Source organism: Bradyrhizobium sp. LTSP885 (assembly GCF_000938305.1).
GTDB lineage: Bacteria > Pseudomonadota > Alphaproteobacteria > Rhizobiales > Xanthobacteraceae > Bradyrhizobium.
In genome coordinates, this window is the sequence record NZ_JYMT01000042.1 from 167521 (window position 1) to 396777 (window position 229257).

Sequence of the window (229257 nt, forward strand, 5' to 3'; positions counted from 1 at the left end):
CACCCCGGACTCCGTCATGATCGGTTCCCCGCGCACGTTCGCGGCCGGCATCGTCTTGGCGCGCGGCCGGGCAGGCGACTTCTCAATGCGCGCACGGAAATCATTTGGGCCGAAATGCCGCAGCATGGTCGCGGGGGCTAATTTGCCCAGCCTCGGTCTCTGTCGCAGCGCCTCAACCATGATCCCCACGACCCCTTGCCAAGTATTCCGGCTATCGAAATATTGCAGCGAGTCTTGTCATGTTGGTCGGTGAGTGTCTTGGTAAGCTCCTGGCGATATTTCTGAAATTTTTCTGATATTCGCTTTTCGCACCCGCAAAAGCGGCCAGTTTGAGGTTGTGAGGACCAAGTGCTTCGTTTTGCGGGATTTGAACTCGATCCGCAGCAGGCGCGGCTGCGCGGTCCCGACGGCGAACAGATCCGGCTGCGGCCGAAGTCCTTCGACATGCTCCATCTGTTCGCGGCCAACGCCGGCCGCGTGCTGAGCAAAGAGGAGTTGTTCGCGACGATCTGGCCGAACGTCCATGTCGCCGACGACAGCCTGTTTCAATGCATTCGCGAGGTTCGGGCGGCGCTCGGCGATGAGCGACGCCAACTGATCAAACTGGTGTCCGGCCGCGGCTACCTGTTCGAGGCCGAGGTGTCGACTGAACCGGTCGGCGTTCCGGTCAACGGCGGGGCCGCCCTGTCAATCCAGGCCGCTTCGGCCGAGCCGGTCACCTCGGCCACGCCGATCGCCGAACCGAAACAGTCGCCACGGTCCATGTTCGGGATTCGTGGACCCGCGGCCATCGCGACGGTCGCTTGCCTCTGCGCCATCATCGGACTTGCCGTCGCGGCTCCCGTTCTGCGACCTTCCCTTATCTTCAGGCCAAAGCCATCGACCGTCGCGGTGATGGCGATCGTCGGGGCGGCCAACGATGCGCGCAGCGCGGCTGTGGCTGGAGGTGCGACCGATCGTCTGGCTGATGGTCTTGCCAGGATCGAGAATATCCGGGTCATTGCGCCGCGATACGAAGCGGCGGGGGGGCGCCCGGAACCTGTGTCCGCACCGTCAGCGCCATCGGACTTTGAAGTGCGTGGCGAATTGCAGCGCGGGGAGCAATCGTGGACCTTGCGGGCGCGCCTGATCAGGACTGCAACCGGCGAAGTTCAAACGGTCGCCACGGTTTCGGTCGACGTCGACGAGCTTGACCCGCAACTCGAGCAATCGCGGCTTGCCGCGGGCGTGGGTCACCTGCTGGCGAACCGCCTTAACGGGTTGCTGGAGGGCGGCGAGCCTTCGGCCGCGACCGGCGGTGCAACCGGCAGCGCCAAAACGACGATCGAACAAGCGACCGCGTCGATCAATCAGACGACGCGTGAGCGTTTTGGCATGGCGCAGACGATGCTGCAAAAGGCGCTCACCGCCGAGCCTGACAATGTCGATCTCGGCGTTGCGCTGGCGGCGCTTCAGCTCCGCGGCATCCAGATGGTCTGGTACAGCCCGGACGAGGCGCTTGCGGCTGAGGCCAATGCCGGCACGACGCTGGAGCGCGCGCTGCGGGCGAAGCCCAATTCGATTCCTGTGCTCGAGACCTATTGCCGTTTCCTCAGCGCCACCAACCATTTTGTCGAGAGCCTCGTGACCTGTTCAAGGACGCTCAGCTTCGATCCGTGGGACGGCCTTGCCCTCTATCTCGTCGGCCTCGGGCAGATTTACCTTGGCCGTTTTGAAGATGCGCTTGCGACGTTCCAGCAAGCCGACCGTTTCGATACGCCGCAAGTGTCGCGTTGGACATGGCTTCTCGGCGCCGGATGGGCTGATATGATGACGGGCCGTGGCGACGATGCGTTGCCATGGCTCAAGCGATCGATCGCCATTACCCCGGCATCCGGTCGCTCGCATATGCTGCTGGCTGCGACCTATCAGAAATTGGGCCGGACCGACGAAGCAAAGGCGGCCATGCAGGAAGGGTTGAGATTGCGGCCTGGCACGACGGCACTCAACGTTTCGTCGTCGACCAAGAATGTGAGCCCGGTTTTTCTTGAGGCATCCCAGCGGATCATCCGGCTGATGGTCGCGGCAGGATTGCCCGAAAGCTAGATTGTTTTGGCCGCCGCGCTCAGGCCGGCTGTGTCCTGTAGTCGCCCGGCGTCATGGAGACGGCTGCGTTGAAGACGCGGTAGAAGGTCGCAAGGCTCTCGAAGCCGCAGGCGTGAGCGATGTCGGCGATCGGCCGCTGCGGCGCCTCGCGAAGCAGGCGGCGGCTGTGATCGAGCCGCAGCGCGGTCACGGTCTGCGAGAAACTCATCTCCGCAGTCTCGAACAGCATGTGCACATGGCGGACCGAAATGCCGAGCATGTCGGCAACCAGGGTCGGCGACAGCTCGGCCCGCGACAGATGTTGCGCGATCAGGCGGCGGGCCAGCGAGAGGCGGCCGACCCGAAGCGCCTGCTGCGCGAGCCGGCTGCCCGGCCGCGCGATGCCGCGCTCCATCAGCGCCATCTGAGCCAGCGCGTGCACCAGCGGCGCCGTGCCTGCCGGTTCGGCCTCATCGCTGCCTTCGACGATATCCTGGAAGCATGATTCCAGCAGCGGCCGCAGCTCGGTCTGATCGTGCACCGGCTTGGGGACGAGGGAGTCGAGCCCGGCGTGTGGCCACGGAATATCCGCGACCGGGATCTTGAGGACGCGCAGGTGGAAGCCATCGTCGCTGAGCGGGGCGGTGCGATAGGGCAGGTCGGAATAGCTTGTCGCGAACATGCCGTCGCGCACCGAAAATTCGTCGAGCCGCGTGCCGCTGAACCAGCCGCCGCCGCCGAGCTGCTGGTAGATGCAGAGGCTGTCGCTGCGCGCATCGGCGATGTCGCCGACACGCCGCTCGACCCGGTAGGGCGAGGCGCGCAGCTCGATCAGCCCGGCATTGCCAAACTTGCGAAGCGAGAATTCGCCGAAGAAATTCCCGCGACGCTCGGGCTCGAGCTCCGCGGTGACGCCGAACAACCCCTTGGCGCGCACCTCACGCCAGTAGTCGAAGCGATCCTGCGGATCGACGTGATCGGTAGACCAATTGTACACGGGACGGCCCTTGAAAATGTGGGGAGGTCGAACCGAATGGGAGGCCGAATCTATCACGCGACCAGTAAAAAGAAACGTTAGCGGCGGGGTATCGGCTGCCACGGCCTCATTTTTGGCCGGCCGGTCGGTGAGAACGGTCGTGCCGCGGCTGGCCTTGAACCGGCCCGGCGGCTGGTCCGACTATTAGCCGGCGGCCACCGAGCCGCTGGACCTGTCGTGCGGGTGGGGAACGGGATGACACGCCGGCCTTCGATACGATCTGCAACCGCCATCGCGGCGGCCTTCATGGCCGTATTCCTGGTCGTATTCCTGGCCGGATTCCTGGCATCGACTGCGCCCGCGCACGCCGAAAAGCGTGTCGCGCTCGTGATCGGCAACAACGACTACAGGAACGTGCCGAAGCTGCAGAAAGCCGTCAACGACGCCCGCACCATGGGCGACACGCTGAAGCAACTTGGTTTCAGCGTCATGGTGGCCGAGAATTTGAACCGCCAGGCTTTCTCCGAAACGCTGCTCGCCTTTGACCGCGCGGTCGAGCCCGGCGATACCGCGTTCTTCTTCTACGCCGGCCACGGCTTCGAGATATCAGGCCAGAACTTCCTGCTGCCGACCGACGTGCCGGCCGCGACCGAGGGGCAAGAAGAGCTGGTGCGCGATGCCTCTGTGCTCGCCGACCGCATCATCGAGCGGCTGCAGAACAAGAAGGCGCGGACCGCGATCCTGGTGTTCGATGCCTGCCGCAACAATCCGTTCGAGCGCTCCGGCACGCGCGCCGTTGCCGGCGGCGGCGGGCTTGCGCCGATGACGCAACTGCCGGAGGGCGTGTTCTCGGTGTTTTCAGCGGGGCCGCGCCAGACCGCGCTTGACCGTCTGTCGAACGACGACGCCAATCCGAATTCGGTATTCACGCGGACCTTTGCCAGGGAGCTGCTGCAGCCCGGAGAGAACATGGTGCAGGTCGCGCAACGGACGCGGCGGCTGGTGAGCGAGATGGCCGAAACCGTGAACCACAAGCAGATCCCGGTCTATTTCGACCAGATGGTCGACGACGTCTTCCTGAACGGGATGGCGAAGGGACAGGCCGAGGCGGCCAAGCCTTCCGCACCGCCGCAACAGGTGGCGGCGCTGCCGCCGGTGTCGGTGCCGAAGCTGCCCAAGGAGGACGCCGTCAACGCGCCGATCGCAAGCTTCTCGCGTCACAATGGCGGTTGGACGGTGGTGATCTCGATCGCCGACCCGGCGCTCGGGATTTCATGGCGAATGGGCGATGCCGGCGATTTCCGCGAAACCGGCTTCATCGATACGCTCGATCCACGGACGCGGAAGCGGATGCCAAACCCGTCGATCGAACTGCCGGCCGACGCACCGGCTGGCACGATCCAGCTCCGCTACGTCGATACGCAAGGCGAGATGCAGGGGCCGTTCCCAATCAGGTTCGATCCCGAAACGGCGCTGATCCGCGACCAGCGCAAGATCCTCGACATGACCGCGACGAGCTGGCTGTCATTCCGCGAGTTCAACGGCTTGCTGGTCTACTACACGCACCTGATGTCGTATCGCTGCGCGATCCGCGAGGTGCGCATCGGCATCGATACGGCGGTGCCGGACAAGGTGCTGAAGATGCCGGCCTGCGATCTTCGCGATCCCAGTGCCATTCCGTCCGACGCGCAGCCCTATCTGAAGCTGGCGCCGCAAACCAAATCGGTCTCGGTCGAGTTGACCTATCGCGACGGCAGCGTGTCGGAGACCAAGACGTTCCGGCGCTGAAGGCAATCGGTACGAATCGGGCCGAGCAAGCAATGGTGGTCCGGGGGCGCTCCTGCCGGCGGTGTGCCTGAAATGACGGCGCTCTGACAGCAATTCGGCCAAAATTTGTTGCCGGTGAGCAACGGCGGCCTCGAAAATGGGCTTTGCGGCCGCTTGGGCAGCGTTCCTTCTCGCATGCAGCCCTCTTCGGAATTATCATTGTGGCTGGATTTGCTTTTATTTTTTGAGGATTTGGAATGCAAAAGTCGTTGAGATGGGCTTCGGCCGCGGTCGCTTCGTTGAGCTTGGGAACTCTCGGCAGTGCGATGGCCGCGGATATGGCGGTCAAGGCTCGCCCTGTCGCCGTTGATCCCTCATACAACTGGTCCGGCTGGTATGCCGGCGTGAACGGCGGCTATTCCTGGGGCAATTCCAGCGGAAGCCTCGCTTCGTTTACGACGGTCGGCGTCGCAGATTTTGGCCCCGCTGTTGCCGCGGGCGGAACGCCCAGCTTCCTTGGTGCAAAGCACGAGGGTGGCTTCGGCGGCGGTCAGGTCGGCTACAATTGGCAGACGAACAAGTGGCTGTTCGGTCTCGAGGCCGATATCCAGGGCGCCGATATCGGCCAGACCTCGACGATCGTCTTCCCCGGCGTCGTCGGCGGCATCGTCCCAAGCGTTTCCACTGGTCGCGATCACATTGATTGGTTCGGTACCTTCCGCGGTCGGGTCGGCATCACCGCGAACAACGTCCTGTTCTATGGAACGGGTGGCCTTGCCTATGGCGGAGTTCGAAGTTCGGTCACCAACGTGTACACGCCTTTGGTCTCCGGCAACTTCGCCGGCAGCACGAGCGATACACGCGTCGGCTGGGCGGCTGGCGCGGGTATCGAGTGGGCCTTTGCCCCGCATTGGAGCGTGAAGGGCGAATACCTTCATGTCGATCTCGGCAGCTCGAACGTGACGATGTTTGATCCGGTGAACTTTCCGACTGCGTCCGCGACCTACCGTTTCCATCATCAGCTCGACACGGTCCGTGTCGGCGTCAACTATCTCTTCGGCGGCCCGGTCGTTGCGAAGTACTGATCGCGCACCGTCGTTCGAGCAAGCTCTGGAACCCCGGCCGCTGGCCGGGGTTTTTTGTTGGAGCATCCCGAGCGGATAGAGGCTCGCCAACCTCGCCACGCCATCGCTGCTTCCTGAAAGGTTGCAGCAGTCATGCAGGATTGGCGCTACAACTCAATCTGGAGCGGTCTCATCAGCGCGAGCGGGACGATGGAATCGGACAGGACTTCCGCGATGCCGACACGACACACCCTCAAGACCCGCTGCTGCATTGTCGGCGGCGGACCGGCTGGCATGATGCTCGGCTATCTGCTCGGACGCGCCGGGATCGATGTCGTGGTGCTGGAGAAGCACGCTGATTTCTTCCGCGACTTCCGCGGCGACACCGTGCATCCCTCGACCTTGCAGGTGATGGATGAACTCGGCCTGATCGACGGCTTCCTGAAGCTGCCGCACCAGAAGCTGCAGAAGCTCGATGGCATGTTCGGCGGCACGCCGGTCCGGATCGCCGACCTCAGCCGCGTCAACGTCAAATACCCGTTCATTGCGATGATGCCGCAGTGGGATTTTCTGAACTTCCTGCGCGAGAGCGGCAAACGTTTTGCGTCGTTGAAGGTGCTGATGAGCACCGAGGCCACTGATCTGCTCCGCCGCGGCGACACCATCGCCGGCGTGCGGGCACAGACCCCGGACGGGCCGATCGAGATCGAAGCGGATCTCACCATCGCCTGCGACGGCCGCCATTCCACCGTGCGTGAACGTGCCGGCCTTGTCGTCGAGGAGATCGGCGCGCCGATGGATGTGTTGTGGTTTCGCGTCGGGCGCCGCCCTGACGAGACCGAGAACTTGTTTGCCCGCGTCGAGCCGGGCAAGATGATGGTGACGTTCGATCGCGGCGATTATTGGCAGTGCGCCTATGTCATCGCCAAGGGACAGTACGACGCGGTGAAGGCGAGGGGCCTGGCAGCGCTGCTCGACGACGTCGTGCGGATGGCGCCGATCCTGAAAACCGGTATTGCCGAGGTCAGCAGTTTCGATGACATCAAGCTGCTGACCGTCGCGATCAATCGCCTGACGCGCTGGACGAGGCCCGGTCTGTTGTGCATCGGCGATGCCGCGCATGCGATGTCGCCGGTCGGCGGCGTCGGCGTCAATCTTGCTGTGCAGGACGCGGTCGCGACCGCAAATATCCTGGCGGCGAAGCTCGCGCAGGGTTGCCCGTCCGAAGCTGAACTCGACGCGGTCAGGCGGCGGCGTGAATTTCCGGTGCGCGTGACGCAGCGGATGCAGGTGGTCGCCCAGAACAACATCATCACGGTGGCGCTCAAATCGGGCGATCGACCGCTCAAGGTGCCATTCCCGATGCGGCTGGTCACGGCTGTGCCCTGGCTGCAGGGACTTATCGCGCGCTTCGTCGGTGTTGGTGTGCGGCCCGAGCATGTGCATTCGCCGGCTCAGGATTCGCCGACACTTGGCTGACAGGCGAGTTGCGCCGGTAACAATCCATCAAGGATAATGGCCGCTTAAAATAACCCTTAGAAGTTGCGTGGCTGCAACAGCGGAGAAGATTCGAAACCGGCATGCGCGGATTCTGCGTTGCCGTATCGGCCGGTTTTCTTTTGGTAAGGGTCTCTCTGGGAAAGCTGGCACCCATCAGACAATTTTGGGAGTGCCACCATGTCTCATGCCAAACTGATTGCCGCGCTCACCGTCACGACCGCGCTCGGTGTCAGCGCCGCTTCGGCCGCCGACCTCGCAGCCCGTCCCTACACGAAGGCGCCGGCTTACGTTGACTCGATCTACAACTGGGCCGGCTTCTATGTCGGTGGCAACGTCGGCGGCTCCTGGACCAACCAGGAATGGACCAACACCGCCAACACCACGGCGTTCGGCGATCTCGGCCCGGGCCAGGGCTTCCGGCAGCGCGGCAGCGGCGTGTTCGGTGGCGGCCAGGTCGGCTACAACTGGCAGGCCAACAACTTTGTCGCCGGTCTCGAGGGCACGATCGCAGGCCTCGACAACAAGGGCACCCTCGTCAACAACGTGTTCGGCGCGGGTCTTGACGATCGCTTCAGCTGGCGCGCGGACTGGATGGTCACGGTGACCGGCCGTGCCGGCTTCGCCGTGCAGAACAATTTGTTCTATGTGAAGGGCGGCTATGCCGGCGTGAACAACCATCTCTCGGTGGTCGACACCACGCCGCCGTTCACTGGTTCGGGCGCCCAGTCGAACTGGCACAATGGCTGGACGGTCGGCGCCGGCTGGGAATACGGCATCACCCAGAACTGGATCGTCGGCCTCGAATACGACTATGCCTCGTTCGAGAAGAAGAGCTACCAGCTCGCCGGCACGGCTGCGCCTGCAACCTATGCCTTCGATGCGCGTCCGGTCGACATCCAGTCGGCGGTGGTTCGCCTGAGCTACAAGTTCGGTGCGCCGCTGGTGGCGCGCTACTGAGCCTTGGTGTTCATCTCGGACCTGAAAGCCCCGGCATTGTCCGGGGCTTTTTCTTGAGCTTTTCCGTGGACCTTTGTCTTGGGACCGTCTGGGCCGCCATCGGCCCGTTTTCCGAGCGCCTGGTCGCTCCGTGGACCCCTGTGTGCCCGGGAACCCGATTCACGCCGCTCAGCGGTGCCATCGAGGCGCCGCTTTCCACCCTTTTGGCCGTTCAGAAGCGGTCGCACCCGCTCTGGTCGCAAAAGTGGACCGAGTTTCGTTGCATGGTTGCAACGGGTGGCCGAAATCAGTCGCATCCAGCGCACCGAAGCTGAGTTCCTTGTGGCGGTATTGGCCGAACGGCTGCAGGTTGTTTCAACATTTCTAATCGATTTTTGAGCGGAGGGAATTGAAATGCGCAGATCAGCTTTGGCGCTCGCAGCACTGCTGGCGATCGTTGGAACAGGGGCAGCTTCCGCCGCGGATATGGCGCCGCGCTATACGAAGGCACCGCCCCCACTGGCTCTCGAAACGCCATGGACCGGATGGTATGTCGGCTTGAACGCCGGCGCCGCGATCAATGACTCCAGCTACAACCTGACGCCGTCGGGCTGCTTCACCAACCCTGCCGTACTGTGCGGTGGGCCGCTGACGAACAACCCGATACGGAGCTATTCGGCCGGCCAGCATAACGTGGACGGAACCGCCGGCGGTCAGGTCGGCTACAACTATCAGTTCTCGCCGATTTGGGTTGCCGGCTTCGAAGCCGACATCAACTGGAACGGGACGCGGCAGACCGACACGGTCGTCCAGCCGCTGGTGGCGCCGCTCGCCGGCAGCTTCCTTCACAGCGTCTCGACCAGCCTCGACTGGTTCGGCACCGTGCGTGGCCGCGTGGGCTTCCTGGCTGCTCCGACCCTGCTGCTGTACGGCACCGGCGGCCTTGCCTACGGGCAGGTCAAGTCGTCGACGGCCGCGAGCTTCACCACGACGGCTGACGTCTATGCCGGCACGTTCTCCGACACGCGCGTCGGATGGACGGCGGGCGCAGGCGGCGAGTGGATGGCGTCGCGGAACTGGTCGATCAAGGCGGAGTATCTCTACGTCGATCTCGGCAAGACAAACTATACCAATGCCTGTACCACGGCGGTCTGCGGGGCCTTCGTGCCGCTGCCGACATACAACACGTCGGTGACCACCCGCGAGCATATCGTCCGCGTTGGCGTCAACTATCACTTCAACAGCCCGGTGGTTGCGAAGTACTGATCTGTCCCGGCGAACAGTCTAAAGCCTCGGCCTCCGGCCGGGGCTTTTTTCATGGCGTAATGCTGTCTCAGACCATCACGGAATATCCGCCATCGACGGGGATGGCGGTGCCGGTGACGAAGTCGGACGCCGAAGACGCCAGGAACACAGTGATCCCCGCGAAGTCGTCGATCGCGCCCCAGCGCGCAGCCGGCGTACGCGCCAGCACGCGCTCGTGGAGACCGGCGACCTGCTGGCGCGCGCCTCTCGTCAAATCGGTGTCGACCCAGCCGGGAAGGATGGCGTTGACCTGGATATTGTCCGGCGCCCACGCGTTGGCGCAGGCGCGGGAGAACTGCACGATGCCGCCCTTGCTCGCGGCATAGGCCGTCGCGAAGCTCGCGCCGAAGATCGACATCATCGAGCCGATATTGATCACCTTGCCGTGGCCGGACGCCTTCAGTGCCGGATAGGCGGCCTTCGAGCACACGAACGCGCTGGTGAGGTTGGTGTCGATCACCCTGTTCCACTCCTCGAGCTCCAGCTCGTGAGGCGGCTTGCGAATGCTCATGCCGGCATTGTTGATGAGGATGTCGATCCGGCCGAGATCTTTGACGACCCGGTCGATCATGGCGGAGACCGCCGAGGCGTCGGTGACGTCGGTCGTCACGGCGATTGCCTTGACGCCGCGCTGCCTGAGATCCTCGACGGCGACAGCTGATTTTGCCTCGTTGCGTCCGACCACGGCAATGTTGGCTCCGGCGTCCGCAAGACCGCGCGCCATCCCGAGCCCGATACCGCCATTACCGCCGGTGACGATTGCGACTTTACCGGAGAGATCGAACAGTCCATTTTTCATTGTTTTTGTCCGCTTGGTTGAGCCAGCGGAGAGTGCACGATCGATGTCGCCTTGACCAGATCGCGGTGAGCGATCGGCCCTGCGCGCAGGCTGCATGCCGCGGGCAGGCTTCTGTGGACCGCGTTCCGAGCAACAAAAAAGCCCCGGCGAGCCGGGGCTTTTGAGCTGCGATTAAAGCAGCGATCAGTAACTTGGATCAGTACTTGGCGACGACCGGGCCGCTCCAGTTGAAGCGGTACACCAGCGAGGTGGTGACGGTCTGGACCAGCGGCTTGAAGGTGATGTCACGGCCGTTGGAGAGGTTGGTCACGTCGGAGAGTTCCGAGATGTTCTTGTTGTCGTAGTAGGCAGCGCGATATTCGGTCTTCATGAACCAGCCCGGCGCGGTGACGCCGAAGAAGCTCAGGTTGTTCTCGACGCCGGAACCGACGAACACGCCACCGCGGTCAAAGCCATTGGTGTGCAGGCCGATCGGGGTACCCGTGATGGTGCTGAACAGCGTCGTGCCCTTCCAATGCGACTCGGAATAACCGACATTCACATAGGACAGGACATTCGGCGCAATCAGGTAACCGAGGCGGACGCCGGCGGCCCAGCTATAGTCGTTCTTGATGTTGCCAGCGGCGAACGGGCCCTGATCCTGAATAGTGCCCTTGAGGCTGCCAAACTGGCCGTCCGCGAGAACACCGAACACCCAGTTCTGGTTCAACTGCCAGTCGTAACCGGCACCGACGGTGCCCAGCCAGCCATCGCCGCCCTGGCGCTGGTTGAAGCCGAGGATCGGTGCGCCACCGACAGTCGCCTGGACGCCGGTATCAGCGTCCCAGATGCCACCGCCGCCGCCGCCGAAGATGTAGAAGCCGGTCCAGCTCGGTGCCACCGGGAGCGGCGCGGGAGCCTTGGTGTAGGGGCGGGAGGCGAGGTCAGCCGCCGAGGCCGATGCCGTCATCGCAGCAACCGCGGTCAGCGCGAGCAGAAACTTTTTCATATCCAAATCCTCGACTTTAGCGTTCCAGCGGGTCGCTTGCGGGGGCGCCTTGGCACCGATTCCCGAAACTCATGTCAGGGACTATACGTGGTTCAGCCGGAAATGCTGTTGCGGGGGGGACACAACCGCCCGAAAACGAAACGCGCGGTGTTCTCCAGAAAGGCGAGTGAAGGCCACCCAAAAAATTGAGATATCCAAGAAATATAAATAAAATCAATACTTTAAAGTCTAGACGTCGAGTATATCGTCGCTGGCGAATTCGGCCTTGTCGGAGATGAAGGCAAAGCGCGCTTCGGCCTTGGTGCCCATCAGCCGCTCGACCGAGTCGGCGGTGCCTTCGCGGTCGTCGGCCAGCAGCACCACGCGCAGCATCGTGCGCCGAGCCGGATCCATGGTGGTTTCCTTGAGCTGCGCCGGGTTCATTTCGCCAAGGCCTTTGAAGCGGCCGACATCGACTTTCGCGTTGGCGTTGAATTCGCTCTTTATCAACGCGTCCTTGTGGGCGTCGTCGCGCGCATAGACCGTCTTGGTGCCGTGGGTAAGGCGATAGAGCGGCGGCACGGCGAGATAGAGATGCCCCTCGTCGATCAGCCGCGGCATCTGCCGGTAGAAGAAGGTGATCAGCAGCGAGGCGATGTGGGCGCCGTCGACGTCGGCGTCGGTCATGATGACGATGCGCTGATAGCGCAGATCCTCTTCACGATAATGCGCCAGCGTGCCGCAGCCGATCGCCTGCACGAGATCAGAGAGCTGCGCATTGGCGGTCAGCTTGTCTTTTCCGGCAGAGGCGACGTTGAGGATCTTGCCGCGCAGCGGCAGCACGGCCTGGGTCTCGCGGTTGCGCGCCTGCTTGGCGCTGCCGCCGGCCGAATCGCCCTCCACGATGAAAAGTTCTGAGCCTTCGGTGCCGGCGTTGGCGCAATCGGCGAGCTTGCCGGGCAGGCGAAGCTTCTTGCCCGCGGTCTTGCGCGCGGTCTCCTTTTCCTGACGACGGCGCAGCCGTTCTTCGGCACGATCGACCACGAAATCCAAAAGCCTGTTGGCCTGGTTAGGATTGGCCGAGAGCCAGTGGTCGAACGGATCCTTCATCGCCTGTTCGACGATGCGCTGCGCTTCAGCGGTGGCGAGGCGATCCTTGGTCTGGCCCTGGAATTCAGGCTCGCGCACGAATACCGAGAGCATGACGGCAGCGCCAACCATCACGTCTTCCGAAGTGATGGAGGCCGCACGCTTGCCCTGGCCGGCGCGTTCGGCATGGTCCTTGAGGCCGCGCAGCAGCGCGCTGCGCAAGCCGGATTCATGCGTGCCGCCATCGGGCGTCGGCACCGTGTTGGTGTAGGACGACAGGAAGCCGTCGGCATCCGCGGTCCAGGCCACCGCCCATTCGCAGGCGCCGTGCGCGCCGCTGCGGCCGGATTTGCCGGAGAAGATATCCTGATGCACCAGCGTGTCGGCGTGGATCGCCGCGGCCAGATAATCCTTCAGGCCGCCGGGGAAATGGAAGGTCGCTTCAGCCGGAACGTCCTCGACACCCTTCAACAGCTCCTGGTCGCAGCGCCAGCGAATTTCGACACCGCCGAACAGATAGGCCTTCGAGCGCGTCATCTTGAACAGACGCTGCGGCTTGAATGTCGCCTTGGCGCCGAAGATCTCGGTGTCCGGCTTGAAGCGGATGCGGGTGCCGCGGCGGTTGTTGATCTTGCCGAGTTCTTCGAGCTTGCCCTTGGGATGGCCGCGCTCGAACGTCATGCGGTAGAGCTTCTGGCTGCGGGCGACCTCGACCTCGAGCAGCGAGGAGAGGGCGTTGACCACGGAGACGCCAACGCCGTGCAGGCCGCCCGAGGTCTCGTAGACCTTGGAGTCGAACTTGCCGCCGGAATGCAGCGTGCACATGATGACTTCGAGCGCCGACTTCTTCGGGAATTTCTTGTGCGCGTCGACCGGAATGCCGCGGCCGTTGTCGGTGACAGTCAGGAATCCATCGGCGGTCAGTTCCACCTCGATGAAGGTGGCGTGGCCTGCCAGCGCCTCGTCCATCGAGTTGTCGATCACTTCGGCGAACAAATGATGGAGCGCCTTCTCGTCGGTGCCGCCGATATACATGCCCGGGCGCCGGCGAACCGGTTCCAGCCCTTCCAGCACCTCGATGTCATCAGCGGTATAGCTGTCCTCAGCGTTCCCGCCGGACCGGGCAGCGACCTTCAATGGCGCACGGCCCTTCGGCTCCGGGGCTCCGAACAGATCGGAGTCTGATTTACTTTTTGCGTTCGATTTCAGTGGCTTGGACATGGTTCTTCAGGTGGCGCGCGATATTGGGCGCAGGCGAATCGGTTGTTCTGACTATGCCACGGATGGGCGGCGAAAGGGCGGCGGCCGGATTGGTCGAGGCAATGCCTCAGTCCCGGCCGTCCCGTAAATAGGAACCCGCGCTTAGCCCCGCGAGGTGCGGAACACAATGATCGTGAACAGGGCCATGGCGACGACAACGATCAGCGATCCGGCGATCGGAGCGGCTTCAAGCGAGGGGCCCTTCAGCAGCACCGTCGCAACTCCGACCGGAAACAGGATGCCGCCCACGATATGCAGCCAGCCCTGGATTTTCGCCAGCAGCATAGCGCCCGCGGCCGGTACCAGCCGGTAGTAAAGCCCAAACAAGAAGAGGAGCACGCCACCCACGAGATTGAGATGCGCATGTGCTGGCGCCAACGTGAAGTTCTGCTCGATCCCCATGGCGATGCCCGCGAGCATTCCGAACAGCAACACCACAACGCTCACGCACATCATCAGTGATCCGATCATCCAGTGTTTCCTTTGTCTTGCTTGGGAGATGCCAGCCGGCCCGGAAGGCGGGCGGGTTGTGGGAAATCACGATTGATCCCCGCCTTTGTGACTTGATGTCACGCAAGGGGCTGGCTTACGTGTTTCTTAGGCGATGGGCCCGCAGAAAGGTTCAAGGGCATCAACAGGCGGGAAGGCACTCAACGAGATGGAAGATTTTGCGCGCGCACTGGCCGACTTCGTGCGCCACCATCAGGCTTGGGCCGCGCCGATCGTCCTGCTGCTGGCGTTCGGCGAGTCGCTGGCGTTCATCTCGCTGTTGATACCGGCGTGGGGCGCGCTGGTCGCGATCGGCGCGCTGATAGGCGTCAGTGGGATCAGCTTCTGGCCGGTCTGGATCGCCGGCGGCATCGGGGCAGCGCTCGGCGACTGGGTCTCCTACTGGTTCGGCTATCGCTACAAGGAGCAGGTCGCGCAGATGTGGCCGCTGTCGCGCTATCCGGAAATCCTGCCGCGCGGCGAGGCGTTCGTCAAAACCTGGGGCGTACCCAGCATTTTCATCGGCCGCTTCTTCGGCCCGCTGCGGGCCTCGGTGCCGCTCGCCGCCGGCATCTTCGAGATGTCGTACTGGCGATTCCAGATCGCCAATTTTGTGTCTGCGCTGGTCTGGTCGGCCGCGCTGCTGCTGTTCGGCGACGTGATCGCGCAGGTGCTCGAATGGATGTGGCGGACGGTGTAAGGTCTTTGGAATAACGCAAAGGAATAACGCAAAGGCGCGGGGGTTAGCCCCGAAACCAGACAAGCGGGACAATATCGCTGTCATCGTCACACCGGGAGGACACCACATGGAACTGACACGTCGTCACGCGCTTGCCGGCGCTGCAGGGTTCGTCGCCGCGCCGTTATTGCCGGCCGCTCCCGCCAGCTCTGCCGCGCCGATCGCCGACAAGCAGGCGCCGAGCTTCTATCGCTACAAGGTCGGCGATATCCAGGTCACCGTGGTGTCCGACGGCAAGAACGTCTTCAAGCTGGAGGATTCCTTCATCCCCAATGCGAAGCGGGACGATGTGAACGCGGCGCTCGAGAAGGCGTTCATGCCGCGCGACATGGTGTCGATCTACTTCGCGCCGCTGGTGATCAACACCGGCGGCAAATTGATCGTGATCGATACCGGCAACGGCGCGCTGTCGAAGGCCAACAGCAAGGGCGCCAACGGCCTGTTCGCCGACAACATGGCGGCGGCCGGCTTCGATCCCAAGAATGTCGACATCGTCGTGATCTCGCACTTCCACACCGACCACGTGAACGGCCTTCTGACAGCCGAGGGCATGCCGGCATTTCCAAACGCCGAAGTGCTGGTGCCGGCTACCGAATGGAAGTTCTGGATGGACGACGGCGAGATGAGTCGGGCGCCGGCCGGCCGCATGCAGGGCCTGTTCAAGAACAACCGCAACATCTTCGAGGCCGGCCTGAAGAAGAAGGTCACGCCGTACGAGTGGGGCAAGGAGATCGCGCCCAGCCTGACATCGGTCGAGACGGTCGGCCATACGCCAGGCCACACCTCCTATGTGCTGGCGTCCGGCTCAGCCAAGGTCTTCATCCAGTCCGACGTCACCAACAACCCGAACCTGTTCGCGACCAATCCCGGCTGGCACGCGTCGTTCGATCAGGATGGCGACGTGGCGGAGAAGACCCGCCGCCGCATCTACGACATGGTGGTCGCAGAACGGCTCCAGGTGCAGGGCTTCCACTATCCGTTCCCGGGGCTCGGCAATGTCGTGAAGGACGGCAATGGCTACCGCGTCGTGCCGGCGTCGTGGAATCCGGTGATCTAGGCCGTCATTCCCCGGTGCGCAATTGCGCACCTGAGGGCGATGCGCGAGCATCGAACCCGGAATCTCGCGCCGTAACCTCTAGATTCCGGGTTCGTCGCTACCGCGACGCCCCGGAATGACGGGACTGCATCTTGACGCCAAGCGGGCGCGGCCCTATAGCCGCGCCCATGATCAACGCCGCGACCATCATCATTGCTCGCCGCCGCCGCGCCATCGCGGTATGGGCGGTCGTTCGCGTTTAGACCATCGCCTCTGCCGCCGGATCTCATCCCGCGGCGCGCTCCCAAAAAGACACGCGGTTCGATCTGGCGGCTCCTACGTCACTTTGGGAGTTCCGACCATGTATACGCCACCGGTATTCAAGCCCGACCGCGCCGCAAGCCTCGCCTTTGCGGAAGCGCGCGGATTCGGCATGGCCTGCGCGTGGGATGGCGCCAAGCCGATCGCCTCCGCGCTGCCGTTCTACCTGAGCTACGCCGATGACGGCACGCCGCGGGCGCTGTTTCATGTCGCCCGTCACAATCCGCTGGTAAAGCTGGCGGGCGGCACATCCTGGCTGCTGGCCGTCAACGGCGCGGATGCCTATGTGTCGGCGGACTGGTATGTGTCTCCGGACCAGGTGCCGACCTGGCTCTATCAGGCCGTGCACCTGACCGGGCCGGTGCGGATATTGTCGGATGACGAACTGGCGGTTCAGATCGATACGCTGAGCGCCAAGTTCGAGGACCGGCTGGCGCCGAAGAAACCCTGGACGTCGGGCAAGCTGACGGCCGCGCGGCTGGAAGCCATGAAGCAGGCGATCGTGGGCTTTGAGATGACGGTGGAAGAGGTGGAGGGCAGCTTCAAGCTGAACCAGCACAAATCCGAAACCGATTATGCGGCGGTCGCAGGCAACCTTGCCGCGCAAGTGGACGCCGGTCCGCAAGAGATCGCGCAGCTGATGCGGCAGGCGCGGCCGGATGTCTTTGCAAACCAAACTGACGAGCTCGAAAGGAACGTGCCATGACCCTCACCGATACCAACCCGAAGACCAAGAATGGCGCGACTAAGGCCACCGTGTTCGTCGATGGTGGATCCGGTACCACCGGCCTCGGCATCCAGGAGCGGCTGAACCTGTTGGGCGACGTCACGGTGAAGCACATCGCCGAGGACAAGCGGAAGGATGCCGGCGCCAAGCGCGCGTTGATGGAGGAGGTGGATCTGGTGATCCTCTGCCTGCCCGACGACGCCGCAAAGGAGACGGTGGCGCTGATCGACACCATTGGCAACGCCGCTCCGAAGGTGCTCGACGCCTCGACTGCCTATCGGGTCGCGCCCGACTGGGCCTACGGCTTTGCCGAGCTCGCACCCGACCAGGCCGACAAGATCCGGACCGCGCGGAAGGTTTCGAATCCGGGCTGCTATCCGACCGGTGCGATCGCGCTGCTGCGGCCGATCGTCGATGCCGGGCTGCTGCCCGCGGATTATCCGGTCACCGTCAACGCGGTGAGCGGCTATTCCGGCGGCGGCAAGTCGATGATCGCGAGCTTCGAGGAGGGCACCGCGCCAGCCTTCCATCTCTATGGCCTCGGCTTCGAGCACAAGCACGTGCCGGAGATGCAGCTCTACTCGCATCTGACGCGGCGGCCGGTCTTCATCCCGTCGGTCGGCAACTACCGGCAGGGTATGCTGGTCTCGGTGCCGCTGCAGCTCGATGCGCTGCCCGGCAAGCCGGATGGAGCGGATCTGCAGGCCGCGCTGGCGAAACGCTATGCCGGCAGCAGATACGTCGCGGCGATGCCGCTGCAAAATGACGCCAGCAAGGGCGGAAAGATCGAGCCCGAAGCGCTCAACGAGACCAACAAGCTCGAGCTCTATGTCTTTGCGAGCGACAAGCACCACCAGGCGGTGCTGGTCGCGCGGCTGGACAATCTGGGCAAGGGCGCCTCGGGCGCAGCCGTGCAGAACATGCGGCTGATGCTGGGGCTGGCCGACACCTGACGGCTCGCGCACCGTGGACGAGGACACGTTGCAATTCTACCGGCGTAACGCCGAGGCCTATGCCGGGTGGGCGAAAGCGCCATCGACCCGGCTCAGGGGCTTTCTCGGCCTGTTGCCGCCCGGCGGAGCGATCCTCGAACTCGGCTGCGGCGCCGGCAATCATGCCGCGGTGATGCTCGCCGAGGGGTTTGTGCTGCGTGCGACCGATGGTTCACCCGAGATGGCCGCGGTCGCCGCGAGCCGTCTCGGTCATCCGGTCGAGGCAATGTTGTTCGATCAGCTCGACGAGCTGGAGGCCTATGACGGCGTCTGGGCCAGCGCGTGTCTGCTGCACGTTCCGCGCGACGAACTCGCCGGCATTCTCAGCCGGATCCATCGTGCGCTGAAGCCATCAGGTGTGTTCTACGCGAGCTACAAGATCGGCCACGATGATGGCCGCGACAGCATCGGCCGCTACTACAATTATCCCTCGCCGGACTGGCTGCAGGCGACCTACGCGTCAGCCGGGCCGTGGACGCAGCTCTCGGCCGACACCAGCGAGATCAAGAGCTTCGACGAAGCGCCCGCGACGATGCTGCATATCGTGGTGCGCAAGAACGCGGAATAGAAGCGCCGGTGCGGCTGTTGCCGCGACCGGCGACGCTGTGCAGCTCAGGGGATATTGAAGATCACGAGCGCCAGTACGGCCTGGGCGATGAAGCCGATCGTGAAGGCCGGCGTGCGGAGGTGCGCCCGCAGGCTTTCGCAACGATACAAAGCGAAACGACTACGCTTGAAAGGAACGTGTGATGACGAAGAAGAAAATCGGCATTTTGGGCGCGTCCGGCTACACCGGCGCCGACGCGGTGCGCCTGCTGGCGCGGCACCCGAATGCCGAAATCACCGCGCTTACCGCCAACACCCATGCCGGCAAGGCGATGAGCGAGGTGTTTCCGCACTTCTTCATGCTCGACCTGCCAAAACTCGTGGAACGGGAAAAGGTCGACTGGACGCAGCTCGATGCCGTGTTCTGCGGACTGCCGCACGGAACGACGCAGGAGATCATCGCCGCGGTGCTGAAAGCCAATCCCAGAATCAAGATCCTCGACATGTCCGCGGATTTCCGGCTGCGCAACAAGGACAGCTACGCGCAATGGTACGGCCATGAGCACCGGGCGCTCGAATTGCAGGGCGAGGCCGTCTATGGGCTGACGGAACTCTACCGGGAGAAGATCGCGGCCGCGCGGCTGGTGGCCTGTCCCGGCTGCTATCCGACGGCGGTGCTGCTGGCGCTGGTTCCGCTGGCGAAGGCAAAGCTGATCGACGTCGACGATATCGTCATCGACGCCAAGTCGGGCGTCACCGGCGCCGGACGCGGACTGAAACAGAACACGCTGTTCAGCGAGGCCGGCGAGGGGTTGTCGCCCTATTCGGTCGGTACTCATCGACACTCGGCGGAGATCGAGCAGGAGATCGGGGTCGCCGCTGGCTCGGCTGTGACGGTGAACTTCACGCCGCATCTCATTCCGATGGCGCGGGGTGAATTCTGCACATCCTATGTCAAGCTCAACGGGGCTACGCCGGACGATTTGCGGGCCGAACTGGAAAAGGCCTACGCCGACGAGCCGTTCGTCCATGTGGCGAAGAAGGGCGTGTTGCCGCAGACGCAGAACGTGCGTGGTTCGAACTACGTCCAGATCGGCGTCGTCGCCGACCGGATCAAGAACCGCGCCATCGTGCTCTCGACGCTCGACAATCTCGTGAAGGGCTCGGCCGGACAGGCGATCCAGAACATGAACCTGATGTTCGCCTTGCCTGAAACCACCGGACTGGCGCAGATCGCGCTGTTTCCATGAGTGGGGGTGGTCGTCGTGGACGAAGCACCGCGACGATGCTGCATGTCGTGGTGCGAGAGGCGGTCGCATAGAGGCGCCGTTGCGGCTGTTGCCGCGACCGGCGAGGATATGCAGCTCAGAGGATCTTGAAGATCGCCAGCGCCAGCACGGCCTGAGCGATGAAGCCGATCGTGAAGGCCAGCGTGCGGAACACCGGCAGGCCGAGCGTGTAGACGATCAGATGGGCGACGCGCGCCCAGAAATAGACCGCGCAGGCCATCACGGTCCATTTGGTCGAATAGTCGGCCGCGTTGAGGATCAGCACCAGCGGTGCGAAGATCACGAGATTTTCGACCGCGTTGTCGTGGGCGAACATCAGCCGCGTCGCCCATTCCGCATGCGGCTTGTCGTTGCGCGAGGGATTCGCCATGGCGCCGCCGAGGCCACGGACCTGAGTCCGGTTAAGAATGTAGGGGACCCACAGCAATCCGGTCAGGATCACCGTCAGCGACAGCCAGAACAGTTCACGCGTCATCGTATCCCCCTCAACTGATTTCGATTCCCGACCCGCCGGGACGATCTGCTTATAGCGGAGAGGCCGGCCGCGCGCTACGCGCGGACGCGGACATAGCTGCCGGGAGCGTCCTCGAGCGGCGGCACGCCGGACGTGCCCACCGCGCGGGCCGATACCTTCTCGGCGTCGAGGTTTTCCAGCCATTCGCGCCAGTTGGGCCACCACGAACCCTTGTGCTCCTGGGCGTTCTTCAGCCAGTCGGCAAGCTTGACGTCCTTGATGTCGTCGTTGGTCCAATACTGGTACTTCTTCGATGCGGGCGGATTGACCACGCCCGCGATGTGGCCGGATCCGGCGAGCACATATTTCACCGGGCCGCCGAAGAATTGCGAGCCGTAAAGCACCGATTCCGCCGGCGCGATGTGATCCTCGCGCGTCGCGAGGTTGTAGACCGGAACCTTGACCTTCGACAGGTCGAGCAGCGTGTTGTCGAGCACCATGGTGCCGGTCGACAGCCGGTTCTCCAGGTAGCAGTTGCGCAGATAGTAGGAGTGATTCGACGCCGGCATCCGCGTCGCATCCGAATTCCAGTGCAACAGGTCGAACGAGGAGGGCGGCTGGCCCTTCAAATAATTGTTCACGACGTAGGACCAGATCAGGTCGTTCGAGCGCAGCATGTTGAAGGCCATCGCCATCTTGCTGCCCTCGAGCACGCCGGATTCGTGCATGTCGCGCTCCAGCGCCGAGATCTGGTCTTCGTCGACGAACACCAGCAGCTCGCCGGCAAGCGTGAAGTCGACTTGCGCCGCAAAGAACGTCGCCGAGGATACGCGCTGGCGGCGCTTTTCCGCGAGATAGGCCAGCGTCGAGGCGAGCATGGTGCCGCCGACGCAATAGCCGGCGGTGTGAATCTTCATCTCGCCGGTGACCTTCTCGATCACGTCCATCGCTGCGAGGGGGCCATCGGTCATGTAGTCGGCCCAGGTCTTCTTGCCGAGCTCCTTGTCCGGATTGACCCAGGAGATCAGGAACACCGTGATGCCCTGGTCGACGCACCATTTGACGTAGGATTTCTCAGGCCTGAGATCGAGGATGTAGAATTTGTTGATCCATGGCGGCACGATCAGGAGCGGCGTGCGCAGCACGCTTTCCGTTGCCGGCGAATACTGGATCAGCTGCATCACCTCGTTCTGGTAGATCACCTTTCCCGGCGTTGTCGCCATGTTGACGCCGACCTGAAGATTGCCCGGATCGGATTGGCGGATGCGGAGCGTGCCGTGTCCGGACTCGATATCCTCCGCCAGCATCTTCATGCCGCGCACCAGATTGTCGCCGTTGGACTCGACAGTGGCGCGGAGCACTTCCGGATTGGTCAGGACGAAATTCGACGGTGCGAGCGCATTGGCGATCTGCTGGACGTAGAATTCAGCCTTCTTGCGGGTGTGCGGATCAATCCCGTCGGCGTTGCGAACCAGCTCCTGCGCCCATTTTGAGGTGAGCAAGTACAGTTGAAGCACGAAGTCGAAGAACTGGTTCGACTTCCACTCGGGATCCTGGAAGCGCTTGTCGCGCGGTGCCGGCTCGATCGCCGGCTTGGCATCCGCCTCGCCGGCCATGCGGCGGACCGCCGTGCCCCAGAGATCGAGATAGTCCTTGCCGAGCTTGATCTGCAGATCGGAAGCCCGCTCCTTGTCGGACAGCCAGTATTCGGCGATCACGCTGAAGGTTTTGATGACCTCGCCGACTTCGTTCGGGGGCTTGTCGCGGACTTCGCCGGTTTGGCGCGGCTTCAAATAGGCGGCCAGCGCCTGACCGCTGCTCTCCATCGCCCGGGCGATGTTCATGGCGAAGGCTTCGGAATTGAATTTGGGGGTGGTCTGGGCTTCAGTGCTGACGTTGTTCATTTCAAGGACACTATCGTTTCGTTTGGTGCGCGTCATCGCGCGGTGCGGCAACGACAACAGGTTAAAAGCCGGTGTTTCGCTTTGTTGCACTGCGACAAAAAAACATTAGTTCTGACATATTGAAGCCTCAGGGGTCGCATTTGTTGTTCCAGCTTTAATCGTTTCGGGCGACAATGGTTTGAACGGCTAAAGCGAGAATTAATGCAGCGGGGACGCTGCAAGGCTCGTACCAGTGCGACCCGTGTCGGCGACGCGCCTTGTGCGCCTGCTTGTTGGGGACTTTTCGGCGGATGCCGATTGATCGGATGATGAGGGGCCTTGCAGCCGCAATTTTGCTCGCGTCGATGGCGGGGCTGAGCGGCTGCGCCAGCACGGTCGCGGACCTGCCGGGAGTTGGCGTGCCGACCGACGCGCCGGCCCGGCCGAAGGAAGCCAGCGGCTATCTCCCGGTTCACGATCTTCCGCCTGATCGCAGCGAAGAGGCGATGAAGCCGGCCGACCAGGCCAAGCTCCAGGCGGAGCTGAAGGCCGCGCGGGACCGGCAGGAGACCGCGGCAGCCCAGAATTCAACGGGCAAGTAACCGCGCACAGGCCGATCGACGCTGGCGCTGCCGGGTGTCCGTGCTAAAAGAACCTCAATTCAACCGCATGTCCGGTCTTTGACCCCAGTCCACTCCTGAAATCGCGCTAAGCTATTGATTCGGTGCGATTTCTTTATGAATCCTGTTCCGGCTTCGGTCGTGAGACAAGGGTGTCGATTCTGGCATGCCGGTTGTTGGAGCAAGGGTCCCATGGAAGATTTCTACCGCATTCGCCGTCTGCCGCCTTACGTGTTCGAGAAGGTCAACCAGGCCAAGGCGGCCGCGCGCAATGCCGGGGCTGATATCATCGACATGGGCATGGGAAACCCGGACCTGCCGACCCCATCCCACGTGATCGAGAAGCTGAAGGAAACACTCGGCAAACCGCGCACCGATCGCTACTCGGCCTCGCGCGGCATCAACGGCCTGCGCAAGGCCCAGGCCGCCTATTACGCGCGCCGCTTCGGCGTCAAACTCAATCCGGATACGCAGGTCGTTGCGACCCTCGGCTCGAAGGAGGGGTTTGCCAACGTCGCCCAGGCGATCACCGCGCCGGGCGATGTGGTGCTGTGTCCCAACCCGAGCTATCCGATCCACGCCTTCGGCTTCCTGATGGCGGGCGGCGTGATCCGCTCGGTACCGTCGGAGCCGACGCCGCAATTCTTCGAAGCCGTCGAGCGGGCCATCCAGCATTCGATCCCGAAGCCGATCGCCCTGATCGTCTGCTATCCATCGAACCCGACTGCCTATGTCGCGGATCTCGATTTCTACAAGGATCTCGTCGCGTTCGCGAAGAAGCACGACATTTTCATCCTGTCCGATCTCGCCTACGCCGAAGTCTATTTCGACGACAACAATCCGCCGCCGTCGGTGCTGCAAGTGCCCGGCGCGATCGACGTCACCGTCGAATTCACCTCGATGTCGAAGACGTTCTCGATGGCCGGATGGCGCATGGGTTTTGCGGTCGGCAATGACCGCATCATCGCAGCACTTGCGCGCGTCAAATCCTATCTCGATTACGGTGCCTTCACGCCGGTCCAGGTCGCGGCGACCGCAGCCCTCAATGGCCCCGATGACTGCATCCGCGAGATGCGCGATACCTATCGCAAGCGCCGCGATGCACTCGTGGAGTCGTTTGGCCGCGCGGGGTGGGAGATTCCGCCGCCGCAGGCCTCGATGTTCGCCTGGGCGCCGCTGCCGAAGGAATTCGAGGCCGTCGGCAGCATGCAGTTCGCAACGCTGCTGGTGGAGAAATCCGGCGTCGTGGTGTCGCCCGGCGTCGCCTTCGGCGAGCATGGCGAAGGCTACGTCCGCATCGCAATGGTGGAGAACGAACAGCGGATCCGGCAGGCTGCGCGTGGCGTGCGTCGCTTCCTTGAAAGCGGCATCGAAACGTTGCACAACGTGGTTCCTCTCGCCAATCGACGCTAATCCTTCCAGGTTCCAAATCTCATGGTCGCACCGCTGAAAGTGGGCATAGCGGGGCTCGGCACCGTCGGTGCCGATGTCGTCCGCCTGATCGAAGCGCAGGGCCGCGTGCTGTCCGAGCGCTGTGGCCGCGGCGTGCGCGTCGTTGCCGTCACCGCGCGTTCGAAAGCCAAGAAGCGCGGCCTCGACCTGCGCGGCGTCGAATGGGCCAAGAGCCCGCAGGTGCTGGCCGAGGATCCCAATATCGATTGTTTCGTCGAATTGATGGGCGGCGCCGGCGATCCCGCGTTCGCCGCGATCGAGACCGCGCTGAAGGCCGGCAAATCGGTCGTGACTGCGAACAAGGCGCTGATCGCCAAGCATGGCTTGCGTCTCGCGCACGCCGCGGAGAGCCATGGCGGCGCGCTGAACTTCGAGGCGGCGGTCGGCGCCGCGATCCCGGTCATCAAGACGCTGCGCGAGGGCCTGGCCGGCACTAGCGTCAACCGCGTCTATGGCATCCTCAATGGCACCTGCAACTACATCCTGACCCGGATGGAGCAGGAGGGCCTGTCGTTCGCCGAGTGCCTCAAGGACGCCCAGCGCCTCGGCTACGCCGAAGCCAACCCGTCCTTTGACGTCGATGGCCACGACACCGCGCAGAAGCTCGCGATCCTGGCGAGCCTCGCCTTCGGAACCAAGGTCGCGCAGAGCGCCGTTTATGTCGAAGGCATCTCCTCGATCACGCCGGAGGACCTCCGCGCCGCCGAAGAACTCGGCTATCGCGTCAAGCTGCTCGGTGTCGCCGTGCGCACCGCCAAGGGCATCGAGCAGCGCGTGCATCCGACCATGGTGCCGAAATCGTCGTCGATCGCGCAGGTGATGGGCGTCACCAATGCGGTGACGATCGACGGCGAAGGCATTCCGCCGATCACGCTGGTCGGGCCCGGCGCGGGCGGTGCAGCAACCGCCTCCGCCGTGCTCGCCGACATCGCCGATGTCGCTCGTGGCATCCGCGCCAAGCCGTTCGGGCGTCCGGTCGAACGGTTGCGTGACACCATCAAGGCACCAATGGAACGTCATGAGGGTGGCTATTATATCCGCCTGATGGCGCGTGATCTGGCAGGCACTGCCGCAACTATCGCCACCCGGCTCGCGGAGCAGAAGATATCACTGGAATCGATCGTGCAGCGGCATCCGGATGGCGTCGATGTGAACGGGTCGGCCAAAAAGCCTTCACCCGTTCCGGTCATTCTGATTACCTACGCAACCAACGAAGATGCGGTGCACCGCGCGCTGGCTGCAGTGCAGCGCGACAAGGTCATCAGCGGCCGGCCGCAGGTGATCCGGATCGAGAAAAACTAGCGTGCGGCCGAACGGGTCGGGCGCGAAATGATTGATGCGATGCGGGCAGGCTGGCCCGCAGCGGGACTTAAAGTGAGGCTTAAGGAGTACGCCATGTCGACCCATATTTCCGTTCCGCCGCAGATGCTGCTCGAGCGCATCCTGACGCTCGAAATCGTCCGGGTGACGGAGCGCGCGGCAGTGTCGGCCGCGCGGCTGCGCGGCCACGGCCAGGAGAAGGCCGCCGACAAGGCCGCGGTCGACGCGATGCGGCGCGAGCTCAACAAGCTGCCGATCGAAGGCACGATCGTGATCGGCGAAGGCGAGCGCGACGAGGCGCCGATGCTGTTCATCGGCGAGAAGGTCGGGCTCAACGCCGGCCCCAAGGTCGACATAGCGGTCGATCCGCTCGAAGGCACCACGCTGTGCGCCAAGAACATGCCCGGCTCGATCGCCACCATGGCGATGGCCGATGGCGGTACGCTGCTGCACGCGCCCGACGTCTACATGCAGAAGATCGCGATCGGCCCGGGCTTTGCCAAGAACGTGATCGAGCTCGACGCGCCGCCGGCGGACAACGTTCGCCGCCTCGCCAAGGCCAAGGGTGTCGATCCCTCCGCCATTACCGTGCTGGTGCTCGACCGTCCGCGCCACGCCGACATCATCAACAGCGTGCGTTCGACCGGCGCTGCGGTGCGTATCATCACCGATGGCGACGTCGCCGGCGTGATTCACTGCGCGACCCCCGATGACACCGGCGTCGATATGTATATCGGCACCGGCGGCGCGCCCGAGGGCGTGCTGGCGGCGGTCGCGCTGCGCTGCATCGGCGGCCAGATGCAGTGCCGCCTGATCCTCGACAGCGAGGAGAAGCGCGAGCGCGCCCACAAGATGGGCGTCACCGATCCGAAGATGATCTATGGCATCGAGGATCTGGCGAGGGGCGACTGCCTGTTCGCCGCCACCGGCGTCACCACCGGTTCGTTGCTCTCGGGCGTGAAGTTCAGGAAGGACGTGATCGAGACCGAGACGGTCGTAATGCGCTCCGTCACCGGCACCGTGCGCTACATCAAGGCCGAGCACCGTCAGCTGGAGAAGTTCCACCTGGATTGATGCCGTCGTCATTCCGGGGCGATGCGAAGCATCGAACCCGGAATCTCGAGATTCCGGGTCTGGTCCTTCGGACCATCCCGGAATGACAGACGAAGCAACAAAAAGAACACGGGAGACGAACATGTCTGATATTTCCGGGGTCAAGGCGCTGGTGTTCGACGTGTTCGGAACGGTGGTCGACTGGCGCACCAGCCTGATCAACGATTTCACCAAATGGTCGGAGACGCGGGGCATCAAGGCTGACTGGACCGGCTTGGTCGATGGCTGGCGTGCGGTCTATGCGGCGTCGATGGACGAGGTGCGCAAGAACCCGCAGAACGGCTACGTCATGCTCGACACGCTGCACCGCCAGTCGCTTGAGAAGCTGGTCGCGCAGCTCGGGATCAAGGGGCTGACCGAGGCCGACCTGCATCACCTGACGCTGGGTTGGCATCGTCTGCATCCGTGGTCCGACAGCGTCGCCGGCCTGACCCGGCTGAAGACCAAATACATCATCTCGCCGCTGTCGAACGGCAACGTCGCGCTGCTGACCAACATGGCGAAGTTCGCCGGGCTCCCGTGGGACCTGATCATGTCCGCCGAGCTGTTCGAGCACTACAAGCCCGATCCGGAGACCTATCTCGGTGCGGCCAAGCTGCTCTGCCTGCCGCCCGAGCAGGTGATGATGGTCGCCGCGCATAATTACGACCTCAAGCACGCCCAGCGGCTCGGCCTGAAGACAGCGTTCGTGGCGCGCCCGGCCGAATATGGCCCGCTGCAGAAGGTCGATTTCGAAGCCACCGGCGACTGGGACATCATTGCCAAGGATTTCGGTGGGGTAGCCGACCGATTGGGCTGCTAGCACTGGCCTGCAAATCATTGAAGCGTTACGATTCCTGCTAGCTGGGAAGGGATCATGACGCTGCAGGCATCCGCACTTCCCGTCGAGGCGCCGCCGGCGTTTCTTGGCGTGAGCCGGTCGTTGACCGGAAAACTCTGGCGCGACCGGCTGGATGCGCGCGGGGCGGCGCGGGCGCTTGCCATCGTCCAGCGCCATAACTTGCCGGAGATGCTGGCGCGGGTGCTGGCGGGGCGGGGCGTCGAGCTTGACGCTGTCCAGGATTTCCTCGATCCGACCATCCGCAAGTTGATGCCCGATCCCCATACCGTGACTGACATGGAGGCCGCGGCGCGTCGTATCGCGGATGCAGCTGCGCGCGGCGAGATGGTTGCGATCTTCGGCGACTATGACGTCGACGGCGCGACTTCGGCGGCGTTGCTCGCCTGGCATTTGCGCCATTGCGGGCTCGATCCGTTGATCCACATCCCCGACCGCATATTCGAAGGCTACGGACCGAACACCGATGCCGTCCGCGCGCTGGCGGCGAAGGGCGCGACGCTGCTCGTCACCGTCGATTGTGGCACCACCAGCATCGAGCCGCTGGCGGAAGCCAAGAAGCTCGGGATGTCGGTCGTCGTGATCGATCACCATCAGACCGGTGACGAGCTTCCCGTGGTCGATGCGCTGGTCAATCCGAACCGGGCCGACGATCTGTCGGGGCTCGGCCATCTCGCGGCCGTCGGCCTCGTGCTGGTGACGCTGGTGGCCGTCAATCGCGAGCTGCGTCAGCGCGGCTTCTGGACCAGCGAGCGGCCGGAGCCGGATCTGCTCGGCATGCTGCATCACGTGGCGCTTGGCACCGTCGCCGACGTCGCGCCATTGACCGGGCTCAATCGCGCCTTCGTGGCCAAGGGGCTGATCGCGATGCGCCGGCGTGACCATGTCGGCCACACCGCGCTGATGGATGTGGCGCGGCTGAATGGTCCGCCCGAGGCCTGGCATCTCGGCTTCATGCTGGGGCCGCGCATCAATGCCGGCGGGCGGATCGGACGCGCCGATCTCGGCGTCCGCCTGCTGCTCGAAGGCGACATCTCGGAGGCCGCGCGGATCGCAGCCGAACTCGACCGCCTCAACGGTGAGCGGCGCCTGATCGAGCAGGCGGCCGAGGCGCAGGCCGAAGCCGAGGCGCTGGCCTCGCTCGGGCTCGAGGACAAGGGCGCTGTCATCGTCACCGCTGCCGAAGGCTGGCATCCGGGCGTGGTCGGCCTGGTGGCGGCGCGGCTGAAGGAGAAATTTGCGCGTCCAGCATTTGCGATCGCGCTCGAGCCCGGCGGCATCGGCACCGGATCGGGCCGCTCGATCGGCGGCGTCGATATTGGCAAGGCGGTGCGGCAGGCAGTGCACGATGGCCTCCTGATGAAGGGCGGCGGCCACGCGATGGCGGCCGGCGTGACGCTGCGCAAGGAGAAGCTCGCCGAATTCCGCGCCTTCCTGGAGAACGCGCTCGCCGCCGACGTCGCCAATTCGCGCCACGAGAACGAACTCTTCATCGACGGCGCGGTGACCGCGCGCGCGGTGACGCCGGAATTTGCCGCAACGCTCAATCGCGCAGGTCCCTTCGGCAGCGGCAATCCGGAGCCGGTGATCGCGCTGCCGTCGCATCAGCTGGTCTATGCCGACGAGGTCGGGCAGGCGCATCTGCGGCTGCGCTTCAAGTCCGGGGACGGTTCCATCGTCAACGGTATCGCATTCCGCTCGATCGGGCAGAAGCTCGGCAACGCCTTGACGCAAAATCGCGGCCAGCAATTGCATGTGGCGGGCTCTCTCGCGGTCGACCGTTGGCAAGGCACCGAACGTGTGCAATTCCGTGTGCTCGATGTCGCGGTGCCGGATCAGGGCCCGGCAGTAATCAGATAAGAAAAAATTGGGAGTGGACATGTCGGGACAGGTTGAAGGCAAGGTCGCGCTGGTGACCGGCGGCGCGTCGGGCATTGGCGCAGCGGTGGTCGAGCTTTTGGCGCAGGAGGGCGCGAGTGTCGTTGCGACCGATATCGACGAGTTGAACGGGCCCGAGCTCGCCGCACGGCTCAAGACGGCCGGGCGCGACGTCAGCTTCCTGCAGCAGGACGTCACCAGCGAGGAGCGCTGGATCGAAGTCGTCGCAGAAGTCGGCAAGCGCTTTGGCCGCCTGGATATCATGGTCTCGAACGCCGGCATCGGCATCGGCGCGCCATCGATCGTCGAGATGTCGCTTGCGGATTGGCGGCGGCAGACCGCGATCAATCTCGACGGCGTGTTTCTGTCGGTAAAACATTCCCTGCCGCTGATGCGCAAGCATGGCGGTGGCTCTGTTATCATGATGTCGTCGCTCGCCGGCCTCCGTGGCGCGGCGACCCTGGCAGGCTATAGCGCCACCAAGGGCGGCGTCCGGCTGTTCGCCAAGTCGATCGCGATGGAGTGCGCCCAGATCGGCGACGGCATCCGCGTCAACTCGGTGCATCCCGGCATCATCGACACGCCGATCTGGGGCAAGATCCCGACCGGGGCCACCGGCGCCGGCCAGAACGCGCCGGTTGATCCGGAGGAGCGCGCGAGATTTGCCACGCCGCTCGGCCGCGCCGGCCAGGCGATCGAGATCGCGCAGGGCGTGCTGTATCTGGCGTCGGATGCGTCGCGGTACGTGACGGGGACGGAGCTCGTGATTGACGGCGGGATGAATGCGGGTGGGGTAGTGCGCAGGGCGTGAGCGCATTCGGTCGTCATTGCGAGTCAAGCGAGCGCTCTCCCCAACCGTCGTCCCTGCGAAAGCAGGGACCTATAACCACAGGGTTGTGTTGTTGAAGAAGGCTGTGGCCCCAGCGTCGTGCAACAATAATCTTCGGTGGCTATGGGTCCCTGCTTTCGCAGGGACGACGGCGAATATGTGGCACTGCTTGTGAGTCATACACCCACATTCTCGCGACATGATTTGTCCGAGCGTTGCATTTCGTTTGCCCTCTCACTCTTTGACGTGAGGCCTTGCCACGTCGGGCAACTCAGTGATTGTCCCCTGCGAGGTTGATTGAGCCGTCACGGGTCCTGCGGCCGCGCACGGCATATGATTTGCAAGGGAGTACTCGATAGGCCCAAGCGTGCTCCGCCGCTCGGCGTAGCTCACATGTGCGGCGCCTCGACAGAGTTGATAATGCAGACGGACACGCGCATCAGTTGCTACCACACGCGGTTGGATCCCGATCGATGAATGCCTCCACAAAGCCTGTCCGGATCGGGGTCGATATCGGCGGCACGTTTACTGACCTGCAAATCTTCGATGCGCGCGACGGCCGGATCGTTGCCTACAAGCTGCCAACGACACCGGAAGATCCGTCGATTGCGCTGGTCGAGGGCATCAAGACCGCCGGCCGACGCTACGGCTTTACCTTGTCTGATGTCGGCTATCTCATGCACGGCACCACGATTGCCACCAATGCCGTGCTCGAGCGCAAGCTGCCGGCGGGGGCTTTGGTGACGACGGCGGGTTTCGAGGATGTGCTGGAGATCGGCCGCCACTACCGTCGCGAGGTCTATTCGATCCATCCGCAGCCGGTCCCCGCGCTGATCCCGCGTAACAGGCGCTTCGGCTTCCACGAGCGGATGCGCTTTGACGGCACCGCCGAACGCGTGCCGACCGAGGCCGACATCGATGCCGTCATCACGCAATTGGCTGCAGTCGACATCGAAACGGTCGCCGTCGCCTTACTCCACGCCTACGCCAATTCCGATCACGAGCAGCGCCTTGCCGATCGCATCCGAAAAGCGCTGCCGAGGCTCGACATTTCACTGTCGTCGGTCATCAGCCCGGAAATCCGCGAATATGAGCGGACCAGCACGACCGTGCTCAATGCGCTTTTGCAGCCCGTTGTCCGCGCGTACATCGAACGCCTTGGCGCACGCATGCGCGCCGAGGCGTTCGCTCCGCATCTCCTGATCGTGCAGTCGAACGGCGGGGTGTGTACGCCGGCCACCGCCGCTGCCGAGCCGGCCCGTCTGTTGTTATCGGGCCCGAGCGGTGGGGCAATGGCCGCGCTCGAGCTCGCGCGCCAATTCGACGAGCCCAATCTGGTTGCCGTCGACATGGGCGGCACAAGCTTCGATGTGTCGGTGGTCCGCGATAATAGGCTCGAGATCGTCACCCTGAGCGAGATCGACCGGCTGCCCGTACGCCTGCCGATGATCGAGATTCGCACCATCGGCGCCGGCGGCGGCTCGATCGCACGAGTCAATGCGGCGAGGCAGATGACGGTCGGCCCTGAGAGCGCTGGCGCACGCCCGGGCCCGGTCTGCTACAGCCGCGGCGGCACCGAGCCGACAGTAACCGATGCGAATCTCGCTCTGGGCCGGCTGGATGCCGCCACCTTCCTCGGCGGCGCCATGGCGCTCGATCGGGATGCGGCCCGCGCCGCCATCCTGGCGCGGGCCGGGGACCCGCTCGGGTTCGATACGGATGCTGCCGCCGCGGGCATTCTCCGCCTGACCAACACCAATCTCGCCGCGGCGATCCGCGTTAGTCTCTTCGAGAAAGGGCTCGATCCGCGCGATTTCACCATGCTGAGCTTCGGCGGCGCAGGATCGGTGCACGCCTGCGCGGTGGCGGACGAGCTTGGCATCCGGCGCATCATCTTTCCGGTCGATGCCAGCACGTTCTCTGCGCGCGGCGTGCTGATGGCCGATATCGAGCACGCCTTTGGCCGTTCGGGTGTGCGGCGGTTCGACGGCAGCGCCGTCGCATGGGTGCGTTCTTGTTTTGAGAGCCTCAAGGCTGAAGGTGCGGCACGCCTTGAAGCCGACGGCATTGCGCCTGATGACCGACAGTTCGAGCTGTCTGCCGATCTGCGCTATCGCGGTCAGGCCTTCGAGCTCAGCGTGCCCTGGGGAGAGATTTCGCTCGACGATGACGGCATCGGCGAAATTGGCCTTCGTTTCCACGCCCAGCACGCGCAACGGTTTTCCTACGCCAGTCCGGAAGATGCGATCGAGCTCGTGACCCTGCGGCTTGCGGCCATTGGACGAATGGCGCGACCGCAGATTTCTGCTGAACAGCCTTCTCACACCGACAGCCCCACGGCCGGTCGCCGCAGTGTCTACGTCAACGGTCAATGGCAAGACGTAGCCACTTGGCGACGCGACGCGATCAGAGATTCGCTCGAGATTGTCGGGCCCGCCATTGTCGAGGAAGACTATACGGCCGTTTACGTTGCACCGGGCTGGTCGCTCGCGCGCGGGCGAGATGGTCATCTGGTGGCTGTCAACAACGAGGAGTTGGCATGACGACGCTCGATCCCATCGAACTCGAAGTGTTGCGCAACGCGCTCACGGCTGCGGCCGCGGAGATGGACGTCACGATGTGGCGGACCAGCCGCTCGACCATCGTGCGCGAGATGCTCGACTACTCGACGGCCATCTTCGACGCTGATGGCAACAACGTGGCGCAGTCGGCACGCATTCCGCAGCACCTCAACTCGATGGGCTATTTTCTGCGGACGATCCTCGATCGGTTCGTTCCGGCCGACCTCTGGGAAGAGGGCGATGTCATCATCTCGAACGATCCCTATTGCGGCGGCCAGCATCTGCCTGACATTGCGGCCTTCCGCCCCGTTTTCTCGGGGGGCAGGCGTGTCGCGATCGTCGGCACGCTTTGCCACCATCTTGACATGGGCGGCATGTCGCCCGGCAGTTACGCCGCCAACGCGACCGAGATTTATCAGGAAGGATTGCGGATTCCGCCCTCGAAGCTTTTCGCGAGAGGCGTGCGCAATGACGTGCTGTGGCGACTGATCGCCCAGAATGTGCGCCAGCCGGTTGCCGTCATGGGTGACCTGCAGTCGCAAATCGCCTCGCTCGGCGTCGGCGTGCGCGCAGTCGAGATCCTGACGGCGCGATACGGCGCAGACACCCTGATCGCGTCGTGTTCGGCGATGCTCGACGCTTCCGAGGCTGCCATGCGTGACGTCATTCGCGCCATCCCCGACGGCGCTTACGAATTCGAGGACTTTCTCGATGACGATGGCATCGACGTGGCGCGGCCGGTGCGCATCCATGCACGGATTTCCGTGACCGGTGACACATTGGTCGTTGATCTCTCCGGCTCGGACCGCGAGGTCCCGGGACCGATCAACGCGACCCTCGGTTCGACATCGTCTGCTGTCTATTTCGCCATCGTCGCCGCAGCTGACCGCCCGATCGTGCCGAACGCCGGCTGCTACCGTCCGATCGAGATCGTCGCGCCCGAGGGCCTGATCGTGTCGGCGCAGCATCCCGCGCCCGTCGCGCATCGGCTTGCACCTGGTCACGTCCTGCTCAACGTTCTGTTCGGTGCTCTTGCGAAGGCGATCCCCGGTCGACTGCCGGCGGCCTATTATGCCGTCAGCTACGTCTGTTCGTTCCAGACCATGGAAGCCAGCGGCGCGCGAAAGGTGCTGGTCGAGATCGAGGTCGGGGGCTGCGGTGCGCATCCTGATGGCGACGGCGCCAGCGCGCATTCGTTCGGCATGCACAACAACGCCTCGATCCCGATCGAGATGATTGAGAGCAGCATGCCCATCACCATGGTTGAATATGGCCTCGCGCCAGGGACGGGCGGAGACGGGCGGCATCGCGGTGGTCTCGGCCTGCGCCGAGCCTGGCGCATCGACAGCCAGGCGGCGACCTTTACGGGACAGATGGATCGCTTCCACTTTCGGCCGTTCGGGCTCGATGGCGGTGAACCTGGGGCCGTCGGCCACCTTGATCTTATTCGCGATGGAAAGGCGCAGGCGCTGCCCTCGAAGATATCCAACATGCCGCTGCGAAACGGCGATGTGATCCGGCTTGTGACCTCTGGCGGCGGCGGCCTCGGCCCGCCGAGCGAGCGGCAGGCTTCCTTGCGGCGGCGGGACCGCGAGCAGGGCTATTTGATGGAATAACGCATGTCTTGATCGTTTAACTCGGAGAGGTGAACGTTATGGATCGCAGAACGCTTCTTTTGGGCGGCACCGCAGCGCTCGCCGCCAGCACTTTGCCGGTATCCGCTCAAAACGATGGCGAGATACGCATCGGCTTTACTTACCCATTGTCAGGTGCGAACGCCCAGACCGGTGTCGACGCGCAAAGGGCGTTCGAAACCGCGGCCGAGATCATCAACAACGACTACGATTTCGACTTGCCGCTGGCGAAGGGCGTCGGTCTGCCGGGACTTGGTGGCGCCAAGCTGCGGATGATCTTTGCCGACCATCAATCCGATCCGCAGAAGGGGCGCGCCGAGGCCGAGCGCCTGATCACCCAGGACAACGTCTGCGCAGTCATCGGCACCTATCAGAGCGCGGTCGCGGTCACGGTCAGCCAGATCTGCGAGCGCTATCAAATTCCGTTCGTCTCCGCCGAAAACTCCTCGCCGAATTTGCATCGGCGCGGCTTGAAATACTTCTTTCGTCCGGCACCGCATGACGAGATGTATTCAGCGGCGATGTTCGATTTCTTCGATGCGATGAGGAAGAAGGGCACCAAGATCGAGACGCTGTCGCTGTTCCACGAGGATACCATCTTCGGCACCGACTCCGGCAACGCGCAGGCCAAGCTTGCGGCCGAACGCGGCTACAGGATCGTCGCCGATATCAAGTACCGCTCCAACACGCCCTCGCTCTCGGCCGAGGTGCAGCAGCTCAAGTCAGCCAATGCCGACGTGCTGATGCCGTCCAGCTACACCACGGATGGCATTCTCCTGATCAAGACCATGGCCGAGCTCGGCTACAGGGCGAATGCGATCGTGGCGCAGGACGGCGGCTTCTCCGACAAGGCGCTCTATGACGCGGTCGGCGACAAGCTCGAGAATTTGATCTCGCGCAGCACCTTCTCGCTCGATCTCGCCACCAAGCGGCCGATGGTCGGCACCATCAACGCCATGTTCAAGCAGAAGTCCGGCAAGGATTTCAACGACCTCACCTCGCGCGAGTTCGTGGCCCTGCTGGTGCTGGCAGACGCGATCAACCGCGCCAAATCGACCGACGGCCCGAAAATCCGCGACGCGCTGGCCGCAACCGACATTCCGGGGGAGCAGACCATCATGCCCTGGCGGCGCATCAAGTTCGACGAGACGGGCCAGAACAACGACGCCGACCCGGTGCTGCTGCAATATGTCGGCGGCAAGTTCGTCACCATCTCGCCGCCGCAGGCCGCGATTGCCGAGGCGGTCTGGCCAATGAAGTGAGAATTTCGCTAGAGCACTTTCGGTTCTGATTGAATCAGAACCGAAGCTCTAGATTCTTGTTTTGACGCGTTTTCTTCACGCGAACCGGTATCCACTTCGCTCGAAAACGCTCTAGGCGTGATGCAGCCCGCCGACGTCAAATCGTTGTCGCGCTCTGTTGGCCCGCAACGACGCTGAACTCGTCGCAGCCTGCGTAAGCGAAGCGACATGCGGGAGTGCTTTCCCGGATATCGCTCGGCTCACCCGGGCTGAGCCGGCTTCGCTCGAAAACGCTCTAGCGCTGAGATCTTGATCGCTTGAGATCGGCGAATGTAAGCTTCCCGGCAAGTTGCAGGCTGCTGCAAGTCCAGCGGGCTTTATTTGCGTACTCGCCCAAGAAAATTCTGGTCTCGAGGCAGTCCGTGTAGGATTTGTAGGTGAGGTTGTCTCTGCACGTTATCGAGAAGGGTCCAAGTCCAGTTGTCCCTCCAGCCGACTCGCTACACCCAACCCAAGGTAGGCCACCGTGTGGAAGGCTTGACTCGCAACCACCGTTGCAATTGCTGGCGACCTTCTCCAGCGCGGCAATTCTGGCCAATGGTGGACCTGATCCACCCGTGGGCGTGCCGTCGTCGACCGATGACGTCTGGCGGGCCGACGATCTGCGGTGAGACACCACCGTGTGTGCCACCCGCTCCGGCCTGCTTGTCGGCCTTGCCACCTGCTTCGGCGCTTCGACCGTGATGGAGGGGAGCGGGGCGGTGGCGTCTGTTTGCGACGCGGCCGGCCCGCACAGCGCGACAGTTGACAACATAGCGACGGCGGAAGGCACGACAAGGCTTGACGACCATCTCATGACCATGTCCTTTCAAGGGACGCACATGCCGTCCCAATTGCATTACCACACCTTTCAACTAGCCGAAATTTCCGAAGTTGGCCACCGTAGGTCAAAAAGATTTCTGTTTGACCCTTGGCGATCCTTGGCGATCCGTCGGCTCGCAATGCCGCCGAACTATCCGCCCTGGCGCAACCGCGCCAGCACCTTCAATCCACCGTAACCGTCGGCGGGCAGCAGGCTCATTTTGGCCTGGTAATCCTTGATCGCCTGCATGGTGTCGTTGCCGACACGGCCGTCGGTTCCGCCGGTGTCGAAGCCGGCCTTGGTGAGCCGTGTCTGCATCTCCTGCACTTCGGCCAGCGTCAGGATGCGCTCCGATCCCGGGAACGGCTGGATGAAGGGCGGTCCGCCGAGACAGCGATCGCCAAGATGGCAGATCGCCAGCGCATAGTTCATCGACGGATTGTAGCTCTTCACTGAATTGAAGTTCGGTCCGAGCAGAAACGCCGGGCCGCCCGCAACGGGGATCCAGAGCTGCGCGCTCGCATCCGGCTGCGGGAAGGGCTGACCGTCCGCGCGCGTCACGCCGGCGCTCGCCCAGGCGGCGTACGTGCGGTTGCCGCTTGAGCCGGCACCAGGCGCGCGGACCTCGTAGCCCCAATGCTCGCCGCGGCGATATTTGCCGCGATTGAGCAAATATTTTGCAGTCGAGCCGAGCGCGTCGTCGGGCCGGCCGAACGGCGAGACCTTGCCGTCGCCGTCATAATCGAAGCCGACATTGAGCCAGACCTCCGGCATCCATTGCGAATGCCCCATCGCGCCGGCCCAGGAGCCGTTCATCTCCTCCGGCGTGCCCCAGCCGCGCTGCACGATCTTCATGGCGTTGATCAGCTCGGTCTCCCAATAGGCCTTGCGGCGCGGCTCGTTCCAGGCGAGCGCGGCAAGCGAGGGGAACACCGGCGTCATGTGGTTCTGCTGCACCAACGGATCGCCATAGGCTGACTCGACACCCCACAGCGCGAGCAGCGTGCCGCGCTCGACGCCGAAATCGCGCTCGATCCGGGTGAACAGCGCCTCGTTCTTTCTCAGCGCTTCCTTGCCGTGGATGATGCGCCAGTCGGAGACGCGGCGGTTGATGTACTGCCAGATCTGCTCGTGGAATTCAGGCTGGTTGCGCATCTGCTTGAACACGCTCATGTCGGGCTCGACCCGCGCCATGCAGCGGTTCCAGGTCGCGTCCGAGATGCCTTTTGCAATTGCGCGAGCGCGAAAACTGTCACGCCACTGATCGTAGCCCGGAGGCGCGGCCGCCAGCGCGCGGAGCGGATTGGCGAGCATCGCGGCCGCTGCAAGCGCCGTCGTCAGGACGGATCGGCGGGCAGGGGAACTCGGAGAATCAGGCTGTTTCATCCGGCCAGTCTAGCGGCGCTGATGGTGTGAACCAAAAGCCGTGATGCCGCGGAGGCTAAGTCTCCTGCAACCCTGTGGCAATTTTTGACAGCCAGCGCCTGATTGCGCGTTCAGCCGTGGGCGTGAGGCTGGCGGCCAGCCGCCGTTCCAGCGCCTGGGCGTGGCGGCGACATTTCACCAGCAGCGCGGTTCCACGGCGGGTCAGGGTCCACTGCAGCGCCCGGCCGTGGACCGGGTGCGGTGTCTTGCGGATCGCGCCGTCGCGCTCGAGGTTGCCGATGATGACGCCGACAGTTTGCGGGGTCAGGATCGTAACCCGCGCCAGATCGGCGCCTGACAGCCCCGGATAGGCCTTCAGCATGGTGAGGACGACGAATTGCGGCGTGGTGACGCCGAGGCGTGCCAGCGCGCGCTCCATCGACAGCCGCGACGCGGCCTGGGCCTGGCGGAGCAGGTAGCCGAGGTAACCCTGCTCGCCGCGCTTGCCCTGGCCGGGCGGCGGCGGGACTGACAGCGCGAGGGCGCCATCGCCCGCTGGCGCTTTTCGGAACGCCGCCGGCTTTTTCCCGGTCCGGCTCTTCGCGGGCCGTTTTCCGGCGGCGCCGGATTTTCCGCGTTTTCGCATTTCGGCCATGCCGCCTGATCTTGCCTTCGCCGATTTTGCAGTCTTGCTGATCATATCAGTGCTCTTATAAGATATCAGGACTCTGATAACATGAGGTCAAGCCAATGTCACACGCTCGCAAGGAATACGCCGATTTCGAGAAGCTCGCGCCCGACGCGTTCGCCGCCGTGCGTGCGCTCGGGCAGTTCGCGGCGAAGGCCGGCCTCGACAAGCAACTGCTCGAGCTCGTCAAGCTGCGCGCCTCGCAGATCAACGGCTGTGCGTTCTGCGTGCAGTTTCACATCCTGCAGGGCGAGAGCCTCGGCATTGCCACGGACAAGCTCAACCTCGTCGTGGTGTGGTGCGAGGCACCGCAATTCTCAGGCCGCGAGCGCGCGGCGCTTGCCTGGACTGAAGCGTTGACGATGTTGCCGAACGGCGTCAGCGACGAGGTCTATGCAGAGGCGACCGCGGAGTTCTCCGAACAGGAATTGACCTACCTCACCTCGGCGGTCGCATCGATCAACGTCTGGAACCGGTTCGGCGCGGCCTATCGCTGGACGCCGCCGGCGCGGAAGCAGGCGGCGAACGCAGCCGCGTCTTGATTCAAGGAAGCGGATCTAAAACAACAACCACAAGGGAGAACAACCGATGACGTCGATGGCTACGACACCGTCCCTTCCATTGATCCGGCCGCCACGGCCGGTTTCGCTCGCAATCGTTGCGGGGCTGGCGTGCGCCATGGCGATCGGCAAGGCCCTGCCTGTTACGATGGATGCGATCACCTCGGCCATCGTGCCGCTGTGCGCCGCCGCGGAGGGATCTGCGCTCAACAAGGTCGAAATCATCACCTCGCACGCATTGCCGAATGTGGCGGGCAAGCGCGTCACCGTGGTCCGCGTGACCTACGGACCCGGCGGATTTACCCCGCCGCATCGCCACGCCGGTTCTGTGACGGCCTACATCACCAGGGGCGAGATCCGCTCCCAGCTCGGCGGCGGGCCGGTCGAGACCTTCACGGTCGGCCAATCCTTCTTCGAGGCGCCGGGCTCGACCCACGTCGTCTCGGCCAATGCAAGCAACACCGAGCCGGCGGAGCTGATCGCCGTGTTCGTGGCCGACGAGGGCGCGCAGCTCACGACGATGCTGGAGTAGCCACGGGTCAGGAGCACTGGACCACTTTGCTCCAACTCCGCAGCAGACTGGACCTTGCAAGCATGGCAGGTGAGGGGATTGATGGGGCTGCGGCGAGATGGGTGCTCTCGCCGTCTGCTGCTGTTTGACGTCACGAAGAGGACAATGCCATGGTCGATTTCAAGGGGCTTTCTGCGTTCCCGATCACGCCCTCGGACCCCGACGGGCGGATCGATGCTGGAGCCCTGCGCGCGTTGCTGGAGCCCTTGATCGCGGCAAGAGTGGATTCGATCGGGCTGCTCGGCAGCACCGGGTCATATCCATATTTCAGCCGCGAGGAGCGGCGGCGAGCGGTGCAGGCGGCCGTCAGCGTCGCGGATGGTCGGACGCCGATGCTGGTCGGCGTCGGCGCGCTGCGCACCGACGACGCGGTGAGACTAGCGCAGGACGCGCGCGATGCCGGCGCGGCGGCGGGGTTGCTGGCGCCGGTGTCCTATACGCCTCTGACCGATGACGAGGTGTTCGAGCACTTCCGGACCGTCGCGCACGAGAGCGGGTTGCCGATTTGCATCTACGACAATCCCGGGACGACGCATTTTCGCTTTACGCCGGCGCTGATCGGCCGTTTGAGCCGTGTGGAGGGCATTGTCGCGGTGAAAAGCCCCGCGCTGGACGCCGCTGCCTTGCCCGGCCATATCGCGGAGTTGCGGGCCGCCGTCCCCAACGGCTTCCCGCTGGGTTACAGCGCCGACTGGAATTGCACGGCAGCGCTGCTGGCAGGCGCCGAGACCTGGTACAGCGTTCTCGGAGGAGTCTTTCCGAAAATCTGCCTCGACATCGTTCGAGCCGTAGCGAGTGGCAATACTGCCAGGGCGCAAGAGCTCGACGCACGTCTGCAACCGGTCTGGCAATTGCTGAAGACCTTCTCGAGCCTGCGGGTCGTCTACGCGATCGCCAATCTCAGCGGAATCTGTGCGGCCGAGCCGCCGCGTCCGATCTTGCCACTGCCTCCGGACGCGCAGCGGAGGATCAGAGATGTGTTGGCCGGACTGGAGATCAGTTGATCCCGGCTTACGCCAGATCGTAAGGCGCCGAGCGAGCCCGATCCGTTGTTGGTTGTCGGCGCCCGCGCAAATCTGCTCGCTCGACTGCTGACGTCGTCCTTACGACTTGAACGCCAGACTGGTGCAGTACCCAATCGTTTCAAGATCTCTCAAGCCGAGAGCCAGTCCGGCCGTCTTGCATTCGTTGTAGGTCTTGTAGTGGCCGACGTTGCGGCACGTCGTCGAATAACTGATAGAAGACCAGTTGCATCCGACCCAGGGCTTGTTGCCGGACGGCAGGCTTGATACGCAACCATCGACGCAGCTGCCGGTGATCATATTTGGAAGCCTTGCAAGCTTCTCCATCGGCGTCAGCGTCGATGCGCTTGGCGACGTCCTATGGAGTACGCTGCTGCGGACAATGCTGTGCTGGATCGGCTTGTGCGGCCTCGCGACGTGGCTCGGCGCGTCGACCGTGACGTCGGGAAGCGTGGTGGTGGCGTCGCCGGTTTGCGACATTGCCGTGCCGCTCAGGCCGCACAGCAGCAGTGGGATCGACAAGACAGCGATAGCTCGACTCGCAACGAAGAGTGACGAAAACTTCATAGTCCGTGTCCTCCAAATGCGGGGACGGCCAATTCCATCCTGGGACGCAGGATATCACGTCCCGACGCGAATTTGAGCTACGGACAATTTCAAATTGTGTCACCAAGGGCTGAAACAGGCCAGGACCTGCCACGCCAAAGGCTGGTCAGCTCACACGCTCCATCGCGTTGTCGGAGGACGGTGGCGCGAGCAGCACGTCGATCTCGAATGAAAGTGTCTGCCTCAGCCCGTGGGGGTGTCGGTTCTCGATCTCCAGGAATCCACCTTGTCGCTCAATGATTTCCTTCGCAATTGCAAGCCCCAGTCCGGCGCCCGGGATCGGCTGGCGACGCGCAGGATCGACGCGAAAGAATGGTTCGAAAGCGCTTTCAAGGAATTTCTCGGGAATGCCGGGGCCGTCATCTTCGATGACGACGCGCGCTACTCCGTCGGACGCCGCGACGCTGACGATCGCGCCGCCGCCGTGTGTCGCGGCGTTGATCACAAGGTTCCGCAATGCCCGCGTTAGCGCGATCGGAGAAATTCTGACGACGGCTGGCTCGATATCGGCGGTCCGAACCGGCAGCTTGATCAGGCGAAGCTCATTGCAGATGCCGCCAACGAGTTCGTCCAGCCTGGTGATTTCGGTGCCCTTTCCGACTGTTTCTTCACGGACGAGCTGGATCGCGCTGTCGGCAATCCTGTCCATCTCATCGAGATCACGGATCCATTCCGCGCGTTCGCCATCCCCGAGGAATTCCGCACGGAGCCGCATGCGGGTCATCGGCGTTCTCAAATCATGTCCGGCAGCGGCAACCAGTCGGATCTTGCTGTCCATCGCCTTCTTCAGGTTCCTGGCCAGCACGTTGAGAGCGCGGGCAGTCGCCTTGATCTCTGCCGACCCTTCTTCGCGGATGACAGGCAGAACACCATCTTTCCCGACCGACAGCGCCATGGTCTCGAGGAATTTGAGTTGCTTCGTGGTCTGATGGGCGACGGTGAGAGCGACGCCTATGACGCCCGCCGTAACGAGCGCCATCCACCCGGCCAGGCCGTACCAGACCTCGAGCGGCGGCGTGTGGTCGGGCACCGGCCAGCTGAGCCAGCCCGGCCCCATTTTGATCGACGCCCAGACGCGACCGTTCGGTGCCCGCTTGACGAAGATGTCGAACTGGCTATGTGACTTCGCGAACGACTGCTTCAGGAGTTCGGTCGGCTTCTCCAGGATTTCTCCTTCCGCCGGCGCCGGCTGCAGATGCAAAATCGCAGTGTCGTCCTTGAAGGTGATGACGTTGGAAAAGGCCGTGACGCGATCCGTCAGTCCGTCGCGAAAATTCTGTTCGACGAGGCGCACGACCATCTGCGACATCACTGCGCCGGCCAGGACGACGACGCACAGGACCGAACAGACGAGCATGAGTGTGATGCGAACCCGAATCGAATTCATGGCTCTTCGCCGATTGTTTCAACACGTGCCGAGAACGTATAGCCACGGTTCCGCACGGTTTTGATCAGTTGCATGTCTTCGTTGTCGCCGAGCTTCTTGCGCAATCGGCTCATGAGGACGTCGATCGACCGGTCGTACACGTCTTCGCTGCCGCGGTTGGTGAGGTCGAGGAGCTGGTCGCGCGTGAGCAGCCGTCCCGGGCGTCTGACGAGCGCCAATAGCAACTCGTATTCGGCGCTGGTCAGTTCGAGTGGAAGCTCGGCATCGGTGCAGACCTGGCGGGTGCCAGGGCGCAGCCTGAATTTGCCGAACCGGTGTTCGACGGTCTGCGCAATCTTGATGTCCTGAGCTGTTTTCCGGCGCAGCACTGCGCGAATTCGTGCCAGTAATTCGCGCGGATTGAACGGCTTTCCGAGATAGTCGTCGGCGCCGATTTCCAGGCCGATGATACGATCGACGTCCTCTTTCAGGGCGGTGAGGAGAATGACCGGGACCTCGGATCCCTCGCGACGAAGGTCGCGGCAGATGTCGAGGCCGGATCCGTCGGGCAACATCACGTCGAGAACGATCAAGCTCACCTCGTTTGCGATCAACGCGTCCTTCATCGTCCGCTGATCGGAAGCCAGATGTACGCGATAGCCCTGCTCGGTGAGATAGCGGCCGAGCAATCGCCGGATCTCGAGATCGTCGTCGACGATGAGAATTTGCGGGACGCCTTGCATGCCAAGATCCAGATCGATGTGGCCCATCACGTCAAATCCGATTCAACCATCGTCACTCCCGTTGTGCGAGTCCCAAACGGCAGCAGCGCCGCCGATTTAGGTCACTGGACGACCGGTGTCGCATCATCGGTCCACTCTGGCGGCTGTCCCAGCTTGCCGCCGAAGAGGGCGGGAATGCCGACGCGACCAAACGCGTCGCAAGCGGCATATTTTGGCGTTCCGCCGAACGACGATTGCACGTGTTGCCCGGTCAGGAGCGTCAGATGATGGTCAAACGGGTTCTCGCCGGTATTCAGCAGTTTGCTGAAATCGGCGCCGAATTCGCCCGCCAGATCATAGGCGTCACCTGACGCGGCGACCCGGGCATTGCTGGTCAACATGTCCGCACCCCGCGCCCAGACGAAAGCCGCGCGCTGCCGGCCGCTCGGGTCCTTGGCTTCCGCCTCGACCGATAAGGCACCCATCCCGTAGGGAATGCGAGGTACGATAATGGGGACGCTTGAAGTTATGAACATTGGCGCAATCGAAGCGGCCTTGGATACGCCTGCCACGACCGCGTCGGTTATCGTGACATGGGTGATGGTGATATGTGCCGTGAGATCGGCGGGCTGCCCCGGAGGGACGACAACAAATCGATCGCTCAACCCTATGCACAGCGATCGATCAATGTGGTTGGCGATGACACGGCGCTGCTTGTCCGACAGTCCGGGTGTTGTGGCTGCGCCCGAATACGCCGTGGGCGTGATCGCGACGGTCCTGGCCGCCAGCACGTCGGCCTTGTCGATTCGAAGTTTTGACTTGGTCGCAAGGCCATCCGCGGGGCCCAACTCGTCGTATGACGCCAACGATCCCGCCGTTTCCAGCTGCGCAGTCGCGCACCCAGCCAAGGTGACCACGAGGGTCGACATGAAAATGACCTGGGATATCGTTGTTCGTGGCGCAGCCCGCATAAGTAGTCCCCAATTGTTCGGAACTACCGTCGTAGGCGGCCATCATGGCCGGCAAATTTCGGAACATTGCAGACACGGAGGCGCATATTGCTGAATGTTGCAGAGCGCTCTAATTGCCGCCACCCTCCTGGATGTCGATGTGATGCGCGACGTCGTCGGGCAGGGCATGGGCCACGGCGGCCGCGGGTCCCGGCTCCGGCCCGATCTCGCGGCCGCGGCCGCGGATCAGCCGCTCATAGGACGACACCAGCGTGGTGTAGGGATTGACCCACAGCCAGCCGTCGCGCGTGAACACCTGCACGTCGAAATGCAGGTGCCGCGACGTGCCGTTGGGGTGATCGAGATAGTTCGAGACCACACCGATCTTCTCGCCCTCGGCGACGCCGCGCCCGTTGAGCAGGCCCTCGGCGTCCATTACCGACGGGTTCATGTGCATGTAGCGGAAGCGGACATGCTCGGTTGTTGTGTTGACCTGCAGGGTCGCGGCCTGCTGCTGCGGCGAGCGGATCACGATGCTGTCGCGCACCGCGACGATCGCCTGCTGCTTGGGATCGCAACCATCCTTGCTGTCCGCCGGACATGCGCCCGGTCTGATATCCTGGCCCTGATGGCCAAAGCCGCTGGCGCATTGCCCGACCTCGAAGCTGCGCGCCTCGCAGAAATTGTCCTGCCAGGGATAGCTGTCGGCAGGCCCGTCCGATTTGCGCTTCGCGAACGACTGCGAGTGGGCGAAGGCCGGCGCCTTCTCGAGCGGAAAGCGGATCTGCGAATAGGCGGTGACGTCGGCGTGGCCGCCTTGCTTGCGCCCGCCGCTGTTGGCGATGATGTCGCCGCTCGGGTGATAGGTGAAATCGGGCGAGGGCGCCGTGGGCCGTTCGGCGACGTCGGAGGCGATATCGTTGCGTGGCCGCGATGGCTGTCCGCCGGCGATGCGCAGGGCCTTCAGGAAGCGTTCCGCGACGGGATAGGCCTCGCGGCAGGCCAGCCGCTTCGGGCGCGTCGCGCTGTCGAGGCACTGGATCGACACGACATAGGGAATGCCGAAGCGGGTGAAGGCGTAGCGGACATAGCCTTCCCGGATGAAGCGCCGCATGTCGGGGAATTGGGCCGCCAGCGGCTTGACCGGTTCGCCCTTGCCGCCGAGCCGGTCGACCAGGTCGTAGACCAGGATCGAGCCTGATATCTGCACCTCGACCGGCTTTGCGTAGGTCCGCTGCGGCATGCCGTCGCCGGCGCCTGGTTCGAGCGAGAATACGGCGTCATACCCGGCTGCGCCGGCATCGAAGAAATCGGCAGGGCGGAAGTCAGCCTGATAGCGCTGCAACGACAGGCTGTCCGGCGCACCGCGCTGCCGTGCATCGAAATAGCTTGCAGTATCGAACGGCAGCAGCACGGGAACAGGGCTGCGCGCGATGCCGGGGAAGATCGTTGATGTCATCGCGTTCAACTGCACCAAAGCGGGCATTGAACGCGGATCGGAGGCCGGGACACGGCGCTGACTGGCGAAGGTGAAGCTTTGGGCGATGGCCGGCTGGGCGTTGATCTCCTGCCGGAGCTGCTCGAGCACCGCGCGCCATTCGACCCGCATGGCCGAGATCGATGGTGTCCTGAACTCGTCGGCGCAAGCGCCGGGCAGGGGCAAGAGCAGGGCTGCCAGCCAGCAACTGACGAAGCTGACAACCTTCCTGTTCAATGCACCCCCCGGCCCATGCGAGTCATCGCCAGAGACTAGAGCGTTTTCGGTTCTGATTGCATCAGAACCGCAGCTCTAGATTCTTGTTTTGACGTGTTTTCTTCACGCGAACCGGTGTCCACTTCGCTCGAAAACACTTTGGCCGCCTAATCCTTGGCGCGTTCAACGTAGGAACCGTCCTCGGTCATGACAACGATGCGCGTGCCCGTGGCGACGTGCGGTGGCACGCCGGTGCGGACGCCATTGGAGAGGATCGCTGGCTTGTAGGAGGAGGAGGCGGTCTGGCCCTTGGTCACCGGCTCGGTCTCGACAACTTCCAGCGTCACGCGCTGGGGCAATTGAATCGCGACCGGATTGCCGTCGTGCATCGAGAGCTTCACGGTCATGTTTTCCTGCAGGTATGGCGCCGACGATCCCACGGTCTCCTTGGAGACCTGCACCTGGTCGTAATTCTCGCCATTCATGAAGTGGAAGCCGTCGCCGTCTTCATAGAGGAAGTTGTAGTTCTGGTCCTCGACGGTGGCCTTCTCGACCTGGTCGGTGGTCTTGTAGCGCTCCGCGACCTTCACCCCATCGCCGATGCGGCGCATTTCGATCTGGCTGACCGGGGTGCCCTTGCCCGGGTGAATATTCTCGGCTGACAGCACCACATAGAGCTTGCCGTCCTGCTCGATGATGTTGCCCTTGCGGATGGAGCTGGCGATGACTTTCAAAGGTGTTTTCCTGAATTTGACGGCCGTGGACGCAAACCGAATGGGCTGTCCCTAGAGCCATGGGGCGATTTCGGGCTGCAACATACTGATTTGTCCCTGAGATGCCAGCCTTTTGCGGCCGATTTCGGCCGGTTGCCAAGGTTCAGTCAGGGGCGCATGGACAAGGCGGGCGTCTTTCGACATGAAGGGACGAATTCCCGCGCGTTTCCGTGAGATGTCAGGCTATGCCAGTCGTCAATTGGCTTAATTTCAATGGCTTGCACTTGTTTCCTCAACAAGATGGCGGGCGTCTTGATGTCGATTCCAGAAAGCCGGAGGCGGCATGACCGTACAGGACAAGCCCTCACCCTGGTGGACAGCGGCGCGCTATGCCGACCGCAGGCCGTTCCTGCTGGCGCGGAGCGCGATCACAAAGGCGGTCAGGGCCTGGTTCGAGGAGCAGGGCTTTGCCGAGGTCGAGACCGGGGTCCTCCAGATATCTCCGGGCAACGAGACGCATCTCCATGCGCCACGCACCGAGCTGATTCTGGCCGACGGCTCACATGCGACGCGATTCTTGCGCACCTCGCCGGAGTTCGCCTGCAAGAAGCTGCTCGTAGCCGGTGAAGCGAAAATCTACGAGTTCGCGCGGGTGTTCCGCGACCGCGAGCGTGGCGATCTGCATTTGCCCGAATTCACCATGCTGGAATGGTACCGCGCCAATGCGGGCTACGACGCCATCATGGCCGACACGATCGTCGTGATCGCCCACGCCGCGCAGGCTACCGGGATCGGGCCGTTCTCGTTCCGCGGCAGGACCGCCGACCCCTTCGCCGAACCGGAACTGCTGACCGTGGCTGCGGCCTTCGAGCGGTTTTCGGCCATCGATCTCCTGGCGACGATTGCCGGCGGCGAGGGCGATCGGGCGGCGCTGGCGGCGGCCGCGAGCGGGCGGGTGCGGATCGCGGACGACGACACCTGGTCCGATATCTTCAGCAAGGTGCTGGTCGAGCATGTCGAGCCCAATCTGGGGCAGGGCCGGTTGACCGTGCTGTTCGAATACCCGTCACCGGAAGCCGCGCTGGCCCGCACCAAGTCCGGCGATCCGCGGGTGGCGGAGCGCTTCGAGGTCTATGCCTGCGGCGTCGAGCTTGCCAACGGCTTTGGCGAGTTGACCGATGCCGCCGAGCAGCGCCATCGTTTCACCGCCGCGATGGACGAGAAGGCCCGCCGCTACGGCGAGCGCTATCCGCTCGACGAGGATTTCATCGCCGCGGTCGGCCAGATGCCGGAGGCGAGCGGCGTCGCACTCGGGTTCGACCGGCTGGTGATGCTGGCGAGCGGCGCACCCAGGATTGACCAGGTGGTCTGGACCCCGCCTGCAGGAGAGACATGAACAGGATCGATCCCAAACTGGCGGCGACGCTGCGCCAGCCGCGTGACCTCATCGAGGCCGGTCTCGCGCCGGCCTCGGCGCTTGCCGACCTGGAAAAGGTGGCGGCGCGCTATGCGGTCGCGGTGACGCCGGAGCTAGCCGCACTGATCGATGTGGCCGATCCTGATGATCCGATTGCGCGGCAGTTCGTCCCGAGCGCCGAGGAGCTCGTCGAGCAGCCCGGCGAGACGGCCGACCCGATCGGCGACGATGCGCATTCGCCCGTTTCCGGGATCGTGCACCGCTATCCCGATCGGGTGCTGTTCAAGCTCGTCCACGTCTGCGCGGTGTATTGCCGGTTCTGTTTCCGCCGCGAAATGGTCGGACCGGGCAAGGCTACGGCCTTGTCTGATGACGCCTATCGCGCGGCGCTGGATTACATCCGCAAGCATCAGGAGATCTGGGAAGTGATCCTGACCGGTGGCGATCCCTTGATGCTGTCGCCGCGCAGGCTGTCGGAGATCATGGCCGATCTCGCCGGGATCGACCATGTGAAGATCATCCGCATCCATACAAGGGTGCCGATTGCCGATCCGGAGCGGATCAATGCCGACATGATCGCGGCACTGCGTTGCGACGGTGCGACAACCTGGATCGCGGTCCACGCCAACCATCCGCGCGAGCTGACCGCGAATGCCCGCGCGGCCTGTGCGCGCCTCACTGGCGCCGGAATCCCGCTGGTCAGCCAGTCCGTGCTGTTGCGCGGGGTCAATGACGATGCCGCCACGCTGACAGCCCTGATGCGGGCGTTCGTCGAGTGCCGGATCAAGCCGTATTACCTGCACCACGGCGATCTCGCGCCGGGCACCGCGCATCTGCGTACCACGATCGAGGCCGGGCAGGAATTGATGCGGGCCCTGCGCGGGCGCGTCTCAGGCCTGTGCCAGCCGGATTACGTGCTCGATATCCCCGGCGGCCATGGCAAGGCGCCGATCGGGCCGACCTATTTGTCGCAGTCAGCTTCCCGCGAACGTGAAGATTCCGCGGAACGGCGGTATCGTATCGTCGATTATTGCGGTGACGTTCACGTGTACCCGCCTGAAACATGAGCCGGCGATGAGCCGGGCCGGGGACGGACGGCAGGGGCCGCCGGGGGACGCGGCAGAAGCGGGATCGAGAATGCTGTGATGCCCGGATTCTTTGTGGTGCCGGCCGGCGCGGGAATCTGGCTACTTAGCGCGATGGCCGATATACGGAAGGTGCAGGATTGCGCAGCACGCGGGCGACGCAACTGCGCGACCATCGATGCCCCGAACGGGCGCGATCAAAGGGCTGAGAAGCGGAGACGCGAGATGCGGAAAACAGTTTTGTCGTTGGCGTTGCTGGTTGCTGTCGGGGCCACCCAGATCCTGGCGCAACAGGCGTTGGCGCAGCAGGGCGGATCGTCCACCGCGCAGAAGGGCGGCCAATTGCCCCCGGCGCCGGTCGGCCACCGCCAGCCGCGGGCCGGCGATGTGCCGAGCGAGAAGAATCTGAGCAATCCGAACGATCCGGCGAACAAGGAAGACGCCGCGCTGGACAAGAAGATCAAGAGCATCTGCCGCGGCTGCTAGCCGGGACAGGAGGCAGGCGGAGCGCGACATCGCGCGCCCCGCCGTTGGCGCTCAATCCAACCCTCAATCCATCTTGCCGCGTCAGGCCGTGAGCTCCTTCAGGCTGCCTCGTCGCGCGCCTCGCCGGGCCGCGACGGCGTCAGCCAACTGCTTCAGCACAGTAACTGTCGTATCCCAGTCGATGCAGCCGTCGGTGATGCTCTGGCCATAGGTCAGCGCGGTGCCTGGTACGACGTCCTGGCGACCCGCGACCAGATTGCTCTCGATCATCGTGCCGACGATGCGCTGCTCGCCGCCCGCGATCTGGCGAGCGATATCGGCAGCCACCAGCGGCTGGTTCTCCGGCTTCTTGCTCGAGTTGGCGTGGCTGGTGTCGATCATCAACCGTGGCACAACGCCGGCGCGGCCGAGTTCGGCCGAGGCAGCATCGACGCTGGCGGCGTCATAGTTCGGCGCGCGGCCGCCGCGCAGGATGACGTGGCAGTCCTCGTTGCCGCTGGTCGCCGCGATCGCCGATCGGCCGCCCTTGGTCACCGCCATGAAGTGATGCGGGTGCGAGGCCGACTGCACCGCGTCCGCCGCGATCCGAACGCCACCGTCGGTGCCGTTCTTGAAGCCGACCGGGCAAGACAATCCCGACGCCAGTTCGCGATGGATCTGGCTCTCGGTGGTGCGCGCCCCGATCGCCGCCCACGACACGAGGTCGGCGATGTATTGCGGCGTCGTCATGTCGAGGAATTCGGTGCCGGCCGGCAGGCCGAGATTGTTCACCGCCGACAGCACGCTGCGGGCCAGGCGGAGCCCCTTGTTGATGTCGAAACTGCCATCGAGATCGGGATCGTTGATCAGGCCCTTCCAGCCGACGGTGGTGCGCGGCTTCTCGAAATAGACCCGCATCACGATCTCGAGGCGGTCGGCGAGCTGTTCGCGCAGGCCGGCGAGGCGCTCGGCATAGTCGACGGCCGCCGCGGGATCGTGGATCGAGCAGGGGCCGACGACGACCAGCAGGCGGTCATCGGTTCCGTGCAGGATCGCGTGGATGGCGTTGCGGGCGCCCATCACGACCCGCGTCGCCGTCAGGGTGCGCGGGACCTCCCGCATCACCTCTTCGGGCGTACTCAGCTCTTTCAGTTCCTTGATCCGAAGATCGTCTGTTGTGCTCAACACGGCTTGGCTCCTTTGGGGACTGGGACCTGCCGGCACAAAAAAAGCCGCCAGGATCTGGCGGCTTGGTTCGGACTTATGCTGCAATTCTTTAGATTGAGCGTGATCCTCCTGCCGCCAGCAAGCTGTCGTAGCTAAAGTACCAATAGCTGGTGGCGGCGGTGATCATGGGGCGGCTCTATAGCGCACGGATTTTGGCTTGTCATCCAAAATCCGACAGCGCCGGACTTGTCCCTCTATGAGGCGTTGCGTGCCGCCAGCGCCATGCCGATCAGGGAGGCGCCGCCGAACATTAGGTTAAGGCCGACGAGCAGACCGAGCGCCCATTCCGCGGAGCCCGGCAGGCCGGCAATGATGAAGAAAGCGATCACGATGTCCATCAGGCCTGCGATCAGCAGCCACGACCAGCGCCCGGACAATTCGCGGCGATGCTCCAGCGCGTACATGATGGTGGTGACGCCCTCGGCGAGGAAATAGGCGCCGACCACGATGGTCAGCGTCAGCACGCCCTGGACGGGGCGCGTCAGCAGCACCAGGCCGGCGAGAACGGCGAGGGCCGCCGAGATCAGCGACCACCAGAAGCCCGGCATGTTGCGGGCCCAGAAGGTCACGATCAGCCCGCCGACGCCGGAGATCAGGAACATCCAGCCGAGCATGATGGTGACGGCGAGGCTCGCCAGCGGCGGCACGATGACAGCCGCGATGCCGAGGATGACGAGCAGGATGCCTTCGAACAGGAAGGCCTTCCAGTGCTCCTTGACCGCGGCGCTCAGCTCCGACCTCAGCTTGTCGAGGTTGTTGGAAAGGGTCATCGCGGCTCTCCCGGTGTCGGAGCGTGAGCGCTACCCTAGCCCGGACCGGGTGCCGACGAAAAGCCCTGCGGCGCCGTTCGCATTCGGTTGCGGCCGAGAAAGTAGACCGTCGTGGTCGCGATCAGGAGGGCAAGACCGATCAGGATCGACGTGAAGCCGATCGGAACCAGGATGAACGAGGCATTGCGCTCGGGGTTGACGTACCAGTGATGCAGCGAGGTGAGCAGGAAGGCGACGCCGGCAAAGCCTGCGCCGCTGCCGATCAGCAGGAGTGCCCACATCCGCCGCAACTGGCTGAGCCGCTCGCGCGCAAGTTCGGTGCGCGGTGCGTGATGCCTGCCGACGCGCCGTACCAGCCGTATCGCGAAGCCGATTGAAGAGAAGCCGATCAGCACGCTCGCAGAACCCAGCAACAGTCGCGCCGTTGAACTGAGGTCTGGATTGCGCTGCAGGGAGAGCAACGGAAAGTCGAACGCCGCATGCAGCGCGATCGGCGCGAACAGCACCAGCGCCCAGCTTGAGATGCGCTGCCAGTCGCGGTTGCGCCGGTGCGCGCCGAGTGCGCCGCCCGAGCGGGCGATCGCAAGGTAAGCGCCGGCGATGACGCCGAGCGAACCATGGAAGGGGACGGTCAGCACACTGCGCAGGGCCGCGAGCGCGCGCCACATGTCCTTGTGCTGGACCAGATAGGCGAGGTTTTCATAGGCGGCAAAGCCAAGTCCGGCCGCGGCGCCATAGACCACCGTATCCATCGGGTCGGCGAAGGCGCGGCGCCGCGCCGAGATGGCGACGATGACGAGGACCTTGACGATTTCTTCCGGCGCCGCGACGCCGAACAGCGAGCGGACCGCCTGCGTCATCCAGGGATTGCCGGGAATCGCGAGTAGCGCGTTGAACGGCACCCGCGCCAGGCCCAGCAGCGAAATGCTGGCCGCGCCGAGCACGAAGGCCAGCCACACCTGGGTGGGCGGCCCAGGGCGCTCGTCGGCGGCGATCACCAGCCAAAGCACCAGCAACGCAGGCGCGATGGCGGCGACGCCAATCACAGTCGGAAGTGACTCAAGCAACCACATGAACGAAATCTGACCTCGCTTTGGACGAAAATGGCCATAAATCCAGCGCTTTGCAAGTCGGTCCGCCGCCGTGGGCCCGTATTCGGAACTCACATTCTGCTGTAGCTGACGGTTGGCTTCAGACGCGCGAGGATCAAGCGGCGCGATGAACGGCGTGGTAGACGTGCATTGTTGTTCAGACGGGAGGCGTTGCCGGGTGCTGTTACGTGGAGCGGAGACTCATGCGCGGTCGATCCTCAAGGCCGTCAGCTGGCGGACGCTGGGAACTCTCGACACCTTTGCGATCAGCTGGTTCATGACCGGCAAGGTCGCGATCGCAGGCTCGATCGCCGGGCTCGAAATCGTGACCAAGATCGCCTGGTACTATGTGCACGAGCGGGTCTGGGCGGTGGTTCCGTTTGGACGGCGCGCCTAAAGCGCGATCAGCGCGGTGCGATGGCCCCTTGGGCCGGTTGCGCCAGCAGGCGCCGGCAGGCTTCGACAAAGACTTCGGCCCCCATGACGATGTCGGCATCGTCGGTGTTTTCGGTCCAGTGATGGCTGATGCCGCCGATCGACGGCACGAACAGCATGGCTGATGGCATGATGGTGGCGAGGGTCTGGGCGTCGTGGCCGGCACCGCTCGGCATTCGCACCGATTTGCCGCCGGCAAAGCCGGCGCTGGCTGCCTCGATCGCATCCTGGAACGCGGTGTTCATGATCGCAGGCACACCGGTTCTGATACGCTCAACCTCGACGCTGCAACGGCCTTGTGCGGTGACCTCGGCCGCCAAGCCGCGCAGATGCGCCTCAAGCCGCGCGATCACATCAGGATCATCGTCGCGGATCTGGAACAGCATCTCGGCGCCGCCCGGAATGATGCTCGTCGCGCCGGGATCCAGGGTGATGCGGCCCGTCGTCCACACCGTGCGCGGTCCGCACAAAGCAGGGAAGCTGTCGTCGATCGCGACGCAGAATCTTGCGAGCGCCAAGCCCGCGTCCTTGCGGATCGCCATCCGCGTGGTGCCGGCATGGTTTTGCTCGCCGGTGAACGCGATCCGGTACTGCCAGATCCCGACGATCGAGGTGACGACGCCGATCTTGAGGCCACTGCTCTCAAGCGCCTCGCCCTGCTCGATATGGGCCTCGAGATAGCCGATGTGGCGACCCGGTTCGACTTGCAGGCGTGGGCGGCCGGCGAGTCCTGCGTCCTGCAACGACTGCCGCATCGTGCGATCGCTGCTGCGGTCGCGCGCGGCATCGATATCGGCTTCGGTGACGGCACCGACATAGGAGCGGCTGCCGAGGAAATGGCCGAAATGTCCTTCCTCGTCGCACCAGGCCGCCACCTCGACCGCGCCGTTCACGCTGCTGTCGGGGTTGAGCACGCGTGCCGCTTCGAGCGCATAGATGACCCCAAGTGGGCCATCGAGCCAGCCCGCATGGTTCTGGCTTTCGAGATGCGAGCCGGCGAGCAGCTTCGGTCCCGCCTTTGCGCTACTGCCGAGAACGTTGCCGATCCCGTCGATCGTCGCGATCAGACCTGCCTCGGGGAGCCGCTGCGCAAGCCAGTCGAGCGAGCGGATATGCGGTTCCGAAAATGTCGGCTTGTGGACACCGGTCTTGTAGGCGCCGATGGCCCGGAGTGCGTTGAGGTCGGCGAGCACACGCCTGCCATCGAAGCGACCGTTGATGTCAGACATGATCGGGTTCCTGTTTTGCCGTTTGTGCCTCAATACCGTCTTCGTTGGATACGATGGTCGGTCAACAGGGCAAACGATTTCTTAGCGGTTCTGCTTTTAGGTCACAGTACGAATAGCGTGAGAGTGTGAACATGTCCTCGTTCCGGAACTGGGTGAGCAGGGCTGCGGTCCTGCTTCTGCCGATCTCGCTTGGTGCCTGTGCGCAATATGCGCAATACGGCATGACGACCACCTCGGCACCATCAGGACCGGGACCGATCGCCTGGGACGGCGCCGGACGGGATCCCAACCTCGCGCCGCCGCAACGGCATGCGCGGAACGCCTCGCCGGCTGTAGCGCAATCGACCGACAGCCGGCAGCCGTTGGCCGCTGATGACGACGAACAATTGGCGCGGAAACTCGTGATCTGCAGCACCTGCATCAAGCCCGCGACGCAGCCAAGCGACCGCCAGGATGTGGCCAGCGTCACCAACCGGTAAGCGGGTTGCTGGTCCGGCCGCCGCGTGAGTTCGCCTCTCACCCAGGCGGGCCCATCGAAACCATTACATTTTCACCGGTCGCCTGATCGCGCGGTGTGATCCACCAGAGCAGCATCAACAGCGCCAGCCCGTTCGACAGCAGCGTGGTCGACAGCGGCACGTTCAACAGCGTGTGCGGGACGATCGCGCCGGAAATCAGCACAAAGCGCGTTGGCAATCCTGCCGCGGCCTTGTTGCCGACCCCGATGATGAGCCCGCAGACCAACGCCGCCAGCGGCATCCACAGCGGCCCGACCGACGCAACGCCCTCGGTTGCGAACAGCGACGCGTTCATGCTGCCGATATGGTACTCGTTGGCCATCAGAACGCCGAGCTGGTCGGAATAGGGGCAACTCATCAATGGTCTGAGGAAGGACACCTGGCAGAAATAGGTGTGCGGGTGATGCTGGAAGAAATCGAAATAGTGCTCCAGCGAAATCGCAGGAACCGCCAGCAGCCGGAAATCCAGGATCCCAAACACGATCTGGCGGAAGACGTTCATGTCTTGCTTCCCGCTGCCGGCGATCGCTACCAGTCCGATCAGCAGCGGTATCATGAGCGACAGGATGACAACGATCCGCGCCTCAAAGCGCACAGACATCGCCGCCACTAAGACCACGAACGGCGCGATGAGGATCGCCGTTTTGGTGAACGTCACCGGATAATATGCCAGCGATACGATGCAAAGCGCCGCCACCATCCATTTCCGGTCGCGCATGAAGGCGCACGCCAGAGCGAAAGGGATCAAGGCGCCGTTGACATTGCCGATCGCATATTCAGCGAGGCGCGGGCGCGCGATCGCAGCCCTGTATTTCTCCATTTCGTCGAAGCCGACGATATGGAAGTCGTCAAGCGCGCACCAAATCAACACGAAGGTCGAAATCGCGAGAATGATTTCGGGGGCCCGGTTCAGAACCGCGGCCGGGAGCTGTGGGCGAATGATATCCCCGCGGACCATCAAGGCAGGCAGCAGAAACAACACGATCGAGATCGCTGATGCGACGAGGGCCTGATGGTGATCGTAGCTGAGCAGGCTGAAGGCATTGAGCCAGAAGTAGCCTGCCATCATCACGAAGAGATAGAATCCGACCAGATAGCCGAAGCTGAAGCGCGCAAAAACGAACGCGGCTCCGATTGCGATGGTCAGGCAGACCGGCACCGCAGAGAGCGCCAACCACCGGTCGTTAAATCCGACGTGGAACAACGGCTGGATCCACGAGACCTTGGTGAAGGAAAAAAACAGCAATCCGAAGAACGCGAACAGGAGGGCGGCGCGCGTCAGCGCCTCGACCTGGGATCGCCTCGAATCGAGCGGCGTCCGGCCCGGCAAGGGGACCGCGTCTTCGAATTCGCGAGACCGGCTGTTTGGGTTGCTACGCCGCGACACGATCTTCGTTGCACTTTTCATCGGTGGTCAGGATCGCCGGCATGGCCTTTTCATGGATGGCTGCAACTATGACATTCAATGTCGTCGGTCGTCTGCGTCGTTGTGAGGAAAGTCGCAGACCAGGTGAGGGCCCGGCACCGGCCTGGGCTCGGTGCCGCAGGTCGGCAGTGCGCGAATCGAGACCACACATAGTGGATTTTTACGGTGTTCCAAACAGGACAGCACCTTAACAATTGGAACAGTTAGCGCAGCCAACAGCAATCCGCTGGGATTAAGTTGCTGTCGCAAGGCATTGAACAATCGGGATAATTTTGGGGAGCTTCGCGCTGTGGCGCTCCCTAGCGGAATCGAACCGCTCTCTCCACCGTGAAAGGGTGGCGTCCTAACCGATAGACGAAGGGAGCAAAACTCCCGGCAAATCAATACGTTACCCGTGAGATGCGCCGGACCGGCCACAGCCGTTCACCGACCGCGACGGGCGAACGTATAGTGGCGAATGGCCGGGCGGGCAAGCGCTCAGGAGGGCCTTTTCCCGGCTTGGCGCAGCCGTCGCCACAATCCCAGAATCGCTCTAATGCCGGATGATTTCGCAACCCTTTGTAAAGCCACCGGCGGTAGGGCTGAGCCTTGGGGATGATGTGATGGCTTTAGGGACCAAGAAGCGCGAAGCGCGCAAATCGCTGCGCCAATCCGGCTGGATCACGCTGGACGGCGGATTTGCCGCGCGCCCCTGCATGGTCGAGGATATCTCGCCGTCAGGCGCCAAGATCACGGTCGCGGACAACAACACGCTGCCGGCCAAGCTGCGGCTTGCCTTCTCGCGCGACACCCGCAGCGGCCGGGCCTGCGAAGTGGTCTGGCGTCGCGGCAAGACCTGCGGCGTCAAATTCGTGAGGTAGAGCGTTTTCCAGCGAAGTGGGTACCGGTTCGCGCAAAGAAAACGCGTCAAAACAAGAATCTAGAGCCCCGTTCCGATTCCATCGGAACGGAAACGGCTCTAGCCGCGTCGTGAGGTAACCGCGTCGTGAGCTAGCGTCTTGAGCTAGCCTCTTGGGGCCACGCGCGATAAAAGGCCTGATGCGGACAACATCCTTCGCCATCATTGTCGCCTTGCTGCCGGCTGTTGCGTTGGCCCAGCAAGGCAACCGCTGGAATCTTCAGACACCGACCGATGCCGGCAAGACGCTGCCGTCGAAGGCCGCGGCGCGAAGCAATTCCTGCGCGTCGCTCGGGCCGGGCTTCGTCAAGGTCGAAGGCACCGACACCTGCGTGAAGCTTGGCGGTAGCACCAGCGTGGGCGTCGGAACGTCCGCCGGGCGCTGACGCGCCTCCTCTGCAAGTCACGACATCGGCGGTGCAATGAAGCGGACGAATCCGGGCCGCTGTGCGATCTCGTTGAACCAGCGCTCCAGATTGGGCAGCTTCGGCTTGCTGACGCCTTCGACGCCGAGCCAGCGCCGCGCATAGGCGCCGATTGCAATGTCGGCGATGGTGAATTGATCGTCCTCGATGAAGCGGCGGGTTGCGAGTTGAGACTCGATAACGCGCCACACGACGGCCGCGGCATCGACGTCCTTCTGGATCTGCACCATGTCGCGCTTCTCCGGTGGCGTGCGCACCAAGGCCCAGAACACCGGGCGGTCGACCGGCTGCAACATCGACAGCGTCCAGTCGAGCCAGCGGTCGACCGCGGCGCGCGCCTTCGGCGATTGCGGATAGATCGGCGAGCGCTCGCCATAGGCCATGCAGAGATAGCGCATCACCGAGTTGGATTCCCACAGCACGTAGTCGCCGTCGACCAGCGTCGGCACGCGGCCATTCGGATTCATCGCGAGATAGTCGGGCTGATCGTTCTTGCCGAACTGCATGCCGGCGTCGACGCGCTGGTGGGGCAGGTCGAGTTCAGCCAGGCACCAGAGCACTTTCTGCACATTGACCGAATTGGCCCGGCCCCAGATCGTCAGTTGCTGGTTGCGATCAGTCACGCGTTCTCTCCCGCTGTTGCTGTTTGCCGATGGTCTTAGCGGAGTGCTTTGGGAAAAGCGCGGGATGAATTGTCCGGAGTACAAAAAAGAGGCCCCGCCGCGTCACGGCAGGGCCTCTTGCACCTCAGTCGGTTGCAGCACTTAAGTCCGTTGCCGGCGCGCTGCGCGGCAAACTGAATTCAGCGGCCGAAGAACAGCCACAACAGGATGATCACCGGGATCGGCACACCCAACAGCCAAAGCAAAAGTCCTCTTCCCATTGTCGTCTCCTCCGTGATGGAAGAGCAACGTCGTGGGCCGCTTCATGTTCCTAATCTGGATCCGAACCAGGTATCCCGCGGATACGGAGGCGTCAATCCAGGCTCGAACAGGGCGGAGGAATCGGTCTAGTGCTTACCAGTGGCCGGTGTTCGGCATCGAGGTCCACGGCTCCGCCGGCGGCTTCGGATCGCCCTTCTGCAAGAGCTCGATCGAGTGCAGGTCGGGCGAGCGGACGAACGCCATGTTGCCGTCGCGCGGCGGGCGGTTGATGGTGACGCCCATCTTCATCAGTCTGTCGCAGGTCGCGTAGATGTCGTCGACCTCGTAGGCGAGGTGGCCGAAATAGCGGTCCTCGCCGTACTTCTCCTCGTCCCAATTGTAGGTGAGTTCGACCAGCGGCGCGCCGCGGGTCTGCGGCACCGATTTGAGCAAATGGAGATCTTCGGGCGCGCAGAGAAACACCAGCGTGAAGCGGGCCTTGTCGTTGTCGATGCGGCGCACTTCCTGCAGCCCGAGCGCGTCCTGATAGAACTTGATCGCGCTGTCGAGGTTGCGGACGCGCAGCATGGTGTGGAGATAACGCATAGTTGTTGGCTCCCTGGAGTTTTCTGGGGACGGTTCGGTCGAGCGGTTCGCGGCACTCAATAGCAGCAAACGACGTGTCGTGGCAGGGTGTCGCAGGCGCTTCTGCAATGCCGGTCCGGTCACGGGTCCTGGTCGATCTGGCTGGGCATCGGCGTGTCAGCGCGCTCTTAATGTTTTGTAAACGGATTCGGGTGGAATGGCCGTCGGGACGGCTCCGGACCGGGTGCCACGCGAGTTGCGCAAAAACGCTGCAACGAGCCCCGCTCGCGAACCGGCCCGGTTCGCGCCATAATGCTGCAACCGGAGGCGGGCGACGAGGGTGATGAAGAACGGACTTTACTCACTTCACATGCACATGACTGACGGTGTGAGGGGCCGGGACAGCGGCATTCTGATCCTGCGCGATGGCCTCCTGGTCGGCGGCGGTCCGCATTTCTGGTCGGTCGGCGCCTACACGGTCGGGGACGGGACCTGGAAGGGCCATCTCCGCACCAACCAGCACACCCCGTTTCCGGATCCATTCGTCCGGCCGCTGTCCGGCGGGCAGGAGGTCAACAGCGGCTTTTCGGGGACGTTCTGGGAGGACGGCGCGGACGCGTTCGGCACCGCGCTGGTGGGAACCCGCAGCCTGAGCTTCCGGGCCACCCTGAAACGGCTGGCCGAGGGCTGATCCACCGGATCGTGCCGAACACAGGTGGCCTGTGGATTTGTGCGCAGCAAGATCACGAAGCCACTTGGTAAATCCGGCTGGCGCCCCTGTGGATTTGCTGCGGACAAGCTTTGGATAAGTCGGTGGAAGACTTTGGCGGCGGCGCACGCTGAACGTTTCCGCATCGGCGATAACCCTATTCAGTTAGGTTAAGCGCAGGATCGCGTTGCACCGACCTGTGATTGCGTTACGGATGGCTGCGGTGACAGCCATGATGCCTTCGTTTCACAATGCTGACAGACCGACCCACCGACGCGTGATGGTGGTGGGGCTGCTGTTCTGTGCTGGCTTTGTCGCGATCAGCTTTTGGCTCCGGCCGCAGCCGGAAAATGACCACGTGCTGGTGAAGGCGGATAGGTTGGTGCGTACCGCGGGCGACCCGCACAAGGCGAACTAATGGAGGTGCTGCCGACCGGCTCAGTCCGGCAGCTTCCCATTCGGATGCTTGTGATACGTCGCGATGCCGATGAAGCCGGCAAAGGCCATCACATTGAGCACAAGTTCCATCCATGCTGGCATGACGCCAACCTCGCTTTCCCGCGAGCTTAAACCCGCAGGTTGTCTTTCTGTTCCGGCGCAAACTGATGGTAGCCCTGCGCAATCGCATGGCTATGGAACCGCACGGCATCTCGCGTCCCATAATCGCTCCAGGGTTTTCAATTGCGCGCTAAAGCGTGCCTGCAGCGGGATGGATCATCGTCGCGCTTGAATTTCCAGATCATGCTTCGGGTCGCGCGAACTTAAGCTGTCTTGCGCTGAAATCCGCTCCAGGCCCCGCCGAGGGTGCTGGCGTAATAGTCCTGGCGCTCGCGTTGAAATCTGTCCTGCGTTGCCTTGAAGCTGGCGATACGCGCGGCGATCTCCTCGCGTTCCCGCGCGAGGCTGTCTTCCTTCTCGGTCATTGCCCATCCTGCTTGTGGCCCTATCCCCATGCGAATAGACGCGGGCGATTTGGGCGCGAATGCGGAATGGACGTTGCAGGATTGTGATGAAGCGAAGGCGGTGGATAAGGCGCACGCCGTCTTGTCGCTCGCGCAGCTTCCCGCTAGCCAAAAGAAAACCGGAGACCGCCATGGCAAAGATCGATCTGGACGCACTGAGCATCGAAGAACTCGCAAGCCTGCGCGATCAGGCGACCGAAAAGCTTTATGAGAAAGTTGCGGCACGCCAGGCGGAGCTAGAAGCCGAGCTTCTCAAGCTCTCGCAATATGCAAGGCCGGTGAAGAAGCTGCCGACGGCGGCGCCGATTGCCAAGGTTAGGAAGAGCGACGAGGCTGATACGCCAAAGGAGCAGGTCGCCAAAGCGGCCTGACCGCCGCGCAGCGCATCGATCCCGCAGTCGGTTGAGCCGTGCTATGGTTGGCGCGGCCAACCGGACAATGTCCAGTGATTGCAAAACACGTGATCGCAAAAGACGTAGTTGCAAAAGATATCGGCAGCGGCGTCGAGCAACTCGGCAAGATGATCGCCGAGGCGTCCTCCATTGTTCCCTTTACCGGCGCCGGCATCTCCACCGAGTGCGGCATTCCCGACTTCCGTTCGCCCGGCGGCCTCTGGACCCGCAACCGGCCGATCCCGTTCGACGAGTTTATCGCCAGTCAGGAGGCGCGCGACGAGTCGTGGCGTCGCCGCTTCGCGATGGAACCGACCTTTGCGGCGGCTCAGCCCGGTCGCGGGCATCGCGCGCTGGCTTCGCTCTATCGCGCCGGCAAGGTACCCGGCATCATCACCCAGAACATCGACAATCTGCATCAAGCCTCGGGCTTCAAGGCCGATGACGTGATCGAACTCCATGGCAACACGACCTATGCCCGCTGCATCGGCTGCGCCAAGGCGTACGAGCTGTCGTGGGTGAAGCAGCGCTTCGACGCAAGCGGCAGCGCGCCTGACTGCGCGGGCTGCGGCGATCCGGTCAAGACCGCGACGATCTCGTTCGGCCAGTCGATGCCCGAAGATGCAATGCGCCGTGCGACGGAACTCACCCAGCATTGCGATCTGTTTCTGGCGATCGGATCGTCGCTGGTGGTGTGGCCGGCCGCGGGCTTTCCGATGATGGCGAAGAACTGCGGCGCGCGGCTCGTGATCATCAACAACGAGCCGACCGACCAGGACGACATTGCCGACCTGGTGATCCGCCACGACATCGGCGAGACGCTCGGTCCGTTCGTAGGCAATTGATGCCTATTTGATTCGCTGACGCGCAAGCCTGTTCATAGTTCCCGGCAGATTCGTTTTTTAGCTATGCGCCGCAGGCGGGAGTGTTATCTTTTGAGTCGAGAGATTCGCGCGGCGTTATCGTGAGTTGGTCATGGTGAGCGCCGTGTTCAGGCTTCGCCGCAACGACGGCAAATTACAATTGATGTGTGGGGTCCGGGGTCATGGGGTCGGACGGATTTGAGTCCAAGAAGCTTGGCGGACCGCCGGCGGGCGCGTCAGGACAGGGCAGACTTGGACCTGGCGAATATACGAGCGGCGCGCCGCGTGATGCGGCGATGGATCCGTTCTCCGGCCTCGGCGATGCCGCGGCCAATCTCGTTGAAATCTCCGGCATCATCAAATGGTTCGACGCCTCGAAGGGCTACGGCTTCATCGTCCCTGACAATGGCTGGCCGGACGTGTTGCTGCACGTGACCGTGCTGCGGCGCGACGGTTATCAGACCGCCTATGAGGGTGCGCGCCTCGTCGTCGAATGCGTGCAGCGCGCGAAGGGCTACCAGGCCTTCCGCATCGTCTCCATGGACGAGTCGACGGCGATCCATCCGGCGCAGATGCTGCCGCCGCGGACCCATGTCACTGTTACCGCGACCAGCGGACTCGAGCGTGCGCAGGTCAAATGGTTCAACCGGCTGCGCGGCTTCGGCTTCCTGACCTGCGGCGAGGGGACGCCTGACGTCTTCGTCCATATGGAAACGCTGCGCCGCTTCGGCATGACCGAGCTGCGCCCTGGCCAATATGTGCTGGTGCGCTTCGGGCCCGGCTCCAAGGGCATGATGGCCGCCGAAATCCACCCCGAGAGCGGTCCGTCGGCGCTGTCGTCGCACTAAATCAATTGGCCGCCCTGACGGAAACGTGAGCCGCTTGGCGGCTCCCAAGGCTCTGGCATTTGCCGCAATCGTCGGGTTAGGGTCCGCCGGAAATTTCTCCGGCGTGAGTATCTCTGCATGAATTTCTCTTCGCTTGTTGGGCGGCTTCGCCCGTCGCTGATGGCCTCGCTCGTCATCATGTTCGGCGCACTGGCAGGCCCGGCTGCGCAGGCCGCGTCCTTCCAGCCGCTCGAGATCGTCACCAAGTCAGGCGTTCACGTGTTCTCGGTGGAGATCGCGACCACGGAGCAGGAGAAGGAAACCGGCCTGATGTACCGGAAGGAGCTGGCGGACGGCAAAGGCATGCTGTTCGACTTCTCGCCGGAGCAGGAGGTGTCGATGTGGATGAAGAACACCTATGTCTCGCTCGACATGATCTTCATCCGCGCTGACGGCCGCATCCTGCGGATCGCCGAAAGCACCGAGCCGCTCTCGACCAAGATCATCCCGTCGCGCGGGCTGGCCAAGGGCGTCCTGGAGGTGGTGGCGGGGACCGCGCAGAAATACGGCATCCAGCCCGGCGATCGGGTCGGGCATCCGCTGTTCAGCGGGCATTAGAGCGTTTTCGAGCGAAGTGGATACCGGTTCGCGTTAAGAAAACGCGTCAAAACAACAATCCAGGGCCCCGTTCCGATTCCATCGGAACGGAAACGGCTCTGGCTTTTCGGCTGAAAACGCTATGAAAACGCCTGAACCGGTGCCTTGCTGACGCCGGTTTATGCGTGTATCGACATGGCTTCTCGGAAACCTCGGGGTATAGCGCAGCCTGGTAGCGCGGCAGTTTTGGGTACTGCAGGTCGTTGGTTCGAATCCAGCTGCCCCGACCAACCCTTTCCCTTTGCCATCCTCTGGAACCTGCCGCGGACGCTAAAGACCGGCCGCGTGCGCGGCGGCGGCATGCCCATAAGGAAAACCCCGCGGGCGGCGCGGGGTTTTCAGTCGGCAGCAATCGGGATTTAAGGGCCAGCGCTGCCGGCATTGTGATAAACTAGAGATTGCATCTTAAAATGCAACAGCGCCGCCTGAACGGAATATGATCATCCAGGCGGCGCTGCGCGAATTACTGGGCCCTTAAATCCCCAGTCTGTGTTGGTCGCGCCTTGAGCTGAAAAGGTTCAAGGGAAAGCAAGTATTTTCAGCCGCTTGCCGCAGAGCGGGGGGCTCTCCTCAATGCACAAATGGATGTGGCTTGCCGATCGAGCAGGCGGGCTGGCAGGGTAGCGCCGCCCCAAAACAAAAATCAGCGAGGAGACACCATGGCGCGCAAACTGATCGATATCTCGGTTCCCCTGCAGAATGACGTGCCGGCCGATCCGCCCGGTCTCCACCCGACTATCCATTACAGCGATCACCAGCAGGGACTGCCGCGCATGCTGCAGTTCTTCGAGGGGCTGAAGGCCGAGGAACTGCCCGACGGCCAGGGTTGGGCGATGGAGATGGTGTCGCTCTCCACCCACAACGGCACGCATCTCGATGCGCCCTGGCACTTCCATCCGACGATGAACCGCGGCGAGCGGTCCTGGACCATCGATGAAGTGCCGCTGGACTGGTGCTTTCAACCGGGCGTGAAGCTCGACTTCCGGCATCTGCCTGATGGCTACGTGGCGACAGCTGATGACGTCGAAGCCGAGCTGAAGCGCATCGGCCATACGCTGTCGCCGCTCGATATCGTCGTCGTCAACACCAGCGCCGGCGCCAAATATGGTCGGCCCGATTACGTCACCTCGGGCTGCGGCATGGGCTATGAAGCCACGATGTATCTGCTCGAGCGCGGCGTGCGGCTGACCGGCATCGACGGCTGGAGCTGGGACGCACCGTTCGTCTACACCGCGAAGAAATATGCCGAGACAAAGGACGCGAGCCTGATCTGGGAAGGTCACAAGGCCGGCCGCCATATCGGCTATTGTCACATCGAGAAGCTGCACAATCTGGAGCAGCTGCCATCGACCGGCTTCATGGTCTCGTGCTTCCCGGTGAAGATCGAGCGCGCGTCGGCGGGATGGACGAGGGCGGTCGCGATCGTTGACGGCTAACTGTTCCCTTGCAAAAGTCCGCAAACGCCATAGGCGATAGTCCTGGGCGAGGGTGCTTGCGTGATTTCGGAATAATGGAACAATACCGCTGAGTTGCCCGACATGTCAAGTAGTCGTGTCGAGCGCCGGCAGCGGCCGGCTACTTTGCATGAGGTTGTTTTCGATATTTTGGCAGTGCGCTCAGTTGCAGAAGCCGCGAATGCCATATGCGATAGCCCTGGGGGGAACACGGGCGATCCGATCAATCCCGCTGATTGTTGCCGCGAGGCTACAGCCTGACGCAGGTAAATGTGCCCTAATACACGTCGTGGTCGCGAGCGGTTCGATGACTGAGCACGGTAGCTCGTCATGGTATGACCTGATGGTTTCGCAGTTCTCTCCCGTGGACTTGAGCCCCGGCGTTGTCCGGGGCTCTCTCTTGTCCGATGACGGGGCGAGGAGCTATCGGGAAGCTTGTATCTCCGCGCCGCGCCCCAGCGCAAACTGGCCGACCGGCCCCTCGACGTGAAAGTCGAGCCCGGTCATCTTCGCAAACAGATCGATATTGGTGGTGCCGATCGCACAGCCGCCGAGGCCCAGATCGGTTGCCATCATGTACAGCGTCTGGGTCAGCACGCCGACATCCTTCAGGATCAGCGCATAAGCGATCGCGCTGTACTTCCAGGAAATCCGGCCAAATCGCGCTGCGATCGTGATCAGGATCTGCGGCGGCGATGTCGCGTCCATGGCAAAGACGGCGCTTTGCAACATGGATTCGAAGTGTTGCGGGTGGACGTCGATGGCTGCGAGCGCGTGCGCATCGGCGTCATAGTGATAGAACCCCCGCGCCAGGCCGTCGCAATTCGCAACCGCCAGATAGAGCTCGAGCTCATAGGCGCTGCCCGCCCCAGGATAGGGCCGGCCGGTGTATTCGATGTCAGGGCCGTCGTCGGCGAATTCAAGCTGGCTGCTCCATTTCGACCTGATGCGCGCGACGCTGTCGAGCAGCGTCGAAAGCTCAGCCAGCGTGATTGGTTTCTGGTCATCGAAATCGCGCGTGGAATGCCGTTCGTGCAGCAGTTTTTCAAACGGTGAGGCGGTCCTGCTGGACTCCTGCAGCTTGATGGTCTTGCCGGGCCAGGTGGGCCGCACCGCCGGCAGTGGCGCGATCAGGCCGGTGTGCGGATAGAGGCCGCCCAGCGGATTGGCCTGCCGGCCTTCCGTGCTGCGGGTATGGAACAGCAGGTCGTGAAAATCCCACAGCACAAGGCCGTCATCGCCCTCCGCCTGCCGGAGCGCATCGGGTTTTGCGGTGTCGACCTCGATCAGGATCTGGCAATCCAGCAGCAGCGCGAGCAATGCCGGTCCCGGGTAGTCGTCGCGACGCCTGATGCGGCTGACCGTCTGCGGCGTGGCGAGGATCGTGAGCAGGGGCGCAATTCGGGGATCGCAGATCCTGAACACGGCGCCGGCCCGCGGTGATTCCAGGATCATGTCGGTGCCGCGCCGCCGCAGATAGGCGAAGCGTGACAGCGCGATCGTCGTCGCGTCGCCAAGTTTTGGCGTTCGTGGCCAGTAATCCGGGATCTGCGGTTCGATCACCACCAAATCATCATCGGTGTCCGCGCGCCGCAGGTGGTATTCCACGAGACCGCGGCGCGCCAATTGCCGGATCAGGCGCTCGACATCTCGCTCGACCGCATCACCTTCAGTCGAAGGGAGAGCCAAGCCCGACCGCAAGTCCTGGGCGCGCTCCGCTGCCGCGGCGCCGAAAATCCCCAGCGGCTCCGCATAGCCGTCGAAATGCGCGGCTATGCTTCCGTCAGCCTGCGCATCGAGGGTGACTTGCGCATTGAGCCGAGCGAACAGAGCCGGCGGCGCGGCGCTTTGCGATTTCTTTTTCGTGGGCGCGCGCACGCCGGAATCACCTCAACTATGCGGGAGGAACGGCGTCAGTTCGCTTTCCAGCGACGGCCGATCGCGCAATCCAAGCTTGACGGGGACATCATAGAGCCGCCCCGGCCCGAAGCGGCGATAGAAATGCCGCATGCCGGGAACGATGACCCGGACCACCGGAACCTCGACGTCCGGCCGGGTCTGATCCAGCACCAGAAAGTCCATCCCGGCGCGCGCCGCGATCTCGACACAGGCATCGGCCTGCGCGCGCGCATTGTCGAGCGGCACCTTGGCCGCGGGGGCGGGCGGAATGATCGGATTGGGATCCGGAATCAGGAACGGATAGTCTTCCAACCGCAGCGGATTGATGCCATCGAGGCTCGGCTTTTCGCCCGTGCCGCCGCCCATCAGTCCGATCGACAGGAACTGGTTCAACTCCGTCAACGACCGCAGCAGGGCGATGCGTGGGTCGAAGTGCGAGCCGGAGCCGAACTCGATATTCTCCTGTCCGTTCTGCATCCAGTGCACGATCGCGACATAGGTCGGGATGGCGAGATCGCTGGTGATGTCGAGCACCCACAGCTTGCGGCCGGATTCCTCGAGCTGGGACTTGAGATCACGAACATAGGAATCATCGAACTGGTTGAGATCGACTTCCGCCCGCCGCGATCGGTTGTACCACCAGATCGCGTAGGCATCGCGCTCCATCAGTTCAAGGAAGCCTTGTGTGATCGCCTCCTCGCGGGTGTTGCCGGCCGCGCAGCCGTTGGAATCGGCGGCGAAGCCTGCCGGGCCCTCGTAGAAAAAATACAGCAAGCTGGTTGGGATCTGGCGGAAGCGTTTGTCGCGCAGCGACCAGACCGGGGTCCATTCGATCCGTTCCGACGGATCGAACGGTTCCGGCGCCGGTTGGGTGGGATGCGAATCGTCGTGATTGTGCACGCTGCGGGTGCGGAACTGCTCTTCGCTGAACAGCAGGATGTCGTTCGGGCGGATCGCATCACCTGCCGGAAAATCGGTGAAACGTTTTCGAGCCCGGATTTCGTCGCCTTGAAAGATTCCCGAATAGCGCTCGATCGCTTCCATCAATGCGCTGGCTTCGCCTTGCTCGGCGGTGCTGCCCTTGCCGAAGCTGCCGCCGCTTAGCCCTGAGCGGAGCTGGTCGACGCTCTGCGCCGGCGCGGAGAAATTGTGCTGGGCGTAGAAATTGGTGTTCATCGGCAGATCGACTTCGATCCGCTCCAGCCGCGTTACCACGCCGGTGAGCGGGCTGACGTGCTTCTTGAACTTCGCCACCGTGGCGCGCGACGACACGGCGCGATAGCCGCCGCTGGTCATGACGAGCTTGGCGCCCGGTCCCAATTCGATCGGCTGTGGTGCCCGCCGCGGGTTTTGCAGTTTCTTGCTGCCGCAGGTCGGACATTGCGGGCGATGCGCCACGTAGTGCCTGGCGATGGTCGAGCCCAGCAGGTCGAGGCTCACGATGTGATTGCGCAGATCGGTGCGGAAGCCGCTTGCGATCGCCTTGGCTATCTCGACCGCCGCAAACTGAATCGCGCTTTGCCCGACGGTGTGCTGCGTAAGCGGCGACACCGCGACCGGACGCGCGCCGCCGCGATTGAGGAATCCCTTGACCTCGCGGTTGCGGATCATCCGATCGAACAGACAGGTCCAGCAGGCGCTCTCACCCGGATTGAAGACCGGGCCGACCAGGGGGAACACGCCGGAGGGTTGAACCAGCAGCCAGGGAGACTTATCGGAGACCCGAGCAAGGTTGCGCTCGGCCAGCCGCTGGTCGAGATAATCGTTGACCAGCGTGACCGTGAGGTTGGGCGATGTCTTGACGATGCGGACGCCGATATCCCCGAGCGCCTTGGTCAATTCAGCCGCGCCTTTGACGTCGATCGTTTCAAGCTTCACGCGGCAGTTCTGAAGGTTTTGCTCGGCGACCGCGGCGGGCAGGCCGAGACTTTCCCAAAACCCGGCGACAACGTCGTTGGGAGCTGGCGGCTTCGAGATCAAATAGCGGCGATCGAGCAGCCGCTTGATAGCTTCATTGATGGTGTCAGGGGGAAATCTTCGCCCGAGGTCGCCAACCAGCTTGGCGACACTGCTTCCGTTTGTGCCGATTGCCGAAGCAAGCGCGCAGTAGAGCTCGCCGTGAAGAAAGAATTTGCGGTCTTCTGAATAGAGGCAGACGACATCGGGAGGCAGTACGTAGGCCGTGAAATTCGGTGCGAACTGCAAAACGTCCTTGTTGGCCTGCGGAGTGGATTTTTTGGGCAAAGACTCGTTCCTGTACAGCTTGCGCGCCGATGTTGCGGAGCAGGCAAGGCGTTGAGCTCAGCGTCCCCACGCTGTTGCCCGAAGCGCGCCGCGCCATGACACATCACAACATGAAACGGCGACAACATGGAAGGTCGACAACATGAAATGGCCGGGCCGACCTGCGTCGAACCCGGCCATGACGATTGATGTTGGTCAACGCGATGCTGTCTGGCTTAGCAGACGCGGCAGGCGCCCCACGACAGGCAGCAGCCGCCGCCGCAACCACCGCCGCAGCGGCAACCACGACAACCGCGGCAGCCACGGCAACCGCGGCAACCGCCGCAGCCGCGCCACGCGACCTGAACGCCAGCTCCGACGTTCTCCTTGTCGAACAGGTGGAACGTTGCCAGGCTGACGTCGGCGATTTCTTCCTCGCCGAGTGTGATGGCTTGGGTCGGCACGTAGTGCGAAGTCTGCGGCAAGTCCGCCGCCGGCACTGCCGATGCGGACGCACTTCCCACCAGTGAGAGAGTCAATCCGGCCGCACCCAACGCGGGCATGGCGGCCTTGGTCACACGCTTCCGCTTGGGGGCTTGCTTCACCCGTGGCATAGTCGCATCCTCCATTCCTGATAAAACTGTAGTCTCGAGTCCACCCTGCGTATTTGTACGCTCGACAATCTGACCATGCAAGACTCGCTATGCTGTCGCACGACGTTTCGTGATGCATTCATGCTGTTCATCGAGCGTTCATGCTCTTGTTCATGCTGCGGTTCATCTTGATGAACGAGATCAGCAGCCGGTGCTGTGACGGGCCCTTCGTCGACAATTTCAAGCTGCGCGAAACGCCCATGCTGCACTGCGATTACCCTGAGGACGAAGCGAGGAATCGGCATGGAGGGTGATGGCGCGAGCTTCGCCTGGTACGAACTGCTGACCACGGATGTGGCGGGCGCGAGCACCTTCTACGGCAGCGTGCTGAGCTGGGAAGCGAAGGACATTTCCACGCCCGGGCTTTCTTACAATTTGTTCATGTCAGGCGGGAGCCCGCGAACCGGCCTGATGGAGCTGCCGGAAGAAGGCAGGCGGCAGGGAGCGATGCCGAGATGGATCGGCTATGTCGGCGTCGGCGATATCGACGCGACCGTTGGCCGGATTCAAAAGCTTGGCGGCGCCGTCTATGTGCCGCCGACCAACACCAATATCGGCCGCGTCTCGATCGTCGCCGATCCGCAACGGGCGACGTTTGGATTGGTGGGCGGTTTGAAGGTCGCTCCGTCGATGGTCGCTGACCTCGATGCGCCCTGGGGTGTCTGCTGGCATGAATTGCTGGCCGCCGACTGGCGCAAGGCCTTCGGGTTCTACAGCGAGGTTTTCGGCTGGCAGCAAGCTCAGTCCGATTTGGCTGCCGACGAGCCCTATCAGTTGTTCTCGGCTGGCGGGCTGACTGCCGGCGGTATCTTCAACAAGCGGCCGCTCGAACCGATCCCGTTCTGGCTCTATTACTTCAATGTCGATGACATCGACGCCGCCACAGTGCGGGTGAAGACCGGCGGCGGACGGGTCTATGCGGGCCCGCTGGAGTTGCCCGACGGCAGCTGGATCGTCCGTTGCCTCGACCCTCAGGGCGCTGCATTTGCTCTGCAGGGAGCGCGAAGTCAGGACAGCATAGCGAAGGCACCAGCCGCGGAATATAGCTGGACCAGCTCCTGGGGCGGGATCTCGTCGCAGGGCAGGTGGCGCAACGACCGACCGGCCGGCAAGGGCCGGCCGCCGGGCAAGTGAGGCAGATCGTCAGCCGGCCTTCGGTCAGGCCGCTTTGGCCGGCGCCGCAGGCGGCTTGGCTGCTGCCGGCGGCTTGACCGGCTTGTCCTGCCGTTTCGACCAGGAGATGTAGTAGGCCACGATCGTCATGATCGCGATGCCGGAGACGCTGACGAAGATCTGGGCGAACAGCGAGCCCGAGCTCATCGACAGCTCGAAATGCCCGACGAAGGACAGGAACACGCCGACGCAGAACACCGCGAGCGACTGCTGGCCGCAGACGATGACCGGATCGAACACCTTCCACTCCAGCGCCGACCAGTCCTTCGGCACGAAGCGGATCACCAGCACGGTGATGACCACGAAGTGCAGGAATCGATAGGGCGCAAGGTTGGTCTTGTCGTTCGGGTTGAACTCCGCATAGAGCCAATGCGGGAACATGGCACCAAGGCTGTCCGGGAAGCGCCCTGCCATCGTCATGATCAGTGCGAAGATCATATAGGCGATGCAGAACCAGAGCGTGTAGGGCGAATTGATGATGTGCATGTTCTGGCGTGCACCGCCCATCGCGCACCATGATCCGAATACGAACAGCACCTGCCAGCAGTATGGATTGAAGTACCAGGTCCCCGCCGGGTAGGCCGCCAGATTCCAACCCATCTGCCGCGCGACCAGCCACAGCGCGATCGACGCCAGCATGGTCCAGTTCGGCTGCCGCAGCATGATCCACAGCACCGGCGGAAACAGCCCCATCAGCACGATGTAGAGCGGCAGCACGTCGAGATTGACCGGCTTGAACTTCAGGAAAAGTCCCTGCCGCAGCGTCTCGGTCGCATTGTCGACGAGGCCGGCGACGTTGAACTCGTTGATCATCTCGGAATCGCCGAAGCGCAGCGCGAGGTAGCTGATCGAGGCGATGTAGATCACGAACAGGATGATGTGGGCGACATAGAGCTGCCAGACACGCTTGGTCAGCCGCGTGGCGCCGACGATGAAGCCGCGCTCCATCATCATGCGGGCATAGACAAACGACGCCGTGTAGCCGGAGATGAAGACGAAGAGGTCGGCGGCGTCGCTGAAGCCGTAATTCCGGGTCGTGATCCAGTTCACGATATTGTCGGGGATGTGATCGAGATAGATCGCCCAGTTCGCGATCCCGCGGAACAGGTCGAGCCGGAGGTCACGTCCTTTTTCGGGCAGGTGAGCGTGAATTTCCATGGGGTCCCGCTTCTTCGAGGTGATGCTTCGGCCTCGCCGCGTGGGGCAGAACGATCCCGAAGCCCAGATTGTCACAGCTTAGCAGAATGACTATACCGGTCCGGTGAAGGTAGCTTCCGAGGGCAGGGAATCACCGATCAAGTCCCGAACGGTGTCTCTATACTGTCCCGGCGGTTTCCTCCAACCGCTTCAATCTTGCACCTCCCACGGGGCCCGACCATCCATGACCGCACGCATTTTTAAGCCCGCCAAAAACGCGATGCAATCGGGACGTGCCAAGACCAAAGAATGGCAACTGGATTACGAACCGGAGCAGCCGCGGACGGTGGAGCCGCTGATGGGCTGGACCTCATCCGGCGACATGAAGCAGCAGCTCACGCTCCGCTTCGAGACCAAGGAAGAGGCGATTGCCTATTGCGAGCGGAAGGGCGTCGCCTACCAAGTGCTCGAGCCGAAGGATTCGGCGCATCGCCAGATCGCCTATGCCGACAATTTCGCGTTCGGCCGCTGGGAGCCTTGGACTCACTAAGCTTTGGACCCACTAAGGGGCCAGGAATCAGGCCGCTGGGTTTGGAACGGCGAGGCTGCCGGCAATGGGCAGCGGGGCGTCCTTGGAGACGCCGAGCACCGGAAAGCTTCTAATTTTACGCACATTGGGCAGGCCTGCGAATTGCAGCAGCTGCCGGCGCATATCGTCGACATCGGGTGCGACGCATTTGAGCATGAAGTCGGCATCCCCGGAAATCCGCCAGCATTTCAGGAAACGCGGAACGGCAGCGACCGCCGCCTCGAATGCTTCGATCGCGGCCAGATTCTGGCTGTCGAGCTGGATCAGGACGAAGGTCGTCACCTCATAGCCGAGCAGCCGTTCGTCGATTGTGGCGCGGATCGCCTGGATCACGCCAAGGCTGCGCAAGGTCCTGACACGGCGAAGGCAGGGTGGGGCGGTGATGCCGACACGGGCGGCGAGTTCGTTGATCCTGATCCGGCCATCCTGCTGCAGCTCGGACAGGATCTTGAGGTCGATGTCGTCGAGCTGGTGACGCTCCGTCACGGCTGCTCACCGGCCAGGACGCTGCGTTGACGGCTGCCGCCCTTGCCTGTCTCGCCGAGCACCGCCTGCGGCGCCACCCCCGACAGCACCAGCTTCTCGTGGGCCGCGACGATCGCCTCCTTGGTCAGCCGGCCGCCGGGGCGGTACCAGGTGCACAGCCCGGTCAACAGCGCGATGATGGCAAAGGTTGCGACCTGGATGTCGACCACCTCGAAGGCGCCTTCGGACACCCCGTCCGCGAGGATCTGCGCCAGCCGCTGCTCGTAGGCGCCGCGCAGCGTCACCACCACGTCGTAGTTCTTCGGCTCCAGGCTGCGCAGCTCGGAATTGGCGATGAAGACCTCGCGCTTGCGGGTCATGTGGTAGGTGACGTGGAAGGCGACGAAGCTGCGCAGCCTCTCGACCGGATCGGTCTTTCCCTCCAAAGCGAGGTCAAGCTGCCGCAGCAAATCGTTGATATGGTCCTGCACCAGGTCGAACAACAATTCCTGCTTGGTTGAGATATGGTTGTAGAGCGAGCCGGCCTGGATGCCGACCTCGGCGGCGAGCTGGCGCAGGCTCATCGCCTCATAGCCTTGCTCGAAGATCAGGCGCACGCCGGCCTTGCGGATCGCCTCCAGCGTCGTGGGGCCGTGTGAGCCGATCGTGCGTGCCATCGAGGGCCTCGGGATGGGTGTTGGCTTGCCAGAGACGTGCAGAAACAAGCAAACGACCGTATGTTTGTTGCACAAAATCCAAGCAGATTCAATGCGCTGCGGAACTCACGCACGAACTATAGCAGAGCCGCTTGCGAAAGAAATAAAAAAACGTATGATCGTTTAATTGCAGAATGAATCTCACAGGGAGGGATCATGGCCTCGAACCAGGCGGCAATCTTCAATTTCGACCTCGGCGAAACCGCGGATGCGATCCGCGAGACGGTGCATGATTTCTCGAGCAACGAGATCGCCCCGCGTGCCGCCGAGATCGATCGCAGCAATCAATTCCCGCGCGACCTCTGGCCGAAGATCGGTGCGCTCGGCCTGCACGGCATCACGGTCGAGGAGGAATATGGCGGTTCGGGCCTCGGCTATCTCGAGCATTGCATCGCGGTCGAGGAGATTTCGCGAGCCTCGGCCTCGGTCGGGCTTGCCTACGGCGCGCATTCCAACCTCTGCGTCAACCAGATCCGCCGCAACGGCAGCGAGGAGCAGAAGCGGAAATATCTGCCCAAACTGATCTCGGGCGAGCATGTCGGGGCGCTGGCGATGTCGGAGCCGTCGGCCGGCTCCGACGTGGTCTCGATGAAGACCCGCGCCGAGAAGAAGGGCGACCGCTTTGTGCTGAACGGCAACAAGATGTGGATCACCAACGGCCCGGTGGCCGAGACGCTGGTGGTCTATGCCAAGACCGATCCGAACGCCGGCCCGCGCGGCATCACCGCTTTCATCATCGAAAAGGGCATGAAGGGTTTTTCCACCGCGCAGAAGCTCGACAAGCTCGGCATGCGCGGCTCCGACACCTGCGAATTGGTGTTCGAGGATTGCGAGGTGCCCGAGGAGAACGTGCTCTCCGAGGTTGGCCGCGGGGTCAACGTGTTGATGAGCGGGCTCGACTATGAGCGCGCAGTGCTGGCGGCCGGTCCGATCGGCATCATGCAGGCCTGCATGGACGTGGTGCTGCCTTACGTCCACGAGCGCAAACAATTCGGCGAGCCGATCGGCACGTTCCAACTGGTGCAGGGCAAGCTCGCCGACATGTACACCACGATGAACGCCTCGCGCGCCTATGTGTACGCGGTGGCGAAAGCCTGCGACCGCGGCGAGACCACGCGCGAGGACGCCGCAGGCGCCATCCTCTACGCTGCCGAGAAGGCCACCCAATGCGCGCTGGATGCGATGCAATTGCTCGGCGGCAATGGCTACATCAACGACTATCCCACCGGCCGCCTGTTGCGCGATGCAAAACTCTACGAGATCGGCGCCGGCACCAGCGAAATTCGCCGCATGCTGATCGGCCGCGAGTTGTTTGCAAAGACGGCGTAGGATTCGCGCGATAATCTTTTCCACAAGTCCTTGTCGGTATCCCCAACGAGACGTGCAACGCACATGCCGCTTCATTCGACGATCGATCCCACATCCTCCGAATTCGCCCGCAACGCCGACGTGATGCGCGGCCTGGTCGCGGAGCTTCGCGACAAGCTCAATCAGGTTGCCGGCGGCGGCGGCAAGGTGTCTCGCGCCCGTCATACGTCACGCGGCAAGATGCTGGCGCGCGATCGCGTCGATCTCCTGGTCGACCCCGGCACCGCATTCCTCGAACTGTCGCCGCTGGCCGCCAACGGCCTCTATGGCGGTGACGTGCATTCGGCGAGCGTCGTGACCGGGGTGGGACGCATTTCGGGGCGCGAATGCATCATCGTCGCCAACGACGCCACCATCAAGGGCGGCACTTACTACCCGATGACGGTGAAGAAACATCTGCGCGCCCAGGACATCGCGCGGCAGAACAATCTACCTTGCGTCTACATGGTCGATTCCGGCGGCGCGTTCCTGCCGCTGCAGGACGAGATTTTCCCCGACGAGCGGCATTTCGGCCGCATCTTCTACAACCAGGCGCAGATGTCCGCTGCTGGCATTCCGCAGGTGGCGATCGTGATGGGATCCTGCACGGCCGGTGGCGCCTATGTGCCGGCGATGTCGGACGAGAGCATCATCGTGCGCAATCAGGGCACGATCTTCCTCGGCGGCCCGCCGCTGGTGAAGGCTGCGACCGGTGAGGTTGTCACGGCCGAGGAACTCGGCGGCGCCGATGTCCATTCGCGGCAATCAGGTGTGACCGATCACTACGCCCAGAACGATGCGCACGCGATCGGGATCGCCCGGCGCATCGTCGGCACCCTGAAGCAGCCGACGCCTGCGTCGCTCAATATGCGTCAGCCGCAAGAGCCGTTGTTTCCAGCGGAAGAGATCTACGGCGTCGTCTCCGCCGACGGCAGAAAACCGTTCGACGTGCACGACATCATCGCGCGGATCGTCGACGGCTCCGAATTCGACGAGTTCAAGAAGCTCTACGGGACCACGCTGATCTGCGGCTTCGCCCATATCTGGGGCTATCCGGTCGGCATCATCGCCAACAACGGCATCCTGTTCAGCGAGAGTTCGCTGAAGGGCGCGCATTTCATCGAGCTGTGCTGCCAGCGCGGCATTCCGCTGGTGTTTTTGCAGAACATCACCGGCTTTATGGTCGGCAAGAAATACGAGGCCGGCGGCATCGCGCGTGACGGCGCCAAGTTGGTGACGGCTGTTGCGACCGCCGGCGTGCCAAAATTCACCGTCGTGATCGGCGGCTCCTACGGCGCCGGCAATTACGGCATGTGCGGCCGGTCCTACAGTCCGCGCTTCCTCTGGCTGTGGCCCAACGCCCGCATCTCGGTGATGGGCGGCGAGCAGGCCTCGATGGTGTTGAGCCAGGTGCGCCGTGACAATATCGAGGCCAAGGGCGAGGCCTGGTCGGCGGACGAGGAGGACAAATTCCGCGCGCCGATCCGCGCTCAATATGAGAGCCAGGGCAATCCCTATTATGCCACCGCGCGGCTCTGGGACGACGGAGTGATCGATCCCGCCGATACGCGGCTGGTGCTGGGGCTTGGGCTATCGGCCGCCGCTAATGCGCCGATCGAACCGACGAAATTCGGCCTGTTCAGGATGTGATGCAGGATCTGATGATGGACCGCTCAAAACTCTACCGGCGTTTCCGTACGCTGCTGATCGCCAATCGCGGCGAGATCGCCTGCCGCGTCATCCGCTCCGCGCACGCCATGGGGCTGCGCACAGTGGCGGTCTATTCGGAAGCCGACCGCGACGCCATGCATGTCGGGCTCGCCGACGAGGCCGTGCTGCTCGGCCCCGCGCGGGCGCGCGACAGCTATCTCAACATTGAGCGCGTGATCGCCGCCGCCCGCGAGACCGGCGCCGAGGCCGTGCACCCCGGCTATGGCTTCCTCTCGGAGAACGCCGAATTCGCGCAGGCTTGCCTCGACGCCGGACTGGTGTTCGTCGGCCCAACCGCCGAGATGATGACGGCGATGGGATCCAAATCGGGCTCGAAGGCGCTGATGGAGAAAGCCGGTGTGCCCTTGGTGCCCGGCTATCACGGCGAGGCCCAGGACGAGGCGACCCTTGCGGAAGCGGCCAACCGGATCGGCTTCCCGGTATTGGCGAAGGCCTCCGCCGGCGGTGGCGGCCGCGGCATGCGCGTGGTCAATTCGGCCGCCGAATTGTCGGCCGCGATCGTCAGCGCCAAGCGCGAGGCCAAGGCGGCGTTCGGCGACGACCGCATGCTGATCGAGAAATACGTCCAGAACCCCCGGCATATCGAGGTTCAGATCGTCGGCGACAGCCATGGCAATCTGCTCTCGCTGTGGGAGCGCGAATGCACGCTGCAACGGCGGCACCAGAAGGTGATCGAGGAGGCACCGTCGCCGACGCTGAATTCAGCGCAACGCGAGGCGGTCTGCGCAGCCGCGCGCAAGGCGGCCGGTGCGGTCAACTACGTCGGCGCCGGCACCATCGAGTTCGTCTCCGACGGCAAGGACGTGTTCTTCATCGAGATGAACACGCGCCTGCAGGTCGAACATCCCGTGACCGAGTTGATTACCGGCATCGATCTGGTCGAATGGCAGCTCCGCGTCGCCTTCGGCGAGGCATTGCCGCTGAAGCAGGACGAGATCAAGCTCGACGGCCACGCCATCGAGGCCCGGGTCTACGCCGAGAACCCGCAGAAGAATTTCATGCCCTCGGTCGGCCGGATCAAGACCTGGCGGACCCCACCAGAGGGCGACGGCCTGCGCATTGATGCCGGCTATCGCAGCGGCGACGCCGTATCGCCTTACTACGACGCGATGCTGGCCAAGGTGATCGCCTGGGCGCCGACCCGCGAGGCCGCCATCGAGAAGCTCAACCGCGGGCTGGAGCAGACCGACGTCCGCGGCATCGTCACCAACATCCCGTTCCTGTCGGCGTTGGTGATGCATCCGGAGACACGGGCCAACAGGATTGACACCGGCTTCATCGAGCGCGAGCTGAAGAACCTGACCGCCGACAAGGGTGGTGCCGGCGAGTTCGAGCTTTGCGCGGCGGTGGCTGCGATCGTCAACGAGGAGCAGAATGCCGCGCGAGGCGCCGCCAATTCGCCCTGGCAGACCTTTGGCTGGATGCCGGTCGGCCGCCGCCAGCGCGTCTTCTCGTTCCGGCATGGTCATACCGCCGAGCAGACCATCACGTTGCACTATGGCCACGGACCATCGACCTTGTCCGTCGGCGGGCACGAACTTGCCTTCACCATCTCATCACCTGGTGACGGCGGATTCGATCTGACGCTCAATGGACTCAAGTCGCGCGTCGCGTCCGTTGTCGACGGCCACGAGCTTTATCTGCGCACCCGCAACGGCCGCTTCGACCTGCACTGGATCGATCCGTTCGGCGGCGAGAGCGAGGAGCAGGTCGGCGAGGACAAGATCGTGGCGCCGCTGCCGGGCACCGTCGTTGCGCTGCTTGCCGAGGAAGGTGCGACATTGGAGAAGGGCGCGCCGATCCTGACGCTGGAAGTCATGAAGATGGAGCAGACCTTGCGCGCGCCCTATGCGGGCGTGCTGAAGAAGCTCAAATGCAAGGTCGGCGACATCGTCGGCGAAGGTGTCGAGCTGGCCGAGATCGAGCCGGCGGCGGCGTCATGAGCGATCATATCAGCATCATCGAAATGGGGCCGCGCGACGGCCTCCAGAATGAGAAGACGCTCGTTAGCGTCGAAGCGCGCATCGCGTTTGTCGAGACGCTGGTAGCGGCAGGACTCACCACCGTCGAGGTCGGCGCCTTTGTCTCGCCCAAGGCGATCCCGCAGATGGCGAGTTCGGACCAGGTGCTGCGCGGTATCAGCCACGTCAAAGGCGCCGAATTCCATGTGCTGGTGCCGAACGAGAAGGGCTACGACGCCGCGCGCGCAGCCGGCGCCAAGGTCGTGTCGGTGTTCGCGGCCGCATCCGAAGGGTTTTCGCGCGCCAACATCAATTGCTCGATTGCGGACTCCATCGAACGGTTCAAGCCGGTTCTTGCGCGCGCCAGGGACGATGGCGTCAAGGTCCGCGGTTATGTTTCCTGCGTGCTGGGATGTCCGTTCGACGGCGAGATCAAGCCGAAGGCTGTCGCTGATCTCGCGAAGATATTGTGGGATCTCGGGTGCTACGAGATATCGCTCGGCGACACCATCGGCGTCGGCACGCCGCTCAAGGCCAAGCAGATGCTGCGGGCTGTCGCCGGCGAGGTGCCCGCTGACAAGCTCGCAATGCATTTCCACGACACTTACGGCCAGGCGCTCGCGAACCTCTATGCCGGCATGGAGGAGGGCGTTCGTGTCATCGACGGTGCCGCCGGCGGTCTCGGCGGCTGCCCCTATGCGCCCGGTGCGACGGGGAATGTGGCGACCGAGGATGTCGTCTACATGCTTGAGGGGATGGGGATCAGGACCGGCGTCGACATGGAGAAGCTGCTCGCGGCGACCAACGAGGTCGCGGGGTTGCTGGGTCGCCCGCCGGTGAGCCGCGTCGCGAGTGCGTTGAACGCGAAGAAGCGCCGCACAACTTCGTAGCGTGGGTAGAGCGAAGCGAAACCCACGGACAGTGATGGGTTTCGCTTCGCTCCACCCATCCTACGGGAGGCTCACCGGCTTCCGTCCGACCCCATCACCAAATCCGGCAGCCAGGTGGAAATCCCCGGGAAGAAGCACAGCATCAGCACCGCGAACATCATCAGCAGCACGAACGGCAGCGTGCCCCAGATCACCTCGCTCAGGGGAATATCCGGCGCGACATTGCGGATGACGAAGATGTTCAGGCCGACGGGCGGATGGATCAGGCCCATCTCCATGACGATGGTCATGACGATGCCGAACCAGATGATGTCGAAATTGGCAGCGCGCAGCGGCGGTAGAACGATCGGTGCCGTCATCAGGATGATCGAGACCGGCGGCAGGAAGAAGCCGAGCATGATCACCATCACCAGGATCGCGAACAGCAGCTCCCAGCGCGGCAGATGCATGGCGACGATGGATTCGGCGACCGACTGCGAGATGTGCAAATAGCTCATCACGTAGGAATAAAGCAGCGACATGCCGATGATCATCATCAGCATGGTGGATTCGCGGATCGTCGATTTCAGGATCGGCGCCAGATCGCGCGGCCGCCATACGCTGTAGATCACCGCAATCAAGGCGAGCGCCAGCAGGCCGCCGAGACCGGCGGTTTCCGACGGCGTTGAGTAGCCGCCATAGAGCGCGATCATCACGCCGGTCAGCAGCAGTACGAACGGCAGCACCCGCGGCAGCGCGCTGAAGCGCTCGGCCATGGTGAACTCGTCGTGCTGCAGGATCGCTGCGTCCTTGCCGGTTGCGTCATAGACGGCGCGGGCCGCGGCATATTCTTTCCGGAAGCGATACACGGCGTAGACGCCGAACAGCGTCACCAGCAACAGCCCGGGGCCGATGCCGGCGAGGAACAGTCGGCCCAGCGATTTCTCGGCGGCGACCGCAAACAGGATCATCGTGATCGACGGCGGCAGCAGGATGCCGAGCGTGCCGCCGGCGGCGATGATCCCTGCGGCGAAGCCGCCGGAATAGCCGCGCTTGCGCATCTCGGGGATGCCGGCCGAGCCGATCGCCGAGCAGGTTGCCGGTGAGGAGCCCGCCATCGCTGCGAACAGCGCGCAGGCGAACACGTTGGCGACGCCGAGACCGCCGGGCACGCGATGCAGCCAGGCATGCAGCGCCGAATAGAGATCCTGACCGGCGCGGGATTTTCCGATCGCAGCGCCCTTCAGGATGAACAGCGGGATCGACAGCAGCGTGATCGAGGCCATCTCCTCGTAGACGTTCTGCGTCACCGTATCGAGCGAGGCCGCCGGCATGTAGATGGCCATGAACACGACTGCAACGGCGCCCAGCGCGAACGCAATCGGCATGCCCGAGAACATCGCAACCAGGGTGGCGAGCCCGTAGGAGACGCCAATACCAAACACGGTCATCGGCGCGCGCCACCGGTCAGCGGAATGATGATCTGCAGCAGGATCTGCACGCAGAGAAGTGTCATGCCAAGCGCCATCAGCACATAGGGGATCGCGAGCGGCGGCGACCACATCGAGTTGGAAACCTGGCCGTCGACATAGGCCTCATGCGCCAGGGTCCAGGACTTCCAGGCGAAGAAGGTGCAGAACGCGAAGCTCGCGACATCGACCAGCCAGAGCCTGACGCTGTTCGCCCGCGTCGAGAGCAGGCCGACGAATGCCTCGATGCCGATATGGCCGCGCTGGCTCTGCACATAGGCCGCGGACATGAAGGTGGCGCCGACCAGCAGGAACACGGCGGCCTCGTCCTGCCAGTAGTTCGCCATGTGGAAGACGGCGCGCCCGAGCACGCTGTAGCTGAGGACCACGCAGGCCGCGATCAGGGCGATCGCGGCAAACACCACAATGATATTGTTGCAGATGGAAAGCGCGCGTTCGAGCACCGCCACGGGCGTGTTGCCCGCGACAGGGCTTGCGGCTTCGGCTTGATCCGGGATCGGACCATGCATCATGCGGCGACGTCGCTTGCGAGTTTCAGTAGAGTGGCCGCGGTCGCAGTCTTGGCGCCGTAGTCCTTCCAGGCGGTATCGCGCGCAATGTCGCGCCACTTGCCGACGATCGTGGTGTCGAGCGCGCTAACCTTGGCGCCGGCCTTCTCATAGACTTTGGCGACCTCGGCGTCGTCGTCCTGCGCGCCCTTGCGGCCGAAGGCTTCCAGCTCCTCGCCGACCGAAAGGATGATGTCCTGCTGGTTCTTGGGCAGCTTGTCGAAGATCGCCTTGGACATCATCAGCGGCTCCAGCATGAACCAGTAGGACGCGCCTGCGCCCGAGGTCAGGGATTTCGCAATCTCCTCGAGGCGGAACGAGATCAGGCTGGTGGAGGAGGTGATGCCGGCATCGCAGGCGCCGGTCTGCATCGCCGCGTAGAGCTCGTTGGAGGGCACCGACAGCACGGCGGCGCCGGCGGTCTGAAGCACCATGTCCATTTCGCGCGAACCGCCGCGCACCTTCATGCCCTTGGCGTCTTCCGGCGCCACGATCGGCTTCGAGCGGCTGGCGACACCGCCGGCCTGCCAGACCCAGGAGATCAAGATGATGCCCTTGTCGGCGAGGAAATCGGTCAGCGCCTTGCCGACCGGCTCCTTCTTCCAGCGCATGCCCTGGTCGTAGGTCGTGACGAGACCCGGCATCAGGCCGATATTGGTCTCCGGGAGTTCACCGCCGGCATAGGGCATCGGATACAGGCTGAGATCGAGCGCGCCCTTGCGCATCGCCGAGAACTGCGCGTTGGTCTTGATCAGCGAGGAGTTCGGATAGACCTCGGCGGCAAGCTCGCCGCCGGATCGCTTTGCCACCTCGGCTGCGAACACCCGGCAGAGACGGTCGCGGAAGTCGCCCTTGTCGATGGTGCCGCCGGGGAACTGGTGCGAGATTTTCAGTGTGGTCGCGGCATGCGCAGTGCCTGTGCCCATCTGCAGGATGGCGGGCGCGGCGAGGGCGGACGCGAGGACGTGGCGGCGTGTGAGCATGGGTTCCCCCCTGAAGAGCTTCTTGATGGGCTGTTAGGCCGGCGCTGGGCGCACCTTAGCCGGTCTTCGCGTGAATCTTCTCTAGTCTGATAGTTCGAGGGCTCTGATAGTGCGAGTGGACGCGCGACGGCAAGCTCCGGCTTGTTGCGATGCACAGTGCGGCGCGACGACGCAGTGTCGTCCGACCCCCGTGCGCGGTGGATCATCCGAACGCGGGCGGCGCCGCGGTTCAAGAATTCGTCATTGAGGTAACGTTCGATGGTCCTGACGCGTCGACAAGATAGCGGCACTCGTCGCTCTCACATTCGACCACACCAGGGATGACCATCATGACCACCAAGACCTGCATCGGCCTTTCGGCCGCGCTCCTCTCGTTGAGCGTTGCGCTCGCACCCGCCGCGTTTGCCCAGGACAAGATGGGCAAGGACGACGGGATGAAGAAAGAGGACACGATGTCCAAGGAGGGGTCCAAGGATGCCATGAAGAAAGACGGTGGCATGATGAAGAAGGACGACGCCATGAAGAAGGATGGCGGGATGATGAAGAAAGACGACGGCATGAAGAAGAACTGACCCGCCGGCACAATGCCATCATCGCCGGGCCCGCTATCGTGGCGGGCCCGAAGCGTATCAGCCTATCGCTTCTTCTTGCCGCGCTCCTTGCGGGCGGCGTAGCGGGCGTCGCGCTTGGCCTTCTGATCGGCCTCTTCTGCGGCGAGCCTGGCAACTTCCTCTTCCTTTTCGCGGGCGATCCGGACGGCCTCGGCCGCCGCGGCCTCTTCCTCGCGCCGCTTCTGTTCGGCCTTCTCGACCTCGCGGGCCTCTCTGGCCTTTTCACGCCGTTCGGCGGTCGCTGCGCGCTCGTCGGCGCGCGCCTTCACGGCCGGATCATCAGGACCCGGCTGGGTGCGAAACTTGTTGAGGATCTGCTGCCGCGCCAGCAGGGCCGCTTTCTGGCGGTCGGCAAAACCGGGTTCCTTGAAGCCACTCATAGAGGAAGCCTTGCTGCTTTCTGTTCGGGGGATGGGGTTTCAGTTGGGCGTCTAATAGGTGAAGCCTGCGCAAAACGCCAGCGTTGAACGAGGGCGACAGAGCAGGGGAGATATGAGTGAACAGCAAATAGCCCAAAAACCATCCTGATGGGTGCGCTGGTCACCGCGATTCGCCGAAAATTCTAACCGCGCGGGACCTGCTCGGGCCGCCCGTTGGTGCCCAGGACCTTTGCGCCCAGAACCTTTAAGCCCAGGACCTTTAAGCCCAGGACCTTTAAGCCCAGGACCTTTAAGCCCAAGACCTTTGTGCCCAAGACCTTGGCAACCGTTTCGGCCGTCATCGTGGCCCGGTCGGAGGCCCGTTGGACCTCCAGCCTGTCACGCGCTCTTTCCTGGACCAGCAGGTCGATCAGCCGCCGCCGGCTGGTCTCGTCGATAGCTTCCGATAGCAATCGCCGGTAACGCTGATAGTCGTAGGTGGTTTCCCGGGTCGCTTCCCGGGTCGATTCTTGTTCGCTCATTGGCACGCTCCGCACCACGCGCTCCCTGAGCGAGCAGTTTTTCGCAACCAGCCGCAGCGTGCAACGGAATAGCGGCCTGGATGCTCCGGCAACGCATTTAATTGCGCGAGTGTTGCAGAATTGATCGCACGCCACCGTGCAAAGCGGCCATGATGGGCGCTCGCATGATTTGGAACCGATGCATTCATGAGCGATTCCGACGAGGGAGGCAGCCGCCGCGGCGCGCTGGTGGGACTGCTGGTGGCGGCGGTGATGCTCGCGGTCGGCCTCTGGCTTGCCCATGACCTGACCGCAGCGAGCAAGCTACAGGACTGCCTGATGTCGGGCCGCACCAACTGCAATGTGATCGAGCCGGCGCGCTGATGGTTCTTGCGGCAGTGCGGTATAGATCCCACATCAAGGTCCAAGGGGTAGTCCGAAAGTTCGGTCCGAAGTGTGGTTTTGATCACATAGGCCGGTGATGGGCGGGCGCCTAGACTTCTGGGGATCGACAGGAACCAAGACCATGATACCCAATCTGTGGTCCCGAAAGGCCGTGGTGCTGGCCACCGTGGTCGTGACATGCGCTTGCCTGGTGGCGTTTGTGGCGTTTAGCCTGGCCTCGCCCGAGCAGGTCTCCAGCGCCGCGCTCGGCCCGGACTGGCAATGCAGCAGGGTCGCCTTCGTGCTTACCACCTGCTCCCGCGTGGACAATGTCGCGACCGGGGCGATCCAGGTGCGGGCGAAGGAAGACTGCCCCGAGCCGTGACTCGAGCGGCTGGCCGATCCAGGCTGCCCGCATCATGCCTTATTGTTTCTTGGCGGCACGCGACTTGATCGACAGGCCAAGGCGCATCGCCATTTTCTTGATTCGGTCCGGCGAGCGCCCGGTGGCCCTGGCGACATCCTCGAGTGTCTTGGAGGAGCGTGCTAGTTCCATCAGTCGGCGGTCCTCCTTGAATGACCAGCGCGGCTTTCGGGCCATCGTCTCAATATCCTCGTCTTGGCAGCAACAAGGCCGTCAGGCAGAATCGCCTGACGGCCTTGCCGGTGTGGGCCCGGACCTTGGGGAAATGCCCGGTGGATAAGCAATACTGCTTGCGGATAAGGTCGCAATTGAAACTGGAACTTAACCTAACCAATCAAGGTTACTCCAGTGGAACACGGTGGGAGGCCATATGCGCAAGGTCGCCATTCTGGGTGCCGCAGCGCTTGCCCTGTCCGGCTGCTGGTCCGATACCGAGGTCACGGGATCGACCAACACCTGCGCGGCCAATCTCTATCGCCAATACAATCCCAAGGTCATGGACCAGTGCGTCAACGCCTGCATCAAGTGTGACCACGGCAATGTCACGACCTGTACGACCTCCTGTACGCTGAAGGGGGCGCGATAGTTGATCCGCGCACTCGCTGACGTGAGCGGTGGCTTCTACAGTTGAGGCAATGGTCGCGGGCGATATCAGTCCGCGTTCATGAACTTCGGCGCACGCCCATACATCAGCGCCCGCCACAGCCATTCGATCGGGCCGTAGCGGAAGCGCTGCAGCCACCACCGGCTGGCGATTGCCTGCGCAACATAGACCGCGATGACGATCGCAAGCCCGGTCACGGAATCGAGCTTGCCGAACAGGCCGAGGCCATAGCCATAGAACACAAACCCGAGAATGACCGATTGCAGGATGTAGTTGGTGAAAGCCATCCGTCCGACCGGCTCGGCCCAGCGTAACAGACGCGCGCCGGCCGTGGTGGTCTCCACTGCCAGCACCAGCGCAGCATAGCCCAAGGCGAGCGCAAGCGTGCCCGCGGGACCACTATAGGCCCGTGCAAATGGCGCGAGCGTCAAGGAAAGCCCGGCCGCGATCGCCAGCGCCGCCGCAAGCCACAACCATGCGACCGACCGATGTGCCGCCGCGAACAGGCCGGCCCGCCAGCATGCCGCGCCGAGCAGGAACAGCCCGAGCGTGCGCGGGAAGACGTAGCTGTGCAGCGGCAGGAACGCCGCGACCTCCTTGATCCGGTACGCAAGAATCTCCGAAGAACCAGCCGTCGCGTAGATGCGGTTGGCTTCGCCGACATGGGCGACGAGCCAGGATCGATCGGGAAAGGGAATGATGGTCGGTAGCACCGGCTGCAGCAGATAAAGCGCGAGGAAGGCCACGCTGCCGGCCGCGATCAGCCATGTCGGCGCAAACAGGAACGGCAGCACGACCAGACCCGCAAGCGCGTATTCGGCGAGGATATCGCCGTTCCAGATCAGGAAGAGATGGATCAGGCCAAAGCCGAGCAGCACCAGCATTCGCCGCACCAGGAGACGCGTGCGTTGGTCGTTGTGTGCGAGACGGTCGAACTGGATCGCAAGGCCGACCCCGAACAACAGCGAGAACAGCGCGAACGCCTTCATGTCGATGAAGATGTCGAGCACGCGGTCGACAAGGCCGCCGAGCCCCTGGTCCGGCGTGCGCGGCAGGAATTGCTGGAAGATCGAGACCCGGAATTCGGTCTCTAGGTTGATCGCGAGCACGCCAAACAGCGCAATCCCGCGCAGGGCGTCGATCGAGCCGAGGCGGGACGAGGGGGCAGTAGGGGCGGCCGACGGACGAACGGCGTCGCCGCTGACGATGGTCATTTCGAATCCCGGGCATCGGCCTGCGACGCAGGAGACTACTCATCAATCGTGGGCCTTGCACGATGAAATGAACGGCTTTATCGCGGTAGACGCGACGCCGTCGAAGACGAAAGCTGGTGATCGTGGGACACAACTCTATGAGCGAAGCTTCATATGTCGCGGTCGATTGGGGCACCAGCAGCTTGCGGCTGTGGCTGATGGATCGTGCTGGTGGCATCCTCGGGGAACGCCGCAGCGACGAGGGCATGATGGCGGCGGCCAAGACTGGCTTTGCATCCGTGCTGCAATCGCATCTCGATGCCCTCGCTGTGGCGGCCAATTTGCCGGTCGTGATCTGCGGCATGGCCGGCGCGCGGCAGGGCTGGGTCGAGGCTGGTTACGTCGACACGCCGGCGCGTCTCACCGATATCCTCGACCGCGCCGCTCGCGTCCCCGACCAGGCACGCGAGATCCGGATCCTGCCGGGGATCGCGCAGCGCGATGCGGGGGCGCCCGACGTGATGCGCGGCGAGGAAACCCAGTTGCTCGGCGCACTCGGCCTGGATGCTGCTGGCGAGGCCATCGTGTGCATGCCGGGGACGCATTCGAAATGGGTCCGCGTCCACGGCGGCACCGTCGAGCGCTTTGCGACCTTCATGACCGGAGAGCTGTTCAGCGCTGTTGTCAGCGACACGATCCTGTCGCATGCGGTTGGTGGCGCCGAGGATGCCGTGGACGCCGATGCCTTCACATCGGCGGTCGCGGAGGCTTTTGCGACGCCGGCGCTCGCCGCCAATTTGCTGTTCCGGGTACGATCGCGGCAGCTACTGTTCGGAGGCAGCGCATCGGCCGCGCGCGAGGCGATCTCGGGCACGTTGATCGGCCTCGAACTGGCGGCGGGACTTGCCGGACAAACGTCGCGAGCCGCCGTCACGCTGATTGCCTCGGGGCGGCTTCAAGTGCTCTATCAATTGGCTCTCGAAACCCTCTCCGTGCCCAAGAGGTCCGTCGACGCAGAGGATGCAGTCCGCCACGGTCTTGCCAGGGCGGCCGCGGCAATCTGGACGACATGAAGGATCAATCCAAAGGATCTGCCAATGAGTATTCCGTTCCCACCGATGAAGCGTCCGCTGGTCGCGATCCTGCGCGGCGTGCGGCCGGACGAGGCCGATGGCATCGTCAGCGCGCTGATCGAGGCCGGCATGACGGCGATCGAGATTCCACTCAATTCGCCGGAGCCGTTCCGTTCGATCGCAACTGCGGTCAAGCTTGCGCCCGTCGATGTCCTGATCGGCGCGGGCACCGTGCTGACGACTGATCAAGTCGATCATCTCCATGATATCGGCGGCCGGCTGATGGTGTCGCCGAACGTCGATGCCGACGTGCTGGCGCGCGCCGGTGCGCGGTCGATGGTCACACTGCCCGGCGTGTTCTCGCCAACCGAAGCGCTGCTGGCGGCGAGGGCCGGCGCGTCAGGCCTGAAATTCTTTCCGGCGAGCGTGCTTGGGGCCGCCGGCATCACTGCAATCCGCGCCGTGCTGCCGCCCGACCTGATGATCGCCGCCGTCGGTGGCGTCTCCGACACCCATTTTGCGGAGTATGTGAAGGCGGGGATTCGCGCGTTCGGCCTCGGCGGCAGCCTCTACAAGCCGGGCATGAATGCTGCCGAGATTGCGGTGCGCGCGAAGCTGGCGATCGCAGCGTATGACGCGGCAATCGAAAGCGCTTTATAGGACTCGTTCAGTCTTACGCTGCCTCGGCAGAACGGTAGACGGCTGTGCCAACCGGTTGTCCGCCGACCGAAAACTGGACTTTGTGGGCGCGCCAGTCACCATCGCGCACGGTCTGGAGAATGATCCTCGCAAGGTCGGTGTAATCGTCGGGTTCGCCTGGGTCGAGGGTGAAGCCATATTTGGGAAGCAACTGGTTCAGGCTATCTCGCACTTCCAGAACGACAGGCATCTTGCGGGCTTCTCACAATTTCGGAGGATGATCCTTTAAAAATGGGATGTGAAAATTAAGAGCCGGTTAACCGACGGCATTTCATCGCGCGAGATCGATGCCGACTGCGTGATCGTGTTAGAGCGAAGTGGATACCGGTTCGCGTGAAGAAAACGCGTCAAAACAAAGCATCTAGAGCCCCGTTCCGGGGCTCTAGTCGTCCTGTCGGCCGCCATCGATCACCTGGAACAGCGGCGCGGCCTCGCGGGGATGCTCGAGCAGTTCGTCGACCATGGCAATGGCGGCTGTGCCGTATTTCGCGGTCGCAGAATCCAGCGGCCGTTCGGCCTCGTCGGCGAGCGCAAGCCTGGCGCCTTCGAGCAGCGTGCGGGTTCGCGCGGCGGGCTCGTCACCGGCCGTCAGCGCAGCTCTGGCGATCGATCGCAGGACGAACAATTCGCCCTCCAGCCGTAGCAGTCGATCGTTCAGTTTGGTCAGGACGGTGTTCAGGTTCCGCATGATGTCCTCGGTCGCTCTTGGGGGCACATAGCGTTTTCGAGCGAAGCCTGTCCCGGACAGGATCCGGGATGGACGCCGGTTCGCGTGAAGAAAACGCGTCAAAAAAAGAATCTGACCACCCAAGCCATTACACGGCGCTTTCTTTACAGGTCCTTGTTGCCGGAATTGTTGCCTGTCGAACGCGGATACCCAGCGCAATTGAGCGCTGCGCCGACGGCGTCAATCTAACCTGCTTCTTGCGCAAATTGAGATAGTAGAATAGTACCGATTGCATTGCGGACATCAAACCTTTTTCAAGATGAACATTGCGACCGATATCGCGTTGGTGCTGCACGCGGCGGTGACCTGCCGCTCAGCGATATTGAGCGCGATGGATACTGTCTCTGACAGTTTCGGCGAAGCGCTCCTGCTCCCCATCCTGGTCCTGACGATTTTGCGGTTCGGCGCCTGTCGGCTGACCGCTATGGCGCGGGCCGCCATGTTGGGCGGTCAATTGCAGTCCCTGGAACCGACATCTCGAGGCGTGTAATAGGCAACGGAGAGATCTGTGCTCTGGTGGCTCTGGACAGCGATTGCGATAGTCACCCTTGTTTTCGGGGCGAAGTGGTTCGTCGGGTGGTGGATACGGCACAACGGAAACTGGAACCGAGACTGATTGCGAGCATGATTGATCAGCCGACTAGACCGGCCCGTTGCAAATCATGCAGGCCGGGCTCGATCGGCGGCGCGACTGTCTCGAGGGGGTGGGGCGCGATAGGGGCAGTTGCTCCATTGGTCCTGCTGCTCTGCCTCTCCGGCTGCGCGGCAACCACCGAATATGCGTCGACACCTGAGGTGACCGCGTCGCCAGCGCCGGCGGCCGCACCGCCAACGCCAGCGGCGGAAACACCCAGGCGAGACTTGACCGTCTCCGAGCGGGCCACGCTGGCTGATGCGTTCTCAGCCAGTTTGAGCGATCGCGAGGGCGCGAAATTCAGGTGGACCAGAATTCCCATCGTCTCCGGCGAGGGCCGGCGATCCCTTGACTACTGCGCCCAGCTCAATGTGCGGAACAGCAAAGGCACGTATCAGGGGATGCAGCCATTCCTGGCGACGATCATCATCGAAAACGGCATCGTGACGGGCGGCGCAATCGCAGCGACCATCTCCGAAGGTGTCGCACAGGATCCGGCGCTCGTTCCGACGCTCTGCCGGCAGAAGGGACTCGATCCCTTCGCGTAGAACGAGATTGCTGCGGTGCCTTCCGCGGGCTGCGCCGTACGAGGCGATCGGACCATTGGCGCGACGCGCAACCGCTTGCTATGCTCACCCGTGGTTGCAGGAGGGACGATCCGCGCGGCCAGGTTCGCAACGGAGCAACGGCTATAGGTCGTGACGACAGGGGTTGGTCGTACGGTATGGCAGAGATTAGCAAGCTGCTGAGGGAAATCCCTAAAAAGCTGGAGGCCGCGGAGCAGCTGTCGCGCGCGCTCGAACTTTGCACCAGGGATGGATTCCCCGACCATGCAGCGTTTGATCCGTGGCTCGCCAGAAAGCTGAGGAAGCGAAATCACCTCGTGCCCACGTCGGATCCGCTCGGCGCGCGACACAGCTTTTTCACATCGACCAGCGGGGAGGTCCAGCGCCTGGCCAGGCTCATGAAAGGGTCCACCAGGGAAAAGCCAGCCGGCTTGCAGGACGCTCTCAAATACGAGCTATTCGCGTGTTTCTTTCGCGGCAGCGAGCAAGGAAGGCAGTTCCTCGAGAAGATCGTGCAGGAATTCGATGACGCCGAGCTCACCGAAGATCTGTCGGCCGCTTCATCCATCGAATTGCGATTGCGTCTCTTCGCCGCGATCGAACGGGAGCGCGGCCAGGACGCATTCATGATCCTGGGGCGTCTGAATGAAAACGATCTGGATCCCGGCGAATACGCCTATCTTCGGGCGCTGTGCCACTTTCGCTCCGGCCAATTCAACGAGGCGATTCAATATGCGGCCCGCGTGCCGCTCTCTGCGGTCGACGGCGCCCGTGCAGTTGAGCTTCGTGCGAAGAGCCACGCCTATCTGGGCGATGTCGCGGGAGTGAAACAGACGATCGCGCTGCTGGCGAAGGACGACTTCACCGTGTGCCAATTGCTGCTGCTGGCAGAGTTGACGGCCTACCATTCAGATAGCCTTGCTCACGGCCTCTCTTTGGTTGAGGACCATCCGCTGTTCGCTCGTCCTGCCAACATATCGCCGGACGATCCGGGATATGGCGAGTTCCAGAAGTTTCACGTCCGGCTCCTGACCGGATTCCAGGAACGGCTTCACGAGATTGCCGAAGCAAAGGCAGCAGAGGATGAGACAGAAGCGGTATCGATGGATGTGGATGCACTCGTTGCGACTGACCCCGTGCTCAAGCGCACCTGCGTTGCCGCCATTTTCCGATCCCAACTTGCCGACACTGCGCCGCAGCCGCCGATCGCACAATCGATCGTGCAGTCATTGGTCCCGTCAATTCAAGCCAGGGACAACGAAGCCGTTCTGATCCTGTTCCAGTCGCTGTATCGGATCGGTGCCTTCGACGAATTCATGCGTCAGTTTCCCAGCATCTGGACTGAGGACTTGCATGACGAAGGTTGGATCGATCTGGTCGGACTTGCCTATGAGGTGGCCAGCACCACCAGGCACAAGCTTGCGGATCAAATCCGGAAGGTGATCGAAGCGCTAGGTGCCAAGGACGTTCAGGCTAGTGCAGAAGAAGCGGCCCGCCGCCAAGAGATCGTCAGGCACCTGACCCCGATGGGGCGCGAGGCCTATCGGCTTGCTGCAGCGGCGATGGATGAGACCGATCAGCGAGACGTGCTCTGGCGCGATGCCGGGTTGCTCGCGCTCGGTTATTTCCGGATCCTCGAAATCGAGTTGAACCAGCGCTTCCTGAGGCCGGTCGCGAATGGCATCGTCCTGGCCCAGCTCGCTAGCGCGACCGCGGCGGCGTCGGAGGACGGCAGGAAGCCCTGGAAAAATGCGCTGAAATCGTTGAAGAGCTTGGTGTCCGATCCGTCCGAGCGGCTGATGCTCGGCCCGCTTCGGAACATGTGCAGCGATTTCGCCAATCCACCGCCTGAGGTCGATGCCAATTTGCGGAGGTTCGTGCAGGCGGCATTCGAGGCCCAGCTCACGCCCGCGGGCAAATTCGCCTTCTACGCGTCCCAGCTCACGGATACGTTCTCCTCGGCTCGGGTCGGCAGCTACCGCAACCCGCCCGCGCATGGCCGGTTTGTCGGTCTCTCCGAGGCGCAGACGTGCCGACGGCTCGTCGACGAAAGCCTCAAACTTTATTTCACCTGGTTCCGCGATTACGCGACCTGAGATTGACGCGGCTGACGGCTTCCATGGCGACCTCTTGATTGGGGTCACGCACCATCTGGTTCGTTGAACGGCGCGGCCTGGGCCTGCATTGTTGATCACGGCAAAGGTCCGTAGATTGGTCGCGATCCGGCGTCCCGGTTCGGACGCGGCGATCCGACTCAATTGAATCGCGGCATGCGCCAGCATTCCGCAGCAGTGAAGGAACCCACGTGAAGATCGCCGTCGAAACATCAGTTGCCGCGCCGATCGGCGATGTCTGGCGAGCCTACACGACGCCTGAGGATATCAAGCAGTGGAATGCCGCCTCCGACGATTGGCACACGACTACCGCAGCGGTCGACCTTCGCGTCGGCGGCGCTTTCTCCTCGCGGATGGAAGCGAAGGACGGCAGCATGGGCTTTGATTTCGCTGGAACCTACACCAAGGTCGAAGCGCCGAACCTGCTCGAATATTCCTTCGGCGATCGCACCGCGCAGGTCGCGTTTACGCCCGAAGCCGGCGGCGTCAAGGTACGGGTCAGTTTCGACGGCGAGGAAACCCATTCGGTCGAGCAGCAGCGCGGCGGCTGGCAGGCCATCCTGAACAGCTTCAAGCGCTACGTCGAAACGCCGCGACGCGGCTGATCCCGGGCAATGCCGGGCGGCGCGATCGTGGTCGACATGCCGCCGTTTGCGGTAGATAATGCATCGCCTGGAGCAAATGCGATGCGGTCAGTTCTGGCGCTTGGCCTGTTGATCATCCTGTGCGCTTCGGCGAACGCCGCGCCGGAGCGTCACCCCCGCGCACGCCAACCGGCGGCAGCGCGCCCGCCAGCGGCGGTACGTCCGCCTGCGGATGCGACCTCGACGCCTCGCGTCGCAGTTCCCGGCTGGAGCGACGAGGCCACGCGCCGCTGGATGGATCAATCCACCCACTACGGAGAAGGCGATTAATCGTTTGCGATTAGTCTTGGCTACCAACCGTCCGGCGCTTGGCAGATGTCCTGCCAAACATTCGGGGGGTAACGTTCTCGCCAAAGGCTTGGCGTGCGCAAGCTCAATCGTCGTCTGTCTCCGTCTCCCGTGGATTTGATCGTGAGCGTGCGCTGGACGTTCGAGAAGCCGCCGGGGCCTTTTTCGCACGCGTCCCTTCGTCCTCACGCAACTGCTTCCGCACGCGCCGGGCGATCCGCATCGCCCGCTTGATGTTCGGGTCGTGGGAGTCTTCGTCGAAGAACAGGACGACCTCGCAAGCCGGACACTGGCGCGAATAGCCGTTCTGCAGCCGCTTGGCGCGATCGCGAAAGACGTTCTTGCAGCGCGTGCAATTGATCTGGACGGAATCTTCCATGGCAGCCTTGAAATGTCGGCGCGAAGCCTGCCGGCCAGCTCCTCGATGAAGCAAATACGTATAAAAGCCGGCGAATCGCGCGGCGCTGGCAATCCCGGCAGACCGGGCACGTCAGGGAGTGACGGCAAGCTAATCTGGCTCACCTGACTAATGGCTCCAGTTGGTTTCCAAAGTCAATTCATGTGTAGAAGCTGCTTCTTACGAATCCGTCGGCAGGGAAAGGTTGTTCTCTTCCGAAATGGCGGTAGCGCCGACACCCGCAATGGCGGCACGACCTGTTCGCAATCAGCCCGCAAAAGAGTTTTGCGTTTCATTGACGCCGACGCGAGGTCACCCAACGATGGTCCGGCGCGTATCGCTCTCAGGTCCGGAACAGTTTCGGCGCCGGCGACGTCGCCGCTTTGCCCAAGGCATTGTCCATGGCTTCTTCATCGCGCGAACCGCTGTCGATCACGACCGATGTGTTGGTCGTCGGCGGCGGCATGGCGGGTGCATGGGCGGCGAGCGCCGCTGCGGAGGCTGGCGCGCGGGTTATCCTAGCTGACAAGGGTTATTGCGGCACCAGCGGCGTGACCGCGGCGGCGGGTCCCGGGCATTGGTGGGTTCCGCCGGATCCTCCCGAAGCGCGCGCGACGACCGTGCGCAATCGCATGGCGGCGGGGCTTGGGCTCGGCGAAGCCGAATGGATGCACCGCATCCTCGATCAGACCTGGCGGACGCTGCCGCGGCTTGCACCGTACTACAAATTCGGCGTGGACGACGACGGACGGGTCAATCATCGCGCGGTACGCGGACCCGAATATATGCGTGCGCTTCGCCAGTTCGCGCTCGGCCACGGCGTCACCATTCTCGACCATTCGCCGGTGCTGGAACTATTGGCGCGCGACGATGGCTCGATCGGGGGCGTTCGTGGTCTGCGCCGGCAGGACGGGAACAGGCCATACCGGATCGAGGCTGGCGCCGTCGTGCTGGCGGCGGGCGGGACCAGTTTCCTGTCGCACCTTCTGGGATCGCGAACCAACACCGGTGACGGTTATTTGCTGGCGGCCGAAGCCGGCGCCGAATTGTCCGGCATGGAGTTCACCGCCGCCTACACCATCGCGCCGGCGCATTCGACGATGACGCGCAGCATGGCCTATTCCTTCGCGACCTATTACGACGCCGATCGGCGCGAGCTCGATCTGCCGCTTGGGCCGGATCAGACCGTGCGTCTTGCCCGCGCGTTGCAGCGCGGACCGGTATATTGTTCGCTGCATCGTCTGCCAAACGATGTGAAGGCGAGGCTGCATACGATTTCGCCGAACGTACCGCTGGTGTTCGATCGCTGGCGGATCGATCCCTACCGCGACCGGTTCGAGGTCACGCTGCACAATGACGGCACGATCCGCGGTCTCGGCGGCGTGCGCGTGGTCGATGCGGATTGCGCGACATCGGTGCCGGGCCTGTTCGTGGCGGGTGACAATGCCTCGCGCGAGAAGGTCGCGGGCGCGATCTCCGGCGGCGGAAACGTCAACTCGGCCTGGGCGCTGTCGTCGGGAGTATTTGCTGGCCAGGCGGCCGCGCGCCTTTCGCGTGGGACCAACAGCCGTTCGGCGCACCTTGAACCGCTCGGACAGGCCGGACTTCGACCGCGCGCCGACGCGAAGGCTCTTCAGCTTGTCGGGATTCGGGACGCCGTCCGCGCCGAGATGCATCCGTTCGACAAGACTCTGTTCCGTACCGCTGCCGGACTTGCGGCGTCCCGCGGCGCGCTCGACACTCTCTGGAGTGAGATCGTCGACCATGCGCCCGCCGACACGCTAGCATGGCGCGAAACCGCGGCATTGGTGGCGACGGCACGCTGGTCGGTCGCGACGGCAGCAAGGCGCAGCGAGAGCCGGGGCATGCACCGCCGCGAGGATTTCCCCGAGCCGGATCCCAAACTTGCGACCAGACTTCTCAGCGGCGGATTGGACCAGGTCTGGGTCACGCCCGATGGTGCGGCCGCGAGCTCTCGGCTCGGTCAACTGGAAAGCGCTCTATGATTGAAGTCATCGTCTCGGACCGCTGCACGAATTGCGGCAAATGCGTTGAGGTCTGTCCAACCAACGTGTTCGATCCCAGCCAGGCAGGTCCGCCCATTCTGGCGCGCGTGGACGATTGCCAGACCTGCTTCATGTGCGAGCTGCATTGCCGCGCGGACGCGATCTATGTCGCGCCCGATTGCGACCGTCGTGTCCCGACCACCTCTGACGAAGCCCTGGCCGCGGGGCGCCTCGGCCAATACCGGCAGCACTCCGGCTGGGACGAATGGGCGGATCAGTTTCCCAACGAACAATGGCTGATGGAAACGGTGTTCCGGCGTGCCGGCGAAGCTGCGCAGAGACGTGAACCTCAAGAGAGATAATTTGATTTGCACCGTCGACGTGCGTCATCCTGTTGTTGCCGAGCGTCAGTGATCTTTGAAAAGACTATCTTGCGACGAACGCCTAGCATGTCACGACCTTGCAATCGTGAGCGCGTGACATGAATCAGATCGTCGAGAAGCCGAAGAAATATTCACTGGTCGAGCGCGTGCCGGCCGCCTCGTTCGAAGAGGAGAGGCTGCACCGCAAGCAGCGGCTGGCGGCAACCTTCCGGTTGTTTTCCCGCTATGGGTTCGATCAGGGGCTGGCCGGGCATGTCACCGTGCGCGATCCCGAATTTCCCGATCGGTTCTGGATCAATCCGCTCTCGAAGTACTTTGGGCAGATCAAGGTCTCGGACCTTCAGCTGGTCGATCACGAGGGCAACATCCTGATCGGCGACAAGCCGATCAACCAGGCCGGCTTCGTGATCCATTCCGCGATTCATGCCGCGCATCCGGAAGTCATCGCCGCGGCCCACACGCACTCGACCTATGGCAAGGCCTGGTCGGCGCTCGGCCGTCTGCTCGATCCGCTCACCCAGGATTCTTGCGCCTTCTACGAGGATCACGCGCTGTTCGATCCGTTCTCCGGCGTCGTGCTCGAGGCGGAGGAGGGCAGGAAGATCGCGGAAGCCCTTGGGACGAAGAAGGCCGCGATCCTGCAAAATCATGGTCTCTTGACGGTCGGCCCGACGATCGAGGCGACCGCGTGGTGGTACATTGCGATGGACAATGCCGCACGAACGCAACTGCTTGCCGAAGCGGCCGGCACGCCGAAGCCGATACGTCACGATGTGGCGAAGCTGACCGCAAGCCAGGTCGGCACCCACAAGGGCGGCTATTTCAGCTTCCAGCCGCTGTGGGACTGGATCTCCGAAGCCGAGCCGGATCTGTTCAACTAGAGCGTTTTCGAGCGAAGTGGGTACCGGCTCGCGTCAAGAAAACGCGTCAAAACAAGAATTGAGAGCCCCGTTCCGATTCCATCGGAACGGGGCTCTAGGTGGACACGTTTTTCTGCAACGAAAGGATATCTGTCATGACAAAGCCCAGCGCTGTGTTCGAGGAAGTCGTTTCGGCAAACGGCAAATACGCCGGCGACTTCGGTGACAAGGGCAAGCTTGCGTTGCCTCCGGCCCGCCGCTTCGCGATCCTGACCTGCATGGATGCGCGGCTCGATCCGGCGAAATATGCCGGCCTGGCGGAAGGCGATGCCCATGTCATTCGTAATGCAGGCGGCCGTGCGTCTGATGATGCAATTCGCTCGCTTGTGATCTCCCACAAGCTGCTCGGCACCAACGAATGGTTTGTGATCCATCACAGCGACTGCGGCATGCAGTTGTTCACCAACGAGATCATCGGCGATCTCTTGGTCGATGATCTCGGTACCGCACAGTTCGACGGTCAGAAGTGGTCGAACCCGCATCACCACGGTGGGTCCGTCGCCGGCAAGTTTGTCCACTGGCACACCTTCGAGGACAACGCCAAGAGCGTCGTTGAAGACGTGCAGCGGATCCGCAGCCATCCGCTGGTGCCGAAGCAGGTCCCGATCTACGGATTTATCTACGACGTCAAGACCGGACGCCTGGACGAGGTCGCCGAAGCGACGGCAGCGGGAAGGGTGACAGCATAAATCGGCGCCCCTCGATCCGGGTCGCGATTGCATGACGCCTGCGCTTCACCGCCGGTCCCTGCCGGCGGTGAATGGCGCATCAAACGCGTGAAGAGCGAGGGATCGAAGCCGAGACCACCTACAGGTCGATCAAGCCGCCGTCGACGAACAGTTCGGCACCGGTGGTGTAGGTGGCATCAGCCGCGAGGTAGAGGGCTGCTGCGGCGACCTCGGCTGATGTGCCGGTGCGGCCGAGCGGAATGCGGGTCTTGGCCCCTTCGATGAAGCTATCCTTCTGAGCCGGCGTAAGACCGCCCTTGTCGAGGATTGGCGTGATGATCGGGCCGGGGCTGATGGTGTTGACCCGGATGCCGCGCGGCGTCAGCTCCTTGGCGATGGTGCGGCCGAACGAACGCAGCGCCGCCTTGGTCGAACCGTAGATGGTGCTCCCTCCCAGGCCGCCGCTCGAACCGGCCACCGATGCGGTCAGGATGATCGCACCGCCGTCCGGAATGACCGGGATGGCGTGCTTGACCAGGAAGAATGCGCCCTTGACGTTGATGTTGAACTGGCTGTCGTAGAGGGCCTCATCGACTTGCGCGATCGGCGCGAATTTGGCGATGCCGGCGTTGACGAACAGCACGTCGATGCGGCCATGCTTGGTTTTGACCTGGTCGACGAGCGCCTTGGTGGCGGCGACGTTGCCGGCGTCCGAGAGCAGCACCTCGATCCCGGGCAGCGTCGGCTTGGCGGCTTCCACCGAGCGTTCGCTGGAGCCGGTCACGACGACCGTTGCGCCTTCGGATTGAAACAATTTGGCGGTCTCCGCACCGATCCCGGTGGTGCCTCCGCTGATAAGGACGATCTTGCCGTCGAGCTTGGCCATGAAATTTGCCTTGTTAGAGTGGGTTTCGTGTCCGAGAGATGGGGGCTCGCGCGGCCGGAGCAATGGCACGGCAACGGACTTTTGCTGAGTATCGCGACCTTTGACGCCTTGATTCCCGGCCGGCAGCTGCCTTCGTCGTCCCGGCCGCGGGAGGCCTGCGACGTCGGATATGTCAGGCAATCACGCAATCGCCTGGATGTTGCTGGAATAGACGCTCGCCGGCCGGCTCAGGCCGTAGTGATCGCGCAGCGTCGTGCCGGTGTAATCGTGACGGAACAGGCCGCGCTTGCGCAGGATCGGCACGACCTGCTCGGCGAAGACGTCGAATCCACCGGGCAGCCAGGGCGGCATGACGTTGAAACCGTCGGCCGCGCCATTCTCGAACCAGGTCTGGATGTTGTCGGCGATCTTTTCCGGCGGGCCGGCAATCACCCAGTGGCCGCGCGCGCCGGCCAGGCGCTGCACCAGCTGGCGGATCGTCGGTTTCTCGCGATCGACGATGTCGACCACCAGCTTGAACCGGCTGGCGACGCCGCGCGCGCCGTCGGTGTCGATCAGATGGCGCGGGAACGGGCCGTCGAGGTCAAAGCCGGAGAGGTCGAGACCGATCATCTGGCGGAGCTGGGTCAGCGAATATTCCGGTTGGATCAGCTCGTTGAACTCGTCCTGCAGCCGATCGGCCTCGGTCTGCGTGCTGGCGATGAACGGGCTGATGCCGGGCAGAATCTTGACCTGGTCGGGACTGCGGTCGAAAGCGCGGGCCTGGCGCTTGATGTCGGCGTAGAACTCCTGCGCGCTCGCCAGCGTCAGGTGCGCGGTGAAGATCGCTTCGGCGAAACGGGCCGCGAAGGCTCTGCCGTCATCGGACGAGCCGGCCTGGACGTAAACCGGCCGCCCTTGTGGTGTCCGCGAGATGTTGAGCGGTCCACGGACCCGAAAATGCTTTCCGACGTGATCGATCGAGTGAATCTTGCTGGTCTCGGCGAAAACGCCGGAGATGGGATCGTTGATCAGTGCGTCATCTTCCCAGCTGTCCCACAGCCGCGTGATGACATCGAGATATTCTCGGGCCCGCTCGTAGCGCTCGTGATGCGGAGGATGCTCGGGCAGGCCAAAGTTCTGCGCCGCCTGCGTCGTGCTCGTCGTCACGATATTCCAGCCGGCGCGGCCACCGCTGAGATGATCAAGGGAGGCGAACAATCGGGCCAGATTGTAGGGCTCGGTATAGGTCGTGGAGGCGGTTGCGATCAAGCCGATCCGCTTCGTCGCGACGGCAATCGCGGCCAACCAGGTGATCGGCTCGAAGCGGAAGCGCTGCGCATAGCGGACATTGTCGGCAAGTGCCGGTCCGTCGGCAAAGAAGATCGCGTCGAACTTGTGCGCTTCGGCCTGCTGCGCCAGTTCCTGATAAAAGGTGACGTCGAGGATACGCTCCGCGGCCGATCCCTTGTAGCGCCAAGCGGCCTCGTGATGGCCGCCGGGATAGATGAAGAGATTGAGTGAAAGCTTGCGTTCGCTCATGTGTGAGGCTCGCTAATGTTGGTCTTGTCAGTTGTCGGTCGGTGCCTTGCGGACGAAAGCGAAGCGCAAGTAGCGCTCGAGCGTCAGCCCCTCGGGCGTCCGCTTCGCTTCGACGAGGCGAGCGAACGCGCGGCGCACCTGTTCGCGTTCGGTTGGCGAGAACGCCTCCAGAAAGTTGCCGAAAGCGCTGGCTTCCGACCACCGCAGCAACGAATCGGCGTCCTCATGGACGTCGACCAGCGCCCGCAACTCGCTGCGGTAGTCGGCGAAGCCGTTTGCCGCAAAGTGTGACTTGAGCTCCTCGTCGGTCGACCCGAGCACGGGGTTGGAGTCAGGGCGATGATCGGCAATCCCGGCGTCGGCAATGGCCTGGCGCAGAAACAGGCGCGACTGGTGTGGCCGGGATGGGTCCTGCACATTCAATCCAAGGCGGCCTGCCGGCTTGAGCACGCGACGGATTTCACGCAAGGCGCGATCCTTGTCCGCGATCCAATGGAACACGCTGTTGAGATAAACAGCATCGAACTGGCTATCGTGGAATCGTGCGAGATCCTCGGCGCGGCCAATGTCGAATTGCAGATTGTCCGCCTGCCGAAGGCGGGCGATCTCGACGCGGCCGGCAAGGGGATCGATGCCGATCACATGGCCGTTTGGGCCGACCAGCCCGGCCACGAATTCGGCGAGCCGGCCGGTGCCCGTTCCGATATCGAGCACATGCTCGCCTGACTTGATGGCCAGTGGCCCGATCAGGAATTTGCCATGACGGAACTGGACCAGTCCCGCCTCGTCGTAGGAGCGGGCAAGTTCCGGAGTGTCATGGTCAAGGCTGATGACGCCACCAGGTTGCGGCATTTCCAAAAGTGTCCATTGTTTAGCGGCTGCGCGACAGCGTGCGCGTACATTGCACCGGATTCTACGTCGGTGATCGCAAGCATGTCGATGAAATGAATTTGCGTTGTTGTGCGGGAAACCAGCATGAACCGTGTGAGCTGATCGTCGATCGGAGATAAGTGCGTTGGCATGAGTGACGCCGGGCGGCGTTACAAGCGGTTCTCTGTGTCGGTTGGCTTGATTTGTCTACTGCGAGGCGGCTGAAAGGTTGGAGAACGGGACGTCCGCCGCAAATCTTTCAGTGGCTGCGTCGTCGACGACGCGAACGTTGCTCGCCGCCGAAAACAAAGCTGGTTTCGTTTCATTGACTGAGCAGCGTTCGCTTTTACGATTTACGGCCTCAAAGCGAGGTCATCATGCCGCAATCCGATCCCGACAGCGTTGCCCGCGAAACCCTTCGCCTGATCGGGCCGGACCCGCAGAACTGGGTGCCGGATCGTGACGGTGTCGACCACAACGTCGTGGTGGTCGGCGGTGGACAGTCCGGCTCGGCCTTCGCCTTTGCGCTTCCGCGAGCGGGGATCGGCAAGGTATCGGTGATCGATGCCGCGGCCGACAGGACCAGGGCCGGCGTGTGGTTGACCAGCGCACGGATGCACAAGCTTCGTACGCCAAAAACGCTCCCGGGCCCCGAGCTGGGTCTCCCCGGTCTCGGTTTCCAGGCATGGTACGAAGCGCGTTATGGGGCCGCGGCGTTTGACGCGATCGATCGCATCCAGCGGCTCGACTGGGCGGCCTATCTCGACTGGTACCGTAAGGTGACTGGCGTGACCGTGCGTTACGGCACGCGGCTCATTGGGGTCGAGCCCGCTGCAGACCATCTTCGGCTGCATCTGGAGCGGGACGGTTCAGCGACCGTCGAGACCACGCGAAAGCTGGTGCTTGCGACCGGTTTCGCGGGGAGCGGAGGCGCCTACGTCCCGCAGGCGTTGCAAGGTTTGCCGAAGCGGTTTTATGCGCATACGTCGGAGAAAATCGACTTCAAGGCGCTGCGCGGAGTGTCGGTTGCAGTGATCGGCGGTGCCGCTTCGGCTTTCGACGCCGCAGCCGTCGCACTGGAAGCCGGTGCTCGCGACGTCCGCCTGTTTGCGCGGCGCGAGAGTTTGGCGGCGCTCCCGGTGATCCGTATTCGCGGCTATCCAGGGGCTTACGACAATTACGGCGCGCTGCCGGATGCGGTGCGGTGGCAGCAGGCGATCCGCTTCCGACAGGCCGGTTCAACGCCGCCACCGGATGCGATCTTACGTGCGGTCTCGTTCCCCAATTTTCATCTGCACCTGGGCGCTCCCTTGATTTCAACGCGATTGAAGGGCGTGCGGCCGGTCGTTGAGACGCCGCAAGGCGAGTTCGCATTCGATTTTGCGATCGCGGGGACGGGTTATTCCGTCGACCTCGGTGCGCAGGCCGAATTGCGCGACGTCGCGGACGAGATCCTGCTCTGGCGCGATCGCTTGACGCCGCCTGATCACGCGCGGGACGAGACGTTGTCGGCCTATCCTTATCTGGGGGCCGGGCATGAGTATCTGGAGAAGATACCCGGTCGTGCGCCGCATCTGAAGGATATCCACGTCTTTAACCCGGCCGCCTTCGTCAGCTTCGGTCTGCCGGTTGGGGATGTCCCGAGCTTCAAGCGCGACATCCCGGCGATCGTGGCGCGGATCAGTCGCGATCTGTTCCTGGCCGACCTCACGGCGCATGAGGCTCGCATCAACGGAGCGATTGCAGAGGATTTTGCCCCTGAGCTCTATGCGCCAGCCGTCTGGCGGCCGCCGCAGCATGTTGCGGCCGAGTAGGAGCTGAGCCCCGGAATGACTCGCTTATCTCCGCCGTCGCTTTGGCGACCGGCGCCTGGCGGAGGTTTTTAAAAGGGATCGCAGCCGTGAGGACACGATTATGAGTTCGATAGCCATTGATAACGTCATTCCGCGCGCAGACATCGTCAAGCGCGCGGCGCGGCTGGGCGCCGAGATCAAGAACGTCAGACTATCGGGCGACCTTTCCGACGAGGTCGTCCGCGCCATCAACCAGGTGCTGCTTGAGCACAAGGTGATTTTCTTCCGTGATCAGGGGCATCTCGACGATGCCGAGCAGGAGCGTTTCGCTGTCAGGCTCGGCAAACTGGTGCCGCATCCGACGGTCGGTGCGATCAAGGGGACGTCGTCGATCCTGGAGCTGGACTCGGGCCGGGGCGGAGGACGCGCCGATCAGTGGCACACGGATGTCACGTTCGTCGACGCCTATCCGAAGATCTCGGTACTGCGCGGCGTGGAGATCCCGCCCTATGGCGGCGATACCATCTGGTCGAATACGGCGGCCGCCTATCTCAACCTTCCGGCACCCCTGCAGCGGCTTGCCGACGAGCTGTGGGCGGTTCACAGCAATGCCTATGACTACGCGGTGAAGGCGCGGGCCACCGAAGCCGATCGCAAGCATTTCGACGAGGTGTTCACCGGTACGGTCTACGAGACTGAGCACCCGGTGGTGCGCGTCCACCCGGAGACCGGCGAACGCACACTCGTGCTTGGCAATTTCGTCCAGCGTTTCGTCGGCCTGCCGAAGTATGACGGCCAGAAGCTGTTCGACCTGTTCCAGTCGCACATCACGGCGCCGGAAAACACCGTGCGCTGGAACTGGAACACCGGCGATGTCGCGATCTGGGACAATCGCGCCACGCAGCACTATGCGGTCAACGACTATGGCGACCAGCACCGCGTGGTTCGACGCGCCACCATCGATGGTGACGTACCGGTCTCGATCGACGGTCGCCACAGCGTGACGCGCGTCAAGACATCCAAGCCCCAGACCGCCAAAGCCGCTTAATTCAAGCCCACCCAGGGAATTCACAAAATGAACGCGATCATTCGCATCCTCCGCGCGCGGCGCCGCGCCGCGCCCAGGGCCGCACGGCTTCTGTTGGCCGGCGCCGTGGCGCTGGGCATCCCGGCTCCGGCGTTCGCCGAGCCGCCGCTCGAGAAGACCGAGATCCGCTACCAGGGGTGGGCCGGCCAGGTGACGTTCACCGAACTCGCCGAGGACCTCGGCTATCTCGCACCGCTCAAGCTCAAATGGGTCGGTAACACCATCAGCGGGCCGCAGGATATTCAGACCGTGGTCACTGGCGACATCGACGTCGGTGGCGCCTTTTATGGCGCGATTCTCAAACTGATCGCGGCCAAGGCGCCGATCAAGGCGGTGGTCGGCTATTACGGTTCCGATGCCAACACCTATCAGGGCTACTTCGTGAAGGACGACAGTCCAATCAAGACGGCGCGCGACCTGATCGGCACAAAGGTCGCGGTCAATACGCTGGGAGCGCATCTGGAATTCGTGCTCCGCGAATATCTGGCCCGCAACGGCCTCAGCGCCGGCGAGGCCAAACAGGTGACGCTCGTAGCAATCCCGCCAGTCAGCGCCGAGCAGGCACTGCGGCAAGGTCAGGTCGAGGTCAGCGTGCTGAGCGGCGTGTTGCGCGACAAGGCGTTGGAGCGGGGCGGCATCCGCTCCCTGTTCAACGATATTGATCTGTTCGGTCAGTTCACCGGCGGCGCTTATGTCCTGCGGGACAAGTTCATCAAGGACAATCCCAACACCGCCCGCAAGCTGGTGGAGGGGATTTCGCGGGCGATCCAGTGGGCACAGACCACACCGCCGGACGAAGTGCGAGCCCGGTTCGACAAGATCATCGCCGAGCGCAAGCGCAATGAGGATGCATCCTCGATCAAGTACTGGAAGAGCACCGGGGTTGCGTCGAAGGGCGGCGTGATTTCGGACGCCGAAATCCAGGTGTGGATCGACTGGCTGGTAAAGGACGGCCTGTTCAAGCCGGATCAGATCAAGGCCGCTGATACCTACACCAACGAGTTCAACTATTTCCGTCCCGGAAAAACGGCGGAAGCCCGATGACGTCGGTCAAGATCCGCTTCGAGCAGGTCAGCAAGGAGTTCGTCACGCGCGGCGAGGGCGGCCGCCCGGCAGGCCACTTCACGGCGCTGGAGGACATCACGTTCGATGTTCGCGCTGGTGAATTCCTGACCGTGGTCGGGCCAAGCGGGTGTGGGAAAACCACCTTGCTCGATCTGCTGGGCGGACTGACCATCCCGACCAGCGGCCGCATCCTCCTTGACGGCCGGCCGATCGCTGGACCCGGCCGCGACCGCGGAATCGTCTTCCAGCAATATGCGCTGTTTCCCTGGCGCACCGCGGCGCAGAACGTCGAGTTTGGGCTGGATATTGCAGGTCTCAAGGCCAGGCAGCGGCGCGACATCGCGCGTCATTTCCTCGACCTGGTCGGTTTGTCGGGGTTTGCCGACCGCTATCCGCACGAGCTTTCCGGCGGCATGAAGCAGCGGGTCGCGATCGCCCGCAGCCTCGCCTATGACCCGGAAGTGCTTTTGATGGACGAGCCCTTTGCGGCGCTCGATGCGCAGACGCGTGAGACGCTGCAGGGCGAACTGCTGCGGATCTGGCGCGCGACCGGCAAGACCATCGTCTTCATCACCCATGGCATCGATGAGGCAGTTGTGCTCGGCCAGCGGGTGGCTGTGATGACGTCGCGTCCGGGCCGGATCAAGCAAATCGTCGACATTCCCGAGGTGTTGCGCAGCGAGGCCGAGGACGTGCGGTCGCTGCCAGAGTTCGGCCGCGTGCGGCACGAGGTCTGGAGCCTGCTCCGCGAGGAGGTGCTGAAGGCTCAGCAGGGGCAATTGAGCGGCGCCGTCACCCGACGCTCCGACCGATCGGTAGAGGATCTTGCTCATGTCTAGCCTCGAGATGCTGACGCTTCTGGAACTTGCGCATGGGCGGCCCGGAGCCGCAGCCGGCGCGCGGCCGTCGTTCGCTGCAAGTCCGGTCCTGCCGGCGATCCGCTGGCTTGCGCGTTTCGCCCGGCGATCCCTGTTGCTTCTGGTGCTGCTGTCGGCATGGGAGGCGGTCCCACGGCTCGGACTGATCGATCCGGTGTTCTTTCCACCATTCTCCGAAGTGATCGCTGCCGGCTGGCAGCTGGCGCAAACCGGCGAGCTTTACGATGACATGGCCGCCAGTCTGCTGCGTGCCTTGAGCGGATTTCTGATATCGGTCGTCCTTATCGTACCGCTCGGCCTCGTGGTCGGCTGGTATGCCCGGCTTGGTGATCTCTTGAACCAGATCATCGAGATCTGCCGCAACACTGCTCCCCTCGCACTATTGCCGGTCTTCATCCTGCTGCTTGGGATCGGCGAAGTATCGAAGATCACGATGGTGGTCTATAGCTGTGCCTGGCCGCTCCTGCTCAATACCATTGCCGCAGTGAAGCAGGTCGATCCGCTCCTGATCAAATCGGCGCGCACCATGGGCGCGAGCCCGCAGCAATTGTTCCGAAAGGTGATCCTTCCGGCCGCGCTTCCCACCATCTTTGTCGGCATTCGTCTCGCCAGTGCATCGGCCATGCTGGTGCTGGTCGCGTCCGAGATGGTCGGCGCCAAGGCCGGCCTCGGCTATCTCATCATCAACAGCCAGTACAGCTTCCTGATCCCGCAGATGTATTTCGGCATTCTCGGGATCACCGCCATTGGCCTGGCGTTCAATGCTGTCCTGGAGGCGCTGGAGCGCCGCTTCATGCGGTGGAAGGCACCGGTGTCAGCATGATATCGGCACTCAGCTGCCGCTCGGCGTGTTCCGCGCGGTGGCCTGCGTCACCACACTGTTCGGCGCCACGTCCTTGGTCAGCCAGACGTTGCCGCCGATGGTCGACCCGCGGCCGATCGTGATCCGGCCGAGGATGGTCGCGCCGGCGTAGATCACGACGTCGTCTTGCACGATCGGATGACGGGCGTCACCCTTGATCGCCTTGCCCTCGTCGTCGGTCGGGAAGTGTCGCGCGCCGAGCGTGACCGCCTGGTAGATACGGACATTGTCGCCGATGATGGCGGTCTCGCCGATCACGACGCCGGTGCCGTGGTCGACGAAGAAGCCGGAGCCGATGCTGGCGCCGGGATGGATATCGATGCCGGTCCGGGCATGGGCGATTTCGGACATCAGGCGGGCCACCAGCCGCGCGCCGAGACGGTACAGCAGATGCGCAAGCCGATGGTGGATGACGGCGGTCATGCCGGGATAGCCGATCAGGATCTCTGGAAAATTGCGTGCCGCCGGATCGCCGACGAAGGCCGCGCGAAGGTCGTTGATCAGGAGCCCGCGGACCGACGGCAGCTGGGACGCAAAGGCACGCGTCAGTTCGACCGCTTCTTCGCGCTCAAAACCCGGTTCGAGCTCGTCGCCGACAAACAGCGCGCCGCGATGAATCTGTGCGCTGAGCGAATCCAGCACGATGCTCAGCGTGTTGCCGACGAAATAGTCGATATTCTCGCCATCGAGATCGGACTGGCCGTAATGACGCGGGAACAGCGCCTCGGTCAGGCCGTTGAGGATTGCCTCCAGCGCATCGCGCGAGGGTGCACGGCGGGCCTCGCCGTCACGCCGGATGCTATGGGTCTGCTCCCGGGACGCACGCAGTTCACCCACGATCCGGTCGAGTTGCCAGCGGCCAGGCGGACTGTCAGTCGCGCCGGCCGATGACGGAGGTGATTGCGGAGGGATTTCGCGCTTCATGGTCTCTCCTTGTCCTATCGGACATGCGCCAGGGGAATGCTGACCTCGGCCAGGAGATCGAGATCGGCCTCGTGATCGATCTGGACATACTGGCCGTTCCAATAGGTCAGCCCGGACACCCGATGCGACAACTCCATGCCGGAGAGGCGTGCCACGATGATGCCGTGCGAATGCCGCTCGATGATCTCCTCCACCTGGCATTCGACCAACGCGAGCGACTGTGAGAGCAACGGCACGCCGGATGCACCGTAGGTCCAGGCTGCGCCCTCGAAGCGCTCTTTGCCTTTCAGCCGGCCATTGCTGAAGCGCTCCGCCAGCGCCTCTTGGTCGGAACCCAGGATGTTGACGCCAAACTGCCGATGACGGGCGATCGAGGCGAAAGACGAAGCCTGCCGGTTGATGCTGACCAGCAGCCGGGGCGGGCTCGCGCTGAGCGAGGTCAGCGAGGTCACCGTCATGCCGGTGATGTCATCGCCTTGTCCTGCGGTGATGATGCAGACGCCGCCAGCCAGGCGGCGCATGACGAGGCGAAACTGACGCTCGATCTCATGATCGGCATCGACGAGGTGGATATCCGGCTTGCTCATCGGGCTTCTTCCTCTTGTTGCTTCGCCGGATCGGACTTCGTTTAGAAGAAGCCCTTGGCCGGCAACGGCGTGCCGCTGATCTCGTATTGTCCGATCGAGCGGGCCTTGAAGGTGTTCGGATTGTGCGAGGCCAGCGTCCGCGCATTGCGCCAGTGGCGGTCGAAATTGGTTGCCTTCTTGGTGGCGGACGCACCGCCGACGTCGAACAGCAGGCTGCCGCTGCGGATCGCGAATTCATCCGCGACGATCTTGGCCTTGGCAGACAGCAGCGCCGCCCTGTGGGCCGCATCGACGGCGCTCGCATCGCCGGCATCGAATGCGTCGGTTGCGGCGTCAAGCGCTTCCGCGGCCGCCAGCACGACCGTCTCGGCGGCAAACGCGCCGCTTGCGATCTGGCCGACGGTCTGTTGCAGCAGTGGGTCATCGGTCGGGACCTCGCTCGGCGCGTAGTAGAACGTGCGCTTGCGGGACCGCACCAGGGCGGTGGCGTCACTCAGGACAGCGCGCGCGATGCCGGCGTTGATCGCGGTCAGGAACAACTGTGCAAACGTGTTCGAATAGGGGATGCCGTAGCCAGCATCAGGCGCATCGAACACGACTTCCTGACGTTTGACCCGCACGTTGCGGAAATAGGAGGTGCCGGTCGCGGTCAGCCGTTGCCCGAGGCCATCCCAGTCGTCGACCAATTCGATGCCTTCGCGCTTGACCGGGATGAGAACGGCCGCGTTGGTACCTTTTGTGTCGGCGGTGCGGACGAGGACATAGTCGGAATAGAGCGTTCCCGTGCTGTAATACTTCGTGCCGTCCAACAGGTAGTCGTCACCGTCGGCCGTCAGCGTCGTATTCGGCGTGACATTGCCTACCTTCGGCGTATCGAGCTCGGTTGCCGCAAGCCCGATGATGGCGCCATCGGCAACCGCCTTTTGCCACTGCCTGTGCTGGTCGTCCTTCGGCCGGCGCACCAGGCGCTCGACCACGCTGAAATGATTGCGCAGGATGTGCGCAACGTTGGCGTCGGCTTCGCCGAGGCGAATGACGATCTCGAACAGAGCGCGGATCGACACGCCGGCGCCACCGGCGTCGGTCGGAAGCCGCAGCGCGCCGAGGCGCGCCTTGCGGATGAGATCGATCTCGGCGAATGGCAGGACGCGTTCGCGTTCACGGTCGCTGGAACCCTCCGCGATGCGGCTGAGAAGCGCATCGATGTCGGGTGACTGGCTGTTCAGGCGGTCGGACGGCTCGAGCGAGGTGGCGGTGACTGGCTTGTTCATTGATGTGATCCGGAATGGCTTTGATTGGCGAGATCGTCCCACGATTTCCGATCAACCAAAATAGAGCGGTTTTCCAATTGTCGCAGGTTCCGGAGTTTTCTGGTTTATCCGCACTCGCAACACGGCAAGGAATATCTTTTGATGTGCCATTGCTTGATCTCTCGCCGCGTATTGTCGAAAACACGCTGATCCGACGCAGGAATTCGGAGACAGCACATGACGACACGACCGCTTCGCTTTGGCATCTGGGCGCTGGTGCATGGTTCGCGTGCCGCCTATCAGGATCCCGAGGAGCCCTATGACGCGTCATGGGAGCGCAATCGCGATCTGGTGCTTGCGGCCGAAGAACTTGGATACGACTCCACGCTGATCGCGCAACACACGATCAATCCGCATCAGGAGGATCTGGATCAGCTCGAAGCCTGGAGCGCGGCGTCGGCAATTGCCGCGCTGACCAGCAAGATCGAGATCATCGCAGCCATCAAGCCTTACCTCTATCATCCCGTCGTGCTGGCAAAGCTCGCGCTGGGAATCGAGAACATCAGCCGCGGCCGCTTTGCCATCAATCTGGTCAGCGCATGGAACCGTCCGGAGCTGGACAAGGCCGGGATCGGATTCGCCGAGCATGATGCCCGCTACGGCTATGGCCGCGAATGGATCACGGTGGTGTCGCGCCTGATGCAGGGCGAGCGGCTGACCTATAAGGGCGAGCATTTTGATATCCGCGACTATGTGCTGCGGCCCACCAGCCTCTATCGGCCGCGGCCGTTGATCTATGTCGGCGGCGAATCCGAGCCGGCGCGTGCACTGGTCGCCGACCACGGCGACGTCTGGTTCATCAATGGGCAACCGCTGGAGGATGTCGCCGGCCTGATCGCCGACGTGGCGGCTCGGCCTCGGGCGGCGCAGCCGCTCCGCTTCGGCCTGTCCGCCTTCGTCATCGTGCGCGAGACGCAGGCGGAGGCTCAGGCCGCCTATCAGCGGTTGCTGGATCTCTCGAAGAAGGACGCGCCGATCAAGGCGATCCAGAAACAGAACACCGATCCGAAGGTCGTGATGATGCAGACGATGCAGAAGTCGGCGCGCGTCGGCAGCAACGGCGGAACCGCCGCAGGCCTGGTGGGCAGCTATGATGAGGTGGCGGACCGTATCGTGGCGTTCCATGCCGCCGGGATCGAATTGTTCATGCTGCAGTTCCAGCCGTTTGAGGCGGAGATGGAGCGTTTTGCGAAGGAGATCATCCCGCGCGTTCGGCGAACTGAGCCGCCGCCGGCGGTCGACAGATCGCCGGCTTTGGTCGGCTCGGGCCGACCGTCACGCTGAAACGAAGTCCGGCACGCTGGAGGCAAACCGGCTCGGTGGATGCGGCAGCCCGAAATGACTGCGCAGCGTGCTGCCGGCATAGTCATGCCGAAACAGCCCGCGCTTTTGCAGGATCGGCACCACGGTGTCGACGAACACCTCGAGCCCGGAGGGCAGCACATCAGGCATCAGGTTGAAGCCGTCTGCGGCGCCGGCCTTGAACCAGGCCTCGATGTCATCGGCGATCTGTTCGGGCGTGCCGACGATGATCCTGTGGCCGACGCCACCACCGAGGGCCCGGAGCAGTTGGCGGACCGTGAGATTGCCGCGACGCGCGATGTTCACCGTTCCCTGGAACATGGTGTGGTTGGCGTTGGCTGGCAGCGGCAGCGGATCGGGCAGGGGCTTGTCGAGCTCAAGGATCGCAGGATCGACCTGCAACGTGCCGGCAAGGCGCGCGAGGCTGTATTCGATCGGAACCAGCTCCCAAAGCTCATCCTGGCGCCGCTTCGCCTCGGCTTCCGTGCTGCCGATGACAGTGGCGAGGCCCGGCAGAACGACAATGGCGTCACCGGAACGGCCATAGGCGACGGCGCGGGTGCGCAAATCGCGCGCATACGCGACACCTTCGTCGATGGTTTGCGCGAGCGTGAACACCGCTTCAGCCTGGGCGGCCGCGAGATCCCGGCCGTCGCTGGAGCCGCCGGCCTGAACGGTGACGGGGCGCCCTTGCGGCGAGCGCGGGACGTTGAGCGGGCCCGCCACGGTGTAGTGCGCGCCGCGATGGCCGATGGAATGAACCTTCGATGTATCGACGAACCTCGCGGTCGCCTTGTCGCCGACAAAGGCATCGTCCTCCCAGCTGTCCCAGAGCGCGTGCACGACTTCGGCAAACTCCTTGGCGCGCTCGTAGCGTGCCTTATGCTCGAGCACGTTGGAGAGACCGAAATTGCGGCTGGCCGATGCGTCGGCTGTGGTGACCGCATTCCAGCCGGCGCGGCCACCGCTCGCCAGATCCAGCGTCGCGAAACGGCGCGCGATGTTGTAGGGCTCGTTGTAGGTGGTTGACGCCGTCGCGATCAGCCCGATGCGGGTCGTGGCCGCAGCCACCGACGCCAGCACGATGGTCGGCTCCATCGACATGAACGACCGATAGTCGATGCGGTCGGTAATCGCGGGCGTGTCAGCGAGGAAGATCGCGTCGAGCTTGCCGCGCTCGGCGATCTGCGCAACCCGGACATAGTGACCGACGTCGAAGCAGGCGCGAGGGTCGCTCTCGGGCAACCGCCATGCCGAGGCGTAGACGCCGGAATGCAGCAGATTGACGTTGAGGTGAAGTTGACGAGGGGGCATGACACGCCTTGTGCTGCGATGAGATCACCCAGCAAGTATCGCTCCGACGCGCGCAAGAAAACACAAGGCGGCCGGTCGCGGGCAAAAAGAAATTTCTGTCTCCGCTGGCACCCTTGCACGCAATCTCGTGTCGCGCCGCGGTACGGCGTTGGAACAGCCGGCATCGCGCAACACAAATCTTCTTCCTGCGGCGACAACGGTGAAAGACTCGTCCAAGCCGTCGCAAATATCTGAAATTGCCAGACGAACTCGCACGCGTAACGATGTCGAGGTGACGCGCGGCATGATCGCGATCGATTCCGCCTGGAGACGTGAACCATGACGATCCCAACCCATCGCGCCGAGCGCGTGTCGGCGCCAGCCGGATCCGTTGAGTTCGACGCCGACGTCCTAGTGCTCGGCGGCGGACCTGCGGGGACCTGGGCGGCGGTGAACGCAGCGGAGCGGGGAGCGCGCGTGGTGCTCGCCGACAAGGGATTTTGCGGCACCTCGGGAGCGACCGCGGCAGCCGGCACCGGTGTGTGGTACATCGATCCGGATCCCGCGCTGCGCGAGACCGCGATGGCCAACCGGGAGAAGTTGGGCGGCTATCTGCAGGATCGCCGCTGGATGGCGCGGGTGCTCGACGGCACCTATCAGCAGAGCAATCGTCTTGCCGATTGGGGATACCCCTATCCGTTGGACGACCGCGGCAGGTCGCAGCGCAATTCGCTGCAGGGACCGGAATATATGCGGCTGATGCGCAAGCGCACCAAACAGGCCGGCGCCACCATTCTCGATCACAGTCCGGCGCTCGAACTGCTCGTGGACGACGACGGCGCTGTGGCGGGCGCCAGCGGCGTGCGCCGGCAGAAACATGATCGCTGGACGGTGCGCGCCAAGGCGGTGGTGATCGCGACCGGCGGCTGCGCGTTCCTGAGCAAGACGCTTGGCTCGAACGTTCTGACCGGCGACGGCTATCTGATGGCCGCGGAAGTCGGTGCCGAATTCAGCAGCATGGAGTTTTCCAACCCCTACGCGATCTCGCCGGCGTTCGGCTCGGTGACCAAGACGCTGTTCTACGGCTGGGCGACCTTCAGCTATGAAGACGGCAGTGTGGTGCCGGACGCAGCATCCAAGGGTGGGCGGTCGGCGATTGCCCGCGCGCTGCTGCAGGGACCGGTTTACGCGCGCCTCGACAGGGCCGACGACGATGTGCAGCACCAGATGCGTGTATCGCAGCCGAATTTCTTCCTGCCGTTCGACCGCACCGGCATCGATCCCTTCAAGGATCGCTTTCCGGTGACCTTGCGGCTTGAGGGTACCGTCCGTGGCACCGGCGGCCTTCGTATCGTCGACGATAGCTGCGCCACCAGCGTGCCGGGGCTCTATGCAGCCGGCGATGCGGCGACGCGCGAACTGATCTGCGGCGGCTTTACCGGCGGCGGCAGTCACAATGCCGCTTGGGCGATGTCGTCAGGCACATGGGCCGGGCAGGGCGCCGCCGACTACGCCGCGCAACTCGGCAGGGCCACCGGGCGGAAACTATCGTCTGCGGGAACCATTGCGTTTCGTAGCCGGTCGCGGCGCGCCTTCGAGCCTGCGGCGCTGGCAAGAGCGGCCCAGGACGAGGTGTACCCATACGGACTGAACTATTTCCGGGAAGCATCCCGGTTGCAGGGGGCATTGGCGCGCCTTGACGCAGCATGGCGCGACGTTTCGGAGGCGGATGCAGCCGGCGAGGCCGATGTCTTGCGCGCCCGCGAAGCTGCGGCGATGCTCGCGACGGCGCGGTGGATGTACCGCAGCGCGCTGGCGCGGCCGGAAAGCCGCGGCATGCACCGCCGCGACGATTTCCCCGATCTGGACGACCGGCAGCGCCACTACGTGACCACCGGCGGCCTTGACGAGGTCTGGACCTCGGTCCGGCCGCATGCCGACGTGGCCTATGCGGAGGCTGCGGAATGATCGAAGTCATCGATGCCGAGCGCTGCACGTCCTGCGATATCTGCGTGAACGTGTGCCCGACCAACGTGTTTGACAAGACGGATGGAATTCCGGTAATTGCCCGCCAGGGCGATTGCCAGACCTGTTTTCTCTGTGAACTTTATTGCCCCGAGGATGCGCTTTATGTCTCGCCGTTCGCGGATGAGACGCAGCCGGTCGATGTCGTCGCGCTCAAGCGAACGGACACGATGGGTAGCTACCGCCGGGCTGTCGGCTGGACCGATGACACACGCGATCGCCGCGGCGTCGACCGCAGCTATCTGCTCTTTGGTCACTGAGGTCCGGGCTACGATCCCGGGCGACCAAGGCCACCTTGCAATCGGATGATTGAATGAACGTGCATCAACCCCTCGCGACCGTGCGAGCTGTCGAATCTCCGCCGCCTGTCGCGCCCGCGCCGACTGCGAGCGACGCCATGGTGCGCTTCGAGGCAGTCTCGAAGATCTATCCCGCCTACCGCGACAAGCCGAGCGTCCAGGCGCTGCGGGACGTCGATTTCGCGATTCCACGCGGCTCGATCACCGGCGTGATCGGCCGCTCCGGCGCCGGCAAGTCGAGCCTGGTGCGGCTGATCAACGGTCTGGAGAAGCCATCGGCCGGCCGCGTCGTCGTCGATAACAGCGAAATCTCGGTGCTTGCGGGCCGCGAGCTGCGTCTGGCGCAGCGTTCGATCGGCATGATCTTCCAGCACTTCAATCTGTTGTCGTCGCGCACCGCCGCGGCCAATATCGCGCTGCCGCTCGAGATTGCCGGTTGGTCGAAGGCCGATATCGCCGTCCGCGTCGCGGAGTTGCTCGACCTCGTCGGTATATCCGACAAATACGACCGCTATCCTTCCGAGCTGTCCGGCGGCCAGAAGCAGCGCATCGGCATTGCCCGTGCGCTCGCCACGCGGCCGAACGTGCTGCTGTCAGATGAAGCCACTTCGGCGCTCGATCCGCAAACGACGCGCGCGATCCTGGATCTTCTGGCCAACATCAATCGTGAGCTCGGCGTCACGATCGTGCTGATCACCCACGAAATGTCGGTTGTTCGTCAGCTTGCCAGGGACGTCGTTGTGATCGACGACGGTCATATCGTCGAGCGCGGGAACGTCGCCGACATCTTTACGCATCCCAAGCATCCGGTGACGCAGGCCTTCCTCTCGGAGGTGGTCGGCGACAGCGTGCCGGTGTCGTTGGCCAGCCGCCTGGAGGCGGAGGCGATTCCCGGCGGCAAGGCCGTCATTCGCGTGCAAGTGCAGGGCGTCGATGCCGGCAACACAATCGTCGCGCGGCTGGCGCGCGAACTCTCGGTCGATGTCGCGCTGCTGTCGGCCCGTATCGACGAGATCGGCGGTCAGCAGGTCGGCTCGCTGACGTTAGCCATTCCTGGCGGCGAAGCCGCGGCGGCGCGGGCCGTATCCTATCTGTCCCAGCACAAATTCCCGGTGGAGCGCCTCGGCTATGTCGCGTGAACTCATCAACCTGATCATTCAGGCGACCGGCGAGAGCCTGTTCATGGTGTCGGTCGCCGCGCTGGTGGCGACCGCGTTCGGGCTTCCGATCGGAGTTTTCCTGGCCACCAGCCGGAAGGGCGAACTCTTCGCGGCGCCGGCCGTCAACGGCGTCCTTGGCATGGTCGTCAATGCGACCCGCTCCACGCCATTCATCATTCTGGTCGTCGCCATCATTCCGTTCACGCGGCTGATTGCCGGCACGTCGATCGGCTCCGGTGCTGCGATCGTGCCGCTGACCATCGCGGCGACGCCGTTCATTGCCCGCCTGGTCGAGGGGGCAATCCGGGAGGTCGACGGCGGGTTGATCGAGACGGCATCCTCGTTCGGCGCCAGCCCGCTGCAGATCGTGTTCAAGGTCCTGATCCCGGAGGCGCTGCCCGGGCTGGTGCTGGCCCTGACACTCGCGGTCGTCAGTTTGCTCGGCTATTCCGCGATGGTCGGCGCCGTCGGCGGCGGCGGTTTGGGCGATCTCGGCATCCGCTACGGCTATCAGCGCTTCATGCCCGAGATGATGCTCGCGGTTGTCGTGGTGCTGATTGCGCTGGTGCAGACGGTGCAGACCGTCGGCGACTATCTGGCGCGCCGGGTCAACCGCCGGCTACGCCATCGCTGAGCCAGGACGCACTTGTGGCGCGTAATGATGCGGTTCTTGTGACGTCACTTAAGCGTCGCGATGGGCCAATGGGTGACATTTAAGGGCCAATAGGTGACATTCGCCTAAATGTCTTTTGTCAGCGAACTCGACGAGGAGTGCCCTTATGTCGCCAATGGGATGGGAGGCACTCGGGCAGTGGGGTGAAGACGTCGTTCGCATCGAACCACTCGCTGGCGGGGTCGCCAACGACGTGTGGAGCGTGCGTGTCGACGGGCACCTCGCGGTCGGTCGTCTCGGTGCCAGGAGCAGCGCTGATCTCGCGTGGGAGACTGAACTCCTCCAACACCTCGACCGTGAAGGTCTGACCGTGCCGGTGCCGATCCCGACGACAGACGGCCGGCTGTTCGCGGACGGTTTGGTGCTGATGACATACGTGGAGGGCGGACCGCCCGAGACCGAGGCCGACTGGCGTCGCGTGGCCGACACGCTCCGCCGGCTGCACCGGTTGACGCAGGGCTGGCCGCAGCGCCCAGGTTGGCGATCGTCGACCGACCTCCTGCACGCCGAGACCGGGACGAGGATCGACCTCGGCGCGATGCCGCCTGAGGCCGTTGCTCGATGCCGAGCCGCGTGGGCGCGGCTAATCGGACGTCCGACATGCGTCGTCCACGGCGACCCCAACCCGCGCAACATCCGCATGACCGCAGATCGGGTCGCGCTGATCGACTGGGACGAGTCGCATGTTGACGTCCCCGATCTCGACCTGGCGCTGCCCCACAACGCCGCCGGTCTCGATGGCGGCGCGCATGACATCGCCGCGCAAGCATCGGCCGCGTGGGAAGCCGCCGTCTGTTGGGACGACGAGTACTCAATCAAGCGACTTGCCCAAGTTCGAGCGGTCTGAACCGCGACAGCGGCTCGACGACCGCTTTCGGTCATTTTCGACGGATTCAGCGGGGGTATCGGCAGGTTGAAAACTCGGACGCATCGCGCCGCGAGAATGCGGAAGCTTGATTCATAAACCGTGCAACAGACGCTAGGATCCCTTCGGCGCCCAGATCTTGATGTCGGTGGTATCGACCTTCCTCGGCAGCAGGCCCTCGGCCGTGAAGATGTCGGCAATCCGCTGTTGCTCGGAAAGGTTGGCCGCGGTGACCGCGCCGACCTTGTAGGAGCGATGGCTGTTGGCCTCCTCCACAATGGCGGCGTCGATGCCCCAGAGGCCGGCGAGCAGGCTCGCGGCCTCCCTGGAATTGGCCTTCACCCACGTGCCGGTCTCGACGAGCTTGGCGAAGATCACGTTCAGCGCGTCGGAACGTTTTTCGGCGAACGCAGCCGAGGCGAGGTAGTAGCGCTTGTAGCTGGCAAGGCCGTTGCTGCCGTCGGTCAGGATGCGCGCGCCGGACTGGCTCTGCGCGCTGGTGAGGAACGGATCCCAGGCGACCCAGGCATCGACATTGCCGCTGACGAACGCCGCGCGACCATCGGCCGGTGTCAGATAGGCCGGCGTGATGTCCTTGAAGGTCAGCCCGGCCTTCGCGAGCACCGCCAGCAGCAGAAAGTGGCTGCCGGCGCCCTTGGTCACCGCGATCTTCTTGCCTTTGAGATCGGCGAGCGACTTGATCGGCGAATCCTTCGGCACGAGAATCGCCTGTGCGGAGGGCGAGGCGGCTTCTTCCGCGACATAGGCGAGCCTGGCGCCGGCGGCTTGCGCAAAGATCGGAACCGTGTCGGCGACGTCGGCGCCGAAATCGACGCTGCCGATGTTGATCGCTTCGAGCAGCGGCAAGCCGCTGGTGAACTCGTGCCAGGACACGGTGATCCCGAGCGGCGCGAGTGCCTTTTCCAGCGCGCCATTGGTTTTCAGGATCGCCGTCAACGTGGACGATTTCTGGTAGCCGATCCGGATCTCTTCGGCGGCTGCCGGTTGCAGCAAGCAGGCCATCGTCAGCAGTCCGAACGCTCCGAGGGCGAGACGGCGCTTGATGGGGATGCTCCGAATCGACGTGAAAAGGCGGGGTATCAGCAACATGTGCAGCGGCTTCCTGGAATGACTGGATTGCCGTCATTTGCGGGCCATCGCCGGCTCCTGGCAATTGCGGAAAATCCACTTGGACTGGAGTAATCTTCTCCGTCGGCGGCAGATGCGAGAAGGATGTTCCAGGCGCGAAGGCGAGGCCTGTGCCGTCAGGTCCTGGCCATTCCGCCGTTCAAGTCATTCTATTTCTGCCGCACGCGCAGCCACGGCATCCCGCGAAGGCAAAAAAATTTGAACTATCATTTCATTGATTTCAACCGCGGGGCGGGAGATGACCATCCCAGCCAATTGATTTGTTCCATGGAGACCATGATGTCCTTTCGTTTCACTTTGGCGCTTGCGAGCGCATTTGCCGTATGGTCGGCGGTAGCGGCCGCCGAAACGATCAAGATCGGCGTCACACCCGGGCCGCATGCGCAAATTCTGGAGGCGGTGAAGCCGATCGCGGCAAAAAGCGGCCTCGATATTCAGCTGATCGAATTCTCCGATTATGTCGTGCCCAATGCAGCGCTCGATGCCGGAGATATCCAGGCCAATTCGTTTCAGAACCAGCCTTATCTGGACAACCAGAAGGCCGACCGCGGCTACAAGATCGAGCAGGTGGGGCCGACGGTCAACTTCCCGATTGGCGTCTATTCCAAGAAGCACAAGGCCTGGGCCGACATTCCCGACGGCAGCAAGATATCGATTCCAAACGATCCCACCAACGGAGGGCGGGCGCTGCTGCTCCTGCGCGACAAGGGCGCGATCAAGCTGAAAGACGGCGTCGGCTTCAAGCCGACGGTTCTGGACATCACGGAAAATCCCAAGAAGCTGAAGTTCATCGAGGTTGACGCGGCCCAGGCACCCCGCGCGCTCGACGATGTCGATGCCGCCGTCATCAACACCAACTATGCGACGCAGGCCGGGTTGGATCCGGTCAAGGATCCGATCCTGCGCGAGGATCCGAAGGGGCCTTACGTCAATCTGATCGCGGTTCGCACCGCCGACAAGGATAAGCCGTGGGTCAAGATCCTGGTGGACAGCTATCACAGCCCGGAGATTAAGGACTTCGTCCTGACCAAGTTCAAGGGCGCCGTGCTGCCGAGCTGGTAACCGTAAACCGAGTCGCACTGCTGCCGTGTTAGCGCGTCGGCTCGGCAACGGCACGCAATGCCGTGGCTCCGAGCCAGAGATTCACAGACGTTGGAGACATTCGTGCGCATCTTGATGACTGCTATTGCTCTGGCCGCGTTGCTGGCCGGCAGCGCCAGGGCCGAGACGATCCGGGTCGGGGCCACGGGTGGACCGCACGCCGAGATACTTGACGTCGTGAAGAAAGTGGCGGCCAGCCGCGGGCTCGACATCAAGGTCGTCGAGTTCACCGACTACGTGGTTCCGAACCAGGCGCTTGCCCTGAAAGACCTTGAGGCCAATTCGTTCCAGCACGAGCCTTACCTGAAGAACCAGATCTCCAAGACCGGTTGGAAGATCGTCAAGGTCGCCACGACGATTGCCTCGCCGCAAGGGGTCTATTCGTTGAAATACAAGAAACTCGCCGACCTGCCCGAGGGGGCGCGGGTCGCGATCGCGAACGATCCATCCAACGGCGCACGCGGCCTGATGATCCTTGCGTTGCATGGCCTGATCAAGCTGAAGGACCCGACCAACGTCGCGTCGACCATCGCCGATATCACCGACAATCCGAAGAAGCTCCGCTTCATCGAACTCGATGCCGCGCAACTGCCGCGCTCGTTGCAGGACGTCGACCTGGTCTCGATCAACAACAACTATGCGGTGCAGGCCGGCCTCAATCCCGCCGTTGACGCCATCGCCCACGAAGCTGCCGATGGACCCTGGGTCAACATCCTTGCCGTGCGCGAGGAGGACAGGGACAAGCCCTGGGTCAAGCAGCTGATCGACGCCTATCATTCCGACGAGGTCAAGGCATTCCTCAACCAGCGATTCAAGGGCACCTACATCGCGACCTGGTGAGCATCGGAAGAGACGATCACAGGCGGGGCGCGGTGGCGCGGATCGCGGCGGCCAGCGTCTTCAGCGAATGCCTGGCCTCGCGGTCCCTGCGCGACAGATGAAGCACGACGGCGCGCGAAGGCAGTGCCGGGAGATCGAGCCGACCGCCGACATCGATCGTTCCCGCCGGCGCGACCCGGCGGCCCAGGGCCGCAACGGCGAGGCCAGCCGCGACGGCGGCTCCGATCGTCGCAACGCCCCCGCCGACGAACACTTCGGTCCAGGCGATGCCGGCCTTGTCCAGCGCTTCGATCGCCATGCTGCGCACGCTGCAAGGATCGGCCTGGGTTGCCAGACGCAGCGGCTCGCCGCGATGGTATTCGAAATCGGACGATGCCATCCAGCCGAACGCCTCCTGGATGATGACCTCGCCGCCGCGCCGACGGCTGTCATGGCGCAGCACGATCGCCGCGTCGATGACGCCACGATCGAACTGGTCGAGGACATCGCGTGACGCCGCAACGCGGATCTCCAGCACAAGCCCCGGCTCAGCGTCGCGCATCCGTCGCAGCAAATGCGGCAGCTCGGAGCCGACGATATGATGGCTGATGCCGACGATGAGCCGGCGCGGCGGAACGCCGAAGCAGCCGAGCGCGCTGTGATGTGCGGCGATAAAGGCGCGCGCCGGCTGCAGGAACGCGTTGCCGTCGGCCGAAAGCCGGACGAGCCGCGGCGTACGCTCCAACAGCCTGCGGCCGAGCGCATCCTCGAGTCGCTTGATCTTCAGACTGACCGCGGATTGCGAGCTGTCCATCGCCTCCGCGGCGCGGGTGAAGCTCTTCAGGTCGGCGGTGAGAACGAAGGCCTGCACGGCCTCCGGATCGAGCGTCTTCATGAATCGACCATTTCATTTCGAAATCATTGAAACACTATCTCATGCGGTTTTCGAATGATCAATACGAGCTTAGTTTTCGGGTCGTCACTCTGCTCAAAAGGAACAACCCGATGATCACCGCTCACTACGCTCACCGTCTGCCCGCGGATTACGACATCGCGCTTATTCGCGAGCGCGCAAAGAAGCGCGGCGCGATATGGGATGCAGTGCCCGATCTCTTCTTCAAGGCCTTCCTGCTACGCGAGCGCGGCCGCTTCGGCGCCATCGCCAGCAGCTATTCCTCGCTCTATCTGTGGCGACACGACGAGGCCTTCCGCGACTTCCTTGTCAGTGGCCGCTACAAGGTGGTGACCGACGGTTTCGGTCGTGCGGAAATTCAGACCGGCTTTGCCCTGGATGCCCGCAAAGGCAGCGGACAAGTCGCCCGTTTCGCCTACAAGGACGAGCGAAGGATCGCGCTGGATGCCGACCTGACGGCGACCTTTGCCGCCGAGATCGAGCGCAGTGGGAAGGAAGCCGAAAAGGCCGGCGCGGTCGCTGCCATCATCGCGATCGACGCGAAGAACTGGACCCTGACGCGGCTCGTGTTATCCGAACACGAGCCTGACGGCGAGCAGCGCGGCGAGGCCTACGAAATTCTGCATCTGGCCAGGCCGCTGCTTGAAACGCTGCCGCGCGCGGCCGACCAGTAAGCTGGCGGATTCCGGTGCGCATCTGGATCCTTGCCGCTGTGCTATTCGGCGGCGTCGGATCGGACCGTGCCAGGGCCGGGCGAGGGCGCCCGGCGAAAGCTTGAACCCGGATGCGTGGCGTGAAGCAGCGGTCCGCGTCCAGGGAACAGCTTTTCGCGCAACGTGCCCTCGCGATAGGCGGTCTTGTAGACGCAACGCGACTGCAACTCCGGAACCACGAGGTCGACGAATGCGGTGAGTGATTCCGGCGCAACGAGCCGGAACAGGTTGAAGCCGTCGACGTCGGTTTCATCGGCCCAGGCGATCAACTCGTCCGCCACATCCTGCGGCGAGCCGACCACAAAGGGCGATCGCGCGCCGACATGGCTGAGCGTCGCGAGATCGCCGACCTTGACCGGGCGATCGCTGCGCAGCGTAAAGTTCTCCACCATCGACTGGATCGCGTTGCTCTCGACATATTGCACCGCCTGGTCGGGGCGGTAGGTCGAGAAATCGATGCCGGTCCAGCCCGAGAGCAAAGCGAGCTGGCCGGTCTGATCGACATGCGCGGCGTATTCCTCGAGCAGATCGTTGGCTTCCGCGCGGGTTGGTGCGACGATCACGGTCGCCCCAGCAAACAGGCGGATATCGTAGGGATCGCGGCCGAATTCTTTTGCGGCGTCCCTAATATCGCGGACGGTCCTCGCGAGAATCGGCTTGGTCTGGCCATTGAGGAAGATCGCTTCGGCATGCCTTGCCGCAAAGGCACGGCCGCGCTTCGAGGCGCCGGCCTGATACAGTAGCGGGGTCCGCTGCGGCGAGGGTTCCGCGAGATGGATGCCGTCGACCTTGTAATGACGTCCCTCGTGACGAACCGGATGGATCCTGGCCGGATCGGTGAAGATGCGGGACGCACGGTCGCGGCGGACCGCGCCATCCTTCCAACTGCCTTCCCACAATTTGTAGGTCGCGGCGAGAAACTCTTCGGCCGCCTCGTAACGCTCGTCATGCGCACGGTTGGCATCAAGCCCCATCCCGCGTGCGCCGCTGTCGAGATAGCCTGTGACGATGTTCCAGCCGATCCGTCCGTTGGTGAGGTGGTCGAGCGTCGAGAAACGGCGGGCGAATTGGTAGGGGTGCTCGTAGGTGAGGTTGGATGTAATGCCGAAGCCCAGATGTTTTGTGACCAGCGCCATGGCCGAAACGAGTAGCGTCGGCTCGGCATTCGGCAACTGGACGGCGTGGGTCAGCGCCGTCTCCGAACTGCTGCCATAGACGTCATAGGTGCCGAACACGTCGGCCAGGAAAATGCCGTCCAGCAGACCGCGCTCGGCGGTTTTGGCGTAGTCGACCCAATAGTCCAGCGAATTGTAGTTGAGCGAGGTGTCGCGCGGGTGCGACCACAGGCCGGCCCAATTGTGGCTCGGCGCCATCATGTTGAACGCGTTGAATCGAAGTTCTCTGGATCTGGCCATCGATTTGTTCCGGCAATATGGGTGCCGGGAAGGTTTATCATTTCACCGGGGTGGCTTTGTTTTCTATTCGGCTGACCGGCATCAAAATCGTGCTCCGCTTCAATTCCTGCTCAGCAAAGTTTCGCTCTTGCTCTTCCGTGTCACGGATCGAGGCGGGAAATGCTGCAGCACAATTCGCTTCCATTTGCAGAATTGTGTTCCGGGAATTGTCGTGTCGCGCGTCAGTCGCGGCTTGGATGCGGCGAAACAAAAGCCACGCGATCGGTGCATCGCCTGAAAGATTCGCGGCGCAATGCGGTGAGGAGCCAGCACGCTCATCGCTATTTTCCCGAACGTCTCGACAGCGGCAAAAGCGCCGCGCATCATTTCAAAACGCGTAGCGCTTGGTTCACGGATCTCAGGAGATTTCGAAATGCCGGTCGAAACAAAGAATGCCGAGACTCTCGCCTTGCATGGTGGGTCCTATCGGGCCGATCCAGCGACCGGAGCGGTCGCCGTTCCAATCTACCAGACCACCTCGTTTCAGTTCGAGAACACCGATCATGCCTCAAAGCTGTTCGCGCTGGAGGCGATCGGGCAGATCTACACCCGGATCAAGAACCCGACCACCGATGCCTTCGAGGAGCGATTGGCGGCGCTGGAGGGAGGTGTCGGCGCGCTGGCCGTCGCGTCGGGCCAGTCGGCGACGGCCTACGCGATCTTCAACATCGCCCAAGCCGGGGATAATATCGTTTCATCGACCGATCTCTATGGTGGCACCTGGACGCTGCTGTCGCAGACGTTGAAGCAATTTGGCATCGAGGTCCGCTTCGTCGATCCGGCAGACCCCGAGAACTTCCGCCGGGCCACCGACGCGAAGACCCGCGCTTACTTCGCTGAAACCCTTCCGAACCCGAAGCTCAATGTGTTCCCGATCCGGGAAGTCGCGGACATCGGGCGTTCGCTGGGCGTGCCGCTCATTCTCGACAACACGGCCGTGCCGCTCATTGCGCGCCCCTTCGACCATGGCGCCGCGATCGTGGTCTACTCGACGACGAAATATATCGGTGGCCATGGCACATCGATCGGCGGTGCGATCATCGATGGCGGCAATTTCGACTGGGCGGCGCATGCCGAGCGTTTCCCGTTGCTGAATCAGCCGGACGACGCCTATCACGGCGCGATCTGGACCGAGGCGGCCAAGCCGTTCGGCCCGATCGCGTACATCCTGCGCGCGCGCGTCAAGGTGCTGCGCGATCTCGGTGCCGCGCTCGCGCCGCAGAACGCCTTCCAGTTCATCCAGGGGCTCGAGACGCTGCCGCTGCGGCTGCGCCAGCATAACGAGAATGCAGTCAAGGTCGCCAACTTCCTCGCAAGGCAGCCCACAGTCTCGCATGTGATCTTCCCCGGCCTGCAGAGCGGGGAGAACCGGCGCCGCGCCGACACTTATCTCAAGGGCGGCTTTGGTGGATTGGTCGGATTCGAATTGAAGGGCGGTATCGAAGCCGGCCGCCGTTTCATCGACGCGCTGAAGTTATTCTATCACGTCGCCAATATCGGCGATGCTCGCTCGCTGGCGATCCATCCCGCCTCGACCACCCACCAGCAACTGACAGGGGCGGAGCAGCTCTCGGCCGGCGTGACGCCTGGTTATGTGCGCCTTTCGGTCGGGATCGAGCATCCTGACGACATCCTCGCCGATCTCACCCAGGCCCTCGCTCAAGCCGAAATTGGTGACAGCGCCCGCAAGGCGGCCTGATCGACAACCCAACAAGAAACGGATCTGAATAATGAAGAAACTCTTGCGCCTGGCGCAGGCCGTTGGCCTGTCGCTTGCTTTGACCGGCGCCGTCTTGGCTGATGAACCTCTGAAGATTGCCACCAGCGCCGGTCCGGTCGGCCAACTGGCTGCTTTTGCAGCCAAGCTGGCCAAGGAGAAGGGACAGGATGTCAAGATCGTCGAGCTGTCGGATTGGGTTGCGCTGAACGAGGTCGTCAATAGCGGCGACATCGACGCCAATTTGTTCCAGCACGGCACGTATCTCGCGATCCAGAACAAGCAGCGCGGCTTCAATCTGGTTCAGGTCGACAAGGTCGGCGTGATCGCGCCGGTCGGGCTGTTCTCGAAGAAGATCAAGTCGCTTGACGAAATCAAGGCCGGCGACAGCGTTGCAATCCCGAATGAACCGCTCAATGGCGCACGCGGACTGATCCTGCTCGAGCGCGCCGGACTGATCAAGCTGGCGCCGGGGAAGGGCTTTTCCGTCAGCCGGTTCGATATCATCGAAAACCCGAAGAATCTGAAGATCGTCGAGCTAGATCCCGCCCAGACCTATCGCTCGCTCGATGATGTCAGCCTCGCGCTTGTCAACATCACCTATCTGATCCCGGCCGGCGGCGACCCGAAGTCGGCGCTGCTGATCGATCGCACGGTTGATGATGGTCTGGTGCTGCGCTTCACGGCACGGCCGGACAAGAAGGACGATCCGCGCCTGAGGGCCTTCATCGAGGTCTTCAACTCACCCGAGGTCAAGCAGTTCATCGAGCAGAAGCTGCCGGCCTTCATTCCGGCCGGCTTCAGCAGCTGAGCGGGCCAGCCGGGTTGCGAGCCCGCTGCATTGGTTGCGGATGTCGGGGATTGCGATGATTTCCCAGAACGCCGCGCGGGTCAGCGGACCGACCGCGAACAGGCGCCGCGACGGAATGCCGTCACGGTCGACGATCGCGCAATTGCCATCGGTCTCGATGCCGATCGAGAGCGGATCGACGCGCGCCAGGCCTTGGTCAAACAGGCTGCGCACCGCCGGGTTGGCGGTGGCGCGCGGATCCTTGACGATACCGGTGCAATCGACGACGGCGCCCACTTGCATACTGTGGACCTGCATGTCGCCGCGCCGGCGGTAGGTGATCTCGGCACCAGCCTCGTTCGGCTCGATCCTGGTCGCCTTTGCCGCCATCATGGTAACCTTTCCGGCAGAGAGCGCTTCGATGATGCGGGCCTCGACTTCCGGCGCCATCCGATGCCGATGGACGTCCCACCAGGCACGCGCGTGCTCGAGGAAACGGCGTTTTGACCGCGGCGGTAGCTCACGCCACAACCGCTGTGTATAGGGACGAAGACCGTCGATGACGCTGCGCCAGTCACCGCCCTGGGCGACATGCGCATCAATGTGATTGCGAAGCCAGCGCAGCAGTCGACCGACGCTGGCGCCGAAGGGAATTTCGGCTTCCTCGATCTTCACCGCATCGACCCGGCGATGGGGTTTGGCGAGAAGGCCGCGGCGCGACATCGCGACAATCGGTCCCCGATGTCCGTCGCGCAGCAGCGACAGCACGTAGTCGATCATCGTGAGCCCGGTGCCGAGGATCAGCACGGCTGCATCCGCGTCGATCGGAGCGGCGGACGGCGGCGCCCAGGGATCGGCATGGCCGCGATGGGGAGCTCTTGTGTCGTGTCCGGTCGCGAGAACCACGAAGTCACCGTCAAGGCGACGACCGTCGCTCAGCATGACCGCCACCTCAGCCTGTCCCTCGCTGATCTCGATGCAGGTGCCATGCACGATCGACAGATCCTGCGCGTCGGTTGTCCGTTGTTCGAGCAGGCTCGCGATATAGTCGCCATAAATGCGCCGGGGCACGAAACAATAGGGATCGGGACACAGCGGCACATCGACCTCACGCGAGACCAGCCAGCGCCAGAAGTGATCCGGCTGGTCCGGCAGCGCACTCATGTTCGCAACGCGTACGTTGAGCAGATGGTCGGGATTGCCGGTGTGATAGGCGATGCCGCGGCCGATATCGGGGCGCTGCTCGATCAGCGTGACACGAAGCTTGGAGGTTGGCTGATGCAGCAGTTGGTAGGCGAGCAGGACGCCACTGGCTCCGCCGCCGACGATGATTATGTGCCGCCTTCCGTATCCCGTCATGCTGCCTCTGCCGATCAGCCGGCCGTACAGTATGTACGGCGCGAGGGAATCAACTGCTAGAAAGCAATGCGATCAATTACGCCAGCGACGGCTCCAGCCGCTGATGTGTCGGGGCAGTCAAGACGTCTGCTTTGGACCCTCGGGACGGAAGCGAGGGGAACTAGCCGTGCGGTCCAAACAGGAAGATCTCGTGGAAGTTATCTGTTCCGTCCGGGTTCGCTGAGCGCACAAGCCGTCGACGCCATCTTTTAAGCTGTCGGGCTGTGCGGCCAAGAACGTAAAGCCAGGAAGATGCCTGCAAGACAGAAGCTCCTTCGCATTCCACGTCGCACGAAAGCTAACACGCCTTTGTTCTGGCCGCTCGTGGAAGTCGAGCGCGCGATTGATTTTGAAATCGAACGCATGCGCGGACGACCTTTGCGAGAAGAGTTATTCCGTCGTCTGGAGCGAAGCGGAAAAATCATTCCGGCGACATCTCGGTGAAAGCCTGCTGGGGTTCGCTTTGCTCCGGTTCCCGTTTGCCGATGCACTAGTTTGCACACGCCGGAATCAGTGTTGGCGAGGAGATCACCGTCGCTGCAATAGGCGCCACACATAAGTGTGCTCATTTCTCCGCCTGCCGCGAACGAGGTACCGCGCCGATCCCGCAACTTTGGATACCCATTTCATTGACCATCGTGCTGTTCCACTAGATATTCGCGAGTAGCAGGTTGTGCTGCTCAAGGTCACCGCAATGAGAACGAGAGACGAAAGCTTGATGCGCGACATGCGAAGCCGCATGCCCCATCGCTGCGTCTCGGCGGCGACCGGCGTCTGTTGTTGTTGTTGATCGCTTCGACACATTCAAAGCCAACAACAATCCGACAGGAGCGCCGATATCAGGCGATTGAGCACGCATGTCCCAAGCCCACATTTCTCAAGCCCACATTTCTCAAGCCTATGTCATCGAAGTATCAAACCAAACCGCGGGTATCGTTGTCAGCGATAACAGTGGCTTCTGCTTCTTCTCCTCCGAACGCGCCTTTGACAGCCTTGACGGTGGTTATTTCAGCTCCGCGCGTGCCGCCGAACGCGCGGCGAGGGCGCTGGTCGAGCGGCGCCGGCAAGCCCGGACTCAGCCGGCGTCAACCTCTGGCATCTAATCGATATCTGAAAGGACAGACATGACCACGAGACGTAGCATTCTTGCGGCCGCCCTGGTGCTCTCAGCACTTGCAATCTCGCCGGCAGTTGCGGAAGACAAGCCAACCGAGATCCGGATCGGGACGCAGAAGGGCGGCCTGTTTCCCGCCGTCCGCCAGCGCCACACCGTGGAGGACGCATTCAAGCCGCTCGGCATCGAGGTCAGGTGGATTGACTTCCAGTTCGGACCGCCGCTGCTCGAAGCAATCAATGTCGGCAGTGTCGATTTCGGCTTCGTCGGCGATGCGCCGCCGATCTTCGCACAGGCCGGTGCCGCCAAAATCCGTTATGTTGCGGCGGTGACGTCGGACGGCAACAACCAGGCGATCATTGTGCCGGGGAACTCTCCGATCAAGACGCTGGCCGACCTCAAGGGCAAGCGAATTGCATTCGGCAGGGGATCCAGCGCCCACAATCTGCTTGTCGCGGCGCTCGAGAAAGCGGGGCTTTCCTGGAGCGACATCACGCCAGCGCCGCTGGCGCCGGCCGACGCAACCGTTGCTTTCTCCAGTGGTGTCGTCGACGCGTGGTCGATCTGGGATCCTTACCTTGCGCTGGCGGAGCTCAAGGACAAGGTGCGCGTCATCGCCTTCGACAAGGACGTGCACAAGCCGAACGCGTTCTACATCGCCGGATCCGACTTCGTTGATAAGTACCCATCCGCTGTTGCAAAGCTCAACACCATCTTCGCCGCTGAAGGGACCTGGGCCGCCGGCCACCGCGAGGAGGTGGCTCGTGCCCAGGCCGATGCCACCGGCGTGGACATCGAGGCGATCAGACGTTTCGTCGACCGGTCCAACTATAAGGTGGTGCCCGTCGATGCTGACATCATCAGGAGTCAGCAGGCCGTTGCTGACCGCTTCGCCCGGATCGGGCTCATTCCGAAGCCGATCAATGTTTCGGATATCGTCTGGAAATGGACTCCGGGGTCGTGAGGCATCGCCTGGCAGGAGCGCATGGGGTTTCACGCTTTCGCGCAATTGTGTCTGAACGGGATGGCTTCGATTTCCGACGACGTTTGATGTTCTAGAACTCGCCCTCGAAGGTGCGCGCCGCCAAAATATCGAAAACAACCCCATGCAAAGTAGCAGGCCCGCGCCTGCATTCGACAGGCGACTTGACATGTCGGGCAACTCAGAGGCACACTTTCACTATACCGAAATCGCGCAGACGCTTCCCGCCCCATCCTCGCGGACGCTGCGGTGAGAGCGCACTTAGTTGCCGCTTGCAAGGCGCCAGCCGTGCGTCGATTGAGTGCACTGTCAGCGTAACTTCGTAACTTAAATCAGGGGTATATTGGCTTGTGGGTCAGCCTGGCGTTTCCAAGCGATTGCGGGCCATTGTTTAAGTTGTGGCCCACCCGGCCATGCTCGTCGCCTTCGTCCGCTAAAGCGCTATTTGGAGCCGACGAAATAGAAGTCTTGCCGGCCAGAAATTGAGCCGTAACTGAAAGGTTGCTGCCGCCGATTGGTAAGTTCCAAAACGTCGTCGCGAACTAAGTCAAACAAACGACGCACCTCAACATCGGGGATTTGAACTTCCCTAACGAAAGCTAATGTGAACGGGCTGTCGACGCCTTCCCCATCAAATGCCTGCTGCCCATCTTTTGCGGCGTAGACAACAAGGGTCCCGGCGTCCGGTTCGATCGCTGCAAGCCCGCTTGAAACTGATCGAGACGCAACCGCTAGCGTTCGCTTCATCCGAACCTTAAATGGATTGTCGCGGCACGCATCGAGTATCACGAGCCGAAGCTTCTTTGCGCGTTCAGCAGCGTTGAGAACTTGTTCCAACGACACAGCTTCAAAGGCAGTATCTCGATCAGCAGCGATCTTAGCATCGGTCGGCACGAGAAAATTTACACCCCCAATCTCCATACCGTGACCCGCGTAGTAAATGATTGCCCAATCGGCCTGATTCGCTTCCAGAGCAAATTTTTGTAAGGCGGTCTCCATCGCCCCCTTCGAAAGGTTAGTCAGCAATGTAACCGCGTTGAAGCCAGTTTGCTTTAGAGTCTCAGCGACCAACCGCGCATCCCGCTCTGGGTTAGGTAGCTGCGGAACGCTTGCATACGTTGAGTTACCAATGACAAGTGCAATGCGACGATCGGTTGACGATCGATCGTTTTTCTCTCGTTTGGCAGACGAGGCGGTCGAACTGGCGGATGGCGCAACTGTCTGGTCGATCGATGTCGAAGACAAAATTTTATCGAGGAGCGAAATTCGTCCCGCTGCTCCGCACGACAAAGCAGATCCTTTGATGTGCCAATTAGGTCGAATAAGGGTCTGGAGACCTTGCATGGTCCAACCCAACGTAACCATGTCCATCCCCGGACCGTCGAGCGACAGATGTTCAACGTTTATGAACAATCTCTGACCATCGTCGAATTCAACGGAGAAGCCAGTCGGCGACATGCCGCGCTTGTCAAACGCGATCTTCGCTATCTTTCCTTCAAACGAAAAGGGATGGCCTGGGTCACATCCCTTCGACAAGTTAGAAAGCGACACGACCTTATCGTGAAACACTTTGTACTGGACACCTTTCGGATCGGAACTCTTGTGCCAGCCTTCCATTCCGTAGTCAGAATCGTCTTGGGCCCGAACGCTTGAGCCAAACCAAGTGATTGACAGCGCCAAAAAAAGCATGGCGGCACGTTTGAAGGGCACGGATAACCTCCTCAGTTTTCCTCTTCAGTTTAATACTAATCAGCCGGTTGCTCGGGAAGAGCGAGTTTTTCGGCAACCGCTCCTGCAATGTGGAATTTTCCAGCGGGAACGAGCACTTCGGGAACGAGCTAAGGAACGACAGTCGAGCACAAAATTATGGGTCCAGCGCCGTCACCGTAATTCCGGCGCCCACGCCGCCGTTGTCAGCGATTCGGGACGGGTGCGAAGACAAACACGAACAGCTTCCAGCGCTCATAGCCACTATCGGGAAGCTTGATCGGCTGACACTGCGTCACGGCGCTGATCGCATCCGCGACGGCCATCTGGTAGGCGTCGGTCCCGTTCTTCTCTTCGGGCACCGGAGTGCCATCGAGCGACCCGTCAGGCTTGAAATGGACCATCAGGGCGACCTTTTGATCCCGCGCGGCGTCTCGCGGCTTCCAGCAGCGCTGAATCTGTTTGTAGATCGACGTAGCCTCGGTCGAGAGCTGCTTCGGCGGAATCGCATTGGCCGGTTGCGCGTGCGCGACGCTGGTCAGAACCGCACACGGCAGGACAATGGTTGCGAGCAGCCTCGGCGTGAACATGACCCGATGACCCTTGTGGTGAGACGCTTGCCCTCAGACGTCAATCACTGGCGATCCCAGCAGGATTCGAACCTGCAACCCACGGAGTAGAAATCTTCCGAGAAGCGTGTCTTTTCAATAGGTTAGAATTCCGGTGTTGCGGTGGCGTTGCGCGGGGCGAGGTAGCCGGGATAATATCGAGGGGTTACCCGTGTTGGAGAACGACGGAGGAATCATGGTGAACGACGAAAAAGAGATTAAACCCCTGGAAGATATTTTGTACGCGCGAACTATGACCACAGGACATATTTCTGAGGCCTTGAGCCCGCAGGCTCCAGTCGCGCCGCCGGCTCCGCCAGCTCCGCCGATTGAGCCACCCTCGGAAGCGCCGACACCTCGCCCCGAAGCGGAAAAGTGAATCATCTAGTTCCCGACAAAGAAACGATCGACCTCGTCACCTTCTACGCCGGTGTTGCGACGATCCTAGCTATGCCCTTCGGCGTTGGCGCAGTTTGGTATGCCGCACGTCAATTATCTCTCGCGCGCAAGGCAGGATCCGGTGCTTCACTAATCGCTCCGAGCGAAGCATTTAGACAATGCTGGAGGGAGTTCCTTTCGGCTTCAGACGACACTAAACGAAGGTACGCTTTCGGCGATCTCGCAAACAGCCTCGAGGTTGCCTGCGCGGTCTTTCGGGACAAGGTGTTCTTCGGGCGATCCGCAGATCTACTCGAGAATTACCTGGTTAGCGTTTTTCCGCTCATCGAGGGAAACGCGGAAGCTCGGGCAAGGATGGAAAGTCTTCTACAGACGTCACGAACGTTCGAAAATGTAGTGGAGTTTCTAAAGAACCACCGCGACGAAGGCCTTCCCCGCCTACCGACATCACCCCAGTAAGCGCGCCTGTACTGATTCCGCCGCCCGTTGATCCCCTTCGGCATCTGCAAACAGGTGCCCATAGATATCGAACGTCACCTTGATCGAGCTGTGCCCCATTAGGCGCTGGATCTGCTTCGGATTATAGCCGCTCTCGATCCGGAGTGAGGCACAGGCGTGCCGCAGGCTGAGTAACTGGATATGGCTCGTCAGTTCTACATCGGCTTCGCGCGGAACACGGGCCTCGAAGCGGCGATAATAACTCGCCCGGGACACGCCGGCGAGCTTGCAGAGATGCTGAACGTCGACTTTGCCGGCGTCAGATGCAGTCATGACTTCGATGACTTCCGTGAGACGGGCGCGATTGAGCCTTGCCGATCCGCTGCGTCCAAGGCGCGCAAGGCTTTGTGAAAAAAATCGATATCGAGCGCCTGTTGTCCGATCTTGCGTTCAAGTTCGGCAATCTTCGCCCGCGCCCTGGCCAGTTCGCCGCGGCTGCCCGTCGCCGCCGGTTCGGCTAATGGGCGTAACTTGCGAGGCCCGGGTTTGGGGCCGCGCTTGCGATTCAATCCCTCAGGTCCGTGGGCCTTCCACGCCTTGATCCAGTCATGCAGAAGCTTGCGCGATATCCCAAGCTTGCGGGCCACAGGCAGAACGCCTTCGCCGCCTTCAGCACGCTTGATCGCCTTCTGTACGCCGTCGGAAACGTCCGGATCGCCATTTTGTCTGTCATCGGTCATCCTCAGGGATAACCTGTCACAGAAATTAGCGTGTCTCACTTACGGGGTGCAGTCCAGCACTGTCACCGTAACTCCACCGTAACTCAGGCCTTGCTTCCATCCGTCGCGAACGCACGAGCCAGAACCAGAGGCGTGGCAGCCGACACCGCAGGATCCGCCCAAAAAAGCGGAGGCGGGAAGTAGGCGACGACGACAAGGGCGCGGGGCTTCTCCCGCGCCCTTTTAAATTGAAGGCCTACTGTAATCCCTGCGGGCTGCTAATCGCACCCACGGGACTGATCGTACCTCCGCCACCGTTATTCAAGAGACTGCTGTCGACATGCGACTGAATGGTGCCACTCAGGCCGACAGCATTGTAAGAGAGGTCGCTGTCGCGAACGCGGACGGTGCCATTCGCAATTATGCCGGTCGCGTTGCCCAGGATGATGCTGGAAGTGATCATCACGGTCGCGCCGGTATCCGTCTCGACGCCCGCCGTGACATGCTGCGACGCGATCGAGTTCTTGATGATGGCCTGAGCGCCGTTTCCAATCGCGAAACCGAAGTTGGAGTCGAACGTGCTGACGTTGTCTAACGTCGCCTTGACTGTCGAGGCGCCCGACGCAGCTGCAACAGCAAGCGCTGTGCCAAAATTGTTTCGGATAACCGTGTTTTTGACGAGGAAAGCGCCGTTGTTTGCGGCGTTAAGAATACCATTCTGAGTGAAACCATCGATCACGCAGTCCTCGATACTGATTGCGTTATTGTTGTTGGTGGTACCGATGATCGAGATGCCCTTTGTGCCGGTGAGAATTCCACTGATGCTGAGACCTCGAAGCCGCACGATCATCGACGGCGCGGAATCCACGTTGATCGTGACTCCGACGGTGCCGGCTGCAAGTATGGAGCCGTAAGTTCCGGTGCAGTCGATGCCAATAGACTTCGTAATCGTCACGACTCCGTAGCCGCCCGGATCGAGACAGTTGATTTCACCCAGCGCTGCGGTTTTCGAGATCGCACCCGCGAAGGTCTTACAAGGGGCCGTGCGGCTGCATGGATTGGCGTCGTCACCGACACCGGATACCCACGTTCGTGTTGCCTGCGCATGAGCCGGAGCTGAAGTCAGAAGCGGCGAAAGCAATGCCGCGGCAAGAGCGAGGATCGCAACGTTTCGCATTGTCACCTCCAAATGAATGAAAAATATCGGCCGGCCTAATAGGCATGCCATAGGCATCCTAACCTTCAAACTGGCCTTGTGTTAAGCGGTAACCTGCGCCCGTGCAGCAGTCGCGGCATGCCGAACGGGCCTTCAGCTTTGCCTTGCAGGTGGTCGCCAAGTTTGATCGCTATCGTGTTGGGTCCGGCGAACATCTGGTAGCCTCCGATTCTAGCGAGGCATCCCATTCGTGGCACGTGGAAATTCGGGGCAACGCACCGCACTGAATGTCGGTGCTACTTCGAGAACAAATCCCGAAAGCGCCATGTACCGTCCGTGTGCCACGGACTAACTGGGACTATTCGGGAAAGGCTGAAATTAAAGGGTTTTCTTCGTAACCTAGCGGTACACCGAAATTCGGCGCTCAATAGCAACATCGCATTGAAAACGTTGGCGATCCCAGCAGGATTCGAACCTGCAACCCACGGAGTAGAAATCCGTTACTCTATCCAGTTGAGCTATGGGACCGTTGCCGTCTTCTACCACCCCCAATATGAAAAATCCGCTGTCGCGCCAAGCCTGTCCCGGCCGATTTTTCGTGATTGGGGATGACGGGGGCCCGGGGGCGCTCGCCGGGTGCGGCATTTTCGCAGCCCATCGGCGTTTGTGAACGAGCCCACAGCTCGCGCTGGGCGTGCGTGATATTACTAAACATGTCCAGCGTGTGATGGCCTGCGCTGGCTGAAGTGACGCGAGACTGCCGGCAGGCTGCGGTTCAAAACCCCATCAATGGAGACGAGAATGACCCACCATATTATGCGTGCAGCATTACCCCTGCTGTGCTTCGCCCTGACAGCATCGGTCACCCCGGCGCTGGCGCAGCAGGCGCCATCGATCCAGGTCGGATCGGATACAAGGGCGAAATCGGAAGCCGAGTGTCTGAAGGATGCGAAGTTCGCGATCACCGAGACCGGCTTCGGTGTCACCTTTACGTCCGGTCCCCACATCGGCGGCGCCGGCGCCCTGAACGGGGTCGGCGCTGCCGTTATCGTCACCTGCCTGTCGCAGGGCGCAAGGACCTTCATCGAAGTGGTGGGCACGAGCCTCGACGGTAACGTGGCAGGCGAAGCCCGCAACAGGGTTCGGACCATTACGATGGGGCCGCCGAGCTGAAACTGTCCCGCCGCAAACAGCCTGGCGTTCGCCAGGCGGTGCGCCGAGGTTGCGCTGGGCCGAAAGCCCAGCGCAACGGTCGCCGGACCGCGGCATTGCGGTGACCGTAGCCAATGTTGCTAGCGGCTCGAACGAAGGCGCGCCCTAACGGAGGCGATCGTTGCCTTGCGCTGGCGGCAGCTTGATCGGGACATGCGGCGAGGTGCTGACGACCCTTACGCTGCCGTCATGGGCGTGGCTTCTAATTGTTTCCAGGATCAGAAAGAACTTTTCCGCAAGCATGGCGAACCTCCGCTGGCGGGTGAATCTGATGCGCATGTTACGGCCGTGCTCGCCTCGAGAACTATGACACATCTCACACTTGTCTCGCACTTGGCCGCCTTCAGCGCCGATGACGACGGCGGTCCGTATCCAAGGTAAATAATCCACTTCCAGCGCGGCTTGCTCCGAACCGATCGTGCGGGCTGCGCGACAAAGGCTGGCGGCGGACCGCGACCTGTGGGTCCGGCGTCAACGGCGTGCCGGTATCCGCCGCCTGCCGCCGGTTAGGGATTCGTCGGGCAATGCTGTATGCGACTTTTCAGCCCGTTCATGTCAGCGCCATGAGTCCGTCACCTTTTCGCGCACTTTTGCGTCCCACGCGGCTGTCGTCCGCGGGGCCTTTGGGAGCTCCATCATGATCGGCTTGGTTCGTGTCGCTGCAATCTGTGCCGCGCTGGTGCTTGGTATTAGCTTGGCGCAGGCTGCGGACAAGGCCTTCAAGCGCGACGACCTCGCCGATTCCGCGATCAAGCTGGAGGCCCAGATCAAGAGCGAGGCGGGCGCCGTCAACAAGGGCGCGGCAACGCTCAAGAGCGACGCCGACGCCGCGTTCAGGCGCAACGATTTCCGCTCCGGCCTGCAGATCCTCGGCCAGATCGCCGCTGCTACGCCGGAGGACGGCGCCAACTGGCTGCGGCTGGCAAAGACCATCTTCCAGATCCGCTCGGCCAGCTCCAGCGAACAGACTTTCCTGATGGAGCGGGCCTCGACGGCCGCTTACATCGCCTATCAGCGCGCCGGCAATCCGGGCGAGGAGGCCGATGCGCTGGCCGTGCTCGGCAAGGCGCTGTCGGAGCGCAAGCTGTGGCGCCCGGCGCTGGATGCGCTGCGTCTGTCGCTCGACCAGCGCGAGGTGGCCGACGTCCGCGGCCAGTATGAGAAGATGCGGGACGAGCACGGTTTCCGGTTGCTCGATTACAGCGTCGATTCCGATTCCGCCTCGCCGCGGGCCTGCTTCCAGTTCTCGGAGGATCTCGCAAAGCGCGTCGACTTCGCGCCGTATTTGGCGCTGGCCGGTACCGACAAGCCGGCTCTCTCGGCCGAAGACAAGCAGCTCTGCGTCGACGGGCTGAAGCATGGCGAGCGCTACAACATCAATCTGCGCGCCGGACTGCCGTCTGGTGTCAAGGAGGGCTTGCCGAAATCGGCCGAGTTCAACATCTATGTCCGCGACCGCAAGCCGTTCGTGCGCTTCACGGGGCGTGCCTATGTGCTGCCGCGCACCGGACAGCGCGGTATCCCGGTGGTCAGCGTCAACACGCCGGCGGTGAAGATCGACGTGTTCCGGATCGGCGATCGCAATCTGATCAACACGGTGATCGATAGCGACTTCCAGAGCGCGCTGAGCCGCTACCAACTCTCCGATCTCGGCGATCAGCGCGGCGTCAAGGTGTGGTCCGGCGAGCTTGCGACCGCGACCACGCTGAACCAGGACGTCGTCACCGCGTTCCCGGTCGACCAGGCGCTCGGCGATCTGCAGCCGGGCGTCTATGTCATGACCGCCGCACCCAAGAGCCCGGGCAACGACGAAGACAGCTCGCTGGCGACGCAATGGTTCATCGTCTCCGACATGGGCCTGTCGGCGTTTTCAGGCAATGACGGGATCCACGTCTTCGTCAACTCGCTGGCCTCGACCGAGCCGGTCGCCAACGCCGAGGTGAAGCTGGTCGCCCGCAACAACGAGATTCTGGCAACCCGGAAGTCCGACGCGGCCGGCCACGTGCTGTTCGAGTCCGGGCTGGCGCGCGGCGAGGGCGGGCTGTCGCCGGCGCTGCTGACGGTCACGAGCGACAAGGCCGACTACGCCTTCCTCAGCCTGAAGACCAACGCGTTCGACCTCAGTGATCGTGGCGTCGCCGGGCGGACGATTCCGGCCGGCGCCGACGCCTTCGTCTATGCGGAGCGCGGCGTCTACCGCTCCAACGAAACCGTCTACCTCACCGCGTTGCTGCGTGACGGGCAGGGCAATGCCCTGACCGGGACGCCGCTGACCATGGTGATCGAGCGGCCCGATGGCGTCGAATTCCGCCGCGCCGTGCTGCCCGACCAGGGCGCTGGCGGCAGGACGCTCTCGGTCGCGCTGAACTCGGCGGTGCCGTCGGGCACCTGGCGGGCTCGTGTGTTCACCGATCCGAAGGGCAATTCGGTCGGCGAAACCACCTTCATGGTCGAGGATTACATCCCCGAGCGGATCGAATTCGACCTTTCGGCCAAGGACAAGCTGATCAAGGCTGAAGTTCCGGTTGAACTCGGGGTCAGCGGGCATTTCCTCTACGGCGCGCCGGCCTCGGGCCTGCAGCTCGAAGGCGACATGCTGGTGGCGCCCGCGGCCAATGGCCGGCCCGGCTACCCCGGCTACCAGTTCGGCGTCGACGACGAGAAGACCGCCAGCAACGAGCGGACCCCGATCGAGGGCCTGCCGGAGGCCGACGCCAATGGCGCGGCGACCTTCCCGGTGAAGCTGGACAAGGCACCTGGCTCGACCCGGCCGCAGGAGGCCCAGATCTTCATCCGCATGGCGGAGACCGGCGGCCGCTCGGTCGAGCGCAAGATCGTGCTGCCGGTGGCGCCCGCGACCTCGCTGATCGGCGTCAAACCTGCCTTCGGCGACAAGAGCGTCGCCGAGGGCGACAAGGCCGATTTCGACGTCGTGTTCGTCGCCCCCGACGGCAAGCAACTGCCGCGGGACGGGCTGCGCTATGAACTGTTGAAGATGGAGTCGCGCTACCAATGGTACCGGCAGAATTCGTCGTGGGATTACGAGCCGGTCAAGTCGACCAAGCGCGTCGCCGATGGCGATGTGAATCTTGCGGCCGACAAGCCGCTGCGGCTGACGTTCCAGCCGCAGCCCGGCCGCTACCGGCTTGATGTGAAATCGACCGATGCCGACGGCCCGCTGACCTCGGTGCAGTTCGATGTCGGCTGGTATTCGGACGGCAGCGCCGACACGCCGGATCTGCTGGAGACCTCGATCGACAGGCCGCAATATGCCTCCGGTGACACCATGACCGTGTCGGTCAATGCGCGCACCGCTGGCAAGCTCTCGGTCTATGTGCTCGGCGACCGCCTGCTGACGACCCAAAGCGTCGACGTCAAGGAGGGCACCCAGCAGGTCAAGCTCCCGGTGGCTAAGGATTGGGGCACCGGCGCCTATGTGATGACGACGCTGCGCCGGCCGCTCGATGCTGCCGCCGGGCGGATGCCGGGCCGCGCGATCGGGCTGAAATGGTTCGGCATCGACAAGAAGACCCGCACGCTCGCGGTCGAGCTCACGCCACCGGCGCTGGTGCGGCCGGGTTCGACGCTGAAGATCCCGGTCAAGCTCGGCGGGCTCAATCCCGGCGAGGACGCCAAGGTGGTGTTGGCTGCGGTCGACGTCGGCATCCTCAACCTGACCAACTACAAGCCGCCGGCGCCTGACGATTACTATCTCGGCCAGCGCCGGCTCACCGCCGAGATCCGCGACCTCTATGGGCAATTGATCGACGGCATGCAGGGCACAGCCGGCCAGATCAGGAGCGGCGGCGACGCCGGTGGCGCCGAGCTGCAGGGCTCGCCGCCGACGCAAAAGCCGCTGGCGCTGTATTCCGGCATCGTCACGGTCGGCCCTGACGGTACCGCCGAAGTGAGCTTCGACATCCCCGAATTCGCCGGCACCGCGCGGGTGATGGCGGTGGCGTGGAGTGCGACGAAACTTGGCCGCGCCACTGTTGATGTGACGGTGCGCGATCCCGTGGTGCTGACCGCGACATTGCCGCGCTTCCTGCTCACGGGTGACAAGGGCACCATGAGCATGGACATCGACAATGTCGAAGGCGCCGGCGGCGACTACGCCGTCAGTGTCAAGACGAGCGGTCCGGTCAAGGTCTCGGGCAATCCGACCACGACAGTCAAACTCGCCGCCAAGCAGCGCTCTTCGCTGGCGCTCGGTCTCGAGGCCGGTGGCTCCGGACGCGCCGAGTTCGACGTCGATATAGCTGGCCCGAACGGACTGACGCTGGCGCGGCACTATGCGCTCGACGTCAAGCCGGCAACGCAGGTGCTGGCGCGCCGCTCGGTTCGCACATTGGCGAAGGGCGAAAGCCTGACGCTGACCTCGGACATGTTCTCCGACCTCGTCCCGGGCACCGGCAGCGTGTCGATCTCGGCGAGTCTCTCGACCGCGCTCGATGCCGCGAGCATCCTGAAAGCCCTCGACCGCTATCCGTATGGCTGCTCCGAGCAGATCACGAGCCGCGCGCTGCCGCTGCTCTATGTCAACGATCTCGCCGCCGGCGCGCATCTCGCGATGGATACCGCGGTCGATCAGCGCATCCGCGATGCGATCGATCGGCTGCTGGCCCGACAAGGCTCCAACGGCTCGTTCGGCCTGTGGTCGGCGGGCGGCGACGATGCCTGGCTCGATGCTTACGTGACCGACTTCCTGACCCGGGCCCGCGAAAAGGGTTTTGCGGTGCCGGACGTGCTGTTCAAGACCGCACTGGATCGTGTGAGGAACTCGGTGGTCAACGCCAACGAGCCGGAGAAGGACGGCGGCCGCGATCTGGCCTACGGCCTCTACGTGCTCGCGCGCAATGGCGCAGCGCCGATTGGCGACCTGCGCTATCTCGCGGATACAAAACTGAGCAATCTGGCGACGCCGATTTCCAAGGCGCAACTTGCCGCGGCACTGGCGCTGGTCGGCGACAAGGCGAGGGCCGAGCGCGTCTATGCGAACGCGCTCGACGCGCTGAACCCGAAACCGGTGCTCGAGTTCGGCCGGGTCGATTACGGCTCGGCGCTGCGCGATGCCGCGGCGCTGGTCTCGCTCGCCGGCGAAGGCAACGCGCCGCGCGCAACGCTGACCCAAGCCGTGCTGCGGGTCGAAGCGGCGCGCGGGCTGTCGCCCTACACCTCGACGCAGGAGAATGCGTGGATGGTGCTGGCGGCGCGCGCGCTCGCCAAGGAGACGCTGGCGCTCGATATCAACGGCCAGAGCGTCAAGACCGCGGTCTATCGCAGCTACAAGGCCGAGGAGATGGCGAGCCAGCCGCTCAAGCTTACCAACACCGGCGATGCGCCGGTGCAGGCGGTGATCTCGGTGTCGGGCTCGCCGGTGACCCCGGAACCCGCGGTCGCCAACGGCTTCAAGATCGAGCGCAGCTATTTCACGCTCGACGGCAAGCCAACCGACGTGAGCAAAGCGAAGCAGAACGATCGCTTCGCCGTGGTGCTGAAGGTCACGGAAGCAAAACCGGAGTTCGGGCACATCATGGTGGCGGACTATCTGCCGGCCGGGCTCGAGATCGACAACCCGCGTCTGGTGTCATCAGGGGATTCCGGCACGCTCGACTGGATCGAGGACGGCGTCGAACCCAAGGACACCCAGTTCCGCGATGACCGCTTCACTGCGGCGATCGACCGGGCCGCCAACGACAAATCGGTGTTCACGGTCGCCTATGTCGTGCGCGCGGTGTCGCCGGGCAAATACGTGCTGCCACAGGCCTATGTCGAGGACATGTACAACCCCTCGCGCTACGGCCGCAGCAGCACCGGCGCGGTCGAGGTCAAGTCGGCGAAATGAGCGGGACCGTGACCATAGCGTCGGCGCGCAGATCGCGCTGGCGATGGCTCAGGGTGACGGCGGCGATCTGTCTTGTCGCGACGCTGGTCGTGACTGGTGCCTTCGCGACCTGGGTCGCTTCGCTCGGACCGTTGCCACTGGCCGAGGCAAAGCAGGTTTCGACCTCGGTCGTCGACCGCAACGGAAAACTGCTGCGCGCCTACGCGATGGCGGACGGGCGTTGGCGGTTGCCGGTCGATGCCAAGGCCGCGGTCGATCCCACCTATCTGAAGCTGCTGTTCGCCTATGAGGACAAGCGTTTCTACGCGCATCACGGCATCGATCCACTGGCGCTGTCGCGCGCCGCATTCCAGCTGCTTACAAGCGGCCACATCGTCTCCGGCGGCTCGACCATCACGATGCAGCTGGCGCGGCTGATGGAGCCGCGGCAGCAGCGGTCGATTTACGCAAAACTGCGGCAGATGGTGCGTGCGGTCGAGCTGGAGCGGCAGCTCTCCAAGGACCAGATTCTCGATCTCTACCTCGCGCTGGCGCCGTTCGGCGGCAATCTCGAAGGCGTGCGGGCTGCCTCGATCGCCTATTTCGGCAAGGAGCCGAAGCGGCTGTCGCTCGCGGAGGCCGCGCTGCTGGTGGCGCTGCCGCAATCGCCGGAACGGCGGCGGCTCGACCGCTATCCAGAAGCCGCACACATCGCGCGTGACCGCGTGCTCGACCGCATGGTCGGGGACGGCACGGTGTCGATGGACGACGCGGCGCAAGCCAGGGCCGTGCCGGTGCCAAAGATGCGTAACCAGATTCCGATCCTGGCACCGCATTCCGCCGATCAGGCAGTCGCGACGATCAAGGATCAACCTGTCATCAAGCTGACGCTGGATGCCACGCTGCAGAAGAACCTGGAGGCGCTGGCGCGCGACCGCGCGATTGCGCAGGGACCGGACGTCTCGGTCGCGATCATCGCGGTCGACAATGCGACCGGCGACGTGCTGGCGCGCGTCGGCTCGGCCGATTATTTCGACGAACGACGGGCAGGCCAGGTCGACATGTCCCGCGCGGTGCGCTCGCCGGGCTCGACGTTGAAGCCGTTCATCTATGGCCTCGCCTTCGAGGATGGTTTTGTCCATCCCGACAGCCTGATCGAAGATCGTCCGATCCGCTTCGGCACCTACGCGCCGGAAAATTTCGACATGACGTTCCAGGGCACGGTGCCGGTGCGCAAGGCGCTGCAATTTTCGCTGAACGTGCCGGCGATCGAACTGCTCGATCGCGTCGGCGCGAGCCGTCTGTCGTCGCGGCTGAAGCAGGCCGGTGCTAACCTGGTGCTGCCCAAGGATGAAGTGCCCGGCTTGGCAATGGGCCTCGGCGGTGTCGGCGTGACGCTGCAGGATCTGGCGCAGCTCTATGCCGGGCTGGCGCGGCTCGGCGCCACAACGCCGCTGCGCGAGATCGTGCGGGCCAATGACATCAGGGAAACCATGCGGCTGATGGATCAGGCCGCGGCCTGGCAGGTTGGCAACGTCTTGCTCGGCACGCCGCCGCCGGAAAACGGCGTGCATGGCCGGATCGCGTTCAAGACCGGCACCAGCTACGGTTATCGCGACGCTTGGTCGCTCGGCTTCGACGGCCGCATCACCATCGGCGTCTGGGTTGGCCGTCCGGACGGCGCGCCGGTGCCCGGCCTGGTCGGCCGTTCCGCGGCGGCACCGATCCTGTTCGACGCCTTCGCCCGCACCGGCAAGGTGCCGGCGGCGCTGCCCAAGCCGCCGCGCGGCGTGCTGGTCGCAAGCAATGCGAAGTTACCCCTGCCGCTTCGGCGCTTCCGCCCGCTCGGCGAACTGGTCCGCAGCGGCAACGATTCTGCTCCGCACATCCAGTTCCCGCTGAACGGCTCGCGCATCGACGTCGATCATTCCGATGATGGCCGCCTTGCGGCGATGCCGGTCAAGGTCGCCGGCGGCGTGCTGCCGCTGACGGTGCTGGTGAATGGTGTCTCAGCCGGAGACATCGACAGCCGGCGCCAGCGCCTGATCGATCCGCCGGGGCCGGGCTTCGCCCGTGTCACCGTGATCGACGCGACGGGTGCGGCCGATACCGTCGTGATCCGGGTGCAGTAAACGCTTTAGCGGATGAACGACCAGTTCTTGTAGAACACGGTCTTGAATGAGGCCGCGATCACGGCCGCGCCGGCGATCGCCGCGTCGAAGACGGGCTGCAAATGGTTCGGGCGGACGATGTCCATGAACAGGCAGTAGCGCGCCTGGTCGACATCGTTGACCGACTGGTGGAACAGCGTGTCATCGAACATGAACAGCGGCTGGTTCTTCCAGTAATGGGTCTTGTCGTCGACATTGATGAAGACGCCGTCGCTGTCGATCGGATCGAGATTGTAGAGCACGCGGAAGGTCAGGCGCAGCGGACCGAAATGCCATGATGTCTTTTCGCGCTGGTTGAACACCGACACCGCGATGGTCTTGATGTAGCGGTAGTCCTGTTCGAAGGCAGGAATCCGCACGGTGATATCCTGCTTCCGTGCGAACCATTTGAACGTCAGCATGCCGCGCTTGCGGTCGCCCAGCACTTCGGCGACGCGCGCCTTGATCAGGTCGCCATTCTCGACGAACGCCTTGACGCAGGCTTCGACCTCGGCGCGATGCGCAGCCGGGAGATCTTCAAGCCGGTAGGTGCCGAGGTTTCGGGCCGACAACAGGTCCGCCAGCAGGTTGATCGGCGACAGCAGCCAGGTCGGGATGCCGTTGCCGAGGAAATACTTCTCGGCCATGTCGGGCGTGACCTTGAAGTGCCGTTTGATGTCGAGGGCGCCGCAGACCAGGAAAAACAAAACGAGATAGGGCACCAGATAGAGCAGGGGGACCAGCACAAGCAGCGCCACTGCGTAGCGCCGGACCCGCTTCCGGGTATTTCGGTCGATTGCCATGGTCAATATCTGCTTAACGGGTCGAAAAACGTGGTGAACTGAACGGTGATACCCTTTATGCCGTCCCCGGCACCGCGGCAAGGCGGGAGACGGGGAAAGACCGAATGCGGTGTTGTTTGCAGTGCGGTTTCATCGTATGCGAAAAACATGGTTGAAACCCTCCAGCCCCGCCGCTTCGGAGCAGGCCAACAGTCTGTAAAGCCTGCGCATTCCAGCCGCAGGCTGTTCATGGCGTTCGAGTTCGCGACGGCCAGCCACCCGCGCGCGGTTCTGTTCCTGCTGTTGTGCTGTTTGGTGCTGTTTCTGCCCGGCTTCTTCACCATCCCGCCGATCGATCGTGACGAGGTGCGCTTTGCCCAGGCGACCAAGCAGATGGTCGAAAGCGGCGATTACGTCGACATCCGCTTCCAGGACGATGTCCGCTACAAGAAGCCGGTCGGCATCTACTGGCTGCAGGCGGCGTCACTGAAGACCGTTGCAGCGCTCGGCCTGCCACGGGCGCAGGTGCGGATCTGGGTCTACCGCATGCCATCGCTGATCGGTGCCATCGGCGCGGTACTCCTGACCTACTGGACGGCGCTTGCCTTCGTGACGCGGCAAGGCGCGGCCTTGGCCGCGTTGATGCTCGCGAGTTGCGTGCTGCTGGGCGGCGAGGCGCGGCTCGCCAAGACCGATGCGATGCTGCTGTTCACCGTCACAGCGGCGATGGGCGCGATGGCGCGGGTCTATTTGTCGTGGCAACGCGGCGAGGACCCCGCGCATCCGCCATGGGGACCCCCTGCGATCTTCTGGACAGCGCTGGCGGTCGGTATCCTGATCAAGGGACCGCTGATCCTGATGTTCGTCGGCCTCGCGATGGTGGCGCTTGCCGTCCTCGACAGGTCGGCGGCCTGGTTTTTGCGCATGCGCCCGGTTTGGGGCCTGATGTGGATGCTGGTGCTGGTGCTGCCGTGGTTCGTGCTGATCTTCCTGCGCGCCGGCGACACCTTCTTTGCAGATTCCGTCGGCGGCGACATGCTGAGCAAGCTCGGGGCGCAGGAATCCCATGGCGCTCCACCCGGGCTCTATCTGCTGCTGTTCTGGGTCACGTTCTGGCCCGCTGCGCCGCTTGCCGGCATGGCCGCGCCGGCGGTCTGGCGGGCACGGCGGGAGCCCGGCGCGCAGTTTCTGCTGGCCTGGCTGATCCCGTCCTGGATCGTGTTCGAGGCGGTTCTGACCAAGCTGCCGCATTACGTGCTGCCGCTCTATCCGGCGATCGCGATCCTGACCGCGGGCGCGCTCGAGCGGCGCGTGCTGTCGCGCTCCTGGCTGGTGCGGGGCGCGGCGTGGTGGTTTGCGATCCCCGCGCTTGGCGCGGTGCTGGTGACGGCAGGGGCGATCAAGCTGATTCACCAGCCGGTGTTTCCGGCCTGGCCATTATTCGCGGTCGCGATGGTGTTCGGCCTGGTCGCCTGGTGGCTGTTCGAGGAGAGCCGCGCCGAGCGCTCGCTGCTTAACGCCGTGATCGCCGCGGCATTGTTGGCGGGTGGCACCTATGGCGTGGTGGTGCCGCGGCTCACGACGATGTTTCCAAGCCAGGAAGTGGCGCGCGCGCTGCGAAATGTGACCTGTGTCGGTCCGAAAGCCGCCGCGGCCGGGTACCTGGAGCCGAGCCTCGTGTTCATGACCGACACCTCGACCCTGCTCACGGATGGATCGGGTGCGGCCGATTTCCTGGGGCAGGGCTCCTGCCGCTTTGCGCTGGTCGAACAGCGCTCGGAACGCGCCTTCGTGCAGCGCGCCGAGGCGATCGGGCTGCGCTACGAAGCACCGGTGCGCGTCGAGGGTTACAATATCTCGCAAGGCAAGGCGGTCTCGATCGCGATCTTCCGCTCCGAAGGGACGGAATGACATGCCGACGGCGCCAGCAACGGCGGAATCCGCGAATTATGTCGGCCGATTGCTGACGCTGGTCTGGCTGTCCTTCGCCCAGCTGGTGCGCGCGCCATCGCATTCGCGCCGCGCCGAAGCCGCGCGGCGTTCGGCACGCCACGTGCTGCTGCTCGTCGTCATCATCGGTGCGGTGATCCTCACGCTGATGTACGCCGTCGACGTCGAAGAGATCAGCTTGATGCCGCCGCGCGGCACGCCAAGCCTGTGGTGGGCGCGCATCCTGACTGATTTCGGCAAGGACACGCACGTGATGTGGACGCTCGGTGTCTTGCTGATCGTGGTTGCATTGGCGGCGCCCGCGTTGCGCGGCGTGTCGCGCGCGACGTTGCTAGGCCTCGGAACGCGGCTGCAATATCTGTTTCTGTCGGTGGTGTTCTCGGTGGCTGTGGGTGAACTGATCAAGTGGATCGTTGGCCGAGGCCGGCCCTTTGTTGGCGGCAAGGCCAATGCCTTCAACTTCCAGCATTTCGCGGGCACCGAGGCCTATGCGAGCTTTCCGTCGGGACATTCGATCACGGCGTTCGCGCTGGCATTTGCCGTATCCGCCGTGTGGCCACGGACGCGTATCGTCATGCTTGTCTATGCGCTCGTGATCGTTGCGACCCGGCTGGTGCTGCTGGCGCATCATCCGAGCGATGTGGTGGCCGGCGCGCTGGTCGGCGTAACAGGCGCAATGGCCGTGCGCTACTGGTTCGCCGCCCGCCGCCTTGGTTTCGCCATCGATCGCGACGGCGCGATTGTGGCGTTGTCCGGACCGTCGGAAGGGCGCCTCAAAAGGGTTGCGGGGAGCGTCTTCGCCCCATAAAAGCGGTCGCCCGACGGGATCGGGCCGGTTCCAGCCGCTGATAACACCAACCACGAGTGCCGAATTGCCTGCTCCCGACCAGACGCCGGTCGCCGTGTCCATCGTCGTGCCCGTGCGCAACGAGGCGGACAATATCGCGCCGCTGATCGCCGAGATCGCAGCGGCGCTCGACGGCCGCTGGGTCTACGAGATTGTCTACGTCAATGACGGCTCGACCGATGCGACGGGCGATCGGCTGGCCGCGATCATGGCGCAGCGGCCCAATCTCAGGCAGCTCCGCCATGCCGTGTCATCAGGCCAATCCGCGGCGGTGCGCAGCGGGGTGCGGGCCGCGCGCGGCGCGATCGTGGCGACGCTCGACGGTGACGGACAGAACAATCCGGCGTTCCTGGCTGATCTGATCGCTGCGGTCGAGAGCGGAGGCGGCCGCGTCGGCCTCGCCGCAGGCCAGCGCGTGGGGCGCAAGGACACCGGCTTCAAGAAAATCCAGTCGCGCATCGCCAACGCCGTGCGCGGCGCGATCCTGCGCGACGGCACCCGCGACACCGGCTGCGGATTGAAGGCGTTCCCACGCGAGGTGTTCCTGTCGATGCCCTATTTCGACGGGCTGCACCGCTTCCTGCCGGCGCTGGTCCGCCGCGAAGGCTTCGCGATCGCCTATGTCGACGTTGTCGACCGGCCGCGCCATGCCGGCGTCTCGAACTACGGGTTCTTCGACCGGCTCTGGATCGGGATCATGGATCTGATCGGTGTGTGGTGGCTGATCCGCCGCAAGAAGCCAACGCCTGTCGTCACTGAGGTGACGGACGTCACTGAAGTGCCTGATGTAACCGAGGTGAAGTGATGCTGATTCAATTCGGCCAGGCGCTGAGTGCCTATTTTTACGACGTCTTCATCGCCAAGTTCGATTTCTGGCTGGCGTTCGGCCTCGTCGCGCAATTGCTGTTTACCGCGCGCTTCCTGGTGCAGTGGATCTCCAGCGAACGCGCCGGCCAGAGCGTGGTGCCGATGGCGTTCTGGTTCTTCTCGATGGGCGGCGGGTTGATGACGTTGGTCTACGGCCTCGCCAAGCGCGAGCCCGTCATCATCATCGGCCAGGGCCTCGCCACGCTGATCTATATCCGCAACATCATGCTGATCGTGAAGAGCCGCGGCAAGGCATCGAAGGCGCTCGATCGCTGATCTCTACGGAATCCGGAGCGCACAGCGTCAATTGCGACCAAATCCAAGCGAAGGTCAAAGAATCGCCTCAGAGCATGTCATTCATCATGCCGGTTCGGCGCCGATGATCGGCTGCCGCGGGGCGTGAGAAGTGAGTGTGCATTCGCGGAAGAGGGATGAGGTCCGATCGAGTAACGAGCCACCGCTGAACAGCGCGAGCGAATTACCGGATCGGCGAAAAATCAGCTTCCGTTGGATGGCTGCGACCGTTCTTATGGGAGGCGCCGCCCTGGCCCTGCTTGGTGGTGCGCTGCGCGGTGCACTGGGCAACCGCGCTCAATTCGCTGTATCGCCCGTCACGTCCTTTCCAAGTCTGGCGGAGCAGGTGGTTGACGAGGCCCATCGTGGTGACCGCTTGGATCGGACGTCCGTCGCACCGGGCAGTCCGTCTGCGATCAGGATCGAACAGCTGAGCGATGCAGGCTCGGTCCGCCCGTTTACGCGTGTGTCAGCCCGGCTCGCGCAGCTTGATCCCGAACCGCAAAGTGTCAATCATCGCGAGCCGGTGGGAGAGGGCGACAACGATAAGCCAGCTGGCGAGCAACAGACGCTGTTGTCGCAATTGCCGCCGATCATCCGAGACGGGGCGTCGCACCGAAAGTTGCCGGACAGCGTTGGCTCCTATGTTGACGCCGAAGAAGCGCGGCAGCCGCTAATTTCCATCGACGGGGCTCTCAACGTATCCAACGTTCCGGAACGGCCTTCTTCCTCCGACAGCCATCGACATGTTGTGATCGCCAGAAGTGGTGACACGCTTTCGGGCGTTCTGCGCGCGGTGGCGACGGGAAAGGAGGACGAGCAGGCCATCCTTGCGGCTGTTCCGTGGCCTGATGGCGGAGCGGCGTTGTCCAGTGGCGAGAAAATCACAATCATCGAACAGAACAGAGATGCCGTCTTGCCCGAGCGGCACATCTTGAAAGTGTCGATCAAACGGACAGATTCAACCGTCGTCGCTGTCGGTCGTACCGACACAGGCCGATACCAGGCAATCGTGCCGGAGCGGCCGGGCGTGGCCTCACGCAACGATGACTTGCTGCGTGTTTCGACCGACATGCATTCTGTCCCAGGCGAGACGTTGCGTGACGGGCTTCAGGCGCTTGCACGCTCCAATCACGTCGACGAAGCGATCGTTGCTGAATTCATGCGGCTCTGCAGCCGCGATTTCGACCTCGACGGGCCGCTCGGCGATTCGGATATGGCCAATATCATTTATGCCCCGAACGAACTTGGCCAACCCGAGCTGGTGTTCGTCGACTTGACGGCCGGTGGGCAGACGCACCGCTATTATCGCTTCGCGGCGCCGGACGATGGCAGTTCGGATTTCTATGATGATGACGGACATTCCGTCACCAAGTTTCTATTGCGCAAGCCGGTCGTCAGCGGTCGCCTCGGCGACGGCTTTGGTTGGCGTATTCATCCGATCCTGGGGGACCGCCGCTTCCACGAGGGCGCCGATTTTGCGGCACCCTATGGTTCGCCAATTGCGGCAGCGGGCGCCGGCGTCGTCGAGACCGAGGGATACGAACGCGGTTACGGGAAATATATCCGGGTCCTCCACGATCGCGGTTATGAGACGACCTATGCCCACATCGCTGATGTCCCGCCCGGGCTGAAGGTTGGCGACCGTGTTCGCCAGGGAGAGACGATCGCCTACGTCGGATCGACGGGGCTCTCGACAGGGCCGCATCTCTATTATGAAGTCCGGATCAACGGCCGCAACGTCGATCCGCTTCGGATGAAATTGTCGGGCGGCCGGGACCTGCAAGGCGATCTCCGTGGCGCTTTCGATCGCCAGCGCGAAAGTATCGATCAACTCGCGTCCGCCTCCACGTCTCCGCACCGGTACTTCGGCTCCGAGCACTGACCCCTTGGGGTTTTTCAGGCCAGCAGTTTGGCGAGGAGGCGGCCGAGCGTGTTCCGCTCGTCTTCGTCCAGAGATGCGAACGACAGGGCAAGCACCTTCATGACCCGCTTGCGGCCCTCGCGGAGAAGCTCGGTTCCTCGCGGTGTCAACCGATGGTGGGTTACGCGCCCAGGGCCTTGAAACCTTTCGATCAGTCCAACGCGCAGCAGGCGGGCCGTCAGCGTCCCGAACGCCTGATCGGAATTGAAGCTCAGTTCGGCCAGCCGATGCATAGAGGCACCGGGATTCCGCTCGATCTCGCGAAGAGCGCTCCACTGGACGAGGCTGATGCCCATGGCGGCGAGACTGGCGTCGAGCCCACGATGATGGCGGTACTGGGCCGTCTTGATGAGCAGGCCAACATCCTCGCTTGTGTATCTCATATCAATATGATTATATCAAGATATTGATATGTCAAGCGGAGCGAAGATATGGCTATTGCGCGTCACACCGTCGACCTGTTCGCAGACACGCTGCACCTGTCCTTTGCCGAGGCCGGCGCGGGACGCTGCTTTCTGCTGCTGCATGGGGGAGCGGGCCCGGCCTCGATGTATGGGCTGGCCGAATCCCTTTCGGCGAAGGCGCGTGCGGTCGTACCGATCCATCCAGGTTTCAATGGTGAGCCACGGCCGGAGCGCTTCGGCCGGATCGATGATCTGGTCCTGGCTTATCTGTCGTTGATCGAGCGATTGGACCTGCGGGACGTCGTGCTGGTTGGCAACTCGGTGGGCGGCTGGATCGCGGCCGAGATGGCGCTACGCCTGTCGCCAAGGCTCGCAGGTGCGGTCTTGATCAATTCGGTGGGGATCGACGCTGGGACGCCGGAGCTATCGATCGTCGATCCCACCGCTGTGCAGCCGGCGGAACGTGCCGCTCTTGCATTCCACAATCCCGAAAAATTCGCCTTCGCAGCGTCGACGCCGGAAGCGGCGGCAGCGATGGTGGAGAACCAGAAGGCGCTGCGGGCCTATGCCGGTGAGCCCTTCATGCACGAGCCGACGCTGCTTTCGCGCCTGGCGAAGATGCCGATCCCGACGCTGGTCATCTGGGGCGAAAGCGACCGTATCGTCCGCCCGGATTACGGCCGCGTGCTGGCCTCCAGCATTTCCCACGCACGCTTCGCGCCGGTGGCCGCGGCCGGCCATTTCCCGCAGATCGAGCGGCTGGAGGAGGTCGAGCGCCTGATCAGCGACTTTGTCGGCCGACTTTGAAGGGTTGACGAAACCGAGCGCGCCTATATCCTGTCGACAATCGACCCTCGACAGGATGACTGGACGCAAGATGGACCTGAAACCCCCGGCGCGCATGGCGTTAGGCGACTCAGTGGCCAACATCCTTCGAAACGCGATTCTTGATGGGTCCTTGCGGCCGGGGGATCCGCTCCACGAGAACGTCCTGACGCAACAATTGTCGGTCAGTCGCTCGCCGATCCGCGAGGCGTTGCTTCAGCTCGAACAAGAGCGGCTGGTGGACAGTCGGCCCAACAAATCCGCAGTCGTCCGGAAGCCGTCCCCTGAGGAAATCCGTCAGGTCTATACGATCCGATCTGCGCTGGAGGGGATTGCGGCGCGCTGGGCTGCCGAGAAGGCGACACCGGCCTTGGTGGCAGAACTGCGACGAAGGGCCGATGACTTGAACGACGCGACGATCGCCTCCGAAGCAGGCGACGATCCGGCAGTCCTCGGTCAAGCAATCGATTTTCATGCGGCCGTTGCCGAAGCCGCGGGCTCTGCGGAACTCCAGCGCTTGCTTGAAGGTCTTCGCAATCAGATCAAGCATGTCATGGCGGTCGGCCTCGCGAGCCTAACCAGCCGTCGTGCGGGAGAAATTCACGCGGAGCATCTCGCGCTCATTGATGCGATTGCCGAGCAGGATGGGGACCGAGCCGAGCGCCTTGCGTCCGCCCACGTTCGTGGTGCGCGTGACCGGCTTGTCGCTGAAGCTGACGCGACTGATTGAACGACCAAACCAGAATCGGCTGACGGAAAATGGACCACGGTTTCCGACGATTGCTGGAGAATGCGCTCGGATCTCTCTGCGCGGGAGCCGATGGCATTTGTAAGGAGATGACGCCAAGTGGCGGGGTCCCCCGCCTGAATTACATGACCGGCGGTTATACGTGGGACCGAGAGTATGTCTGGGATAGCTGGGCGAACTTTCAATGGGCCGGCTTCCTGGCCGGCCGACTGTGGCTCCTGTACGAGCTGACGCGAAACCAGCGCTATGGCGACGCGGCCATGCAGATTTGTGATCGTATCGGCCCCGTTCTCGCGAAGCATCCGACGCTGTTTTCCTCGACCGGCATCGACATGTATTACGCTCTCACGCTGGGCTATCAGATATCGAAGCGCGAAGAGCTCCGGCGATGGGCGTTTTCCGGCGGAGAGAATTTCGCCAACATCTTCGATCGGAAGGCTGGCGCGTTTCTCCAGATCGCCGGCGCGAACCGTATCGTCATCGATACCGGCCTCAACCTTCCATCGATGCTGTGGGCTTCACAGTGGGAGCCGGACCGCGCCGCCCTGGCGTATCGCCATCTCAATACCGTGCTTGAAATGGGGCTGGTTCGTGCTGACGGCTCGACCTGTCACGCCGCCGCGCTCGATCCAGAGACCCGTGCAGTGACCGGCCTCTTCAGCCTGCAAGGGTGGAGCGACGATAGTGTCTGGGCGCGCGGGCAGGCCTGGGGAATGCTCGGCTTTGCTCATGCCTATGAGGCAGGTCGGCAATCGCAGTATCTTGAGGCGGCGCAGCGGGCGGCCGATTGGTATGTGGACAATGCACCGCAGGGCTGGGTGCCGCGCTACGATTATCACGATCCGAACCGTGAGAATCTACCGTACGACTCTTGTGCCGCCTGCATCGCCACCGCTGTCCTGCTGCGGCTCGCACGGTGGCTGCCGGATAGAGCCGACCAATATCGAACCGTCGCCCGGGAAACCCTTAAGGCACTGCTTTCCAATTTCCTCACGGCCGGCGGCGTTGTGCTGCACGGAACGTGGGGAAGGATGCGGCACGTCGAGGTAGGCAAGCCGCGGCTCGGGCGATTCCCGCAGGAAGACGTCATGCCTTATGGCAATTATTGGATCGCCGAATGCCTCTTCCGCGAGTTGTCGAACGACTGGTCCATCCTTGCACTCGACGCCGCCGGCAGTCGTTGAACAGAGGAAAGCAACACCATGAAATTCACGCCGAGGGGAATCTACACGGCCATCGTCACCCCGTTTACGGAGTTGGATGAATTCGACGAGCCGACATTTCGCAGGCTGATCGACTTTCAGATCGACGCCGGCGTGGCCGGCCTGCTCGTCATCGGCGGAAGCGGAGAGTTTGTTAGCCTCACACCTGCTGAGCGGGAACGCGTGATTGAGGTCGCCATAGATCATGTAGCGGAGCGCGTACCGGTCATCATCGGTGCTTTGGCTCCGGGGACGCGCGAGGTTCAGGAGACGGTGCGCCGCGCCGCCAAAGTCGGTGCCAGTGCTGCGCTTGTCTTGCCCTCTTACTACATCAAGCCCAGCGCCGCCGGCATCCATGAACACTTTGTGCGTGTGGCTGATACGGCGGACATTCCGATCGTTGCCTATAACAACACGTCCCGAACCGGCATCACGCTCGATGTAGCCTTGCTGGAGAAATTGGCGACGATCTCTTCCATCGTCGCGCTGAAGGAATGCGAACGCGATCTCGCCGTCGTCGCCACAAAGATCAGGGCCGTCGGGGATCGCATCGCGATCATGTCAGGAGACGACGATCTCGGCTTTCCGACATTTCTCCTGGGAAGTCCCGGCGGCATCTTCACGACGGCAAACCTGATTCCCGCATTTCACCGAAATCTGTTCGAGGCCACGGTGAATTCCAATATCGCGATTGCGCGTGCCGCGCATTACGCGCTCCTGCCGCTGGTGGAGGCCCTCTACACGGCTGATCATCCTGGGCCGCTCAAGGACGCAATGGCACTGATCGGATATCAGGTAGGTCGGGCTCGCGCTCCCCTGCAACGCGCAACGGCGGCGAACCTGGAGCGGGCGAAGATCGCCCTGCAAAGGTTGGATGCTATCTCGTTCGAACAGCCCTAAGTCGGCGCAGGCGATGCCAAGCACGCCGCCCTTCCGCGAATGCGTCTTGAAACGCTGTGGTCAGGATCGGCCGGGTGCCGGCGCCGGGAGCTCTGCGGCCACCGCCGCGCTGGCGCGATCGGCCGCGGTCTCGCCGGTGGCGTCGAGCACGGGATAGGCGACCGAGCAGATGTGCGAATGGATGCGGCGGAGGTCGCGCAACACGTCGAGATGCAGCGACGTGGTCTCGATCGTTTCGGGCCGGCCTTCACGCAACCGATCGAGATGCCGTTCGGTGGCGGCCAGTTCGGCCGTGCGCAACGCGGCCTTCTCGGCGAGCAGCTTGCGCGCCTCGGTGACGTCGCCGGACATGAATACGCCGAACCCGGCCCGCAGCGAATCGATCGTTCGCTTGTGGAAGGCGGACAATTCCTCGGCGCCCTCGCTGGAGAATTGCAGGCGGCGCTTGATCTTCTTGGTCGCGAGCTCGCTCAGATTCTTGTCGATGATGTCGCCGATATGCTCCAGATTGATCGCAAAGGCGACGATCTCCATGGCGCGCTGGCCCTCGCGCTCGTCGAGGCTGCCGCGGGTGAGCTTTGTCACGTAGAGCTTGATCGCCTCGTTCAGGCTGTCGACGTTGTTGTCCATCCGCGACACCTGGTCGACCAGGGCGCGGTCGTTGGTCATCATCGCCGCCATCACCTTGCGCAGCATAACCTCGACATGGTCGCCCATATGCAGCACCTCGCGCGAGGCGTCGGCCAAGGCAAGCGAGGGCGTCTCCAGCGCGCTCTCGTCGAGATAGCGCGGCCGTGACGGATCGGTCTCCTGGACGCGCTTCGGCAACAGCCGCTTCAGTAGCCGCGCCATGCTGTCGAGGAATCCGATGAAGAGGATCGCGGTTGCGACGTTGAAGACGACGTGGAATTGCGCGGTTGCCTTGGCCAGATCCGGCTGCCAGGCGTGAATGTGCTCGGTGATCGGACGCAGGAACGGCGCCACCAGCAGGATGCCGACGACGCGATTGACGAGATTGCCGAGGGGCAGGCGATAGCTTGCCGGATTGTCGCGGTGCGCGCCCTCCATCAGCGGATTGATGGCGCTGCCGAGATTGGCACCGAGCACCAGCGCAAACGCCGCATAGGGCGAAATGAACTGGGAATAGGCCAGCGACATCACCAGCAGCACGCTGGCGACGCTGGAATGCACCAGCCAGGTGACGACGGCGCCGATCAGGATGCAGAGCACGGGATCGCCGGTGATCGCGCTCAGGAAGACCCGCACGCCGGGCGCGTTCTCGGCCGGCGCCATTGTGTCGAGCAGGATGTGCAACGCCAGCAGCATCAGGCCGAGCCCGATCGCGACGCGGCCGATGTCCTTGATCCGGGAACGGGGCCCGCTGCGGAACGCGACCAGGCCGAGGATGAACAGCACCGGCGCGACGGCCGCGACATCGAACGACAGGACCTGCACGATCAGGGTGGTGCCGACATTGGCGCCCAGCATGATCGCTAGCGCCGGCACCAGGCTGACCAGCCCTTCCGCGGTAAAGGAACTCGTGATCAGGGCGGTCGCGGTCGAGCTCTGGAGCAGGGCGGTCAGGCCGAGGCCAGCGGCAAAGGCGGTGAACCGGTTGTTCAGCGCCTTGGCCAGCAGCAGCCGCAGGTCAGGGCCGAAGGCGCGCAAAATCCCGCTGTGGACCATGTGAAGGCCCCACAGCAGCAGCGCGACGCCCCCCATCAGATCGAGCAGAACAAGGCTTCCCATGCGTGTTGGCATCCCCTGGAAAATCGAGTCGAAGGGGTTACGCTACCGCCAAATAACCGGGGATCAACCCCTTTTTGTTCTCTTCGGAACCCGCTTAGGGCAGGCGCTGCGGCGCGGGCGGTAAATGAACCCGGAAGACAATTGCTCAATTGCGAGATGTTCCACTAGGCAGTTCCCAATCTTTCCCCGCTATCACTGACGGAACGAAGATTGTCCAACAAAGGCTTGGGGATCAGGATGTTTGCAAATCGCCGCCAGAGCGAACGCCGTGCGTGCCGAAATGTCGCCAAAATCCAGATGGGGACGGGCTCGCTGCCGCGTGACTGCATGATTACCGATATCTCGTCCGGCGGCGTCAAGGTGATCGCCGAATATCTGGAGATTCCAGAGGAATTCACCATTATCCTGTCGTCCGGCGGCCCCCGCCAATGCCGTCTGGCCTGGCGGATCGGGCACGAATTCGGCGCCCAGTTCGTCGACTGATCGCACGATTGACAGAAGAGGCCGCAAAAGCGGCGGCCTCGCCGCGACCGGTGTTGCCTCCCGGCGATTTCGGCGGCGCTGACATGACGGCGCTATGATACCAAACTTAACCGGAACTTAGGGTTAAGCTGTGAGCATCGCGGAACCTTTGGTGTTCCGAGTCCCTGTTGATGCTCCAGAAATCACCCCGACAAATAAGCCGCGCGAGCCGTCTCGCTTGTGTGGCCTCGGCCGCGATCCTGTTGATCGGGTTGTCCGCTTGCCAGACGTCGGGGCCGTCTGACATCACCGGGTCATTGGGCGACAAGGCGGACCCCAGCCAGGCTTCTGCCGATCCCCGCGGCGATATCGAGACCTATCGCGATCGGGTCCGTGCCAACCCCAAGGATGCCGACGCCACGCTGAAATACGCCAAGGCGTTGCGCGCCACCGGCCAGCGGGCGCAGGCGGTCGCGATGCTCGAGCAGGCGGTGATGGCCCAGCCCGGCAACAAGGCACTGCTCGCCGGCTACGGACGCGCGCTCGCCGACAACGGCAATTTCCAGCAGGCGTTCGACGTGCTCGGGCGGGCCCACACCCCGGAAGATCCGGACTGGCGAATCCTCTCCGCGCAGGGCGCCGCGCTCGATCAGCTCGATCGCCATGACGAGGCGCGGCAGTACTACACCAGCGCGCTGAAGATCAGGCCGGACGAGCCTTCGGTGCTCTCCAATCTCGGCCTGTCCTACCTGCTCTCCAAGGACCTGCCAAAGGCCGAGGAGACGTTGCGCCGTGCCCGGGAGCACGCACCCGGCGACATGCGTGTGCGAACCAATCTGGCGGTCGTGGTCGGCCTGCAGGGCCGTCAGTCCGAGGCCGAAACCATCATGAAGGCCGATTTGGCACCGGAGGAGGGGGCGGCCAATGTCGCCGCGCTGAAGCGGCTGCTGTCGCGGAAGGACGCGAGCCGGACCGATACGGACAAGATTCCGATCGCCAGCCACCGCAACGATTAGGCGCACCAGCCAGTAACGGCGGCGATCATCCTGCGGCCCTGCGTCCGTCGTCGCGACGCCCCTGCAGCTTCTTGAGGATTGGCGACAGGAAGGACTCGCGCGCTTCAGCGAGGTCCGGACGGCCGGTCAGGCGCTGCGCGATCTGCAGAAAGGTCTTCGTGGTGCGGTGACGCGCGGAAACTTCCGCGATCATCTGGCCGTTGTTGGCGGCCTCACCGAACAGCCGGCAGTCGAACGGAATCGTCGCGATCGGCTGGCTTTCGATCGTCTTGGCGAAGTCCTTGACCTCGATTTCCGGGCGCTTCGGCATGCCGACCTGGTTCAGGCAGTAAAGCGGCGGCCGGTCGTTGGGGCGGGACGCCTTCAGCAGGTTCATCATGTTCTTGGCGTTGCGCATGTTGGCGAGATCAGGCTCGGCGACGATCAGGATGTCGTCGGCGCCGACCAGCACGCGCTTGGTCCAGGCGGTCCATTGATGCGGGACGTCGAGCACGATGCATGACGTGGTCATGCGCATCGTATCGAAGATCGCATCGAACGCGTCGGCGCCGAAATCGTAGACCTGGTCCAGGGTCGCCGGGGCCGCCAGCAGGCTGAGATGGTCGCCGCATTTGGAGAGCAGGCGCTCCATATAGGCGGTGTCGGGCCGCTCGGGCGAGAACACCGCGTTGGCGATGCCCTGCGTTGGATCCTGGTTGTAATCGAGGCCGGCGGTGCCGAAGGCGAGGTCGAGATCGATGACGACGGAGTCGAGGCCGATGTCGCGCGCGATGGTCCAGGCGACGTTGTGCGCAACGGTCGATGCGCCGACGCCGCCCTTGGCGCCGGCGACTGCGATCAGGCGGCCGACGGAGACGGCTTCAGACGCCGAGAACAGGCTGCAGATCGAGCGCACGATGTCGAGCACCTGCACCGGCCCGATGACGTAGTCGTTGACGCCGCGGCGCACCAGCTCGCGATAGGGCGCGACATCGCTGGCACTGCCGAGCACGACGACGCGGGTGCCGGGATCGCAGACCCCGGCGAGATCGTCGAGGCCGGCGAGGAAATCCTTGTCAGGCTCGGTTTCCAGCACGATGACGTTGGGCGTCGGAGCCTTGTGATAGGTTTCCACCGCTGCGGCGATGCCGCCCATATGGACGGAGAGGTGAGCCTTGGCGAGCCGGCGGTCCGCGGCGGCGGCGCGTGCGGTCGTTGCCGTTGCGACGCTGGCGCAGAAGGCCTGCACCGAGATGCGCGGCGCCGGCGCGATGTAATCGTTGGCGTGCGATTGCTCGTCTTGGGGTTGGGCGGTCATTTGCCTGCGTCGCTCAGCTTGGCCTTGTCGGTGTCGGGATAGGCGGTCGCGGTCGCGGTGCCCTTGCGATATTTCTCGAACGCGATCGCGCGGCGCGGCGCATATGGGGCAGTCTCGCTGCGCGGCTGTTCGAGGTCGGACGGATTGTCGATCATCGCCGCCATGTTGCGCTGGGTGGCGCAGCCGAAATTGTAATATTCCTTGTTCTCATTGTAGGCCGGGTCGTACAGGTTGGGGCCGAGATCGGCCGGCCACAGCCCGCAGGGGCCGGCGACTGCGGCCATCTTGGGATAGCTCAGACGGACGGTGGCAAGCGCGCGCGGATCGTCCGTGTGGTAGGTCCGCCTGGTGATGGCGTGGGCGGGCACGCCCATCGACGCAAGCAGTCCGCGGATCTCCTGATAAACCGACTGTGCGGCGCGCGAGTTCGGCGTATCCACCGGCACGTCGACGGCGATCGATCCGGTGCCCTCGCGGCGCCAGGTGCGGGCCAGTCCCATGACGTCGTCGCGCTGTGTCTCGGTCAGGTTGCCGCGGGCATGGCCGACGAACACGACAATGGACTGTTCGCCTTCGGTGACCGCGATCGGATGGCGCTGCCGGTAATCGTCCGGGACGGTCCCGGTCACGACATCGGTGGTTGTGGTGTTGCAGCCGCCAAGCGTGATCGCCGTGATCACGAGGGCGCCGAACAGCGGCAGCGTTCCGATGCGGCCGGTTTGTTTGTTGCGTGTCATCGTTCGATCCCCCAACCCAAACCCTGCGTCAGTCGATGATGAAGCCGAAATTGACCGGCGTGGCGCCGATCGGCTCGGCACGGGCGGCAACGCCATAGATACGGTTGACGCGCGCCAGCAGCGCCGACTGCGAGTCGGAGGCGGGCGCGAACCCGTCATCCGGACGGGACAGCTCCTTCTGCGCGACGGCACGCACCACATAGGGCGTCACGATGACCATGAGCTCGGTCTCGTCGTTGACGAAGTCCTGGCTCCTGAAGAGCTGCCCAAAGATCGGGATCTGGTCCACACCGGGCATTCCGTTGACGGCCTGCTTGGTCTGTTTCTGGATCAATCCCGCCATCGCGATCGAGCCGCCGGACGGGACTTCCAGGGTGGTGTCCGCGCGGCGGGTCTTGATCGAGGGGATCGTCGTTCCGCCGGCGCCGCCGGTCAACGCGTTGTCCATCGAGACTTCGGAGACTTCGGTCATCACCTTCAGGCTGATCCGCCCTTCCGACAGAACCACCGGCGTGAAGTTGAGCGAGATACCGAACTTCTTGAAGCTGACCGTCTGGACGCAGTTTCCAATCGTGCCCGTCGCCGATGTTTGGCAGGTGACGCCGGTCGGAATCGGAAACTCGCCGCCTGAAACGAAGGTTGCGGACTCGCCCGAGATGGCCGTCAGATTGGGCTCTGCCAACGTCCGCACCACGCCCGCGCTCTCCATCGCGCGCAATGTCGCGGTGACCGAAGGCAGACCCGCCTTGGTCAGGGCCGACGTACTGATTCCGTTGCCGGAGACGAGCGGCCCGTTGTTCGCGGTAAAGGGGTTGCTATTGTTGAAGACAACCGCCGCGGTGCCGTAGTTCATGCTGGCGCTGAGATCGACGCCCAATTGCTTGACAACATCGCGGCGCACTTCGGCGACGGTCACCTTCAGCATCACCTGGTCGCGGTCGCGCACCGCGATCGAGTTGACGACCTTGTCGGCGCTGCCGACCAGTTTTGCCGCGACGTCGCCGGCCTGCTGGGCCTCGACCGGGCTCGACACCGTGCCGGTCAGCACCACGCTGTCGCCAACACCTTCGATATTGACGCCCGGCAGCATCTGCTTCAGCGCGGCGCGCATGCCGTTGAGGTCGCGCTTGATGGCGATGTCGTAGGAGGCGACTTGGTTTCCGTCGGCGTCGAAGAACACCACATTGGTCTGGCCGACGGCGGCGCCGATAATGTAGGCGCGCTGCGCCGAGCGGATCACCGCGTTGGCGATCTTCGGGTCGGCGACCAGAACATCCTTGGCCTCGCGCGGCAGGTCGACCACCACCGACTTGCCGACGCCGAGTGAAACGAAGTGCATCTTCACCGGAATGCTGCTGGTCACCGCGACATCCGCGGTCTTGTCCGAATCTGCTGCGTTAGCCGCAGGCAGCGCCGGGACGAGCGTCAGCGCGGCGACCGCCGAAAACGACAGCAAGCGAACCAGCCCGGTCCGCACCGTCAATTGTCTTGCACCCCAAATCATATCGAAGTCCCCCACATCACTTCTGTGTCGCCTGAGAGCTGAGGATGCCGAAGCGAACCACACTGATGCTCTCGCCCCGCTTCGGGGCCTGTTCGTTGGTCGAAACCTCGACCGAATTGTCTTTGCCGTCGGCGATGCTGCGCAGCGCGAGCGACAGGGTGCCGCTTTGCCGGGCGCGGGCGAGCGTCTCGGCCTGTTCGGGCTTGAGCTCGAGCGTCACGGTCTTGCCGACGAGGGAGTTGCTGCCATCCTTCTCCTTCGGCGCCTGGTCGATCGCGAGCACGCGGACATTGGTCAGCAGGGTTTCGGTGGCAACGACGTCGGAAGCGCCGCGGTCGGGATTCTTCTCCCGTCGCGACAGGATGACGTCGACGCGGTCGTTGGGCAGGATGAAGCCGCCGGCACCGGTCTCCGGCGTGATTTCCGTGGAGATCGCGCGCATGCCGGAAGGCAGGATCGCAGCCATGAAACCGCTGCCGTTGGCCTTGACCAGCTTCTGCTCACGGATCGGTTCGCCGACGATGAAGGGGGCGCGCGCAATCGCGCCGATGACGTCCTTCATGGCGTCGGCATTGGTGTCCTGGCGCATGAAGCCGTTGCTCGCGGCTTCAGCGGGCCAACGCTGCCATTGCACGTCTTCGGGCTTGACCGTCTGACCGAGGCCGATGTCGGACCTCGCCACCAGCACCTCGACAGTCGGAAGCTGGACGACCTGCGCGACAGGAGCCGGCTTGTTGTTGTCGGTTCTGCTTGCGAGATACGTGGCCGCGAGGCCTGCTACGCCGGCGATGGCCAGGACCACGATGCGTGCGGTCTTCATGCGATTGTCTGAATGCCCTTGACAGCGGGCAGTCGCGACCTTGCGGCGGACAGCCCTTCCCGGGAGCATGACTACGGCAGTAAAGGTGTAAGGGAACTTGCCAGGGCGGCCGGCCGGTTAAGGGATTGGTGGGGATGGTGAACGGCTGGTTATCGGCGCCATCGCGACTCCGCAAAATCGCGGAGGCGGGGCGTGACCGCCGCGCAAGACATCGATCGCGATGCGAAGCCGCACAGCGCCGCCATGGTTAATATCGTCTAACGCCCGCCCAGCGTGTACAGATCAGAGTGCGGCCTTCAGCGCCGCAAATCCGCGATCGAGATCGGCCTTGAGGTCGTCGACACTCTCGAGCCCGATGTGCAGCCGCAGCGTCGGTCCGCCCGGCGCCCATTTGGTGGCGGTGCGATAGTCGTTGCAGTCGAACGGCACGATCAGGCTCTCGAAGCCACCCCAGGAAAAGCCCATGCCGAACAGCGTGACCGTGTCGAGCAGGGCGTCGACCGCCTTTTGCGGCACCGGCTTCAGGACGATGCTGAACAGGCCGGAGGCGCCGGTGAAGTCACGCTTCCAGATCGCGTGCCCAGGATCGGTTTCGAGGGCAGGGTGCAGGACGCGGTCGACCTCGGGCCGGGCTGCGAGCCAGTGCGCCATTTCGAGCCCGGAGCGGTGGTGCTGCGCGAGCCGCACCGACAGCGTGCGGACGCCGCGCAGCGCGAGATACACATCGTCGGGCCCGGCATAGACGCCGAGCAGGCGGATGCCCTCCGAGATCAGCGGCCAGGCCTTTGCATTCGCCGAGATGGTGCCGAACATGATGTCGGAGTGACCGCCGATATATTTGGTCGCGGCCTGCATGCTGATGTCGACGCCCTGCTCGAGCGAGCGGTGATAGAGCGGGGTCGCCCAGGTGTTGTCGTCGATCATGAGCGCGCCGTTGGCATGCGCGACGGCAGATATCGCGCGGACGTCGGGCATCTCGAAGGATTGCGAGCCGGGCGCCTCGACCAGCACGGCACGGGTGTTCGGCTTGAACAGCGCAGCGATGCCGGCGCCGATCAGGGGATCGAAATAGCTGGTCTCGATGCCATAGCGCGCCAGCATGCCGCTGCAGAAGTTGCGCGTGGGCCGGTAGGCATTGTCGCAGACCAGCAAATGGTCGCCCGCCTTCAGCACTGCGAGCAGCGTGGTGGTGACGGCGGCCAGCCCCGACGGCGCGAGGCCGACGCCGGCACATTGCGGGCCTTCCAGCGCCATCAGCACGTCCTGCAGCGCCCGCGTGGTCGGGTTGCCGTGGCGGCCATAGCTAAATTCGGCGCGATGGGCGTGGAGGTCCTCGGCGCTCGGATAGAGCACGGTCGAACCATGGAACACCGGCGGATTGACGAAGCCTTTTTGGCCCTTGGTGTCACGGCCGGCCGTGACCAGCCGGGTTGCGGGATGTTGCTGATGGGGGGGCGTGGAGGCGTCGGAGGAGGTCATGGGTCGCAACCGTTAGACTTTTTGCCGCGGCCGCCACGCGTCGGGAGGACGGGGTCGCGCCGGGGGTTATTACTAACAAGACGCAGAAGACGCGCGTCAACCCCTTGACCCGGCCCCTCAGTCGCTATGTGATGCACTGCAACTACCAGTCGCCGCACGTTGAGGGGCCTGCCGCGACCGTCGATCCCTTGCCTGACCGTTTTGCACGTCAAACTGCCGGTCAGACCAGCATTTCTTGCTGCAGGGGATCATCGGGTTGGCCCGTGAGCGCAAGGCGAACAAAAAGCATCGTCCACGGTCGACCCTGAAAGGCCCCGCCCATGAAACGCGTTTCCCTGGCTCTCACCCTTGCCGCCGCCGCCGCTGCCCTGTCGGTTCAGGCCGCTTCGGCGCAAACCCTCAAGACTATCAAGGACCGGGGCATGCTGTCCTGTGGCGTCAGCCAGGGCCTGCCGGGCTTTTCGTCGCCCGATGACAAGGGAAACTGGACCGGGATCGACGTCGACGTCTGTCGCGCGCTCGCGGCGGCGGTCTTCAACGATCCGACCAAGGTCAAGTTCGTGCCGCTCTCGGCCAAGGACCGCTTCACGGCGTTGCAGTCCGGCGAGATCGACGTGCTGTCGCGCAACACGACCTGGACGGTGTCGCGCGATACCTCGCTCGGCGCCAATTTCACCGGCGTGACCTATTACGACGGGCAGGGCTTCATGGTGAAGAAGTCGCTCAAGGTCAATTCTGCGCTCGAGCTGAACAGTGCGTCGGTTTGCGTGCAGACCGGCACCACGACCGAGCAGAATCTCGCCGACTTCTTCAAGGGCAACAACATGAAGTACGAGGTGATCGCTTTCGGCACCGTTGACGAAACCGTCAAGGCTTACGAATCCGGACGCTGCGATGTCTTCACCGACGATGCGTCCGGGCTCTATGCCAGCCGCCTGAAGCTCGCGAACCCCGCCGATCACGTCGTGCTTCCGGAAATCATTTCCAAGGAACCGCTGGGGCCGATGGTGCGTCACGGCGACGACCAGTGGTTCGACATCGTGAAGTGGACGCTGTTCGCAATGATCAATGCCGAGGAGCTCGGCGTGACCCAGAAAAACGTCGATGAGATGCTGAAATCGGACAAGCCGGAACTGAAGCGGGTGCTGGGCACCGACGGCAATCTGGGCGAACAGCTCGGCCTCACCAAGGACTGGGTGGTGCGCATCGTGAAGTCGGTCGGCAATTACGGCGAGACCTTCGAGCGCAATGTCGGCACCGGATCGCCCCTCGGCATCGCCCGTGGCGTCAACAATCTCTGGAACAAGGGCGGCATCCAGTACGCGCCGCCGATCCGCTGATCGGTCCTGGCCCGCGGCTGCGGCGATGAGCATCGAGCCCCGAAGACCGCCGCTTCAGTTTGTCCTCAGGCTGAAGCGGGCGCTTGGCGGCAAGGCCGGCTGGAACGGGCTCGCCGTCCAGATTGCCTTCGCCGCGATCCTGGCCTGGATCGCCTATGAGATCGTGGCGAACGCCCGCGCAAACCTGCAGACCCAGCACATTGCGTCGGGCTTCGGCTTCCTCAACTACAATGCGGGCTTTGACGTCAGCCAGAGCCTGATCGCCTACACGAACTCCGACACCTACTGGCGCGTGTTCTTCGTTGGCCTGTTGAACACGCTCCTGGTCTCGGTGATCGGAATCTTCTTTGCCACCGTGATCGGCTTCGTCGTGGCGCTGTGCCGGTTGTCGCCGAACTGGCTGGTATCGCGGATCGGCGGCATCTACGTCGAAACAATCCGAAACCTGCCGCTGCTGTTCCAGATCCTGTTCTGGTACCTCGCGGTGCTGGCGGCGCTGCCGGGACCGCGGCAGAGCATCTCGATCTTCAGCACGTTCTTTCTCAACAATCGCGGCCTGATCGTACCGCGGGCGGTCGGCGAACCGGGGCTCGATCCGTTCCTGGCCGTGCTCGCGGTCGGCATCATCGCGGCGCTGGGCGTGCGGCACTACGCGCGGCGCGCGCTATTCCAGCGGGGACAGATGATCCGGATCTGGCCCTATGTGCTGGGTCTCATCGTCGGCCTGCCGCTGGTCGCGACGTTGATCTTCGGGTGGCCTTTCATCTTCGAGGTGCCGCAACTGAAGGGCTTCAACTTCGCCGGCGGGGCGCGTGTCATCCCCGAATTCGTTGCCCTGACGGTCGCGCTGTCGACCTATACGGCGTCGTTCATCGCGGAGATCGTGCGCGCCGGCATCATGTCGGTCCACAAGGGACAGATGGAGGCGGGCGCGTCGCTCGGCTTGAGCCGCGGCACAGCGCTGCGGCTGATCGTGGTGCCGCAGGCGATGCGCGTCATCGTGCCGCCGCTGACCAACCAGTACCTCAATCTCACCAAGAACTCGTCGCTTGCAGTCGCCATCGGCTATCCGGATCTGGTGTCCGTCTTTGCCGGCACGGCGGTGAGCCAGACCGGGCAGGCCATTGAGATCATCGCCATGACGATGGGCGTCTACCTGTTGCTCTCGCTGACAACGAGCGCCGTCATGAGCATCTATGGCTGGCGCATCAACCGGAGCCTGGCGGCATGACGGATATCGCGGCATCGACCTTTGTCAGGCAGGACCTGGTCGCCGAGCGCCCGGCGCCGATGAAGACCACCGGATTCTTCGGCGTGCTGCGCTCGCGCCTGTTGAATTCACCGACCAACATCCTGCTCACGATCCTCTGCCTGTTGCTGGTCTGGTACGTCGTTGTTCCGGCGCTCAAATTCCTGCTGGTCGACGCTGTCTGGACCGGCAAGGATCGCACGGCCTGCCTGTCCGAGACGGCGGGATACAGCGTCGGCGCCTGCTGGCCCTATGTCTGGGCGAAGCTGAACCAGCTCATCTATGGCTTCTATCCGGAAGCTCAGCGCTGGCGCGTCAATCTGACCTTCCTGCTCGGCGTCGCGCTACTCCTGCCGCTACTGATTCCGCGCCTGCCCGCAAAAGGCTTGAACTCCGGCCTGTTCTTCTTCGCTTTTCCGGTGGTGGCATTCTTCCTGCTGCATGGCGGCGGCATCGCCGGCTTCGGCGTGAGCTGGACCGCCGGCCTGCTGCAGCTGTTCGAGCAGAGCATCAGTGGAGTTGGCGAACTCCTGGTCAATCTCAGCCAGAGCTCGGCGATCGGCCCGCTGCTCTGGGGCCTCGGCAAGGTCATAGTCCTGGTCGGTCTCCTGATCCACTGGCTGATCTTTCCGCTGACCTGGCTGCACGATCAGCTGCAAACATCCCAACCGGTGTGGGGCGATTTTCTCGTTACGGCTGTGATCGTCTCGGCCATCTTGTTTGGTCTTGGCGGCGGCATCCGAACCGGCCGCGCGGTGCTGATCCGCAGCCTGCTGACGTTTGCCGGAATGGCCGTTGCGATCAAGCTGATGGGACTCGACCGCGGCGGTTTTCCGATTGTCGATACACGGCTGTGGGGCGGCCTTCTGGTGACGCTGGTCATCGCCATCACAGGCATCGTCGCCTCGATGCCGATCGGGATTGCGCTGGCGCTCGGCCGCCGCTCGACCATTCCGCTGATCCGGATCTTCGCGATCACCTTCATCGAATTCTGGCGGGGCGTGCCGTTGATCACGGTCCTGTTCTTCGCGACCTACATGCTGCCGCTGTTCGTGCCGGGTAATTTCACGATCGACGGCTTGATGCGCGCCTTGATCGGGGTGGCGCTGTTTACCGGTGCCTATCTGGCCGAGGTCATCAGGGGCGGCCTCGCCGCCGTGGCGCGCGGGCAGGCGGAGGCCGCTTCCGCGCTCGGCCTGTCGTGGTGGAAGACGACGTCGCTGATCGTGCTGCCGCAGGCGCTGCGCTACGTCATCCCGGGCATCGTCAATAGCTTCATCGGGCTGTTCAAGGACACCTCGCTGGTCTCGATCGTCGCGCTGTTCGATCTGCTGGGCTCCTTGCGGGCGTCGTTCGCCGATCCAACCTGGACCACGCCGACCACCGCGTTCACCGGTTTCGCCGTCGCCGGGATGATCTACTTCGTGTTCTGCTTTGGAATGTCGCGCTACTCGCTCTTCGTCGAAAACCGTCTCAACGCCCATCGCCGCACCTGAACAGGGTCATCATGTCAACCGATCCGATCGTCAACATTTCCAACCTCAACAAGTGGTACGGCGACTTCCACGTGCTGCGCGACATCAAACTCGAGGTCGGCAAGGGCGAGCGCATCGTGATCTGCGGCCCGTCGGGCTCCGGCAAGTCGACCCTGATCCGCTGCATCAATGCGCTGGAGGAATTCCAGGAGGGCGAGATCGTCGTCGACGGCATCGAGTTGGGTCCGAATCTGCGCCGTGTCGACGAGGTGCGCCGCGAGGTCGGCATGGTGTTCCAGAGCTTCAATCTGTTCCCGCATCTGACTGTGCTCGACAATTGCACGCTGGCGCCGATCTGGGTGCGCAACATCCCGAAGAAGGATGCCGAGGCGGCCGCGATGAAGTTCCTCGAGCGCGTCAAGATCCCGCATCAGGCCAACAAGTTTCCGGGCCAGATGTCGGGCGGTCAGCAGCAGCGCGTCGCGATCGCGCGCGCGCTGACCATGAATCCCAAGGTGATGCTGTTCGACGAGCCGACCTCGGCACTCGATCCGGAAATGGTCAAGGAGGTGCTCGACACCATGGTCGACCTTGCCAAGGAGGGCATGACCATGCTGGTCGTGACCCACGAAATGGGCTTTGCCCGCGAGGTCGCCAACCGCGTCGTGTTCATGGACGCCGGCCAGATCATCGAGTCGAACACGCCGCAGGAATTCTTCGCCAACCCGCAACACGCGCGGTCAAAGCTTTTCTTGAGTCAGATCTTAAGGTGACGTTCGCCGTCATTGCGAGCGGAGCGAAGCAATCCATTCATCCGCACGAGAAGCATGGATTGCTTCGTCGCTTTCGCTCCTCGCAATGACGCCGGAATCAGCGGTCGCCCGTCACACAAACGGCAGCTCGATCTTGCTGCGCTTCTCGAGCCATGTCGGCACCGGCAGGTTCTTCGAGCGCATGAAATCCGGATTGAACAGCTTTGACTGGTAACGGCCGCCGGAGTCGCAGAGGATCGTGACGATGGTCTTGCCGGGACCGAGCTTCCTGGCGAGGCGAATGGCGCCTGCGACGTTGATGCCGGTCGAGCCGCCAAGGCACAGTCCCTCGTGCTCGAGCATTTCGTAGATCACCAGCACCGCTTCCTCGTCGGGGATCAGGAACGCGTCGTCGACCTTCGCGGTTTCGATGATCGGGGTGATGCGTCCAAGCCCGATGCCCTCGGTGATCGAGCTGCCCGGCGTCACCTTGGGCTCGCCATGCTTGAACAGCTCATACATCGCAGCACCGCGCGGATCGGCGCAGGCGGTCGTGATACCAGGATTCTTCTCCTTCAGATAACGGCTGATGCCGGCAAGCGTGCCGCCGCTGCCGACGGAGCAGATGAAGCCGTCGAGCTTGCCGCCGGTCTGCTCCCAGATCTCGGGTCCGGTCGACTCGTAGTGCGCCTTGGCGTTGTCGAGGTTGTTCCACTGGTCCGCGAACAGGACGCCGTTCGGCTCGCTCTTGCGGAGCTGATCGGCAAGCCGCTTGCCGAGGTGCGCGTAATTGTTCGGATTGGAGAAGGGCAGTGCCGGGGCCTCGACGAGCTCGGCGCCGCACAGCCGCAGGAAGTCCTTCTTTTCCTGGCTCTGGGTCTCCGGAATGACGATCAAGGTCCGGTAGCCGCGCGCGCTCGCGACGACCGCCAGCCCAATGCCGGTGTTTCCCGCAGTCGACTCGACCACGAGCCCACCCGGCTTGAGCTCACCGCGCTTCTCGGCTTCCAGGATCATCCATTTGCCGGCGCGGTCCTTGACCGACTGGCCCGGATTCATGAACTCGGCCTTGCCGAGAATGGTGCAGCCGGTCAGTTCGGACGCGCGCTGCAGCTTGATCAGTGGCGTATTGCCGATCGCTTCGATGACGTCTTTGTTGAATGTCATGTCAGGGGGTATTCTCTTGCCGGTCAGTGTTTTGCTTCTGCCGGAAACTAGTGTGCCCATCGCAAAAGGGGAAGGCTTTTGCAGTGCGGCGAAATTGGGGGAAAAACTTGCGTTAACCAGTCGGCGGCGCAGGCCGAGGCAGCGTATGGAAAGATTGTTTTGAGCGAGCGCTGCGATCTGGGCGAATCTTGCTGCAAATCGCCGTTCCGCATCAACTCGGCGATCACTGCCGACGCGTTCAATTCAAGACGATCGTTCGACCTTGTACAGCCTCACATTGAGGGCGCCGATCTCAAAACCGAGCCTGCAATACGCGAGGTAGTATTCCCACATCCGCTTGAAGCGGAGATCGAAGCCCAGCGTCTCGATCGACGGCCAGGCGTCCATGAACCGATCGTGCCATTCCGCAAGGGTGCGCGCGTAGCTGTCGGCGAAGAACTCCGACGAGACAAGCCGCAGTCCGGAGTTCTTCACCTGTTGTTCAACGATGTCGGCGGTCGGCAGCATTCCGCCAGGGAAAATGTAGCGCTGGATGAATTCCGGCCGCCTGCGATAGCTTTCGAAGCGGCTTTCGTCGATCGTGATGACCTGGACCACCGCGACGCCGCCAATAGTGAGCCGTTGCCGCAGATTGTCGAAGAACAGCGGCCAGTAGGCTTCGCCGACCGCTTCCAGCATCTCGATCGAGACAACACGATCATAGCTGCCCCTGGTGTCGCGATAGTCCTCGATCCGCAGGTCGGACCTGTCGGCGAGACCGCGCTGTGCCAGTTGCTCGCGCGCGTAGCCAAGCTGTTCGGTCGACAGGGTCAGGCCGGTGACATGGCAGTCGGCTCGCGCGATGATCTGCTGCGCCAGCGCACCCCAGCCGCAACCGATCTCCAGCACGCTCTCGCCACCGCTGAGATCGAGCAACTCGGTCACGCGATCCAGCTTGTTCTGTTGCGCCTGCTCGAGTGTTTCGTGAGGCGAAGCGTAGATGGCCGACGAATAGGTCATGCTCGGATCGAGCCAAAGGCGGTAGAAGTCGTTGCCGAGATCGTAATGGGCGCGAATATTGCGCCGGCTGCCGCGCCTGGTGTTGCGGTTGAACAGGGCGTGACGGAGCCAAATGAGGGGCTGCGGCGGCCTCAGCCGCTCGAACGAGGCGGCTTCCGTCGATCGTGGTGCAGCCGCGCTCAGGAAGGTATGGAGGTTTGGCGTGGACCATTCGCCGGCGAGAAATCCCTCGGCAAAACCGAGATCGCCGCTGACCAGCAGCCGCAGCAGGCATTTCCAGCTGTGAATCTTGATATGCGCCTGGTCTCCACCGCGCATGCCCGAGATCACGATACCGCGCCCGCCGGGCACCTGGATTAGAATTTCGCCGCAGTCGAGCCTGCGCAACATCCGCCGCAACAGCGCGCCGATCGTCGCGCGCAGCACGGTGGGCCATCGAACAGGGAGCAAGCCCGGGACGGTTTGCTGATGGTCAGAGTGCATGCGAATCGATCCGTTGCTTGGGCGATATGGCGGCGAGCGTGATGGTGTCAGTCGATGCTTGCGGGCGGTCGCGCAGCCCCATGCCCTTCAGCCAAAGCCGCAACGCTTCCCAATGAATCGCGAGCATGACCTTGGCTGTAACCAGGGGGATCGTCAGGAAATTGCGCAGCAGCGCTCCATCGCTGATTGTCTCGCGCGATGCCGTAAGGCAGGCGCTGAGCATCGCTTGGCCGCGTTCGCTTGCGCCGATGCCGAGGGCAAAGTGCTGACCTGGCTCGTTCAGCCGGAAGCGATAGGCCATGCTCATGTCCATGAAGGGCGAGACGTAGAACGCCTTGCGGCAGTCGTGGCGGATATTCCCATCGCCAGCCTCGACCGGCGCGACGTAGGCATGGCGCTCACCGAACGTGTTGTGAACCTGATAGATGATCGCGGCGAGCTGCCCGCAACTCCGGTAGCAGAAATAGACGCTGAGCGGATTGAAGCTGTAGCCGAGCGTCCGCGGCATGCAGAACAGCCGGATCGCCCCGCCTTTGATGTCGATCCCGGCTCGCGCCAGATGGCTTTCGGCCTGGACGCGCAGCGACGTTGCGCTGCCGTCGCCGTGATCGGAATCATGCAGCGCGAACAGGTTGAAGTGGTTGTGGGAGAATAGCCGAAACCGTGATGCGAGCGCCGGGACCTCGTCGAGATCGAGCAGCATCCAGAAAGCGCGGTAGCGGAAGCGATGCACTTTGGGCCGCAGCCGTCGATGCATCACGCTGCCGCGATAGAGGCAGGAGTGCAGCGTCATGATAGCAACTCCGGCTCGGGCGCGAAGGGAGCGGTTCTATCGAACACGATGCGTCCGGACTCGTCAGGTACGGTCCAGGGCCTGCGCACGCCGCCGAGCTGTTCGGCGACCGCAAGGCCGGATTGCAGCCCGTCTTCGTGGAAGCCGGCGCCGAAATGCGCGCCGCAGAACCAGACATTGCCCTTGCCTTGCAGCGACCAGAGCCGGCGCTGTGCTGAAATCGCGGCGGCATCGAACACCGGATGCTCGTAGAGTTCGGTGTCGTGCAGCGTATCGGCATGCGGCGGGCGGGCAGGATTGAGCGTGACGAACAACGGCAGGCGCCCTTCAATGCCCTGCAGGCGATTCATCCAATAGGTCACGCCGGCCGGTGCATCGGATTGCTCGCGCCAGCCGACATAATTCCAGCTCGACCACGCCGCGCGGCGCCGTGGCATGAAGCTCGGATCCGAGTGCAGCACGGCGAGATTGCGGCTGTAGCGGAATGCGCCGAGCAGTTCGATCTCGTCGCGCGTTGGCGCGTCGATGACGGCGAGCGCCTGATTGGCATGCGTCGCCAGCACGACGTGATCGTAGGAGCGGGTTTCCCCGCTGATGTCGGTGACCGCGACGCGGTTGGCGGTGCGTCGCACGCTGACCACGCCGCATTCCAGCCTGATCCGGTCGGCGAACGATCGGATCAGCTGTTGCACATAGACCTGGCTGCCGCCGGTCACGGTTTCCCAAGGCGGCCGGCTCGTCAGTTGCAGCAGCCCGTGATTGTGATGGAAGCGAATGAAGGTCGCGGCCGGGAAGGCGAGGATCTCATCCGGCGGAGCCGACCAGATCGCGCTTGCCATCGGCAGCAAATGGTCGTCGCGGAAGGCGGCGCCGTAACCGCCTTGCTTGAGATAGTCGCCGAGGCTGATTGTCTCGTTGCCCAGGAGCGTGGCATCGCGTGTGGCGTGATCGTAGAACCTGACGAGGTCGCGCAGCATCGACCAAAAGCGCGGACGCAGGAGATTCTTGGGCTGCGCCAGCAGCCCCCGAAGGCCGGTCCCTGAATATTCAAGTTCGCCCTCATTGAGGGATACCGACAGCGACATTTCCGATGGCTGCGTGGGCACGCGCAGATGCTGAAACAGCGCGGTCAAGTTAGGATAGGTCTTGCGGTTGAACACGATGAAGCCGGTATCGACGGCGATTTTTTTGCCATTGATCGACGCCGTCACGGTGTTCGAGTGGCCGCCGATCCGATCGGACTTTTCATAGACGGTCACGTCGTGCCGCTGGCTGAGCAGCCACGCGGCCGACAGGCCGGAAATGCCGGTCCCGATCACGGCTATGTTCAACTTGACGTCGCTCCTCAAGGTTCAACCCTCTGCGGCACAGCCAATGCACCGGCTGGTTCCGGGGACGGCTCTACGGAATGAAACGACAGATCGTGCGGGTTGGATCACCGGCTGTGATCCAACCGTGGCCGGGCGACGTTTCCGTAATATGCATGCGGTCGCACGACATTGTTTCGGGGTTATCGCTCTGGTCAGGCCGGGCGCGATCCGGTACTCACGTCGCAGAGGTGTCGGCGACAGGGAGTGCCCGCGCGGCATGCAGAGTGAAATTCCCGGCGATGCGACGTCGGATGCCGCCAGATGGGCCGGGCTGATCGAGGCCATTACGGTCCGGCGGGATCGCGAGGCGTTCGCGGCGCTGTTCCGGTATTTTGCTCCACGCATAAAGACCTTCATGCAACGCTCCGGGGCGAGCGAGCAGAGCGCCGACGAACTGGCGCAGGAAGCGCTACTCGTGGTCTGGTCGAAGGCCGCCCTGTTCGATCCCGCAAGCGTTGGCGCCGCAGCCTGGATATTCACGATTGCGCGCAACCTGCGCATTGACGCCCTCCGTCGTCAGAAACGAACCCCGACACATGATACGTCCGAAGCCGAGCTCGAGTTTCGCCTCGACGAGGGGCCACAGCCCGACGCCGGTGTCCGTGCCTCGCAGATCGAGGGGCGGGTCCGGGATGCGCTGTCCGTGCTGCCGGACGAACAGTTGCGGGTGATCGAGCTGTCCTTCTTTCAGGAAAGGGCCCATGCGGAGATCGCGCGGACGCTGGATATCCCGCTCGGGACGGTCAAATCACGCTTGCGGCTGGCCATGGCCCGGCTGCGTGGCTTGCTGGATGACTTCTCATGACGGTCCATCATCACCCTCCGGACGAACTGTTGGCGGCGTTTGCGGCCGGCGTGCTCGACCTTGGCCAGCATATTGCCGTTGCCACGCATCTGGTCGGCTGCGCGACGTGCCGCGCCGCCGTGCGCGCGATCGAGCATGTTGGCGGCGCGGTGCTGGCCGGACTGCCGCCGAGCGCGATGTCGGACGGGGCGCTTGAGGCGTTGGAGCGACGGTTGGACGAGCCTGTTCGCGTTGCCGACGCACCGGCGCGGCCACGGGCCCGCGGATTTACCGATGTCCCAGGCCTGCCGTCCTTCCTGGACGGCTATCCCGGCAGCTCCTGGAAATGGATTGCGCCGAAGGTGCATTTGCGGCCGATCCGATTGGCTGAGCCGAGCGCAACGCGGGTCTTTCTTCTGAAGTCCAGCCCGGGAACGAAGATGATCGACCATACCCACACCGGCTTTGAGATGACCTGCGTGCTGTCGGGCAGCTTCGTTCATGCCGGGGGCCATTTCGGGCCCGGCGATTTCGATTTCGGCGACGGATCTGTCGATCACGACGTGACGATCGATTCGGCGGAGGATTGCATCTGCCTGGTCGCGATGCAGGGAGACCTGAAGCTGAACGGACTGATCGGCCGCCTGCTGCAGCCCCTGATCCGGATGTAGCCGGTGGCGGGAGACGCCTCATGAGCCTGCTCCAAGCGGTGTCCCACCTCGCCATCATGGCGTTCGCGCTGTCTGCAGTCATGACGACCGCTTGGCTGATCCAGCGGCGTAGCGGGCACACCGGATGGATCGATGTTTGCTGGACATTCGGGACCGGCGCGGTCGCTGGCGTTGCCAGCCTTGTCCCGTTCCCCCAGGGTGGCGGCCCGACTGCGCGGCAGATCATGGTCGCACTGCTGGTCGCGATCTGGTCACTCCGGCTTGGCGGTCATCTCCTGTCGCGGACCTCGAGGGTCGGCGATGATCCGCGCTACCGCGACCTGATCGATCAATGGGGTGCCACGGCCGACATGCGGATGTTCCTGCAGGTGCAGGCTCAGGCCGCCGTTGCACTCATCCTCGCGGTCTCGGTCGCGCTCGCTGCGCACAATCCGCGACCGCAACTAGGCCTCAGCGATGGCCTCGGCGCAGCGCTGCTGCTGGCCGGCCTGGTCGGCGAGGCCTTGTCGGATTGGCAACTCCGCAAATTCCGGTCGGACCCGGCCAATCGCGGCCGGATCTGCGAGATCGGTCTGTGGAGGTGGTCGCGCCATCCGAACTATTTTTTCGAATGGCTGTGCTGGCTGGCCTATCCGGTGATCGCGATCGACGGTGCCTATGCAGCGGGCTGGATTACGCTGCTGGCGCCGGCCTGCATGTACTGGGCTCTGGTTTACGTTTCCGGCATACCACCGCTCGAGCAACACATGCTGCGCTCGCGCGGCCAGCAATTCCGCGACGTCCAGCTGCGGACGCGGCCGTTCTTGCCGCTCCCAAAACTGACCTCAGGCGGTTAGCTTGCCCGTGATCCAGCAGGCGGCCACTGCTGCGATCCCGCCGAGCAGGGTTCCCCAGGCGATATCGATCAGCGTCAGCTGGAGCGTCCAGTTGCGCAAGGTCGCCTGATTGGTCAGGTCGTAGGTCAGGTAGCTGAAGAGGCCGAACAGCGCGCCGTTGAGCGCTGCCTGGGTGAGGCTTTCGGATTTCAACCCGGGAAGCACGGCGAAGATGACGAGCCCCGCGGGGTAGATCAGGTAGAAGGCCACAGCCGGTGGCAGGTTGACGTCAGCCAGCAGGATGTCGCCGAGCGTCGGACGGTATAATCGGCTCGCCATGGTCCCAAGCCAAGCCATATCGCAAAGCAGGAAGACCAGGAGCGTCGACAGGTAGGCGTAGGGATAGATCATGTCGGAGCCCGAAGGTTGAACGATGCCGTCGACCGCGGGACGGCGGCCTCCGACTGATAACGACCGGCCGCGGCATCTGGATCATGGCTTGGCTCCCTCACGCCTGCGGATTCGATGCAACAGCGCGGAGAAATCCCCATGAATTCCTTGTAAGAATTGCAACGCTGACACATCTGCCCGGACCGTACGGAAACGCTATAAAAATAGAGGGAGGCGCGACGTTCGGGCGGCCTTAAATCGCCTGCGGCTGCGACCTTGAGGGGTCTTGAGAGGGCTGTCCGCCGCATCTTCCGATGGGGTAGTATAACGGCCCGGTTCCATTGGAAGCATCACCCCGTGAACGTCCCCCAGACCACCACCAAATGCGTCATGCGCGCGCCACGGGCGGAGTCTGTGTTGCTCGGAGACCGGGTGTGAGCCAACCCGCGTCCGAAATGGCACCTGGAGGCCGGTTGGGCCTCATTGTACGCTTGCGCCGGGTCGCTGGCCGGTCGCTTATCGCGCTGGGGCTTGTCGCAAGCTCCGCCGGCTGCATCCTGACCCAGGACATCCCCGATCCGGCGCTCGACGTGCCCCAAGGCTACAAGGCCGCCCGGCTTGGCCGCCCCGGCGACGCGCCTCCGACGCTTGACTGGTGGCGGGGGTTCCGGTCGGCCGAGCTGACCCAGCTGATGGAGGAGGCCCAGACCGTCAACCTGGACATCGCCGCGGCGGTCGCGCGGTTTCGTCAGGCCGATGCGCTGGCGCGGCAGGCCGGTGCGGCGCTGCTGCCGAGCCTGTCCACCGGCGGATCGGAAGCCTATTCGCGGACCTCGGGCTCCAGTGCCAGCGGCCTTTCGATCGGCGGGCGCGAAGTGGTCAACTACAACGCTTCGCTGAGCGCGAGCTATCAGCTCGACTTCTGGGGCCAGAACCGCGACGCGGCCCAGGCCGCCGAGGAGACCTCGGTCGCCAACCGGTTCGATCGCGAAGTGACGGCGCTGACGACCCTGACGACGGTTGCGACCGCCTACTTCACGGTGCTCGGGACCCAGGACCGCCTGCGCACCGCCCAGCGCAATATTGCCAGTGCCGAGCGCGTGCTGAACGCCATTAACGACCGCTTCAAGGCCGGCACCGGCACCGATCTCGACGTCGCCCAGCAGGAGAGTGTGCTCGCCAACCAGCGCGCGCAGGTGCCGCCGCTGCGGCAGACGCTCGACCAGAATATCAACGCACTTGCGGTGCTGGTGTCGCGGCCGCCGGAAAGCGTGCGGATCTCGGGTGGCACGCTCAACGCCGTCGCGATTCCCCGGGTCACGCCGGGCCTGCCGTCGGAATTGCTGACCCAGCGCCCCGACATCCGCAGGCAGGAGGCCCAGCTTGCCTCGGCGACCGCCAATGTTGGCAGCGCGCGGGCGCAGTTCTATCCCAGCATCCAGCTGACCGGACAGGGCGGCTACCAGAGCTCGGCGCTGGTGTCGCTGTTCCAGCCGCACGCAGCGTTCTTCAACCTGGTCGGCAGCGCGACACAACCGATCTTCGACGGCGGCAAGATCCTCGGCAATTTCGAATATACCCAGGCCAAGCAGGACGAACTCCTGCAGACCTACCGCAAGACGGTGGTCCAGGCCTTCACCGACGTCGACAATGCGTTGGTCGCGATTCGCGAGACCACGCGGAAGCTGCAGCTGCAGCGTGACGTGCTGACGGCATCGCGGCGGGCGTTCCAATTGGCCGAGCAGCAGCTTCGGGCCGGGACCGCCGACATCGTAACTGTGCTAAACACGCAGCTGACTCTCTTCCAGGCTGAAGATGCCTACTCCCAGGCTCAACTCGCCCGGCTGCTGGCGATAGTGAGCCTGTACCAGGCGCTGGGGGGCGGCTGGGAGCCGAAGATGGAGAGACCGGTCGATGCTCTTTAAGCCCGACACCAAGGACGACGAGAGAAATGCCGCGCCGCGCAAGCCGGGCCTGGTCTCGCGCCTGCTCAAGCGCATGGTGTCGCTGATCATCACACTCGTGATCCTCGGCGGTCTCGGTTATCTCGGCTGGCTCGCATTCCAACAAAAGCAGGGCGGCGGCCGTGGCGCGGGGGCGCGGCCTGATCTTCCGGTGCCGGTACTTGCGGCCACGCCGCGCGTGCAGGACGTGCCGGTTTATCTCGACGGCGTCGGCTCGGTGAAGGCGTTGAACACGGTCACCGTGCGCTCGCAGGTCGACGGCAAGCTGATCTCGGTCAAATTCGTCGAGGGTCAGGACGTCCAGAAGGGCGACGTGCTTGGCGAGATCGATCCCGTGATCTACCAGGCGCAATACGACCAGGCGGTCGCCAAGAAGGCGCAGGACGAGGCGCTGCTCGGCAACCAGAAGCTCGATCTCATCCGCTATCAGCAACTCGCCGCCACCAATGCCGGCTCGAAGCAGCAGGCCGATACACAGAAGTCCGTGGTTGCGCAGCAGGAGGCGCTGGTCAAAGCCGACCAAGCCGCGGTCGACAATGCGGCGGCGACGCTGGGCTACACCAAGATCGTTGCGCCGATTTCGGGGCGCGCCGGCCTGCGCCAGGTCGACCAGGGCAACATCGTCCACGCCGCCGACACCACCGGGCTCGTGATCCTGACCCAGCTGCAGCCGATCGCGGTGTGGTTCAGCCTGCCGCAGCAGCAGATCGTGCGGGTCAATGCGGCGGCGGCAAAGGGCCGGCTTGCGGTCGACGTGTTCGGCAATGACGGCGTCACGGTCGTCGATACCGGCACACTGACCGGCATCGACAACCAGGTCGATCCGACCACGGGCACGCTGAAGCTGAAGGCCGAATTCCCCAACGCCAGTTATCAGCTCTGGCCCGGCCAGTTCGTCAACGTCCGCCTCAAGGTCGAGACGCTGCCGCAGGCAATCGTGGTTCCGACCTCGGCGGTGCAGCGCGGCCCGGCCGGCACCTTCAGCTATGTGATCGGCGACAACGACATCGTCACCGCCAAGGCGGTGACCGTCACGCAACAGGACGAGCATGACGCCGTGATCGCGAGCGGCCTCACCACGTCGGACCGGGTGGTGACGACGGGCTTTGCCAATCTCGCCGAAGGCTCCACGGTCGTCATCGGCAAGGATGATCAGGCCCCGACGGCGGATCTCGCGCCGCGCAAGCGCGGCCGCAATCGAGATGGCAAGGGGGACGCAAAGGGCGGCGGTCAGGGCCAAGGCCAAGGTCAAGGCAACGAGGCCAAGAAGGACTGGCAGGGCAAGAACGGCGACAAGACCGGCGAGCATCGCGGCCGGCGCGAGCACAATGAGGGCGACCAAAAGGGGCAGACCGGACCGGCGCCGGCGCCCGCGGCAGGGGGCGAACAGTCAGGCGGCGCAGCGAAAGCGCAGCCATGATTGAGATACCGACCTCGTAATGTCCGACTTGATAGCGAGCACGCAGCCATGAGCGTCTCCGAACCGTTCATCCGCCGGCCGATCGCGACCTCGCTGCTCGGCATCGCGCTGTTGATCGGCGGCGCGCTCGGGTATTGGGCGCTGCCGGTCTCGGCGCTGCCGCAGGTCGACTTCCCGACCGTGCAGGTGACGACCCAACTGCCTGGCGCCAGCCCGGACGTGATCGCCTCGCTGATCACGGCGCCGCTCGAGCGGCAGCTCGGCCAGATCCCGTCGCTGTCGTCGATGAATTCGACGAGCTCGTTCGGCGTCAGCCAGATCTCGCTGCAGTTCGACCTCAACCGCGATATCGACGGCGCCACGCAGGACGTCCAGGCCGCGATCAATGCGGCGGCCGGCATCCTGCCGAAGACGCTGCCGTACCCGCCGGTTTACGCCAAGGTGAACCCGGCGGACGCGCCTGTGATGACGCTGGCGCTCACCTCCGACACGATCTCACTGCGGGCGATGAGCGATCTCGCCGACACCATCCTCGGGCAAAGGCTGAGCCAGATTTCCGGCGTCGGCCGGGTCTCGATCCTCGGTGGCCTGAAGCCGGCGGTGCGCGTCCAGGCCGATCTGGCGCGGCTTGCGGCCTATGGCATCGCCATGGAGGATTTGCGCAACGCGATCGCCGGCGCCAACGTGTCGGGGCCGAAGGGATCGCTCGACGGCGCGCAGCAATCCTACACCATTGCCGCCAACGACCAGATTGCAGCGGCCGACGCCTACAAGCCGATTATCATCGCCTACCGCAACGGGTCTCCCGTGACGATCGGCGATGTCGCTGTGATCGTCGACGGATTGGAGAACGACCGCACCGGCGGTTGGTACCAGGGCTTGCCTGCCGTCATCATCGATATCCAGCGCCAGCCCGGCGCCAACGTCATCGACGTGGTCCGCCAGATCCGCGCCGAGATCCCGCGGATGCAGCGGACGATCCCGGCCGGCGTCAATTTGACCATCGTCGCCGACCGCACGGTCACGATCCGCGCCTCGGTGCATGACGTGCAGTTCACGCTGATCCTGAGCGTGGTGCTGGTGACGCTGGTGGTGCTGTTGTTCCTGCGGTCGCTACGGGCAACCCTGATCGCGGGCGTGGCACTGCCGCTGTCGCTGATCACGAGCTTCGGCATCATGTATTTCGCCGGTTTCAGCCTCGACAATCTGTCGCTGATGGCGCTGACGATCGGAACCGGCTTCGTCGTCGACGACGCCATCGTCATGATCGAGAACATCGTCCGCCATATGGAGGAGGGCGAAACGGTGATGGAGGCGTCGCTGAAGGGCGCCAGCGAAATCGGCTTCACCGTAATCTCGCTGACGGTGTCGTTGATCGCGGTCTTCATCCCGCTGCTGTTCATGTCGGGCCTGGTCGGCCGCATGTTCCGCGAGTTCGCGCTGACGCTGACGATTGCGGTGGTGACCTCTGCGGTGGTCTCGCTGACGCTGACGCCGATGATGTGCTCGCGGCTGCTCAAGAACGTCCATGAGGAGGTCGCGGTTCCGGGCCTGGCTGCGATCAGCCGCTTCATCGACCGGATGGTGGAGTTCTATCACCGGACATTGCTTCGGGTGCTGCGGCATCAGCGCGCCACGCTGCTGGTGACGTTCGCGACCATTGCGCTGACGCTGATTATGTATGTGATCGCGCCGAAGGGCTTTTTGCCGCTGCAGGACACCTCGTCGATCACGGCGGTGACCGAGGCGGGCCCCGACGTCTCGTTCGCAGAAATGCAGCAGCGGCAGACCGCGGCTTCCGACATCATCAAGGCCGATCCTGATGTGACCGGCGTCGTGTCAGTGATCGGCGCCGGATCGGTCAACCCGACCACCAATGTCGGCCGCCTGGTGATGACGCTGAAGCCGCGCGACCAGCGCCGTGACGACGTCGCGCAGGTCATCGTGCGTCTCAAGCAGAAGGTAGCGTCGATCCCCGGCATGACCGTCTACTTCCAGCCGGTGCAGGACGTGCAGATCTCGACGCAATCGAGCCGCTCGCAGTACCAGTACACGCTGACCGGAACCGATGCGGCCGACGTCTTGCAATGGTCGCGAAAGCTCGTCGCGGAGATGCGGCGCGACCCGATTTTCCGCGACGTCTCGTCGGAGGCGCAGGAGGGCGGCCTGCGCGCGGCGCTGGACATCAACCGTCAGCGCGCCGGCCAGCTCGGTGTCAGCCTGCAGGGCGTGACCGACACGCTCAACGACGCCTTTGCGCAACGACAGATATCGACCATTTACGGCCAGGCCAACCAGTACCGCGTGGTGCTCGAGGCCTTGCCGATGTACCAGCGCGATCCATCGATCCTCGACAAGCTCTATCTGCCCGGCGCGAACGGCGCTCAGGTGCCGCTGTCGGCGGTCGCGACACTGAGGCGGACGACGGCACCGCTCGCGATCTCGCACCAGGCGCAATTCCCGTCAGTCTCGCTCAGCTTCAACCTCGCGCCGGGCGAGGCGCTCGGTGATGCGGTCGAGGCCGTGAAGACGATCGAGACCCGTATCGGAATGCCCGGTAGCATCGTCGGCATCTATTCCGGCGACGCCGCCGAATTCGCAAGGTCGCTGGCCGGACAGCCCTGGCTGATCCTGGCCGCGATCATCACGATCTATATCGTGCTCGGTGTGCTCTATGAGAGTTACATCCACCCCATCACCATCCTGTCGACACTGCCCTCGGCCGGCGTCGGCGCAATCCTCGCGTTGATGCTGTGCGGGCAGGATCTTTCGGTGATCGGCCTGATCGGCATCATCCTCTTGATGGGCATCGTCAAGAAGAACGCGATCATGATGATCGACTTCGCGCTCGAGGCCGAGCGTCACAAGGGCATGTCGCCCTATGACGCGATCGTACAGGCCTGCCTGCTGCGGTTCCGTCCGATCATGATGACGACGCTGGCCGCGCTGTTCGGCGCGCTGCCACTCGCGATCGAGAGCGGCACCGGGTCCGAGCTGCGCTTCCCGCTCGGCATCTCGATCATCGGCGGCCTTCTGCTCAGCCAGTTGCTGACGCTCTACACCACGCCCGTGATCTATCTGGCGCTCGACCGGCTCAACCGCCGGATCGAGACGGCGGTGCCGGAGCCTGGCCCGCAGGGACCGCCGGTCGCAGGTGCGACCGAGGGGATGCAATGATCTCGATCTCGGAGCCCTTCATTCGCAGGCCGGTGGGCACCACGCTGCTTGCGATCGGGCTGTTCCTGATCGGGATCGTCGCCTACGAGTTCCTGCCGGTCTCCTCGGTACCCAATGTCGATTTCCCGATGATCCGGGTGTCGGCGTCCCGGCCCGGTGCTGATCCGTCGGTGATGGCTGCAACCGTCGCCGCACCGCTCGAGCGCAAGCTCGGCGAGATCGCCGGCATCGACCAGATCACCTCGACGAGCTCGCTCGGCTCGACCAGCATCCAGGTGCAATTCTCGATTGGCCGCGACATCGATCACGCCGCGCGCGACGTGCAGGCTGCGATCAACGCCTCGCTGGCCGACCTGCCGAGCGACCTGCCGTCGCTGCCGAAATTCCACAAGTCCAATCCGGCCGCAGCACCGGTTTTCGTGCTGGCGCTGACCTCCAAGACGATCTCGACCAGCGCGATGTACGACGTCGCCGACACCGTACTGGCGCAGCGGATCTCGCAGGTTCCGGGGGTGGGCGAGGTGACCGTCAGCGGCGCGGACCAGCCGGCGGTGCGCATCGCGCTCAACCCGGTCGCGCTGGCGAACGCCGGGATCGCGACCGACGACGTCCGGACCGCGATCGTCAACGCCAATCCACTCGGACCGGTCGGCATTTTCAACGGCGTCCGCCAGAGCGAGACGCTGTCGATCAACAAGCAGATGCGGACCGCGGCCGAGTTCCGCGACATCGTGATCAAGAGCTTGAACGGCAATTTCGTGCGCCTGTCCGATGTCGCCGAAGTCGAGGACTCCGTCCGCAACGCGCGCTCCATTGCCTGGTTCAACAAACAGCCCGCGGTGTTGATCCAGATCACAAAGCAGGGCGACGCCAACGTCATCGATACGGTTGACCGCGTCTGCGCGATGCTGCCCGAGTTGAAGCAATGGATTCCGGCCGGCGTCGAGATTTCCACGCTGGTGGACCGCACCAGCACGATCCGCGCCAGCGTCCAGGACATGCAGCTCACGCTGCTTGCGACCGTGGTGCTGGTGATGGTCGTGGTGTTCGTGTTCCTGCGCCGCCTGGTGCCGACAATTGCCGCCGGCGTCTCGGTCCCGCTGGCGCTGGCCGGCACCTGCGCCGGGATGTGGCTTGCCGGGTTCTCGATCGACAATCTGTCGCTGATGGCGCTGGCGATTTCCGTCGGCTTCGTGGTCGACGACGCCATCGTGATGATCGAGAACATGTATCGCAATCTCGAGCACGGCATGGCGCCGTTTCCGGCGGCGCTCGAAGGCGCCAGGCAGATCGGCTTCACCGTACTGTCGATCTCGTTGTCGCTGATCGCGGCGTTTACGCCGCTGGTCTTCATGGACGGGATCGTCGGCCGGCTGCTGCGGGAATTCTCGCTGACGCTGACCTTTGCAATCGTGGTCTCGACCGTGGTGTCGCTGACCATCACGCCGATGATCTGCGCGCATTACATCAAGGGAACGACCTCGGACCACGCGACCTGGTACGACCGCGTCATCGAAGGCACGCTGACACGGATCGTGGCATTCTACGCCTCGACACTGCGGGTCGTGCTCGGCTACCCCTTCCTGACGCTGCTGGTGTTCTTCGCCACCATCGCGCTGACGGTGACGCTCTACATCAAGACGCCGAAGGGATATTTCCCGACCGACGACAGCGGCTTCGTGATCGGCTCGACCCGCGCATCCGCCGACATCTCGTTCCAGGCGATGCTTGGGCTGCAGCAGCGGCTTGCCGACATCGTGATGGCCGATCCCGCGGTCGCCGGCATCGGCTCCTCGGTCGGCGGCGGCACGACCAACCGCGGCACAATGTTCATCAGCCTCAAGCCGCCGGAGGAGCGGGCAGGTCTGGCGACCGCACTGGTGATCGATCGGCTGCGGCGCAACCTCTCCATGGTGCCGGGCATCCGCCTGTTCATGTTCGCAGCGCAAGACATCCGGACCGGCGGCCGGCAGAGCGATTCCGACTACCAGTACACGCTGTCCTCGACGGATCTCGACCTGTTGCAGAAATGGGCGCCGCTCGTGTCCAAGCGCATGGAGACGGTGGAGGGCATCACCGATGTGTCGTCGGACCGCGATCCGGGCGGCCTGCAGCTCAATCTCGTGATCGACCGCAAGACCGCATCGAGCCTCGGCGTCCGGGTGCAGGATATCGACAATGCGCTCAACAATGCGTTCTCGCAGCGGCAGATCTCGATCATCTACACCCAGCGCAACCAGTACATGGTGGTGCTGGAGATCGATCCGAGATTCCAGAGTGATCCGTCGAACTTGGAGCGCATCTTCGTCGCCGGCGCCAACGACGTGCAGGTGCCACTGTCGGCTGTGGTGCACGCCCAGCGGGGGCTATCGGCGCTGGCGGTCTATCACTCCGGTGGATTCCCCTCGACCACGGTGTCGTTCAACCTGCTGCCGGACGTGCCGCTGGAGATCGCGACCACCAACATCCAGCAGGCGGTCAACGAGCTGCACATGCCGGAGGGCATTCGCGGCAGCTTCGACGGCAATGCCGGCGACTTCAACAAGACCAGCGGACGGCAGCCGCTGCTGATCCTCGGCGCGCTGATCGCGATGTATATCGTGCTCGGCGTGCTCTATGAGAGCCTGTTGCATCCGATCACGATCATCTCGACGCTGCCATCGGCCGGCCTCGGCGCGCTCTTGGCTCTCCAGATCACCAACACGCCGCTGACGGTCATCGCTTTCATCGGAATCATCCTGCTGATCGGCATCGTCAAGAAGAACGGCATCATGATGGTCGACTTCGCGCTGGAAGCCGAGCGCCATCAGGGCCTGTCGTCGCAGGAGGCGATCTTCGAGGCCTGCCAGGCCCGCTTCCGGCCGATCCTGATGACGACGATGGCCGCGCTGTTCGCCGGCATCCCGCTGGTGATCGCCACGGGGCCGGGCACCGAACTGCGTCGGCCGCTCGGCATCACCATCATCGGCGGCCTGTTCGTCTCGCAGATTCTCACCCTCTACACGACGCCGGTGATCTATCTGCTGATCGACCGGTTTAAGGACTTACCGGCGCGACAGCGGCTGAGCTGGCTCAGCGCCGCAGTCGGACTGATCGGGCTGGTGTCCGGCATTGTCAGGCTGGTCCTGCATTGATGTTGCGGGCGAGGCCATCCACGGCGTATAGCCGTTGAATGTCAGAGCTAGCTAACGAGACGGACCAGTTGGCGGAGTGCCCGCATTGCGGCAAGCCGCTGCCGCTGTGCATCTGCGACAGCGTCACGCCGATCGAGAGCCGCATCTCGCTCCTGATCCTGCAGCATCCGCAGGAGCAGGACAGGGCGCTCGGCACCGCTCGGCTGGCGGCGCGGCATTTCAAGACAGCAGTGGTCAAGATCGGCCTGTCGTGGCCGAGCCTGGCAAAGGCGCTCGGTCGGCCAGTGGCCGATCCCTCGCGCTGGGCGGTGCTCTACCTCGGTTCTGCCAAGGTCGAGGACCTCGATACCGATGCGGAGATCGTCGCCATCAACCGCAAGGGGGAGGTCGAGCCCGGCCAGCGCAGTATCCTCTCCGACATCAAGGGCATCGTGCTGCTCGACGGCACCTGGAGCCAGGCCAAGGCGCTGTGGTGGCGCAATGCCTGGATGCTGAAGTGTCAGCGGGTGATTCTCGGGCCGAAGCGGCCCTCGCGCTACGGCAATCTGCGCAAGGAACCGCGTCGCGACGGTCTGTCCACGATCGAGTCGGCGGCAATGTTGCTGGCGGGGATCGAGAAGCGGCCGGATATCGCTGAGACGTTGATCGGCAGTTTTGAGCGGATGTTGGCCAGATTTCGCGAGGTCCAGGCGAAAATGCCGGAGCTGGCGCCGAAACCGAAGAAGAAGGATTACCGCCGACGCCGAAAGGGTTAACGCTCCGCCTTGGTTGCCTATCGGAGAGAGGCCGTATATGAGTGCGGCCCGTGGGGCCACGTGGCGGAGTGGTTACGCAACGGTCTGCAAAACCGTGTACACCGGTTCAATTCCGGTCGTGGCCTCCACTTGTCTCATCAACGACTTGCAGCGAATAGATGAGAAGCTGCCTTAGAGCGTTTTCGAGCGAAGTGGACACCGGTTCGCGTGAAGAAAACGCGTCAAAACAAGAATCTAGAGCTTCGGTTCTGATTCAATCAGAACCGAAAATGCTCTAGCAGGCAGCGTACCAGCCTTCAGGAAACGGGACCAGCGGCCAGGGCGCGCGGTTGTCGTTCGCAGCACGCGGCGGCGGCTGGATGCGGGGCAATGGCTTGACCAAAAAAACCTCCTCGGAAACGGGCGCGACGGCCGTTCGCACGGCGTCCAACAACAGATCAAATTCGACTTCGCTCATCGCGCTCTCCGGGGTTCGAGAGCGCCATCGTTGCAAAACTGTCTTGTGTCTGGATTGAGCCGATCGTTCGAATTTTAGCTAAAGAACGCCGACGCCCGGCCCCGGTTAATGATTTGCTGCTGACCCCACCTGGAACTTAAATCCGGCTGCCCGGATCTCGTGTGAGAAAAATCACATTCTACAAAAAACGGCTCGCGTAATTCCCTGACATGCCGCGTGCGGCAAGCATCGGAATGATTTTAGGGAGACGCGATCATGAACGCAAGCTTCGTGCAGATACCGGAGGTCAAGCGCCGTGCCGGTCGCGCATCAGCTCTCGGTCTTGTCCTCACATTGTTCGCGAGCGAGGCGGCCCTGGCTGAGCCCGGCACTCCCGAGCAGCGCAAGGCCTGCACGCCCGACGTCTATCGCCTCTGTGCCGGCGAAATCCCCAATGCCCGCGCCATCACCGCGTGTCTTCGCCGGCAGAAGGCGAGTTTGAGCCCGGCCTGTGCGGCGATATTCGAGCAGTGAGGGCTTGCCCAGAGAATGGTCTGGGTCACGAATGAATCTTGAGCAGGCCTGCCCAATTCGCAGGCCTTGCTGATCCAATTTTTTGTACGTCCCAGGACAAGCTTTCCCAGCTCGGTTCCCCGTAGCCTTTCCCTCGGGTTTTGGAACATGGCCCTCGCCATGACAAATTCGAAGGAACTGGCAACATGCAAAAATGGCTTTGTACGGAAGCACGGCGCGCGTCAGGTTCATTGCGCCTGGCGGTGCTGGGCGCAATCGTCGCCGCTGGATTCCTGGCACCGGTCGGCGCGCAGGCTGCGCCTGCCGCATGCGCTGCCTTGCAGGAGAAGTACCCGGACTGGAAAGGCAAGACGCTGGTCAACGCCATCAACCCGCACACACCGGGTTATGAAGCGATCGATCCGAAGGATCCCAGCAAATATGTCGGCTTCGACATCGATCTCGGCGAAGAGATCGGCGAGTGTCTCGGTTTCAAGCTGACCTACAAGGCGGTGACCTTCGCAGCACTGCTCACCACGCTGGCGAGCGGGCAGGCCGACATTGTCATCTCCGACATTTATGCGACCGAAGAGCGGGCCAAGGCCGGCGACTTCATCACCTATTCGAAGGTGTTCGACGGTGTGCTGGTTGCCAAGGGCAATCCGAAGAAGATTACCGGCATCAACACCTCGCTATGCGGCGCGGCTGCGGCGGAAAATACCGGCTATGTCGAAGTGCCGCTGGTGCAGGCGCTGATCCCGGAGTGCAAGGCTGCCGGTAAACCCGAGCCGACGCTGCAGCTCTATGACAACAACGCCAACTGTATCCAGGCGATCCTCGCCGGACGTGCCGACACCTACGTCAACGACGTCAACACGGTCGATAACGCCGTAAAGGCCTATCCGGACAAGCTGGAGAAGGCGATCGCGGTGACGATTCCCTATTCGGTCGGCATCGCCGTGCCGAAAGACAAGCCGAAATTCCGCGAAGCCGTGCTGGCCGTGATGATGGAGATCTACAAGTCCGGCGATCAGGCGGCGCTGCTCAAGAAGTGGGAGCTCGACCCGAACAACCTCAAGGAACCGGGTCTTCTGACGGTTAATTGATGTCGCTGTTCGCGCACTATCTCAGCCTGCCGTATCTGCTCGAGGGCATCGAGGTCACGCTTCAGGTGACCATCCTCGGGCTGTTCGGCGGGCTGATCCTCGGGTTGATCCTCGCATGGATGCAGCTCGGCCGCTTCTGGTGGCTTTCGGCATTCGCGCGGGGCTACACCGTGATCTTCCGCGGCACGCCGCTGATCCTGCAGATGGTGTTTGCCTACGACGCGCTGCCGCACATCGGCATCAAGCTGCCGGCGATCCTCGCCGCCGGTCTCGCGCTTGCCTGCAATGAGGCGCCGTTTATCGCCGAAATGCTGCGCTCCGGCGTGCTCGGCGTCGATCGCGGACAGGTGTCGGCCGGTCAGGCCCTTGGCATGACGCCGGCGGTGCTGATGCGGCGGGTGATTGCGCCGCAGGCGATCCGCACCATGATCCCGGCGTTCGGCAACGAGACCGTCAGCGCGCTGAAGAATTCCTCGCTCGCCTCGGTGATCGCGGTGCAGGAATTGACGTTGCGCAGCACGCAGCTTGCGTCGTCGACCTTCGACTTCTTCTCGATCTTCTTCGCTTCAGGCCTGCTGTATCTCGTGCTGACCGGCGCCGTCAGCGTGATCCAGCTGGCGCTGGAATGGACGCTCGATCTCGACCGCACCTCGCGCCAGCGCAAGCTTGCCGACTATCTGCCTTTCTATTTACCTTGGCGTCGCGCTGACCTCGCCACCAAGCTCGCCCTGGCCGACAACGCCGCGCCCGCCGTCGACGTCGCGGCCGCGATGCAGCCGGATATTCCGCTGCCGCCGGCGCGAGCCCTGACGCGGGAGGATCGCGCGAAGCGGGCCGCGACCATTGCGCGCAATAACATTGCGGTCGAGGTCAAGGATTTGCGTAAGTCCTATGGCACGCAGGCCGTGCTCGGTGGTCTCGACATGACGGTGCGCGTCGGCGAGGTCGTGGCGCTGCTCGGGCCCAGCGGCTCCGGAAAAAGCACGCTGCTTCGCTGCATCAATCATCTGGAGGAGTGGGACGCCGGCACCGTTCGTGTCGGCGGCCGCCGTCTCGGTTTCTCCGACCACGGCAAGGCGTTGACGCCGCGCGCGGTTGCCAATGAGCGCGCCAGCGTCGGCGTCGGGATGGTGTTTCAGCAGTTCAACCTGTTCAGCCATTTGACGGCGAAGGAGAACGTCGCGGGTCCGCTGCGCTGGGTGCACGGCATGACAGGGATCGATGCCGACCGCCGGGCCCGCGAACTGCTCGATCGGGTCGGCCTGAGCCATCGCGCGGATGCGTTGCCGCGCCATCTGTCCGGCGGCCAGCAGCAGCGGGTGGCGATCGCGCGTGCGCTCGCGCCAAACCCCAGCGTGCTGCTGCTGGACGAGCCGACCTCGGCGCTCGATCCCGAACTCGTCAATGAGGTGCTCGAGGTGATCCGGCGGCTCGCTGTCGACGACGGGCTCACCATGATCATCTCGACCCACCAGATCCGTTTCGCCGACGAGGTCGCCGACCGCGTCGCCTTCCTCAGTGGCGGCGCGATCCTGGAGGAGGGACCGGCGCATGAGGTGCTCTCCAACCCGCGCAACCCCGTCACGGCGCGTTTCCTCAGCGTGATGGACGCCGAGAAAACACCGGAGACGGTGCGATGAATTCGACAGGGACCAACCAAACCTTCCGACTGCTCGAAGAGGCACTTGCATGAAGCACTTCAACCTGCCGGTTTCACCGGCGACCGTCCACTGGGGCTATTTCAGCAAGAAAGTGCAGCCTGCGGTGACGCTGCGCTCGGGCGACCGCGCCACGATCGAAACGCTGACCCATCACGCCAACGACGACTACGAGCGCATGATTGCCAATGATCCCGGCGCCGAAAGCGTGTTTCACTGGACCCGCGAGCACAAGGCCGTCGCGCGCCGCGGCTCGGGCCCGACCGAGGGACCGTTCATTCGCGGTTCCGGCGAAGGCATCGGCGTGCACTTGCTGACCGGTCCGGTCGCGATCGAGAATGCCGAGCCGGGCGATGTCCTCGAGGTGCGTATCCTCGACATCAGGCCACGGCCGAGCTGCAGTGCCTGCCACGCCGGCCGCTGCTTCGGCTCCAATGCCGCCGCGAACTGGGGCTTCCACTATCACGACCTGATCGAGGAGCCGAAGCCGCGCGAGGTCATCACCATCTTCGAGCTCGACACCTCGGGCGAACCGTTCGCCAGGGCCGTCTACAACTATGTCTGGACGCCGCAGACCGACCCTGATGGCATCGTGCATGCGACCATCGATTATCCCGGCGTGCGGGTCGATCACGGCACGATCAAGAAGCGCGAGAACATCCTGACCGGCGTCAAGGTGCCGGCGCGGCTGCATTTCGGCACCATGGGACTGGCGCCGTCGGAGGCTGATTTCGTCAGCTCGATTCCGCCGAGCTACACCGGCGGCAATATCGACGACTGGCGGATCGGGAAGGGCGCGCGGATGTATTATCCGGTCGCCGTGCCGGGAGCGTTCTTCTCGGTCGGCGACCCCCACGCCGCCCAGGGCGACAGCGAGCTCGGCGGCACCGCAATCGAGACCTCGCTGACCGGCGATTTCGAATTCATCCTGCACAAGAAGAACGACCTCGGCGGCACCAGCCTCGAAGGACTGACCCACCCGATGCTCGAAACCGAGCAGGCCTGGTCGGTCTACGGATTCACCTATCCGAACTATCTCGCGGAGCTTGGTGCGAACGCACAGACCGAGATCGCCAGCCATTCAAGCCTCGACCGCGCCATGCGCGACGCGTTCCGCAAGTTGCGCCGGTTCCTGATGACGGTGCATCGCCTGAGCGAAGACGAGGCGATCTCGTTGATGTCGGTGGGCGCCGATTTCGGCGTCACCCAGGTCGTGGATGCCAATTGGGGCGTTCACGGCACGATCCGGAAGAACGTCTTCCGATGCGACTGAGACATTGAACGTTTTGGCGTCGATTTGACGCCGCCATTTCGGCGGAGGAACAGGCTTGTCTGGCACGCGGGTTGCTTCGATCAGTCCCGATTGGGGCGATGCGATGAACTTCCGTCCGTTTACGAGTGAATCCTATACACAAGACGACCGCCCGGAGGCGTGGCGGGACGTGCTGGGCACGGTCGGCCTGCAGCCGGCCTCTGCCGGGACCTCCTATGACGGTCATGCCACCGCCTTGCACCGCAGCGCGCCCGGGATTGCGCTGACCCGGATCGCGGCGGGGTCGCAGACCGTCGCTCCCTTGCCGCAAGGCGCCGACGGCCTGCCGATCGCGGTGCTGCCGATCGACGACGGCGTCATCCTGCGGCATGGCGGCAGCCACCGGATCGTGCCGGTTGGGCATCTCCTGCTGTTGCCGAGGTGCGGCGATTGCAGCGTCGTGTTCCAGCGCGACATGCGGGCCATCGTGCTGTCGGTGACGCCGGACGCGCTGCACGGCCGGATTCCCGGCAAGCTGCGGTTTGGCGAGGCGCGTGTGGTCGCGCCAGGCGGGCTGGCGGACATCTTTTCGCGGATGCTGGATGCGACGGCGCGCACATTGGAGATGCTCGGCGACGTCGAATGGGCAACTGTGGCGCAGGCGATGGCTGACCTGTTGCTGACCATCGCGCATCAACTCGCGGACACTGCTCCCGACGGCCGCCATACCGCGTCGCAGGCCGCGATCCTGCACCGGATTTGCCAGGCCATCGAACGCCGGCTCGAGGATCCCGACCTTGCACCGGCTGCTGTCGCGCAGGCCGAAGGCATTTCCGAACGCTATCTGCAAAAGCTGTTCGAAGGTGTCGGCGACAATTTCACTCATTATGTGCGCGAGCGCCGATTGCAGCGCGCCTGGGCCGACCTGTCCAATCCGGCGCAAGCGCATCGGTCGATCTCCGAGATCGCCTATCGCTACGGCTTTGCCGATTCCGCGCATTTCAGCCGCACGTTTCGTCATCGCTTCGGCCTGCCGCCCCGCGAATTCCGGCAGCAGGAGGCCGAGCGCGCCGCGCCGGCGTCGATGCCGGCCGGACAACGCGGCTGGCCGCAGGATGCGCTGGCGCAGCTGCGCGTGCATCAGCCGGCGGCCACGGCGAAGCGAGCCGCGCTGGTTTCCAGGACCGATGCTGCTGACGATGCCGATCACGTCGCGCCAACGCACCACCATATCGCGGTCGAGGCGTCGCGGGTGCATTGGGGCTATTTCAGCCGGACGCTGTCGCCGCAGGCCGAGATCGGTTCGGGCGACACGATCACCATCGAGACGCTGACGCAGCATGCCTCCGACGATCCGGACCGCATGATCTCAGGCGATTCCGGTGCCGAAAGCGTGTTCGGCTGGACCGGTGCGCGGAAGAATGTCGACCGGCGTGGCGCAGGGCCGATGGATGCGTCGGTGTTCGGGCGTGGCGCGGGCGAGGGGTTCGGCGTGCACATTTGTACAGGCCCGATCGCGATCAGGGATGCGCAGCCCGGCGACGTCCTCGAGGTGCGCATCCTCGACATCGTGCCGCGGCCAAGCCGCAATCCGCAGTTCGAGGGCCGCGTGTTCGGCTCCAGCGTCGCGGCCTGGTGGGGCTATCACTACAACGAATTTCTCGCCGGTCCGAAGCCGCGCGAAGTTGTGACGATCTACGAAATCTTAGCAGGCACCGATCGCGATGATGATGCCGCGCCGCATGCCCGCGCGCTCTATTCCTATCGCTGGGAGCCGCAGACCGATCCGTTCGGCGTGGTGCATGCCACCTATGATTATCCCGGCGTTCCCGTCGCGCCCGGCAGCGTCAAGCGCCGCCATGCGGTGCTTGACGGCATCCGTATTCCGCTGCGCCCGCATTTCGGCGTGATTGCGGTGGCGCCGCGCGAGGTCGACTTGGTCGACTCGGTGCCGCCGTCCTATTTCGGCGGCAATCTCGACAATTGGCGGCTCGGCAAGGGCTCGACCGTCTATCTGCCCGTGTCCGTGCCGGGCGCGCTGCTTTCGGTCGGCGATCCCCATGCAGTGCAAGGCGACGGCGAACTCTCAGGCACCGCGATCGAGTGCTCGATGACGGGGACGTTCCAGGTGATCCTGCACAAGAAGGGCAGCCATACTGGACAGCCCTATGCCGATCTCAGCTATCCCCTGATCGAGACCGAGACGGACTGGGTGCTGACCGGCTTCAGCCATCCGAACTATCTCGCCGAGTTCGGTGCGCAGGGCCAGAGTGAGGTCTATGCGACGTCCTCGCTCGATCTGGCGATGAAGGATGCGTTCCGGAAGATGCGCCGCTTCCTGATGAGCGTCAAAGGCCTGAGCGAGGACGAGGCGATCGCGTTGATGTCCGCCGCGGTTGACTTCGGCGTCACCCAGGTGGTCGATGGCAATTGGGGCGTGCACGCCATTCTGAGCAAACGGCTGTTCGACTAAAGCGTTTTCGAGCGAAGTGGATACCGGTTCGCGCTGGGAAAACGCGTGAAACAAGAATTTGGGCCCTGTTCCGATGGAATCGGAACAGGGCTCTTGGGCTGATCGCGCAAAGCGGAGATCGACAGTGAAATTCCACATGATTGCCGGCGGACCGAAGCCGGTCGCGCCCTTCAGCCATGCCGTGGAGACGGACGGTTTCGTGTTCGTCACCGGTCAAATGCCGGATACGCCGTCGGCGCCCGGCGTGCTGCCGGATGGGATCGTCGCGCAGACCAGGGCCGTGATGGAGAATTTGCGGGTCGTGCTCGCGGGCCTGGATCTCGGCCTGGAGCATATCGTGATGTCGCGGATTTATCTGACGCGCTTCAAGGAAGACTATGCCGCGATGAACGAGACCTACCGGAGCCTCTTTCCGCCGGATCGGCTGCCGGCGCGAACCTGCGTCGGCGTCACCGGGCTCGCCTATGACGCGCTGATCGAAATCGATCTGGTGTGCCGCCGGCCGTGACGGGCGCGCCGTCGCCACTATATCAGCCTAAAGTAGAGTGAGTTTGTGCGGTTGAGCCTACGCGACAAGCGCGAACGAGGCCTTGAAACGTAACTTGTTAACCATACCTGAATTGGAGTTCACGTTCAGGTAGAGCTAAGATGCAGAGCTTCGTCCTCCATGACCTCCCGTTTCTGCTCCTCCTGGCTTCGCTGGCATTTGCCGGGATAGCCTGGGTGCAGATCGGCGGTTGGTTGAAGAGGGCGGCAAACCTATCGCTGCTCTTCACCCTGTGGCTGGGATTCTACATTGTTCAATATTTGGCCGGAGTGACGCTGAGCGATTACATGCTCCAGACGGTTGGACGTGGCTTCTGCAAGTTGGTCGCGGTTGAGCGGTGTGCAACACGACAAGCGGAGGAGGAGGACAGGCTTCAGCGGCAGCTGAAGTTCTATCACGATGCTGCTGGTCAAGAGGCCGCGCGACAGGTTCAAGCCGAGTTAGAACGCCGCGCCAAGATTGAAGAAGCCGACAAGCTCAAGGCTCAAGTCGAAAAACCGGCGGAGAAGCCGATTGGCGAGAAGGCTCCGACCGATCCCGTTGGTTAAACTCCGGATCTGTTGCCGGCGGTCGTCGTCCCCGCACCAAGTTTGGTTCTCAATGTCGCGCGGTTCGGCGCGCGCCATGTGCTCGCCGCCGGCCAGAGCTATCGCCTCGTGGCCGCCTCCTTTTATACAACTACCATGCGGGTGCGTCGCGGTTCGCTTACCCTGATAAAGGACGGAAAATCGGAGTTTGACTGCGTCGCAGGAGCGTCATTCAGGATATTTACCCGTGGCTGGTCGTCGTTTGTGCTGGAAGCGGCGGAGGATAATACAGTCGTCGAGGTGGCCGCACTCGAGTATGGCGACCAGATATCGCCCAAGCCGTTCCCGTTCGAAGTACAGTAGCTGTACAAGTGGAGACTTGGTCAGACGATGGCGCGGCCGCGCCGGTCTGGGCCCGCTACCTGGCCGACTGGACCTTCTGGAATCACGTGCGGACGGTCGCCTCGACCGCGGCGACGGCGCTGTTCATCTTCGCGATATCAGCCCGGTAGCGGAGGGGAGGGGAGGTTCCGCATTTTGTGCACGATTTGTCCGCCTGCGAGACGATCGCTAACCAGGTGAACGCCGCACGCCGCTGTGCGACTCATCTCCAGGAGGATTTTTCATGAAGCATATCTTGTCGGCATTGCTTGTGATGGGAATTGCGCTGCTCACGGCACCCTCGCGCGCCGCTGACAACCGCAACGTCTCCGTCGTCAACGAGACCGGTTACGCGATCAAGTTTCTCGGCTTCAATGGGCCCGACGATGGCCTCGAAGAATGGGACAACGAACTCGAGGGCACTCTGAAGAACCAGGACTCCGCCTATGTCGAGTTCAACGACGAGGACGATGGTTGCGTCTGGAACATCAAGGTCGACTGGGCCAACTACGACGATTCGGTGCTCTGGAAGAACGTCAATCTGTGCAAGTTCAACGTACTGAGACTGCGCTACGATCCCGGCACCAAGACGACCTCGTTCCTCGCGGAGTGAGGGGGGCGGCCCGTGAGGGGCGAGAATCATCACGGCGCGGCAGGCTCGCCGCGCCGTTGGCATGCTCGGCGCCCCGGCGGAGAGCCGGCGGTAGGGCGGCGGGGCGGGGGCGAGCCGCCGCGCAAGGCGGCAAACCCTTGCACCGCTGGGGGTTTACCGTCCCTGTTAAAGTTGCGCGGGAGCCGCCATTTGGTTCTTTGCAAGGCCGGAAGGCTTTGTTATACGCTGCGCGCGCGAACAAATGTTTCGCCTATTCCTCGGTAGCTCAGCGGTAGAGCATTCGACTGTTAATCGAATGGTCGCTGGTTCGAATCCAGCCCGGGGAGCCAGTTCTGGCCCCATCGACAGCCCATCGCCGATCACAAGCCCGTGGCCTGCGGCAGATAGGTAAAATTAGTCGCCAAATCGACGTAATCGCCTTTGACGCTACGCCTCGCCGGGTTTTGAGAGGTGGTTTTGCATGTCCGTGAGCCTGATCGACCTGTCGATGTCACAGCCGACCCTCGTTCCCAGCGATATTCCCGTCATCAGCGACGACGAGTGCGTGCGCCGGCTGGCGAAAGCTGTCGAGGAGCACGATTCCGAGCATCTCGATGAAGTGGCCCGGCTGATCGGCCGGCTCGCCGTCACGATCGAATAGTGACTTGCGGCGCGCCCGGTTGAGATAACGGCGTGTTGCGTTTTGGCGGAGCCTGTTCCAAAAGATGGCCTTGTTCTAGCTTCTACAGCGGCAACGCCGCGCGACTTGCAGGGTCCCGCCAATGTCCGGTTTTTCGACCGCGCGCCAGTTTATGGTCGATGGTCAGGTGCGTCCGAGCGACGTCACCGACGAGCGAATCCTTGATGCCATGCTGACCGTGCCACGCGAGGCTTTCGTGCCCGACGGCAAGCAGGCACTGGCCTATCTGGACCTCGACCTCGACGTCGCCGCGAGCGGCGCGTCTAGGCGCTGCCTGATCCAGCCGGCAGTCCTCGCCAAGATGCTGCAGGCGGCCGAGATCGCGAAAACCGATCGCGTGCTGGTGGTGGGCTGCGCGACCGGGTATGCCGCAGCGGTCGTCGCGCGCTTCGCCGGGCAGGTGAGTGCGATCGAAAGCGATCCGGCCCTTGCCGCCAAGGCCGCCGCCGTGCTCGCCGAGGTCGGCATCCACAATGTCGGCGTGAAGGCCGCAGCTGCAGCCGATGGCGATGCTGCGGGAGCGCCGTTTGATGTGATCGTCCTCAACGGTGCCACCGAGGTCGTCCCGAGCGGGCTCTACAGCCAGCTCAAGGACGGCGGCCGGTTGGTCGGCGTCTTCGCCCTCGAGCAGCCGCCGCGCGCCAGCCTCGTGACGCATTCCCACGGCGATTTCGGGCACCGCGAACTGTTCGACGCGACCGCCCCGATTTTGCCCGGATTGGAACGGCTCCCCAGCTTCGTCTTCTGACCGCTAGTGCGCTGCGGCAGCTGATAAAATCCCGTTCTGAATCAGAAGTGTGGCCCGTTTGCCCCACGTGAAGAGTTTCCACCGCGCGCCGTTGCGGGGTAGTTCCGTTGCCCTTAGCTGCGGACTAAGGTGAGGCGGGACTCACTTCGTCTGAAGCGGCGTCCGGCCCGTGTTCTTGAGCCGGCGACTACAAAATGAATGGATTACCGGGGATGCGTGGGGTGAAAGTTGTCACCGCGGCTGCGATTGCCGTACTTCTGTTGGCTGAGATGGGCCCGGTGCCCGCTCTCGCCGATACAATCGAGGCCGCGCTGGTGCGGTCCTACCAGAACAATCCCCAGCTCAACGCCCAGCGTGCGCTGGTGCGGTCCACCGACGAAAACGTTCCGCAGGCGCTCTCGGGCTACCGTCCGAAGGCCTCGCTGACCCTAAGTGGCGGGGGGCAGTACACTGACGAGAATGTGCCTAGCACCGGCAAGCTCTCTGGCGCGCAGATCCCGCGCAGCGCGGGCCTGACGGTGAACCAGTCGCTGTACAACGCGCAGACCCCGGAACGGGTGCGTGCCGCCGAGAGCCAGGTGTCGTCGGCACGCGAGGGGTTGCGCGTGCTCGAGCAGACCGTGATCTTGAACGCGGCCACCATCTATATGGACTATCTCCGCGACGCTGCGATCGTGGAAGTTCAGCGCAGCAACACCCGCGTGCTCGAGCAAACGCTGAAGCAGACCCAGGATCGCTTCAATGTCGGCGAAGTAACGCGCACCGACGTGGCGCAATCCGAGGCGCAGCTTGCGGCAGGCCGAACTCAGCAACTGACCGCGGAGTCCAACCTCACGACGACGCGGTCGAACTTCCGCCGCATCATCGGCAACGAGCCGGAGAACCTCGCACCGGGCTCGCCGGTCGATCGCTTCCTGCCGGCATCGCTTGCCGGCGCCGTCGAGCTCAGCCTGACCCAGAACCCGAACGTGACAGCCGCGATGTTCGGCGTCGACATCAATTTCCTGCAGGTCAAGGTCGCCGAAGGCGCGCTGCTTCCGACGGTTGGGTTGCAGGCGACGGTGACCCAAGGCTACGAACAGCAGTTGTCGGTGAACCGCGCCTTCAATGCGGCGGCCCAGGTCCAAGTGTCGGTGCCGCTCTACCAGGGCGGATCAGAATACGCGCTGATCCGGCAGTCCAAGGAATCGCTGGCGCAGCAGCGTCTTGTGCTGGAACAGACGCGCGATCAGGCGCGCGCCAACACCGTCACCTTTTGGGGCCAGTTGGTCGCCGGCAAGGCGCAGGTGACGTCGGCGCAGTCGCAGGTGACGGCATCCGAGATCGCGCTGAATGGCGTGCGGGAAGAGGCTAAGGCCGGCCAGCGCACCACACTCGACGTGCTGAACGCTCAGCAGGCGCTGGTCAACGCCCGCAATGCGCTGGTGACCGCGCAGCACGACCGCGTCGTCGCGTCCTACAATGTGCTGAACGCGATCGGTCGGCTGTCGCCGCAGGTGCTCGGCCTGAAGACCAATGTCTACGATCCCGGCGTACACTACCAGCAGGTTCGCGACAGCTGGTCCGGCGTGCGCACGCCCGACGGCCGCTAACCGCCACATCAACGTCGCTTGCCGGGCCTAGTCTTCGGTTCTGAGTCAATCAGGACCAAAGACGGGCCCGTTTGCTTGCAATCGATAAATGCCCTGACATACCGTTTTATCGGGCAGCAAGGCGATTCGCGACGGGGCCTATCGCGTGGCTGGATGCGACGCCGGATGTGTGGGCGATGCTAGCCCGCAAGGCGTTGGGTGGGCTTGATCTGGGGACAAGTCGGGCGCGAGCGACGAAAATCTCGACCCGCATTATCGGAACCAGCGAATCCTCTGGGGCTTGGTGTAAAATGGTTTCGATGTGGAGTCGGCGATGACGCAACCTGCGAAGGTCCAAGAGCCCTCGATGGAGGAGATTCTGGCGTCGATCCGTCGCATCATTGCCGACGACGAGGCCAAGCCGGCCGCTGCCGAGAAGCCCGCGGCGGTTGCCGCGCCGCCGCCGAAGGTCGAGCCGCCGCCACCACCGCCTGCCAAGGCCGCGGTGAAGAGTTCTCCGCCCGCGCCACCGCCAGCCGCGAAGGCTGCCGCGGCGCCACCTCCGAAGCCGGTGGCGCCGGCACCGGCCGCAAGCAATGGCCAGGACGACATCGATGCGCTGTTGGCCAGCCTCGAAGAGGCGACCCCGGCGGCGGAGGTCAGGCCGCCACAGCCGGATGGCGACGTGTTCGAGCTCACCGACGACATGGCATTGCCGGACCCGGCTCCCGCGCCCGCGCCGTCGTTCCAGAAGGTCGAGCCGCAGGACGATGTCGAGTTCACGGAATCGGCCGCTGCCAGGTCGCTGAACCGGCAACCGTCTTATGAACCGCCGGCGATCGAAAGCGCGCCGGCACCGCCGATCATCTCGGGCACGACGATGCGGGCGGTCGAATCCGCCTTCAACTCGCTGGCCAACACCGTGCTGAGCAACAACGCGCGGACGCTCGAAGACCTGGTCAAGGAGATGCTGCGACCGATGCTGAAATCCTGGCTCGACGACAATTTGCCGGGGCTGGTCGAGCGCATCGTCAAGGCCGAGATCGAGCGGGTTTCCCGCGGACGGTAGGTCCAAGGGGCCTCCAGGGAGAGGCCCTGCGGCCCTCATTCAGCCACCCAGAACTGCCACAATTCGTCCTTTCGGCGCGCCGGTCGGTTGACTTGGTGCGTTCGGGCGGCTTTCTAGAGCGTTTTCAAGCGAAGCGGATACCGGTTCGCGTGAAGAAAACGCGTCAAAACAACAATCTAGAGCTCCGTTCCGATTCCATCGGAACGGAAATGGCTCTAGCCGTTTCCATGGTCCACAGCGCATTGTCATGATCGAGAAAAACTACCAGCCCGCCGATATCGAAAGCCGGATGTCCCGCATCTGGGAGGAGAGCGATGCGTTCAAGGCCGGACGGCCCGAGCGCAAGGATGCCGCACCCTTCACCATTGTGATCCCGCCGCCGAACGTGACCGGCTCGCTGCACATGGGCCACGCCCTCAACAACACGTTGCAGGACATCCTGTGCCGCTTCGAGCGGATGCGCGGCCGCGACGTGCTCTGGCAGCCCGGGACCGACCATGCCGGCATCGCGACCCAGATGGTGGTCGAGCGGCAGCTGATGGAACGCCAGGAACCGGGCCGGCGCGAGATGGGCCGCGCCAAGTTCCTTGAGCGGGTCTGGCAATGGAAGGCGGAGAGCGGCGGCACCATCGTCAACCAGTTGAAGCGCCTCGGCGCATCCTGCGACTGGTCGCGCGAGCGCTTCACCATGGACGAGGGCCTGTCGCGCGCCGTCGTCAAGGTGTTCGTCGAGCTGCATCGCGAGGGGCTGATCTACAAGGACAAGCGTCTGGTCAATTGGGACCCGAAGCTGCTCACCGCGATCTCCGATCTCGAAGTGCAGCAGGTCGAGGTCAAGGGCAGCCTCTGGTACCTGCGCTATCCGATCGAGGGCAAAACTTTCAATCCCGACGATCCGGCGAGCTTCATCGTGGTGGCGACCACGCGTCCCGAAACCATGCTGGGCGATACCGCGGTCGCGGTGCATCCGGACAATGAACGGCTCGGCCATTTGATCGGCCAGCACGTCATCCTGCCACTGGTCGGCCGCCGCATTCCCATCATCGGTGACGATTATGCCGATCCCGAAAAGGGGTCGGGCGCAGTCAAGATCACGCCGGCGCATGACTTCAACGATTTCGAGGTCGGCAAGCGCCACGGCCTGCCGCAGATCAGCGTGCTCGACCAGGAGGGCTGCCTCACCCTGGTCGACAACGAGGACTATCTGCGCGGCCTCCCCGAAGGCGCTTCGCAGCTCGCCGAGGAGTTTCAACAGATCGAGCGCTTCGCTGGGCGCAAGAAGATCGTGGCGCGGCTGGAGGATTTCGGCTTCCTCGAACGGATCGAACCGAACGCCCACACGGTGCCGCATGGCGACCGCTCCGGCGTCGTGATCGAGCCCTATCTGACCGACCAGTGGTATGTCGACGCCAAGACGCTTGCGCAACCTGCGATGGCGGCGGTGCGCTCGGGCGAAACCACGTTCGTGCCGGAGAACTGGGGCAAGACCTATTTCGAGTGGATGGAGAACATCCAGCCCTGGTGCATCTCGCGCCAGCTCTGGTGGGGCCATCAGATTCCCGCCTGGTACGGGCCCGACGGCAAGGTGTTCGTCGCCGAGACCGAGGAAGAGGCGGTCGGCAATGCGCTCGGCTATTACGTCGAGCAGGAGGTCATCACGCCGGAGCAGGGCCATGAGATGGCCACCGACCCGGCCCAGCGCGAGGGCTTCATCACGCGTGATGAAGACGTGCTCGACACCTGGTTCTCGTCCGCGTTGTGGCCGTTCTCGACGCTCGGCTGGCCCGACGACACGCCGGAATTGAAGCGCTACTACCCGACCAACACGCTGGTCACGGGCTTTGACATCATCTTCTTCTGGGTCGCCCGGATGATGATGATGGGCCTTCACTTCACGAAGCAGGCACCGTTCTCGACCGTTTACATCCACCGCCTCGTCCTCGACGAGAAGGGCGCGAAGATGTCGAAGTCGAAGGGCAACGTCATCGACCCGCTCGGCGTGATCGACGATTACGGCGCCGACGCGTTGCGCTTTGCGCTGACGCGCGAGGCGGCGCAGGGCCATAACATCCGCCTGTCGCCGCACCTGGTCGAGACCAATCGCAATTTCGCGACCAAGTTCTGGAACGCCTGCCGCTTCGCCGAGATGAACGAATGCGTCAAGCCGGACGATTTCGATTCCAGGGGCGCAAAGGAGACCTTGAACCGCTGGATCGCGCACGAAACTTCGCGGGCCACCCGTGAGGTGACCGAGGCGATCGAGGGGCATCGCTTCAACGACGCTGCCGGGGCGATCTACCGCTTCGTGTGGAACGTGTTCTGCGACTGGTATCTCGAGCTGGCAAAACCGGTGCTGATGGGCGAGGAGGGCGCGGCGAAATCCGAGACCCGCGCCATGGTCGCCTGGACACGCGACGAGATCCTGAAACTATTGCATCCGTTCATGCCCTTCATCTCCGAAGAGCTGTGGGCGGTGACCGCCAAGCGCGACGGCCTGTTGGTGCTCGCGTCCTGGCCGCGCAAAGCGACGGCCCTGACCGGCGAGCAACTGGCGTCGATGGTGATGGCCGGGCCGAATGGCGAGATCATTCCGCCTGTTATCGTCCCAATCGATGAGGATGATTTCACCGATCCCGCAGCCGAGGCCGAGATCGGCTGGGTGGTCGACCTCGTTACTGCGATGCGCTCGGTGAAGGCGGAAATGAACATCCCGCCGTCGACGCTGACCCCGCTGATGATAGCTGACGCGTCCGACGAGACCAGGGATCGCGCGCAGCGCTGGAACGACACCATCAAGCGACTGGCGCGGCTGTCCGATATCTCCTTCGCCGATCGCGCTCCAGAGGGCGCGGTCCAGGTGGTGGTGCGTGGCGAAGTCGTCGCACTGCCGCTGAAGGGCGTGATCGATCTCGCCGCCGAGCGGGCGCGGCTGGAAAAGGAAGCGGCCAAGGCCGACGCCGACATCAAGCGCGTCGATGCAAAGCTCTCCAACGAGAAATTCGTGGCCAATGCGCCGGAAGATATCGTCGAGGAAGAGAAGGAAAAGCGCGAGGCGGCCGTTGCGCGCAAGGCCAAGATCGTCGAGGCGCTGGAGCGCCTGAAGAAGGCCATCTAGAGCATTTTCGAGCGAAGAGGACACCGGTTCGCGTCAAGAAAACGCGTCAAAACGAGAATCTAGAGCAGGACGCGCAGCCGTCGGCAAATCGGCGGCTCTTGTCGTCACACTGGCGTCACACCGATCCCGGCCACGAGTCGCCACATCGCGCACGCCATGATTGTATCACAATAATGTTTCCAGCATCGTGCAGCGGTCGCGGATCGGAAGCGAACTCGTTGTTGCGGCGGCGACATTTCGCGCCGGCGTTCGATTTAAACGCGGAGGTAGCAAATATTGACGCATGCATCTCCGCGTGAGATGTTGCTAACGATTTCTATCGGCGCGACTTCGAACCGTGTGCGAAGTGATGGCCGTGATTTTTGAACGACCATCGATTTTTATTGCAAATGTGCCCGTCATCGGCGCGACACCAGCTCGAAACGAACAAGCACGCTTCTAGCCGCCATAGCGATCGGGATGCTCCGTCTCAGTTCCGCGGTTCCGGCTGAATGGGACGTGGCGATTTTTACCTGGAGGTTTTTGTCCATGGCCGATTTCGTCGACAAGATTGTCAAAGATCCAAAGAATCCGCCGGCAACCGTGATGTTGTCGGGCTATCTCGGGGCCTCATCAGAGGCCGATCACACGCGGCTTTATTTTGATCCGAGCCTGAGCAGTTACGTCGACATTCCGAACGCCGACATCCTGCACCAGCAGGACGCAAAATCCGATGACGGGCTGCAGGCGAGCCACGTCTGGATCGCGCGCAGCGCCCAGCTCATCCACGGCGCCCCGGCTGCGGACAAGCCCAAGGGAACGTTCCTTGAGGGAGCGATCATGCGGGATCACATCGCCGCGGCCGCCGGTGGCGGAGTTGGCGGTGGTCAGGCCGCGTGGCCGGTGACGATGGACCCGTTCCAGTGTCCGCACACATTCGTCGTGTGTCACCACACCCAGTTCAGCCCAACGGCAACGGCAATACCAACGCACGTGATCTGCAACCTGCGAACGCTCACGCCGGCCTGTCATCATACGCTCGGGATCGTCTGCCTGCCGCGCACCGTCGCTGATCCCGGCTGCCTTGCCTCGGCCAATATCGCGTGCCCAAGCATTGGCGCCTGTCCGTCGATCGCGTGCGGCGATCCGGGACAGCAGGCCGGCACGCCACAGGTTGCCGCCGCGGCGTTCCCGCCGATCCAGACGCCGACGCTAAGCTCCGGGGGCCTTGCCTGTCCGACTTCCCATTGCGGCGGCCCTGTCCATCACACGATGATAGCGCAGGCGGCGATCCCAACGGTGTTGGTTGGGGGGATCTGCCCGTCCTTTGGCTGCCATCCCCCGGTTCACCACACGATGATGCAGCAGATGGCGATCCCGACGGTGTTGGTCGGGGGGATCTGCCCGTCCTTTGGCTGCCATCCCCCGGTTCACCACACAATGATGCAGCAGATGGCGATCCCGACGCTGTTGGCGGGAGGGCTCTGTCCGACCTTTGCCGTGCATTGCGGTGACGGCGGTGGCCAGCACACGATGATGCAGTTCATGCCGAACAATCCCGGCTACAGCACCTGGTACATGTGCCCACCGCGATAGGGCAGCCACGTTCCACTGACGACAACGATGTCCGCTGGCGCCTGCTGCGCCGACGGACATCGCCATGAGGCCTCAACAGTCCTGCTCAGGCGCGCACGGCCCCCGCATGATCCTGTCGCGAAGCAACGTCGTTCACTATCTGCTCGATCAGGGCCTGCTCAGCTATGGCACGGTGGTCAATGACGACCTCACGGTTGCCGACAGCACGCGGCGAAATCGAAACTTCAAGGTGCTGCGGGGAGCCGAGCAGGGCTTCTTCATCAAGCAGATCCAGACCTTCGACCCACCGACCGTCGCAACGCTCGCGGCCGAGGCGGGCTGTTACCAGCTCGCGCGCGAGGTGCCGGAATTGTCCGCGCTCGCGGCGATCGTGCCGCGTGATCTGCTCTACGACCGGCAACGCCATATCCTGGTGACCGGACTGCTTCCGAGCGCCGAGTCGCTGATGGAACATCACCGACGGCTCAACGCCTTTCCGGTGGATGTGGCGCGATTGTTCGGCGGACAGCTCGGCCGGCTGCATCGCGAGTCATTGCCGCCGCTGGAGGGACGCCCTGAAGCCTCGCTGTTTCATCGCCAGCCGCCATGGGCGCTGTCCAGCCACCAACTGGGCACGTTCGGCGCGCTCAACGGCGCCAGCAGCAAGCTGTTGCAGATCCTCCAGGACTATCCGGATTTCCAGCGCACGCTCGACGAGATGCGCGGCGACTGGCGGTGCGAACGGCTGGTGCATGGCGATCTGAAATGGGAGAACTGCGTGGTCTATCCGTGTCGTTCCAACGACGGCAAGCTGGACGGACGGATCGTCGACTGGGAGCTTGCCGATATTGGCGATCCCGCCTGGGATGTCGGCGGAATGCTGCAGGCCTATATCTGCTTCTGGATCCTGACGATGCAGTTCCATGCCGATGTGCCGCTGACCACCGTCGAGCAGAGCGCGCCGCATCCGATCGCGGGCATGCAGCCGTCGATCCGCGCGTTCTGGGCGGCGTATGTCGCCGAGCTGAGGCTCGAATCCGCGGCAGCCGACACCATGCTGATGCGCAGCGTCAAATACGGCGCCGCGCGCATGATTCAGACCGCCTATGAAGCGATGCAGTATTCGGCGCAGATCTCACCCAGCGCGCTGGCGCTGCTTCAGGTCAGCCTCAACATCCTGAAGGAGCCGAAGCGCGCCGCCACGCAGCTTCTGGGATTGTGAATGCAGCAGGCATTGGAAGTTGAGTTGACGGCGATCGTGCAGGCGGTGGCGTTCCCGGTGCCAGGCCTCGTTACGTTCGCCGGGCGCACGGCACCGCACGCCGCTGCGGCAGCGGCGCCAACGGGTGTGCCGGACGGCACACCTCTGGTCGCTCAGTTGCAGTCTCTGTTTTACGAGTATTGCTACTGCCGCCGCTTCAATGGCGCCGCGCCGGATCGTCTCGCGGTGCCGTTGGCCAGCGATGACCTGGCGCCGGCGCTCTCGGTCGCGAATGGTAGCCGCGATCGCTGGGACGCCGGGTGGCAATTGAAACAAACCTTGCCGAATGGCCAGATCGTCGCGGTCAAGGGCGCGATGACGCGCATGGCGTGGCCTGGTGAGTTTCATGCGCATGGTGCGCCCGGCGTGCCGCCGCAGCCTGGCGCCGAGATCAGCCTGTTCGCCCCCCGCGAGTCGCTGCTGTCGCAACCGGGCTTCTATTTCGCGTTCGGCGAGACGCTGGCCGATCAGCAGGAAGATTTTGGCGTGGTGCGGTTCTACTGGAACACCACCGTGCAGGGCGCTCCGCGGCTGGTCGGCGCGATCGCTGCGGCGCTGAACCGCTTCGCGGTTCCGTTCCGCTTCAAATGCCTGCGGCTGCCCTCGCAGTATGACCGCACCGATGCGGCTGTTCTTTACGTGGCGCGGCGGCACCATCGCATCATCACGCTGCTCGCGCCCGAGATTCATGCCGCCGTGCGTCAGGAACTGAAGCCGGCAACACCGCTGTTCTCAAAGCCGCTCGCCGACGGCCTCGGCTTTGCCGAGGATCCGCGCACCGGCGAAAGCTTTGGCATGCACCGCTGCCGGTTGATGGCGGAGGCGGTCTGTCGCGCACATCAGCGCGGGCACGAGGCCGGCGAAGTACGCCTCCGCGAGATCGCCGAAGCGTTTGCAGCCGCGGGGTTGTCGCTCGAACGCCCATATCTCAACATCGGCTCGGCCGACCCATATGATTTCGAGGAGCTGCGGGCAGCATGACGACCTCGCGCGACGAAGCCTTTCTCGAGGTTGCGGCGCATCTCGGCCGCCGTCTGTGCCGCGACGCGCTTTGGGCCGGCGGGCGCTGCAACTGGCTCGGCGACTCCATGGAGTTCATCGACGGGGGCTGGAACGTAGCTCATCGCTCGCTCGGCGCCGATCTCTATGGCGGCACCAGTGGCATCGCGCTGTTCCTGGCGAGGCTGTACAGCCTGACACCCGATCCCGCGTTGCGCGCCACCGCGCTCGGAGCCCTCGCACATGCTCATGCGCATGCACAGAAGATCCCGACAGCGCTGCGTCTTGGGCTCTACACCGGATCGACCGGCATCGCCTATGCGACGGCGATCGCCGGCGAAACCTTCGAAGACCAGGCCCTGATCGACAGGGCCTGCGACATGCTTGTCGAAGCGACGGCCGGCGAGGATGACGATGTCACGCTGGATGTGCTCGCTGGTGCGGCCGGCGCCATTGTCGCGCTGATCGATCTGCGGCACCTGGCAAGGCACGACCTCGTGACGATCGCGCGCCGGCTCGGCGAACGGCTCGTGGCGCGCGCCAAACGAGGCGAGGGCGGCTGGTCATGGGGCGGCCCTGCAGGGCACGCCGAGCGCAATCTGACAGGCTTCTCGCACGGTGCCGCGGGCATCGCCTGGGCGTTGCTGGAATTGTCCGCGGTGACCGGCGAGGCGCGCTTTCGCGACGCGGCCGAGCGCGGCTTTGCCTATGAGCGGCAGTGGTTCAGCAAGACCCATCAGAACTGGCCCGACTTTCGCGCCGACATCCCGACGCCGGCCGGTCAGCCGGGCTTTATGATGGCCTGGTGCCATGGCGCGCCGGGCATTGGCCTGTCGCGGCTGCGCGGCTATCAATTGACCGGTGATCCGACGATGCGCGGCGAGGCCGAGGCTGCGATGCGCGCGACGATGCGGACGCTGGCCGACCCGAATGTCGGTTCGCAATTCGATTTCACGCTGTGCCATGGCCGCGCCGGCAATGCCGAGTTGTTCGTCACCGCCGCGCAATTGCTCGATGATCCGACCGCACGCGCCGTTGCTGAAGGCGTCGGGCGCTACGGCATCGAAACCTATCGCCGCAAGGACCTGCCCTGGCCTTGCGGCGTGCCGGGCGGCGGCGAGACGCCGAACCTCCTGCTCGGGTTAGCCGGTATCGGTCATTTCTACCTGCGGCTCTACGATCCCGAGAGCGTTTCGTCGGTGCTGATCCCGCAGCCAAGGCACGTCGCGGAGCTGCGCAAGCTGGTTGCGATGCCCACGACCCCGCCTTCCAGCGCGCAGCCGCTCCGCCATCAGCTCTAGATGTTTTGACGCGCTTTCTTCACGCGAACCGGCATCCACGTCGCTTGAAACCGCTCTAGGTGGACGCAAACTTCTTGCTGAGAAACTTGGACCCCTTCACGCCGTAGCGCCAGGGCAGGTCGACGGCTTTGGTGAGGCCGATCCGCACCCCCGTGGCGATCTCGGGCGTCTCGGTGCGCGCATAGAGCGCATACGGCAGACGGTCGAGCGGCAATTCGCTGTGGGCAATCGTGATGCCGAGCGCCTCGCAGAGCTTGCCGGGGCCGGAGCACAACGCGTGCTCGTCGCCGAGCCCGCGCCGCCGGCGCATCGCGGCTAGGCCGTGGGTCGGCTCCAGCGCGCGGATCAGCACGGCGCTGGCGGAGCCGGCCTTCTCGCAGACGAAGTTGACGCACCAATGGATACCATAGGAGCGGTAGACATAGGAAAAGCCCGGCGGGCCGAACATCACCTGGTTGCGCGGCGTCGGTCCGCGGTACGAATGGGCGGCTGGCTCGCTGTGATGATAGGCCTCGACCTCGACGATGAGGCCCCCGACGCCGTCGACCAGCAACGTCGTGCCGATCAGGTCGGGCGCGACCTCGTGGACGCTGCGGTCGAAGAAGGACCGTTTCAGCGGCTTGCCGAGGCGTGGCGCGGTCGATTTGGGTTTTTGAGCCATTTTGAGGTGGGAATCGGAATGGAACAGGTACGAGGGTGCCAATAATGTGCACACTCTGCTAGAGTTTGACAGCCGGGTTGCAGGCCGCGCCAACACGGATTAGCTAAGCTCTCTCGCGACTTGCAGGCACCTATGGTCACCATCGTCGATACCATTTCCACGACCCCGTTGCGCCCGCGGCACCCCGAAAAGGTGAACCGGCCCGACGCCGTCTCGCCGCCGAAGCCGGACTGGATACGGGTCCGCGCGCCGAACACGCGCGGCTATGCCGACACGCGCAAGATCGTGAAGGAGAACGGCCTCGTCACGGTCTGCGAGGAAGCAGGCTGCCCGAATATCGGCGAATGCTGGGACAAGAAGCACGCCACCTTCATGATCATGGGGGACACCTGCACGCGGGCCTGCGCGTTCTGCAACGTCAAGACCGGCATGCCCGGCGCGCTCGACCTTGCCGAGCCGGAGCATGTCGCCGAAGCGACCTTCAAGCTGGGGCTCGCCCACATCGTCATCACCTCGGTCGACCGCGACGATCTCGCCGATGGCGGCGCGGAGCATTTTGCACAGACCATCCGTGCCATCCGCGCGCGCTGCCCGACCACCACGATCGAGATCCTGACGCCGGACTTCCTGCGCAAGGACGGCGCGCTGGAGCGCGTGGTCGCGGCCAAGCCCGACGTGTTCAACCACAATCTGGAAACCGTGCCGTCGCGCTATCTGGTGGTTCGTCCCGGCGCCCGCTACTTCCACTCGATCCGGCTGTTGCAGCGGGTCAAGGAGATCGACCCGACCATCTTCACCAAGTCAGGCATCATGGTCGGCCTCGGCGAGGAGCGGCACGAGGTGTTGCAGATGATGGACGATCTGCGCTCGGCCGATGTCGATTTCCTCACCATCGGCCAGTATCTGCAGCCGACCCGCAAGCACCATGCCGTGATGAGTTATGTGACGCCGGACGAATTCGCGGGCTATGAGCGCGTCGCCTACACCAAGGGCTTTCTGATGGTGTCGGCGAGCCCGTTGACCCGCTCGTCGCATCATGCCGGCGAGGATTTCGCCAAGCTGCAGGCGGCGCGCGTGGCCCGCGGCCGCTAGATCCCCGGGTTACATCGATGCAACGCGTTCTGGTGATGGGATCGTCAGGGTCCGGCAAGTCGACGTTTGCGCGGGGGCTTTCCGATATCACCGGCATTCCGACCGTGTCGATCGATGCGCTGTTCTGGAAGCCCGGCTGGGTCGAATCCGAGCGGGAGGAATTCCAGCGCCGCATGACCGAAGCGGTGCAGCAGCCGCGCTGGATCATGGACGGAAACTTCACGACGCACGGCGCAGGCGAGTTGCGCCGGCAGCTCGCGGATACGATCATCTGGTTCGACCTGCCGCGGTCGACCTACATGTTCGGAATTCTCCGGCGGATCGCGGGGAGCTATGGCCAGGTCCGCCCGGAGATGGCGGAAGGCTGTCCCGAGAAGATCGACCTCGAATTCTTCCGCTACGTCTGGACCTATCGACAACAGCAGAGACCCAAGCTTTTGGACTATTTTCAAGGCCTGCGCGCCGATCAATCGCTGGTGTGTTTTACCGATCGAGCCCAGGCGGGCGCTTATCTGAAGGACCTCGCGCGCCAGCAGAATCGTGCGAGTATCCACTGATGCCGCGATTCCAAAGCAAGCGGCGGGTTCACCACACCGCGCCGCAAATGTTCGATCTGGTCGCCAACGTCGAGCGCTATCCGGAATTCGTGCCGCTGTGCCAGTCGCTGAAGATCCGCCAGCGCACGCCGAGGGACGATGGCACCGAAACCGTGGTCGCCGACATGACCGTGTCGTTCAAGCTGGTGCGGGAAACCTTCACCAGCAAGGTGACGCTCGACCGGCCCAATCTGAAGATCCTGGTCGAGTATCTGAGCGGCCCCTTCAGCAATCTCGAGAACCGCTGGACCTTCGAGCCGAAGTCGGAGACCGATTGCGATGTCGGATTCTACCTCGCCTATGAATTCAAGAGCCGGATGCTGGCGATGCTGATGGGCTCGATGTTCGACGCCGCATTTTCACGATTTGCCTCGGCGTTCGAGAAGCGCGCGGATCAGGTCTACAGGAAGCCGGCCGTCACATAGCGCGACTCATCCCCGCGGCGTCCGCCGGCGTTTCACGGCGTGGCTTCGCGGCGAACGGGCAACCCGCGGCCGCAACCGGCTGACAGCTTCGCGGCGAGGCTTGGTGGCCTGCGGAGGACGCGCCAGCTCGATCAGCATGCGCAGGGCCTCGACCACCGAGCGCTGGCGTACGGTGCTGCGGCCGATCGCGCCAAACCGCTGCTCGCGGTGGATGATGCGGCCGTCGCGCGATGCGACGGCAAAGTGGACCAATCCCACCGGTTTGCCCGGCGTGGCGCCGCCCGGGCCCGCGATACCGGTAATTGAGACTGCAAGGTCGACGCCGGCTTTTTCCAGCGCGCCGACCGCCATCGCGGTCGCGGTTTCCTTGCTGACCGCGCCGAAGGTCTCGAGCGTTGCCGCCTTGACGCCGAGCATCGCCCGTTTGGCCTCGTTCGAATACGTGACAAAACCCCGGTCGATCACGTCGGACGAGCCGGGAATATCGGTCAGTGCGCCCGCGACGAGGCCGCCGGTGCAGGATTCGGCAGTCGCGATGGTCAGCTTGCGCATTCGGCACAGGTCGAGCAGCGAGCGGGAGAGGGCACGCGCGTCGCTCCCGCCCATGTTATGCGCTCCGGCCTTTGTCGTCCCAACCTTTATCATCCCAAGGAAGACGGATGGTCGCGCTCGCGGTCGCCGCGATGCCTTCCTCGCGGCCGGTGAAGCCGAGCCGCTCGCTGGTGGTTGCCTTGACCGCCACGCGCGAGATGTGGACGCCGGAGATCTCCGCGATCCTGGCCCGCATGGTGTCGCGCAGCGGGCCGATCTTGGGTCGCTCGCAGATCATCGTCACTTCGAGATTGGCGATGCGCCCGCCGCGCGCAGTGACGCGCTCGACGGCGTATTTGAGGAACTGGTCGGAGGAGGCGCCCTTCCATTTGCTGTCACTCGGCGGGAAGTGCGAACCGATATCGCCGTCGGCCAGCGCGCCGAGGATGGCGTCGACCAGCGCATGCAGTCCGACGTCGCCGTCGGAATGGGCCAGGAAGCCCCTCGTGTGCGGAACGCGCACGCCGCAGATCATGACATGGTCGCCGTCGCCGAAGGCGTGCACGTCGTAGCCGGTGCCGGTCCTGATGTCGCCGAGCTGGCTTGCCAGCCGCGCTTCCTCGCGCACGAAGTCTTCAGGGGTGGTGAGTTTCATGTTGGCAGAGTCACCTTCAAATGTCGCAACCGTCAATCCCGCCCATTCCGCCAGCGCCGCGTCGTCGGTGAAATCGCTGCGGCCCTCGCGCGCCGCACGGCGATGCGCCTCCAGGATCACGTCAAAGCGAAAGGCCTGCGGCGTCTGCGCGATCCGCAGGCGGGCACGGTCCGGGGTCGCCTCGACGTCGCCGGTCGCGCCTGCGACCTTGATCGTGTCGGTGACGGGGATCACGGGGATCGCGGCGCCGGTGCGACCGGCGGCCGATATCGCGCGCGAGATCACCGCAGGGGTGACGAAGGGGCGGGCGGCGTCGTGGATCAGCACGATGTCCGGCTTCTCGGTCGCGAGCGCCTCAAGCCCGGCATGTACTGAAGCCTGGCGGGTCGCGCCACCTGGGGTGGGCGGCTGATGCCGGAGGCCGGCAACGGCGTCCTGGAACAGCGCGGTGTCATCCGGATTGACCACGGGCTGCACGGCAAACACGTCCGGATGCCCGGAGAAAGCCTCCATGGCACGGTAGATCACCGTCTGTCCGCCGATCGTCCGGTATTGCTTCGGCCCACCCGCGCCAGCGCGCAGTCCGCGCCCAGCTGCGACAAGAATGGCTGCGGTGCGCTCAGGCTTCGGCATTTTGAACCAGTGTCAGACGAATCGGGGATGAGGAAAGGGCGGCGGGGCAGCCGCGCACAGCCACTTACCATGACCGCTGTGCAAGAACAGAGCATTTCCAGATGACTGTGGGAAAAGCAGATTTTGTTGCACTGCACTTGCACAAATGGTAGAACTGTCTAAACTGTAGGCATGAAGCTTGACTGCACAAGATTTGTGCGTAAGAAGTACGGCGTCGGCTGCGATAGCGTGGTCGACAGAACGACGAGATGTCCGTGACCGGCGTGCAAAGTGTTTCCCATAACCCATTGAAGATAGGCGATATTGCTGTCGCCAATCGGGTTCTCCTCGCGCCCATGTCCGGCGTGACCGACGCGCCTTTCCGGCGACTTGCAGCGATGCTCGGCGCGGGTCTGGTCGTCTCGGAGATGACCGCCAGCGACGATCTGGTGAACGGCAGGCCGATGTCAAAGCTGCGCTGCGAAGCGGCAGGAATCGGGCCGCATGTGGTCCAGCTCGCGGGCTGCGAGACCCGCTGGATGGCTGAGGGAGCACGGATCGCCGAAGGCGCCGGCGCTGACATCATCGACATCAACATGGGCTGTCCGGCACGCCACGTGACCGGGGGCCAGTCGGGCTCCGCGCTGATGCGCGACCTCGACCATGCCGTGACTCTGATCGAGGCAACGATATCAGCAGTGAAGGTGCCGGTGACGCTGAAGATGCGGCTCGGCTGGGACGAACGATTGCTGAATGCACCGGACTTGGCCCGCCGCGCCGAGGCCGCCGGCGTGCAGATGATCACCGTGCATGGCCGTACCCGCTGCCAGTTCTACAAGGGCGAGGCGGACTGGACTGCGGTGCGCGCCGTGAAGGATGCGGTCGCGATCCCCGTGGTCGTCAACGGCGACATCACCTCATTCGACAAGGCCGTCGCCGCGCTCGATAAATCGGGCGCCGACGCCGTCATGATCGGCCGTGGCGCGCAGGGACAGCCCTGGTTGCCCGGCCAGATCGGCCGGCGCCTGGAGACGGGCATCGTCGAAGCTGCGCCTGATCTCGCGGTGCAGCTCAACCATATCCGCGTGCTCTATGACGAGGTCTGCAGCCACTATGGCCTGCGCATCGGGCTCAGGCATGCGCGCAAGCATCTCGGCTGGGCGCTCGAGAGCGCTGCCGCCTATAGCTGCGCGCCGGCCGCGACGTTGAAGGGCTGGCGGCAGAAGATCCTGACATCAGACGAGCCGTCCAGCGTGCACCGGTCGCTCGAGCATGCCTACGATGACTTTGCCTGGAGTGCTGCCGCATGACGTTAGCCGCGGAACATCGCCGGCCCGTGCCCACCGACGGTGAGGCGATCCTCAATGCACTGCCCAATCCGGTGCTGCTGGTGGCGCCCGACGGACGGATCGTCGATGCCAACATCGCCGCCGAATCCTTCTTCGAGATCTCGACCCAGTTCCTGCGCCGGCAGTCGCTGAAGGAGCTGGTGCCGTTCGGCAGCCCTCTTCTCGCGCTGATCGAGCAGGTGCGGAGCTCGGGATCGCCGGTCAACGAATACAAGGTCGATCTGGGCACGCCGCGCATCGGCGGCGACCGCCAGGTCGATCTCCACGTCGCACCGCTCACCGAGCGTCCCGGCCATATCGTCGTGATGCTGCAGGAGCGCACCATCGCCGACAAGATGGACCGCCAGCTGACCCATCGCAGCGCCGCGCGCTCGGTGATCGCGCTGGCCGCGATGCTCGCGCACGAGATCAAGAATCCGCTGTCGGGCATCCGCGGCGCAGCCCAACTGCTGGAGCAGCAGGCCTCCTCCGAGGACCGGCTGTTGACGCGGCTGATCTGCGACGAGGCGGATCGCATCGTCACGCTGGTCGACCGCATGGAAGTGTTCGGCGACGACCGGCCGGTGGCGCGCGGACCGGTCAACATCCATTCGGTGCTCGACCACGTCAAGCGCCTGGCGCAATCGGGTTTCGCGCGCAACGTCCGTTTCATCGAAGATTACGATCCGTCGCTGCCGCCGGTGCTGGCCAATCAGGACCAGTTGATCCAGGTATTCCTCAATCTGGTGAAGAACGCGGCCGAAGCCGTCGTCGATCTCGGAAGCGATGCGGAGATCCATCTCACCACGGCGTTTCGTCCGGGCGTGCGGCTGTCGGTGCCCGGCAAGAAGTCGCGGGTCTCGCTGCCGCTGGAGTTCTGCGTCAAGGACAACGGCTCCGGCGTGCCGGAGGACCTGCTGCCCAATCTGTTCGATCCATTCGTCACCACCAAGCAGACCGGCAGCGGCCTCGGCCTTGCGCTGGTCGCCAAGATCGTGGGCGATCACGGTGGCATCATCGAGTGCGAGTCACAGCCGCGCAAGACCACATTCCGCGTGCTGATGCCGATGTACAGCGCCGCCAAACCACATGACCAAAGCAGCCGCGATGACGTTCCGGGTACGCCGTCGCCTGCCTCTCAGAATGCACGATGAGGAACACCACCAATGCCTGCAGGTAGCATACTTGTCGCTGACGACGACACCGCGATCCGGACCGTTCTGAACCAGGCGCTCTCGCGCGCCGGCTACGAGGTGCGCCTGACCGGCAATGCCGCCACGCTGTGGCGTTGGGTCAGCCAGGGCGAGGGCGATCTCGTCATCACCGACGTTGTGATGCCGGACGAGAACGCATTCGACCTGTTGCCGCGGATCAAGAAGATGCGGCCGAACCTGCCGGTCATCGTCATGAGCGCGCAGAACACCTTCATGACCGCGATCCGCGCCTCCGAGCGCGGCGCCTACGAGTATCTGCCAAAGCCATTCGACCTCAAGGAGTTGATCACCATCGTCGGCCGGGCGCTGGCCGAGCCGAAGGAGCGGGTGGCCCATACCGCCGACGAAGGCGAATTCGATTCGATCCCGCTGGTCGGTCGCTCGCCGGCGATGCAGGAGATCTACCGCGTGCTGGCGCGGCTGATGCAGACCGATCTGACCGTGATGATCTCGGGTGAGTCAGGCACCGGCAAGGAATTGGTCGCCCGTGCGCTGCACGATTACGGCAAACGCCGCAACGGCCCGTTCGTCGCGGTCAACATGGCGGCGATCCCGCGCGACCTCATCGAGTCAGAACTGTTCGGCCATGAACGCGGCGCGTTCACCGGCGCCAACACCCGTGCCTCGGGCCGCTTCGAGCAGGCCGAAGGCGGCACGCTGTTCCTCGACGAGATCGGCGACATGCCGATGGAGGCGCAGACCCGCCTGCTGCGCGTGCTGCAGCAGGGCGAATACACCACGGTCGGCGGCCGCACCCCGATCAAGACCGACGTCCGTATCGTCGCGGCCTCCAACAAGGATTTGCGGATCCTGATCCAGCAGGGCCTGTTCCGCGAGGACCTGTTCTTCCGCCTCAACGTGGTGCCGCTGCGCTTGCCGCCGTTGCGCGAGCGCATCGAGGATCTGCCCGATCTGATCAGGCACTTCTTTTCGCTCGCCGAGAAGGATGGCCTGCCGCCGAAGAAGCTCGACACCCAGGCGCTGGAGCGGCTCAAGCAGCATCGCTGGCCGGGCAACGTCCGCGAGCTGGAAAACCTCGCGCGCCGTCTGGCCGCACTCTATCCACAAGACGTCATCACTGCCTCGGTGATCGACGGCGAATTGGCGCCGCCCGCGGTCGCCTCCGGCGGCAACGCCACGGTCGGCGTCGACAATCTGGGCGGCGCGGTCGAGGCCTATCTGTCCTCGCACTTCTCCGGCTTCCCGAACGGCGTGCCGCCGCCGGGCCTCTATCACCGCATCCTCAAGGAGATCGAGGTCCCGCTCTTGACCGCAGCGCTGGCGGCCACCCGCGGCAACCAGATCCGGGCCGCCGATCTGCTCGGCCTGAACCGCAACACGCTGCGCAAGAAGATCCGCGACCTGGATATTCAGGTCTACCGGAGCGGGGGATAGGTCGCCGGACACGGTTACCGCCGCAAATGGTGCTGGGAACATTGTCCTTGCGCCGTGGAAATGTCGCAATTCGGCAACATTGTGATATGATTGCATCAGTCCGCTAATCCAGCGGGACGAAAGCTCTCAGATTCATCGCCGGAATGACCAGCGCAGAGACCACGGTTTCAACGTTAGACACGTCGCCGGCCGCGCCGCGGGGCTTTCCCCTGCGGAGGTGGCTGGCGCCGTTTGCGGCGGTCACGGCGCTGCTGTCGGCATTCCTCACCTTCGTGGTGCTGAGCGGCCTGACCCCGGTCGAGCCGACAAAGCACGTCGTCTACTCGCTGCTGCTGATCAACGCAGCCATCATCCTGCTCCTGGTCGGGATCATCATCCCCGAGGTCTGGAAAGTGTTCCAGGCCCGGCGGCGGGGCAGGGCCGCAGCCCGGCTGCATGTGCAGATCGTCAGCTTGTTCTCCGTCGTCGCGGTGCTGCCGGCGGTGCTGGTCGCCATCATCGCCAATGTGACCCTCGACCGTGGCCTCGACCGGCTGTTTTCGGGGCCGACGCGGGAAGCGATCCAGAATTCGCTGAGCGTCGCCCGCGCCTATACCTACGAGCACGCGCAGCTGATCAATGGCGACATCCTCTCGGTGGCCAACGACCTCTCCAATGCGCGGGTGATCTACGACCAGGATCGGCGGACATTTCAGGAATTGCTGACGGCGGGTGCTGCGGCCCGCAACCTGACCGGAGCGATGCTGCTCGACAAGGACAGCAACATTCTGCAGAACGCCGACAACGGAATGACGCAGTACTTCGTGACTCCGCCGAAGGAATTGCTCGACAACGTCGCCGAAAACAAACCCGAAATATCGGTCTTCCCGGAAGAGAATTATGTCGCGGCGGTGGTTCGGCTGCGGGGTTTTACCGACACCTTTCTCTATGTCGCGCGCGTCCTCGATCCGCGCGTCATCGGCCAGCTGAAACAGACCCAGGCGAGTGTCGCCGAATATGCCCTGACGGAATCGCGCCGGCTCGGCATCCAGGTCACGTTCGCGCTGATGTTCGCGGTGATCGCGCTGACCATCCTGATGGCCTCGGTGCTGATCGGTCTCAATTTCGCCAACCGGCTGGTCGAGCCGATCCGCAATATCATGAGTGCGGCCAACCAGGTCTCGACCGGCGACCTGCATGTGCAGGTCCCCGTGGACAAATCCGAGGGCGACCTCGCCCAGCTCGGACAGACCTTCAACAACATGACGCAGGAGCTGCGCACCCAGCGCGACGAGCTCGTCAACGCCAGCGACCTGATCGACAGCCGCCGCCGTTTCATCGAAGCGGTGTTGTCGTCGGCGAGCGCCGGCATTATCGGCGTCGATGCGTCCGGCAGCGTCGGCATCCTCAACCGCTCGGCCGAGAAGCTGATCGGGCACGCCGAATCCGAGACGCTGGACCACCCGCTGTCGGACGTGCTGCCCGAGCTCGACGAGATGATGAAGACCGCGCGCGACGGCACCCAGCGGCTGGTGCAGGGCCAGATCACCATCAACCGCGACGGCCATGAGCGGAACCTGTCGGTGCGGATCTCGGCCGAGCAGACCAACCCGGCGCGCGACAGCTACATCATCACGCTCGATGACATCACCGATCTGGTGTCGGCGCAGCGCACCTCGGCCTGGGGTGACGTCGCCCGCCGTATCGCCCACGAGATCAAGAATCCGCTGACCCCGATCCAGCTCTCCGCCGAGCGCATCCGCCGCAAGTTCGGCAAGACCATCACCGACGCAAAGGACAAGTCGATCTTCGAGCAGTGCACCGACACCATCGTGCGTCAGGTCGACGACATCAGGCGGATGGTCGACGAATTCTCGCGCTTTGCACGGATGCCCAAGCCGGTGATGGAAGGCGAGGACGTCGCCGACGTGGTGAAGCAGGCGGTGTTCCTGATGAAGGTCGGCCATCCCGATCTCGACATCGAAGCCGACATCAAGCAGGACCCGCTGCGCGCGCAGTTCGACCGCAGGCTGATCTCGCAGGCGCTGACCAACATCATCAAGAACGCGACGGAAGCGATCGAGCAGGTTCCAGCCGACGAGCTCGGCAAGGGCCGGATCGACGTCGTTGCCCAGCAGGAGAACGACGACATCGTCATCGACGTCGTCGACAACGGCATTGGGCTACCCAAGGTCGCCCGCGCGCGCCTGCTCGAGCCCTATGTCACGACGCGGGCCAAGGGCACCGGACTCGGGCTCGCGATCGTCGGCCGCGTCCTGGAAGACCATGGCGGCCGCATCGAACTCAAGGATGCATCCGACTTCCGCGAAGGCCAGCGCGGCGCCTGGATGCGGCTGCGCTTTGCCGTGACCGGGGAGGCGGCCAAACCTGGTGACAACAAGCCCGGTGACAACAAGCTTGGCGACAACGGGCTCGGACCGGACGCGACCGAACCGGGTGCTGAAAATAATCCGCCGGGGGAGCCGACCGGCGACCCGGCACAAGCGACCAACAATGAACCAAGAATCAAAGCCGCAACGGGCGATTGACAAGGCAGGCGTAACCCCATGGCAAGTGACATTCTGATTGTCGACGACGAGGCTGACATTCGCGACCTCGTTGCGGGGATCCTGGACGATGAGGGTTTTGGCACCCGCACCGCGCGCGACAGCGATTCCGCGCTGGCCGAGATCGCCAACCGCCGCCCGCAGCTGGTCTTCCTCGACATCTGGCTGCAAGGCTCCAAGCTCGACGGCTTGCAGCTGCTCGAGCAGATCAAGAAGGACCATGCCGATCTGCCTGTGGTGATGATCTCCGGGCACGGCAACATTGAAACCGCGGTCGCCGCGATCAAGCGCGGCGCCTATGACTTCATCGAAAAGCCCTTCAAGTCGGACCGGCTGATCCTGGTCGCGAACCGGGCGCTGGAGACCTCACGGCTCAAGCGGGAGGTGAAGGAACTCAAGCAACTCGCTCCATCGGCAAGCGTTCTTACCGGTCGTTCGGCCTGCATGAACCAGCTTCGCCAGACCATCGACCGCGCCGCCAAGGCCAACAGCCGCATCCTGATCGTCGGACCGTCGGGCTCCGGCAAGGAGCTCGCCGCGCGTACCCTCCACCATGCCTCGGGCCGCTCCGAAGGGCCGTTCGTGGTCATCAACGCCGCCGCGATCACGCCGGAGAGGATGGAGGTCGAGCTGTTCGGCATCGAAGGATCGAACGGCGAGCAGCAGCGCAAGCCGGGGGCGCTCGAGGAAGCCCATGGCGGCACGCTGTTCATCGACGAGATCGCCGACATGCCGCGCGAGACCCAGAACAAGATCCTGCGCGTGCTGGTCGACCAGACCTTCCAGCGCCAGGGCGGCACCGCCAAGGTGCATGTCGATGTCCGCATCATCTCGTCGACCGCGCGCAATCTCGAGGAGGAGATCGCGGCCGGCCATTTCCGCGAAGACCTCTACCACCGTCTTTCGGTGGTCCCGATCCGGGTGCCGCCGCTGTCGGAGCGGCGCGAGGACATCCCCGAACTGATCGACTACTTCATGGACCAGATCTCGGCCACGACCGGCCTGCCGAAACGGCAGATCGGGCAAGACGCGATGGCCGTGCTGCAATCGCATGTCTGGCCCGGCAACGTTCGTCAGCTCCGCAACAATGTCGAGCGCGTCATGATCCTGGCCGGCGGCGGACCGGAGGCGATCATCACCGCCGACATGCTGCCGCAGGACGTCGGCTCGATGGTGCCGGCGATGCCGACCTCCAACAATGGCGAGCACATCATGGGCCTGCCGTTGCGCGAGGCGCGCGAGGTGTTCGAGCGTGATTACCTGATCGCCCAGATCAGCCGGTTCTCCGGCAACATCTCGCGCACCGCGGAGTTCGTCGGCATGGAGCGCTCGGCGCTGCATCGCAAGCTGAAGGCGCTGGGGGTCGGTTGACCCCCGAAGGTGAGTTGCGTCGAAGAGGGGCTAAAGGTCGCCATCGGCATCGATGCGCGTTCGCGCGAACACCTCGCGCAGCATTTGTGAGATGACTCTCACGGGGGCCGTGCGCTTCAAATCGGTGTGCACGACGAGCCATACGTCTCGGGAAACCAGCTGTGCGTTCGGGAGAACCGGGACCAGCTTCGGATCTGACGTTGCCATGAAGTCTGGTAACGCGGCGATACCGGCACCGGCCCGTGCTGCTGCCTGCTGTATTTCGAGGCTGCTGGCATAGAATGAAAAGGATCGCCCTTTTGCAAAATCCTCGATTGCCGCCTGCTGTGGGGCGCGAGTCGGTGGCCCGTCATAGCCTATGAAACGCCAATTCTCTTGCCCGGTCGCGGTGAGGTATTCGGGGTTCGCGTAAAGCCGAAAATTCATCTCGCCCAGCTTGGTGATCGTGAGATCTCCGTCTTCCGGGCGGCTCAGGCGGATGGCGATATCTGCCTCACCTCGCTCAAGAGAAGCGGTGCGCGCTTCGCCAATGATTCTGATCGTCAGTCGTGGGTGACGATTTTGCAGATCGACCAGTGGTGCGGTCAGAATCTCGACGGCAAGGGCTGGCGGCGCACTGATGGTTATGATTCCGGATAATTCAGAGCGCACACCATCAACGAGTCTTCGGACGGCCCGGGTATCGGCCTCCATCTTGTCCGCGATAGTGGCGACGCGCTCGCCGTCGGCCGTCAGGGTCCAGCGCCGGCCGCGCCGGTCGACGAGCGGAATGCCGAGGTCGTCTTCCAGCGATGCGATGCGGCGGGCGACGGTTGCGTGCTCGACATCGAGCATCCGTGCCGCAGCGGACAGAGAGCCTGTCGACGCCAGGGCGGAGAAGTAGCGGAGATCGTCCCAGTTCATCGGTTAAATTATTCACGGTTGATGTCAAAATATAGGTGATTTTCTATCGGACCGCCAGATGCCAGTACTCCGTTGCTAAACGGAGATGAGGCATGGACAAGAAGGTAGAACTGACCGCCGCGGGCGGTATCGATAAACTCAGGATTACGGACTGCGCACCTCTGCAGCCTGGTCCGAACGAACTCCGCATCCGCCACGAAGGTGTCGGCGTAAACTTCATCGACATCTACCAACGGATCGGCCTCTATCCCTTGCCGCTTCCTGCGGTTCTGGGCGTGGAAGGTGCTGGTGTCGTTGAAGCCGTCGGTGCCGATGTCGATAATATCAGGATAGGCGATCGCATTGCCTATGCCGGCGTCGCCGGCGCCTATGCGGCGACACGTCTTCTGCCATCCTGGCGCGCGGTCAAATTGCCGGACGACATCAGCACGAAAATGGCTGCCGGCTCGTTCTTGCGCGGGCTGACCGCACACATGCTTCTGACCCGCATTTATCCGGTTGGAAGCGGGACGACCTTGCTCATTCATGCCGCTGCGGGCGGCTTGGGCACCACGCTGACCCGATGGGCGAAACACCTTGGCGGCGTTGTCATCGGGACAGCCGGATCATCGGAAAAGGCAGAGATTGCGCGGGCGAATGGCGCAGATCACGTCATTGTCGGTCGCAACGCGGACCTCGCGTCGGAGGTCGGCCGGGTGACAAATGCCAAGGGGGTCGATTTTGCGATCGACGGCATCGGCGGCGACATGCTGCGCAAGTCTCTCGGCTGTGTCAGGCGGTTTGGGGTGGTCGCGTCGATCGGACAAGCAGCCGGGCCGATCCCGCCAGTTTCCGTCGAAGAACTCGGACCAATTCGTTCGCTGTCGCTCGCGCGTGCCAGCGTCATGGCCTATGCGGCGGAACAGCAAACCTATCGATGCGCCACGCAGGCCGTTATCGCCGCGATCCGTCAAGGCATCATTCCAAATGCCCGCACCGAATATGCCCTGACGGAAGTCGCCCAAGCCCAAAGCGATCTTGAATCCGGAAAAACCACCGGCACCCTGCTGCTGATCCCCTAGGGAGGGGTCATCACTGTCTGGGCAAGCACAAACGTCCGCGCCGTAGCACGCGATTCCGAGGCGTGCCGGCGGGTGGCCACTTATCCCCCAACTCAAGAATATTCGTCTATTTCCCCGGACTTTCTTAGAATTGCCACCGTGTTCCTACGGACTGACGCGCGAACCGGCTTGCCTAAAAAGCGCGCGTGGCCTCTAATCGTACCGCTATGCCTGCCAGAGGGGGATCTCAGGGCAGGCGGGCAGCCGGGGGAGGCTCCATCAGAGAGCCACATCCGGTTCAATAAAAAAGAAGCACAAGCTTGCGGGACAAAAACAATGGCGGCAGACCGCGCACAAAATCTACAAGACACCTTCCTGAACCACGTTCGTAAAACCAAAACACCGCTGACGATCTTTCTGGTCAACGGAGTGAAGCTGCAGGGCATTGTCACCTGGTTCGACAATTTCTGCTTGCTGCTGAGGCGCGACGGTCATTCGCAGCTGGTCTACAAGCACGCGATCTCGACCATCATGCCTGGCGCTCCGATCCAGTTGTTCGAAGGCGGTGAGGATGCACCGGCTTGAGAGTGAACTGATTGGAACCCTTCAACCGTGAAGGGGGCGCCGACCGGCCCAAGTCCAGGACCGGGGCGGCGGGGGACAGTAGCAGCGGGCGGGTGATCGTCATCGGCCCCTATCTGCGCACGCGCCGCGGCGACGGCGATGCGCAAACGGATTCGTCTATCCGCGACTACGAGGCGCGGATAGACGAAGCCGCAGGCCTCGCGCGTGCCATCGACCTCACCGTGGTGGAGCAGGTCATCGCGGCGATCAGCCAGCTCCGCCCGGCCACCTTTCTCGGCAAGGGCAAGGTCGAGGAGATCAACGGCCTGATCGCCGGCAACGATATCGAGCTCGTGGTGATGGATTGCGCGCTATCGCCGATCCAGCAGCGCAACCTCGAGAAGGCCTGGAGCACCAAAGTGCTCGATCGCACCGGCCTGATCCTGGAAATCTTCGGCCGCCGCGCCAAGACCAAGGAAGGCGCGCTGCAGGTCGAGCTCGCGCATCTCAATTACCAGCGCAGCCGCCTGGTGCGGTCCTGGACCCATCTCGAGCGCCAGCGCGGCGGCTTCGGCTTCATGGGCGGTCCCGGCGAAACCCAGATCGAGGCCGACCGCCGGCTGATCGGCGACCGCATCACGCGGCTCGAGAACGAATTGAAGAAGGTGCAGGCGACACGGCGGCTGCATCGCGCCGGACGCCAGCGCGTGCCGTACCGCGTGGTGGCGCTGGTCGGCTACACCAATGCCGGCAAGTCGACCCTGTTCAACCGCCTGACGCGCGCGGACGTGCAGGCCGCCGACATGCTGTTTGCGACGCTCGATCCGACCTTGCGCTCGCTCAACCTGCCGCATGGCGGCAAGGCGATGCTGTCAGACACCGTCGGCTTCATCTCCAATTTGCCGACCCAGCTCGTGGCTGCGTTCCGCGCCACGCTGGAGGAGGTGCTGGAGGCGCACATCATCCTGCATGTCCGCGACATCTCGCATGAGGATGCCGAGGCCCAGGAGCGCGACGTCGAGGCGGTGCTGCACCAGCTCGGCATCGATCCCGAAGCCGACGGCGGCCAGCGCGTCATCGAGGTCTGGAACAAGATCGACCGCTTCGATCCCGAGGAGCGCGACAATTTGCGAAACATCGCGGCCCGGCGCCCGCCGGAGCGGCCTTGCTTCCTGGTCTCGGCGGCCTCGGGCGAGGGGATCGAGGAACTGCTCGCCGCGATCGAAGACCGGCTCGCAGCCACGTGCACGACGCTGAATCTCTCGATCGACGCCTCCGACGGCGCCGGCATCAGCTGGCTGCACCGCAATGCCGAGGTGCTCACCAAGGAGCTGCACGGCGAGCGCTTCGACATGACTGTGCGCGTCGACGAGACCAAGCGGGACATCGTGATGTCACGGTTTGCCGCCGTGCCGCGTGTCGCATAGTTCTGGCTTGTCAGGTTCAGCCGGACTCCAATTGCTGGAATACGACGCTTCCATGACACGGCCGGCCTGCGACCCGCCGCCGCACTTTCTGTTTGAATTTCCCGTCGCCTTGGTTCATTGCGCTGCTGGGTGCAAAGGCGAGGGCGATCGATGCAGAATTCGGGCGAAGTCGTAACCAGCGGGACGCACGCGGGCCCGAACGGGGATCTCGCCCATGAGCGGGCTCCCGATATCGTCGAGGCCCTCAATGCGCAGGAGCCGGCGGTCGCAGCCTCGATGCTGCGGGCGCTGCCGGCCGAGCGGGCGATCGAGGTCCTGGATTTGCCCGGGCTCGACAACACCTGCGAGATCATTGCTGAGCTGCCCACCGAGACCGCGGTTGCGCTGCTGTCCGGCGTCTCCGACGACCGCGCCGCCGACATCTTCAAGGAGCTGATCGAGCCGCTCCGGACCACGCTGCTCAACCGCCTCAATCCGGACACCAGGGCCACCATCTCGACGCTGCTGGCCTATCCGGAACGCAGCGCCGGCAGCATCATGACCACCGAGTTTGTCAGCGTGCCGTCGAGCTGGACCATCGCCGAGGTCCTGCATCACATCCGTATGGTCGAGCGCACCCGCGAGACCGTCTACTCGATCTTCGTGACCGATCCGGTCAAGAAGACGCTGATCCAGGCGGTGCCGTTGCGCCGGCTGATTTCGGGCGATCCGCATGCCAGCGTGCTGACCGCGGCGCCGGCGCGCAAGCCGCTGATGATCTCGCCCGAGGCCGACCGCATGGAAGCGGCGCGGCTGATCTCCCGATACGACCTGCTGGCGGTCGCGGTCGTCGATGGCCCCGGCCATATCCTCGGCATTGTCACGGTCGACGACGTGATCGACACCATCGTCGAGGAATCGACCGAGGACGCCCAGAAATTCGGCGGTATGGAAGCGCTCGACGAGCCTTATCTGCGGATCAGTTTCCTCGAGATGATCAAGAAGCGCGGCGGCTGGCTGTGCGCGCTGTTCCTCTCGGAAATGCTGACCGCAAGCGCCATGCAGACCTTCCAGAGCGAGCTGGAGAAGGCGATCGTCCTGACCCTGTTTATTCCGCTGATCATGAGCTCGGGCGGCAATTCCGGCTCGCAGGCCACCTCGCTGCTGATCCGGGCGCTGGCCCTGCATGAGTTGCGGCTGCGCGACTGGTGGCGGGTCGCCTTGCGCGAACTGCCGACAGGCCTGGCGCTCGGCGCCATCCTCGGCGTCATCGGCATGGTCAGGATCACGCTCTGGCAGACGCTCGGCATCTTCGACTACGGTCCGCATTGGGGCCTGGTGGCCGCAACGGTCGGATCTGCGCTGGTCGGCATCGTGACCTTCGGATCGCTCTCGGGATCGATGCTGCCGTTCATCCTGAAGCGGATCGGCTTCGACCCCGCGAGCGCATCCGCGCCGTTCGTGGCGACGCTGGTCGACGTCACCGGCCTCGTGATCTATTTCGGCGTCGCGGCGGTGATCCTGCGCGGCACGCTGTTGTGACGATCTGTGAGTAGGCTACGCATCTGCAGCCACGAACCCGCTGTCGTCCCTGCGAAAGCAGGGACCCATAACCACCGCCTCTTATTGTTGAGCGCAGTCGCAGTTCCGCAGCTCAGCGGCGCGCGATGCTGAAGTGCGCGGTACTGGCAGCTTCAGCGAACCGATAGATCACGCGGTATGGGTCCCTGCTTTCGCAGGGACGACAGCGGATTTCGCCTCGTTCCAGAGCGCGTCCATCTCCTGCAATGTGGCGTCCTGCAGCGAGCGGCCCTTCGCGGCAAGGGTCCTTTCGATATACGCAAACCGCCGCTCGAACTTCGCATTCGTTCCACGCAGCGCCGTCTCGGGGTCCGCGCCGACGTGGCGGGCGAGGTTGACCAGCGCGAACATCAGGTCGCCGGTCTCTTCCGCAATCTCCTGCCTGTCATTGCGGTCGAGCGCGGATTCGATCTCGTCGGCCTCCTCGCGGATTTTGGCCAGCACCGCGCGCGGGTCGTTCCAGTCGAAGCCGACGGTGGAGGCCTTGCGCTGCAGCTCCATCGCGCGCGCCAGCGGCGGAAGGCCGGCCTTGACGCTTGCGAGCAGGGAGGTGTGTGCGGTGTCCTCCGGCGGTCGTCGCGCGGCGCGTTCGGCTTTTTCTTCGGCCTTGATGCGCTCCCAGGCGCTCTTGACGCCGGCGGGCTGGATGTTGCCGTCCTTGTCGGCGAAGACGTGCGGATGACGGCGGATCATCTTGGTTGTAACAGCCTCGACGACGTCGCCGAACGCAAAGGCCTTCTGCTCCTCCGCCATGCGGGCGTGATAGACCACCTGCAGCAGGAGATCGCCGAGCTCGTCGCGCAGATCCTCGAAATCGCCGCGCGTGATCGCGTCCGCGACCTCATAGGCCTCCTCGATCGTGTAGGGCGCGATGGTCGCGAAATCCTGCTCGAGGTCCCAGGGGCAACCGGTCACCGGCGTGCGCAGCGCAGCCATGATTTCGATCAGGCGTGAAATGTCGCGGGAAGGGGTCATCGGGCACCGGCGCGTGAGAGGCGCGGCTGTTATGCCAAATCGGCCCCGTCGATCCCAGCGAAACGCGCCGGAATCGAGACGCTGTCCACCGATTGGCCGCGGCGTCAGAGGATGCCAAATCGCATCCGGGGTGCTAAATCGCCTCTCATGGACGATCAGATCAACTCCGAGACCGCGCTGGTGCTGTTTTCCGGCGGCCAGGATTCCACCACCTGCCTCGCCTGGGCGCTGCAGCGCTTTGCCCGCGTCGAGATGCTGGGCTTTGCCTATGGCCAGCGCCACGCGATCGAGCTCGACTGCCGCGACCGCCTGTTGTCCGGCCTCACATCGCTGCGGCCGGACTGGGCTGCGAAACTCGGCGACAGCCATACGCTCGCGATCCCGACCTTGGCGGAGGTCTCCGACACCGCGTTGACTCGCGACGTCGCGATCGAAATGGGCGCTGACGGGTTGCCGAACACCTTCGTGCCCGGCCGCAATCTCGTATTTCTCACCTTCGCGGCAGCGCTAGCCTATCGCCGCGGCATCCGCCACATCATCGGCGGGATGTGCGAGACCGACTATTCCGGCTATCCCGATTGCCGGGATGAAACCATCAAGGCGCTGCAGTCGGCGCTCAATCTCGGCATGGCCAAAAACTTTGAGCTGCACACACCGCTGATGTGGCTCGACAAGGCTGCGACATGGCGGCTGGCCGACGAACTCGGCGGGGCAGGGCTGGTCGACCTGATCCGCGAGCACTCCCACACCTGTTATCTCGGCGACCGCGGCGCGCAGCACGATTGGGGTTCCGGCTGCGGCGAATGCCCGGCCTGCGCGCTGCGGGCGAAGGGCTGGCGGGAGTATGCAGCAGGGCTGTGAGGCTTTTAGGCCGTAGGTACTGCCGGTCCGGCCGCAGGCTCGGAGAGGGCGTTCGCGGCCCCTGCCGCCAGCCGAATTGACGGCGCGTCCACGGCCTTCTCCATGGCCATGGCGGCAACCAGAAACGAAGGCACGTAAGCGACAAAACTGATCAGAACGGACGTGCCATAAGAAAGCCCGGCGGCTTGAGCGGCCAGGAAGACGGAGCACGCAACCGAGAGCAGCACCGGGATGTGTGCTAGATAGAGCGGAAACGAGATGCGGCCGAGGTATTGGCCGGTCGGCCTCGCGAGCAGTCGCTGTGCCGCCGGCCAGCCGGTGATTAACGCCACCAGCATCACCGCTGAGATTGCGTGCCAGATCGACGCGTCGGCCTGAACCGTCAAGCCGGGGGCGATAATCGGAGGGAACGGAACAAGCGCCGTGATCGCGAGCAGCGCATCCCAGATCGGCCAGCGCTCAATGCTGAGCGGGACTGTGCCCAGCGTGAGAACCAATATCAAAATGGCCGGGCGCCAGCGCAGGCGTGCGGTGAAACGCGGAGCGTCCAGAAGATACAGCGCCGCGCCGAACAGGACCACCGAGATGTAGCTGCGCGCGAGCATGATGCCCAGCGCAAGCATGATGATTGCAGCCCACCGCGGCCGGTTGGCCGGCAGGCGCGTGGCGAAAATCCCGATCAGCAGAAGCGAGCCGAGAAATTCGACCGGCATTGTCCAGAGAACAGAATTATAAGAGTTCGCGCGCGTCGGGATGCCCAACAGGCTGTTCCAGGCCTGAAAAAGTGCATCAGTGAGACTTGGCTGCTGCGTGAACTGGCCCGACAGCCAGGTCGAGCGCGTGATCGCGGCAGCCTCGTGATTGAACGCAAGTCCTGACGCCAGGACGAACCAGCCGAACAGGCTGGCCGCGAGCACTGGAAGTCCGAGCCGGAGTGTCCGCTTCACGACGAGCGCAACCGCGGACATATCGCTGGTATGGAACGATTTGGCGAGAACGAACCCTGACAGCGCAAGGAAGATGCAGACCGCATAATTGCCGCCTGCCGCGATGAACAGAAAAGGGTAGGCCGAAAGCGCGACTTCCCAGGACCCCTGCGCGTGCTCGGGGCGCCCGGTGTAGATGGCGAAATCGAAGGCCATGACGAAATGCGACAGAGCGACGTTGAGCGCCGCGATGCCACGAAGGCCGTCGAGATAGGACATGCGGGAGGAAGGCATGGGAACGGCTCGATGACCCCGGTTACGAAAGGCAGCGAGTGTGTGGCAAGTTAGCTAACAAAGCCT

At 63.5% G+C, this 229257-nt stretch carries 211 protein-coding genes, 6 tRNA genes and 2 pseudogenes; 141 read left to right on the forward strand and 78 right to left on the reverse strand.

All coding sequences use genetic code 11. The features are described from left to right. Positions 1-348: 348 nt before the first annotated feature. Positions 349-2085: a winged helix-turn-helix domain-containing protein gene (locus UP09_RS29800; protein WP_044541926.1), complete on the forward strand. Its 1737-nt coding sequence runs from the start codon at positions 349-351 to the stop codon at positions 2083-2085. 19 nt (positions 2086-2104) lie between these two features. Here the strand turns inward: UP09_RS29800 and UP09_RS29805 are convergent, their stop codons facing one another. Further along, a complete protein-coding gene (locus UP09_RS29805) occupies positions 2105-3061 on the reverse strand; it encodes a helix-turn-helix transcriptional regulator (protein ID WP_044541927.1) in 957 nt (318 codons plus the stop codon). Between the two features lie 234 nt (positions 3062-3295). Here UP09_RS29805 and UP09_RS29810 point away from each other — a divergent pair, with 234 nt between their 5' ends. The 5 genes from UP09_RS29810 to UP09_RS29830 all read left to right on the forward strand — a co-directional run bounded on the left by UP09_RS29810 (position 3296) and on the right by UP09_RS29830 (position 9573). Continuing rightward, positions 3296-4828: a caspase family protein gene (locus UP09_RS29810; RefSeq protein ID WP_044541928.1), complete on the forward strand. Its 1533-nt coding sequence runs from the start codon at positions 3296-3298 to the stop codon at positions 4826-4828. A 305-nt stretch (positions 4829-5133) separates the two neighbouring features. Beyond that, a complete protein-coding gene (locus UP09_RS29815; protein ID WP_052833254.1) occupies positions 5134-5892 on the forward strand; it encodes an outer membrane protein in 759 nt (252 codons plus the stop codon). Positions 5893-6105: 213 nt separating this feature from the next. Next, a complete protein-coding gene (locus UP09_RS29820) occupies positions 6106-7350 on the forward strand; it encodes an FAD-dependent oxidoreductase (protein WP_156164843.1) in 1245 nt (414 codons plus the stop codon). A 198-nt stretch (positions 7351-7548) separates the two neighbouring features. After that, positions 7549-8328: an outer membrane protein gene (locus tag UP09_RS29825; protein WP_044541930.1), complete on the forward strand. Its 780-nt coding sequence runs from the start codon at positions 7549-7551 to the stop codon at positions 8326-8328. 393 nt (positions 8329-8721) lie between these two features. Continuing rightward, the gene (locus UP09_RS29830; RefSeq protein ID WP_044541931.1) at positions 8722-9573 is read left to right on the forward strand and encodes an outer membrane protein; all 852 of its coding nucleotides are present in this window, start codon (positions 8722-8724) and stop codon (positions 9571-9573) included. A 67-nt stretch (positions 9574-9640) separates the two neighbouring features. Here UP09_RS29830 and UP09_RS29835 read toward each other — a convergent pair whose 3' ends face one another. The 4 genes from UP09_RS29835 to UP09_RS29850 form a co-directional block, all read right to left on the reverse strand. Further along, positions 9641-10411 carry an SDR family NAD(P)-dependent oxidoreductase gene (locus tag UP09_RS29835; protein WP_044541932.1) on the reverse strand — a complete coding sequence of 257 codons (771 nt, stop codon included), beginning with the start codon at positions 10409-10411 and terminating at the stop codon, positions 9641-9643. Between the two features lie 196 nt (positions 10412-10607). Beyond that, positions 10608-11399 carry an outer membrane protein gene (locus UP09_RS29840; RefSeq protein WP_044541933.1) on the reverse strand — a complete coding sequence of 264 codons (792 nt, stop codon included), beginning with the start codon at positions 11397-11399 and terminating at the stop codon, positions 10608-10610. 228 nt (positions 11400-11627) lie between these two features. Further along, positions 11628-13688 carry a DNA topoisomerase IV subunit B gene (gene parE, locus UP09_RS29845; RefSeq protein ID WP_044541934.1) on the reverse strand — a complete coding sequence of 687 codons (2061 nt, stop codon included), beginning with the start codon at positions 13686-13688 and terminating at the stop codon, positions 11628-11630. A gap of 141 nt (positions 13689-13829) precedes the next feature. Then, positions 13830-14198 carry a hypothetical protein gene (locus tag UP09_RS29850; protein ID WP_044541935.1) on the reverse strand — a complete coding sequence of 123 codons (369 nt, stop codon included), beginning with the start codon at positions 14196-14198 and terminating at the stop codon, positions 13830-13832. Between the two features lie 187 nt (positions 14199-14385). On the opposite strand from UP09_RS29850, the gene UP09_RS29855 reads away from it, so the two are divergent. The 6 genes from UP09_RS29855 (at position 14386) to argC (UP09_RS29880) (ending at position 19827) form a co-directional block, all read left to right on the forward strand. Next, on the forward strand, positions 14386-14916 hold the full coding sequence (locus tag UP09_RS29855) for a DedA family protein (protein ID WP_044541936.1): 531 nt from the start codon (positions 14386-14388) through the stop codon (positions 14914-14916). A 106-nt stretch (positions 14917-15022) separates the two neighbouring features. Then, on the forward strand, positions 15023-16012 hold the full coding sequence (locus UP09_RS29860) for an MBL fold metallo-hydrolase (protein WP_044541937.1): 990 nt from the start codon (positions 15023-15025) through the stop codon (positions 16010-16012). Positions 16013-16352: 340 nt separating this feature from the next. Further along, the gene (locus tag UP09_RS29865) at positions 16353-17018 is read left to right on the forward strand and encodes an FMN-binding negative transcriptional regulator (RefSeq protein WP_044541938.1); all 666 of its coding nucleotides are present in this window, start codon (positions 16353-16355) and stop codon (positions 17016-17018) included. After that, positions 17015-17992 carry an N-acetyl-gamma-glutamyl-phosphate reductase gene (argC, locus tag UP09_RS29870; protein WP_044541939.1) on the forward strand — a complete coding sequence of 326 codons (978 nt, stop codon included), beginning with the start codon at positions 17015-17017 and terminating at the stop codon, positions 17990-17992. Before UP09_RS29865 ends, argC (UP09_RS29870) begins: the two co-directional genes overlap by 4 nt. Positions 17993-18005: 13 nt before the next feature. After that, entirely contained in the window at positions 18006-18599 is a 594-nt protein-coding gene (locus tag UP09_RS29875) for a class I SAM-dependent methyltransferase (RefSeq protein ID WP_044541940.1), read from the forward strand. Between the two features lie 181 nt (positions 18600-18780). Next, on the forward strand, positions 18781-19827 hold the full coding sequence (gene argC, locus UP09_RS29880) for an N-acetyl-gamma-glutamyl-phosphate reductase (protein ID WP_044541941.1): 1047 nt from the start codon (positions 18781-18783) through the stop codon (positions 19825-19827). A gap of 115 nt (positions 19828-19942) precedes the next feature. Here argC (UP09_RS29880) and UP09_RS29885 read toward each other — a convergent pair whose 3' ends face one another. Further along, the gene (locus UP09_RS29885) at positions 19943-20341 is read right to left on the reverse strand and encodes an MAPEG family protein (protein ID WP_044541942.1); all 399 of its coding nucleotides are present in this window, start codon (positions 20339-20341) and stop codon (positions 19943-19945) included. 74 nt (positions 20342-20415) lie between these two features. Next, on the reverse strand, positions 20416-22224 hold the full coding sequence (locus UP09_RS29890) for a PHA/PHB synthase family protein (RefSeq protein WP_044541943.1): 1809 nt from the start codon (positions 22222-22224) through the stop codon (positions 20416-20418). A gap of 305 nt (positions 22225-22529) precedes the next feature. On the opposite strand from UP09_RS29890, the gene UP09_RS29895 reads away from it, so the two are divergent. From UP09_RS29895 to UP09_RS29940, 10 genes are all read left to right on the forward strand, one after another. Further along, positions 22530-22805 (forward strand): hypothetical protein, encoded by a 276-nt coding sequence (locus UP09_RS29895; protein ID WP_245302268.1) that lies wholly within the window; start codon positions 22530-22532, stop codon positions 22803-22805. A 210-nt stretch (positions 22806-23015) separates the two neighbouring features. After that, positions 23016-24236 carry an LL-diaminopimelate aminotransferase gene (locus UP09_RS29900; RefSeq protein WP_044541945.1) on the forward strand — a complete coding sequence of 407 codons (1221 nt, stop codon included), beginning with the start codon at positions 23016-23018 and terminating at the stop codon, positions 24234-24236. A 21-nt stretch (positions 24237-24257) separates the two neighbouring features. Continuing rightward, positions 24258-25577 carry a homoserine dehydrogenase gene (locus tag UP09_RS29905; RefSeq protein ID WP_044541946.1) on the forward strand — a complete coding sequence of 440 codons (1320 nt, stop codon included), beginning with the start codon at positions 24258-24260 and terminating at the stop codon, positions 25575-25577. A 93-nt stretch (positions 25578-25670) separates the two neighbouring features. Further along, positions 25671-26669 carry a class II fructose-bisphosphatase gene (gene glpX, locus UP09_RS29910; protein WP_044541947.1) on the forward strand — a complete coding sequence of 333 codons (999 nt, stop codon included), beginning with the start codon at positions 25671-25673 and terminating at the stop codon, positions 26667-26669. Between the two features lie 121 nt (positions 26670-26790). After that, positions 26791-27510 (forward strand): haloacid dehalogenase type II, encoded by a 720-nt coding sequence (locus UP09_RS29915; protein ID WP_044541948.1) that lies wholly within the window; start codon positions 26791-26793, stop codon positions 27508-27510. A 54-nt stretch (positions 27511-27564) separates the two neighbouring features. Continuing rightward, complete coding sequence (gene recJ, locus UP09_RS29920) at positions 27565-29406, forward strand: single-stranded-DNA-specific exonuclease RecJ (protein ID WP_044541949.1); 1842 nt, start codon at positions 27565-27567, stop codon at positions 29404-29406. Positions 29407-29425: 19 nt separating this feature from the next. Continuing rightward, a complete protein-coding gene (locus UP09_RS29925; RefSeq protein WP_044541950.1) occupies positions 29426-30235 on the forward strand; it encodes a glucose 1-dehydrogenase in 810 nt (269 codons plus the stop codon). A gap of 413 nt (positions 30236-30648) precedes the next feature. Further along, complete coding sequence (locus UP09_RS29930) at positions 30649-32796, forward strand: hydantoinase/oxoprolinase family protein (RefSeq protein WP_197082763.1); 2148 nt, start codon at positions 30649-30651, stop codon at positions 32794-32796. Next, positions 32793-34430: a hydantoinase B/oxoprolinase family protein gene (locus UP09_RS29935; protein ID WP_044541952.1), complete on the forward strand. Its 1638-nt coding sequence runs from the start codon at positions 32793-32795 to the stop codon at positions 34428-34430. Before UP09_RS29930 ends, UP09_RS29935 begins: the two co-directional genes overlap by 4 nt. A 38-nt stretch (positions 34431-34468) precedes the next feature. Further along, positions 34469-35710: an ABC transporter substrate-binding protein gene (locus UP09_RS29940; protein ID WP_044541953.1), complete on the forward strand. Its 1242-nt coding sequence runs from the start codon at positions 34469-34471 to the stop codon at positions 35708-35710. A gap of 991 nt (positions 35711-36701) precedes the next feature. On the opposite strand, the gene UP09_RS29945 is transcribed toward UP09_RS29940, so the two are convergent. After that, positions 36702-37937: a lytic murein transglycosylase gene (locus UP09_RS29945; protein ID WP_044541954.1), complete on the reverse strand. Its 1236-nt coding sequence runs from the start codon at positions 37935-37937 to the stop codon at positions 36702-36704. Between the two features lie 55 nt (positions 37938-37992). Beyond that, a complete protein-coding gene (locus tag UP09_RS29950; RefSeq protein ID WP_044542648.1) occupies positions 37993-38571 on the reverse strand; it encodes a MarR family winged helix-turn-helix transcriptional regulator in 579 nt (192 codons plus the stop codon). A 95-nt stretch (positions 38572-38666) separates the two neighbouring features. Here UP09_RS29950 and UP09_RS29955 point away from each other — a divergent pair, with 95 nt between their 5' ends. The 3 genes from UP09_RS29955 (at position 38667) to UP09_RS29965 (ending at position 40739) form a co-directional block, all read left to right on the forward strand. After that, entirely contained in the window at positions 38667-39146 is a 480-nt protein-coding gene (locus UP09_RS29955; protein ID WP_044541955.1) for a carboxymuconolactone decarboxylase family protein, read from the forward strand. Positions 39147-39192: 46 nt separating this feature from the next. Next, positions 39193-39696, forward strand: a complete 504-nt coding sequence (locus UP09_RS29960) for a cupin domain-containing protein (protein WP_044541956.1) — start codon at positions 39193-39195, stop codon at positions 39694-39696. A gap of 149 nt (positions 39697-39845) precedes the next feature. Continuing rightward, the gene (locus tag UP09_RS29965; protein ID WP_044541957.1) at positions 39846-40739 is read left to right on the forward strand and encodes a dihydrodipicolinate synthase family protein; all 894 of its coding nucleotides are present in this window, start codon (positions 39846-39848) and stop codon (positions 40737-40739) included. 99 nt (positions 40740-40838) lie between these two features. On the opposite strand, the gene UP09_RS29970 is transcribed toward UP09_RS29965, so the two are convergent. The 6 genes from UP09_RS29970 to efp form a co-directional block, all read right to left on the reverse strand. Beyond that, on the reverse strand, positions 40839-41279 hold the full coding sequence (locus UP09_RS29970) for a hypothetical protein (RefSeq protein WP_245302270.1): 441 nt from the start codon (positions 41277-41279) through the stop codon (positions 40839-40841). A 190-nt stretch (positions 41280-41469) separates the two neighbouring features. Next, entirely contained in the window at positions 41470-42750 is a 1281-nt protein-coding gene (locus tag UP09_RS29975) for a sensor histidine kinase (protein WP_044541959.1), read from the reverse strand. After that, positions 42747-43499 (reverse strand): response regulator, encoded by a 753-nt coding sequence (locus UP09_RS29980; protein WP_283806025.1) that lies wholly within the window; start codon positions 43497-43499, stop codon positions 42747-42749. The genes UP09_RS29975 and UP09_RS29980 overlap by 4 nt, the downstream gene beginning before the upstream one ends. Positions 43500-43573: 74 nt before the next feature. After that, positions 43574-44380, reverse strand: a complete 807-nt coding sequence (locus UP09_RS29985; protein WP_197082764.1) for a DUF3313 domain-containing protein — start codon at positions 44378-44380, stop codon at positions 43574-43576. A gap of 151 nt (positions 44381-44531) precedes the next feature. Further along, positions 44532-46115 (reverse strand): peptidase M23, encoded by a 1584-nt coding sequence (locus UP09_RS29990; RefSeq protein WP_044541962.1) that lies wholly within the window; start codon positions 46113-46115, stop codon positions 44532-44534. A gap of 146 nt (positions 46116-46261) precedes the next feature. Next, on the reverse strand, positions 46262-46828 hold the full coding sequence (gene efp, locus UP09_RS29995) for an elongation factor P (protein WP_044541963.1): 567 nt from the start codon (positions 46826-46828) through the stop codon (positions 46262-46264). Positions 46829-47150: 322 nt separating this feature from the next. On the opposite strand from efp, the gene epmA reads away from it, so the two are divergent. The 3 genes from epmA to UP09_RS30010 all read left to right on the forward strand — a co-directional run bounded on the left by epmA (position 47151) and on the right by UP09_RS30010 (position 49795). Continuing rightward, complete coding sequence (gene epmA / locus UP09_RS30000; RefSeq protein ID WP_044541964.1) at positions 47151-48203, forward strand: EF-P lysine aminoacylase EpmA; 1053 nt, start codon at positions 47151-47153, stop codon at positions 48201-48203. Then, positions 48200-49291, forward strand: a complete 1092-nt coding sequence (locus UP09_RS30005) for a lysine-2,3-aminomutase-like protein (protein WP_044541965.1) — start codon at positions 48200-48202, stop codon at positions 49289-49291. Before epmA ends, UP09_RS30005 begins: the two co-directional genes overlap by 4 nt. A 243-nt stretch (positions 49292-49534) precedes the next feature. Next, a complete protein-coding gene (locus UP09_RS30010; protein WP_044542650.1) occupies positions 49535-49795 on the forward strand; it encodes a hypothetical protein in 261 nt (86 codons plus the stop codon). Between the two features lie 81 nt (positions 49796-49876). Here the strand turns inward: UP09_RS30010 and UP09_RS30015 are convergent, their stop codons facing one another. The 3 genes from UP09_RS30015 to UP09_RS30025 all read right to left on the reverse strand — a co-directional run bounded on the left by UP09_RS30015 (position 49877) and on the right by UP09_RS30025 (position 52844). Next, on the reverse strand, positions 49877-50962 hold the full coding sequence (locus UP09_RS30015) for a 3-deoxy-7-phosphoheptulonate synthase (protein WP_044541966.1): 1086 nt from the start codon (positions 50960-50962) through the stop codon (positions 49877-49879). 233 nt (positions 50963-51195) lie between these two features. Then, a complete protein-coding gene (locus UP09_RS30020) occupies positions 51196-51771 on the reverse strand; it encodes an HdeD family acid-resistance protein (protein WP_044541967.1) in 576 nt (191 codons plus the stop codon). A gap of 35 nt (positions 51772-51806) precedes the next feature. After that, complete coding sequence (locus UP09_RS30025; RefSeq protein ID WP_044541968.1) at positions 51807-52844, reverse strand: PrsW family glutamic-type intramembrane protease; 1038 nt, start codon at positions 52842-52844, stop codon at positions 51807-51809. Positions 52845-53040: 196 nt separating this feature from the next. Here UP09_RS30025 and UP09_RS30030 point away from each other — a divergent pair, with 196 nt between their 5' ends. Then, positions 53041-53259 (forward strand): DUF2061 domain-containing protein, encoded by a 219-nt coding sequence (locus UP09_RS30030; RefSeq protein WP_044541969.1) that lies wholly within the window; start codon positions 53041-53043, stop codon positions 53257-53259. 7 nt (positions 53260-53266) lie between these two features. Here the strand turns inward: UP09_RS30030 and UP09_RS30035 are convergent, their stop codons facing one another. Then, positions 53267-54526, reverse strand: coding sequence for a Zn-dependent hydrolase (locus tag UP09_RS30035; protein WP_044541970.1), 1260 nt, complete (start codon positions 54524-54526; stop codon positions 53267-53269). 131 nt (positions 54527-54657) lie between these two features. On the opposite strand from UP09_RS30035, the gene UP09_RS30040 reads away from it, so the two are divergent. Then, positions 54658-55005 carry a hypothetical protein gene (locus tag UP09_RS30040; RefSeq protein ID WP_044541971.1) on the forward strand — a complete coding sequence of 116 codons (348 nt, stop codon included), beginning with the start codon at positions 54658-54660 and terminating at the stop codon, positions 55003-55005. Between the two features lie 37 nt (positions 55006-55042). On the opposite strand, the gene UP09_RS30045 is transcribed toward UP09_RS30040, so the two are convergent. Next, entirely contained in the window at positions 55043-56452 is a 1410-nt protein-coding gene (locus UP09_RS30045) for a hypothetical protein (protein WP_052833256.1), read from the reverse strand. Positions 56453-56760: 308 nt separating this feature from the next. Next, positions 56761-56835: transfer RNA gene (locus UP09_RS30050), tRNA-Glu, on the reverse strand. Positions 56836-57072: 237 nt separating this feature from the next. Between UP09_RS30050 and UP09_RS30055 the strand changes: the two genes are divergently transcribed. Together UP09_RS30055 and UP09_RS30060 are read left to right on the forward strand one after the other, a co-directional pair. After that, complete coding sequence (locus UP09_RS30055; RefSeq protein ID WP_044541972.1) at positions 57073-57330, forward strand: PilZ domain-containing protein; 258 nt, start codon at positions 57073-57075, stop codon at positions 57328-57330. A gap of 178 nt (positions 57331-57508) precedes the next feature. Continuing rightward, a complete protein-coding gene (locus UP09_RS30060; RefSeq protein ID WP_044541973.1) occupies positions 57509-57754 on the forward strand; it encodes a hypothetical protein in 246 nt (81 codons plus the stop codon). 17 nt (positions 57755-57771) lie between these two features. On the opposite strand, the gene UP09_RS30065 is transcribed toward UP09_RS30060, so the two are convergent. Continuing rightward, positions 57772-58416 (reverse strand): glutathione S-transferase family protein, encoded by a 645-nt coding sequence (locus UP09_RS30065; protein WP_044541974.1) that lies wholly within the window; start codon positions 58414-58416, stop codon positions 57772-57774. A 393-nt stretch (positions 58417-58809) separates the two neighbouring features. After that, positions 58810-59262: a VOC family protein gene (locus UP09_RS30070; protein ID WP_044541976.1), complete on the reverse strand. Its 453-nt coding sequence runs from the start codon at positions 59260-59262 to the stop codon at positions 58810-58812. 322 nt (positions 59263-59584) lie between these two features. Here UP09_RS30070 and UP09_RS30075 point away from each other — a divergent pair, with 322 nt between their 5' ends. Then, complete coding sequence (locus UP09_RS30075) at positions 59585-59932, forward strand: GrlR family regulatory protein (protein WP_044541977.1); 348 nt, start codon at positions 59585-59587, stop codon at positions 59930-59932. Between the two features lie 232 nt (positions 59933-60164). Next, a complete protein-coding gene (locus tag UP09_RS30080) occupies positions 60165-60368 on the forward strand; it encodes a hypothetical protein (RefSeq protein ID WP_082070341.1) in 204 nt (67 codons plus the stop codon). Positions 60369-60711: 343 nt separating this feature from the next. Here the strand turns inward: UP09_RS30080 and UP09_RS38240 are convergent, their stop codons facing one another. Continuing rightward, the gene (locus tag UP09_RS38240; protein WP_197082765.1) at positions 60712-60873 is read right to left on the reverse strand and encodes a hypothetical protein; all 162 of its coding nucleotides are present in this window, start codon (positions 60871-60873) and stop codon (positions 60712-60714) included. Between the two features lie 170 nt (positions 60874-61043). On the opposite strand from UP09_RS38240, the gene UP09_RS30085 reads away from it, so the two are divergent. The 6 genes from UP09_RS30085 to UP09_RS30110 all read left to right on the forward strand — a co-directional run bounded on the left by UP09_RS30085 (position 61044) and on the right by UP09_RS30110 (position 65087). Then, positions 61044-61283, forward strand: coding sequence for a hypothetical protein (locus tag UP09_RS30085; RefSeq protein ID WP_044541978.1), 240 nt, complete (start codon positions 61044-61046; stop codon positions 61281-61283). Between the two features lie 149 nt (positions 61284-61432). Further along, positions 61433-62149 carry an SIR2 family NAD-dependent protein deacylase gene (locus UP09_RS30090; RefSeq protein ID WP_044542653.1) on the forward strand — a complete coding sequence of 239 codons (717 nt, stop codon included), beginning with the start codon at positions 61433-61435 and terminating at the stop codon, positions 62147-62149. A gap of 200 nt (positions 62150-62349) precedes the next feature. Continuing rightward, a complete protein-coding gene (locus UP09_RS30095; protein ID WP_044541979.1) occupies positions 62350-63015 on the forward strand; it encodes a cold-shock protein in 666 nt (221 codons plus the stop codon). A 159-nt stretch (positions 63016-63174) separates the two neighbouring features. Next, a complete protein-coding gene (locus UP09_RS30100) occupies positions 63175-63612 on the forward strand; it encodes a DUF192 domain-containing protein (protein WP_245302333.1) in 438 nt (145 codons plus the stop codon). A 192-nt stretch (positions 63613-63804) separates the two neighbouring features. Beyond that, a tRNA-Pro gene (locus UP09_RS30105) sits at positions 63805-63881 on the forward strand. 429 nt (positions 63882-64310) lie between these two features. Next, positions 64311-65087, forward strand: a complete 777-nt coding sequence (locus tag UP09_RS30110) for a cyclase family protein (RefSeq protein WP_044541981.1) — start codon at positions 64311-64313, stop codon at positions 65085-65087. A gap of 441 nt (positions 65088-65528) precedes the next feature. Here the strand turns inward: UP09_RS30110 and UP09_RS30115 are convergent, their stop codons facing one another. The 3 genes from UP09_RS30115 to UP09_RS30125 all read right to left on the reverse strand — a co-directional run bounded on the left by UP09_RS30115 (position 65529) and on the right by UP09_RS30125 (position 69712). Next, positions 65529-66983: a SagB family peptide dehydrogenase gene (locus UP09_RS30115; protein WP_082070342.1), complete on the reverse strand. Its 1455-nt coding sequence runs from the start codon at positions 66981-66983 to the stop codon at positions 65529-65531. Between the two features lie 12 nt (positions 66984-66995). Then, positions 66996-69248 (reverse strand): TOMM precursor leader peptide-binding protein, encoded by a 2253-nt coding sequence (locus UP09_RS30120; RefSeq protein ID WP_156164845.1) that lies wholly within the window; start codon positions 69246-69248, stop codon positions 66996-66998. A 215-nt stretch (positions 69249-69463) separates the two neighbouring features. Continuing rightward, on the reverse strand, positions 69464-69712 hold the full coding sequence (locus UP09_RS30125) for a hypothetical protein (RefSeq protein ID WP_156164846.1): 249 nt from the start codon (positions 69710-69712) through the stop codon (positions 69464-69466). A gap of 411 nt (positions 69713-70123) precedes the next feature. Here UP09_RS30125 and UP09_RS30130 point away from each other — a divergent pair, with 411 nt between their 5' ends. Next, positions 70124-71014 carry a VOC family protein gene (locus UP09_RS30130; protein WP_044541985.1) on the forward strand — a complete coding sequence of 297 codons (891 nt, stop codon included), beginning with the start codon at positions 70124-70126 and terminating at the stop codon, positions 71012-71014. 24 nt (positions 71015-71038) lie between these two features. Here the strand turns inward: UP09_RS30130 and UP09_RS30135 are convergent, their stop codons facing one another. Then, complete coding sequence (locus tag UP09_RS30135; protein WP_044541986.1) at positions 71039-72211, reverse strand: OpgC domain-containing protein; 1173 nt, start codon at positions 72209-72211, stop codon at positions 71039-71041. 223 nt (positions 72212-72434) lie between these two features. Between UP09_RS30135 and UP09_RS30140 the strand changes: the two genes are divergently transcribed. Further along, entirely contained in the window at positions 72435-72740 is a 306-nt protein-coding gene (locus tag UP09_RS30140) for an ETC complex I subunit (RefSeq protein WP_044541987.1), read from the forward strand. Positions 72741-72767: 27 nt separating this feature from the next. Here the strand turns inward: UP09_RS30140 and UP09_RS30145 are convergent, their stop codons facing one another. Further along, complete coding sequence (locus UP09_RS30145; RefSeq protein ID WP_044541988.1) at positions 72768-73265, reverse strand: Lrp/AsnC family transcriptional regulator; 498 nt, start codon at positions 73263-73265, stop codon at positions 72768-72770. After that, positions 73262-73921 carry a TetR/AcrR family transcriptional regulator gene (locus UP09_RS30150; RefSeq protein WP_044541989.1) on the reverse strand — a complete coding sequence of 220 codons (660 nt, stop codon included), beginning with the start codon at positions 73919-73921 and terminating at the stop codon, positions 73262-73264. Before UP09_RS30150 ends, UP09_RS30145 begins: the two co-directional genes overlap by 4 nt. 195 nt (positions 73922-74116) lie before the next feature. On the opposite strand from UP09_RS30150, the gene UP09_RS30155 reads away from it, so the two are divergent. The 4 genes from UP09_RS30155 (at position 74117) to UP09_RS30170 (ending at position 79889) form a co-directional block, all read left to right on the forward strand. Beyond that, entirely contained in the window at positions 74117-75289 is a 1173-nt protein-coding gene (locus UP09_RS30155; RefSeq protein WP_044541990.1) for an isovaleryl-CoA dehydrogenase, read from the forward strand. Positions 75290-75352: 63 nt separating this feature from the next. Then, positions 75353-76957: a carboxyl transferase domain-containing protein gene (locus tag UP09_RS30160; RefSeq protein ID WP_044541991.1), complete on the forward strand. Its 1605-nt coding sequence runs from the start codon at positions 75353-75355 to the stop codon at positions 76955-76957. A 14-nt stretch (positions 76958-76971) separates the two neighbouring features. Beyond that, positions 76972-78981: an acetyl/propionyl/methylcrotonyl-CoA carboxylase subunit alpha gene (locus UP09_RS30165; RefSeq protein ID WP_044542655.1), complete on the forward strand. Its 2010-nt coding sequence runs from the start codon at positions 76972-76974 to the stop codon at positions 78979-78981. Beyond that, on the forward strand, positions 78978-79889 hold the full coding sequence (locus UP09_RS30170) for a hydroxymethylglutaryl-CoA lyase (protein ID WP_044541992.1): 912 nt from the start codon (positions 78978-78980) through the stop codon (positions 79887-79889). Before UP09_RS30165 ends, UP09_RS30170 begins: the two co-directional genes overlap by 4 nt. 71 nt (positions 79890-79960) lie before the next feature. Here the strand turns inward: UP09_RS30170 and UP09_RS30175 are convergent, their stop codons facing one another. From UP09_RS30175 to dctP, 3 genes are read right to left on the reverse strand one after another with little or no spacing between them, the layout of a single operon-like run. Then, positions 79961-81319 (reverse strand): TRAP transporter large permease, encoded by a 1359-nt coding sequence (locus tag UP09_RS30175; RefSeq protein ID WP_044541993.1) that lies wholly within the window; start codon positions 81317-81319, stop codon positions 79961-79963. Beyond that, positions 81316-81870, reverse strand: a complete 555-nt coding sequence (locus tag UP09_RS30180) for a TRAP transporter small permease (RefSeq protein WP_044541994.1) — start codon at positions 81868-81870, stop codon at positions 81316-81318. Before UP09_RS30180 ends, UP09_RS30175 begins: the two co-directional genes overlap by 4 nt. Next, positions 81867-82889: a TRAP transporter substrate-binding protein DctP gene (dctP, locus tag UP09_RS30185; protein ID WP_044541995.1), complete on the reverse strand. Its 1023-nt coding sequence runs from the start codon at positions 82887-82889 to the stop codon at positions 81867-81869. The genes UP09_RS30180 and dctP overlap by 4 nt, the downstream gene beginning before the upstream one ends. A 320-nt stretch (positions 82890-83209) precedes the next feature. Here dctP and UP09_RS30190 point away from each other — a divergent pair, with 320 nt between their 5' ends. Beyond that, positions 83210-83461 carry a pentapeptide MXKDX repeat protein gene (locus tag UP09_RS30190; RefSeq protein WP_044541996.1) on the forward strand — a complete coding sequence of 84 codons (252 nt, stop codon included), beginning with the start codon at positions 83210-83212 and terminating at the stop codon, positions 83459-83461. A gap of 62 nt (positions 83462-83523) precedes the next feature. Here UP09_RS30190 and UP09_RS30195 read toward each other — a convergent pair whose 3' ends face one another. Both UP09_RS30195 and UP09_RS39075 read right to left on the reverse strand, forming a co-directional pair. Further along, a complete protein-coding gene (locus UP09_RS30195; protein ID WP_044541997.1) occupies positions 83524-83880 on the reverse strand; it encodes a DUF6481 family protein in 357 nt (118 codons plus the stop codon). 182 nt (positions 83881-84062) lie between these two features. After that, complete coding sequence (locus UP09_RS39075; protein ID WP_502689099.1) at positions 84063-84401, reverse strand: hypothetical protein; 339 nt, start codon at positions 84399-84401, stop codon at positions 84063-84065. A gap of 186 nt (positions 84402-84587) precedes the next feature. Here UP09_RS39075 and UP09_RS38245 point away from each other — a divergent pair, with 186 nt between their 5' ends. Together UP09_RS38245 and UP09_RS30205 are read left to right on the forward strand one after the other, a co-directional pair. Further along, positions 84588-84764, forward strand: a complete 177-nt coding sequence (locus tag UP09_RS38245) for a hypothetical protein (protein WP_197082766.1) — start codon at positions 84588-84590, stop codon at positions 84762-84764. A 142-nt stretch (positions 84765-84906) separates the two neighbouring features. Next, the gene (locus tag UP09_RS30205; RefSeq protein ID WP_044541998.1) at positions 84907-85149 is read left to right on the forward strand and encodes a hypothetical protein; all 243 of its coding nucleotides are present in this window, start codon (positions 84907-84909) and stop codon (positions 85147-85149) included. Between the two features lie 39 nt (positions 85150-85188). Here UP09_RS30205 and UP09_RS38250 read toward each other — a convergent pair whose 3' ends face one another. Continuing rightward, the gene (locus UP09_RS38250; protein WP_197082767.1) at positions 85189-85365 is read right to left on the reverse strand and encodes a hypothetical protein; all 177 of its coding nucleotides are present in this window, start codon (positions 85363-85365) and stop codon (positions 85189-85191) included. Positions 85366-85558: 193 nt separating this feature from the next. Here UP09_RS38250 and UP09_RS30210 point away from each other — a divergent pair, with 193 nt between their 5' ends. Then, the gene (locus tag UP09_RS30210; protein WP_044541999.1) at positions 85559-85774 is read left to right on the forward strand and encodes a hypothetical protein; all 216 of its coding nucleotides are present in this window, start codon (positions 85559-85561) and stop codon (positions 85772-85774) included. Positions 85775-85839: 65 nt separating this feature from the next. Here UP09_RS30210 and UP09_RS30215 read toward each other — a convergent pair whose 3' ends face one another. Beyond that, complete coding sequence (locus UP09_RS30215) at positions 85840-87006, reverse strand: DUF418 domain-containing protein (RefSeq protein ID WP_044542000.1); 1167 nt, start codon at positions 87004-87006, stop codon at positions 85840-85842. A gap of 137 nt (positions 87007-87143) precedes the next feature. Here UP09_RS30215 and UP09_RS30220 point away from each other — a divergent pair, with 137 nt between their 5' ends. Next, positions 87144-88058: a 2-dehydro-3-deoxygalactonokinase gene (locus tag UP09_RS30220; protein WP_044542001.1), complete on the forward strand. Its 915-nt coding sequence runs from the start codon at positions 87144-87146 to the stop codon at positions 88056-88058. A gap of 24 nt (positions 88059-88082) precedes the next feature. After that, positions 88083-88718: a 2-dehydro-3-deoxy-6-phosphogalactonate aldolase gene (locus tag UP09_RS30225; RefSeq protein WP_044542002.1), complete on the forward strand. Its 636-nt coding sequence runs from the start codon at positions 88083-88085 to the stop codon at positions 88716-88718. A gap of 13 nt (positions 88719-88731) precedes the next feature. Here the strand turns inward: UP09_RS30225 and UP09_RS37840 are convergent, their stop codons facing one another. Both UP09_RS37840 and UP09_RS30235 read right to left on the reverse strand, forming a co-directional pair. Then, positions 88732-88947 (reverse strand): hypothetical protein, encoded by a 216-nt coding sequence (locus UP09_RS37840; RefSeq protein WP_156164847.1) that lies wholly within the window; start codon positions 88945-88947, stop codon positions 88732-88734. 192 nt (positions 88948-89139) lie between these two features. After that, positions 89140-89445, reverse strand: a complete 306-nt coding sequence (locus UP09_RS30235) for a hypothetical protein (protein WP_044542004.1) — start codon at positions 89443-89445, stop codon at positions 89140-89142. 298 nt (positions 89446-89743) lie between these two features. Between UP09_RS30235 and UP09_RS30240 the strand changes: the two genes are divergently transcribed. From UP09_RS30240 to UP09_RS30285, 10 genes are all read left to right on the forward strand, one after another. Continuing rightward, complete coding sequence (locus UP09_RS30240; protein WP_044542005.1) at positions 89744-89974, forward strand: hypothetical protein; 231 nt, start codon at positions 89744-89746, stop codon at positions 89972-89974. A 242-nt stretch (positions 89975-90216) separates the two neighbouring features. Next, positions 90217-90666: a hypothetical protein gene (locus tag UP09_RS37845; protein WP_156164848.1), complete on the forward strand. Its 450-nt coding sequence runs from the start codon at positions 90217-90219 to the stop codon at positions 90664-90666. A 176-nt stretch (positions 90667-90842) separates the two neighbouring features. After that, positions 90843-92780 carry a hypothetical protein gene (locus tag UP09_RS30250; protein WP_044542007.1) on the forward strand — a complete coding sequence of 646 codons (1938 nt, stop codon included), beginning with the start codon at positions 90843-90845 and terminating at the stop codon, positions 92778-92780. A 209-nt stretch (positions 92781-92989) separates the two neighbouring features. Beyond that, complete coding sequence (locus UP09_RS30255; protein ID WP_044542008.1) at positions 92990-93403, forward strand: SRPBCC family protein; 414 nt, start codon at positions 92990-92992, stop codon at positions 93401-93403. Between the two features lie 81 nt (positions 93404-93484). Beyond that, positions 93485-93712 (forward strand): hypothetical protein, encoded by a 228-nt coding sequence (locus tag UP09_RS30260; protein WP_044542657.1) that lies wholly within the window; start codon positions 93485-93487, stop codon positions 93710-93712. 262 nt (positions 93713-93974) lie between these two features. Next, a complete protein-coding gene (locus UP09_RS37850) occupies positions 93975-94256 on the forward strand; it encodes a hypothetical protein (RefSeq protein WP_156164849.1) in 282 nt (93 codons plus the stop codon). Positions 94257-94528: 272 nt separating this feature from the next. Beyond that, complete coding sequence (locus UP09_RS30270; RefSeq protein ID WP_044542010.1) at positions 94529-96133, forward strand: FAD-dependent oxidoreductase; 1605 nt, start codon at positions 94529-94531, stop codon at positions 96131-96133. Beyond that, positions 96130-96495: a 4Fe-4S dicluster domain-containing protein gene (locus UP09_RS30275; protein WP_044542011.1), complete on the forward strand. Its 366-nt coding sequence runs from the start codon at positions 96130-96132 to the stop codon at positions 96493-96495. Before UP09_RS30270 ends, UP09_RS30275 begins: the two co-directional genes overlap by 4 nt. 119 nt (positions 96496-96614) lie before the next feature. Then, a complete protein-coding gene (locus tag UP09_RS30280) occupies positions 96615-97397 on the forward strand; it encodes a class II aldolase/adducin family protein (RefSeq protein WP_044542012.1) in 783 nt (260 codons plus the stop codon). A gap of 134 nt (positions 97398-97531) precedes the next feature. Beyond that, positions 97532-98125 (forward strand): beta-class carbonic anhydrase, encoded by a 594-nt coding sequence (locus UP09_RS30285; RefSeq protein ID WP_044542013.1) that lies wholly within the window; start codon positions 97532-97534, stop codon positions 98123-98125. Between the two features lie 118 nt (positions 98126-98243). Here UP09_RS30285 and UP09_RS30290 read toward each other — a convergent pair whose 3' ends face one another. The 3 genes from UP09_RS30290 to UP09_RS30300 form a co-directional block, all read right to left on the reverse strand. Next, positions 98244-98990: an SDR family oxidoreductase gene (locus UP09_RS30290; RefSeq protein ID WP_044542014.1), complete on the reverse strand. Its 747-nt coding sequence runs from the start codon at positions 98988-98990 to the stop codon at positions 98244-98246. Positions 98991-99170: 180 nt separating this feature from the next. After that, positions 99171-100511 carry an LLM class flavin-dependent oxidoreductase gene (locus UP09_RS30295; RefSeq protein ID WP_044542015.1) on the reverse strand — a complete coding sequence of 447 codons (1341 nt, stop codon included), beginning with the start codon at positions 100509-100511 and terminating at the stop codon, positions 99171-99173. Between the two features lie 27 nt (positions 100512-100538). Further along, positions 100539-101363, reverse strand: coding sequence for a class I SAM-dependent methyltransferase (locus UP09_RS30300; RefSeq protein ID WP_044542016.1), 825 nt, complete (start codon positions 101361-101363; stop codon positions 100539-100541). 395 nt (positions 101364-101758) lie between these two features. On the opposite strand from UP09_RS30300, the gene UP09_RS30305 reads away from it, so the two are divergent. From UP09_RS30305 to UP09_RS30325, 5 genes are all read left to right on the forward strand, one after another. Further along, entirely contained in the window at positions 101759-103195 is a 1437-nt protein-coding gene (locus UP09_RS30305) for an FAD-dependent oxidoreductase (RefSeq protein WP_044542017.1), read from the forward strand. Positions 103196-103295: 100 nt separating this feature from the next. After that, on the forward strand, positions 103296-104222 hold the full coding sequence (locus UP09_RS30310; RefSeq protein ID WP_156164850.1) for a TauD/TfdA dioxygenase family protein: 927 nt from the start codon (positions 103296-103298) through the stop codon (positions 104220-104222). 27 nt (positions 104223-104249) lie between these two features. Next, a complete protein-coding gene (locus tag UP09_RS30315; protein WP_052833257.1) occupies positions 104250-105305 on the forward strand; it encodes an ABC transporter substrate-binding protein in 1056 nt (351 codons plus the stop codon). Continuing rightward, entirely contained in the window at positions 105302-106165 is an 864-nt protein-coding gene (locus UP09_RS30320) for an ABC transporter ATP-binding protein (RefSeq protein ID WP_044542019.1), read from the forward strand. Before UP09_RS30315 ends, UP09_RS30320 begins: the two co-directional genes overlap by 4 nt. Next, complete coding sequence (locus UP09_RS30325) at positions 106158-107027, forward strand: ABC transporter permease (protein ID WP_197082768.1); 870 nt, start codon at positions 106158-106160, stop codon at positions 107025-107027. The genes UP09_RS30320 and UP09_RS30325 overlap by 8 nt, the downstream gene beginning before the upstream one ends. Before the next feature lie 9 nt (positions 107028-107036). Here the strand turns inward: UP09_RS30325 and epsC are convergent, their stop codons facing one another. Genes epsC through UP09_RS30340 form a run of 3 tightly spaced genes read right to left on the reverse strand, consistent with a single transcriptional unit; the run spans position 107037 to position 109848 of the window. After that, positions 107037-107990, reverse strand: coding sequence for a serine O-acetyltransferase EpsC (epsC, locus tag UP09_RS30330; RefSeq protein WP_082070345.1), 954 nt, complete (start codon positions 107988-107990; stop codon positions 107037-107039). Between the two features lie 14 nt (positions 107991-108004). Continuing rightward, on the reverse strand, positions 108005-108577 hold the full coding sequence (locus tag UP09_RS30335; protein ID WP_044542020.1) for a flavin reductase family protein: 573 nt from the start codon (positions 108575-108577) through the stop codon (positions 108005-108007). Between the two features lie 41 nt (positions 108578-108618). Then, positions 108619-109848, reverse strand: a complete 1230-nt coding sequence (locus UP09_RS30340) for an acyl-CoA dehydrogenase family protein (protein ID WP_044542021.1) — start codon at positions 109846-109848, stop codon at positions 108619-108621. 216 nt (positions 109849-110064) lie between these two features. Between UP09_RS30340 and UP09_RS30345 the strand changes: the two genes are divergently transcribed. Next, positions 110065-111171, forward strand: a complete 1107-nt coding sequence (locus UP09_RS30345) for an LLM class flavin-dependent oxidoreductase (protein ID WP_044542022.1) — start codon at positions 110065-110067, stop codon at positions 111169-111171. On the opposite strand, the gene UP09_RS30350 is transcribed toward UP09_RS30345, so the two are convergent. Next, on the reverse strand, positions 111163-112503 hold the full coding sequence (locus UP09_RS30350; protein ID WP_044542023.1) for an LLM class flavin-dependent oxidoreductase: 1341 nt from the start codon (positions 112501-112503) through the stop codon (positions 111163-111165). The two genes, UP09_RS30345 and UP09_RS30350, sit on opposite strands and share 9 nt — an antisense overlap. 318 nt (positions 112504-112821) lie before the next feature. On the opposite strand from UP09_RS30350, the gene UP09_RS30355 reads away from it, so the two are divergent. From UP09_RS30355 to UP09_RS30375, 5 genes are all read left to right on the forward strand, one after another. Then, positions 112822-114450, forward strand: a complete 1629-nt coding sequence (locus UP09_RS30355; RefSeq protein WP_044542024.1) for an FAD-dependent oxidoreductase — start codon at positions 112822-112824, stop codon at positions 114448-114450. Next, complete coding sequence (locus UP09_RS30360; protein ID WP_044542025.1) at positions 114447-114767, forward strand: 4Fe-4S dicluster domain-containing protein; 321 nt, start codon at positions 114447-114449, stop codon at positions 114765-114767. Before UP09_RS30355 ends, UP09_RS30360 begins: the two co-directional genes overlap by 4 nt. Positions 114768-114820: 53 nt before the next feature. Beyond that, entirely contained in the window at positions 114821-115945 is a 1125-nt protein-coding gene (locus UP09_RS30365) for a methionine ABC transporter ATP-binding protein (RefSeq protein WP_044542026.1), read from the forward strand. Then, positions 115935-116600 (forward strand): methionine ABC transporter permease, encoded by a 666-nt coding sequence (locus tag UP09_RS30370; protein WP_044542027.1) that lies wholly within the window; start codon positions 115935-115937, stop codon positions 116598-116600. The genes UP09_RS30365 and UP09_RS30370 overlap by 11 nt, the downstream gene beginning before the upstream one ends. 154 nt (positions 116601-116754) lie before the next feature. Continuing rightward, entirely contained in the window at positions 116755-117486 is a 732-nt protein-coding gene (locus UP09_RS30375; RefSeq protein WP_044542028.1) for a phosphotransferase enzyme family protein, read from the forward strand. A 132-nt stretch (positions 117487-117618) separates the two neighbouring features. Here the strand turns inward: UP09_RS30375 and UP09_RS30380 are convergent, their stop codons facing one another. Next, positions 117619-118527 (reverse strand): aliphatic sulfonate ABC transporter substrate-binding protein, encoded by a 909-nt coding sequence (locus UP09_RS30380; protein ID WP_245302273.1) that lies wholly within the window; start codon positions 118525-118527, stop codon positions 117619-117621. Positions 118528-118920: 393 nt separating this feature from the next. On the opposite strand from UP09_RS30380, the gene UP09_RS30385 reads away from it, so the two are divergent. Continuing rightward, the gene (locus UP09_RS30385; RefSeq protein WP_044542661.1) at positions 118921-119715 is read left to right on the forward strand and encodes a MetQ/NlpA family ABC transporter substrate-binding protein; all 795 of its coding nucleotides are present in this window, start codon (positions 118921-118923) and stop codon (positions 119713-119715) included. A gap of 114 nt (positions 119716-119829) precedes the next feature. Then, on the forward strand, positions 119830-120594 hold the full coding sequence (locus UP09_RS30390; protein ID WP_044542662.1) for a MetQ/NlpA family ABC transporter substrate-binding protein: 765 nt from the start codon (positions 119830-119832) through the stop codon (positions 120592-120594). A gap of 16 nt (positions 120595-120610) precedes the next feature. On the opposite strand, the gene UP09_RS30395 is transcribed toward UP09_RS30390, so the two are convergent. Beyond that, positions 120611-121468 (reverse strand): LysR family transcriptional regulator, encoded by an 858-nt coding sequence (locus UP09_RS30395; RefSeq protein WP_044542030.1) that lies wholly within the window; start codon positions 121466-121468, stop codon positions 120611-120613. A gap of 110 nt (positions 121469-121578) precedes the next feature. Between UP09_RS30395 and UP09_RS30400 the strand changes: the two genes are divergently transcribed. Beyond that, positions 121579-122160: a DUF4865 family protein gene (locus UP09_RS30400; protein ID WP_044542031.1), complete on the forward strand. Its 582-nt coding sequence runs from the start codon at positions 121579-121581 to the stop codon at positions 122158-122160. A 41-nt stretch (positions 122161-122201) separates the two neighbouring features. On the opposite strand, the gene UP09_RS30405 is transcribed toward UP09_RS30400, so the two are convergent. Then, the gene (locus UP09_RS30405) at positions 122202-123614 is read right to left on the reverse strand and encodes an LLM class flavin-dependent oxidoreductase (RefSeq protein WP_044542032.1); all 1413 of its coding nucleotides are present in this window, start codon (positions 123612-123614) and stop codon (positions 122202-122204) included. A gap of 412 nt (positions 123615-124026) precedes the next feature. Between UP09_RS30405 and UP09_RS30410 the strand changes: the two genes are divergently transcribed. Further along, positions 124027-125352, forward strand: a complete 1326-nt coding sequence (locus UP09_RS30410; protein ID WP_044542033.1) for an O-acetylhomoserine aminocarboxypropyltransferase/cysteine synthase family protein — start codon at positions 124027-124029, stop codon at positions 125350-125352. Between the two features lie 31 nt (positions 125353-125383). Continuing rightward, a complete protein-coding gene (locus UP09_RS30415) occupies positions 125384-126181 on the forward strand; it encodes a MetQ/NlpA family ABC transporter substrate-binding protein (protein ID WP_044542034.1) in 798 nt (265 codons plus the stop codon). Here UP09_RS30415 and UP09_RS30420 read toward each other — a convergent pair. Then, positions 126113-127519 (reverse strand): FAD/NAD(P)-binding protein, encoded by a 1407-nt coding sequence (locus UP09_RS30420; protein WP_082070347.1) that lies wholly within the window; start codon positions 127517-127519, stop codon positions 126113-126115. The two genes, UP09_RS30415 and UP09_RS30420, sit on opposite strands and share 69 nt — an antisense overlap. Before the next feature lie 926 nt (positions 127520-128445). On the opposite strand from UP09_RS30420, the gene UP09_RS30425 reads away from it, so the two are divergent. Both UP09_RS30425 and UP09_RS30430 read left to right on the forward strand, forming a co-directional pair. Continuing rightward, entirely contained in the window at positions 128446-128661 is a 216-nt protein-coding gene (locus UP09_RS30425) for a hypothetical protein (RefSeq protein ID WP_156164909.1), read from the forward strand. Positions 128662-128682: 21 nt separating this feature from the next. Further along, positions 128683-129636, forward strand: a complete 954-nt coding sequence (locus UP09_RS30430) for an aliphatic sulfonate ABC transporter substrate-binding protein (protein WP_044542035.1) — start codon at positions 128683-128685, stop codon at positions 129634-129636. 459 nt (positions 129637-130095) lie between these two features. Here UP09_RS30430 and UP09_RS36485 read toward each other — a convergent pair whose 3' ends face one another. The 7 genes from UP09_RS36485 to UP09_RS30465 form a co-directional block, all read right to left on the reverse strand. Further along, positions 130096-131364 (reverse strand): caspase family protein, encoded by a 1269-nt coding sequence (locus UP09_RS36485; RefSeq protein WP_052833258.1) that lies wholly within the window; start codon positions 131362-131364, stop codon positions 130096-130098. A gap of 203 nt (positions 131365-131567) precedes the next feature. Continuing rightward, positions 131568-131951 carry a cell envelope integrity protein TolA gene (tolA, locus tag UP09_RS30440; protein WP_044542037.1) on the reverse strand — a complete coding sequence of 128 codons (384 nt, stop codon included), beginning with the start codon at positions 131949-131951 and terminating at the stop codon, positions 131568-131570. Positions 131952-131999: 48 nt separating this feature from the next. Then, a tRNA-Arg gene (locus UP09_RS37860) sits at positions 132000-132082 on the reverse strand. A gap of 733 nt (positions 132083-132815) precedes the next feature. After that, positions 132816-133139: a tyrosine-type recombinase/integrase gene (locus UP09_RS30450; protein ID WP_044542039.1), complete on the reverse strand. Its 324-nt coding sequence runs from the start codon at positions 133137-133139 to the stop codon at positions 132816-132818. Beyond that, on the reverse strand, positions 133136-133546 hold the full coding sequence (locus tag UP09_RS30455) for a helix-turn-helix domain-containing protein (RefSeq protein ID WP_245302275.1): 411 nt from the start codon (positions 133544-133546) through the stop codon (positions 133136-133138). Before UP09_RS30455 ends, UP09_RS30450 begins: the two co-directional genes overlap by 4 nt. A 235-nt stretch (positions 133547-133781) precedes the next feature. After that, on the reverse strand, positions 133782-134702 hold the full coding sequence (locus UP09_RS36490) for a hypothetical protein (RefSeq protein WP_156164851.1): 921 nt from the start codon (positions 134700-134702) through the stop codon (positions 133782-133784). A 430-nt stretch (positions 134703-135132) separates the two neighbouring features. Beyond that, positions 135133-135209, reverse strand: a tRNA-Arg gene (locus UP09_RS30465). Between the two features lie 273 nt (positions 135210-135482). Between UP09_RS30465 and UP09_RS30470 the strand changes: the two genes are divergently transcribed. Next, positions 135483-135854, forward strand: coding sequence for a hypothetical protein (locus UP09_RS30470; protein ID WP_156164852.1), 372 nt, complete (start codon positions 135483-135485; stop codon positions 135852-135854). A gap of 144 nt (positions 135855-135998) precedes the next feature. Here UP09_RS30470 and UP09_RS38255 read toward each other — a convergent pair whose 3' ends face one another. Beyond that, positions 135999-136136, reverse strand: coding sequence for a hypothetical protein (locus UP09_RS38255; RefSeq protein ID WP_197082769.1), 138 nt, complete (start codon positions 136134-136136; stop codon positions 135999-136001). A gap of 394 nt (positions 136137-136530) precedes the next feature. On the opposite strand from UP09_RS38255, the gene UP09_RS30475 reads away from it, so the two are divergent. Continuing rightward, on the forward strand, positions 136531-141738 hold the full coding sequence (locus UP09_RS30475) for an alpha-2-macroglobulin family protein (RefSeq protein WP_044542041.1): 5208 nt from the start codon (positions 136531-136533) through the stop codon (positions 141736-141738). Next, positions 141735-143849, forward strand: a complete 2115-nt coding sequence (gene pbpC / locus UP09_RS30480; RefSeq protein ID WP_044542042.1) for a penicillin-binding protein 1C — start codon at positions 141735-141737, stop codon at positions 143847-143849. The genes UP09_RS30475 and pbpC overlap by 4 nt, the downstream gene beginning before the upstream one ends. Positions 143850-143854: 5 nt before the next feature. Here pbpC and UP09_RS30485 read toward each other — a convergent pair whose 3' ends face one another. Beyond that, positions 143855-144670, reverse strand: a complete 816-nt coding sequence (locus tag UP09_RS30485) for an aspartyl/asparaginyl beta-hydroxylase domain-containing protein (protein ID WP_050043687.1) — start codon at positions 144668-144670, stop codon at positions 143855-143857. Positions 144671-144817: 147 nt separating this feature from the next. Here UP09_RS30485 and UP09_RS30490 point away from each other — a divergent pair, with 147 nt between their 5' ends. The 5 genes from UP09_RS30490 (at position 144818) to UP09_RS30510 (ending at position 150492) form a co-directional block, all read left to right on the forward strand. Beyond that, positions 144818-146560 (forward strand): ArnT family glycosyltransferase, encoded by a 1743-nt coding sequence (locus tag UP09_RS30490; RefSeq protein ID WP_044542043.1) that lies wholly within the window; start codon positions 144818-144820, stop codon positions 146558-146560. 1 nt (position 146561) lies between these two features. Next, positions 146562-147407: a phosphatase PAP2 family protein gene (locus tag UP09_RS30495; protein ID WP_044542044.1), complete on the forward strand. Its 846-nt coding sequence runs from the start codon at positions 146562-146564 to the stop codon at positions 147405-147407. A 64-nt stretch (positions 147408-147471) separates the two neighbouring features. Next, complete coding sequence (locus UP09_RS30500) at positions 147472-148251, forward strand: glycosyltransferase family 2 protein (RefSeq protein WP_502689100.1); 780 nt, start codon at positions 147472-147474, stop codon at positions 148249-148251. After that, a complete protein-coding gene (locus tag UP09_RS30505) occupies positions 148251-148589 on the forward strand; it encodes a lipid-A-disaccharide synthase N-terminal domain-containing protein (protein ID WP_044542045.1) in 339 nt (112 codons plus the stop codon). The genes UP09_RS30500 and UP09_RS30505 overlap by 1 nt, the downstream gene beginning before the upstream one ends. A gap of 235 nt (positions 148590-148824) precedes the next feature. Continuing rightward, positions 148825-150492 carry a M23 family metallopeptidase gene (locus UP09_RS30510; RefSeq protein ID WP_082070348.1) on the forward strand — a complete coding sequence of 556 codons (1668 nt, stop codon included), beginning with the start codon at positions 148825-148827 and terminating at the stop codon, positions 150490-150492. Between the two features lie 14 nt (positions 150493-150506). On the opposite strand, the gene UP09_RS30515 is transcribed toward UP09_RS30510, so the two are convergent. Then, the gene (locus UP09_RS30515; protein ID WP_044542047.1) at positions 150507-150914 is read right to left on the reverse strand and encodes a MarR family winged helix-turn-helix transcriptional regulator; all 408 of its coding nucleotides are present in this window, start codon (positions 150912-150914) and stop codon (positions 150507-150509) included. A gap of 48 nt (positions 150915-150962) precedes the next feature. Here UP09_RS30515 and UP09_RS30520 point away from each other — a divergent pair, with 48 nt between their 5' ends. From UP09_RS30520 to dapA, 4 genes are all read left to right on the forward strand, one after another. Further along, positions 150963-151742, forward strand: a complete 780-nt coding sequence (locus UP09_RS30520; RefSeq protein WP_052833260.1) for an alpha/beta fold hydrolase — start codon at positions 150963-150965, stop codon at positions 151740-151742. Between the two features lie 70 nt (positions 151743-151812). Continuing rightward, positions 151813-152490 carry a GntR family transcriptional regulator gene (locus UP09_RS30525; RefSeq protein ID WP_044542670.1) on the forward strand — a complete coding sequence of 226 codons (678 nt, stop codon included), beginning with the start codon at positions 151813-151815 and terminating at the stop codon, positions 152488-152490. A 29-nt stretch (positions 152491-152519) separates the two neighbouring features. Further along, entirely contained in the window at positions 152520-153692 is a 1173-nt protein-coding gene (locus tag UP09_RS30530; RefSeq protein ID WP_082070349.1) for a glycoside hydrolase family 88 protein, read from the forward strand. An 18-nt stretch (positions 153693-153710) separates the two neighbouring features. After that, positions 153711-154610 carry a 4-hydroxy-tetrahydrodipicolinate synthase gene (gene dapA / locus UP09_RS30535; RefSeq protein ID WP_052833262.1) on the forward strand — a complete coding sequence of 300 codons (900 nt, stop codon included), beginning with the start codon at positions 153711-153713 and terminating at the stop codon, positions 154608-154610. 60 nt (positions 154611-154670) lie between these two features. Here the strand turns inward: dapA and UP09_RS30540 are convergent, their stop codons facing one another. After that, positions 154671-156359 (reverse strand): Na/Pi cotransporter family protein, encoded by a 1689-nt coding sequence (locus UP09_RS30540; RefSeq protein WP_044542049.1) that lies wholly within the window; start codon positions 156357-156359, stop codon positions 154671-154673. A gap of 237 nt (positions 156360-156596) precedes the next feature. On the opposite strand from UP09_RS30540, the gene UP09_RS30545 reads away from it, so the two are divergent. Together UP09_RS30545 and UP09_RS30550 are read left to right on the forward strand one after the other, a co-directional pair. Beyond that, positions 156597-156842 (forward strand): PilZ domain-containing protein, encoded by a 246-nt coding sequence (locus UP09_RS30545; protein WP_044542050.1) that lies wholly within the window; start codon positions 156597-156599, stop codon positions 156840-156842. Positions 156843-157012: 170 nt separating this feature from the next. Beyond that, complete coding sequence (locus tag UP09_RS30550; RefSeq protein WP_044542051.1) at positions 157013-157837, forward strand: tetratricopeptide repeat protein; 825 nt, start codon at positions 157013-157015, stop codon at positions 157835-157837. Positions 157838-157862: 25 nt separating this feature from the next. Here the strand turns inward: UP09_RS30550 and UP09_RS30555 are convergent, their stop codons facing one another. The 5 genes from UP09_RS30555 to metC all read right to left on the reverse strand — a co-directional run bounded on the left by UP09_RS30555 (position 157863) and on the right by metC (position 163674). After that, positions 157863-159134 (reverse strand): AAA family ATPase, encoded by a 1272-nt coding sequence (locus tag UP09_RS30555; protein ID WP_044542052.1) that lies wholly within the window; start codon positions 159132-159134, stop codon positions 157863-157865. Beyond that, a complete protein-coding gene (locus UP09_RS30560) occupies positions 159131-159871 on the reverse strand; it encodes a CpaD family pilus assembly protein (protein WP_044542053.1) in 741 nt (246 codons plus the stop codon). Before UP09_RS30560 ends, UP09_RS30555 begins: the two co-directional genes overlap by 4 nt. A 28-nt stretch (positions 159872-159899) precedes the next feature. Further along, positions 159900-161375, reverse strand: coding sequence for a type II and III secretion system protein family protein (locus UP09_RS30565; RefSeq protein WP_082070397.1), 1476 nt, complete (start codon positions 161373-161375; stop codon positions 159900-159902). Between the two features lie 16 nt (positions 161376-161391). Beyond that, a complete protein-coding gene (gene cpaB / locus UP09_RS30570; RefSeq protein ID WP_044542055.1) occupies positions 161392-162195 on the reverse strand; it encodes a Flp pilus assembly protein CpaB in 804 nt (267 codons plus the stop codon). Positions 162196-162477: 282 nt separating this feature from the next. Next, positions 162478-163674, reverse strand: coding sequence for a cystathionine beta-lyase (gene metC / locus UP09_RS30575; RefSeq protein ID WP_044542056.1), 1197 nt, complete (start codon positions 163672-163674; stop codon positions 162478-162480). 320 nt (positions 163675-163994) lie between these two features. Between metC and UP09_RS30580 the strand changes: the two genes are divergently transcribed. Genes UP09_RS30580 through UP09_RS30595 form a run of 4 tightly spaced genes read left to right on the forward strand, consistent with a single transcriptional unit; the run spans position 163995 to position 168511 of the window. Continuing rightward, positions 163995-165014 (forward strand): amino acid ABC transporter substrate-binding protein, encoded by a 1020-nt coding sequence (locus UP09_RS30580; protein WP_044542057.1) that lies wholly within the window; start codon positions 163995-163997, stop codon positions 165012-165014. Positions 165015-165039: 25 nt separating this feature from the next. Further along, positions 165040-166245, forward strand: coding sequence for an amino acid ABC transporter permease (locus UP09_RS30585; protein ID WP_044542058.1), 1206 nt, complete (start codon positions 165040-165042; stop codon positions 166243-166245). Then, complete coding sequence (locus tag UP09_RS30590; protein ID WP_044542059.1) at positions 166242-167759, forward strand: amino acid ABC transporter permease; 1518 nt, start codon at positions 166242-166244, stop codon at positions 167757-167759. Before UP09_RS30585 ends, UP09_RS30590 begins: the two co-directional genes overlap by 4 nt. Positions 167760-167770: 11 nt before the next feature. Continuing rightward, complete coding sequence (locus tag UP09_RS30595; protein WP_044542060.1) at positions 167771-168511, forward strand: amino acid ABC transporter ATP-binding protein; 741 nt, start codon at positions 167771-167773, stop codon at positions 168509-168511. 111 nt (positions 168512-168622) lie between these two features. On the opposite strand, the gene UP09_RS30600 is transcribed toward UP09_RS30595, so the two are convergent. The 4 genes from UP09_RS30600 to UP09_RS30615 all read right to left on the reverse strand — a co-directional run bounded on the left by UP09_RS30600 (position 168623) and on the right by UP09_RS30615 (position 173263). Beyond that, positions 168623-169657 carry a cysteine synthase A gene (locus UP09_RS30600; RefSeq protein ID WP_044542061.1) on the reverse strand — a complete coding sequence of 345 codons (1035 nt, stop codon included), beginning with the start codon at positions 169655-169657 and terminating at the stop codon, positions 168623-168625. Between the two features lie 243 nt (positions 169658-169900). Further along, complete coding sequence (locus tag UP09_RS30605; RefSeq protein ID WP_082070350.1) at positions 169901-171139, reverse strand: SAM-dependent methyltransferase; 1239 nt, start codon at positions 171137-171139, stop codon at positions 169901-169903. After that, positions 171129-171932: a DUF1365 domain-containing protein gene (locus UP09_RS30610; protein WP_044542062.1), complete on the reverse strand. Its 804-nt coding sequence runs from the start codon at positions 171930-171932 to the stop codon at positions 171129-171131. The genes UP09_RS30605 and UP09_RS30610 overlap by 11 nt, the downstream gene beginning before the upstream one ends. After that, complete coding sequence (locus tag UP09_RS30615) at positions 171929-173263, reverse strand: NAD(P)/FAD-dependent oxidoreductase (protein WP_245302277.1); 1335 nt, start codon at positions 173261-173263, stop codon at positions 171929-171931. The genes UP09_RS30610 and UP09_RS30615 overlap by 4 nt, the downstream gene beginning before the upstream one ends. Before the next feature lie 256 nt (positions 173264-173519). On the opposite strand from UP09_RS30615, the gene UP09_RS30620 reads away from it, so the two are divergent. From UP09_RS30620 to UP09_RS30630, 3 genes are read left to right on the forward strand one after another with little or no spacing between them, the layout of a single operon-like run. Then, on the forward strand, positions 173520-174107 hold the full coding sequence (locus UP09_RS30620; RefSeq protein ID WP_044542673.1) for a sigma-70 family RNA polymerase sigma factor: 588 nt from the start codon (positions 173520-173522) through the stop codon (positions 174105-174107). Next, a complete protein-coding gene (locus UP09_RS30625; protein WP_044542064.1) occupies positions 174104-174757 on the forward strand; it encodes a ChrR family anti-sigma-E factor in 654 nt (217 codons plus the stop codon). Before UP09_RS30620 ends, UP09_RS30625 begins: the two co-directional genes overlap by 4 nt. A gap of 20 nt (positions 174758-174777) precedes the next feature. Then, positions 174778-175593, forward strand: coding sequence for a DUF1295 domain-containing protein (locus UP09_RS30630; protein WP_044542065.1), 816 nt, complete (start codon positions 174778-174780; stop codon positions 175591-175593). Here the strand turns inward: UP09_RS30630 and UP09_RS30635 are convergent. Next, a complete protein-coding gene (locus UP09_RS30635; RefSeq protein ID WP_044542066.1) occupies positions 175582-175983 on the reverse strand; it encodes a DUF2177 family protein in 402 nt (133 codons plus the stop codon). The genes UP09_RS30630 and UP09_RS30635 overlap by 12 nt on opposite strands. A gap of 434 nt (positions 175984-176417) precedes the next feature. Between UP09_RS30635 and UP09_RS30640 the strand changes: the two genes are divergently transcribed. The 6 genes from UP09_RS30640 to UP09_RS30665 all read left to right on the forward strand — a co-directional run bounded on the left by UP09_RS30640 (position 176418) and on the right by UP09_RS30665 (position 186540). Then, positions 176418-177887 carry an efflux transporter outer membrane subunit gene (locus UP09_RS30640; RefSeq protein ID WP_156164911.1) on the forward strand — a complete coding sequence of 490 codons (1470 nt, stop codon included), beginning with the start codon at positions 176418-176420 and terminating at the stop codon, positions 177885-177887. Further along, positions 177877-179346 carry an efflux RND transporter periplasmic adaptor subunit gene (locus UP09_RS30645; protein WP_044542067.1) on the forward strand — a complete coding sequence of 490 codons (1470 nt, stop codon included), beginning with the start codon at positions 177877-177879 and terminating at the stop codon, positions 179344-179346. Before UP09_RS30640 ends, UP09_RS30645 begins: the two co-directional genes overlap by 11 nt. Before the next feature lie 48 nt (positions 179347-179394). Next, entirely contained in the window at positions 179395-182523 is a 3129-nt protein-coding gene (locus UP09_RS30650) for an efflux RND transporter permease subunit (RefSeq protein WP_044542068.1), read from the forward strand. Further along, a complete protein-coding gene (locus UP09_RS30655; RefSeq protein ID WP_044542069.1) occupies positions 182520-185657 on the forward strand; it encodes an efflux RND transporter permease subunit in 3138 nt (1045 codons plus the stop codon). The genes UP09_RS30650 and UP09_RS30655 overlap by 4 nt, the downstream gene beginning before the upstream one ends. Positions 185658-185695: 38 nt before the next feature. After that, a complete protein-coding gene (locus tag UP09_RS30660; protein ID WP_044542070.1) occupies positions 185696-186412 on the forward strand; it encodes a tRNA-uridine aminocarboxypropyltransferase in 717 nt (238 codons plus the stop codon). 54 nt (positions 186413-186466) lie between these two features. Further along, positions 186467-186540: transfer RNA gene (locus UP09_RS30665), tRNA-Cys, on the forward strand. 146 nt (positions 186541-186686) lie between these two features. On the opposite strand, the gene UP09_RS30670 is transcribed toward UP09_RS30665, so the two are convergent. Then, positions 186687-186869 (reverse strand): hypothetical protein, encoded by a 183-nt coding sequence (locus UP09_RS30670; protein WP_044542071.1) that lies wholly within the window; start codon positions 186867-186869, stop codon positions 186687-186689. 255 nt (positions 186870-187124) lie between these two features. Here UP09_RS30670 and UP09_RS30675 point away from each other — a divergent pair, with 255 nt between their 5' ends. From UP09_RS30675 to UP09_RS30765, 21 genes and pseudogenes are all read left to right on the forward strand, one after another. Continuing rightward, positions 187125-187382: a hypothetical protein gene (locus UP09_RS30675; protein ID WP_044542072.1), complete on the forward strand. Its 258-nt coding sequence runs from the start codon at positions 187125-187127 to the stop codon at positions 187380-187382. 185 nt (positions 187383-187567) lie between these two features. After that, entirely contained in the window at positions 187568-188467 is a 900-nt protein-coding gene (locus UP09_RS30680; protein WP_044542073.1) for an ABC transporter substrate-binding protein, read from the forward strand. Beyond that, positions 188467-190107 carry an amino acid ABC transporter permease/ATP-binding protein gene (locus UP09_RS30685; RefSeq protein ID WP_044542074.1) on the forward strand — a complete coding sequence of 547 codons (1641 nt, stop codon included), beginning with the start codon at positions 188467-188469 and terminating at the stop codon, positions 190105-190107. The genes UP09_RS30680 and UP09_RS30685 overlap by 1 nt, the downstream gene beginning before the upstream one ends. A gap of 49 nt (positions 190108-190156) precedes the next feature. Continuing rightward, a complete protein-coding gene (locus UP09_RS30690; protein WP_044542075.1) occupies positions 190157-191398 on the forward strand; it encodes an acetamidase/formamidase family protein in 1242 nt (413 codons plus the stop codon). Between the two features lie 103 nt (positions 191399-191501). Beyond that, positions 191502-192528 (forward strand): annotated as a pseudogene (locus tag UP09_RS39080) (helix-turn-helix domain-containing protein); the annotation flags it as partial. Positions 192529-192596: 68 nt separating this feature from the next. Next, positions 192597-193850: pseudogene (locus UP09_RS39085) on the forward strand (acetamidase/formamidase family protein); the annotation flags it as partial. Between the two features lie 124 nt (positions 193851-193974). Continuing rightward, positions 193975-194358, forward strand: a complete 384-nt coding sequence (locus UP09_RS30700; protein WP_044542077.1) for a RidA family protein — start codon at positions 193975-193977, stop codon at positions 194356-194358. 140 nt (positions 194359-194498) lie between these two features. Further along, positions 194499-194945 carry a hypothetical protein gene (locus UP09_RS30705; RefSeq protein ID WP_044542078.1) on the forward strand — a complete coding sequence of 149 codons (447 nt, stop codon included), beginning with the start codon at positions 194499-194501 and terminating at the stop codon, positions 194943-194945. Between the two features lie 12 nt (positions 194946-194957). Beyond that, positions 194958-195287 carry a hypothetical protein gene (locus UP09_RS30710; RefSeq protein ID WP_156164854.1) on the forward strand — a complete coding sequence of 110 codons (330 nt, stop codon included), beginning with the start codon at positions 194958-194960 and terminating at the stop codon, positions 195285-195287. 8 nt (positions 195288-195295) lie between these two features. Continuing rightward, the gene (locus UP09_RS37865; protein ID WP_156164855.1) at positions 195296-195436 is read left to right on the forward strand and encodes an anthrone oxygenase family protein; all 141 of its coding nucleotides are present in this window, start codon (positions 195296-195298) and stop codon (positions 195434-195436) included. 113 nt (positions 195437-195549) lie between these two features. Then, a complete protein-coding gene (locus UP09_RS30715; RefSeq protein ID WP_044542080.1) occupies positions 195550-195918 on the forward strand; it encodes a hypothetical protein in 369 nt (122 codons plus the stop codon). 254 nt (positions 195919-196172) lie between these two features. Next, positions 196173-196247, forward strand: a tRNA-Asn gene (locus UP09_RS30720). A gap of 131 nt (positions 196248-196378) precedes the next feature. Further along, positions 196379-196558: a hypothetical protein gene (locus tag UP09_RS30725; RefSeq protein WP_044542081.1), complete on the forward strand. Its 180-nt coding sequence runs from the start codon at positions 196379-196381 to the stop codon at positions 196556-196558. A gap of 121 nt (positions 196559-196679) precedes the next feature. After that, entirely contained in the window at positions 196680-197345 is a 666-nt protein-coding gene (locus UP09_RS30730) for a protein-L-isoaspartate O-methyltransferase family protein (protein ID WP_044542082.1), read from the forward strand. 212 nt (positions 197346-197557) lie between these two features. Continuing rightward, the gene (locus UP09_RS30735; protein WP_044542083.1) at positions 197558-198937 is read left to right on the forward strand and encodes a TolC family outer membrane protein; all 1380 of its coding nucleotides are present in this window, start codon (positions 197558-197560) and stop codon (positions 198935-198937) included. 313 nt (positions 198938-199250) lie between these two features. Then, on the forward strand, positions 199251-199985 hold the full coding sequence (locus UP09_RS30740) for a PopZ family protein (protein ID WP_044542675.1): 735 nt from the start codon (positions 199251-199253) through the stop codon (positions 199983-199985). A gap of 247 nt (positions 199986-200232) precedes the next feature. Then, positions 200233-203100: a valine--tRNA ligase gene (locus UP09_RS30745; protein ID WP_044542084.1), complete on the forward strand. Its 2868-nt coding sequence runs from the start codon at positions 200233-200235 to the stop codon at positions 203098-203100. A 528-nt stretch (positions 203101-203628) separates the two neighbouring features. After that, on the forward strand, positions 203629-204675 hold the full coding sequence (locus UP09_RS30750) for a hypothetical protein (protein WP_044542085.1): 1047 nt from the start codon (positions 203629-203631) through the stop codon (positions 204673-204675). 64 nt (positions 204676-204739) lie between these two features. After that, complete coding sequence (locus tag UP09_RS30755; RefSeq protein ID WP_082070351.1) at positions 204740-205876, forward strand: phosphotransferase; 1137 nt, start codon at positions 204740-204742, stop codon at positions 205874-205876. Continuing rightward, positions 205877-206896, forward strand: a complete 1020-nt coding sequence (locus UP09_RS30760) for a T3SS effector HopA1 family protein (RefSeq protein WP_044542087.1) — start codon at positions 205877-205879, stop codon at positions 206894-206896. It abuts the gene before it with no gap. After that, entirely contained in the window at positions 206893-208215 is a 1323-nt protein-coding gene (locus UP09_RS30765; protein ID WP_044542088.1) for a lanthionine synthetase LanC family protein, read from the forward strand. Before UP09_RS30760 ends, UP09_RS30765 begins: the two co-directional genes overlap by 4 nt. 55 nt (positions 208216-208270) lie before the next feature. On the opposite strand, the gene UP09_RS30770 is transcribed toward UP09_RS30765, so the two are convergent. Continuing rightward, positions 208271-208876 carry a DNA-3-methyladenine glycosylase gene (locus UP09_RS30770; RefSeq protein WP_044542089.1) on the reverse strand — a complete coding sequence of 202 codons (606 nt, stop codon included), beginning with the start codon at positions 208874-208876 and terminating at the stop codon, positions 208271-208273. 132 nt (positions 208877-209008) lie between these two features. Here UP09_RS30770 and lipA point away from each other — a divergent pair, with 132 nt between their 5' ends. From lipA to UP09_RS30785, 3 genes are read left to right on the forward strand one after another with little or no spacing between them, the layout of a single operon-like run. Then, complete coding sequence (lipA, locus tag UP09_RS30775) at positions 209009-209968, forward strand: lipoyl synthase (RefSeq protein WP_044542090.1); 960 nt, start codon at positions 209009-209011, stop codon at positions 209966-209968. Between the two features lie 17 nt (positions 209969-209985). Then, positions 209986-210525, forward strand: coding sequence for a P-loop NTPase family protein (locus tag UP09_RS30780; protein WP_044542091.1), 540 nt, complete (start codon positions 209986-209988; stop codon positions 210523-210525). Then, positions 210525-210989: a type II toxin-antitoxin system RatA family toxin gene (locus tag UP09_RS30785; RefSeq protein WP_044542092.1), complete on the forward strand. Its 465-nt coding sequence runs from the start codon at positions 210525-210527 to the stop codon at positions 210987-210989. The genes UP09_RS30780 and UP09_RS30785 overlap by 1 nt, the downstream gene beginning before the upstream one ends. Before the next feature lie 6 nt (positions 210990-210995). On the opposite strand, the gene UP09_RS30790 is transcribed toward UP09_RS30785, so the two are convergent. Both UP09_RS30790 and UP09_RS30795 read right to left on the reverse strand, forming a co-directional pair. Next, on the reverse strand, positions 210996-211595 hold the full coding sequence (locus tag UP09_RS30790; protein ID WP_044542093.1) for a CinA family protein: 600 nt from the start codon (positions 211593-211595) through the stop codon (positions 210996-210998). A gap of 1 nt (position 211596) precedes the next feature. Further along, entirely contained in the window at positions 211597-212808 is a 1212-nt protein-coding gene (locus UP09_RS30795) for a bifunctional 2-C-methyl-D-erythritol 4-phosphate cytidylyltransferase/2-C-methyl-D-erythritol 2,4-cyclodiphosphate synthase (RefSeq protein ID WP_044542094.1), read from the reverse strand. A 248-nt stretch (positions 212809-213056) separates the two neighbouring features. On the opposite strand from UP09_RS30795, the gene dusB reads away from it, so the two are divergent. From dusB to ntrX, 5 genes are all read left to right on the forward strand, one after another. After that, on the forward strand, positions 213057-214097 hold the full coding sequence (gene dusB, locus UP09_RS30800) for a tRNA dihydrouridine synthase DusB (protein WP_082070352.1): 1041 nt from the start codon (positions 213057-213059) through the stop codon (positions 214095-214097). After that, complete coding sequence (locus UP09_RS30805) at positions 214094-215269, forward strand: two-component system sensor histidine kinase NtrB (protein ID WP_044542096.1); 1176 nt, start codon at positions 214094-214096, stop codon at positions 215267-215269. The genes dusB and UP09_RS30805 overlap by 4 nt, the downstream gene beginning before the upstream one ends. Before the next feature lie 12 nt (positions 215270-215281). Further along, positions 215282-216724 (forward strand): nitrogen regulation protein NR(I), encoded by a 1443-nt coding sequence (ntrC, locus tag UP09_RS30810; protein ID WP_044542097.1) that lies wholly within the window; start codon positions 215282-215284, stop codon positions 216722-216724. A gap of 143 nt (positions 216725-216867) precedes the next feature. Then, complete coding sequence (locus tag UP09_RS30815) at positions 216868-219252, forward strand: sensor histidine kinase NtrY-like (protein WP_044542098.1); 2385 nt, start codon at positions 216868-216870, stop codon at positions 219250-219252. An 18-nt stretch (positions 219253-219270) separates the two neighbouring features. Then, positions 219271-220641 (forward strand): nitrogen assimilation response regulator NtrX, encoded by a 1371-nt coding sequence (ntrX, locus tag UP09_RS30820; protein WP_044542099.1) that lies wholly within the window; start codon positions 219271-219273, stop codon positions 220639-220641. Positions 220642-220671: 30 nt separating this feature from the next. Here the strand turns inward: ntrX and UP09_RS30825 are convergent, their stop codons facing one another. Further along, a complete protein-coding gene (locus tag UP09_RS30825; RefSeq protein ID WP_044542100.1) occupies positions 220672-221544 on the reverse strand; it encodes a LysR family transcriptional regulator in 873 nt (290 codons plus the stop codon). A gap of 92 nt (positions 221545-221636) precedes the next feature. Here UP09_RS30825 and UP09_RS30830 point away from each other — a divergent pair, with 92 nt between their 5' ends. The 4 genes from UP09_RS30830 to mgtE all read left to right on the forward strand — a co-directional run bounded on the left by UP09_RS30830 (position 221637) and on the right by mgtE (position 226096). Continuing rightward, positions 221637-222605, forward strand: a complete 969-nt coding sequence (locus tag UP09_RS30830) for a quinone oxidoreductase family protein (protein ID WP_044542101.1) — start codon at positions 221637-221639, stop codon at positions 222603-222605. A 315-nt stretch (positions 222606-222920) separates the two neighbouring features. Continuing rightward, positions 222921-223169, forward strand: a complete 249-nt coding sequence (hfq, locus tag UP09_RS30835) for an RNA chaperone Hfq (protein ID WP_006020546.1) — start codon at positions 222921-222923, stop codon at positions 223167-223169. Between the two features lie 11 nt (positions 223170-223180). Beyond that, positions 223181-224575, forward strand: a complete 1395-nt coding sequence (gene hflX / locus UP09_RS30840) for a GTPase HflX (protein WP_044542102.1) — start codon at positions 223181-223183, stop codon at positions 224573-224575. 150 nt (positions 224576-224725) lie between these two features. Further along, positions 224726-226096 carry a magnesium transporter gene (mgtE, locus tag UP09_RS30845; RefSeq protein ID WP_044542103.1) on the forward strand — a complete coding sequence of 457 codons (1371 nt, stop codon included), beginning with the start codon at positions 224726-224728 and terminating at the stop codon, positions 226094-226096. A gap of 168 nt (positions 226097-226264) precedes the next feature. On the opposite strand, the gene mazG is transcribed toward mgtE, so the two are convergent. Then, positions 226265-227110, reverse strand: coding sequence for a nucleoside triphosphate pyrophosphohydrolase (mazG, locus tag UP09_RS30850; RefSeq protein ID WP_044542104.1), 846 nt, complete (start codon positions 227108-227110; stop codon positions 226265-226267). Between the two features lie 147 nt (positions 227111-227257). Between mazG and queC the strand changes: the two genes are divergently transcribed. Further along, on the forward strand, positions 227258-227971 hold the full coding sequence (gene queC / locus UP09_RS30855; RefSeq protein WP_044542105.1) for a 7-cyano-7-deazaguanine synthase QueC: 714 nt from the start codon (positions 227258-227260) through the stop codon (positions 227969-227971). 5 nt (positions 227972-227976) lie between these two features. On the opposite strand, the gene UP09_RS30860 is transcribed toward queC, so the two are convergent. Then, positions 227977-229176: an acyltransferase family protein gene (locus tag UP09_RS30860; RefSeq protein WP_044542106.1), complete on the reverse strand. Its 1200-nt coding sequence runs from the start codon at positions 229174-229176 to the stop codon at positions 227977-227979. Between the last annotated feature and the right edge of the window lie 81 nt (positions 229177-229257).

Excerpts from the sequence above, each read along its gene's own strand:
- UP09_RS30645 (WP_044542067.1), top strand. The coding sequence starts at position 177,877 with ATGCTCTTTAAGCCCGACACCAAGGACGACGAGAGAAATGCCGCGCCG.
- UP09_RS30660 (WP_044542070.1), top strand. The coding sequence starts at position 185,696 with ATGTCAGAGCTAGCTAACGAGACGGACCAGTTGGCGGAGTGCCCGCAT.
- UP09_RS30180 (WP_044541994.1), bottom strand. The coding sequence starts at position 81,870 with ATGATGCATGGTCCGATCCCGGATCAAGCCGAAGCCGCAAGCCCTGTC.
- UP09_RS29895 (WP_245302268.1), top strand. The coding sequence starts at position 22,530 with ATGATGAGGGGCCTTGCAGCCGCAATTTTGCTCGCGTCGATGGCGGGG.
- UP09_RS30415 (WP_044542034.1), top strand. The coding sequence starts at position 125,384 with ATGAAGAAACTCTTGCGCCTGGCGCAGGCCGTTGGCCTGTCGCTTGCT.
- UP09_RS30780 (WP_044542091.1), top strand. The coding sequence starts at position 209,986 with ATGCAACGCGTTCTGGTGATGGGATCGTCAGGGTCCGGCAAGTCGACG.
- UP09_RS30010 (WP_044542650.1), top strand. The coding sequence starts at position 49,535 with ATGCGGAAAACAGTTTTGTCGTTGGCGTTGCTGGTTGCTGTCGGGGCC.
- UP09_RS30540 (WP_044542049.1), bottom strand. The coding sequence starts at position 156,359 with ATGGGAAGCCTTGTTCTGCTCGATCTGATGGGGGGCGTCGCGCTGCTG.
- UP09_RS29835 (WP_044541932.1), bottom strand. The coding sequence starts at position 10,411 with ATGAAAAATGGACTGTTCGATCTCTCCGGTAAAGTCGCAATCGTCACC.
- UP09_RS30805 (WP_044542096.1), top strand. The coding sequence starts at position 214,094 with ATGACGTTAGCCGCGGAACATCGCCGGCCCGTGCCCACCGACGGTGAG.
- UP09_RS30410 (WP_044542033.1), top strand. The coding sequence starts at position 124,027 with ATGCCGGTCGAAACAAAGAATGCCGAGACTCTCGCCTTGCATGGTGGG.
- UP09_RS30020 (WP_044541967.1), bottom strand. The coding sequence starts at position 51,771 with ATGACCCTTTCCAACAACCTCGACAAGCTGAGGTCGGAGCTGAGCGCC.
- UP09_RS30760 (WP_044542087.1), top strand. The coding sequence starts at position 205,877 with ATGCAGCAGGCATTGGAAGTTGAGTTGACGGCGATCGTGCAGGCGGTG.
- UP09_RS29815 (WP_052833254.1), top strand. The coding sequence starts at position 5,134 with ATGGCCGCGGATATGGCGGTCAAGGCTCGCCCTGTCGCCGTTGATCCC.
- UP09_RS29810 (WP_044541928.1), top strand. The coding sequence starts at position 3,296 with ATGACACGCCGGCCTTCGATACGATCTGCAACCGCCATCGCGGCGGCC.
- UP09_RS30215 (WP_044542000.1), bottom strand. The coding sequence starts at position 87,006 with ATGACCATCGTCAGCGGCGACGCCGTTCGTCCGTCGGCCGCCCCTACT.
- UP09_RS30315 (WP_052833257.1), top strand. The coding sequence starts at position 104,250 with ATGAACGCGATCATTCGCATCCTCCGCGCGCGGCGCCGCGCCGCGCCC.
- UP09_RS30815 (WP_044542098.1), top strand. The coding sequence starts at position 216,868 with ATGACCAGCGCAGAGACCACGGTTTCAACGTTAGACACGTCGCCGGCC.
- UP09_RS30195 (WP_044541997.1), bottom strand. The coding sequence starts at position 83,880 with ATGAGTGGCTTCAAGGAACCCGGTTTTGCCGACCGCCAGAAAGCGGCC.
- UP09_RS30515 (WP_044542047.1), bottom strand. The coding sequence starts at position 150,914 with ATGAGATACACAAGCGAGGATGTTGGCCTGCTCATCAAGACGGCCCAG.
- UP09_RS30075 (WP_044541977.1), top strand. The coding sequence starts at position 59,585 with ATGAAGAACGGACTTTACTCACTTCACATGCACATGACTGACGGTGTG.
- UP09_RS30450 (WP_044542039.1), bottom strand. The coding sequence starts at position 133,139 with ATGACTGCATCTGACGCCGGCAAAGTCGACGTTCAGCATCTCTGCAAG.
- UP09_RS30260 (WP_044542657.1), top strand. The coding sequence starts at position 93,485 with ATGCGGTCAGTTCTGGCGCTTGGCCTGTTGATCATCCTGTGCGCTTCG.
- UP09_RS30390 (WP_044542662.1), top strand. The coding sequence starts at position 119,830 with ATGACTGCTATTGCTCTGGCCGCGTTGCTGGCCGGCAGCGCCAGGGCC.
- UP09_RS29855 (WP_044541936.1), top strand. The coding sequence starts at position 14,386 with ATGGAAGATTTTGCGCGCGCACTGGCCGACTTCGTGCGCCACCATCAG.
- UP09_RS30685 (WP_044542074.1), top strand. The coding sequence starts at position 188,467 with ATGTCGCTGTTCGCGCACTATCTCAGCCTGCCGTATCTGCTCGAGGGC.
- UP09_RS30735 (WP_044542083.1), top strand. The coding sequence starts at position 197,558 with ATGCGTGGGGTGAAAGTTGTCACCGCGGCTGCGATTGCCGTACTTCTG.
- UP09_RS29915 (WP_044541948.1), top strand. The coding sequence starts at position 26,791 with ATGTCTGATATTTCCGGGGTCAAGGCGCTGGTGTTCGACGTGTTCGGA.
- UP09_RS30295 (WP_044542015.1), bottom strand. The coding sequence starts at position 100,511 with ATGAGCGAACGCAAGCTTTCACTCAATCTCTTCATCTATCCCGGCGGC.
- UP09_RS30170 (WP_044541992.1), top strand. The coding sequence starts at position 78,978 with ATGAGCGATCATATCAGCATCATCGAAATGGGGCCGCGCGACGGCCTC.
- UP09_RS30830 (WP_044542101.1), top strand. The coding sequence starts at position 221,637 with ATGGACAAGAAGGTAGAACTGACCGCCGCGGGCGGTATCGATAAACTC.
- UP09_RS30155 (WP_044541990.1), top strand. The coding sequence starts at position 74,117 with ATGGCCTCGAACCAGGCGGCAATCTTCAATTTCGACCTCGGCGAAACC.
- UP09_RS30335 (WP_044542020.1), bottom strand. The coding sequence starts at position 108,577 with ATGAGCAAGCCGGATATCCACCTCGTCGATGCCGATCATGAGATCGAG.
- UP09_RS30430 (WP_044542035.1), top strand. The coding sequence starts at position 128,683 with ATGACCACGAGACGTAGCATTCTTGCGGCCGCCCTGGTGCTCTCAGCA.
- UP09_RS30100 (WP_245302333.1), top strand. The coding sequence starts at position 63,175 with ATGGCCTCGCTCGTCATCATGTTCGGCGCACTGGCAGGCCCGGCTGCG.
- UP09_RS30455 (WP_245302275.1), bottom strand. The coding sequence starts at position 133,546 with ATGACCGATGACAGACAAAATGGCGATCCGGACGTTTCCGACGGCGTA.
- UP09_RS29950 (WP_044542648.1), bottom strand. The coding sequence starts at position 38,571 with ATGGCCGAAATGCGAAAACGCGGAAAATCCGGCGCCGCCGGAAAACGG.
- mazG (WP_044542104.1), bottom strand. The coding sequence starts at position 227,110 with ATGACCCCTTCCCGCGACATTTCACGCCTGATCGAAATCATGGCTGCG.
- UP09_RS29980 (WP_283806025.1), bottom strand. The coding sequence starts at position 43,499 with ATGGGCCACATCGATCTGGATCTTGGCATGCAAGGCGTCCCGCAAATT.
- UP09_RS30620 (WP_044542673.1), top strand. The coding sequence starts at position 173,520 with ATGCAGAGTGAAATTCCCGGCGATGCGACGTCGGATGCCGCCAGATGG.
- UP09_RS30725 (WP_044542081.1), top strand. The coding sequence starts at position 196,379 with ATGTCCGTGAGCCTGATCGACCTGTCGATGTCACAGCCGACCCTCGTT.
- UP09_RS30655 (WP_044542069.1), top strand. The coding sequence starts at position 182,520 with ATGATCTCGATCTCGGAGCCCTTCATTCGCAGGCCGGTGGGCACCACG.
- UP09_RS30405 (WP_044542032.1), bottom strand. The coding sequence starts at position 123,614 with ATGGCCAGATCCAGAGAACTTCGATTCAACGCGTTCAACATGATGGCG.
- ntrX (WP_044542099.1), top strand. The coding sequence starts at position 219,271 with ATGGCAAGTGACATTCTGATTGTCGACGACGAGGCTGACATTCGCGAC.
- UP09_RS30055 (WP_044541972.1), top strand. The coding sequence starts at position 57,073 with ATGGCTTTAGGGACCAAGAAGCGCGAAGCGCGCAAATCGCTGCGCCAA.
- UP09_RS30080 (WP_082070341.1), top strand. The coding sequence starts at position 60,165 with ATGGCTGCGGTGACAGCCATGATGCCTTCGTTTCACAATGCTGACAGA.
- UP09_RS30680 (WP_044542073.1), top strand. The coding sequence starts at position 187,568 with ATGCAAAAATGGCTTTGTACGGAAGCACGGCGCGCGTCAGGTTCATTG.
- UP09_RS30625 (WP_044542064.1), top strand. The coding sequence starts at position 174,104 with ATGACGGTCCATCATCACCCTCCGGACGAACTGTTGGCGGCGTTTGCG.
- UP09_RS30110 (WP_044541981.1), top strand. The coding sequence starts at position 64,311 with ATGGCGCGCAAACTGATCGATATCTCGGTTCCCCTGCAGAATGACGTG.
- UP09_RS30765 (WP_044542088.1), top strand. The coding sequence starts at position 206,893 with ATGACGACCTCGCGCGACGAAGCCTTTCTCGAGGTTGCGGCGCATCTC.
- UP09_RS30240 (WP_044542005.1), top strand. The coding sequence starts at position 89,744 with ATGAACATTGCGACCGATATCGCGTTGGTGCTGCACGCGGCGGTGACC.
- UP09_RS30285 (WP_044542013.1), top strand. The coding sequence starts at position 97,532 with ATGACAAAGCCCAGCGCTGTGTTCGAGGAAGTCGTTTCGGCAAACGGC.
- UP09_RS30355 (WP_044542024.1), top strand. The coding sequence starts at position 112,822 with ATGACGATCCCAACCCATCGCGCCGAGCGCGTGTCGGCGCCAGCCGGA.
- UP09_RS36490 (WP_156164851.1), bottom strand. The coding sequence starts at position 134,702 with ATGCGAAACGTTGCGATCCTCGCTCTTGCCGCGGCATTGCTTTCGCCG.
- dusB (WP_082070352.1), top strand. The coding sequence starts at position 213,057 with ATGTCCGTGACCGGCGTGCAAAGTGTTTCCCATAACCCATTGAAGATA.
- ntrC (WP_044542097.1), top strand. The coding sequence starts at position 215,282 with ATGCCTGCAGGTAGCATACTTGTCGCTGACGACGACACCGCGATCCGG.
- UP09_RS30130 (WP_044541985.1), top strand. The coding sequence starts at position 70,124 with ATGGAGGGTGATGGCGCGAGCTTCGCCTGGTACGAACTGCTGACCACG.
- UP09_RS38245 (WP_197082766.1), top strand. The coding sequence starts at position 84,588 with ATGAGCGATTCCGACGAGGGAGGCAGCCGCCGCGGCGCGCTGGTGGGA.
- UP09_RS30175 (WP_044541993.1), bottom strand. The coding sequence starts at position 81,319 with ATGACCGTGTTTGGTATTGGCGTCTCCTACGGGCTCGCCACCCTGGTT.
- UP09_RS30270 (WP_044542010.1), top strand. The coding sequence starts at position 94,529 with ATGGCTTCTTCATCGCGCGAACCGCTGTCGATCACGACCGATGTGTTG.
- UP09_RS30610 (WP_044542062.1), bottom strand. The coding sequence starts at position 171,932 with ATGACGCTGCACTCCTGCCTCTATCGCGGCAGCGTGATGCATCGACGG.
- UP09_RS30640 (WP_156164911.1), top strand. The coding sequence starts at position 176,418 with ATGGCACCTGGAGGCCGGTTGGGCCTCATTGTACGCTTGCGCCGGGTC.
- UP09_RS30795 (WP_044542094.1), bottom strand. The coding sequence starts at position 212,808 with ATGCCGAAGCCTGAGCGCACCGCAGCCATTCTTGTCGCAGCTGGGCGC.
- UP09_RS29825 (WP_044541930.1), top strand. The coding sequence starts at position 7,549 with ATGTCTCATGCCAAACTGATTGCCGCGCTCACCGTCACGACCGCGCTC.
- UP09_RS30205 (WP_044541998.1), top strand. The coding sequence starts at position 84,907 with ATGATACCCAATCTGTGGTCCCGAAAGGCCGTGGTGCTGGCCACCGTG.
- UP09_RS29935 (WP_044541952.1), top strand. The coding sequence starts at position 32,793 with ATGACGACGCTCGATCCCATCGAACTCGAAGTGTTGCGCAACGCGCTC.
- UP09_RS30380 (WP_245302273.1), bottom strand. The coding sequence starts at position 118,527 with ATGGCCTGCTTGCTGCAACCGGCAGCCGCCGAAGAGATCCGGATCGGC.
- UP09_RS30210 (WP_044541999.1), top strand. The coding sequence starts at position 85,559 with ATGCGCAAGGTCGCCATTCTGGGTGCCGCAGCGCTTGCCCTGTCCGGC.
- UP09_RS30470 (WP_156164852.1), top strand. The coding sequence starts at position 135,483 with ATGACCCACCATATTATGCGTGCAGCATTACCCCTGCTGTGCTTCGCC.
- UP09_RS29925 (WP_044541950.1), top strand. The coding sequence starts at position 29,426 with ATGTCGGGACAGGTTGAAGGCAAGGTCGCGCTGGTGACCGGCGGCGCG.
- UP09_RS30290 (WP_044542014.1), bottom strand. The coding sequence starts at position 98,990 with ATGGCCAAGCTCGACGGCAAGATCGTCCTTATCAGCGGAGGCACCACC.
- UP09_RS30360 (WP_044542025.1), top strand. The coding sequence starts at position 114,447 with ATGATCGAAGTCATCGATGCCGAGCGCTGCACGTCCTGCGATATCTGC.
- UP09_RS30565 (WP_082070397.1), bottom strand. The coding sequence starts at position 161,375 with ATGATTTGGGGTGCAAGACAATTGACGGTGCGGACCGGGCTGGTTCGC.
- UP09_RS30325 (WP_197082768.1), top strand. The coding sequence starts at position 106,158 with ATGTCTAGCCTCGAGATGCTGACGCTTCTGGAACTTGCGCATGGGCGG.
- UP09_RS29985 (WP_197082764.1), bottom strand. The coding sequence starts at position 44,380 with ATGTCGACCCTCGTGGTCACCTTGGCTGGGTGCGCGACTGCGCAGCTG.
- UP09_RS30705 (WP_044542078.1), top strand. The coding sequence starts at position 194,499 with ATGCAGAGCTTCGTCCTCCATGACCTCCCGTTTCTGCTCCTCCTGGCT.
- argC (WP_044541939.1), top strand. The coding sequence starts at position 17,015 with ATGACCCTCACCGATACCAACCCGAAGACCAAGAATGGCGCGACTAAG.
- UP09_RS30750 (WP_044542085.1), top strand. The coding sequence starts at position 203,629 with ATGGCCGATTTCGTCGACAAGATTGTCAAAGATCCAAAGAATCCGCCG.
- UP09_RS30370 (WP_044542027.1), top strand. The coding sequence starts at position 115,935 with ATGTCGCGTGAACTCATCAACCTGATCATTCAGGCGACCGGCGAGAGC.
- UP09_RS29905 (WP_044541946.1), top strand. The coding sequence starts at position 24,258 with ATGGTCGCACCGCTGAAAGTGGGCATAGCGGGGCTCGGCACCGTCGGT.
- UP09_RS30585 (WP_044542058.1), top strand. The coding sequence starts at position 165,040 with ATGAGCATCGAGCCCCGAAGACCGCCGCTTCAGTTTGTCCTCAGGCTG.
- UP09_RS30070 (WP_044541976.1), bottom strand. The coding sequence starts at position 59,262 with ATGCGTTATCTCCACACCATGCTGCGCGTCCGCAACCTCGACAGCGCG.
- UP09_RS30340 (WP_044542021.1), bottom strand. The coding sequence starts at position 109,848 with ATGAACAAGCCAGTCACCGCCACCTCGCTCGAGCCGTCCGACCGCCTG.
- UP09_RS29860 (WP_044541937.1), top strand. The coding sequence starts at position 15,023 with ATGGAACTGACACGTCGTCACGCGCTTGCCGGCGCTGCAGGGTTCGTC.
- UP09_RS30310 (WP_156164850.1), top strand. The coding sequence starts at position 103,296 with ATGAGTTCGATAGCCATTGATAACGTCATTCCGCGCGCAGACATCGTC.
- cpaB (WP_044542055.1), bottom strand. The coding sequence starts at position 162,195 with ATGAAGACCGCACGCATCGTGGTCCTGGCCATCGCCGGCGTAGCAGGC.
- UP09_RS30545 (WP_044542050.1), top strand. The coding sequence starts at position 156,597 with ATGTTTGCAAATCGCCGCCAGAGCGAACGCCGTGCGTGCCGAAATGTC.
- UP09_RS38250 (WP_197082767.1), bottom strand. The coding sequence starts at position 85,365 with ATGGCCCGAAAGCCGCGCTGGTCATTCAAGGAGGACCGCCGACTGATG.
- UP09_RS29885 (WP_044541942.1), bottom strand. The coding sequence starts at position 20,341 with ATGACGCGTGAACTGTTCTGGCTGTCGCTGACGGTGATCCTGACCGGA.
- UP09_RS29960 (WP_044541956.1), top strand. The coding sequence starts at position 39,193 with ATGACGTCGATGGCTACGACACCGTCCCTTCCATTGATCCGGCCGCCA.
- recJ (WP_044541949.1), top strand. The coding sequence starts at position 27,565 with ATGACGCTGCAGGCATCCGCACTTCCCGTCGAGGCGCCGCCGGCGTTT.
- UP09_RS30730 (WP_044542082.1), top strand. The coding sequence starts at position 196,680 with ATGTCCGGTTTTTCGACCGCGCGCCAGTTTATGGTCGATGGTCAGGTG.
- UP09_RS30095 (WP_044541979.1), top strand. The coding sequence starts at position 62,350 with ATGGGGTCGGACGGATTTGAGTCCAAGAAGCTTGGCGGACCGCCGGCG.
- UP09_RS30190 (WP_044541996.1), top strand. The coding sequence starts at position 83,210 with ATGACCATCATGACCACCAAGACCTGCATCGGCCTTTCGGCCGCGCTC.
- UP09_RS30040 (WP_044541971.1), top strand. The coding sequence starts at position 54,658 with ATGTCCTCGTTCCGGAACTGGGTGAGCAGGGCTGCGGTCCTGCTTCTG.
- UP09_RS30605 (WP_082070350.1), bottom strand. The coding sequence starts at position 171,139 with ATGCACTCTGACCATCAGCAAACCGTCCCGGGCTTGCTCCCTGTTCGA.
- UP09_RS30785 (WP_044542092.1), top strand. The coding sequence starts at position 210,525 with ATGCCGCGATTCCAAAGCAAGCGGCGGGTTCACCACACCGCGCCGCAA.
- UP09_RS30400 (WP_044542031.1), top strand. The coding sequence starts at position 121,579 with ATGATCACCGCTCACTACGCTCACCGTCTGCCCGCGGATTACGACATC.
- metC (WP_044542056.1), bottom strand. The coding sequence starts at position 163,674 with ATGACCTCCTCCGACGCCTCCACGCCCCCCCATCAGCAACATCCCGCA.
- UP09_RS30550 (WP_044542051.1), top strand. The coding sequence starts at position 157,013 with ATGCTCCAGAAATCACCCCGACAAATAAGCCGCGCGAGCCGTCTCGCT.
- UP09_RS29900 (WP_044541945.1), top strand. The coding sequence starts at position 23,016 with ATGGAAGATTTCTACCGCATTCGCCGTCTGCCGCCTTACGTGTTCGAG.
- UP09_RS30225 (WP_044542002.1), top strand. The coding sequence starts at position 88,083 with ATGAGTATTCCGTTCCCACCGATGAAGCGTCCGCTGGTCGCGATCCTG.
- UP09_RS29890 (WP_044541943.1), bottom strand. The coding sequence starts at position 22,224 with ATGAACAACGTCAGCACTGAAGCCCAGACCACCCCCAAATTCAATTCC.
- UP09_RS30060 (WP_044541973.1), top strand. The coding sequence starts at position 57,509 with ATGCGGACAACATCCTTCGCCATCATTGTCGCCTTGCTGCCGGCTGTT.
- dapA (WP_052833262.1), top strand. The coding sequence starts at position 153,711 with ATGAAATTCACGCCGAGGGGAATCTACACGGCCATCGTCACCCCGTTT.
- UP09_RS29820 (WP_156164843.1), top strand. The coding sequence starts at position 6,106 with ATGCCGACACGACACACCCTCAAGACCCGCTGCTGCATTGTCGGCGGC.
- UP09_RS30375 (WP_044542028.1), top strand. The coding sequence starts at position 116,755 with ATGGGATGGGAGGCACTCGGGCAGTGGGGTGAAGACGTCGTTCGCATC.
- parE (WP_044541934.1), bottom strand. The coding sequence starts at position 13,688 with ATGTCCAAGCCACTGAAATCGAACGCAAAAAGTAAATCAGACTCCGAT.
- UP09_RS30560 (WP_044542053.1), bottom strand. The coding sequence starts at position 159,871 with ATGACACGCAACAAACAAACCGGCCGCATCGGAACGCTGCCGCTGTTC.
- UP09_RS30140 (WP_044541987.1), top strand. The coding sequence starts at position 72,435 with ATGACCGCACGCATTTTTAAGCCCGCCAAAAACGCGATGCAATCGGGA.
- UP09_RS30275 (WP_044542011.1), top strand. The coding sequence starts at position 96,130 with ATGATTGAAGTCATCGTCTCGGACCGCTGCACGAATTGCGGCAAATGC.
- UP09_RS29865 (WP_044541938.1), top strand. The coding sequence starts at position 16,353 with ATGTATACGCCACCGGTATTCAAGCCCGACCGCGCCGCAAGCCTCGCC.
- UP09_RS39075 (WP_502689099.1), bottom strand. The coding sequence starts at position 84,401 with ATGAGCGAACAAGAATCGACCCGGGAAGCGACCCGGGAAACCACCTAC.
- UP09_RS30305 (WP_044542017.1), top strand. The coding sequence starts at position 101,759 with ATGCCGCAATCCGATCCCGACAGCGTTGCCCGCGAAACCCTTCGCCTG.
- lipA (WP_044542090.1), top strand. The coding sequence starts at position 209,009 with ATGGTCACCATCGTCGATACCATTTCCACGACCCCGTTGCGCCCGCGG.
- UP09_RS30520 (WP_052833260.1), top strand. The coding sequence starts at position 150,963 with ATGGCTATTGCGCGTCACACCGTCGACCTGTTCGCAGACACGCTGCAC.
- UP09_RS30690 (WP_044542075.1), top strand. The coding sequence starts at position 190,157 with ATGAAGCACTTCAACCTGCCGGTTTCACCGGCGACCGTCCACTGGGGC.
- UP09_RS30475 (WP_044542041.1), top strand. The coding sequence starts at position 136,531 with ATGATCGGCTTGGTTCGTGTCGCTGCAATCTGTGCCGCGCTGGTGCTT.
- UP09_RS30635 (WP_044542066.1), bottom strand. The coding sequence starts at position 175,983 with ATGATCTATCCCTACGCCTACCTGTCGACGCTCCTGGTCTTCCTGCTT.
- UP09_RS30490 (WP_044542043.1), top strand. The coding sequence starts at position 144,818 with ATGGTTGAAACCCTCCAGCCCCGCCGCTTCGGAGCAGGCCAACAGTCT.
- UP09_RS30495 (WP_044542044.1), top strand. The coding sequence starts at position 146,562 with ATGCCGACGGCGCCAGCAACGGCGGAATCCGCGAATTATGTCGGCCGA.
- UP09_RS30045 (WP_052833256.1), bottom strand. The coding sequence starts at position 56,452 with ATGAAAAGTGCAACGAAGATCGTGTCGCGGCGTAGCAACCCAAACAGC.
- UP09_RS38240 (WP_197082765.1), bottom strand. The coding sequence starts at position 60,873 with ATGACCGAGAAGGAAGACAGCCTCGCGCGGGAACGCGAGGAGATCGCC.
- epsC (WP_082070345.1), bottom strand. The coding sequence starts at position 107,990 with ATGAAGCGCGAAATCCCTCCGCAATCACCTCCGTCATCGGCCGGCGCG.
- UP09_RS37840 (WP_156164847.1), bottom strand. The coding sequence starts at position 88,947 with ATGCCTGTCGTTCTGGAAGTGCGAGATAGCCTGAACCAGTTGCTTCCC.
- UP09_RS30350 (WP_044542023.1), bottom strand. The coding sequence starts at position 112,503 with ATGCCCCCTCGTCAACTTCACCTCAACGTCAATCTGCTGCATTCCGGC.
- UP09_RS30365 (WP_044542026.1), top strand. The coding sequence starts at position 114,821 with ATGAACGTGCATCAACCCCTCGCGACCGTGCGAGCTGTCGAATCTCCG.
- UP09_RS30630 (WP_044542065.1), top strand. The coding sequence starts at position 174,778 with ATGAGCCTGCTCCAAGCGGTGTCCCACCTCGCCATCATGGCGTTCGCG.
- UP09_RS30555 (WP_044542052.1), bottom strand. The coding sequence starts at position 159,134 with ATGACCGCCCAACCCCAAGACGAGCAATCGCACGCCAACGATTACATC.
- UP09_RS30825 (WP_044542100.1), bottom strand. The coding sequence starts at position 221,544 with ATGAACTGGGACGATCTCCGCTACTTCTCCGCCCTGGCGTCGACAGGC.
- UP09_RS30745 (WP_044542084.1), top strand. The coding sequence starts at position 200,233 with ATGATCGAGAAAAACTACCAGCCCGCCGATATCGAAAGCCGGATGTCC.
- UP09_RS30860 (WP_044542106.1), bottom strand. The coding sequence starts at position 229,176 with ATGTCCTATCTCGACGGCCTTCGTGGCATCGCGGCGCTCAACGTCGCT.
- dctP (WP_044541995.1), bottom strand. The coding sequence starts at position 82,889 with ATGCTCACACGCCGCCACGTCCTCGCGTCCGCCCTCGCCGCGCCCGCC.
- epmA (WP_044541964.1), top strand. The coding sequence starts at position 47,151 with ATGACCGTACAGGACAAGCCCTCACCCTGGTGGACAGCGGCGCGCTAT.
- UP09_RS30300 (WP_044542016.1), bottom strand. The coding sequence starts at position 101,363 with ATGCCGCAACCTGGTGGCGTCATCAGCCTTGACCATGACACTCCGGAA.
- glpX (WP_044541947.1), top strand. The coding sequence starts at position 25,671 with ATGTCGACCCATATTTCCGTTCCGCCGCAGATGCTGCTCGAGCGCATC.
- UP09_RS29850 (WP_044541935.1), bottom strand. The coding sequence starts at position 14,198 with ATGATCGGATCACTGATGATGTGCGTGAGCGTTGTGGTGTTGCTGTTC.
- UP09_RS30090 (WP_044542653.1), top strand. The coding sequence starts at position 61,433 with ATGATCGCCGAGGCGTCCTCCATTGTTCCCTTTACCGGCGCCGGCATC.
- queC (WP_044542105.1), top strand. The coding sequence starts at position 227,258 with ATGGACGATCAGATCAACTCCGAGACCGCGCTGGTGCTGTTTTCCGGC.
- mgtE (WP_044542103.1), top strand. The coding sequence starts at position 224,726 with ATGCAGAATTCGGGCGAAGTCGTAACCAGCGGGACGCACGCGGGCCCG.
- UP09_RS30670 (WP_044542071.1), bottom strand. The coding sequence starts at position 186,869 with ATGAGCGAAGTCGAATTTGATCTGTTGTTGGACGCCGTGCGAACGGCC.
- UP09_RS29830 (WP_044541931.1), top strand. The coding sequence starts at position 8,722 with ATGCGCAGATCAGCTTTGGCGCTCGCAGCACTGCTGGCGATCGTTGGA.
- UP09_RS30595 (WP_044542060.1), top strand. The coding sequence starts at position 167,771 with ATGTCAACCGATCCGATCGTCAACATTTCCAACCTCAACAAGTGGTAC.
- UP09_RS29945 (WP_044541954.1), bottom strand. The coding sequence starts at position 37,937 with ATGAAACAGCCTGATTCTCCGAGTTCCCCTGCCCGCCGATCCGTCCTG.
- UP09_RS30025 (WP_044541968.1), bottom strand. The coding sequence starts at position 52,844 with ATGTGGTTGCTTGAGTCACTTCCGACTGTGATTGGCGTCGCCGCCATC.
- UP09_RS30235 (WP_044542004.1), bottom strand. The coding sequence starts at position 89,445 with ATGCGGAACCTGAACACCGTCCTGACCAAACTGAACGATCGACTGCTA.
- tolA (WP_044542037.1), bottom strand. The coding sequence starts at position 131,951 with ATGTTCACGCCGAGGCTGCTCGCAACCATTGTCCTGCCGTGTGCGGTT.
- UP09_RS30790 (WP_044542093.1), bottom strand. The coding sequence starts at position 211,595 with ATGGGCGGGAGCGACGCGCGTGCCCTCTCCCGCTCGCTGCTCGACCTG.
- UP09_RS30280 (WP_044542012.1), top strand. The coding sequence starts at position 96,615 with ATGAATCAGATCGTCGAGAAGCCGAAGAAATATTCACTGGTCGAGCGC.
- UP09_RS30590 (WP_044542059.1), top strand. The coding sequence starts at position 166,242 with ATGACGGATATCGCGGCATCGACCTTTGTCAGGCAGGACCTGGTCGCC.
- UP09_RS30525 (WP_044542670.1), top strand. The coding sequence starts at position 151,813 with ATGGACCTGAAACCCCCGGCGCGCATGGCGTTAGGCGACTCAGTGGCC.
- UP09_RS30385 (WP_044542661.1), top strand. The coding sequence starts at position 118,921 with ATGGAGACCATGATGTCCTTTCGTTTCACTTTGGCGCTTGCGAGCGCA.
- UP09_RS29940 (WP_044541953.1), top strand. The coding sequence starts at position 34,469 with ATGGATCGCAGAACGCTTCTTTTGGGCGGCACCGCAGCGCTCGCCGCC.
- UP09_RS30085 (WP_044541978.1), top strand. The coding sequence starts at position 61,044 with ATGGCAAAGATCGATCTGGACGCACTGAGCATCGAAGAACTCGCAAGC.
- UP09_RS30755 (WP_082070351.1), top strand. The coding sequence starts at position 204,740 with ATGAGGCCTCAACAGTCCTGCTCAGGCGCGCACGGCCCCCGCATGATC.
- UP09_RS29965 (WP_044541957.1), top strand. The coding sequence starts at position 39,846 with ATGGTCGATTTCAAGGGGCTTTCTGCGTTCCCGATCACGCCCTCGGAC.
- pbpC (WP_044542042.1), top strand. The coding sequence starts at position 141,735 with ATGAGCGGGACCGTGACCATAGCGTCGGCGCGCAGATCGCGCTGGCGA.
- UP09_RS30165 (WP_044542655.1), top strand. The coding sequence starts at position 76,972 with ATGGACCGCTCAAAACTCTACCGGCGTTTCCGTACGCTGCTGATCGCC.
- hfq (WP_006020546.1), top strand. The coding sequence starts at position 222,921 with ATGGCGGCAGACCGCGCACAAAATCTACAAGACACCTTCCTGAACCAC.
- UP09_RS30135 (WP_044541986.1), bottom strand. The coding sequence starts at position 72,211 with ATGGAAATTCACGCTCACCTGCCCGAAAAAGGACGTGACCTCCGGCTC.
- UP09_RS30530 (WP_082070349.1), top strand. The coding sequence starts at position 152,520 with ATGGACCACGGTTTCCGACGATTGCTGGAGAATGCGCTCGGATCTCTC.
- UP09_RS30035 (WP_044541970.1), bottom strand. The coding sequence starts at position 54,526 with ATGTCTGACATCAACGGTCGCTTCGATGGCAGGCGTGTGCTCGCCGAC.
- UP09_RS30005 (WP_044541965.1), top strand. The coding sequence starts at position 48,200 with ATGAACAGGATCGATCCCAAACTGGCGGCGACGCTGCGCCAGCCGCGT.
- UP09_RS29975 (WP_044541959.1), bottom strand. The coding sequence starts at position 42,750 with ATGAATTCGATTCGGGTTCGCATCACACTCATGCTCGTCTGTTCGGTC.
- argC (WP_044541941.1), top strand. The coding sequence starts at position 18,781 with ATGACGAAGAAGAAAATCGGCATTTTGGGCGCGTCCGGCTACACCGGC.
- UP09_RS30580 (WP_044542057.1), top strand. The coding sequence starts at position 163,995 with ATGAAACGCGTTTCCCTGGCTCTCACCCTTGCCGCCGCCGCCGCTGCC.
- UP09_RS30715 (WP_044542080.1), top strand. The coding sequence starts at position 195,550 with ATGAAGCATATCTTGTCGGCATTGCTTGTGATGGGAATTGCGCTGCTC.
- UP09_RS30220 (WP_044542001.1), top strand. The coding sequence starts at position 87,144 with ATGAGCGAAGCTTCATATGTCGCGGTCGATTGGGGCACCAGCAGCTTG.
- UP09_RS38255 (WP_197082769.1), bottom strand. The coding sequence starts at position 136,136 with ATGCTTGCGGAAAAGTTCTTTCTGATCCTGGAAACAATTAGAAGCCAC.
- UP09_RS30505 (WP_044542045.1), top strand. The coding sequence starts at position 148,251 with ATGCTGATTCAATTCGGCCAGGCGCTGAGTGCCTATTTTTACGACGTC.
- UP09_RS30160 (WP_044541991.1), top strand. The coding sequence starts at position 75,353 with ATGCCGCTTCATTCGACGATCGATCCCACATCCTCCGAATTCGCCCGC.
- UP09_RS30740 (WP_044542675.1), top strand. The coding sequence starts at position 199,251 with ATGACGCAACCTGCGAAGGTCCAAGAGCCCTCGATGGAGGAGATTCTG.
- UP09_RS30510 (WP_082070348.1), top strand. The coding sequence starts at position 148,825 with ATGGCTGCGACCGTTCTTATGGGAGGCGCCGCCCTGGCCCTGCTTGGT.
- UP09_RS30250 (WP_044542007.1), top strand. The coding sequence starts at position 90,843 with ATGGCAGAGATTAGCAAGCTGCTGAGGGAAATCCCTAAAAAGCTGGAG.
- UP09_RS29840 (WP_044541933.1), bottom strand. The coding sequence starts at position 11,399 with ATGAAAAAGTTTCTGCTCGCGCTGACCGCGGTTGCTGCGATGACGGCA.
- UP09_RS30485 (WP_050043687.1), bottom strand. The coding sequence starts at position 144,670 with ATGGCAATCGACCGAAATACCCGGAAGCGGGTCCGGCGCTACGCAGTG.
- UP09_RS30675 (WP_044542072.1), top strand. The coding sequence starts at position 187,125 with ATGAACGCAAGCTTCGTGCAGATACCGGAGGTCAAGCGCCGTGCCGGT.
- UP09_RS30150 (WP_044541989.1), bottom strand. The coding sequence starts at position 73,921 with ATGGCACGCACGATCGGCTCACACGGCCCCACGACGCTGGAGGCGATC.
- UP09_RS29955 (WP_044541955.1), top strand. The coding sequence starts at position 38,667 with ATGTCACACGCTCGCAAGGAATACGCCGATTTCGAGAAGCTCGCGCCC.
- UP09_RS30770 (WP_044542089.1), bottom strand. The coding sequence starts at position 208,876 with ATGGCTCAAAAACCCAAATCGACCGCGCCACGCCTCGGCAAGCCGCTG.
- UP09_RS30395 (WP_044542030.1), bottom strand. The coding sequence starts at position 121,468 with ATGAAGACGCTCGATCCGGAGGCCGTGCAGGCCTTCGTTCTCACCGCC.
- UP09_RS30320 (WP_044542019.1), top strand. The coding sequence starts at position 105,302 with ATGACGTCGGTCAAGATCCGCTTCGAGCAGGTCAGCAAGGAGTTCGTC.
- UP09_RS30420 (WP_082070347.1), bottom strand. The coding sequence starts at position 127,519 with ATGACGGGATACGGAAGGCGGCACATAATCATCGTCGGCGGCGGAGCC.
- UP09_RS30650 (WP_044542068.1), top strand. The coding sequence starts at position 179,395 with ATGAGCGTCTCCGAACCGTTCATCCGCCGGCCGATCGCGACCTCGCTG.
- UP09_RS30600 (WP_044542061.1), bottom strand. The coding sequence starts at position 169,657 with ATGACATTCAACAAAGACGTCATCGAAGCGATCGGCAATACGCCACTG.
- UP09_RS30345 (WP_044542022.1), top strand. The coding sequence starts at position 110,065 with ATGACGACACGACCGCTTCGCTTTGGCATCTGGGCGCTGGTGCATGGT.